This window comes from Leptospira levettii, assembly GCF_002812085.1.
Lineage (GTDB): Bacteria > Spirochaetota > Leptospiria > Leptospirales > Leptospiraceae > Leptospira_A > Leptospira_A levettii.
Genome location: NZ_NPDM01000001.1, coordinates 1095759 through 1326444 on the forward strand (window position 1 = coordinate 1095759; position 230686 = coordinate 1326444).

Sequence of the window (230686 nt, forward strand, 5' to 3'; positions counted from 1 at the left end):
TTGGGTGATTTTGAAGTCATTTTGATTGTATCGGAATCAGGAGAACAAGCCAAATTATTTGCAGAACTTTTTACTCCCGATATGTTTTACCCAAGAAAACTGATCATCATTAAAAATGCCACTGCACTATTTAAGCCAATACTAGATGCCAAAGCTACCAATGAATGGAAAGACTTTGCTTCTGGTTTTCGAAAAAATATCACTTCGGTGTCTGATGAAATTTACGCTCTTATCCATTATGACGGAAAGGATGTACCTAAAAGTTTAATCGATTTGTTCCAAGGTACTTTGAGTTTTTTTAAAACAAAAATCTTATACCCAAATGATTATCCAAAAATATTCAAAGAAGTTTGTGACCAAGAACAAGTTCATTTTGAGCAAAACGCAAGTGAAGAATTTATCCATAGGATTCCCGCAAACGTTGGCGCTTATATCAAAAGTGTAAAAAAATTAAAACAGTATTTACATCGTTCAAAATTTACACTCGATGATGTGAACACGGTCTTATTCAGTCAAAATGAATTAAATACCAATGTTCTCGTTGAGTCTTTAATCCAAAAACGAAAGGTAGATTTTTTTAAAGAGTTTACAAAATTCAGTGATCAGAATTCTGAAATCTTAAACTTTTTAACAAGGCTTACATATAAGTTGGATGAAATCCGAAAAATTAAAGTAATTCGATCAAGGCATAATGGTGAAGTCCCAATACCGATTATGGATGAACTTTTAAAAACTGCTAGTTTTTCAGAGGCACGAAAAAATTTTGTTAGGCGTCAATTGGTCACTGATTCTGCAAATTTCACAGATAAATTATTGGATCAATTCTATGATATTGTGATTGAGATGAATATAAAATTTAAATCAGGTTTAAGAGATGAAGAGGGCAAAAACTACTTCATTCAAAAAATCATACATTTGTTTTCCCTACTTCAAGATAAATCTTCTAATTGAAATTCATGTAATTTTCGATACAAATTACGCTCAGAAATTCCCAAAAGTTTAGCTGCCTTCTCTCGATTCCCTTTCGTATAAATTAAGTTTGCCTTTATGATTTCCTTTTCATACTGCTCTAGACTTATGCCAGGTAAGATATTCAATTCAGACAATGTATTTTCGAAAAAGTGAGGTGGAATTTGTTTCCAATGGAGTTGTTTTCCTGAAGAAAACCCAACCAAAGCAAAGATGAGATCCTTTAATTCCGTATAATTTCGGTTAAAGATTTTGTTTTTGAAAAAGACAAAAAAATCTTCATCCATAGACGATATTTTTTTATTTAGACTTTGATTGGCTTCAGACAAAAACTCATAAACAAATAATGGCAATTCCGAAATTCTTTTTTTTAAATTGGGCAATTCAAAACGGAATGATTTAAACTGTTCATAAAAATCAGAATAAATATTTTTTTGATTTAGGATTTCCATTTCTTCCGTATGAATCTCCCAATACAAATATACTTTTGATTTTTCGTTATATTTTTCATCCTTCCACCATTGTTGTAACATAACGATTTCTTCTTTTTTAGCTTTTGTAAACCAATCTAAAATCACAGTTACATTCTGTTTCGATGATCTTATTTTTTCCAGGTTTTGATCAAAGGAAAACGAATAGGAAAAATCAAATGTAGTCATTGAAGAATCAGTAATATTTCTTTTTTCTAAACTTCTTTCGATCCAAAAAGATTTACCGATTCCTCTGTCCCCAACGATTAATATAGGTAAGGTAGAGTTAGAAATTTCTAACCATTGTTTTTTGATTTTTTCAATGTCAGAACCTTTCGTTATCCACTCTAAATGGACCTTACTTTTTCTTAATGACACTCACTGTTCCTTGCAAATATCCATTGAACTCTCTTATTTTATTTACATCTAAAAACTTTTTTGCCTGTGAAGGTTTGACCATCAATGTTTTTGGATAAGAATAATTTGTTTTTAATAAGTTTGTTTCAGCTGGGACATTTTTAATCCCCCAAGTGGATAAAGGATCCAATACAAAAGTAGTTTGGATTAGATATTCTTTACCTTTGGATACTTGTATATCATAAGGAAGTTGGATCCAAATGGCTTCTCCTTTTGATTCTACAAGTACCGTTTGGAATCTATCTTTTTCTAGTAACTCAGAATTAGATTCCGTCCTTAAAATAAATTCTAAATCAGTTTTGATTTCTTCCTTTTCCAAAACGCGTTTTTCGCTGATTTTTTCATAAGCCATATAAAGATTATACGGTGAGACAACATCCACAGCCGCTCTTACAAGGGAAGCATCGTATTTTTTGATATTGTTTTGATTCCATTGGAATGGAAACTGTAACTCTTCTTGCGATGAATATACATTAAATTGGTTTAAGTATATGTATTCGTATCCATCTTGGGTTCCAATCCTTTGATAATCTGTAATACCAACAACTCTGGAATTACTCGCTTTCCCTATTCTTTGTAATTCTCGAATGGTTGAAAGATCTGAATGATTTGGAATTAATATAATTGGTTCGATTTCCATATGACGGAGATCATTAAGCGCCATAATGATGGAACCAGATTTGTCTTTCACACTCGAGGAAAGTAAAAGGAACAATTTTCTCGATTCTTTTTTGCCTGTTGAAAACTTACCTTTTAAACTTTGTAAAGCTCCTAAAACAGATTCAGATTGGTTTGATCCTTGCCACCCAGCATCTTCCATAATTTTTTTAATTTCAGCATGTTCTTTCGTTGGAGGAATTGTAAGAGTTTTATCTTTTTTGACTAATGTTACTCCCAAGTACAAACCATCTTGGTCATACATCGAGTTCAAACTTTTCACTATATCTTTTTTATAGTAGGCATAAGAAGAATGGACATCGATGAATAAATTGATTTCGTAATAGATTGGATTTTTACTTTTTTTCTCATAATAACGGGGAGGTAGAAATCGAAAACTTTTTTCATTATGTTTTTCGTATGCCATAACAAAATTAGAAATTAACTTAGATTGAATGATTTGTTTTGATAAATTTTTACAATTAAAAATGACAGTTTTTACTAAGATTGGATTTCCAAAGTCAATCTGATCCTGGACAACAAAATGAGAATCCCATTCGTTACAATAGGAATTAAAATCCTGATCTTTTAAATCTGCCTCTTCATTCCATTCGGTTTCATTTAGATAATTTTCGATTAGTTTTGGGTCTGTGATTTCAGTAAAAAAATTTCGTTTTAGATAATGTCGCGAAAGACGGGACAATTCAAAACCAGCCTCTCGTTTTGACCCGAGAACAGGTGGTACTTCTCCCGAAATATAAGCAGGCAGGATAGAAATTTCTTTCGCATAAACATTTTTAGGGAAGAACGCAAAAAAAATAAGCAACGATGCAATAACATGCAAAGATAGGAATCGAGACATAAAATTAGAATTGGTCTATTGTGAGAAAATGTAAATCTTTATCCTACAAGTGAGATTCGTTTTCTTTGATAAAAGATTGACAAGTGTTATGAATCAGATCAAATTCTTCGGAAAAGGAGTAGATTCTTTATGAAGAAATCACTTATCGTATGTGCCTCTCTAATCGCATTTGTTGTATCTTGCGGATCCAATGATGGAGGCAGAAGAGACGCTACGACCGTAGGTAAAAATGGTTGGATTTTTGAAGGTTGGGCTTGTGCCCCAGACGCGGCGGCTGCAAAACGTGGTCAAAGCCCTGCTGAGTACTGCAAAGGAAAAGAAAAAGAGTTCGATTATCTTTACATGAAATTTTCTGCACGTGCATCTGACAAAGCAATCAAAGCTAATTCAGTAGCGATGAAACAATCCACTTGCCGTGAAGCAGCTCGTTTACAAGTTGCTGGTGATGGTTTGAAAAAAATCTTAGGTGAATACTTAGAACAAGCTTCTGGTGTGTCCGATGGTCAATCTACTGGTTCTGTAATCGTATCTGAATCAAAAGGTATTATCAAAGGAGTTGGAGTTTATGACTGCTGCTCACTCAACAATGAAACAGGAATCTGCGCAAACGTAGGTGAGCCTGAGACTTGGGAAGAATGTCAGTGTGTTGGTTACCTCAGATATGCAGGTGGACAAAAAGCTCTCGAAGCAAAAGCAACTGCTGCTCAGTAATCTGACAATAGCGCTTTGTTACGAAAAAGCCTCCCGTAAAGGAGGCTTTTTTTTTGCCCTGATTAAAATTGAATTTTTAGAAATGAATCTTGATAGATGAGCGAGTAACATTCGTTTCTCTTTTATTTTTTCACTTTTGGATCAAAGTAATGTTTATGGATAAACTCTTGTACAACTTTGTGTTCGGAAGCTGCAAGTGGTTTAAAGATAACTGATGTTGTTTTTCCTGCGGTTCTGTGAACGGTTCCTAAAATTTCTAAAGGGTTTTGGTTGAGAGAAAATTGGATTTTGACCTGATCACCTTCATAAAAGATTGCTGTTGTTTGAAAAGCAAGTCCACCTGTTCCTAAATCAGAAAGATGTCCCGTCACTGGACCTGACTTTGTTTTGACTAACTCAACGGTGCAAGGAACATCTAATTTCACTCGAGCATCTTTTCTTTTTTGTTTTGCTCCACCATATTTACTGTAACTATCGGAGAATATCGATTGTTTTGAATCTGCCATTTCAGGTTCCTTATACAAGACTTACAAACGTTTCGCAGTTTATATTCTCGTTTTTGATTTCGCTTGTTTCCAAAAATTTAAAATCCATTTGAACGGATTCTAATCTATCTTTAAATTCATCCACAGAAGTAACTGTTAACAGTTCTCTTTTTGTATCTTCTGGGAATCCTGTGTTTTCTATATATTTAATAAAATGTTTTCTAAATAAAATGAGCGCATAATCATCATTTGATGGATAAAAGTCCAACATCAAATTTAAGTGTTCAAGGATTACGGATTGAATCTCAATCCATGGAACCAATTGTTTTGGAATTTTACCAAATACCCACGGATTACCAATCGCCTTTCTGCCTATGAGAACCAAATCAACACCAAATTGTTTCTTTTTTTCGATCGCTTCCGCATATGTTTTCACATCACCATTTCCATATATAGGAACTGAAGCGCGTGATTTGATTTCACCAATTGCATTCCAATCTGCAGAACCAGTATATGCCATAGCCTTCGTTCTTCCATGCACAGAGATAGCGGAAACTCCAGATTCCTCTAATACTTTGACAGTTTCTAGATAATTTAAAGAATTGGAATCCCATCCCAATCGAATTTTGGCAGTCACGGGAAGACCTGTGCTTTTTCGAATCCCTTCGATCATATTACCAGCCAAACGAATATTTTTTAAAAGACCAGCACCAGATCCATTATGTGATACTTTCACAACAGAACATCCCATGTTCAAATCGATGATATCGGGTTTACGTTCCGCTGCAATTTCCGAAGCTTTGACAACCGTATCTAAATCAGAACCAAAAATTTGGAAAACGATTGGTCTTTCGAATTCTTGGTACCGAAACATATCCAAAGACTTTACATTTCCAATTTTAATTTGTTCTGTAGATACAAACTCTGTATAGGAAAATGCAGAACCAAATCTTCTTGTGATTTGTCGGTAAGGGCTATCGGAAATGCCAGCCATTGGTGATAAAGCGACATCACCATCGATAGTTACATTTCCAATCCTTATCATATTACAATTTCCTAATTACGATTCCGCTTGGTCTGAATCTGTTTCTCGAACGACGGCAAAGTCTTTTACAAAATCTTCATCCTTCGTATTGACAACTTTCACACCCATGGCAGATCTACCAACCATTGAAATTGTTTTCACCTCAACTCGGATTGCCATACCCGATTGAGTGATCACAAGTAATTCATCTTCTTCTTTCACAGAAGAGATACCAACTGCCCTTCCATTTTTTTCCCCAATTTTGAGGTAAGTCATACCTTTTCCACCACGACCTTTGGTAGAAAATTCTTCGAAGTCAGTTCGTTTTCCAAATCCATTTTCAGAAATACAGAACAAATGTGTGTTAGGTTCTACCTTTGTAATTCCTGCAATGGCATCGTCATCTTCCAACTTCATAGCTGTGACTCCAGAAGCAGTTCTTCCTTGGGAGCGCAGTTCATTTAAATTCATTCGAATTGCGAGTCCATTTTTACTACCAATGAACACATCGTAGTTATTTGGATTGGCAATGACATCAATGAGCTCATCTCCATCACGTAAACCAATTGCAATGATTCCTGATTTTTTCGTATTTGTAAATTCATCCAATTGGATTTTTTTAACAAATCCTTCTTTGGTGACCATGAGAAGATAAGAATCATCAAAATTTCTGAAGGTAAATAAGGATGTAATCATTTCATCATCATTGAGGTTGATGACTGCCTTTAATGATTTTCCTCGTGCTTCTTTCGAACCAATCGGCAATTCATAAACTTTGAGTAAGAATGCCCTTCCCTTATTGGAAAATAACATCAGGTTATCATGGGTCATTGCACTGCTAAGTTTCTTAACAAAGTCTTCCCTTTTAGTGGAGATCCCTTGGACTCCTTTCCCACCTCGTTTTTGCCGGCGGAATGTATCCATTGGAAGGCGTTTGATAAACATATCTTCAGAAAGTTGGACAACCACTTCCTCATCTGCAATTAAATCTTCTGCATTGAACGTAGAAGATTCCAAGGATTCTAAACTGATTTCTGTTGATCGAGTATTTCCAAAGGATTGAGATACTTTGCCAAGTTCATCACAAATGATGGATTTGACTCGTTCTGGTTTTGCCAAAATGTCCTCAAGATCTGCAATCAGAATTCTCACTTGTTCCAACTCATCAATGATCTTTTGGACTTCGAGTGAAGTTAAACGTTGCAAACGCATTTCCAAAATAGCATCGGCTTGTAATTCAGATAAAGCAAACGTAGCCATGAGGGAACTTTGTGCTTCTCTTACATCTTTCGAAGCCCGAATGATTCGGATCACTTCATCGATATTTTCTAAGGCAATCCTGAGTCCTTCTAAGATGTGAGCTCTTTTTTGTGCTTTGTCTAAATCAAATTCAGTTCGTCTAACAACAACTTCTCGCCTATGTTCTGCATATGATTTAAGAATTTCTTTTAAAGAGAAAATTTTTGGACGATTGTCCAAAATCGCAAGCATCGTGATTCCATAACTCACTTGGAGTTGTGTTAACTTAAATAATTGGTTTAAGATTACTTGTGCATTTGCGTCTTTTTTAACATGAATTTCGACACGAATCCCTTTTCGATCAGAGAGATCTAATATTTCAGAAATCCCTTCGATTAGTTTTTCATTCACAAGATCTCCGATTTTTTCAAGAAGGTTCTTCTTGTTTACCTGATAAGGAATCTCATGAATGACGATGATTTCGCGACCTTTGTTATTTTCAATGATCTCCACTTTGGAACGGATTCGAATCGATCCTTTTCCAGTAGCATAAGCTTGGTACAATCCTTCCCCACCAATGATGATCCCACCCGTCGGAAAATCAGGACCCGGAAGTATTTTCATAAGCTCAGGCAAAGTGATATCTGGATTTTGAATCATCGCTATCACAGCATTTACCGCTTCTTTAAGGTTATGTGGCGGGATGTTGGTTGCCATTCCCACAGCAATCCCTGTCGAACCATTGACCAAAATGTTAGGAAAGTTTGCTGGTAATACGTCAGGTTGTTGTCTTGTATCATCAAAGTTAGGTGAAAAACTAACAGTATTTTTTTCTATATCTTTGAGTAATTCTTCAGCAAGTTTAGTGAGTCGAGCTTCTGTATAACGATAGGCTGCAGCGTTATCCCCATCGACGGATCCAAAGTTACCTTGGCCATCAATGAGTGTTTCTCGCATGGAAAATGTTTGCGCCATACGAACCATGGTTTCATAGACAGCGGAGTCACCGTGAGGGTGATAGTTACCAATTACTTCCCCGACTATTTTTGCAGATTTTACATAAGGTCTATCCGATCTCCATGCCCTTTCATTCATCGCATGGAGGACACGTCTATGCACTGGTTTTAATCCATCACGCACATCCGGTAAAGCTCGACCTACGATGACACTCATCGCATAATCAAGGTAAGCTTCCTTCATTTGGTCTTCGATTTCTACCGGAATGACCCTGACACCAGCTTTTAAGGCACCGGCTACGTCTGGTCTACCGGATAAATTGAGTGCTAAGGTTTTGTTTGATTCGTTTTCTTGGCCGTTTTGTTCGGTCATTTGATTTTCCTAATTCCGATTAAAGATCTAAATTTGCTACTTTGTAAGAGTTAGCTTCTATAAAACGACGACGTGGCGAAACTTCATCACCCATCAGAATATTAAAGGTATCTTCTGCTTCGACAAAGTCTTGTAACTTAACTTGTAACATTACGCGTTCTTTTGGATCCATAGTTGTATCCCAAAGTTGTTCTGGGTTCATCTCTCCAAGTCCTTTGTATCGTTGGATGACTACTTTATCATTTGGTCTGGCTTTTAAGATTTCATCTTTTTCACGGTCTGAATATACATACACCGCTTCTTTACCAAACTTCAACAGATACAAAGGAGGTTGGGCAACAAAGAGAGATCCTTGTTCGATGATTGGTTTCATATAACGGAAGAAAAAAGTTAAAAGTAAGGTTCGAATATGGGAACCATCCACGTCGGCATCTGTCATGATAATGATTTTTCGGTAACGTAATTTTTCTACATTAAATTCATCATCACCGATACCTGTTCCCATAACAGTGATTAGTGTACGGATTTCTTCATTCGATAGAATTTTATCCAAACGTGCTTTTTCTACGTTTAGAATTTTACCTTTCAGAGGAAGGATAGCTTGTGTATTTCGATCTCGTCCTTGTTTGGCTGATCCACCCGCTGAGTCCCCCTCCACCAGGAAAAGTTCGCAGTGTTCAGGATCCTTTTCGGAACAATCAGCAAGTTTCCCGGGAAGGCCACCACCTTCTAACACTGTTTTACGACGAGTGAGGTCTCTTGCTCGCCTTGCGGCTTCTCTTGCTTTTGAGGCTAAGATACATTTTTCCAGAATCTTTTTGATCACCGCAGGATTTTCCTCAAAGTATCGATTGAGTCCTTCACCTGTGATGGTTTGCATGAGTCCCTTTACTTCTGCATTCACTAACTTTTCTTTTGTTTGTGAATTGAACTGAGGTTGTGGGATTTTAATGGAGATAACTGCACAAATTCCTTCTTTGATGTCATCACCTTGCAAACCATTGGGTTGTTTTTTGAATAAGGTTTGGTCTTTCTTCAGATGGTCGTTAAGAGTTCTTGTAAGTGCGGTTCTAAAACCTTCTAAGTGTGTTCCACCCAAATTGTTGTTAATGGCATTGGTAAAACAGAAAATATTTTCGCTATAGGTATCACAATATTGAAGCGCAATTTCAGCCCAAACATTTTCTTTTTCTCCCACAAAGTGTAAAACTTTATGTAGTGGGTGTTTGGATTCAGTGATGTATTCGACAAAGGAAACAATTCCACCATCAAACTTAAATTCGTGTTTTGCTATTTCTTCTTTTCTTTGATCTTCGATGCGGATGAGAAGACCTTTATTTAAAAAAGCAATTTCTCTAAACCGAGCAGAAAGAGTATCAAAGGAAAAATCAACAGTCGTAAAAATGGTATCATCTGGTTTAAAGCGAACGACTGTTCCGCGGTGTTTTGTTTCGCCGATGATTTTAACATCTTCAATCGGTACACCTGCTTGGTATTTTTGGTAATGGAGTTTTCCTTCTTGGTGAACTTCCACTTCCAAATACGTAGAAAGTGCGTTTACGACAGACACCCCCACCCCATGTAATCCACCTGATACCTTATACGCATCATTTTCAAACTTACCACCAGCATGAAGGATGGTCAGTACAACTTCAATGGTTGACTTACCTTTGTCAGGGTGAATGCCAGTAGGAATTCCTCGTCCGTTGTCTCGGACTTCTATGATATTTTCTGGTAAAATGCGAACATCAATTTCAGTACAATGGCCAGCCATTGCTTCGTCCACGGAGTTGTCCACGACCTCATAAACCATCTTATGGAGGCCCGACTCATCTTGGGTTCCGATATACATTCCGGGACGTTTCCGGACCGCCTCTAGACCCTCTAGGATCTTGATTTTTGAGGCTGAATAGGCGTTTTGATCGGTTTGGTTGGACATAGAATTTTAAGATACCCTATAGGAAGTATCCTAAAAACACTCTCGAAGGGCAAGTGAAATCGGGGGGAAATGGTAGGTTTAAGACCTTGGATTTTGGAATTCATTTCCCGTTTTGAAATGGATTTTTTCCAATAAAACTGGGCTTGTGATTCGATTGATTTTTTGTAAAAGTTCCGATTTTTGAAACTCCAATTCTTGGGATACCATGGAGTGACGACAAACGACTGTTAGTTTTTTTCCATCAATGGATTTAGGAAAACTTTGTTTGCCAAAAACATCTCCTACAATGTCGTTCCATTGCAATCTAAGTTTTTTTAAGATTTGGTCTTGGAAAACCGTTTCGCGATCGAGACCAAGTTTTTCGAGACTTTGAAAAAGTTCTGAAAGTTCTACTTTTTTCATAGTCCAGTGAGCTCCTTCACTTTACCCGATTCAATTTGGTAAATTTCTTTATCAACCGTTAGGTTTCCTACATATTCATTAATTCCTTCTAAATCAGTGGTGGTAAAAAATGCCTGACCACATTCCGAAATTAAATTCACAAAGTATTCCCTTCGTTTCACATCCAGTTCCCTGATAATATCATCGATAAGAAGGACTGGTGCTTCGCCAGTTGTATCACGGATCATTTGGAAACAGGCTGTTTTTAAAGCAATGACCGCACTTCGTTTTTGCCCTTGGGATCCAAAACCACTTAAGTCTTTGTCATTAAATCCAATCGGTAAAGTATCACGGTGATTTCCACAACTTGTGTAACCAATGGCTTTGTCTTTTCGTAAGTTATCGAATAGTTTTTGTCTATGTTCTTCTTTCGATGAAACATTCGGTTTATAAGTTAGATAAAATGGATCTTTTCCAGAACTGAGTTGTAAAAGATTTTGATGGAAATAACCAGCTAATGTTTCAATCGTTTTCATTCGAATCTCACGAATTTCCGCATCATGGCCAATGATTGGGTCGTCCCAGATTCCAATTTCACGATCACTCGCATTTTCTTTTTTTAAAGCAGCATTTCGTTGTTTGATTAACCTTTCATATTCAATGAGTTGTTTTAAGTAATAACGATTTGTGGAAGAGATAAAAGCGTCTAAAAATCTACGCCTTTCAACATTGCCATCTTCGATGATGAGAATATCAGGTGGGCTCATCACAATGGAACGAAAGTAACCTACATAATCTGATATTTTTTTAAACTCTTCTCCATTCACTTTTAGTTTTTTTCGTTTTGTATGGGAATGTTCAATTCCGTATTCAAAAAGATAATCGTTACCTTCTGATTCAAATTCAGCACGGATGAACGTATCAGATGTATCCCAACGAAGCAGTTGGTTTTGGTCTGATTCACGAAAACTTTTTAAGTAAGATAAAAGAGAAATGGATTCTAGTAAGTTTGTTTTGCCTTCTCCATTGTTTCCAATGAAGAAGACAAGACGAGATCGAAAGTTAAGTTGTGTTTCTTCGTGGTTACGAAAGTTCTTTATGTAGATTCTTTTTAGAAACATTAAAGTTTCATTGGCATGATGACAGAAACAAAGTCACTGTCAGAAGGATCCTTAAATAAAACAGGAGCACTGGAAGTTGTAAATTCTAAGATCACTTCCGGGTCATCTACTGCTTTTACCACATCACTTAAATAATCCCCTTTAAAAGCAATGGTGATTGCTTCACCATTGTATTCAATTGGCATATTGTGATCAAACATCATGGTTCCAGGATTGGAAGAGCTGATGTTGACATTTCCTTTTGTGAATGCCAAACGAATTTGTTTGGAAGGTTCTTCTGCAGAAATCAAGGCTTGTTTTAAGAATGTTAAAAAGTCTGCTTTCACAACACGAACAGATTCTGTGGTTTGTTTTGGAATCACTTGTTCATAGTCAGGGAAGTTTCCATCAATCAGTTTAAAAAGTAGTTCTACGTTTCCAGACGAAACATAAATTTGTTCTTCTACAAAACCAATCTTTGCAGTCTCTTTTCCTTCCATCATTTTTAACATTTCGCGAACCGCTTTGTGAGGTATGATCACACCATTTTTAAATGGAAATTGTTTTGGAAACTTGCGAACAATTTTAGACAAACGTCTACCATCTGTTCCAACAACAATGAGATCAGTGTTATCAGGTTTTAAAAATAAACCATTAAAAACAAAACGTGTTTCTTCAATTGCCATCGCATAAGATGTTTTACGAAACATTTCACGAATCGTTTGGCAAGGGAATTCAACTACACTTGATTCTTCCACTTTTGGAATCGTTTTGATATCTTCCGAATCAATTCCATTCACTTTGAACTTTGTATCCATTTTTCCAGAAGCATCAGTGATCGTAGTTTCTGAATTTTCAGATTGCTCAGTTGTTGTGAGTAAACTTGTATCAAAGTTTAAATTTTTAAAAATACTGGAGAGTTGTTTTGCTGGAAGGGATGCAGTTCCTTTTTCTCCAATCGTAGATGGAACTGATGTTTTGATTGCGATTTCTAAATCCGTCGCAGATAAATACACTTCATTGTCCCCAGTTTGGATTTTTAAATTGGAGAGAGCAGACTTGATCTCTCGGACTGAGATCACTCCATCCACTGAGTTAATTGCTTTTAGGAATTCTGTAGTATTGACAGTGAATTTCATTTTTCCTCTTCTTCTTATTTATATTATATATCTTTATATATATTATGTCGTTTCCGTTGGTTCTGTCAGTATGTCGATAAAGCCTGGAAAGTTCAATTTTTATTGAATTATGTCAGTTTTTTTCCATTTGGCAAGTGTGAATATTTATGTCCCTTTGAACAGTTTATCGGAATTTTTTGGAACCATAAGTCCTAACTATGTCCTATCGACAGTTTATCGACAGACTTTCGCGTTGTTAGTCACAGTTTATTGGAAGCTAATCTTGTGTTTGATGGTCTGAAAGAGATCTTCCCAAAGTGGTTCGGATGCCTTACGTTCTTTGAATTTATCGATCCCATGAATGACTGTTGAATGGGTTGTCGAAAAAATGCGACCTATTTGCGCTTTTGGAACATTCAAAACATCGTGGAGAAGGAGCATACAAAGATGGCGTGGCGGAATGAAATCAGCCTTTCTGCTTTTCCCTAGTAAATCCTTTCTTGCAACATTTGTCCTTTCACAGACTAAATCGATGACCATATCCGGACTAAACCCAATTCGTTTTTTATTCGTGAGAAAACGGGCTTCGGCAATTTCTTTGATTTTGTCTTCGGTGAGTAAAAAATACTCATACGCTTTTTTGTACATGACCAAATCATTTACAATTCCGATGAGGGCACGTGAATCACCTTCTAAACGTTCGGCGAGCCAATGGAGTAATCCATCACTGGCAGGAATATTGTATTCTGAAAAATTAGATTTTAATAATGACTTACGAAGTTCCAAATCATGCGATTTAATGTCGGCTTGTAATCCATGAACAAATCGGGATTTGAGCCTTTCATGGAGAGGGAGTTCGTAACTAGGTCGGTCTGATGCGATGACAATTTGTCTTTTGCGATCATATAAAAAATTAAAAAGGGCAAAAAACTCTTCTTGGGTTTTTTCAGCGCCTCCATTCAAAAACTGAATGTCATCAAAAAGCAAAACATTATAAGACTGGTACCGAATCTTGAAAGATTCCAATGACTCACGATTGTTTTGTCTGACGGTAAAAATGAATTCATTCAAAAATGAGGTACTATTTACATACCTAACTGTTTTCCATGGATCCTTTTTTTTGATCTCATTTCCAATGGCATGGAGTAAATGTGTTTTTCCAACACCAACAGGTCCAAACAAATACAATGGATTGTATTTTCCGGGTTGTTCCACGACACTTTTTGCTGAAGTAAAAGCAATTCGGTTGGAATCAGAAGTGATATAATTGCTAAAAATATACTCAGGATTGAGATCCGAGTCAGAATCATCAAATTTTGATTGGATGACTTCCTTTAATACATGTGAAGAAGTCTCTGATTCTGTGAGAATGGATACTTTAAATTTATCACCTACCACTTGGTAGACTGCATCTTCAATGAAACTGATGTATTTTGTTTCTACATGGCGTTTGATTCCACTCGATGGTGCCATTAAGTGAACCACTTGGTTCTCCCATTTGTCAAATCGAAGTGGTGCTATGAAATTGGAAAAGTACTTGGGAGGTATCTGTTTCGATATTTCTTCTAAAATTTCTTCCCAACGTTTGTCCAAGTTTCTCCGCCCTAAATATGAAATCGGGTACTATACTTTTAGCAAGTAGGCAGAATTCAAATGAAAAATCGGGAAACGTTCCAAACTGTTAAAAATAGTCGAACCGAATAAAAAAATTATGTCCCTTATTCTGTTTGACAGAATTTTATCATGTATTGTTTGTTAGGTGTTCTTTATTCCTTCATATGGAGGATTCAAAAATTCAATTCAAAATTGTTACGTGGCAAGACGTAAGAATAGTTGTGATAAAAGAACGTATTCTAACGCAGGAATTTCATAATGGAGTTTCAATTTAAAATCGAGGATCGCTTCGATTCTATTGGTATTGGCTTCAAAGTTTTTTTGCCTGTATTCATAAAGGAGTAACAAACAAATCATTTCTAAAAAATCAATTCCAGTGAGACCTTCTTTATTAGAACGAAACTCACCTAATTGGTCTCTTACCCAGTTTTCTAATTTGAATAATAAAATGGAATCGTGGCAATGTTCCCTTACATTCTCATGCCACTCCTCTAAAAACTCATCCGCAATTTCAAATGGATTGAGCGACCCACCATAATACAATTTTGATTCCGAGATTTCATTCCTTCGGATTTTTTTGATTTCCTCTTGTGGGAGATAATGAAATGGAATACAAACCGAACGGGAAACAATCGTTTGTTTGAGATTGTGAAGGTCGTTGACTATGAGGATGAATTTTGTATGAGGTGGTGGTTCTTCTAAAGTTTTTAATAGAGTCGTTTCTGCTTCATTATTAATCCGATTGGCTTCTGGAAATAATACAATTCGATAATCAGATGTATGTGGTTTGTATGGAATTCTAGCTGAAAGTAACCAACGAATCGTAAACTCTTCAGGGTCTTTTTCTTTTCCTATCGCAATGTTTTTTCTGCGAGGAAACTGAATGTAATCGGGATGAACACCTCTCATGAATTGTCTGCAGGAATCACAGGTGCCACAGGAGGTTCCTTCTAAACAAAGGATTTGCCTTGCGAATCTTTCTGCAGCAAGCCACTTCCCTACTCCATCTGGTCCATGGAATATGATGGAACCAGGAATTTTGGACCTGTCTTTTAAAAACGATTTTAAATAAGTCAGTGCAACATCTTGGCCTGACACCTGCTCGAAAGAAAACAAAGTATCAGACATTTTGTTTTAATATACCGGAGTCAGCCAATTCATGTAACTAGGTTGTTCACCACGTACAGTTTCAAAAAAGACAGATTGAATTTTTTTAGTAATGGGGCCGATGTTCCCATTTCCAATCACTCTCCTATCCACTTCCTTCACCCAAGCTACTTGCACTCCTGTTCCTGAAAAAAATAATTCATCAGCGATATACAATTCAGATCTTGCGATGTCTCGTTCAACCACTTGATATCCTAAGTCTTTTGCAATTTGAATGATACTCCTTCTTGTGATACCTTCAAGAATGGAGGAAGGAATGGTTGGAGTGTGGATCACACCATCACGAACGATGAATAAATTTTCAGCAGAACCTTCTGAAACAAATCCTCTTGCATCAAGAAAGATTGCTTCATCCATTCCGTTTTGAACCGCTTCTGATTTTGCAAGAGCAGAGTTCACATACCCACCACTCACTTTCGAAAGTGTTGGGATTTGGTTGTCTGAGAATCGTTGCCAAGAGGACACCATGGTTGTGAGTCCATTTTGTGTATCGAGGTAGTCATCGAGTTTCAATGCATACACTGTGATGTCTGCTTTTACATCATGAAACCGTGGTGATAATTGTAATGCTGAAGTATAAATAAAAGGTCGTAAGTAAACATTTTGTTTGGCTTCATTTTTTCTGAGAAGGTCCAAGATGATGGATTGGATTTCTTCAGGTGTGATTTTGATCTGAAGTTGCATGATCTTTGTGGAGTTTACAAGTCGTTTGCAATGTTCTGCCAATCGAAACACATAAAGATTTTTTTTGGTTTCGTTGTAGTAACCTCGGATCCCACCAAAGACACCAGTGCCATATTGTAAGGCATGGGTTTGGACACTGACTTTCGCGTCTTCGGAAGGAACAATTTTACCTTCAAAGTATGTATATGGAAATGAATTCTGAGCCATTGAGATTCCTATCCTTCCAATCTTCTGGAGTTTCAAAATTAGAAAATGAATTTTATCTTTTTTTCTCTCGAAGCATACGCCGATGGTTTTGATATCGTTCTAGAGAGTGGTCTTAACTCTCCCTATTTTTCATAAGACATAAGAATCGTTACACTAAGAAGACATAATATGAATCCTTCCTTTTATCCCAACCAATTTGATTGTATCGTTGTTGGCGCAGGTCATGCCGGGACCGAAGCCGCTTATATTTCTGCGAAAGCAGGTCTCAAAACTTTACTCATCACAATGAACTTAGATACAATTGGGCAGATGAGTTGTAACCCAGCTATTGGCGGAATCGCAAAAGGACATATGGTTCGTGAAGTGGATGCCCTAGGTGGCCTAATGGGTCGGGTGATTGATCAAACGGGAATTCAATTTAAGATGTTAAATACATCGAAAGGTCCTTCCGTTTGGGCACCACGTGCACAAGCAGAAAAAAAACAATACCAACTGATGGTGAAACACCAATTGGAAAAATTACAACAACTCTCCATCAGACAAGATACCGTAGAAGATTTAATTGTAGAAGGAAACCAAGTGACGGGTGTCATCACAGGTCGCGGGTTTACGTTTTATACCAACCATGTGATCTTAACGACAGGAACATTCTTATCGAGTGTGATTCACATTGGTACTTACCAAAAAGAATCAGGTAGAATTGGCGAACCTACCACCAAAGGTTTATCACATACACTCGCTCGTTTTGAATTGCGACTAGGTCGATTAAAAACAGGAACCCCTGCCCGCGTTCATAAAAACTCCATCAACTTTGAGGGACTCGAAATCCAAGACGGTGATGAAAACCCACGACCTTTTTCTTTTTCTACAAAGAAGATTGATCGAAGACAAATTCCTTGTTTCATCACTTATACCAACGACACCACTCATGAACTGATCAAACAAAACTTAGAATACTCACCGATGTATTCGGGTCAGATCAAAAGTGTAGGACCAAGATATTGTCCATCGATTGAAGATAAAGTGGTGCGTTTTGCAGAACGAGACCGTCACCAAATTTTTATCGAACCAGAAGGTTATGAAACCAATGAGATGTATCTGAATGGTGTCTCCACAAGTTTACCAGAAGAAGTACAATGGAAGTTTTTACGAAGCATCAAAGGTTTAGAAGAAGTGGAACTCATGCGTCCTGGTTATGCCATTGAGTATGATTATGTAGATCCAACCGAACTCAATCCAACTCTCGAAACAAAAAAGGTAAAGGGTCTTTATCATGCAGGGCAAATCAATGGAACTACTGGGTATGAAGAAGCTGCTGCTCAAGGACTTGTTGCTGCTTATAATGTGATTCGTTCTGTCAGAAAAGAAGAGCCAATTTTATTCAAACGAAGCGAATCCTATATTGGAGTTCTTGTGGATGATCTTGTATACAAAGGTGTGGAGGATCCATACCGAATGTTCACTAGTCGTGCCGAGTATCGTCTCCTACTCAGACAAGACAATGCAGACCAAAGGCTTATGCAGTACGGATATGAGATGGGTCTTGTAGAAGAATCATTGTTCAAAGATATGAAAGATCGATATGCAAGAATTGAAAAAATAAAATCCCATCTCTTTGTTTCAGCAATGAAACCTTCTGAAGAGCTGACAAAGGTCCTGGAAGAAAAACAAATCACCAATTATAAATTTGGACATAGCCTTGCTTCCTTTTTGAAACGTTCGGATATCAAAATTAAGGACATAGAACCAATCGTTTCTGAACTTTCGATTTTAAGTGAAGATGAGAAAGCAGTGCTTGAGATGGAAGTGAAGTATGAAGGGTATTTAAAACGAGAACTGGAAACGATTGAATACCGTAAGAAGTTTTTAAACTTTCAAATCCCAACCGATTTTGATTATGCAAGTGTGAAAGGTTTGAAGACCGAAGCCATTGTAAAATTAGAGAAACATAGGCCTCTCAATTTGGAAACTGCCTTACACATTTCAGGTGTCGATCCATCGGATGTGGATCTACTGCTCTACCACTTGGTGGATCGTAGATAATGAAGAGATAGTTCATTCTTACATTCACCACTTCTTCTACAAAAGGAATGAAAATGATAAACCAAGGAGGTATCCCTTCTTGGTTTTTTTATGCCATAAGGCAAACACTAGAGTTGTAAGATAATGTTATAACCAAGCGCAGTCTTTTAGAATGAATGATTTTAAGTAAGGCATTCCATCAATCAAACAACTTCCTTGGTTCCAAACATAAACGATCTATCTGAAACTAAGAGCACATCTAGATTCTAAAGATGGAGATTTTGATTCGATTCGAAAGTACAAGACCTCTTTATCTTTCGACAAAGCAATCATAGAGGACTGATGATTCCAGAAGTGAACTCAACAACAATTCCAGGTTGATTGGTTCAGTTAGAATGGAATTTGTATTTTGAATTTTTAGAATTGATTGTTTGAAAATAAAAGCAAGGCGATAGGCTGAACAACAATAGATGAATTGAATTTGAAAATTGCTTCCTAAGAGAAAATTGATCAGTTCAGTTTGGAAAGAATTCCGTAGGCAAAATGTTCTGATCCGCCTACAGAATGAAGATGCTGAGATTTATTAATTCTCATTCATAAACAAGGACATGGGTTTTTTCAAGAATCCAATTGTCTCCTTGTTTCACGTGAAACGAATGGGACTCTAAACTTCCATCGGCTTTATATTTCAATTTATGCACCCTACGATTTTCGCCTTGGAAGAATTCTCTTTCAACTAAGTTCCCTTTTGTATCAAACTTAAAGTGGATTTCACCAAGTCCCTTCTTCTTATCGTCTGTCAAATATTGGATTTGTACGTTAGGTCTTTTCGGATCGATTTCAAAACGAAAGGATTCAGTGTCTTTGGTTTCTAAGTTTTTTCCTTCAGCAGCGAAGACGTTTCCTTCTCCGTCACTTTCAATGGAATATACCATTACAAGTTTTCCTTCTGCATCTTTTACATTCATCTTTTTCAAAGCACGACCTTTGAATTGGAAGTCTTTACGTTCAACAAGGTGACCACCATTATCATATACTTCTTCACTTGTTAACAATCCATCTGTATAACGGAAGGTAGTCTTACCATCACCCTTCCCTTCTTTGTCTGAATAAGATTCGGAGATTAATTTTCCATCTGAGTTGTATTCATATTCTGCGACATAAATCACTTGTCCCTCTGCATTACGAACGATCTCTTTGTTCGGAACCTTTTTCACTTTTTTGAAAAGGTAAGCATCTTTGTGGGACCATTTACCTGGAGTGTAACCTAAGACAGGGAGGGAAAAGATGATGAAAAAAATAAATATTCGAAACATGGAAATGATTTCTCCTACAGGAGACATCGGCGAAATTCTATAAAACGATAATACGATTATGTCAGAAAAAACGATCCAAGAAGAAATCCAATCAATCATCCCAAAACTCTTTCCAATACTTGAACCAGAATTTGATTGGGAACTTGTGAAAAACTTTTATGAGTTTCTAAAGCGAGATAATGAGAAAGGAGGATTCTTTTCACGAAACGATTCGGAAAAGATTCTTGAGAGACATATTCTGGAATCGATGATCTTTGTTTGGAAACTGAAAACAACGGGATATGTTTCACGTGAAACAAATATTGCCGATGTAGGAACGGGGCCTGGACTCCCTGGATTTCTCTTCGCAGTTTTGAAAAAAGCACCACATGTTTTCTTAGTAGATTCTCAAAAGAGAAAGTTAGCCTTGCTGGAATCAGAAGTTACATCCGGAAGTTTATCCAATGTAAAAAAACGTGTGGAGTTTATTTATGCGAGAACGGAAGAGATCAATTCCAATTTTGATGTAGTCACTTCCAGAGCGATGGTTCCCTATCCTTACATCGCTGAAGTCACCACTCGGATGGTGAAGCAAAAAGGAATCTTATGTCCCTTTCTAGCGCAACCGTATCAAGATTTGGAAAAAGAAACAGAGGTTCTGACTAATAATGGGTTTGTGATGAAAAAAGAAATTCCCATTCCTGAATTAGAGTTTGTTGGAAAGAGACATATCAAAATACTGCAAAAGAATTCACTTCCGAAAAAGGGATACCCCCGCGACTGGAAAGAAATCGTAAAGGAGACAAAAAACAAGAATGGGTAAAATCGTTTCGATCAGTAACCAAAAGGGTGGCGTTGGCAAAACAACGACTGCGATTAACTTAGCATCCAATCTTGTTGATCTTGGAAAAAAAGTTCTTCTATTAGATATAGACCCACAGGGCAATTCGGGTTCTGGACTTGGTTTAGAAGTACAGTCTCTGAATAAAACAACTTACGAAGTAATGATTGGAGAGTTATCAGCTAGAGAAGCGATCCAAAAAACGTTTGTTCCCAATCTAGATATCATTCCTTCGAACATCAACCTCTCAGGACTTGAAGTAGACTTTCTTGGAATTGAGAAAAAAGAATTCAAACTCAAAGATGCTCTTGCATCCATCAAAGAATCTTATGATTATATTTTAATCGATTGCCCCCCTTCTCTTGGTGTTCTCACCATCAATGCACTTTGTGCATCTCAATCAGTGATGATCACTTTACAAACAGAGTACTTCGCACTCGAAGGACTTTCTCAACTTATGAGAATCATTTCCTTAGTACAGTCACAATGGAATCCTTCTCTGTCACTTGAGGGTGTACTTCTCACGATGTATGACAAACGAACCAACCTCGCAAACCAAGTTGCAGATGATGTCAGAAACTATTTCAAAGAAAAAGTATATGAAACTGTCATTCCACGTAATGTAAAATTATCTGAAGCACCTTCCTTTGGAAAACCTATCAACTACTATGATCCTGATGGTGTTGGTGCAAAAAGTTATAAAAGTTTAGCGGAAGAAATTGTAGGGAGGGCATAAGTTATGGCACTCGGTAAAGGAAAGGTTTTAGGAAGAGGACTTGGAAATTTAATCCCAGTCAATGAGAACAATGTTGAGATCTCCAAGGACGAACAATCAGGACTTCGTGAAATCAAAGTATCTGAAATATCACCAAACCCTCACCAACCTAGAAAACAATTTTCAGACGCATCCATCCAAGAGTTATCAAATACAATAGTCGAACATGGTGTGATCCAACCGATCGTTGTACAAAAAAATCCATCTGGATCTGGTTTTCTTTTGGTAGCAGGCGAAAGACGATTACGTGCATGTAAACTTGCAGGATTTGCAAAAATACCTGCGATCGTTCGTGATCTATCCGAAGCAGATATGATGGAACTTTCACTCATTGAAAATATCCAAAGGGAAAATTTAAATCCAATGGATGAAGCTTTGGCTTACCAAGCAATCATCGACAAACGAGGATTAAAGGTTACAGACTTAGCCACTCGTGTTGGTAAAAACCGAGCTACCATTTCCAATTTGATTCGTTTGTTATCTTTACCAAAACCATTACAAGATTGGGTAAAGGAAGGGAAACTTTCAGAAGGACAAGCTCGCCCTCTTCTTTCGATTCCCGATTCCAAAAAACAATTTGAGGTCGCTCAAAAAGTGATTAGCGAAGGTTGGAATGTTCGTGAAGTGGAAAACTATGTTTCTAATTTATTGAACCCAGAAAAAAAATCCAGTTCCTCTGCAAATGTTTCTGACAAACGAGATGCAAGTATCGTGAAGTTGGAAACAAAGTTACGAAATAAATTCAGTTCAAAGGTGGAAGTGTCTCACAATGAAACGAATGGCAAAGGTAAAATTGTTTTTTCCTATGCCAACCTCAGTGATATGGAGAGAATCTTAGAGCAACTCGGTGTGAAATTGTAATTTCGCCAAACGCTCATACAACTCACTTGTTCGTAAGAGTTCGTCATGTGTTCCAACGGACTCGATTTCACCCTCCCGAATCACAACAATTTGATCTGATTTTACAACTGTTGAGAGACGATGTGCAATCATGATGGTTGTCCTTTCTTTCACTAAAAAATCCAAAGCTCTTTGAATCATTTGTTCGGATTCGGAATCAAGTGCAGAAGTAGCTTCATCAAGTAAAAGAATTCTTGGATTACGGAGGATGGCTCTTGCAATTGCAATCCTTTGTTTTTGTCCGCCAGATAATCGGGTACCGAGGTGGCCAAGGTTTGTATCAAATCCATCTGGTAATTGGTTTATAAATTCCATCACATATGCATTTTCTGCTGCCGTTTGGATTTCTTCGAAACTTGCACTTGGTTTTCCATAAGCAATATTCTCTCGAAGGGTTCCACTGAAAAGAATTGGTTGTTGGGGAACAAAACCAATGAGGGAACGTAAGTCTTCCAATTCTAAATCTTTGATGTTGATTCCACCGATGGAAATAGAACCTGACGTTGGATCATAAAAACGAAGGATGAGTTCGAATAACGTACTCTTTCCTCCCCCTGATGGTCCCACAAGGGCTGTAGTTTTATTCGCAGGAATTACCAAATTGATTCCTTTGATGGCTTTGGATTCGGGTCGTGAAGGATATGAAAATGTTAAATCTTTTAAAAGGATAGTTAATCCATTTTGTTTCTCTAAACCGTTTTTTGGTATCGCAGAATTTTCAGAATGGAATACTTCTGAAATTGGTTTTGGATGGATTGGATCTTTGATTTCCGATTCGGATAACAAGAGTTCCATGAGACGTTCTGTGGCACCAGCTGCACGTTGTAAATCACCAAGGACTTCGGAAACAGCTCCTACACTATTTGCCACCATGATGGCATAAAAAGAAAAAGCGATGAGTTCTCCCCCTGTGATTTTTCCTTCAAGGACATCAGTTCCCCCAACCCATAACATAAAACTTATTCCAGTAAGAATGAATAAAATAACAGTCCCGATAAGAAGGGCCCTTTGTCTGATCCTGGCCACAGCAACTGCAAAGGCATCTTCCACTGTTCTGGAGAATACATCGATATCTACTTTTTGGTGGTGGAAGGATTGTAAAATTTTAATGTTGAGGAGGGATTCGCTTACGTATGTTCCTATGTTTGCAATTTTATCCTGGGTGTTACGGGATAAATTTCTCACACGTTTTCCGTAGAATAGAATTGGAAACACAATGAAAGGTACACTGATAAGAACAATCATCGTGAGTTTTGCATTTGTGATAAAAAGAAAAATAATCCCGCCGACAAACATCAAAATATTTCGAAGGGCGATTGAAGCAGAAGACCCTATGACCGTTTGGATGAGGGTTGTATCAGTTGTGATTCGAGATTGGATTTCTCCAGGAGAGTTGGATTCAAAAAAACTTGGATGGATGAAGATGATATGTCTGAACACATCTTTACGAATGTCGGAGGCAACTCTTTCACCAATCCAAGAAACTGTATAATGTCGTATGTAGGTTCCAATGGCGAGAAGGATTCCAACGAAAATGATAAATACAAGTGCATAACCTAATTCTTGTTTGGATCTCGCAGAAAATCCAGCATCCACTAAATGGCGTAATCCTTGTCCAAGTCCCAAAGTAACACCCGCTGTGAAAAGCAGTGCAAACGAAGAGAGGATCATTTGGATTCGATATGGTTTTAAATAGGAAAAAGTTTTAGAAAGGACTCGGAGGTTTTTTGACTTAGGTCGGTCGGGTGTTTGCAAAGAATTATCCTTTTAGATCAATGAGTAGACCTCTGATTTCATCTAATTGTTTCAAAATAACAAAAGCACTGTTGTTGGGCGAAAACATGGTTTTTGCCAAAAGATCCAATTTTTCGTCCACTACCTTCACATAACGAACGTCTTTTTGGTCATTACGTCCGCGTTGGGGTGCTTGCATTACTTTGTAGTTTTTTTTGAGAATGAGTTCAGCAATTTGTTTGATGTGCTTCTTGTAGGATTCGAGGTTTTTGTGATTGGGGTCTTTGATGAGATCTTTTTCTAGATCAGGTAAATCTTTCCAAAGTTCATTCAGCTCTCTTGTTTCTTCTTTACCCGCTGGAACTATGGATTCTAAAATTTCTAAAAAACTTTGTTTGGCTTCATCAACGGGAACAAAGGAAGTAGCTAGTTTTTCTTTGGAACCTTTTTTTGCCTGAGTCGAAACTGACTTAGGGTTGTTGTTTTGGATGATCATAAACCCGCCTAATGACGAGTGGGGTTAATCGTACATTTCCCATGAAACACAACACCTTCTTCCACGATGAGGCGAGGAGTGACAATGTCCCCTTCTAATCGGCAGCTAGAAAGTAGTGTTACACGTTCTGTTGCATAAATATTTCCGCGGATTTCTCCACCAGCAACCACAACTCGTGCTTTGATATCAGTATCGACGATTCCGGACTTTCCAATAAGGACCTTTCCTGTGGTTTCGAGCACTCCACGGAATTTTCCATCGATACGAATGAGACCCGGGAACTTAAATTCACCTGTGAATTCAGCCCCTTCTCCGATGATGCTATTAACTAAAAATTCTTCTTCTGTTGATGGATTCGACATTATTCTTGGATTTGGTTGAGAAACGAAAACGGATTCAACGCTTGGGTACCAACATGTACTTCATAATGAAGGTGGTAAATCGGATTTTCAGGAGATTTTCCGACATATCCAAGAATGTCACCTTTTGAGAGTTTTTCGTTTTTCTTCACACGGATTCGATCTAAATTTGAGTAGATCGTTTTCCAACCAAATCTGTGGGATATTTTTACATAATATCCAGTCGCTGGTGAATAACCAGTATCAAACACTAAACCAGGTGCTGTAGCAATGACTTCTGCTCCTGGAAAGGATCCAATATCCAAACCACGATTGATTTCTTCTTTGCCAGTAATCGGTGAGATGTATTTTCCAAAAGGGAAAAGCACATACCCTTTGGTAGGCCAAATCGATGGTGTGTTTTTGATGATGCTCTTTCTTTTTTTGATGAGTTTGATGATCTCTTCAGAAAGTTCGGAAGATAATTTTAAATTGTGAATGTCTTCTTTGATGCGAAAGGACTCATCAGTAATGTCAGTTTGAGGTGTTCCTTGTAAGGCAAGGAATTGACCTGCTTGTCCACCCATCCCTTTTGATACTCGAGATGGATCTCCACCTAATTTGATATAAAGATTAGAGATTCGATCATAATAGTATTGGATGGTTTCATGAAGAGAGTTTACCTCTTCTTTCATCTTGGAAGATTGTCTAATAAAGTCTTTGTTAGTTAAATTGAGTTCGGTGAGTTGGTGGATGGATCCACTATGAGATAAAACGTTTACCGCACTGATGACAAGTAACACAACCATGATTCCAATGAAGATAGAAATGGCTTTGTAAGAGATGACAAAGTTAATCGTTTTGCGGTCAGTGTGAGGAATGACCATGATGGTCAGTTTTTCACGACCTTTTTTGTCCAAATCCTCATAACGTTGGGATAACTTAAGCTTCCATTCCTGGACTTTATACCGAAGTCGGTAAAAAATTAAATGTAGTCTTTGTTTTACTTCCACGTTCGTTATAGACCTACGTTGATTTAAACAAAAGTTAATCTACCCACTATATCTTTCGATTGAATTTTCATTTTCATCCAGTGGAAATTACAAATCTTGCTATTTATGGGATATTCGTTGATCGACACACATTGCCACCTAGACATAATTCGAGAACAAGGACAAAGTATCGAAGAAACCCTGGAGAAATCCCGAATGGCAGGAGTAGACCAATTGGTTCAAATTGGGATTGATTTGCCTAGTTCAAACGAAGCAGTTCGTATTTCAGAAACGCATTCAACAGATTCATTAAAAATATCGTATTCGATTGGTTGTCACCCAACAGAAACCCATGAGTTTCCGAATGCAGATCAAATTTTAGAGTTAGCCAAATCCCGAATGTTTGATCCTAAGTTTGCAGCAATTGGTGAAATTGGAGTGGATTTATATCATGACGCAAGTACACGTTCCCAACAAAATGATGTATTGCGAAAGTTTTTAGATTTTTCTTCCGAGTACAAAATGCCCGTTGTCATCCATTCACGAGATGCTTATCAAGATACCTATGAAGCTCTAAAAGAATTTAAAACAAAAGCATTTGGAGTGATCCATTGTTTTACTTACGATTACGAAGCTGCAAAACAATTTGTTGATCTTGGGTATTATATTTCTTTTTCAGGAATTGTTACTTTTAAATCAGCGGTAGATATCCAAGAAGCCGCAAAAAAAATTCCACTCGAATCTATTTTGATCGAAACAGATGCACCATTTTTATCACCAATGCCTCATCGTGGGAAACGAAATGATTCCTCACATTTGCCATTTGTATTAGAGAAAATGTATTCATTACGAACAGAACCTAATGCTGAAGTAGCAGAACGTATTTACAAAAATTCATTAAAATTTACAGAAAGAAAGGCTTACCACCATGCTTGATATCAATCGTATTGTTCAAAATCCAGAAGAACTTCTCTCCACTTTACAAAAACGTGGTGTAGTCTCAACTGACATTGAAGCAAAAATTAAATCTGTTTCAGAAAAACAAAGAAGATTAAAATTAGAAGTCGAAGAACTACGTGCAGAACGAAACCGAGTTTCTAAAGAAATTGGAATTCAGAAATCACAAGGGAAAGATATAACAGAAATTTCAAATTCGATGAAAGGAGTTGGAGATCGCATCAAAGCAATCGAAGAAGAACTTTCAAAAGAAGAAGAATCTTTACACGAACTTAATTTAGGTCTTCCTAATTTATTAGATCCTTCAGTTCCCGAAGGTAAGTCGGAAGAAGATAACGTTCTAGTCAGACAATGGGGTGAAATTAAAAAACAATCTTTTGAAGCAAAAACTCATTTCGATATTGGAGAAAAACTAGGAATTTTTGATTTTGAAAGAGGGGTCAAACTTTCCGGCGCACGATTTTACACCTATCGAGGTTTAGGTGCAAAATTAGAACGTGCTTTAATGAATTTAATGCTCGATACTCATACATCTGAGAATGGATATGAAGAAATGTGGGTCCCTGTTCTTGTGAACGACGAATCGATGACAGCAACTGGTCAACTTCCAAAGTTTGCCGAAGATTTTTATCGCTTGGAAAAAGATGGATTAAATCTCATTCCGACGGCAGAAGTCCCTCTCACCAACTACTACCGCGATGAAATCATCCAAGAAAAAGAATTACCTATCTCTGTTTGTGCTCACACATCCTGTTTTAGAAGAGAAGCTGGATCCTATGGAAGAGATACACGTGGGCTTGTGCGTGTACACCAATTCCAGAAAGTCGAACTTGTTAAATTTGTAGAACCTGAGACATCAGTGGAAGAACACGAAAAGATGTTAAAAGATGCAGAATCTATTTTGCAAAAATTAAATCTGCCATATCGAGTTATGTTACTTTGTAGCAAAGATATGTCGAGTGCTTCGTCCAAAACATTTGATATTGAAGTATGGATGCCTGGACTTGGGCGATTTATGGAAATTTCCTCAGTTTCTAACTTCAAAGACTATCAAGCAAGAAGAGGAAAAATTCGATACAAGTCAAAGGAAGGAAAAAACCTGCTCGTCCATACTTTGAATGGTTCTGGTCTTGCGATCGGTCGAACACTGGCCGCAGTGATTGAAAACTACCAATTAGAAGATGGAACCTTCCAAATTCCGGATGTGTTAAAACAATATATCCGATAAGAATTTTTGGGCAGATGACCGAGGTGTCAAATGCCCAATCCACTTTGTCCTCTAAACCCTAATTTTGTAGCAAAGAAATCCATAGCCAATATCACCCTTGAGTTTGGTTTTAAACGCTGTGCGATGATAAACTCTGGATGGGGAAATAAACGAAACAGATTTAACTTACCAGCTAAGAAATTTAAACAAACTACGTTTAATTCACTGACGATTGCATTTAAACGAGCTACAATTAGCGCACCTTCGACAATTTATAAACGAATAACAATTAAATCCCTTCAATTTTTGAATCATTCAAAACTCAGCCAATGGATGGTTGGTTTGTTACTTACATCACTTTTAACTTCATCTGTACTGGGACAAACAAGTGAAGGTGAAAATACTTTAGTTGTCAGTCCGATTCGAGGGCCTATCAATTCTGAGTTTCAGGAGTTTGGTCCAACGATGACTCCCGATGCAAAAACTTTATATTTTTATTCGAAACGAGCGGAACGTAGTTATACAGAAATTTTCAAATCAGAACGTAAGAAGGATGGAACATGGGATTTTCCTGAAGAAGTCAGTATTTTAAATTCCCCATTTGATGACCAAAGTCCGTTTATCACCCGCGACGGAAAAATGATTCTACTTTCATCAAATCGAGATGGTTCCATTGAAGTGATATTAGCCGATGGAAAAATAGGTATTTCAAGAGATTTGTACGTCTCAAATTGGAATGGAAAAACTTGGTCCGTTCCTACCCCTTTACCTTCCCCTATCAATACAGAGGAAATTGAAGAAAATCCTCATTTGTTAGGTGACACTCTCCTTTTTACACGATACCCTTTTGGAAAACCAAACTTAGCAAAAATATATTATAGTCAGTTTCAGAATAATCAATGGACCAAACCAAAACTATTGCCATCACCTATCAATGACCAACATGCAACGATTGCTGCTGCTTTCAATGATGATGGTAAAATTCTTTTTTTCTCCTCCAACCGTCCTGGTGGATTTGGCGGATTTGATTTGTATATGGCAAAAATGGAAGGGGAAACATTTACTGATGTAGAGAATTTAGGAAGTCCTATCAATTCATCTGAAGATGAAGCCTATATTGTTTATCAGCAGGTGAAAAAAACCTTCCTATTTTGCCGGCGAGTGGAAGGAAAATCATTTGATATATTCACAGCATCAGTTCCCAAACAGGAAAATTTGGTTCAAAAGAAACTAGAAGAAACGAAGAAAATTTCACTGGATTCTGTTTATTTTGAAAGAGCATCTTCCTTATTAAAATCAGAATCATCAGTTCCCTTGGATTCAATCGTTGATTACCTTCATGAAAATTCCGAACAAAAAATGAAAATCATAGGACATACTGACCTAACTGGTACTTTTGAGGACAACATGATTTTATCAAAAGAAAGAGCTGAATCCGTAAAACAATATTTAGTCTCTAAAGGAGTTGATCCCAACCGGTTGGTGACAGAAGGAAAAGGTCCAACACAACCAGTGGTGCAAGGGACAGATGAAGTTTCATCGAAAAAAAATCGACGAACAGAATTTGTCCTACTAAATCCTTAATTTTTCCTTGCCGTTTCTATTTCCAAAAAGAAGGTTAATTGGATGTTCCCTAATTACCTTCGATTTGTTTGGAAAATATTGGTAGCCATTCTATTTGTCCCAACATTGCTAATGGGACAATCTAGTCCAACGTTGGAAAAAATTAAAAAAACCAAAACACTAACAGTTTCTGTTAATGAATTTTACGATCCATTTTACATAGAAAATCCAAATGAAGATTTTCCTGGACTAGATGTTGAATTGGCTCAAGAATATGCAAAATTTTTAGATGTTGATTTAAAGATAATTCCATTACGTACCTTTGACCAACACGCTCGTATGTTGGAAAAAGGAGATAGCCAAATCGCTATGGCTGGAATTTCTTCTTCTATCAATCGATTCCGAGATGTTTATTTTACTGATCCATACTTAATCTCGACACCCGCAGCATTAGTCAATCGTACAGCGCTTCCACCAGAACCGGAAGGTCAAATTGTAACAGTACAACTTTTTAGAAATTTAAATGATTTAACTAACATTACAGGAATTTCCTATTCAGTTTTAGCAAATAGTTCCAACCATCAATTTTTACGAGATGCATTTCCAAAGGCTCAAGTTTTTTCTTATTTCACAAATGAAGCAGCCTTAAACGAATTAAAGAAAAATAATGTAAATGCATTTGTAGCTGATTCATTTTACATCCAAGCACTACTGCAAAAAGATTCTTCACTACGAGCCAATTACTTACCGATTTTAGGTGTGGTACAAGAAGATCATATCAGTATGGCGATTGCAAAAAGAGATATTGAATTCCTTTATAACTTAAACTTTTTTATTAAGGAACTGAAACGAACAGGCAAAATCCAACAGTTGATTAACAAATACTTTAAATCAAACAAATGGGTAAAAAAAGAATAATCTGAAGATGTTAGCTCGTTTACTGACAGTTTGTATTTTGTTTGTAATTCCATTGGGATTTCTATATTCGCAAGAAGAAGAGTCACAAAGAACTATTATGAATTTTAATGGTTCGTTTCGTGTCCGCGCAACGAATGTGGGACGAGATGTTTTGCTTGAACGTAAAACGCCAGTTACTCCGATTACCAATTTAGAAAAGGAAAATACCGAACGATTACAATCGGAACAACAAACAATTCAAAATGATTTAGAAAGAAGACAAAAAGGATTACCAAGTCAAATCACACCACGGAAAGAAGACGTTAGTTATTACGACTCACGTTTTTTATATAACATGAGTTTTTCTGCAAACAAATATGTGGAAGGGATTTGGGGGATGCAAGTTGGTGATATTCCGTTTGGAGGTAGAGGATTAAGGTCAACTGGGCCTGATGGATTTGATCCTGGTTTAGTTGGTCCAGGTTCTGGTGGGGAACGTGGACGAACAGCTGCCGTTAACGTACAAACAAACTTTTTATACTTAAATTTTAGAATTCCTGAATCCGGTTTATTTATTAAGGTCGGACAACAATTATTTAGTTCTGCGCAAGGCCGCGTACTATTTTCTACAGGAACTGGTGTTAGTATTCTAAAAAATTTCCAATTCCTACGGTTATCATTAGAAGGGGGTATCCTTCGGGCAAGGGACCAAAGTTTTTTGGATGTTGATAAAAATGGTTTTGCTGATAAAAATTATCAAAGTTCGAATATCTACTACAATCGTTTAAAATTCGAATACTTTAGGAATATCAGAAATGAAGTGTATGCATACTTTTTGGATGATAATGATAAATCAGATAATGAGACAGCAAGGCTTGCATGGTATGGTTTACACAATGAATTTAATTTCCAAAAATTTTCTTTCATTGTGCATGGAATTTTAAATACAGGGACTGTAAAAAAATTAAAGCCAGTTAATGATACAAACGATGTAACAATTTATAACACAACGCAAAGGCATTTTGTAAAAGGTGGAATGTATGACTTTCAATTTACATACCGTTGGAATGAATCATTAAATTTTAATCTAATCGCTTTAGGAACAACAGGCCGACCAGGTTACGATGCAAATGGTCAGGAAGCAAATTTAAAAGGCAATGGTTATAGAACTCTTGCACCAGGATTTTCCATTTCCAACATTGCAACGGACTTCACTGGTGGTTATGCCTTATTCAATGGATCCAGTTTTTCTGGTTTGAATGAGTATGGTTTGTATTCTAATATCATCGCTTTTGGTCCATATCAATTTACGCTTGGATATTACCAACTTTGGGCAACAAAATCTCCCGAGATTAAAATTAACCGAGAATTTAGTGAAAGGAATGGTTATCGCACTTCCACATACATGGGTATGGAATATAATTTTAACATTCGTTACAATGTAACATCAGATTTTCAAATTATCTTTCGTTCGGGTTACTTTGTTGCGGGTGATGCTCTATTTGTTTTATTAGATTCAAAATATGGGCGTGTGTTACGAGAAGCGTTTATAGTGTTTGAACACAGGTTTTAATGGAAATCAAAAACAAACTCTTTGGTATCTTATGTTCAAGCAAATTTCATTTTTAAAAATCCTGACTCTTTTTTCATTAACTTTCGAAACTTTATTTTTGATCGATCTTTGTTATCTAGATAATATCGAAGTTAAGGGTTCGGTTCAATATATATCTTTTTCTAAAGATCGTGAAACTTGTTTTGCCTCTTTGAAAAACATACAACCAATTCATGAACCTGCCTTTTATTTGGTGGCAAATGAGTTAGAGAAAGAGTTTCTCGTAGATGGAAATAAAGAAATTTGTCAAGAATTCAGAAGGAATGATGAGATTTCATCTTTATATCTCTATTTTTCTAAGATATTCAATCATCCGACAGAAGTAGAAATTATCACACAAAAAGCAGATCATTACTACGAAACACCCTATTTAAAAAATTATCAATTTGTGTTGCTCCATAGCTTTTTTTTAGTAATGATCTTCATTCAGATGTTAGGTTATAAGTTTCGATATCGCAAAACTATTTCGATATTTCTCTACATTGTATTGATTTATATTTCGATTGCTGGTTATTTCGAAATTGAAAGGAAAGTGAAATTCCATTTTTTAGGTGAAAAATTAGAATTTGAAATTGTAGAATCAAAGTAGATCGAAACTACTTTGATCCAGATAAAATGATTATAAAGTCAATCGAGACTTGATTGCTTTTCCTAATGTATATTGGTCAGAATATTCCAAAGTCCCACCGATCGTAATTCCGTGAGCAATTCTAGTAATTTTGATTTCCATCGGTTTAATGACTGTTGATAGGTAAGATGCAGTTGCATCCCCTTCGAGAGTTGGATTGGTTGCGATGAGAACTTCCTTAATTTCACCCATATCTAAACGATGCATTAATTGTTTAATTCGTAATTGTTCAGGTCCAATTCCATCTAAAGGAGAAATGGCTCCGTTCAGAACATGGTATTTTCCAGAGTATTCTTTTGTATTTTCGATGAAAAAAATATCTTCAGGTTGCTCCACAACACAAAGAATTGCATTATCCCTTCGGTCTGATAAACAGATGGAACATATAGGTTCTTCTGTAAGTCCGCCACACTCATCACAAAATCGAAGTTTGGTTTTTGCCTCTTCAATATGTTGTAACCATGACTGGAATGTACTTGGGTCCATTCGTAATATATGAAATCCAATACGTGTAGCACTTTTTTTTCCAATTCCAGGAAGACTTGAAAATGCTTGGATTAGTTTTTGGAATTGTGGATCAGACAGGAGGAAACCCTCCATCCTTTTGGATTTGATTGAAGACACCTTCAAAATCGCTTGGATTAAAACCTAAGACATTTTTCATTTCGTGTGCCATGGTTTCTTTTGCTTTTCTTTGTACTTCATTGGTTGCAGATAAAATCAAATCTTCTAACATCTTTTTATCATCCGCATTGAACATGATAGGATTGATATTTAAATTTGTAAGAGTTCCATCTGCGGACGCTGTGACTTCCACCATTCCTGCTCCCGCTGAAGCAGTAACACGAATCTGAGCGAGGCGTTTTTGAAGTTCCTCTTGTTTCTCTTTGATGTTTCCCAGTTGCGAAAATGCTTCTCGCATCTGTTTCATTTGGTCAAAAATTCCCATACTAACCTTTGGACTTATAAATTTTTAAATTGTTTTGGATCCACTTCCATACCGGAGAATTTTTCTTTTAATAATTTCTCCATATCCTCTGGTTGATTTCCACTTGGATTCGTTTCTTTGGTATTTGTATTTTTTTCCAATGCAGGAGGACTAGAAATTTGTGCCTTCGTTTCAGGTGTTGGTGAATCAATTTTTGTGTTTGTTTGTGAGTTATTGTTAGGATCCGGTTTTGCCTGAGTAGGACTAGGTGTTTGGATTTGTTTTTTAAGTGGTTCAATCGAATCAGGAAGGATACTAATGTCTCCCTGTACAAGTTTTGTTAATTCTGATATTTTGGCTAATAAACCTGAAACACTTGGTTTCTCTCTATCCAAAATTAATTTTCGAAACTGAATTTCCAGATACACTTTCATCTCATAGGAACTTCTAAGTTTCATTAAATTCAATTTTTCATGAATGGAAAAAATACGTTCGGCAAGTAACACTAAAATTTCACGATCAAGTTCGCGGTAGTTTTGTTTGAGTTTTTGTAAGTCTTCTTGAGGGATATTAATCGATTCGCGATCCGCTAAATTGTCTTTGATGAGAAGGAGTGAATTCAAAAATTCAATGAAATCCCAAATGAATTTACTAAGATCAATGCCTGCTTGGAATAAATTTTCTAAGGTTTCGAAGATTTGAGCACTTTGTGAAGTATCAATGAGTTGGTTAAGAAAATCAGTAAAGGTATCAATTCCATGATACCCAATCATTTTTCTAAGTTTAGCACCTGTTAAATTTCCATCAGTGAAAATAACTGCTTGTTCCATAAAGGATAAGGTATCTCGTACAGAACCATCACCTTTTTTAGCGATCCAAAATAAACCTTCTGAATCGTATTTAAGTCCTTCCTTTGTACAAAGTGTCTCGATATAGGATTGTAGAACGGTAACTGGTACTTTTCGGAAATGAAAATCTTGGCAACGTGATAAAATAGTTTCAGGGATTTTATGATACTCAGTTGTTGCTAAAATAAAAACGACATGGGCAGGAGGTTCTTCTAATGTTTTGAGAAGCGCATTGAAAGCAGCTCCACTGAGCATATGTACCTCGTCCAAAATATATACGCGGTACTTTCCCCCCATCGCATTGAATTTTACATTTTCTCTTAATTCACGGATATTATCAACGCCACTGTTGGATGCCGCATCAATTTCAAAAACATCATTTGAATTACCCTTAGTGATTTCTAAACAAGAAGTACACTCATTACAAGGTTCAACTCCATCTGGGCGTTCACAGTTAAGCCTTTTTGCAAGGATCCTTGCAATCGTTGTTTTTCCAACACCTCTTGGCCCTATGAAGATATAAGCATGTCCAATTTTTTTCGATTTAAATGCGTTTTGTAAAGAACCAACTGCAAGGTCTTGGTAAATCACATCCCGAAAGAACTGTGGTCGGTATTTTCGAAAGAGTACTTGGTGGTTTTCGCTCATTTAGTTCTTTGTTTTACTTTTTATAAGATTTGAATTTTGGATTTCCCTTTGAGTATGAAAATTCACGGCTTGGAAGCAATGAAATAATTTCTAAGTGTGGTGCAATTTTAGGGAGTTGAGGGCGGAAAAAGTGGCGGAGAGACCGGGATTCGAACCCGGGGTGCTTTTGGCACACATGCTTTCCAAGCATGCACAATAGACCACTCTGACATCTCTCCAGTGATTTCTACTGCCTTCCATAAAAAGAAACGGTCTTAGGAATTCTACCTTTTCTCTTTGAAAAAACTAAGAAATTCAAATTTTATGTGCGACTTTGGTATGAGTGTGCATTTCGGAAAATGGTTCAAGAGATAAATGGATTCTGTTGTGTAAGAGGAAATCCCTTCTCCTGGTTTTGCAGGAACAAAGTAGACTACCTCTGGAAGTTTCACTCGTAAAATAGCACCCGCACAGAGTAAACATGGTTCGAGGGCTGTCAGTAAAATATGCTCCGAAAGGTAACGTCCATAGGTGAGAGTGAGTGCAGCCTCTATGGCTAAAATTTCACTGTGTTTTGTTGGATTTAATGTTTGTTCGACGGAATTAAACGAAGAGGAAACCAAGTTTCCCTCTTTTGTTAAAATCTCAGAATAGGAAGGGATTTCGTTTTTATGTTTGGTGATTTCTATTGAATATCGTTCTAAAAACGATTCATAGATGTCCACGCGCGCCCAAGAGGATTTGAACCTCTAACCTTCTGATCCGTAGTCAGATACTCTATCCAGTTGAGCTATGGGCGCAATGAATGCTTGGAGCATTTTTACCCAGTCCGAAAGAACGGGTATCACTATGGTTTTTTGCAAGCGGATGGAGTAAATCAAAAATCCCGCAATTCCTAGATAAAGTAGAACAGAAATAAGATGTAGGGTAGTTGCGAGGTAAAGTCCCACAAAAGGGAGGAGTGATAGGACTTGTGCGAGAACAATTCCAACTAAAAACAAACAAGTATTAACCGCAGAATACAAAGAAACAGTCACAAATTCAGGAAATTGGCGTTTCCAAGTAAAAATGGGAACCCAGGAAAAATACAAAGGTAGAGCTGCAAAAATTTTTGCCGCTTCATCAGTCAGAAGGTAGGTCTTAAGTTTCTGGATTTGTTCTTTGAATTGGGTGAATTTCATGGCGGTATCATCGGAGACGCAGGGATTCGAACCCTGGGTACGATTGCTCGTACGACGGTTTAGCAAACCGCTCCTTTCGGCCACTCAGGCACGTCTCCAGCGACTCGGAGAAGGTAGGATTCGAACCCACGGTGGGATTACCACGACGGTTTTCAAGACCGCTGCTTTAGACCACTCAGCCACTTCTCCAAGAGTACCTATCCGTTATGTTAAATGCGAGTGCAGTGTCAAATGAATATTCAATGAATGGTCTACAAGAATGGAAAAGTTGCAGATAAAATTAGAAAAGTGGGTAAACGGTGGATACATCCTTTCTCACTATGATGGGCATGCTGTGTTTGTAGATGGTGGGATCCCAGGTGAAACTGTAGACATAACTCTTACCAAACAAGGTAACAAGGAATGGTTTGGAACAGTAGATGCAGTGATTGAATCCTCACCGTTAAGGGTACCTTCTGACTGCCCTGTGTATTTAGAATGTGGAGGGTGTAGTTACCGGCATATTTCCTACGAAGAGGAAGTGAAAGTGAAGGCTTCTCTATTGGAATTTATGTTCCCCGAATGGATTGGAAAAGCAGAGGTGGTAACTGGACCAAGTATTGGGTATCGCAATAATGTACAATGGCAAGTGGAAGGTGGACAAATCGGATTTTTTGCCAAAAATACCCACAGGATCATTCCTGATTCATCCACTCATTGTAAGAATGTCGATAAACGTTTGTTAATTGAAAATCCAAACGACTTTGGTATCCTTTCCGATGAGAAACCAAAACAAAACCGATTTCCCAAACCATCCAAAGATTCAAAAACCCAAAAGAATACAAATTCCCTTTCCTTACGTTTGTCTCAAAACGCAGTGGTGTTGTATGAAAAAGAAGAAACAAAGTTTGAATTTTTAAGTACAAAACTCACAGTTCCTGCCAAAGGATTTTTTCAAATTAACCAATTTTTATTGGAAACTTGGATTCAAAAAATCAAATCCTTGTTACCTAAGGATGCCAATGTTTTGGAACTGTTTTGTGGGTGTGGTACCATTGGGATTACCTTACGCGATAGAATCAAATCGCTTTATGGAATTGAATCGCATGAAAAAAGCATTGAATACGCAAATCAAAATGCAAAAGCCAATGGAATCACTACGTATCAATATACGGTTTTAGATTTGTACCAAAAACATTTATCCAAAGATCTAAAAATTTATTCTACATGGATTGTAAATCCGCCAAGGGCTGGGTTATCCAAAGGAATCATTGAAACAGCAGCGATACTAAAACCAAGGGAGATTGTTTATTCCAGCTGTAATCCAAGTACTTTGCGCAGGGATGTAATTTCCTTCACAGAAATTGGATATGAAATGGACCATTTGAGTTTATTTGATTTTTTTCCAAGAACCAATCATTATGAAGTCTTGGTGAGATTACGAAAACGAAAATGAACAACTCATTTTGTTTTCAATGAGTTGTTATCATTTGGTAGACAACCAAAGGGAAAATTTTTGTTTTATTTTCCTTTGGTTGAAATTTTAAAAGGTAAGTATGCTGGACAAAATCCAATTGCTGAAGTAGCAATCATCACTAAACCAATTACGAACAATACAATTGCAGTGGTTCCTTCCACAACGCCACCTAAATACAATCCACCTAACACAAGGCCCACTACAACACGAATGACTCTGTCATATAATCCCATATTTTGAAACATTCTAAGTCTCCTTATTCAATATGACGATTTTTTGGTGAGATTTCTATCTATTTTTTTCTAACCACTCTAAGATAAGTTTGGTTACCTCTTCTCTTTTTTCCCAATGGAGGAAGTGACCAGCATGATCAAAGCCAATCTTTCGAAATCCACGAGGAAAATCAGATTCATCTAGTAAGTGTTCAAATAAATTTTTATGAAAACATCCATCATTCAAACCGTAAAGCACTTGGGTGGGAACTGTAATATGTGTATCAAAAATCCCTACTATACTTTCTCTTCCCGATTCTGTGAATAAATCATTCAGGTTTCTGTAATATGCCAGAGCCGAAGAAAGGATACCTGGATTTTGAAAATTCGATTTGATTTCAGCCAAATGGTCCTGGTTCGGAGTGAATCCTGGTGACCAGTCTTTCCATAAAAAATCAACCAAGGCAAATTGATTTGAACGAATGGTTAATTCTGCTATATAGGGAATTTGAAATAATGCAACATACCAAGAATGAAATGTTTGTAACGGCGCCCAAAAAAAAGAATCTTGAAAGGTTTTGAGCAATGGAACTCCTAAACTTGTGATGGATTGAAAACGATTGGGATAGTACATCCCTGCCGCATAAGCAATGATAGCTCCCCAATTGTGTCCTACCAAATGGACAGTATCCCATCTGCGATCATCCATCCATCCTAAAACATCATTCACTAAATCAACAACATGTAATTTATTCGCATGTGATATGGTCGATGGTTCGTATCCTCGCATTACAGGTGCTACACAATGATATCCTTTTTTTGCGATGGATTCCATGATTGGTGAAAAAGTTTTATGGTTATCAGGAAAACCATGTAAAAATAAGACAGGGTCACCAGAACCTGTTTCTAATGTGGTAAATACAGTGGATAAATTTCTAATTTCCGAATGATGCATTGTTTACCAACTTTTGTTTTGATTCTGTTTTTCGGAAAAATTGTAACACAATCTCTCTCGTATCCAAGTCCTTACTAAGGTATCCATATTGTTTTTCATTTTGGTAGTAAAACCCATTTGGCCAAATATGCCCACCACCAGGAATTAAATAACCTTCTACTACTTCATCGCCTGAACAATCGGACAGTTTCGAATATTCAATGTCTCGTTTCCAAAAACGATTCATATGACGTTTTTTTGTATTCATTTCTTCTTTGCAGGGAAAACCAGAGCTCCAATACGATAGTGACTCTACAAATGATAATACCTCTCCAGCAGGAATTCGTTCTGCTTTTGGACTCATGTCTTTTGGAATGGAAACGATTCCTCCTTTATAAGGAACAACATCATCGGAGGTGCCCATAATAAAACCAATTGATTTGATTGGTGGTTTGGGACAAATTTCAGTAAGTCCTTTTGATGTTACTGCAGCAACAGAATATCCAGAACGGAACAAATCACTTGCTTCACATAACAAACGTTGTGTCATAAAACCACCATTGGAAATACCAACAGCATGGATACGGCTTGTATCCACTGGAATTTTTTTATCGAGGAAATAGACCATGTCGCGAAAAAATTGAACATCTTTTGTGTTTCTTTTGTCTGTAAGAGAATGTGGAATATTCCTTCCATCATTCCATCGATTCCCATATCCATCGGGATAAACGACAATAAATCCGTATTCCTCCGCTTTTTCTGTCATACGAGAAAGGTAAATCATTCCCTCACCGCTTCCCCCACCACCATGTAAAACAAATACAACAGGTAACTTGGATTCATTTCTATTTTTTGGAATGTAATATCGGAAATTGCGGATGATCCCATCAGACACTATGGATTCCAAAGTGTGGTCTTTTACGGGAACAATCGAAGGTAAAGATTTACAAACAAAAGAAAATGGAATCGTTAACATGAATACAATTGAATAATGATAGATGCGCCTAACAATTCCCATCATATAAATAGGGACTCAAAATATTGAATCGTTTCTTTGACTTTAGAATCTCCTTCCAGTGGATACTTCGGGTGGAATTCTTTATCGACGGTTGGATCGTAGGGACCAGATTTTCCTTCGAAACAAACAGCTACATCTGTCAAACAGACCAAACTATGCCAAACACCAGGTTGTAAATCGATTCCTCGTTTTGGTCCATTCGAAGATAATTTGTGAGATTCTTTGATATTTCCATCTTCTGAAAAAATTAAAAATCCAATTTCACCTTCTAATACAACAAAGGTTTCTGGTTTTGGATCCGACAAATGTCTGTGAGGTGAAATGTATGTATTTTTAGATAATACATTGAGAAACCTTTGGTACACTTCCTTTTGTTCATGGAAGTTATGGTTTGTCCGTTTTCGTTCTGCTTGTTTTGCTTTTGTGACGAGGGATCCGATTAAATCGGAATCAATGATTTGTATTTCCTGCAAGTTGGCCTTCCAATTCTCGTTCGATGAAGGCTAACATATCCGGAACACAAGCCGTACAAGTATCTGCCGCTCCCATCTCACGGGCAACTTCTAGTATAGGGCGATTCGTTTCTTTGACAACATTTAAGATGGATTCAAAGAAAACTTCTGCACAGTGACACTTGATCATGGTTCTGAGAATCAGTCTCTTGGTCTTTTGGTAGAATGACAAGAAATTTTCCTGGTCAAAACTCCAAATTTTTCCAATGGGAATGGTCCTCATTTGAGAGACATAATTTATATTTGAAAGGAACACGAACTTTGAATCAAAATTTTGAGGGGCTTTCGGAAACTATCCCAATTGTTTTTTGTACAAAACTTCAAGAGTTTTCATTGCATACGACCAAGTAAACGATTTGGCATTTTCTTTTCCGAGTTTGCGTAACTCAACAAGGCGAGTTTTATCTTTGAGTAGGGAAAGAACTTGTTTGGAAAAGGAAATTGGTTCCTTGGGATCAAATGCTTCAAACCCTTTTCCTAACACTTCAGGTAACACGGTCGCATTCGAAGAAAGGACGGGAGTTCCGATCGCTTGTGCCTCCAAAACGGGAAACCCAAACCCTTCAAATAAAGATGGATACACAAACAAGGTAGCCCCTTGGTAAGCCAGAGGTAACTCATTATATGGCAGATGAGGGAGGAAATAAATTCGTTTTGGATTTTGTTTTTGGAATTCCAACAAATCTTTTGGGATTTCCTTACTGATCCCTCCCACCACTAGGGGAAGTTTGAGTTGTTTATCGTTCCATAACGATTCCAATTGTGTTAATAAGAATGGAAAATTTTTATGAGATTTACCGATCCCAACGGTAAAGAGATACTCTTTTGGTAATTTTTGTTTTTTGAGAAACACTTCCAATTGGGTCTCTGATCGTTTTGAAAAATTTTTTAAATCAATCCCGTTATAAACAACAGTGATTCGATCCCTACGATAACCGAAACTTTTGATTAAATCTTCCTTGGTGTAATTCGAAACAGCGATGATGGTTTTAGCAAACCACTGAATGGAACGAAAAACAATTTGTAAATACAATCTTTTTACAATGGAGTTATGAGTTTCCTTAAAGTGATAAGGAATTAAGTCATGAATGGTAACGATACATTTACGAAGATACTTGAGTGGAACATTAAAATGGGGAATGTCCAATACATCCATTTCTGCCATCAAGGGATGGCCCAAAAATTCCTTTGGAGAATAGATCTTTGTTTTGTATTCTATGATTTCTGCATGTTTGGGGACTTCATATTTTTTGAGAAGAATAGGATCTCCGAATAGGTAAAGTTTGGCGTCCTTTTCACTTAAGGGCCAAAATTTTAATATATGTTGGATGCGAATTCCGATCCCAGAATTTTCGATCATCCTTGCATCATAGCCAATTTTTTTTTGCATTTGTTTGATGATTATGTCCTTTCGAATCAAAAAAAGGAAATGTATCTTTTCCTAAGAAGCCAAGTCTAGTCAAATAAGTAGTGAATATTCTGCATTCAAATTTTGAAAGGCAGGTTCACATAGAACTTACTTTCAAAAAGGAATCGGATGGAAAACTTAATCGAAGAAATCCTGAAACAAATTGGTGAAGACCCAAATCGAGAGGGTCTTGTGAAAACGCCCAACCGAGTCAAAAAGGCGTATGACTTTTTAACCAGTGGATACAAAGCGGACATCAACCAATTGGTAAACGGGGCGATTTTTGAAGAGAGTACAACGGGAATGGTGCTTGTTCGTGATATCGAAATGTATTCTTTATGTGAACACCACTTACTTCCTTTTTATGGAAGAGCACATGTTGCATACATTCCAAATAAAAAAATCATTGGGATTAGTAAAATTCCAAGAATTGTCGACGTATTTGCACGTCGGTTACAAGTTCAGGAACGACTTACCGATCAAATTGCACAGGCGATCCAAGAGACATTGGACCCACTTGGAGTAGGAGTTGTCATCAAAGCAAAACATTTGTGTATGATGATGCGAGGTGTCGAAAAACAAAACTCGGAATTATTCACTTCTAGTTTGCTTGGGGTTTTTAAATCGGATCCAACCACACGAAGTGAATTTTTAGATCTGATCCGAACCGGTTCCCACTAAGTTCATTTTTTAAATTCTTTTTTTACGATTCATGCTGGACTTTTTTCCAAAAAAGTTCAGTCTTTTTCCTCTAGAGGGACACTATGCCGAAAGAAAGAATCGTGGCACCATCCAAAGAATTCGCCAAACTTGCAAATGTTAGCTTAAAAGAATACAAAGCCAAATACAAAGAATCCATTGAAAAACCAGAAAAATTTTGGGCCGAACAAGCTAAACGCCTAACATGGTTTAAAAAATGGACAAAGGTTTTAAAACATGATTTTGCAAAAGCCAAAGCAGAATGGTTTGTTGGTGGAAAACTGAATGTTTCCTATAATTGTTTAGACCGCCACCTTGATTCGCCTCTTAAAAACAAAGCTGCACTGATTTGGGAAGGAGACAACCCAGACGAATCAAAGGTTCTTACCTACCATGACTTACACAGAGAGGTGAATCACTTTGCCAATGTTTTAAAAAAGTTCAAAGTGAAAAAAGGGGATCGTGTCCTCATTTACCTCCCGATGATCCCTGAACTTGCCATTACTACACTTGCTTGTACTCGCATTGGGGCAGTGCATTCTGTTGTGTTTGGTGGATTTTCACCAGAAGCCTTACTTGGTCGGATTGAAGATTGTAAACCTACACTCGTCATTACAGCTGATGGAGGATACCGTGGTGGCAAACCAATTGAACTGAAAAAAAATGTGGATGTCGCTCTATCAGAAACCAAATTCCAAGTGAATGATGTTATTGTTGTCAAACGAACTGGTGACGAAGGAAATCTAAACTGGAAAGAGGGTCGTGACCACTGGTACCATTACCTGATGAAAGACCCAGAGGTAAAAAAGGAATGCCCTGCTGTTCCTATGGATTCGGAAGATCCACTTTTTATTTTATACACGTCTGGTTCTACTGGAAAACCAAAAGGTGTTTTACATACAACCGCTGGATATTTGTTAGGTGCAAATCTAACATTTGCAACTATCTTTGATTATAAAGACACTGATACCTACTGGTGTACGGCAGATATTGGATGGATCACAGGACATAGTTATATTTTATATGGGCCTCTCTCGAATGGTGCAACTTCCCTGATGTTTGAAGGAGTTCCCAGTTACCCAGACATGGGAAGATTTTGGGATGTGATTGATAAATATAAAGTCACAGTTTTTTATACGGCTCCAACGGCCATTCGGGCACTTATGCGTGAAGGACTGGAACCAATCAAAAAACGTTCACTCGCTTCACTGCGGTTACTTGGATCTGTGGGAGAGCCCATCAATCCAGAAGCTTGGGAATGGTATTATGCGAATATTGGAAAATCAAAATGCCCGATAGTCGATACGTGGTGGCAAACAGAAACGGGATCGATTATGATTTCAGGAATCCCAGGTGCGATTCCGCAAAAACCTGGTTCGGCAAGTTGGCCTTTCTACGGCATCCAACCAGTACTAGTGGACAATGAAGGGGTGGAGATCAAAGAAAAAGGGGAAATTTCAGGGAATCTATGTATCGCAAAACCTTGGCCATCCATGATGCGAGGTGTGTATGGAGATCCTAAACGATTTTTTGATACTTACTTTTCGCAATTCAAAGGGTATTATTTTACAGGAGATGGGGCAAACCGCGATAAAGAAGGTTACTTCCGCATCACGGGAAGAGTGGATGATGTGCTCAATGTTTCCGGTCACCGCATTGGTTCAGCAGAAGTAGAAAGTGCCCTTGTGGAACACAAATCTGTGGCAGAAGCTGCGGTGGTTGGTTTTCCACATGATATCAAAGGCCAAGGGATTTATGCCTATGTCACAGTCAAACAAGGGGTTGTGACAAACGACCAATTGAAAAAAGAACTCATCGCCATGGTGGAAAAAATGATTGGGAAAATTGCTAGGCCCGACGTGATCCATTGGGCACCAGGACTTCCTAAAACTCGTTCAGGTAAAATCATGCGTCGCATTTTACGAAAGATTGCCAACAACGAATTTGATACGTTAGGTGATATTAGTACACTTGCCGATCCATCTGTTGTACAATCCTTAATTGATGATAAAAAGAAGTATCACAGTTAAGCAGATCTTTTCGTAAGATAGAACTCCTTTCAATTCCTAGAGAATAAGTCTGGAATTGGAAGGAGATTCATTAATCTCGAATTAAGTATCAAATGCAAAATTCGAAATTGCAATGGTAAGTCTTATCTTTCGTTTCCCTTATAACTCTTGGGGGAGAGCTGCAAATGGGCCCATCACACGAAGGAATTCCGATTCTTCAAATTCCAAATCACGTTCCTTTAGTTTCCTTCGGTATTCATTTGCCTTGGTTTCATTCCGTGAAGAAAACCAATGGATGGCAAAAAGCAAATATTCTCTATTTTTTCGGTAGGTGGAAACATGGTTTTCAAGATCAGATCCAGTGAGTTGCTTTTGGTTTTGGAAATCTTTGACTAAGGAATCAATTGCTAAGGTGTCACGGTCTTTTCCGAGATTCGCATAACTTTGGCGGATGAGAAATAAAATTTCTTTGGCATCTGAATTGGGATCATATTTGAGAAGGTTGTAAAATCCCCGCCGGAACAAAGTTAGTGATTCTAAATACCTTTGTTTTTCTTGGAGGTAAACTCCATAACGTGTGAAGTATCTTGTTTCTTTTAAAAAAATTGTAGAAGTCCAAATGTAAGCTTGTTCAAGCGAATCCGCATTTCGACCACGCCTTGCTAAGATCAAAGTTTCATACATGCCTTCTTCTCGTGGAAAGTAAACAAGATATCGTAAACTTAAATCATCTGCTTCTTTCCATTTTCTATTTTTGATGTTTTTGAGAAGGCTTGTTTGTAAGGCATCTTTTTCGGAAACAAACGTTTTATCATTTTCCAATGTTTGGATGTACATTTCATAATCGGATTCCAATCCCAATTGACGGGAAAGGATGGCAGCCAAGTACAATCTGTACTTTGCATTTGGTTTTTGTTCTAAATACAGTTTGGTATAAAAAAGTGCTTCTCTCGGTTTTTTCTCTTTTTCATAAAAATCGGCAATGTATAAGACCAAATCTAATTGGTCTTTTTTCCGTTTAATGGATTCTTCATAGGCATGGATCCCATCAAAGATTTGCCCAAGTTTCATGTGAGCCTGGGCTGATAGATTATAATACCTGTAGTCGGGGTCTGGATTTAATTCTTTTGCTTTGATGAGAAAATCAAACGCTTTGGCGGGAGTTTCTTGGACAATTTTGTCCTCTGCCATCCGCAGTAGGTCTTCGTAACCATAAAACGCTTTAACGGGATTTAAGGGCTCTGGTTCAGCTAAAATTGAAGGTACAACAAGAAATAGACTTGTTACCAAAACACTAAATTGCCATATTCTCCTAGACCGAAGTATCATCTATGGATTCTCATCGGTCATCTTCTAAAATATCTTAGAAATACAAATAAACAATCTCAAAGAGGATCTCATGAATGTAGAGTTAATCATTATCGTCATGGCACTGGTTTCCATCGCCACGGCGATTTTCTACGCCGCTCGGGTAATACGTATCCAAGTGGGCGCAGAGGGTGGCAACGACAAAGAAACCGCCAAATTAAAAGAAATCTCCGCCGCGATCGCAGAAGGGGCTATGGCCTTCCTTCTCAGAGAATACCGAGTCATTCTGCTTTTTATCAGCTTCATGACAGTTCTCATTTACCTATTATTAGATAATCCCAACACAGAATTCAATGAAGGAATTTACACTTCAGTCGCTTTTGTTTCGGGAGCTCTCATTTCTTGCCTTTCCGGATTTATCGGAATGAAGATTGCCACAGCCGGGAACGTAAGAACGGCACAAGCGGCAAAAACTTCCCTTTCCAAAGCATTCCGAGTGGCTTTTGACTCTGGAGCTGTGATGGGATTTGGTCTCATCGGCCTTGCTGTCCTTGGTATGATTGGTCTTTTCTTACTTTTTACTGGTTCCAATCCTGCTGTTGCCAAACACATCCTCATGGAATCACTCGCTGGTTTTGGTCTTGGTGGTTCATCAGTGGCACTTTTTGGTCGCGTGGGTGGTGGTATTTATACAAAAGCGGCTGACGTTGGTGCCGACTTAGTTGGAAAAGTGGAAAAAGGAATCCCTGAAGATGACCCTCGTAACCCAGCAACCATTGCTGATAACGTAGGAGATAACGTGGGTGACATTGCTGGTATGGGTGCTGACCTTTTTGGATCCGCAGCGGAAGCAACTTGTGCGGCTCTTGTGATTGGAGCAACAGCTTCAGCTTTAGCAGACAATAACTCTGCTCTTCTTTATCCTCTTTTAATTTCTGCGATAGGAATTCCTGCATCCCTCATCACAACTTTTTTTGCGCGAGTGAAAGAAGGTGGAAACGTAGAAAAAGCTCTCAAACTCCAACTTTGGATTTCTACATTCATCGTAGCGGGAGCTTTGTATTTCGCAACTGACCTATTCATGATCGATAGTTTCCAAATCGGCGACAAAACCATCACAAAATGGAATGTTTATACTTCAGTCGCATTAGGTTTGTTTGCTGGTATGTTCATTGGTTGGATCACAGAGATTTATACTTCTCACTCTTATAAACCAGTACGTGAAGTTGCAGATGCTTGTGATACAGGTGCTGCTACCAACATCATTTATGGATTGGCTCTTGGTTACAAATCCACTGTGGTTCCTGTGATCTTACTTGTGATTGTAATTGTAGTTTCCAATATCCTTGCTGGGATGTATGGAATTGCAATTTCTGCAATTGGTATGATTTCTACAATTGCCATTGGACTCACCATCGATGCTTACGGCCCTGTTTCTGATAACGCGGGTGGGATTGCTGAGATGGCAGAACTTGGAAAAGATGTTCGTGACCGCACTGATACTTTGGATGCAGCTGGAAACACAACTGCGGCTGTTGGAAAAGGTTTTGCAATTGGGTCTGCTGCTCTTACTTCCCTTGCCTTATTTGCAGCGTTCATCACAAGAACTCAAAATGCTTCCAAAGAAATGGGAGAGGGTGCGATTGATTTAACTTCGATCGAACTCCTTGATCCATTGGTGTTTGGTGGTCTTCTTTTTGGAGCGATGCTTCCGTTTATCTTCTCTGCGATGACTATGAAATCAGTTGGAAAAGCAGCTCTTGATATGGTAAAAGAAGTACGTCGCCAATTCAAAGAGATCCCTGGTCTTATGGAAGGAAAAGCAAAACCTGAGTATGCAAAATGTGTGGATATTTCCACTTCTGCAGCCCTTCGTGAAATGATCCCTCCAGGTCTTCTTGTTCTCCTCAGCCCAATCGTTGTTGGTTATTTGTTTGGTGTGAAGTCCCTTGCTGGTCTTCTAGCTGGAGCTCTTGTATCCGGTGTGGTCCTTGCGATCTCATCTGCTAACTCTGGTGGAGCGTGGGACAATGCAAAAAAATACATCGAAAAAACTGCTGGTGGAAAAGGCTCTGAAAAACACAAAGCAGCGGTTGTTGGTGATACAGTAGGTGATCCGTTTAAAGATACATCTGGACCTGCAATCAACATCCTCATTAAACTGATGGCAATCACATCACTCGTGTTTGCTGAGTTTTTTGTGACAAAAGGTGGAATCGTATTAAATTTCTTTAAATAAGAAAGGAATACATTCTATCAGATCGAAAAGAGATTATCCTTCTGAAACAGAAGGATAGTTTCCAATTTGATTATCCAAATTTTTTTAAATGAATTGGATTTCTGAAAAAGCCGGCGTAACATCGTCGGCTTTTTTATTTCATAAAGTTGTAAAACTAAAACTTGTATTTGTGCCTAAGGTCAGTCCAAAGGTGGATTGGATGTTTTGGTTTAAGGTAATTGTATATGTAATCCCGGATGTGAGTGCACTTGTTGGAGTGAGAGTGATCGTACGGTTTGATGATCCACCAGTAAGGCTTGGGCAAGAAGGTGAACAGGAAATATTGGTATTGAGAGATGTGGGATCAATTGCCTGGGTCATGATGATGGTGATCGTTGGAGAAAGACTCACACCCGTAGCTCCATTGGCAGGTGTTGTAGATTCAATGGTAAAGGTTGCCGATGTTTGGGTGACCAAAGGTAAAACAAGAATCCCTAGTAAGGAGGGAGATGGTTCCGGCAAACAATGTACGGAAGAAAAAACAAATAGAAATATCAATCTGATTCTTTTCCACATGACCATTGGCTCTATCCTTAGTTTCGACTAATTTCCCCTAGTTACCGTACATAGTTTTGCGTAAATCCCGAAGAAATTATAGGTTTCTAATTCAATTGACGTAATTTCTTTGATGTTTCCTTGCCTTTGTGCCATTTCGATGGATGCGTCTCCGTAGGCCACGAGTCCTAAATAGGATTTCGAACAGGAAAAACCTTCTTTCGTGGCAGTAATACCTGTTTCCATCATTGAGATCCTTTGGTTTTCATACAGAAGACCTTGTGTGCCAAATCCCGAACTGGCACATTGAATGAGTAACATGGGAATGAGGAATTGGAGGAACCGAAAGCCCAAAAATGATCCTTTGTTAAAAGAAAGTATATGTGAATGGAAATTGCGATGGAGACGAAATTGAAGACGTAAACGGAATAGGAAAGAACTAAGATTTTTATGAATATTAGGTATTAAGAAAATTTTATTTTTGCAATTCTTTGTCCAAAAGATGGGAAAGTTGGTTTTGTAAAAGGATGATATCATCATAAAGTTTTTCGATTTGTTCTTCTTTTTTTCGAATTTTTGAGGACAACGCATCAAGTGATTTATTGGGTTTTGTATTCTTTTTGGAGTGGAACTCTTTTAGTTTAGATTCAATTTCTTCATAAATCAAACCACTCTTTAATTTCTTCGAAAACTCTTTCAATGAATCGATGTTTTGTTTCATATCCCTGTCACCCGCAAACAAAGTTCTTGGAAAAAGAAATATTGGTTTTTGTAAATATGATCCACACTATGGATTTCTTTTAATTGGGACTTTTTTGTTACCCACTCATAACTAGCATTGCCTACACTCACAAGACCAAAATAATTTGTGGTACAGGATTCTACGTAGGTATCCCCTGGTACTGGAATCTTTCCAGGGGTATACCATCCAGACTGACCTTTGTTTTGCAAAACAGTGAAAGATGGATTTCCAATTTGGATACTCAGACAGTTTCCTAAAAAAAAAATCCATCCAACACAAAGGAAATTCTTCATACGAATTTAGTTGGTGTCAAAAAAGTAAAAATAGGAAAATCGAATCCCTCGGTCCATAGCATTATCTGCTTTTGGCAACATACCAAACATTAAGCTGAAACTAAATGTTCCCATACTCTCAGTATTCATAGAGATACCTGGGAAAAAATTAAAGTAACGAAGATTTTTATCGGCTGTCTTATCAATCGGTTCTCGGTATTCTAATTCAGTAAAGATACGAACTGAGTCTGCAATGCCAAAAGATGGTGCGATACCAATTTGGTAATACCGTTTGAATTCTTCCAATTTCGATTCACGTCCTTGTTTGTTTGTTTCCGTTTGGAAACGAAGTTCGGTCATGATTTGGAAGATTCCGTATTTATAACCAAGTCCAAAATTGGGACGGATTAAATAATACTCTGGATTTTCATGTTCTCTGAATAACGAATTTCGTTTTTTGTCGTAAATCCGAAGTCCACCACCTATCAGAAATTGTGAATTGCCTGCATCGAATATTTTTCCATACTTGAGACCCACATTGTATCTGTCCCAAGTGACTTCCTTGGTTGTATCCGTTTGTGAATATTCAGTGCGTCCGACGGAAGAGATCACTGAAAAAGATTCACTAAACTTATATTCGCCTTCGACTCCAAAGTTTTTGTTAATTTCTTTGACTTGGTTGTAATCTTTATCCCAGTAACTTAAGTTTCCTCTCACTTTGGAATACACAGCAACAGGTTCTATCTGAAGAGGATGAGCAAATCCTTTGTTATTAAATTGTGAGAATACACTCGAAACAAAACTGAAAAATAAAATTAGAAATAAATAGATATGTTTCATGGTTATAATCCTATATTAGTGACTGGGTAAATCAATCTCGCCAATTTATCAGCTAGAAGAGTATACCCTAAATTATTTGCATGGATACAATCTAACATCAATTCGGCTCTTGAGGCTGGTTTTCCACCTAACGTATTTCGTAAATCAACATAAATAAGCGAAGGTTCTTCTCTTGTGATATCAACGAGTAAGTTGTTAAAAGCATCAAGTTGTGTTGATGTGAATACACCAGCATCAGGAACTACCAAACCAATTCGATCGAATTTAGATTTGCAACCTTCATCAGAACCACCAATCACTGGAGCCATATATGGATTTGGATAATCATACCCATGAATGATCCACTTGATTGGTGGACCACCATAACGAGCAATTTTATAAGCATTACCTGTAATAATAAGTTGTTTTAGATTTGCTTTGATGGTGGCGAATCTTTGCGCTTGTACAGTGCTGATATTTCCAATATATTCGTTAAGATTCGCTTGGATATCATTTCCACCTAGTGAAAGTAATACAACTTTCATATCGGCACCACCTTGGTCGATCACTTGGAACTGAAGTCCTTGGCTTACAACTTGTTGTAGTGTTTTTCCACCCAAAGTTGCTCCCGCAAATTTATAATTGTATCGATTTTCCAATTGGGGTCTTAACGTTTCAACGAGAGGAAAACCTAACAATATGTCGGTCCAACTATCACCGATGATTCCTGTTTTTGCAGGAGTTTCTCCATTACAAATGGCAAAGGAAGTGCAAAGTAAATTTGATTCAAAATCATTTACTGGATCCTTTTTTTTGTCACAGTGTATGAGAAATGCAGTGACCCCAATTAAAAATATGAATCTAATCTTTTTCATAATTATTTTTCTTCCTTCCAGATATGGTCCATGATATAAGCGCAAGAGAGATCGCCGGTCAGATTTACTGAAGTTCTACACATATCCAAAAAGCGGTCAACACCAAAAAGAATTGTGATACCTTCTATGGGAATATGGAAGGTATACAGGATGGAAGAAAGAATTACGAGACCTACTCCAGGAGTGGCTGCTGTTCCAATGGAAGCCGCTGTCACCGTTCCAACTAACAAAAACAAATCTATTGAACTTAATTCAATTTGGTACACCTGACTTAAAAATACAGTGGCTACCGCTTGGTATAGGGCTGTTCCATCCATATTGATTGTGGCTCCCAAAGGTAAAACAAAATCGGCTACTGTTTCTTTTAGTTTTAACTTCTCTTTTGCTACTTTGAGTGAATAGGGCAAAACAGAACTCGAACTCGATGTGGAAAAACCCAAAATAGGAATCTCACGAATTAAATAAAAAAAATGAATTGGGTTTTTTTTTGTAAAAACGAACACCATCAATCCATAAAAGATCAAAATCAAAAATAGTCCAACTAACACTGTCAGGATATAAGTAATCAAACCCAAGACTAAGGAAAAACCAATTTGAACCATGGCATAACTCATCAATCCCAATACAGCGAGTGGAGCAAGTTTCATTGCCAAAGAAACTACCCATAGGCAAAAACTTTCTAAGGAATGACAAAACGCTTTGAGTGCTGTTCCAGATTCTTTGGATGTTAGAAAAAAAATACCCAACATCATTCCTAAAAATACAATCGATAACATTTGTTGTTTCGACCATACATTGATTATATTTTTCGGGATGATATTTGTTATAATCTCCGGAATCGATTCTTGTTTATCTTTCGATACATTGATTGCGATTGAATCAGTGGTTGTTTGATTTTGAATTTTGTTTTGGATTTGGTTACCTGGTTTGGAAACCAAAGTGAGTGTAATCCCAATGCTTACTGAAATTATGGTTGTGAATATAAAATAAATTAAGGTTTTACTACCTAAATTCCAAAGGTCTTTGAGATTTTTTAAACTAGAAACTCCCAATGCAATAGAGACAATCACTAGAGGAATCATGATCATTTGTAAAAGGTTTAAAAATAAATCACCTGGTAGTTTAAGCCATGGTAAATAGGGATTTATCGATTCTTTTGAAACGATTCCAGATTCAGGATTTAAACTAATTCCTAAAGATAAACCTAACACTAAAGAGATGAGAATTTGTTTCCAAAATGGAATTTTGGGAAGTGACATTCCCAAATATTATCTTTTGGAAAATCTATGTAAATGAATTTAAATGCAGATGTACGTTTGGAAGAGTTGGATCCTGTGGAAAATTTTCGCTCCATTTTTGATTTTGCGCATTTCTACAGTATACTCATCTTTTGCCCTTTGAATTTCCTTCATCGTTTTATGAAGGACTGCCTTTTTTTCAGGTCGGTTGTCCCATTTATAAGCAGCTTCTTGGCGCATTAATTTTTCTTCCAATTGTCGAATGGTTTTTTGGTGGGAAAGTTCAACTTTGTATTCTTCTTTTTGGAAAATGGAGAGTGTTTCTTTTCGTAAGATTTCTTTTTTGTTCTCAGCTTCTGATTCTACAATGGGATAACATTGTATAAAAGCTTCTTCGAGTTTTGACAGGGCAATTTCCTTTTCAGGTACGTAAGTTTTGCCTTCTATCCATTCCTTGGGTTTGTCAGTGAGCACAACAGATCTCTTTTTCTTTAAATCGTATTCAATGAAAAATAAGTCTTTTCGTTTGAGTGAAAATTCAAACTCTACTTGGAAGACAAAAAGTATTTTTTGACTGAGATCTTTGGAGAATAAATATTTTTTCTTACGACCAACATCACTTTGGGTGAGAAGTTCAGTTACCTTCTCCACAAATGGATGACCAAATGCCATAAATTCTAATGAATCATTGGTAAGTGCTAAATCTGAATCAAAAGTTGCTTTTTTAACCTTTCCTTCTAGATTTTTATACTCGTAAGCGCCTTTACTAACGGCCGTTAAGGAACCAGGAAGTTGGTTTTGGAAAAATTTTGATCCTTCGGATACCACTTCTTCTAAGTGGCTATTGTTCCATTCTCTTTCTTCAAGAGTGTGATCATAATAATCTTTTAAATTGAAATCTAGTACCTTGGGAGTGACAAGTGCATTGAGTTTCTCAAAACCTTTTTGTGCTACTTGGATCCGTAGGTCAAATTCTGTTTCTAACTCTTCTTTGGTTTTTGTTCCTGTAATAAATTTCATCAAACTAGAGTTAAAGTCTAATTCTTCCTCGATGGTTCCAAGTAAATCGTCGGAAGCTCCAATGGATTCTTCAAACAATCGAATTTTGTTGGTAAGTACTTCTAAAATTCGTTCCGCCACTGTGTCTTTAGAGGCAAAGTTAAAGATATAAACATTGTCCTTCTGTCCAAAACGATGGATCCTTCCGATCCTTTGTTCAATTTTTAAGGGACTCCATGGAAGGTCATAGTTGAAAAGTATATTTGCAAATTGTAAATTACGTCCCTCTCCACCTGCTTCTGTACAAATTAAAATTTCGTAGTCTTCTTTAAATTTTTGAATGGCGACTTCTTTTTCGTCCATACTCAAAGAACCATGGAAAGGTGACACTTTAAAGTCTGGTTCCAATACAGATTGTAAATGGTCTTGAGTGGTTCGAAATTGAGTGAAGATGATAAACTTTTTATGACCTTCTTTTTTCAAACGATAAAGAGTTTCTTTGAGTTTCTGAGTTTTTTTATCCTCTTTGATTTGTTTCCCTAAATGGATCAGTCGATTGAGTGTGAATAACTCACGTTTGATCCTTTGGAAACTAGACATCTCTTCGTCTTCCAGTTCGGTGATAAAATCTTCGACACCTTCCGTTTCATCCAAATCCCAATCATCAAGATTGGTTTCATGTTCCTTCATATAATGGAATTTGGATTCCAACATAAACTTTCTTTTTTGGAGAGCAGATAGTAAGGCAATGACAGAAGAATCTAGTAATTTTTGGAAAACCACCATTACAAATCCTATGGCCCGGTTTTTAGTTCCCATCGCCATATTGTATTCGCGTTTTACATAATCTGTAGTCTCGTCATAGAACGCACGTTCAATGGGAGATAAATCAATTCGAACTGTTTTCGCAAATCGTTTGGTGAATCCGCCTACTTCCACTTTTCGACGGCGTAGTAATACTTTGGAGATTTTTTCCTTTAGATCCCCTTTTTGGCCAACAACATAATCGTTGATAAATGTGTGGTAAGGACCCAAAATATTTGGATCTACCAAATGCATGAGGTAAAATAACTCTTCTAATTTTCCACGAAACGGTGTGGCCGTGAGAAGGAGTAAACATTCTGTTTTACGTGCTATTTTTTCTGCAAAAAGATAACCACGTGTGATTTTGGAATAATCACGTCTGAGCCTATGTGCCTCATCGAACACAACAATGTCCCATTTTGTTGCCAATATTTCTTCTGCATACCTTGGGTTTTTGATAAAGTCGATGGAAGTAATAATTTTATTAAAGTTTTTCCAATGATCGGGGCCGTTCGTCACAAAATTACGACGACGAACAATTGCAAATTCTTCGTTGAACTTGTTTTTCATTTCTTGTTGCCATTGAACAAGAAGAGGTGATGGAGCCACAACTAACACGCGTTTTAGACCACGTCTAAACATCAATTCTTTAACAGCAAGGCCAGCTTCTATGGTTTTCCCAAGGCCCACTTCATCGGCTAAAATGAAACGTGGTTTTAGACTATTAGCGACGATAAAAGTGGATTCGATTTGATGAGGGAGTAAGCGAGTTCTAGAATTCGATAGTGATGAAAGTTTATTAAAATTGTAAGTGAGTTTGAGTTGGCTTGCAGTAAGTGCTAAGTCCATCGCTCTTGGAAATTCTTCCCAAACTCGAAGTGATTCAGGGTATTGGTTTAAAAAATGTAAATTACGATTGGATTTATTGACAGTCCGAAAAATTTCTTTGGATTCAAAGAATAATTCTACTGAAGTGGCAGTTTCTTTTGTAACTTTTGCGAGACCTAACTCTGGTTCGTCGATTAAAAACCCATACTCTTTCGATTGTTTTGGTTCAACAGTTGTTTCAAAATCTAAACTTAATTGAGTAGGGATATCCATCAAACTCCTTTCTGATTTCCCCAAAGCACTTTATGAATTTGAAGCGACAAACGACACTTAGGTGGATTGTCTATTTTTATCCATTCAACTAGTTCTTTGGCATCCACTTCACCGTGGACTGGCGAATACAATATATTTGTCTGTATTTTTTGTTCGCGAATGACTTCGATACTTCTATCAAAGTCGATTCTATCTCGCACAACGAACTTAATTTCGTCAAGTGAATTATGTCTCTTTTCTAAGATCTTAAAATTTTCTGAATCCATACGATTTTCCATCCCAGAACCTGGTAGTTTGTAATCCATGGTGAAAATAAAAAATGGATCGAGTGTGATTTTTTCACTTCCATTGGTTTCCACACGAGATGCAGGATACGGTTTTCCATTTTTTGTACGGAAGGTAAAAATATGTTCCGCAATGTTTATGGATAAATCGCGATTTTGACCTTCTAAGGGTTCACCACCCGTAAGTAAAATTTGGAATCCATGGTCTTTGTCGTATTGTTCGATTTCTTCCATGATGGAAACGAATGATTTTGATTCTCCTTGGTTCGGACCAAGTGCATAGGGAGTGTCACACCACAAGGTCCTTGTATCTGTTTTACCACAACGTAAGCTACACCCTGCAAACCGAACAAAAACTGTAGGGATTCCTTGGGAGATTCCTTCCCCAGAAATGGATGAATAAATTTCGTGAATTTTTCCGTACATAGTCGATTCCCTTCTTGTCAGTTTCTTTGAAATTGTTCTTGCGAAAACATTAATTCGGAATTTGCTTTTATGGTCATGTTTTTAGAAGCAAAATTGGAATACCCAATCATCCTAGAGAGAGAAATCCAAGAAAACCATCTCTTATTACGATTTCGAACTCCTGCCAATCCCAAGGTAGAAGATAGAAAACCTCTCGTGATTGGGCTTGCTATTGATAAAAGTTGGTCAATGAAAGGAGAAAAGATGGAAGCAGTGATTGATGCTTCTTGTGCTCTTGTCAATTGGTTAACGAGGCATGATGCTGTTTCCATTGTAGCTTACTCTTCTGATGTTCAACTGATCCAACCAGTTACTCACCTAACAGAAAAAGTTTCTGTCACTGATAAAATTCGAAACATTCAGGTGGCAACTTCTACCAATTTAAGTGGTGGATGGTTATCTGCACTTAAGAGTCTCACACAATCTAAAATTCCAAATGCATACAAACGTGTATTATTATTAACAGATGGAAATCCTACATCAGGACTCAAAGAAAAAGATGCACTTGTTGGCATTGCAAGTGATCATTTGGCAATGGGAATCTCCACCACAACGATTGGAGTGGGTAATGATTTCAATGAAGAAATGTTGGTGGAAATTGCAAAAGCTGGTGGTGGGAATTTTCATTACATCGACAATCCTGAAAACGCATCGGATATTTTTTTTGAAGAATTTGGTGACATAGGTGCATTGTATGCACAAGCAATCGATGTAGAACTCCAACTCGCACCAGGTGTACGTTTAAAACAGGTATTGTCAGAAACAACACACCAAGTCTTCGAAGAATTTGATGAATTTTTAGGGGATGCCAAAACCATATCTCGTCAAAAAATCAATTTACAGTTAGGTGATTTGAGAGCCGATGACCTTCGGAATTTGGTGTTACGATTAGAGATTGATGATCGTGTCCATAAAACAGAAACTCCTTTTTGTGAAGTGAATGTTTCTTATTACAATTTATTGAAACAGAACCACTTGGAAAATGTGAAAGAGTCCTTTTCGTTTGAAAGAGGAAATAACAGAGGAAAACAAGACCCTGATGTGCTCGTTGAAATTTTAATTGCCAATGCAACTTTGGGTATCAAAGAGATTACAGAGTTTGTGAAACGAGAACAAATTGAAGACGCCAAAACAATGTTATTTGGTTTAATCCAAGACATCAAAAATAATCTTCATTTTGCACCAAATGCATTGGGCTCATTACTCAATAGATTATTAGTTTTAGAATCCAAAATGGCGACTAAGTCTGATGATTTACATAAACATTTATTCATGAATTCACAAATTTTAGCAAGAGGAACTGATAAAATAGATTTAAAAGATGTAGTTGTGCATGATCAAATTTTTGAATACCAGACAGTGGGTGATATTGATTTGTATAAATGCCCTGAGATCAAACAACTGATGGAACAAAAAATTGCTGATGGATATCGTTATATGATCTTTGACTTTTCCCGAACCTCTCATATCGATTCGTCTGCAATCGGTATGGTAATCCAAATTGTGGGATGGTTACGTAGAAGGGGTGGAGAACTTGTTGTGACAAACATCCGTGATTCTGTGAAAAAAATCTTTGAGATTACTAGGTTGTACAATCACATTCGTGTGGCAGAAAATTTACCCTCTGCAAAAGAAATTTTACAGAGGATTGTTTATGCGAATGAAGGGGATCAAATCATTTGAATTGATTAGGCTAACCAACGTTCAGCTTCTTCAATTGCTTCTTTTAATTCACTAACAAGAGTAGGTGCAATGGCGATCCCTTTCTGCGTTGGTTTTAATTCTCCGTTGGGATCTGTGTACCATACTCGAATGTTAAAAAAAGTTTGTCCTTTGTATTCGGAAATCTCCACTCGGATGACTTCCCCTCTTCCTTTGTCAATGTCTCGGATGATTCCTGTTTTTGCCATGTTAGTACGTCTCTACAAATAATTGTTCTTTTTCTTCCAGGTCTTTTTTGAATGCTTCGTAGGTAAGCTCAGTGTTGCATGCAGACATGATTTCCTGAATCACTCCCTTTTCCATTCCCTTAGGACCGCCACAAATATAAAACTTACCGTTTCCATTCACAGCATTTTTAATGGCATCAGCATTTTCTTTTGCACGGTGGGTGATGTACATCTTTCCACCATCAAAACTGTTTTTTTCTTCACGGCTGATTGCCGTAATAAAATGAAACCGAGAGTGTTCTTTTGCTTTTTCTTCAAAATAATCACGAAGGACAATTTCATCGGAATACGGAGCACCGTAAATTAACCAAAGTTGTCCTTGGAATTGGATTAGTTTTTGGACAAGTAACTCTTCCACCATTCCAAAAAAAGGACTGATCCCTGTTCCTGTTGCAAAAAAGAAAATATCACCTGTAAAATCCGTTTGTGGTAATAGGAATTTTTTCCCGGCTGGACCAGTCATTGTCACTACGTCTCCAGGTTTTAAGTCACAGATGTAATTGGAACATACCCCTTTATGGACTAGGTTTCCGTTTTCATCATACACATTGTCACGTTTGACGATGAATTCGATATTGTCTTTGGTTTGGCCAAAACTATAAGAGGGAGACGCAATGGAGTAGAGACGCACCGTATAACTGGCATCAGCTAGGCCTTTTGCTTGTTTTTCTGGATCAAGGCCTGGTGGGATGATCCCTGCACTCTGTCCAATCATATAGGGATAAACAGAATGGTCGATGGCAACTGTGATGCGGTGGACCGCGGCCTCACCTTCCTTAGGTTGGCGTTTCCCTTTGCCGAGTTCGGGAGTCAACCGGGTGTTGGCTAAGACTTGGGCTTGGATGGGATTGGATTTTTTGAATAAATTAATCTGAGGGGTAAGCAAAGTCGTCCTCGTAACAGGTGGTTTTACGTCAAGTTTGGCAAGGTTGGGGTTCGGGAAAAGGAGAACTTGGATCTTTCATTTTTCGTCCGAAGAATTATGTCTCTTCCTTGACTCAAAATTTGGATTTTTTAAACTTTAGTCATTCCGGCCCTCCCGCCGATCCTTAAACCAAAGGGAAATCATTTGCATGAGATCGACAGAAGTACAAGAAAAGAAGTCCTATCCATTTCCTAACTCCGTCCTTCACCAAAAATTGGAGAGTTTTACAAATACAATGCTCCAATCTCTGCAACCTGAAGCCAAACCTGAAACCACTTGGGCAGTGATTTCCATGACTGGTGAGGTTTTGGTTCGTGGTTCCGAGCACCCTCACATCGAACGTAGTTCCGAATCCCTTTTTACATTTTAAACTAGGAGTTTTTTATGCATCACTTTCGGGGCAGGACAATTCTTTTTCTCCACATAACATTTATTAGCTTACTCTTACTTTCTAACAATCAACCTATACAAGCTGAATCTTATGGAATGGCGGGTTGTGGACTTGGTTCCATGGTTTCTGTTTGGAAAAATGACATCGGGCAAGTTTTAGCTGCAACAACAAATGTTAGTTTCTCATCTCAAACCTTTGGGATTACTTCTGGAACATCCAATTGTACAACAGATGGAATTGTGAAACAAGAAATGGCACAAGAAGTATTCATTGCATATAATGAAAGTGCATTGGAGTTAGAGACAACAAAAGGCAACGGTGAAAGGATAAGAGCCATGGCGACTCTACTAGGTTGTCCAAGCCATGCAAATGAATTGGGTAAATTAATGAAAGAAAATCATTCGTATTTATTTGGTAAGACAGATTTGGACAATCAATATCGATCGAAGGAAATTCTCACTCGTCTCAAGACACAAATAGCATCTCATTCCAATTTAAAATCTGTTTGTATGCATTAATCACGTATCACTCGGGAGATTTCCGAATTATAACGATACGCAGCATCTGATTGGCTTAAAAAACCATAAGCTCCTAGTTCAAATAAAAACGAAGCCGTGATTCCGTAACCTCCATCAGGTACTGAGTCACATCCTTTTTTGCCAGCAGGGTGGATTTTCCAATCGCGAGTGTTGAGATAGGGGAAATCGTCTGGGCAAACCACATGGCTATAATTTTTACCATCTGCATGCCTTGCTTCATGTAATAAAACAAGTACTCGGTCCAATCGGTTGAGACTAAAAAAAACCCTTCCCAAAAGAATTTCTCCGTCTTGGTACATGGCAACGTAATCTCCAGTGGAACCAAATGTATATTTTTTACTACGTGATTGGATCCAACGGGAAAGTTTTTTACCTGAAAAAGAAAATTTAAAAAAAGATTCGAACTGACTGTGTCGATTGTAAGTGGTTTTATCGATTTTGATTCGTTTTGGTTCTAAGGTTTCTAAATAGGCAAATGTTTCTTTTAGAATTTTGTTCTGTTTTGCACTTAACTTCGATTCATCGGAAAATAAGGGTTGGATAGAAAAAAAAATTAAGAAAATGCCAAATGAAAAGATGAAAAGCGAACTGAATTTAGAATGTAGCTTGGAGTCCGCCATAGTAAAACCTTGGACGAATAGGATTGTAAGTAAGCTCGTATTGGTCCAAAACATTGTCTACTCCTAAAAATAGCGACATCCTCCCTTCAAAAAATTTTTTCTCCATTCTTACGTTCAGAAGAGTGAACGCTTTTCCATACACCACTTTATTGTTCTCTTCAACACTCTTCGTTTGTTGGTCGATGAGGGCTGTGCTTGTCCCTGCTGTAAAATCGTTAGTTGTGCTATAAAATGGACGTTTATCAAGCCGTTTGGCACGGAGGGCGAATTCCCAACCACCTGGAGCATTCACAAAAAAGTTCATAGTACCTTGGTGGAGGGCACGACCTTCTAAAGGTCTATCCGTTGTTAGGTCCCTTGTATCAGTCTGGTTATATCCAAGTTCTAATGCAAAATACTTTAAAAAACGAACACGTGATCCCGCTTCGACACCTCTTGTATAAGCTCGTTGTACGTTCTTTAATTGAAAGGTGGCAAATTCACTGGTGCGAGTTCCAAAACTATATTGGATTAGGTCGGTGATATCGTTACGAAATACACTGAGAGATAATGTCCAAAATTTGTAAGGAGTGTATTCAAGATCTGCATTCACTGTGGTAGATTTTTCTGGTCGGAGTTTGTCATTTCCTTCAACAGTATAACCAACACCAGGGTTTTCGAAACGTAAGTACAATTCACGGAAGGAAGGAGGTCGAAATCCTTTTCCATAACTGGCTCGAAACACAAGATCACTTGTGATATCTACTTTTGTCGCAATTTTAGGAGTGGTTTGTCCACCAAACTGAGAATCCACATCATGCCTAACTCCAGGAACCAACCGCCAAACAAAACCTTGGCGCCATACAACCCATTCATCTTGGATAAAAGCAGCACGTCTTGTACGGTATGCATTCCTTCGTTCCAATCGATCAGTTTGTAATTCTTCGGAAAATGATTCAAAACCTGCAGTGATCATATGGTCTTTATGAACTTCATGATCAATTTGTGCGACACCTTGCGAAGAAAATTCATTGGTAATTTCTTTTACATCGAGTTCATTCGAATTGCGTTGGTCCAATTTGTAATGGTTTTCCCAACGAGAAAAATTACCTCTTAAAGATACCATATTTCGTTTTCCATAAGTATATTCAAGAGCACCTAACGCTAAAAAGTCGTTTGTCATGTTGGTACGATCAAACACACCACCAGTTGCTCGTGAATCGACTCCAGCCTGGTTACGATTTAAATAATTAATTCCAGTTTTTACTTTGAATTGACCATCAGGATTAAAGGTCATGTTCCCTCCGAGACTATTGTCTTGGAAAGAGTTTCCTGTGGTTGCAGGAGTTCTTGGATCTAAATCGTATGCAGCGGATTGATTGAAGCCACCAAAAAAATTGGTGGCCACAAAATCATTTTTAAATCCAACATCGGCGATCATGTTTTTCTCGCCTTGGGAACCAAAATTCATCTGTCGGCCATTTCCATAAGAGGTACGGAATTGGTAGTGTTCTGGTTTTTCAGCCTGTTTGGTGATGATATTGATCACACCACCAATGGCATCGGCTCCGTATAAGGAAGAAGAACTTCCTTTTACAATTTCGATCCTTTCAATATTTTGCACTTTAAATCGTGTCAAATCGATAGTGTTGTTGAGTCGTCCTGCAACCCTTTGCCCATCTACTAAAAATAATACATACTTAGAATCAAGGCCCAACATTTGAACTTGTGATCCACCAAAAAAAGGAGTTACATTGATCCCAAGTTGGGTATCTAACACCTCACCTAAGTTACGTGCACCTGTTTGTTCAATTCGTTTGCGGGAGATCACTTCTGTAGCAACAGCTGAGTCTTTGAGGCGACGTTCTCCACGAGAACCAGTGACAACGATTCCGTTTTTATTATCTAATTCCTTAAATCGATCTTCTTCTGTGTTTTCTGCAGGATTTGATTCCACTGTTCCAGTTTGTGTTTTTTCTTTTCCCTGTTCTTGTCCTGGTTCCGACTTCGGATCTAAAGGAGGAGTCAGTTGTGAATTTGGCGCAGTAGTTTCTGTGTTAGGTATTGGTTTTGGCGTTTTCCCATTGGTACGAGTTTGGGCATGGAGTTCTCCCAAAAAGAGTAAAAACAAACACATGATGGGAAATAAAAAATGCAAATTTGGTATCATTAAGGAAGTTTTTTCCAACGGATGGTTGGGTACCCGGAAGTACCTGCATCACTATAATAATTTTCAATATGAACTGCGTAAATTGATGCTCCATTTCCAGATCGGATGAGAAAGATATCAGGTTTAGGAGTTAAATTTCCGATCGTGTAAAAATACCACTCGGTTACAAGTGGATTTCCTACATAAACTGCACCAGCGCCACCGATCCCTTGGGTTGTCGTGGAAATATCTGTTGTGAAACTTGTACAACCTTGTGATGATGCAGAAGTGGAACTAGCGATTCCAAAATCAGTGGTATTACTTTTACACCCACCACCGAGTCCAAACCGATTGGTATCTCCTGAATTTGTGGCCACCTTATAACGATTAAATGCAATATCCCAAGTTAATGTATCTTTTTCAGAGAAAGGAATTTGTTTATTCGATTCAAATTGGAAATAGATATAAAAATCTAAATTGGTAGCGTTAAATCTGGTAGTGTAACTCCCATCCCCGTTGGAACGGGAGAAAACGATTTTGTCTAAAGCGTTGGGATTTCCTGCATTCACTAAACTAGTGATTAAGTTATTCACTAACAAATCTTCATCTGTCAAGGCAGACTTCTGCCTAGCACAAAATGAAAGACTTAAAAGTAATAATCCAATGCTTAAGTAACGTATCACAGATTATGGAGCAAAAGTATAGTTAACTGCTGCTGATTGTCCATTTCTTGGTATTGCATATATGAATACATAGTACCCGCCAGAACCAGAAGAACCATTAAAAGTAATGGTGGCAGTGCTATTTGCAATTTTATAGGACGAAGGAAATTCACTATTTGAATCAGTAGCACCTGAAATGGAAAAATTGGATGGAGTGCTCGCTAAATTGGAAGGAGACAGTGGGCAAGCATCTGTTTTATAAACAATAATAAAAGCACTTCCGTTCACAGTCAGGGTTGTCGAAGCATCAGAAGTAAGTTTGATGGCGGCTGTAGTATGACCCACTACCGGGACAGATCCGAGTTTAGAGATTGTACCTGATGTTGTACCAGTGATATCAGTTGTCCAAGTGTTGATCGTGGCTTTCCCAGATGCAGCAACCGAACAATCCCCAGCAGATGTTGTTAGAGCAGCGAGCACCGCAACCGTCACTGTGTCTTGGTTATCTTCTTTTTTTTCACACTGGAAGGTGAGTCCACCTAAGAGAGCCAGTAGAAGTAATGTTTTAAACTTTGTAGCTAAGAAATTCATGAGAACCTCGGTCTTTTTTATCCAAACTTCCGTACTGTTATTGAGAATCAATATCATTTTATAAGCAATGATCTTTTTTTCGACTCATGACAGTACTGTGACAGAAAGAGTCTATTTTCCTTATCATTGGTCATACACAACTTACATAGAATGGAATGATGACTCTCACGTCGCATAGGCGTATGGTTAAAAAAATCTATTGTAAGGAAAAGGATTTTTCGTCTACTATGCCTAGATCATGTCACTGAAACAGATCACAATCTATATTGAAGAATCTGATCATAACTTCTACAATAGGATGTTACGTGACATAACGAACATTGAAACTTGTCATGTCCATAGTTTCCCATCGATCTTAAAAATCAAACCAGGATCCATCCAAGAATCAGCAGTCTTTTTGTTTTGGAATGATTCCAATGCGATGGATAAACAAAAATTTATTTTTGAACATTTTCCTGAGTCTCCTTATATCATTTTATCACCTAACATACTTTCTCCTGAAGAACTGTCTCAAGTTGCTCATCCCACATTTTTACATCTAGCGGAACCAACATATTCAGTTGGAACTTTGGATTTGGTGCTAAACTTCGCAGAACGCCTGATAGAAGATATGAACCGATCGATTGCTTATGATAAAATTCGCGAAAAGGTTGTGGTTTTAGAAAATGTCTTTGAAGAGTCTTTAGACATTTTGATGCAAATTGATCCAAATACAAAACAAATCATCAATGCAAACAAACAAGCAGTTGTTGTTTTGGAATATGCATTGGATGAGATTATTGGTAAAGAATTTTCATACTTTATGCCGCCTGTTGAAGTTGATGAAGATGCAGAGTTTGAAGGAAACTTAATCGAAAGTGCTGCACTCAGAACAAAATCAGGTAGATTGATTCCTACAGAGTCGTCTTTTCGTTTGTTTCCAGTGAATGGTAAGATGGCAATATGGGCAACGTTCCGAGATATCACAGAACGAAAACGATCACAAGAACAAGTCAAAAATCAAAAAGCTTTTTATGAATTTATTTTGGATAATTTGGACTCAGATATTGCGGTATTAAATTCAAATTTTGAATATGAATATACAAACCCAGTATTTTTATCCAATAAAGAAATCCGTAAATGGTTATTCAAAAAAACAGATGTCGATCTTGCTGAAAAATTAGATTTACCACCTGAGTTTTATGAACGTAGGAAAAAATTCTTAGAAGTTGCTGCGAAAGAAAATGAAATTGTAGAATTCGAAGAACTCATCCAAGATCATAATGACAAAGTTACTTATCTCTTAAGAAAGTACATTCCGATTGACGATTCTGAAACCAAACAAAAACGATTTATTAGTTTTGGTGTAGATATTACGGAACGAAAATTATCGGAAGAAAGAATTACCTACCTAGCGTATTATGATGCATTAACAGGATTATCAAATCGAACTCTTTTTATTGATCATGCAAACCAAGCACTCAAAAATCATAAATCAACAGAAACCTTACTAGCGTTTTACTTTTTTGATATCGATAATTTTAAATTCATCAATGATAGTTTGGGTCATACCAAAGGTGATATTTTATTACAAATGGTTGGAGCAAGACTCAAACGAGTTATGACGGAAGTAGATACCGTTGCTCGGTTTGGTGGAGATGAATTTGCGATTTTAAAAGTAGATGTCCCAAACAAAAGTGCTGCCGCTGAATTTGCACAAAAAATTTTAGATATCTTAAGCCAACCATTTCATATCATGGGAAGGGATTTATTCACGACTATCAGCATGGGAATTGCTCTTTCACCCAATGACGGTGTAACATCGGCCGAGTTATTAAAAAACTCAGACATGGCCATGTACAAAGCAAAAGAATTAGGCCGGAATAATTATAAGTTTTACACAAACGAACTCATCTTACGATCCGAAAAACGTTTGTACATTGAAAACTCACTTCGAAAGGCCATCCAAAACGAAGAGTTAATTTTATTTTTCCAACCAAAAATCTCTACAATCACCAATCAAGTTTGTGGAGCAGAGGCTCTCATCCGATGGAAACATCCAGAAAGAGGTTGGGTTCCACCAATTGAATTTATCCCTGTTGCGGAAGACTCAGGTATCATCGAGAGGATTGGAGATTGGGTTTTAGAAGAAGCTTGTCGGTTGAAAAAAACTTGGTGCGAAATGAATTTACCAAGTTTTCCACTCAGTATCAATGTGAGTGGTAAACAACTAGCGCGCGCTAACTGGTCTCATCGTGTGCAAGCCACAATTTTACAATTTGGAATCAATCCAGAAGAAATTGAGTTAGAACTCACTGAAAGTTCGATCATGGAGAATCCAGAAAAAAGCATCGAAGCATTTGAGTATTTGTCCGAACTCGGGATCAAAGTTTCCATTGATGATTTTGGAACTGGTTATAGTTCACTTAGTTATCTCAAAAAGATCAATGCAGATGTGATCAAAATTGATAGATCGTTTGTTGTTGATTTAGAACTCAATGAAGATGATCGAGCTATTTGTAAGGCAATTATCAATATGGCACATTCTTTAGGTTTAGAAGTGATTGCAGAAGGTGTTGAGAACCCTGCACAAAGGGATTTGTTACATGACTTGGGTTGCCATATGATCCAAGGCTATTTGTATAGCAAACCATTACCTGAGCCAGAATTTGTTACGTTTGTGCAAAAATTTAACGAATCTGCCAAAACAAAATAGCCGAAATTTGGAGAGATGGTTCGTTATTTTTCTATATTCTTCATAATCCTTTTCTTTGTCCAAGCAGTACCTGCAGAATCACGTGAAAATAAAAAGAAATCCCTCAAACATACAACTTCATCGGGTAATTATTTTGTAAAAAAAGAAGAGAAAAATTTTTCACTTCTAATGGAGGCTCGCCGGTTTGGACGTGGTGAGGTAATTTTTTTACGATTAACTCCAAAAGATAAAAAATGGATCAATGAATCCTATAAAGTGAGTTGGTTAGGAAAAGATGTCATTTTAACCAAACGTGAAAATAGTATGATCGCATTTTTGCCAATTTCTCCTGACACTCCAGCAGGAGCGATGACCTTAGAGATTGTTTCCAAAATCTTTTTTGTCAAACGTGGCCAAAAACAATACCAAATTATCTTAGAACCAACTAAGTTCCAAGTGATCAAAAAAAACCAACAAATCAAAGTAGATGAAAAATTTGTCACAAAGGAATTACCGAAAGAAGTATTGGATTTTATCCAAGAATGCAAAAACGCAAAAGAATTAGCATTTTCAAAATCGAGCCAATTACAATTCCAAAAGAATTTTAAAAATCCACTAGATTCTATTTATATTACAAGTAAATTCTATGTAAGACGTGATTATAATAACAAACAAGGCCGCCCTCACGGAGGTGTGGACTTTAGAGGGAAAACAGGAACACCCGTCTATGCAATTCAAGATGGAACTGTTGTTTTAGCACAAAAAACATATTATGAAGGAAATTTTACCATCATTGATCATGGGAATAAAATCTTTTCTTTTTATATGCACCAAGATGAAATCAAAGTGAAAGTTGGTGAACAAGTGAAACAAGGGCAACAAATTGGAACTGTAGGAACTACTGGTATGTCCACAGGACCTCATTTACATTTAGGTGCAAAAATCAATGGAGTGTTAGTTGATCCACTTTCACTCATTGCGTTACAATCAATTTCTGAATCGAATTGATGCCAAAAATTCACGAATGACTGATTCGTGAATTTCACCTTTTTCTAAATTTTCAGTGATATGTAACAAAAGTTTATCATGATTATTTGTATCTATGATCATAAAACCTGTTTTTGAATAACGAGGCCGTAACAAATCATAAAACGTCCAAAATTTACTGACTAAAATAAATTCTTCGATTTCTTTCTGTTGGATTTCTTGTAAGTCTTCGATGTCACCTTTACTGACTTGTATTTTTAAAAATTCTGAAAATTCTTGGATCGCTTGGTCTTTCTGAAACCCAACATAATCAGGAAAATAAAAAATCCTAACAAACGGATACCTCTCAGCATCATGATCACTAAATGATAAGAGACCAGCAATTTGACCTACACCTGTTTTGTTTTCCAAGGTTAAATCATCTGGTTTATAAAAAAACATTCCTTCAGGTAAAGTAAAACCAAATTGAAGTTCCTCATTCCAATGTTCTTTTTCATTGGTGATAACCCAATTGTTTAAATTTTTTTCTTCTATTTGGTATTTGTTTTTAAATAGTAAATACGCAGATAAAACTTCAGCACCTTGTAGAGCTTTAAAGGAAATAAAAGCATTACTCGCTATAAGACAAAACGCAAGTAAAAGCCTTGCATATTCTGTTAATTGTAAAATCCGAATGAAAAAAGCAATGATGACAAAGATAAATAAAAAGACTGTACCTGCTTCAAAAATCAAAACATCCGCAAGCCAAAGTGCAAAGATAAAAAGGATTAACACTCCAATTTCAATCAATGGATGAAACGTTTCTCTCCAGTACAATTGGATGATATATAAACTGATATACGTAATAAGAAGTCCGACGAACAAAGAGACCAAACATAAAACTAAAACATAATGCCATGGAAGATGGGATTCGTGATAAACAAAAAATGGAACCACCAAAATGGCATACAGTACGAGTAAATTTCTTGTGGTGCTAGGTGAGATAAATCGGACAAAGAAACCACTTGCCTGATTTTTGATTTTGTTTAGTATTTGGTTCATGTCAGCAATCACAGACTTCTTTCAAAAAATCCAAAACCAAATTGTTGAAATCCAAACCACGATCAATCAGATCAAAACCAGTTGGGAAAACTTTCAAAAGTTTTGGGATTTATTTTTTACATTAGTCCCTTGGGAAGTTCTCCTTTTACTGATCTTTTCTGTCATCCTCCTTTCTATTTTTAACTCAATCTCTCCCAGTACACCAAAAGCTAATTTGACTGTTTCTGTTGTTTTACTCTCCACACTTTGGCTCTACTTCTGGGGTTTGTTTGCCAAAGAAGTCTCTTATAGCAAGGTCATCATTGCTTCTTTGTATATCCTCATACCTTTACATGCAATTGGTATGGGTCAGTGGCTCTATGGAATTGGGAAAAGGATGTATTGGAAAAAAAGGCGGATTGCTCCCAAACAATGGGAAGCAGCTCTCCACCAAGTATCACTTGATTATCACGAATTTATGGGCAAAGCGCATGGTTTTCACAATGTGATCCAAGAAAATCGTGAATCCATTCAAAAAGAAATCGAACGATTGGAACAATCCTTACAAGGAATCAAGGGACTCTTACTCCAAAAGAAGTCGATGGAAATGGAAAACAAAAATACAAACGTTTAGTTCAGAATGATGGATTGGGGAATCTCAATATAAATTTCGGTTTCTTCCATCGATTTTGGATCCCCAATGGATTGGTAATTTCTTATTTTTTTGCTCATTCCAACGTCAAAAGTTTGGTTCCACCAATTACTTTTGGATAAAACCCAAGTGGTTGTTGTGTATCATAGTCATGGGCAGGGATGACTTTGAGTCCAGGGTTATCAATTAAGAGTTTGTGAACTCGAGCGATTTCTTCTCCTAACTCTTTTGTATCAAAATCTACAATCCATCTTGCACCACGTGGTTTATGTTTGAGATTCACAAAACCTTCCTTTCGCCATACAATATCACCTGTTAAAAAGTATGTTTCTCCATTCTCTGTATGTAAAAATAAACCAACCGAACCCTCACTATGACCTTTCATAGGAACAAAAACAACTGTTCCATCTCCAAACCAATCGATACTTTTCGCATAAGAAGCATATGGTGTATTTGCAAAAGTTAGATATTTCCATTTGACAGATTCACCATCAAATTGGGAAGGAATGTAACCTAGTTCAATCTTTGGATTGTTTAATTCTTCTTTTACACTATGAATGTTTGCGTTTGGAAAATCCTTTAGCCCACTCGCATGGTCCCAATGCAGGTGCGAAAAAAATACATCTTCAATCGAATTGATATCAACATTATTGGATTGTAATTGAGATTTTGTCGTTTCATTCAGTTTGTATTCCATTAATAGTTTTAAGTAAAAAGGAAATACCGTGAACTGTTCTTCGATATTGGTTCCAAGGCCAGTATCAAAAAGAAAATTTCCCTTCGGGTGTTGTATGTAAAAACTAGAATGGGAAACAGTGACCATATTCAAAATTGAGCCACCTTCAATCACAAACCCTTCTAGAGTTTTTGCTTCTCCCGTTTTTAAGATGGAAAATACCAAACTGGATTTACCCTTCGGTTTTGGAATTTGGTTTGTGCTTGGATTGGAAGTAAAATCCATTTGGATGGTTTCATTCGGATATCCTAAAAAATACAATGTAAAACATACCAAGACAATGATGGTAAGTATCGAGATGGACTTTGGTTTTGATAGAGGTTTCATTTGTTTCATTTCCTATGATTTGTTTGTAACATTGATTTTGAATTCTAGATGATAGAGTTTTTCATTTTAAGTTTTGAGCAAAAGATCTGCTGTTTTTTGTGCCATGCGAAGGGGTTCGGGAGACTTTTGGAGTTTGGATAAGAGAAGGGCTCCTTCCCATAACGACAGGATGGAAACAGAAAGTGTTTTTGCGACTCGGGGGTTGTATCCATTTTGAATTAAGTAAGATTCAAATGTTTTGGACCATAAAGCATACACTTCTTTACAAGCATTTGCCACAGGGATCGATTGATTCGCGGCTTCCATTGCTGTCGTGGCAATGGGGCATCCTTTTCTGTATTGGCTTGAAACAATCCGATCTTCCAAAGCAGAGAACACTTGTTTGATGGCATGAGTTGGACTTTCACTTTTTGAGAGTACTAAATTAAAAAATTCATTTAATTGTTCTCCTGAGTGTAAGATGGCAAGACTTGTCAGTTCATCCTTCCCACCAGGAAAGTGAAAGTACAGTGAACCTTTTGGAGTTTCTGCTTCCTTTCCTAATTCACTTAGGCCAGTGGCTTCATACCCATTTTCTTCCAATAGTCCAGCCATGACCTCAATGATCCTTTGTTTGGTTACACTTCCTTTTTTGCCCACAAACCCATCCATTAAGAAAATAATAGACTGGTCAACATAAAAAATTCTAAGTTTCATCGGGAAACAAGAATTGTGAGAAAAGGGGAAATTTCTCTCAAGAATAAATCTCATTGTTTTTTTCTGAGTCCGCCGATACATTAAGTAGTACGGATTTCGGGAAGAAGTATGATCAATAAGAAGCCATCGCTTACAGGAAGACAAAAGGCCGCCATCTTTTTGGTTGCCGTTGGAAACGAAGTGGCATCCGAAATCTTCAAACACTTACGGGAAGACGAGATCGAACAAATTACGTTTGAAATCGCCCGTTTAGACAAAATCACTCCAGAAGATAAAGAGAAGGTGCTCGTTGAGTTCAATGAACTCATGATGGCACAAGAGTTTATCACCAATGGTGGTATTGACTTTGCTCGGGGTCTCCTCGAAAAAGCTCTCGGTAATCAGAAAGCCATCGATATCATCAACCGGCTCACTTCGTCTCTGCAAGTACGGCCGTTTGACTTCATTCGAAGGACTGACCCGGCCCACCTACTCAACTTTATCCAGGGGGAACACCCTCAGACCATCGCCCTTATTTTATCCTATTTGGATCCGCAAAAAGCATCCAATATCTTATCAAACCTTCCGCACCAAATCCAAGCGGAAGTTGCCAAACGAATTGCAACGATGGACCGTGTGTCACCAGACGTACTCCGCGAGGTAGAACGGGTGTTAGAGCGTAAACTCTCCACACTTGCATCTGAAGATTATACCTCTGCTGGGGGTATTGATTCTGTGGTGGAAATTTTGAACTTAGTAGACCGCGGAACAGAAAAGACCATCATCGAAGCCTTGGAAGAAGAAGATCCCGAACTTGCTGAAGAAATCAAAAAGCGGATGTTCGTATTCGAAGATATCGTTTTACTCGACGACCGTGCGATCCAAAAGGTAATGCGCGAAGTCGATAACACAGATTTGGCGAAAGCACTCAAGTCCGTAGATTCCGAAGTACAAGATAAAATCTTTAAAAACATGTCCAAACGTGCTGCCAACTTACTCCGTGAGGATATGGACTTTATGGGTCCAGTCCGATTGAAAGACGTGGAAGACGCTCAGCAAAAAATTGTAAACATCATCCGTAAACTGGAAGAAGCGGGCGAGATCGTTGTGGCTCGTGCGGGAGAGGACGAACTTGTGGTTTAGTCCACAGGTTTCGTTACAAATTTTTCTCTAGTTACTACGGTTGCTAAACTTCCCCCACTTTGGCGGGAATTCAACAAGTGCATCCTTTGTGCTAATTTCACCACGCTCCAATTTCTGATTGAGTGTGATGAGTTTGTGCAAACTTCCCATTGAAAAGGATAGTTCTGTCACATCAAAATCATCCAAACGCACTTTGGCATTTCGACAGAAAAGTTTGAGTTCTGAAAGTATCAAAGTGACTCTCGCATTGGCATAACGAGCTACAATTTCTTCAAATTCTTCCTCATTAAAAAATTCTCTTTCTAAATCGTAATCAAATTCATTCCGAATGAGATCAATCAGTGAAAGGCCGAGTTCTTTAGAGACCAAAACGACATAATCAAATTTAGAACGGACCCATTCTTCTGATTCTAATAACTCAATCGCTGATCGTGGAATATTCAATTTTTCTGATAATTGAATGCGTGTGAGATTTCTTCTCTCTCTATAATTTCTGAAATGATTTACTTTTTCCATGAGTTCCCAAAAAAAATTGTAAAAAACCGTTATTTACGTTCTGAAAAGGCTCCAAAAACGTTTAGAACGGTTTGGATGCATAAGATTCGCATGGATAAGGTTGACTTAGATTGGAAAATTTGCGTTACGCTGAAATTACGCTAAATTTCCTTTCTGGAGCCACCACCGATGTTACCGTAGGTGGTGTGCTCGTTTTTTCCATTCTTTTCCTTTTTGAGACTGGCAAAAGAAGACAAAAAGAAACAATTCATACCTTTCTTCCATCAACGGATCATTTCATTTTTTTTGTAAAATCGAAACTTTTTTCTTACTTGATGCAATAAAACGAATCAATGGAATTTTGCAAAAGCAGGTAACCTTTGATGAAATTGATTCTCTCATTTAGTAAACTCTACTTAGCAGTGAGTTTTTTTAGTTTGTTGGTTGTGAATTGTGCTACAGTTGAAACACCCAATCGTTTGCGTAAAGACATCGACTTACAGGGACACCGTGGTGCACGCGGATTAAAACCAGAAAATACGTGGCCAGCGTTTGAAGAAGCCATCAAATATAAAATGGTTACCTTAGAATTGGATACCGTTTTAACAAAAGATAAACGAGTAGTCATTCATCATGATTCTGATACCAATCCAATCATTTGCCAAAATGTTGATGGATCTCAAATCCAAAAAAAATCACTTTATGATTTGACACTTGCCGAATTACAAGCATTAGATTGCGGTTCAAAACAAAATCCCAATTTTCCAAAACAAATTCCTATACCTGGAACAAAACTTTTATCACTTGAAGAATTTTTTGAATTAGTTTTGAAACATGAAAAAAAATCGAAAGAAGTATATGAATTCAATATCGAAACCAAATTTCCAGATGATGGATCCGCACCTGATAGTTTAGTCAAAGAACATACTGAAAAACTCATTCAAATCATTGAAAAATATAAAGTGGTAGATCGGTCGACAATCCAATCATTTGATATGAGAACACTTTCTGTGTCGAAACAAAAGAATTCAAAAATCAAAACAAGTGCATTGTTCGTACCTACTTATTTCCAAGGTTTTTTAATGACCATTGGACTTGGGAATGGATATAGAGAGACAATTCTTGGTTTAGCAAAAGAGAAACAAGCAGATATCATCTCACCATATTTTTTATATGTAACACCAAAATTTGTCAAAACATCTCATGACAAAGGGATGATGGTCATTCCATGGACAGTGAATACAGAAAAAGAAATGAATCGTTTGGTAACTTGTGGTGTTGATGGAATTATATCTGATTATCCAGATATGTTAGATAAAGTGGTTCGTAAAAAGAACTAAATCCCCCAAACAACCGTACATAAAGTAGAATAGAGAGAGAGGTAATTCGTTGCCTCTTTTTCGATTCGAAACACTTCTTGGATTCCTCCCTCTTGTGCTGCTGATAAAATGCTACCATCGCCCGTCACATAAAAGAATCCAATCCGTTTTAGGCATGCCTTTCCTTGTTTTAATGTCTGTTTGGGGAGAGGTCTTTCCGAAACAGCAAGTGTATAGGAAGCATATAAAAGCCCTGTTGGGCCTAAACCTTGTGGTTGGCCTAAATTAGCACAAGAGCTAAGGTTTCCTAAGAGGATCAAAAAGACAAAATAAAATTGTATGCTTTGTAATTTCACTTTCATTCGTTTCCAGAGATTTCAACACATAGGTTGGCATATACACCAAGAACAACAAGAGTTGTCCAATTGGTTTCAGTGACCGTTTGGATTTTGGACCTAGATTTTAGAAATTCAAATGATGCATTCCCAAATGAAAATAAACCAATTATGGAATGGACACAGGAAGTGACTCGTCTTTTGGAAGGTTCTCCTGTACCATAAACACCGATTTTTGTTTTTGTAAAAATAAATCCTCTTGGACCAAATCCTGGTGAAGCACAACTAACAAATATCAGATGAAAAATTACCAATAATAGTAAACTCAATAATAATTTTTTTTGAACCAATGTTTGATCCTTTATTGAGTCATCAATTCTTTATGTTTGTATTTCATTTGAATACACTTCTTTTCTGAATCGATTTGTTTTAGTAAGGTCTTTTTCACTGGAGCAGGTAATTTTGGGTGATTGTTTGTGAATTTTTTTAAGATTAATAAAGTTTCATCCGTACAAAAATCGGGTGCTAAACTTTTTGCAAATGCATCCAAATAGTTTTCATCATCAGTATGTTGGAACTTGTCCAAAGCATCAAAGTATTGGTCTAAAAATTGAAGTTGGATGTTCTTTTGGTATTCAGGAAATAAGGAATAGGAAACCACTCTGAGTGTAGAAGATGAATGGTTACTTGTCTTTGGATTTAATAAGACTTGGATCCATTTTTGTTTTACTTCTGGATTTGGTTCCGATGCTTCTGCTGCTAAACTTGAGTTGACTCCTCGACTGGAAGGATCTAATTTTTTTTCTCGATCAATGATAGATTGAATTTTGTTTCGATCTTTTTCGAGAGAGCTAAGTTTGATAATCATATTCCAACGTAAATCTTGATCGAGTTTTAGACCTGAAAAACTGAGTTTATTCTCCAAAATATCATACAATCTTTTTTGACTCCCTTCTGTGTAAGTTGAATCGATGAGTGAGAGAAATAAATACCTTTGTTCATCACTTCCCGCTTTTACTTTTTTTAATTCCTCAAGAATAAAATTTTGTAAGGAATCTAAATCAGCGTTACGTTTGGATTCAGGAAACCAAAATCGGCTAGTTAGGTATGTATAACCATTATCACTCGCTAACTTAGATAAAATCCAACGTTTGATTTTTGTATCCGTTTCGATTTGGTACAAACGAATGGCACTGTCTTTAAATTCATCAAAGGTAATGTTGGCAAGTGATACTTGTCTAAAGTAGTCTGTCCATAAGATCAGTTTTCGCATTGGGCCTTTGTCAAACTCCAATACAAATTCTAAATTTTGTTTATTAACATCTGTCCATTTCCAAATGACAAAATCATGATCCTCGGCATTAAACAATACATAATCAGGGCAAAATTTTACTTCTAGAATGGCTTCACTCGATCTACCGGAATAAACTACTGGGAACTGTTCATAGGATACTTGTTTGTTGGTCTTATCAAAAAAATAGAGACCTAAAATAGTTTTGTGATCACGTAGTTTGTTCTCAGGGCCAGGAGCTGCTTGGACAATTTTTCCATATAGATGATGATCGGCACAAACGGTAGTGAGTTCAATTTGATTTGTACCTTTTGTTTCTAACCAATCTTTGGACCATTTTTTCATGGAGAACCCACTGACAAATTCGAGTTCTTTTAAAAAATCGAGTAAGGTTGAATTGGAATAGGAGTACTTTCTCAAATAGTTTTGAACTCCTTTTTGAAAACTTTCTTCGCCTATAAAAAATACTAATTGTTTGATTACGGAAGCACCTTTTCCGTATGTAATACCATCAAACTGAGTAAATGCTTCTTCAGTATCATTTACTTTTGCTTCTACAGGATGGTTTGTGCTATAACCATCTTCTTCATAGGCCCATTGTTTCATTTTTTCGAAAAAACTAATCCATGTTTCTTGGAATTCTGAATTTTTAGCTTGGGCTAAACTTGCCATATAAGTTGCAAAACTTTCGTTTAACCAGAGTCCATTCCACCACTTCATTGTGACCAAATCCCCAAACCACATATGTGCCATTTCATGTAAAATCACATCTGATAAATTTTCTCTTTGGGAACGTGTCATCTGTGAACGTGAGACAAATCTTTCCGAAAATGTAACGGCCGCTACATTTTCCATTGCTCCAAAATTAAATTCAGGTACAATGACTTGGTCGTATTTTTCAAATGGATAAGGAATTCCGAAGTATGAATTAAAAAAAGCAAATCCTTCTTTTGTAAATGTAAACCAATCTTTTGGTTCTACGTATTTTGCGAGTGATTTACGAACAAAAAGGCGAAGGGGAATGGATTCAAACTTGTCTTCCCAAAATTGGAATGGACCTGCGTGTAAGGAAAACACATAAGTGGATATTTTTTTCGATTCAGGAAATTGGTGTAAAACTTCTTCCGGATTTTCTGTTTTGGATTGTGATGTGGGAAGAGTAGTGGAGATCACTTTCCAATTTTTAGGAGCTGTTACTTGGAGTTGGAAGGTAGCTTTTAGGTCTGGTTGGTCAAAACAAGGAAACATTTTGTTTGCATGAAATGCTTCAAATTGTGAGTAGATATACGTTTCTTTATCATCTGGGTCTAGGAATTTGTGGAGCCCATTTCCTGTTTTGGCAAATGGTGTTTCAAAGGAAACAGAAAGTGTATTGTTGCCAATCATCAATCGATTCGAAGGAAGTTGGATTTGTCCTTTTTTATATTCAAAATCACTAAGAGCCTCACCATTCAGAACCATGGATTTGATTTCTCCTTGGAAATAATCTAATCGTAGGTCTCTGATTTTTTTGACCACAAACTGAATGTTTACCTTTCCCGTAAAACTATCTTTAGGTGAGAGATTAATTTCTAAACTGTATTTTATATTTTCAATGGTTTCGTATCGGTATTCAGCTTCTTGTAACGTAAGGTGGTAGTTTGGTTGATTGAACTTACAATGAAGTAAGAATAGTAAACTTCCAAGAGTAAAAATGCTGAATATTTGTTTCATCGGATTTTCCTTATTATGGTTGAAAATTACGGTATAAAATGGCCCAGTCCATGGCACTTCGATTTTTCCATTCTGGTTCTGGAAAGTATTTTCCACCAATCGAATTTAAAATGAGTTCCATATATTCTTCCCCTGGATCAAAGTCTTTTGCATTGAGGAAGATAGAACCACCCCATTTTTTTTTGGCTTGGGTATGGCTAAAAACTCCACTTAGATCTTCCAACTTTTCATTGGATAAGGGAATTTTGTATTTGGACGTGAGTTCTAAAACAAGGTCTTTTACTTTTTGGATTTGTTCTGGTTGTTTGAGTAATTCTTCTGTGTCTTTGGCAACAATTTCAATTTGGATACAATTGTCATTTGTCCCAGTGGCCGCCGCCGCTCGGTCTTCAATTACATCTACAAGTTGGTAAGCTTTTCCATTGGTATCAACCATGATGGAAGCTGTGAGGTTTCTTGCTTCCAAGGTTCGAAGAGATCGAAAGTAATCTGGTATCGCAGTATAATGTAAGACGACACAACTTGGTTTGATTTTCCCTCGAAATGTATACTTCACTCGGTAATCTTCAGGTGTGAAACCTTTGTCCGTTTTTTCTAATTGGGTAAAGATGATTTTTTCCGCTTTAGTGATCCCTCGTCCATTGGTTGGATGGAATGATTCCTTTAAAAGATCTTTGTTTTCTTTTTTTAAAACCCAACCCGTGACAAAACGATCTTTCCAATCATCTTCTTCATAGAAGGTTCCACCAATTTCTTTGAGGATTTGATTGAGTGCTAACTCACTTCCACAGGGAGAAAAATCCACGAATCCACCAAACCTACGTTTGGCTTGGTTATGAGTGAAAATTCCTTTTTTGGAGATAATGTCGAAATTCGATTTGGGAATGTACAATGAGTCTGCCAAGTATTGGATGGTTTTTTGTAACACTTCCCTTTGTTTGTGTTGGTTATAGAGAGTTTCCTGGGTTCCTTCATAAACGATATGGATGGATTCAGTATCGATCCCTGGCGAGGCAGTCCATTCCCTGGTTAAAAACAAAGGGTCTCCATAGATGGTGCCATTGGAATCGATGTACAAATGGAATAAAAATTGATTCTCTACAGATAAGCGAAAGAAATCGGAGAACTTTCGTTTGCCTGAATTGTGTAAGATGATTGCAGAAATTAAGTTTTGGTCTCTTGGTTTTGCTAATTTTTGCCAGTTGTCTTTTTTGATTCCTTCTGCGTCTGAGAAAGGAATTAAATTAGGAATTTGGATGGATGTGAAGTTTGGTGTTCTTACAAAAAAACGACTACATCCTGTCGAAATAAGGAAAATGAGTGATATTTTTACAAGATTCTGACACAATGGGTTCAAATCTAACCGAAGGAAATGAGATTTGGAGCCACATACACCATTCCTACTTTCACGAAATCGTTTCTTAAAATTTTCTCTCAAATGTTTTGCCTTAACCGCTGTTTCCATACAGGGTGTGAATTGTGGTCCAGGAGTGAACACTCCCACCCTTAGGGGAATTTCACCAGAACAATACCACAGTTTTCGCAGTTTACAAGAAGTCTTCTTACAAGACAACCCCATTCCCAATTTTGATTTAGGACTTGCGTTAGATAATTATGTATACGGACATCCATATCCAATCGAAACAGAAAGCGTTATACAGCTGTTAGCTAGTGTTCCATCTTCTATTTTAGCAGCAATGGCACTTGATTTTTCTTTTACACCGATTGTCAAACTACCACCTGAAGAACGTATCAAACGATTATTGGAATGGAAACATTCTTCACTTGGAATCAAACGTGGTGTTTACGCCATCCTAAGACAAATTTCATTTTTCCTTCTCAGTTCTGACAAAGAATACCAAAAATTTGTCGGTTACATCCAATAAGGCGGACGATACATGGGAATCTCAGTTCATAACGAAAAAATCATCACTCCAAAAAAACACGCAGAAACAATCAAAACCCACCAAATCCAAAATGGAAAATGGGAACTAACTGCGGATGTTGTCATCATCGGATCTGGAGCTGGCGGAGCAGTTGCAGCAAGAGAACTTTCAAAAAATGGATGGAAGGTAGTCCTGATTGAAGAAGGTAGTTACTTCACTCCCGCACAATTTAGTTCTGACGAATTTTTGTCACAAGCAAGACTCTACCGAGATGCTGGATTTATTGTAACCGAAGAACAGACGTTATCGATTTTACAAGGTAAGTCTATCGGTGGTTCAACAACAGTAAACTGGCAAACTTCTCTTTACCCTCCCGATTATGTTACCAATGAATGGAACGAACGATTTGGGTGGCAAGGTTATTCGAGAGAAGAAATGGATCCTTATGTTTCAGAAGTACATGAAAGATTAGGTGTCCACGAAGTACCAGATAACTTGATCAATGCGAATAATAATGTATTACGTGTTGGTGGTAAAAAAATTGGATTAACACCGCAAGTTTTAAGAAATAATAATCGTGGCTGTATTGGACTTGGTAGGTGTGGACTTGGTTGCCCAATCAATGCAAAACAATCTACGTTTCTCACTTGGATCCCAGATGCGATAGAAGCGGGAGCAACTGTTGTTTCCAATATGCGTGCTGTTAAAATTCGGGATGGAAAAATCAAAACGGTAGTTGCTGAATTTACGCCTGATGCATATGAAAAAGCACCAAATGAAATCATAGAAACCATGGAAATCAAAGCTCCTGTTGTCATTGTGAGTGCTGGAGCGATTGAAGGCCCAGCCCTTTTGCAAAGGAGTGGGATTGGTAATGGATGGGTAGGAAGGAATTTAAAAGTTCACCCAACATCCACAATTTTTGGTAAGTTTGATTCCGAAATCAAAATGTTCCAAGGCCCACCACAATCCATTGTGATAAAGGATGGTCATAACCAAAATGGAACTGGATATGGTTACTGGTTAGAAGCGGCACCATATAGACCAACGCTTGCTTCCTCCTTAGTTCCTTTTTACGGCAAACAACAGTTTGATGTCATGAAAGATTATACCAATTATAATGCTGGTATTGTTTTAGTTCGTGATGGTGCAGATGGGGAAGCCAATGCAAGTGTGAAGTACAGTTTAGGAAGAAGAAAGGTGTACTTTGAACTCACTCCCACTGATGGTTTGAATATGTTAAAAGGATTAAAAGCATTAGCGGAAGTGACAGTGGCTGCTGGAGCAAAAGAGTTAATTTTTCCTTTCACACGTTTTACAGAACCCTACAAAGTAACAGGAAACGATAACTTTGATTGGATTCTAAAAGAGAGCACAAAACCAGGTGATTTGACAGTTGGATCTGCGCACCCGCATGGATCCATTCAGTCTGCAAACGACCCAGAGAAGGGAGCAGTTGATTTAAATTTGGAAATTTATGGTCATAAAAACATATTTGTCATGGATGCCTCAGTTTACCCTACAGGACTTTCGGTGAACCCACAAATAACGACGATGAGTATCGTTCTCAGAGCTTCGCGTAACTTAGCGTCACAAAAAGAAGAAAGAACGAAGATCTAACTTTTTTCCAAAAATCCCTTTCATTCCCATGGGTTCCAACTAGTTTGGAATCCGTGCGGAAATATCTTTCCTTAGTTCTCAGTTTTGTCATCTTTCAAACTACAGTCTTCGCAATCGACAGCGATGCTATGAAAGAAGGTAAAAAGGCTTTTTCAAAAAAAGCATATGGCGAAGCCATTAAAAAATTTACCAAACATGCCGACTCACACCCGCAAGACGGTGAAGCTTACATGTATTTAGGATATATCTATGAATACAAAAAAGATTATCCGAAATCCATTCAAAATTTTCGAAGAGCTGCTGATTTGGATTTGGACAAAGACCAAAGAAAAACGGTCCTTTTAAAATTAGCTTTGTTTTTTAATTACCACCAAGATTGGAATTTATCAGCAACGTATGCATCACGTTACCTAAAGTATGATCCTAAAAATGAAGAAGTTCAAAAAATATATAACCGTGCTGTAGGAAACAAAGGAAATCCTTCTTCATCAACGCATACTTACACGCAACATACAAAAATTGAACCAAAACACCAAGAGCCCAAAAATATTGAAAATAAAAAAGACCAAGTTAAAAAAACGGACGAAAGTATTGAGGATAAAGATACTACTAAACCTAGTGAATCTTACGAACAAATTTTAGCAAACCAACCTCATTTAGAAGATGTTCGTTGGGATTATGTTTTAGCATTATTTGAAGAAAAAAAATACGATAAAGCAGAATCGAATTTAAACATATTAATCGAAAAAAATCCAACACGTTCGAGATACCATTACAAAATGGGTATCATTAAGTTAAGATTAGATGATCCTAAATCTGCCATTGATTCCTTTGAAAAAGCCAAAAAAAATCCTTTTTCAAAAGATACAAACGTATTTCTATATTATGTATTTCTAAATGAAGGGATTGCTTATCAGAAATTAGCAGAAATTGAAAAAGCTGAATTATCCTTTCAAGAAGCATTCAGACAAGTTCAAAAAGATACTCCACTTCTTGCACTCGCAAGGTTATACGAACAAAAATCTGAATGGGAAAAATGTATCCAATCTTCCGATAAAGCACTTTCTTATAATCCTAATCAAATTGAATCCCACATGTTTCGATTTGTCTGTATGTTCGAAGCGGGCAACAAAACTAAAAAATTTGAAACTAGTTTCGCAAAATATTCTGAATTCATTAAAATGAAATTTCCAGATTTATCTCAAACTCCTGAAAAGTTTCAAGTTGGGTTTTTAAAATTAGCGAGAAAATATACGGAAAACAATGCTTTTGATATAGCTGAAAGTTATTTTAGCGTATTGGAAAAAGACCAAACAATTTCCACTGGAAGAGAATATATTTTTTATCGAGGTAGGAATTATTTTTACAGTGGGAAAGTTGATTTAGCAATTCCTTATCTGCAAAAAACAAATGGTTCTTCTGCTGCACACTATCTCTTGGCGCGTTGTTTTGCGAAAAAAAATGACATCACCAAAACCAAAGAACAGTTTCAATTGGCAGCCGATTTAAAACCTGAATATTGGACATCTTCAAGTTTAGAAAAAGATTTCAAAGAAGTTTGGAAGGATAATTCCTTTCGCGAGTTTTTGAATACTAAGGGTGGAAAGGTACCAGGAACGAATCTTTCCACTCCTGGATCAAATCAATAACAAACAGGAAGAATCATTATTCTTCCTTTGATTCCTTTGCTGATTGTGGGCTTTTGAAAAGATCCGCACGTAGTTTTTTAAAAGTATCCACTGAAATTTGACCCGGTGCCTTTGGTTCACCTAATGTCATATAGGTGAAGGAAGAATTAAACTTATCTCCAAATACTCTAGATATAATTCCAAGTTCACCCATACAAATTCCTATCATTGTTTGAGTTTTTGATAAAAGTTTGATATCATTTAAAAAGTCAGCAGTTTCTTCAATGTTTTCGGGTGTGATAGCAAATTTATAAATTGGATTCTTTTTTTTGACTGATTTTGATTTTGCAATGAATTGATTCATTTCATTTGCCAAAATTGATTTCTTAAAAGAATGATAAGAATAAATGATTCGATAGTTTAAGGTCTCATAATTTCGAAAAATTGTATCTTCTCTATTTAGCTCGATATCCAGATAATTAGCATTGTCATTAAAATCTTTAATGATGCCTTCCACATCTTCTGGGAATAATTTCACATAGGATCGAACACTACTATCTTCAGCTCTTCTATAGGTAAAAAGCACTGGCAAACCAAGAGCTTTGATTTTCTTTTTCATTTCTTTTTGGATGTAATTTCTAGAGAATAAATCCAATCGAACTTCGATCACATCTACATCTTTTACGTCTTTTTTTTGGAGGTGGCGCAATTCATCCTCACCGACAGAGGCTATGATTTTATAAGAATCTGGCATAAAGATTATAATCCTTTTTGTAATAGATCGTGGAGAGAAATCATCCCAACAAAAACTCCATTTTCATCCACAACTGGAGCAACAGAAATTGGCCTTTCGCGTCCTTCCATTTTGATCAGAACATCATATGCCTTTTCATCTGGTCGAAAACTATTTGGATTTGGGTTCATCATTTCTTTTGCGGTTACATCAGGAGATAAGGTATGTTTTGTGAGATATTTGCGAATGTCATAATCGGTAATCAGTCCTACAAGTTTTGAATTTGAATCCACAACTCCAGTCGCACCAATTCCTTTTTCTGTAATTTCTTTTAAAATAGTTTCTAGGTTTGCATTGATGGAAATAGAAGCGTTTCTTTCTCCCTTTCGCATTACATCAGTTAAGTATAATGATAATCGTTTTCCTAACCTACCAGCAGGATGGTACAATGCAAAATCATCCGCTTTAAATTCCTTTAATTCCATTAGAGCAACTGCAATTGCATCTCCTAGTACAAGGGCAATGGTTGTGCTAGAAGTGGGAGCAAGATCTAATGGACATGCTTCTTTTAAAACTGGGGTGATAATGACAACATCCGATAATTCTGCTAATTTAGATTTGGCGTTAGCAGTGATGCCTACAATTTTTGCGCCGATTTTGCGAAGGGTAGGAAGGATATAGTTTAGTTCTTCTGATTCACCACTTTTTCCAATGGCAAGTACCACATCGTCGGGGCCAACAATTCCAGAATCTCCATGTGATGCATCTGTTGGATGTAAAAAATATGCTGAAGTTCCTGTGGAAGAAAGAGTATGTGATATTTTTTTGGCAATATCACCAGACTTACCAACACCCGTAACAATTACTTTGCCTTTTGATTTTAGAATCAAATCGATACAGTCTTTTACTGAAGGGTCTAATTGTTCACGGAAGTGAACGAGAGATGAAATTTCATCGTCAAGCGCTTGTTTTACGATAGTCAAAGTATCTTTATTTGTCATACAAGTAATTCCTCCCAAGCTAAGTGATCCATATTGATCTCATAAGAGAAAACGGTTTCTACACCAGGAATTCTCAAAACAACAAGAGTTTTGTTTTTTACTTTTAGAATTTCCATGGTTTTACCAGCAAAAGAACCATCGATCACTTTCACCATTTTGCCTTTTTGAAATAATAGTTCTCTGTTCATTTTCAAAGATTCCGCATAATCCTTAAGGCCTTGTTCCAAAACATCTAAATCATTTTGTTCCACAATAGCTGGTTGCCCTTTATGAAATACAAACTGGACTGATCCTGGTAATTGTAAGACCTTATTTTTATCTCTCCAAAAGACAATCCTTACAAAAATATAGGAAGGCAATATTGGAACTTGGATCCATTTGAATCGATCTGTCCATTTTTTCCGTTCTTTCCGTATTGGTAAGTAGTTTTCGATTTTGTATTTGTTCAGAAGTTCACTGAGTTTTTTTTCTGCACGTGGTTTGGTATAAACTATATACCAAGCACTTTCTTCAGATTGTGGATTAGTCTCTGACATCTAAACGGAACCTAATGGGTAAAACAAATTCTTTGCCTTTGGTGTATTGGAACTTCCAATCGGAAAGTTGGCGACGCACCTGTTGATCAAAAACCGCATACCTACATGCTGTGACCACTGCAATTTTTTCCAAACTACCGTCTTCTTTCACGGAAAGACGGTACACACAATGATCTTCTAGTTTTTGTTCCAATGCCAAACTGGGGTAACTGAGACAATTTTGGAATTCAGAGATTTCGTCTTCTACGGTTTTGGTTCCATCATTTTGAGATTGGTTTGGCGAAATTGATTCCTTACTTTCTCCCAATCCAGTTGAAAAATGAAGTTGGAAAGAGGAAAAATTTCCGCCTTCCTTGAGTTTGATGTGAGAAGAATCTATGTCACTTCGGTATTCCATTGCCAAATAAGACAAAAGAATGAACACATGTACCCCAATGCTAAGGGTGATAGCCTTATATTTGGGTCCATCAAAGAGTAAATGCATTCCAAGTTCATGAAAAACTTTATTGGAGAGAATGCAATCTCCATTTTCATTGTCCGTATATGCCATCAAGTTGGGGAAAAATTTTCCGAGTATCTACCTATGGAGAATCTCACGGAACATCCGTAGGAGTTGTTGTGGATGGAGTGCCAGCTGGTCTCCCATTTCCAGAAGAAGAAATCCAAAAAGATCTAACACGTCGTAGACCAGGTCAAAATGATCTGACAACTCCGAGAGATGAAAAAGATAGAATGGTTGTTGAGTCAGGAGTGTTTGAAGGCAAAACCACGGGAAGCCCCATACTCATGAAGGTGAATAACCAAAATACCATTGGCAGTGATTATGATGAGATGGCACATGTGTTTCGCCCGTCTCACGCTGATTATACGTATTCTGAAAAATATGGCCATAGGGCCCATGTAGGTGGTGGTCGTTCCTCTGTTCGCGAAACCATTGGTAGAGTTGCAGCTGCAGGTCTTGCCCGAGTGATTTTAGAAAACGAATTGGGCATCTCAACCGTTGGGTTTGTGGATTCGATTGGTCCCATTGATTCCCAAATTTCAGAAAATGAATACCCAATCTCAAGGGACATCGTTGACCAATTTCCAACACGTTGTCCAAAACCTTCTACCAATGATGAAATGGAAACTCTGATACGTAAACTCCGTGATGAAGGAGATTCGGTTGGCGGAGTTGTTAAAGTTGTAGTACGTAATTTACCACCAGGACTTGGTGATCCCGTATATGATAAGTTAGATGCTGATTTGGCAAAAGCCATTTTATCTATTTCTGCTTGTAAAGGATTTGAGGTAGGATCCGGATTCTCTGGTACTCGCCAAACAGGCAGTACACACAATGATGAGTTTTATATCGAAGAAGGAACAGGCAAAGTCAAAACTAGAACCAACAGGTCTGGTGGAATCCAAGGTGGAATTTCCAATGGAATGGATCTTGTGATACGCGCTGCCTTTAAACCGACTTCTACTATTAAGAAAGAACAAAAAACAGTCAACGATCAAAACAAAGAGACCATTCTGAAAGCAAAAGGTCGTCATGATCCATGTGTATTACCAAGGGCAGTTCCGATAGTAGAAGCTGTCGTAAACTTAGTATTAGTTGATGCTTACTTATACCAGAGAGCTTTGCAACCAAAATGGTTTATGAAGTATGCGAATTTAAACGCCATTCCAAACCAATAGAGGAAATATAATCGAATGAATCGTCCCAAAGTTTATAAAATTTTACTCTTAGAAGATGACGAGAGTAGTGCCAAACTTTTATTACATACTTTAGAGAGATATAACTTTGATGTGACTCATGTTGTAGATGGAATGTCAGGTCTTACAAAAATTCGAAACAATAGTTATGATTTGATTATCAGCGATGTGAATATGCCTTATTTGGATGGGATTAGTTTTCTCGAAAAAGGAAAGGACATGTTAAAAATGACTCCCGTCATCATGTTAACAGCCGTTGGAGAAAAGGACCAAGTGAAACGAGCAGCATTAAGCCACGTCACAGCTTATTTGTTAAAACCCATCGCGAACCAAGCCCTCCTCGAAAAAATCGCATTTGTCTTACAACTCAAACCCGAAAACATCATCGATAAAAAAGAATTTCCATTACAAATCAATGTGACGGAACTCTCCATTTCACAGATGCAATTGGACATCAAAGGTTGTCCTGGTAAAAAATCCACAGAAGAAATCTATGATCGGTTTATGCTTACCTTGGCAGGAAGGGGTAGTTTCACCAATTTGAGAATCAATCTCGATAACGCTTTTTTTTATGAAGTGAAGGCCTTACAGATTTTAGATGATTTGATCGCCAAAATTCTAAAACAGACCAATATCAGAGCCAGTTCCCTATTTGTAGATTCCGAATTTTTTAGTAATCACGTTGTGGACTTACAACCATTCGCATATCTTTCCGAGGTAAATATAATTTCCAAATGAAGGTTTGACAAAATCAAAAGACCTAAGTCTAATCAAACCTAGGGGGTCTGTTCTTTGGTTAAGATAAAGATAGACGGAGTCGAATACGAAGTCGACGAAAAGAAAAACCTCATTGATGCAACAAAAGAAGTAGGAGTGGAAATTCCCTACTTCTGTTACCACCCAGCTTTGAGCATTGTCGGTATGTGCCGTATGTGTCTCATTGAAATTGAAGGTGTACCTCGGTTACAAGCTGCATGTAATACTCCTGTAAAAGAGGGAATGGGTATCATTACCAAATCCGATCGTGTGAAAGAAGCACGTGCAGGTACCATGGAATTCCTTCTCGCCAATCATCCGTTAGATTGTCCTGTTTGTGATAAAGCAGGAGAATGCCGTTTGCAAGACAATGCATTTGGTTCCGGATCTGGCCATTCCCGTTTTGAATTTGAAAAACGAAATATCCCTCAAGAAGAAATTGGAACCAACCTCATCATCAATCATAATCGATGTATCGTATGTTATCGATGTGTGCGTTTTGAAGAAGAAAAAGTGGGAGAATCCAACCTTGGACTCTTTGAACGAGGGAACCATTCCATCATTGGTCTTGCAAAATCGGAACCAATCGATCACAACTACCAAGGTGCACTTGCAGACATTTGTCCTGTGGGAGCCCTTCTCAATAACAAGACACTTTTTAAATCACGTGTTTGGTGGTACAAATCACACAAATCCGTATGCCATGGTTGTTCCACAGGTTGTAATGTAACAACAAATGTACGAGACAATAAAATGTATCGTTACATGGTACGAGAAAATTTTGAACAAGGAATGTTTTTTCTCTGTGACAAAGGTCGATTTGATTTGGATTGGATGAACGAAAACCGTTTGTTCAGTTATTTGGAAAATGGAAAAAATTCCACATCACAAGTTGTGATTTCGAAAATCATCGATCGTTTGAAAGAAGCAAAATCCATTGTTGTTCTCGGTGGTGCTCACGAATCCAACGAAACTTTGGAAACTCTGAAACAAAATCTAAGTTCCCTTTCACAAGCATTAGGTGGGAAATCCATCCAATGGGAAACTCGTGTGACGGATGCACAACATAAAGAAACCGAACAGGTGGACTTTTTACTCACAAAAGACAACCACCCGAATACAAAAGGAGCAATTGACTTAGGTCTCACTACTCCTTCTGGAATTACAGGGATTGTTTCAGCAGTCAAACAAGGGTCGGTGGACTTAGTGATCCTCATCAAAGAATCCATTCCAGAAGGAATTGATCCAAACAAAGTGATTTGTTTTGATACCAATTTGACGGAAGCTGCAAAGAACGCAAGTTTGTCGGCTCCCATACAAATTTTCTGCGAACGAGAGGGAAGTTTTACCAACAAAAACGGCCTCAAACAAAACTTTGAAAAGTCAATGAATCCCATCCAAGGTTTGTTAACTTCTGCCGGTGTTGTAGAACAAATTTTGAATACGATGGCTAAAAAAATGGAGGCATCCGTTGGGAACCGTTAATGTCGTCAACGTAGCCAAAAAACACCAGTTTTCTTGGTATGAAAAGTTTTACTTTTGGTCCATTGGCAAAGGCCTTTGGATCACACTCAAACATTTTGTGAAAGTGGCTTTGTTTAATAAACAAGTCACGATTGAATACCCTGATAAAAAACGTCAGTATTCCACAAGGTTTCGCGGAATGCACTCGATGAAACGAGATGAACAGGGTAGGGAAAGATGTACGGCTTGTTTCTGTTGTATGTGGATTTGCCCTGCCAATGCCATTCACATCGAAGCTTCGGAAGTACCAGCAGAACGCCAACACCTTCACCCAGAAGACAAATACGCCAAAAAATTTGAAATCAATTTGCTTCGTTGCATCTTCTGTGGGTTATGCGAAGAGGCTTGTCCCAAGGGAGCCATTTATTTGGATGGAACGGGTGAGATGGCGGCCGATAACCGAGAAGATTTGTTTTTAACCAAAGAAAGAATGATGGAAAAAACAGGTGGTCCTATTCTCGGCCAAAGGAACTAAGATTTCGCTCTATCTACGAAACAAAAACCCGGAATTGTATGGAATAATGACATCCGGGTTTCGACTCTAATCATTCCATTCCAGTATTTGTGTTAACAAAAGTCTCCTCACTCAAAGTATCTTTAGGCAGTTTGTATGTACGATTGATTCTTCATTTCCGTACTAACACCATTGTTTCTCATCGCTTTACGTTTCCTTTCGTTTGTAAATTTTGGATCTATTTGTTTTTTTTCATATGTTACTTCGGAATGGGCATAGGATTTATATCTCCTTTAGATGCTGAAACCACCATCATTGAGAACGAAGATGATGAAAAACGTGTTTTAGAAAACCATGCATTTGAAAAGTTGCGTTTTGGCCTTGCCAATCATATCCATTATTACAAAGTTAAAAAAACAAAAAATACGGTCGTAGAACAACGGTCAGGTCGTAAACGTTTGTATGATCATAATTTAATTTTACGATCCATGTTTCGGAATCGTATTTTACACCTCAAGTATGGATCCATTGGACGGTGGTTAGACGGTGCAAGTTTTATCGATTTTGGAAGTGCTATCTTGTATGAAGAGGGTGCTGTTACTGTTCGAGATTTATATGAGGATCAGTTTTTAGCTAAACACATCAAAAAGATTGTCGCAACCGATATCAATGACCCTGAATACGATCACACTCGTTACATTGAAATCCACCTCACCGAACGTGATCCCTTTCCTTTTGCCTTTAATGAAATTCCCTATCGTTTGGATGATCCGTCTTACATCCGCATTTTAACAAAACTATACACACCCAATGAGTTTTCCCCAGTGATCTTTCGGAGTACCAATTCTGGGCCCGATTTGTTTTATACCGTTGAGGAAATGAAGGAACACTTTCACTCTGTTTTGGATGCCAATCCCCACCGAACGATTTTGTATTTTTTTAATCGTTACATTTTTTTCCGTACACCCTGTGAGTCCAAGTTCCAACTCATTGGAACCATCGATGAGAAGGTAGGAGTGAACCATAGTTTCAGTGCCTGGCGGTATGTGGACTGGAATAAACGGGAATTTGCAGAGGCAATCGAGCCCAATTTTCGGTACATCCGGATCGCTGAAGAACGGACAGAAAGCAAGGCCGACAGGTTTGATGCGATGATTTCGGGGTATTCTTGCCAATTCCAAGCGAAAATGAAGTACTACCGTCACAAATTCACAAAAACTATGACGAAATGATGATTTTTTTACTTTTCTTGTGAGGCGAACTCTGTACGTTTTTCCTAGAACACCCAGAGAGAGGTAAACCCATGGGGAATTCCTATATTATTGATGCTGTCCGAACTCCGAGAGGAAAGGGCAAAAAACGTGGGACACTTGCATCCGTCCATCCACAAGAATTAGCTGCTGCCACATTAAAAGCCATCCAAACCCGAACAGGAATCGATCCAAAAACGGTAGAAGAAGTTGTAATGGGTTGTGTATCCCAAGTTGCTGACCAAGCTGCATGTATCGCACGTTATGCGGTCATGGCTGCTCATTGGCCAAAAGATGTTCCTGGTTATACAGTAAACCGTTTCTGCGGTTCTGGATTACAAGCTCTTAACAACGTAGCGAACCATGTTGCTTCTGGAGCAATGGAAATTGGCGTTGGTGGTGGAGTTGAATCCATGAGCCGAGTGAAAATGGGTGATGATATGCTTGGTCGTGACTTCAATGTTGGTAACGATAAAATTGCTGCTCACTACAACCTTGTTCCACAAGGGATTTCTGCTGACTTAATTGCTACGAAGTATGATATTTCTCGTGAAGAAGCAGATCGTTTTGCAGAGTCTTCACAACAAAAAGCTCATGCAGCAATCCAAAATGGTTACTTCAAAAAATCTGTGATCCCAATTACATTGGATGATGGAACAGTTGTAACAGAAGAAGAGAACCCACGATTGGAATCTGATTATGCATTCCTTTCTGGACTTGGCCCTGTTTTCAAAACAATTGGTGAAAAAGAACTCGATGCAATTGCACTTCGTTCTTATCCAGAAATCAAAAAAATCAATCACATCCATACACTTGGTAACTCATCTGGTATCGTGGATGGTGCTGCTGCGATTTTAGTAACAAATGATGATGGATTAAAAAAATACGGTTTAAAACCTCGTGCTAAAATCCTTGCGACTGTTGCAACTGGTGAAGACCCAACAATCATGTTAACTGGTCCAGTGTCTGCTTCTCAAAAAGCATTAAAACAAGCTGGACTTAGCGTAAAAGACATTGACCTATGGGAAATCAACGAAGCATTCGCATCTGTAGTGTTATACGTAAAGAAAACACTCGGAATCGATGAATCCAAAATCAATGTGAACGGTGGAGCGATTGCGCTTGGACACCCACTCGGAGCAACTGGTGCAATTTTGACTGGAACTGTACTTGACGAGTTGGAAAGAAGAGACCTTCGTTACGGACTCATCACCCTTTGTATTGGTGGTGGTATGGGAATTGCGACAATCATTGAACGATTGAAGTAAAACCTTTTCCTACTTAAAATCACATTTGGATCAGAAAACATTGGTCCAAATGTGATTCTTGTTATTATAGATTCTAAAAAAATCTCTCTTTCGATTCATTTTCTCCCCAAAATTAAGAAATTACTTAAAAATGGAGCAGATCCGAATATAACGGATTATGGTAATATTTCACCGTTAATGCATGCTGCTTCGAATGGACATATAAAAACTGTAGAATTATTATTACAACATAAAGCAAATCCAAACATTAAGGATTACAAAGGATATACTGCGATTATGGCACCTTCAGATTCGGAATTGCCTAGCGAAAATCATTTAATTATCATTCCTATGTTAGTAAATGCGGGAGCAAATCTGAACGAAATGAACAATAATGGGGATACTGCATTGAGTATTGCCAAAAAAAGAAATTTAAAAAATATCATTTTAAAACTAGAGGAATTAGGCGCAAAAGATTAAATTAAAATAAACAAAACGTTTAAGATACATTAACTTGCGATTTGTTTTTTAAGTTTTTTTGTCATTGCCATAATGAATTCGTCTTTGTTTTTCTTTGTTTCTTTGATTTGAGCTTTTATTTCTGAAGGGATTTCCATGTACTTGTCTGCCCATAACTGGATTTCAATGATAATGGGTAAAAGATCGATCGCTTTGTTTGTTAGTTTGTACAATACTTTAGCTTTACTCGTTGGATGATCCAATTTTTGGATTAGATTGTGTTCTTCTAAATTTTGGAGTCTTGCGGTTAGGATATTTGTTGCGATTCCTTCTTGTGATTTTGCAAAATCGCCAAATGTAGATTTATTAAAGAACATCATATCTCTCATGATGAGTAATGACCACTTGTCACCGAAAATGTCCAGTGAACAACTGAGAGGGCATTCTGACCTTTTTTTGGTATTTTCCATCGTTTTTAATCCCAAAATTTATTAAAAAAAATTCACTTGCAAAATAAAAGCAATATTTTCACTTGCAAATTGCAAGTATAATTTAGAAAAAAGAGTCAAATCATAGTATGAAACAAACAATATTAATTACAGGTGCATCTTCGGGATTTGGATTGATTCTTGCAACCAAACTCCACGAATCTGGTTACAATGTAATCGGCACAAGTCGCAACCCAAATCACAGCAAGGTGCCATTTAAAATGTTGCCTTTAGATATTGCTGACGATAGTTCAATCAAGGCTTTTCGCAATGAATTGTTCAAATACATTTCACAAATTGATGTTTTGATTAATAATGCTGGATTTTACCTTTCTGGCCTTGTCGAAGAAACTTCAATTGAAGAAGGAAAAAAACAATTTGAAACAAATTTTTGGGGAACAGTTAAACTTACAAAAGAGTTATTACCAGATTTTCGAAAACAGAGGTTTGGAAAAATAATTACTGTTGGTTCCATCATGGGACTCCTAAACTTTCCAAGTGCTGCTTATTATGGTGCTTCCAAACATGCACTGGAAGGATTTTTTAAATCCTTACGATTTGAATTAAATGAATTTAATATAAAAGTTACAATGGTTGAACCAATGGGCTTTAAAACCAATATCATCAATAATGCGGTGAAGGCAGGAATCAAAATTGATGATTACAACCAGTATCGTAGTAAACTAGAAAAGTTCGCCGAAGATTTGTTTGGAAATGCTCCTGAACCAACTCCAGTCATTGATACATTGGTAAAACTAATCGAAACAAAGAATCCAAAATTTAGTCATCCAGTTGGGAAAGGCGCTTCCGTCATTTTGGCGATCCAACACTTTGCATATCAATTGTTTGAAAAGTCCATCATCAAAAACATCAATCGGTTCCAGGTATAAAACAATGAAAGCATTCCAAGTGATACGTTATGGTAAAAAAGAAAAATTGGTTTTATCGGAAATACAAGAACCAATCCCAAAAGACAATGAAGTATTAGTGCAAGTACATGCATCAGCCATTAATTTACTCGATTCATTGATCAAAAACGGAGATTTTAAATTATTCCTTCCTTACAAAACTCCATTTACGAATGGACATGATTTGGCAGGTATTATCACAAAAGTGGGAGCAAATGTAACTCAATTTAAGGTTGGTGATGAAGTGTATGCAAGACCTTCCGATTTTCATACAGGGACATTTGCACAATCAATTGTTGTAAACCAAAATGATTTAGCAATGAAGCCGAAGAATATTACTATGGAAGAAGCCGCTTCAATCCCACTTGTTGGACTTACATCGTGGCAAGCATTAGTAGAAATATCAAATTTAAAAAAAGGACAAAAGGTATTTATACAAGCTGGATCTGGGGGTGTTGGTACTTTTGCAATCCAATTGGCAAAACATTTAGGTGCCTTTGTTGCGACAACGACAAGTGAAACAAATGTGGAAATGGTAAAGGGTTTAGGTGCTGATTTGGTTATTGATTATAAGAAAGAAGATTTTTCGACTCTATTGAAAGATTATGATGTAGTCTTACATAGCAATCGAGAGAATACAATTCTTAAGAAATCTTTATCTATCCTAAAACATGGTGGAGTTTTGGTTTCATTAACTGGCCCTCCAACAGCAGATTTTGCCAAAAAAATTGGGATGGGATGGCACTTCCAAATTCTCATGAAATTACTAAGTTTCTCTGTGAATCAATTGGCAAAAAAACTGAAAGTTCATTTTGAATTTTTGTTCATGAAAGCAGATGGCAAACAACTGAGTGAAATTACAAAATTGATAGAAGCTGGAAAAATTAAGCCAATGATTGATCGTGTGTATACTTTTGAAGAAACCAACGAGGCAATGTTATATGTAGAAGCAGGACGCAGTAAGGGGAAAGTAGTCGTAAAAATGATATAGATTGATTTTCCTTTAATGTATTTTAAAGGAAAAAATCTACTTAGACTTTCCAAACCTTCCAATAAACAGATTGCTTTTAATATTCACAAATACGAGTAATGACCTATGACCCCCACAGAATCCTTAACAGGTATTGTTTGCAAACAGTGCCAATTCAAAGTAGCAGAAGTTTTAGAAGGTTGCCCTTCCTGTGGCAGTGAATCTGTTGAGACAGTTGAATTGAAACAGAGTGGAACTATCGTTTCCTATACAATTGTTTATATCGGGTTTGGTCATATGGCAAAAAGAGCTCCTTATGTTTTAGCGATTGTGCAAACAGAGGAGAATGTTAAACTAACTACGGTTATAGAAGATGTAACTGATTTTTCTACCGTTAAAATTGGTGATAAAGTTCGCTTTAAGGCGATGGATGAGAAAATAGGACCTGTCTTTCAATATGAATGACTTTCATCGAATGCACAACAAATAGATCCGATTTACAATTGATGAAGAGAGAGAATCTGTTTAGTGTTGGCTCCCTGGTTTTGAAGTTACCAACACTAAAGAAAGTGAATTAATTTCGAATTTTTAAATTAAAAACTTCCATTTTTCCTTTCAGCATCCATTTCTTTTTGTCCTCGCCATCCACCACCAAGTGCTTTATACAATCCGACATTCGCTTCTAATAGATTGTATTTTAATTCAAGTGCTTCCACTTGGGCTTCTAAAAAATCTCTTTGGCTAAACAAAACATCGATATAATCGATTCTACCTGCTTTAAATAATATGTTCGAAATTTCAACAGACTCTCTTAAATTTTGAACCTGTTTATTTTTTGCATCATACTTCTGAGTTAAATTTTTGATTTTTACAATTTGGTTTGTAACTTCCGTAAATGCTTTTAGCAGGGAAACTTCATAATTGTAAATAGCTTGGATTTGTAAGTTGTTTGCTGTTGCATAATTTGCTTCGATCGCTTTTCGATTGATGAGAGGTGCGATGATACCACCACCTAAACCATAGGCTAACGAAACAGGTGTCCCTTTAAAATGTTTGGAATTAAAAGCTTCATATCCAATATTTCCATCAATCTTTAGTGAAGGATAAAATCTTGCTCTAGCTACTTCGATGTCTAATTTTCGTGATTCTAAAACCAAACTTGCCTGTTTGATATCGGGCCTGTTTTCTAATAGATCAACAGGAACTGATTTTTGTATCTCAGGAAGTGTGATATCCAAAAAGTCATCAGACTTTCTTGTAATTCTTTCTGGGAAACGTCCTAAAAGAAAATTAAGTCTGTTTTCTGTAATGGCTATCCTTTGGACAATATCGTATTTTCGAGCGAGGTTTTTTGACACTTCAGCTTCAAACCGTTTTACAGCCAACGAAGTTGTTCTACCAGCTTCCCTTTGTAATACGACCATCTCTTTCACTTTAGAGAGAACTTCTATATAGTTTTCAATTAATGTTAATTGATTATCAAGGGATTTTAATTCGAAATATGTATCTGAAATTTCAGCAACTAAATTGGTAACAACGTACCGCTTACCTTCAATACTTGCGAGGTAAAGTAGGTAAGCGGATTTCGTTGCATTCCTTAATTTTTTCCAAATGTCAATTTCCCAACTCATTACGAGCCCACCATGGGCAAATAATGTCGGTGAATTGGCATTAGGTGTGCTAAATCTCTCTTTCTGTTCGGAACCACCATCTGCTTGGAGAGATAATTTTGGTAAATATTCCCCTTGTCTCGAAAACACTTCGTTATTCGCGATACTAATTTCTTGTTCTAGTACAGCGAGTTCCTGGTTGTTTTCGATCGCAGTGTCGATTAATGATATCAATTGTGGTTCGTTAAAAAATTGGTTCCAAATTTCGGTTTGTAACTTCTGAGCTTTCTCAGAAGATTCCCAATTTTCAAATTGTTCCGGAAGTTTTAAATCTTCCTTATCTCTTTCATAAAGAGCAGGAATACAGGAAACATTCCATAAAACTAAGAATATGATTAAGATTCGTTTCATCTTATTTTTTTCCTTTCCTGGATTTTTTACGTTCCAATTCAGAAGTTTCATACATTTTGTCTGACTCTGAAAGTGGCATGTTGTCTTCATGATAAATTAGATTTTTACCTTTTGCGATATTTGCAAAGATAATGTAGAGTCCAGGCACTACAATGACACCAAAGACAGTTCCAAATAACATACCACCTAATGCACAGGCACCAATCGTGTGATTGGCAATCGCACCAGGACCAGTTGCTACAACAAGTGGAATCAAACCAGCTACGAAGGCAAAGGAAGTCATGAGGATAGGTCTAAACCTTGCTTTTGCTCCTTCTAATGCTGCATCAAACACACTAAGTCCTGATTCTTGTCTTTGCCTTGCAAACTCTACAATCAATACAGCGTTTTTACCTAATAATCCAATTAACATGATCATACCGATCTGGGCGTAAATGTCATTGGCTAGACCTAACAATCGTAATAGGAAGAAGGATCCAAAGATTCCTGGTGGGAGTGAAAAAATGACCGAAAAAGGAATGATGAAACTTTCATACTGTGCAGATAACACAAGGTATACGAACACAATCACAACTATGAAAATGAAAATGGCTTCATTCCCGCGAGATGCCTCATCGTATGAAAGTCCTTCCCAACCTACTTCAAATCCTTTTGGAAGATTTTTGGATACTTCTCTAATGGCATCAATCGCATCTCCAGTAGTGTAACCTTTGCTTGGTAAGACGTTGATAACAGATGATGTATAGGCATTGTATCTTGTGATCTCATTTGCACCTTGTTTCTGTTCAAGGGACAAGAAGGAAGAATATGGAACCATTTCTCCTTTGTCATTTGGAGTAAATAAGCCTAGGATATCTGTTGGTAATCTTCGGTATTCAGGTGCAGATTGAACGTATACTTTGAAGAACTGATTGAATCGGATGAATCCTTGTTCATACGTACTACCAACGAGGATGTCCAAGTTGTCCATTGCATCACCAATGTTGACTCCTTTTTGCATCGCAAGTTTTCGATCCAGTTTCACTTCCAATTGTGGAAATTTTGCCGAGTAAAAAGAGAAGAGACCTGTTAGTTCTTCACGTTTTTTTAACTCTTCCATAAACTCTACGTGAACTTTATCGAAGGCAGTATAATCTCCACTATTGGTTTTATCCAATAATCGAAACATAACCCCACCTGCTGCACCAAATCCGGGAACTGCTGGTGGTTCAAAGAATTCAATAATGGCACCAAAATTCTTTGTTTTGTGCTCGAGCTCTTCCATTACATCATGAACTGAGTTTTTTCTTTCAGACCAATCTTTTAAGCTGATTAGACATGTTCCGGCGTTGGATCCTTCACCTTCTGTTAGGATTTCATATCCTGCAAGTGATGCGACCGAATCAACACCTTCAATCTTTAGAGCTATCTCTTGGAGTTTTCTTGCGACATCATTTGTTTTTTCAATGGTTGAACCCGGTGGAGTTTGGATCACAGCGTAAATCATACCTTGGTCTTCTCCAGGAACAAATCCAGCAGGAACCAACTGTGATAAGAAAACAAAACCAACTGCAAAGAAGAGTAATAAGGAAACAATAAATACTTTTGATCCTGAAAACCTGTGCATTAAGTTCACATATTTTTCAGTCATGATCTCAAAGTAAAAATTGAATTTTTCTAAGAAAAGATCGATTGGGTTATGAGTTTTTTTGTTATGATTGTGTGGTTTTAAAATCATCGCCGTTAGGACTGGCGTTAATGTTAAAGCGACAATTCCAGAAAGCACAATGGAAGTGGCCATTGTGATCGCAAATTGACGATAAAAAACTCCAACAGGACCTGGTAAAAAAGTAACCGGCACAAATACTGCTGTCATGAGTAATGTAATCGCAATTACAGCTCCGCTGATTTCACCTAATACTGCTTTTACGGACAAGTACACACTCAAATGATCTTCGGCCATTTTCGCATGGACTGCTTCCACGACTACAATGGCGTCATCCACCACAATTCCGATCGCAAGAACCATTGCAAATAAAGTGATTAGGTTGATGGTAAGTCCCAATGCCATCATAAAGGAAAAGGCACCAATGAGGGATACTGGAACTGCAATGATAGGAATTAACGTTGAACGCCAATCACCCAAAAAGATAAAGACAACGATCGCCACTAAAACAAAGGCTTCTACTAATGTGTGGATTACTTTTTCGATGGCTGCATCGATAAAGTTCGATACATCATAACTTAATTTATAATCCATTTCTGGTGGAAAAGTTTGTTTTAGTTCTTCTAGTTTTGCTTTGATATCTTCAATAACAACTTTGGCATTACTACCTTCCGTTTGTTTGAACATAATCGCAGCTGCAGGATGTCCGTCTACATCGGAGTAAATATTATAAAACTCACTATCAAGTTCAACCTTGGAAATATCTTTGAGGTAAAGTAATTCACCTCCATTTTTAGCACGTATGATGATATTTTCATATTGCTGAGGTTCGTTAAACCAACCTTCATAGGTAAGAGTGTATTCTAATGATTGGGCTTGTTTTCCAGAACTTTGACCAAGTCGCCCAGGTCTTGCAATGATACTTTGGTCTTCAATTGCTTTCATCACTTCAGCAGTGGTTACATTATAAGCACGCATTCTATCTGGATTTAACCAAACGCGCATCGCATATTGTCTTGTTCCTAGGATCTTTGCTTGTCCGATACCATGAATCCTTTTTAATTCAGGTAATAAAAACACTGTCGCATAGTTGTATAAAAACTTCTCACTCGCATTCGGATCTTTACTGTATAAGTTTACATACAATAACATACTTGGTTGGACAGGTTGTACAAATATACCTTCCAAACGAACGAGTTCTGGAACACGATACATCATTTGGTCTACCCTAGTTTTAACTTGTACTAAGGCATCATTTGGATTTGTTCCTGGATCGAATAATACTTGTATGATTGCATCTCCAGAACTTGTGGAAGAAGAAATCATATATCTCATCCCAGCAACCCCGTTGATAGCTTGTTCCAATGTGGTAATCGTAGATTGGACTAAAACTTGAGCACTGGCACCAGGAAAAGATAGAGTAATCGTTACCCGAGGAGGAGCAATTTCAGGGAATTGTGATACTGGAATGTTCTTTATCGAAATTAATCCGACAAACACAACTAATACGGATATAACTATGGCGAGAACTGGTCTCTGGAGAAATTTTGTAAACATACAATCTCTCCTAGTGAGCCTGTAACTCGAAACTTTTCATGACGTTCTCACGAGTTTCGATGTTAAATTTTACAATATCACCATCATGAACTTTACCAAGTCCTTCCAAAAGGATGATGTCGCTATCAGTGATACCAGATTCTACGACAAACAAGTGAGGAATTTCGTTTGAGACTTTGATCTCAGTCGATTTTAACTTACCTTTACTTGATATTGTGTATACATAACGTTTATCTAATACTTCAAAAGTAGCCTTTTGTGGAATGAGTAAGGCTTCTTTTAAATTTTCTTTGATTACAACGTTTCCAGTTTCTCCATGACGTAATAATCTTTCTGGATTCGGAAAAGTTGCTCTAAAAGGAATGGTTCCCGTTTCACTATCGAATTCTCCTTCGATTGTGTCAGCGTTTCCATCATGGTTGAAGTATTCACCATTTGCCATTAAAAATTTAACTTTTAATGGTTTGTCTCCTGATCTGCGGGCATTGGAAAAATTTAGGTAATCTTTTTCTGATACATTGAAATAAACCCAAAGTTTTGAAATATCAGAGATTGTAGTTAATAATGTTCCTTCTTCCACTAAACTTCCAAGTCGCACTTGGAAACGATCTGTGATACCAGTGAATGGGGCAGTTACAGTTGCCAAATTTAAGTGAACTTGCGCCAATTCCATAGCTGCTTTATTTTTTTTCAGCCTGGCTTTGATGAGAGATAATTCTGTTTGGGAAACAACATTTTCTTTGAACAACTTCTCAGTATTCTCAAATTCGATTTGTGTTGATTCGTATTCTGCTTTTGCTTTTTCGTATTGAGCAGTAACTAACATTGGCATTACTTGGAAAAGTTTCTGACCTTTTTTTACGATTTTACCTTCATCCATATAGATGTGGGTTAAATATCCTTTTTCGAATGCTCTAATTTCTATACGTTGGATTGCCTTCACTTGTGCTACATAGTTTTTATCAATGATTACATCTTGTTTCCATGGATACGTGGCCATGAGTGCGTTTTTGTCTTCATGGTTCTTTGAATGACAATTCATTTGAAGAAAAGATGTTAATAGAAATACTGTAACCAGTATCTTTGAAGTGAAAGAGTGCTTAAGCCCTTTGAGAAGTTTCATTGTGTCCCCACTTTGTCTAACGTTTGTTAGGCAAAATTTTAATAATCATCGAACGCAATTTGCATTGCGATCTTCCGAGAAAAAAATCTATGTTAAGTGAGGATGGGAGGTGCGCGGTCTTTGAAACTATATTTAACTAGAAATGAGTTTGGAAAAGAGAATAGGACAGGTTTTAGTTCAGTATCAAATATAAGAGAAATCTTCAGAAAAAATGCGAAGGATTGATTTAATTCGTTTTCCCGGTGGGAATTAATCTCAGCCTCTTCCTCATTGTTTTCACTTACTTCCTTGATGACATAAGAAAAATCGTATAAGCTACTATGTTTGTAAGTTTGGTGTTTTTGGTAGGTGTCGCGATGGGATACATAGCCCTCAGTATTAGTACTGATGAATACAAAAGAGAGAAGCAGAATTGCCAATCGACTTATCAATGTATTTACCATCATCAAGCGCATCTAATGTCAGCGAATTCCCGAATCGATAATTGTCAACAGTTTAAGCGAACAGTTCTAAGTCTCAATTCAAAACAAAAACTTTGCACCCTTTACGCTCAAGTCCATTGAAGTTTCGATGTAGCGAAAATCCTTTCCTCTTATCATTAGACATCGAATGAGAAAAAAAGTAGGAAAGAGTGTAGTAGAAAGCGGGGTCTTTTTCCAGTTCCTGTTATATGATGAATCCAATTGAGGCATAAAGAGTGTTTGGGAGTATTTTATTTTGCAAAAATAACTGCCTCATTTGGGAGCAAAATTAAATCGCCCGTATCCAATTCCTTTTCTAATTCAAAAGATGCGTTTCGATTTTTAGAGCTGAATAAAATTTGATTCAGATTCCATTTTCTCGGGTAGGAGACTCGAACTGGTTTGGATGAAAAGTTTAAAAAAATATATGTCTCCTCTTTTCCATCTCTCCTTCTATAGTATAGCGCTTGTTTGTCGTCACTTAAAAGGATTTTTAATTTTCCTTTACGAAGTGATTTTCGATCCTTTCGTATTTGAATTAGTTTTTTGTAAGTGAAAAAGAGAGAATTGGGATCTTGCTTTTGAGATTCAACATTAAGCGTATTTGAATCTTCATAAAGAGGAAGCCAAGGTTTGCCCGTTGTAAATCCTGTTGTATCAGATCCATCCCATGGCATAGGAATTCTTTCTGGATCACGTCCAGGATGGAAAGGCCAATACCGTTTCCCAACGGGATCTTGGATTTTATTGAATGGGACTTTTTGGCGTTTCATACCAATTTCCTCTCCATAATATAGAAAAGGAGTTCCGCGTAACGTTAACATCATACAGGCGGCAAGTTTGGCTCGATCCAATGTTTCATCACCCTTTTCGTAACGAGTGATATGTCTTGGAAAATCATGATTGGATAAAGTATAGTTTGGCCAATTATCTTCCCCTAAAGCTGATTCAAAGTCCTTTACAATTTGGTAAAATCGTTCCGCCTTCCATGGCGAAAATAAAAACATAAAATTGAAGGCAAGGTGAAGTTCGTCGTTACGACCACAATAAGTTGCAGGAAGTAAAACATTACCAGGGAAATCTTGCATAATTTCGCCAACAAACATACGTTTTTCGGAATAAGAATCTAAAAGTTTTCGCATCCTTCTTAAAATTCCATGCATTTCAGGTCGGTCACGATCGTATGTATGCACTTGTTTATCATAAGGCCTTGGTCCCTTCATAAAATAGGAAGCATTGTTTCGAAAAAATTCATCCTTAACATATAAATTGACAACATCTAATCTGAATCCATCCACTCCCATATCGAGCCAGTATTTCATCATCCGAAAGATTGCATCTTCTACATCCGGATTACGCCAATTGAGATCAGGTTGTTCTTTTAAAAAAGAGTGAAAATAATATTCGCCAGTACGTTTGTCATATTCCCAACCAGATCCGCCAAACGCACCCAACCAATTGTTAGGTGGTCCATTGTGGTTAGCTTGTTTCCAAATGTACCAATCTCGTTTTGGGCTGTTGACAGAGGATCTGGATTCAATAAACCAAGGGTGGAGATGGGAAGTATGATTGACTACCAAATCCATGATAATACGAATCCCTCGTTTGTGTGCTTCCTTTAGCAGGCGTTTGAAGGTCTGTGTATCTCCAAAAACAGGATCTATTTCTTCATAGTCCGAAATATCATATCCAAAATCAAACATGGGAGAAGGATACACGGGGGATAACCAGATAGCATCAATACCAAGTGAGTCTTTGGAGCCTGCCAAATAATCCAATCGTTGGATAATCCCTTCTAGGTCTCCGATCCCATCCCCATTAGAATCTTGGAAACTACGTGGATAAATTTGATAGATAACTGCTTCTTTCCACCATGCCATATTAAAAACTAATCTCCATGATACCTTGGTTTTCTTTGACTCTTGCTACAGAGAGAATTTTTTCCTTAATCGAAAGGAGTAGACCAGTATCTTCTATTTTTTTACCATTTTTAGTTTGGATGTGAAAGGAGTCATATGCAAAATCAGCACTTGTTGAGATTCTAACAAAGATTACTTCCAATTCAAAATCGATTAAAGTTTTGAGAATACGATAGACCAATCCTATTGAATCAGGGACTCTCACTTCTAATACAGAATAAGTATCTGATAAATCATTTGCAAACTTAACAAGTTCTTCGACCATTCCTTCTGGAATTTGTGGTAAAGTTTTCCAAATATTGGTAGTGGAAGCCAAATCTTCAATATTCACCTTCCCCTCAATACAATCAGCAAGAGTGGATTCAATTTCGTTTATTTGTGGTTCGGCGATCTCTCCACTACCGAATTCATCAGTGATTTGCGCCTGTAAGATTAAATGTTCATTTTCGCTTCGGAATAACCTGAGTCCCACTAAATTTAATCCAAGACTGGAAATAATTCCCGATAGATACAGTAACATCCGTTTGTCTGCATTTGCAAATAGAGATAAGGTAACAAACGCAGGTTCTTTTTCAGAGATTAATCGGAATGTGGAACCTGATTGAATCCATTCATGTAAAAATACAAAGTGTTGGTATACCCTGCGTGGAGTATTATAATTCAAATAAGATGTGGGACGAATTTGCATCCCAAATGAAACGATTTGTTCCGCTTGTTCTGCTGTAAGTCCCTCTTTTTCAATTAAATAGGTTTCGAGTGTACTCTCAATACGTTCTTGGATATCAGGACGATTGGTTTTGTTTTGTAAGTAAGTTAATGTGGATGTAAATAAAAAATGCAAAATTTCTTTTTTCCAATTGGTAAGCACTGCTTGGCCAACTGATTTTGTATCAATGATAGTCATTACATATAACAATCGCAAAGTGTTTTCATTAGAAAATTGTTTTGCAAAGGAAGAAATTAGATTTGGGTCATAAATATCTCGTTTGGAAGAGAGTTCTGACATGACGATATGTTCTGCGACTAAAAATCGTAAGAGTTCTGTATCTTCTTCTGAAAATCGAAACCGTTCCGCGATGATGAGAGCAAGTTCGGCACCGTATTGGCAGTGGTCACCTTCCTTTACTTTCCCTGCATCGTGAATCAGGATTGCTAGAGCTAAAATTTCAATTTTTTCGCAAGAATTAAATACATCTTGGACTTGAGGGTCTTCCCATAAATCAGCGATCAAAACATCTAACTCACGTAATATAAGTAAAGTATGTTCATCGACAGTGTATTGATGGTGGTAACTAAACAGTGGAAAGTTTGTACAAGCTCCAAATTCAGGAATGAGTTTGCCAAGTACATTACATTCATGCATGAGAGTGAGTGTATGCCCGATTCGTTTTTTGTGGCGTAACATCTCCATAAAACAATCCAAGACCGATTTTTGATTTTTAAAATCATCATCTAGAAAATGAGATGCAAATCGAATTTCATTTAAATCGATCCGAGATGGTTCTTCTTCGTTTTTTTGTGATTCTCTGAAAAATTGAATGATGTCATCATATAAAGTATCTGGATTGGAAAGTTCTTTGTGGATCCGTTTTTTATTCAGATTGGTTTTTTCATCCAGATACGTTCCAATATAAAAATAAACATCCTTTTGTGCTTTATAAAATTGGCTCATAAAACGTTCTAAGGTTTTAATTTCGTTCTTAGGACCAAATCCTAAAAACTCAGCAACTTCAGCTTGTAAGCCTAAATCTAGTCTGTCATTTTTTCGGCCACTGATGATATGGAGAGCTGATCTTGTTAAAAGTAAAAAATCATAAGCTGAAAGTAGAGTTAAACTATCACCAATTAAATAAAAATCAAAAATCCCACCATCAGCACTATCTGCGAGTGGATTTGTTTTTTCGATCCAATACATTTGTTGGATATCACGAAGTCCTAATGGATCGTTTTTAATATTGGGTTCTGAAAGTAAAATTGGATTATAAGAATTGATAATTCTTTCTCTTAGATAAGATAGTTTCCATTCATTGTATTCTTTGATGGTTTTTTCAGGAATTTTTCCAAGGAATTCGGTTTTAAATTTTTGGAATAAAACTTCTGATCCTACTAGAAACCTCGCATCTAGAACTGCGTGGTAGGTTTCGATTTGGTTTAAGTATAAAAATGATTCTTTGATTGTACGGCAACTATGACCCACTTCCTTATCATTGTTATATAAGAACGTATTGATTTTGGAAATGATTTCACTTAAGATTTTGTCTGAAAGTTTTCCATCATGAAGGTATAATAAATCAATATCCGAAAAAGGTGCAAGTTCCCTTCTTCCATAACCTCCTACGGCAATGAGACAAAGGTGGTCTTTTATGGGGATTCCGTTTGATACTTCCAAAAAAACTTGTCGTATGGAATCGTCGATCAGGTTACTCAACTGACGGGTAAACAACCTTCCAGAAGAGACTGTTTTGGCTTTTGGAAAGGTCCGTTGCAGTTTTGCCTTGAGTTCTGATTTCATCATGTAAAGATTACCTTATTGGACAACTTTAACATGAATCCGAAGATTAAAATCACAATTCAGTTTATTTTCAGCCATCTTTTGGCTTATCTCCTCGTTTCTATCCCTTACTTTCAATTGGTGATGAAAGAGTATTATGAAGGTGATTCGGCTGTGTTTCCTCTTTTTTTGGTAACATCGAGTGATGGTGCTGCTTGGTCGAGAGCAATGACTTGGTTATTTCCATCCTTACTCCTCCAAGCACTACTGATTGTGAGTTTTTTACATCTGATTTGGGACTGGTTTCAGAAACAACCTTTCAACAAACAAATGTTTGTTTTGGTATGGATGAGAACTATTTTAGGAGGACTCGCAGCAATTTCTCCTTCCGTCGGTAGTTTGGAAGGGATGGTATTTATGATTTCTGAAGTGACCATTACGATCCATATTTATGTTTTATTTGAAATTTTTTTACAATCACTTGTCCAAGCGGGGATATTCCTTTGGCTTGTGAAACGGTTTTAATCCTACACGGGAAATAGATTTTTTAAGTTAGGTCATTATGGTTACGAATCAATCTTCATTTGGAATCCGTTTTTGGTTAATCTTGTTTGTACTTGGATTTAATTTCGCCAATCCTTTGTTCAGTGATGGTTGGGAGTCTTCGATTTGGAAGGAAAAAACCTACCAAAACAAGAGGATCTCAAGTGTCGATCCAACAAATGGAAATGATGATTTTATCAAAATTCCGAAAAAGTCAACGATCACAATTGCTGAAATCAAAGGCCGAGGGGTGATCAAACACATTTGGATGACGTTGGCAAGTAAAGACCCAATGGCACGGAAAAATGTTGTGATTCGAATGTTTTGGGATAATCATTCTTTTCCATCCGTAGAAGTTCCGTTAGGTGAATTTTTTGGACAGGGTTGGGGAGAAGAATACATACTCAACTCGTTACCACTTGTCGCAGCACCCAAAAAAGGAAAGTCAATGAACTCATATTTTCCAATGCCATTTGAATCAAACGCCAAAATTCAAATTGAAAATGAATCGGATGAGGACATTAGTAATTTTTACTTTTACATTGATTATGAAGAATGGAAATCACCTCTCGAATCTCCATTACGATTCCATGCACAATGGAATAGAAGTATCACCAAACCAAACACTACGAACCAAAGGGAAAATGAATGGGGAATACTTGGGGAAACTGAGAAAACAAAATTTGTAAAAGAAAACTACTTCTCTGTACTCGAAACTGAAGGAAAAGGCCAATTCATTGGACTTAATTTATATGTGGATTCTCCTACTCCTCTGTGGTATGGCGAAGGAGATGATCTAATCTTTATAGATGGCAACCAAACAACTGCTACACTAAAAGGAACGGGAACTGAAGATGTATTTAATACAGCATGGTCACCGAAAGAAGTGTTTATGCATCCTTATTTTGGATACCCTAGGGTTTCTGACTCGATTGGATGGTTGGGCAGAACCCATTTGTATCGATTTTGGGTAGAATCCCCCATTCGGTTTGAAAAAAATTTCCTATTCTTACTAGAACATGGTCATGCAAATTCCTTGACCTTAGATTTGATCTCTGTTGCTTATTGGTATCAGAGTCTGAATCCAAAACCAATGAAGGTTTTGCCGAAAAAAGAATTTAGGGTGAATCAACCTGAGATCAATTTTCGTCACATCCATAAATGGCGGGATTCATTCCGAAGTGAAAAAGGAAATGGGGAAATTTGGGGAAATGAATGAATTTAATACAGAGACACTGGCGAAGGAAATTGTTTCCCAATCCATCGATGCAATTGTCGTTTTAGACACAAATCAAAAGATATTATTTAGTAACATAGCGTTACAGTCGTTAACTGGTTATTCAGAAGACGAATTGTTTGGAAAATCATTTTCTTTTTTATTCCCACCGAATGAAAAAGGAGAACAAACTTCAATTGAAGCTTTTGTTAGTTCCAACGAAGCACATTATATTGCAGGATTTTTAAAAGAATTAGAACTCATCACAAAACCAAAAGGCACGATTCCCGTGGAAATTCGTGCTTTTACCATCCACCAAGAGAACAAAGAGTACTATGCTGCGATCATCCGAGATGTGAGAGAACGTAGGCGTTTAGAAGAACAAAAAAATGTACTCATCAATAGTTTGAAACGTTTGGCCTATATGGACGAACTAACGATGTTGCCAAACCGTCGTTCCTTCGCTGATACCCTCCAAAAAACCATTGCGACAGTCAAACGCCGTAATCGGGAATCGGTGCTTGCGGTGATGGACATTGACCATTTTAAAGTGATCAATGACACTTACGGACACGACATTGGGGATCTTGTTCTCAAAAAAATGGCCAATATCTTTGTGGATTGCCTGAGGGAAGAGGACACAGTGGGTAGGCTCGGTGGAGAGGAATTTGGGTGTATCTTGCCAGACACGACCACAGAAGGGGCAACCATTGTCCTTGACCGACTCCGTGAATCGGTCGAAACTCACCGCTTTTTTATCTTTGATAACTACTATCTGAACATCACCCTAAGCATTGGGTACACCAAGGTGCACCCCATCCAAAAACCAGAAGAAGTTCTGAAGTTTGCTGACATTGCCCTCTACCAGGCAAAAAATCACGGCCGAAACCGGATCCAAGTCTACCCAGTTTGAAAAATTTTAGCAGTTTCCCAGAAAGTCTGCTAAAATTCCCAACTGAGATGGACATCTTGCTTGACGAAAAAAACGGAAATTCGTAAACTTTAAGCATAGATTAGCACTCTAATCATCAGAGTGCTAAAGGAAGTGCTTGGAGGCTATGGACCTTTCCCCTAGACATCGTTCCATTTTGAAAGCATTGGTTGAGGAGTTTGTTTCAGACAACAAACCTGTCGGCTCCAAAACCCTTTCTGAAAAATACGATATCGGACTATCGCCTGCGACCATTCGGTCCTGCTTGGCAGAACTGGAGGATATGGGTTACATCGTAGCTCGTCATACTTCTGGTGGTCGTGTGCCAACAGAACGTGGGTATCGGTTGTATGTGGATAGCCTTGTGACTCTATTTGAGCTCACGATGCGTGAAAAACAAAGGATCCAAGAAGAGTATCTTCGGATGCAATTTCGTTTGGACCAGGTTCTCATTGCAACCTCCAAGGTTTTAGCTTCTCTTTCGCAATCAGCAAGTGTGGTGTTAGGTCCAGAAGGATCACTCGACACTTTAAAACATATAGAACTCATCCATGTAAATGGTGGAGAAGTTCTGATGATCCTTGTGATGCGGTCAGGGACAGTGCTCAATCGAAATATATTTTTCGATTTTCACATCTCACAAGAGAGCCTGTACCAAATTTCAAGGTATTTGAATGATAACGTCAAAGGTTTTGATGTTCATGAAATTCAAAGTAATCTGATCCCTCAGATGATGATGAAAAAGGAAGGTCCAGAAGGATTCACTCAATTTGCACCTTCCATTGCACGAGCTATGGGATCTGATAGTATGTCTGTTGATAACTTGTATATCGATGGATTAAAAAATTTATACGAAAACTTTAAGGATGAAGAGGAACAATTAGAAAACATCCTGCATCTTTTTGATGAAAAACAGTTCCTCAAAGAATTTTTTAGCGAGTATGTCCCGATGGATGGTGTTTATACCATCATTGGAAAAGACGGTAATGAAAAGTTAGGTGGTGTTACCATCATCACAACGAATTACCGTATGGGTGAAAAGAGGATCGGTTCCATGGGAATCATTGGTCCTCAGAGGATGAATTACAACAAGGCATTACCTTTGATTGAATTCACTTCAAAGTTAGTTTCAGAAATGATAACGAAATTGAGTAGGTAGTAGGAGGCGAAATGGCAGAAGAAACGAACCAATCCCTAGAAGATCAAAATGTGCAAGTCGATGAAGGGCAGACCATTTCAGATGAGGCCATTGAACAAGCAGTAGAGGGTGCTGAAAAAGAACTCGATAATGCAAAAAAAGAAATCGAATCTTTAAAGGACTCTTGGCTGAGAGAACGTGCGGAGTTTCAAAACTACAAACGTAGAACAGCTAACGATTTGTTAAATGCTAGGAAAGAATCCATCAAGAAGTTTGCGGAAGGACTGACAAGTGCTTTGGATAATTTGGAGCGAGTATCCAATGTTCCAAACCAAACACCTGAAGTAGTCGCTTTTGTTGAAGGCATCAAGATGGTACAAAAGGAATTTTATTCCGTATTGGAAAGAGAAGGTATCAAACGATTGGATCCGAAAGGAATGCCGTTTGACCCTATGCTCATGGAAGCAATTGCTTCCGAGGAAAGTGCAGAGTTCACAGAAGAGACTGTTGTAGAAACTTATCAAGCTGGTTATTACCATGAAGAAGGTGAGAACAAACAATCCATTCGTCCTGCACGTGTGAAAGTGGGAAAACCACAAAGTTAATATAAGTAAGAAGGAGAAAGACTATGTCTAAGGAAAAAATCATAGGTATCGATTTAGGAACCACTAACTCATGTGTAGCGGTAATGGAAGGTGGAGATCCCGTTGTCATTCAAAACTCTGAAGGGGCAAGAACCACTCCTTCGATTGTTGCTTTTACAGCAAAGGGTGAAACCATTGTTGGACAATTTGCAAAAAACCAAGCGATCACAAACGCGGTGAATACAATTCGTTCTGCGAAACGTTTTATCGGCCGTCGTTTTAACGAAGCTGGTGATGAAGCAAAGATGGTATCATACAAAGTGATCCGTGCTGGAAATGATGGTGTGAAATTTGAAACCGTTTCAGGTGAATTCACTCCACAAGAAATTGCAGCTCGTGTTCTTCAAAAAATGAAGAAAACAGCAGAAGACTTTCTTGGTCATGAAGTAAAAAAAGCAGTCGTTACAGTTCCTGCTTACTTCAATGACGAACAAAGACAAGCAACAAAAGACGCTGGTCGTATTGCTGGTCTAGAAGTAGAACGGATCATTAACGAACCTACTGCTGCGGCTCTTGCTTATGGTTTTGATAAGAAAAAAACCAATGCAAAGATCGCTGTATACGACTTAGGTGGTGGAACATTTGATGTTTCTATCCTTGAGCTTGGTGACGGTGTATTTGAAGTAAAATCAACTAACGGTGATACTCATCTTGGTGGAGACGACTTTGATAACGTGGTCATGCAGTGGATGATCGACGAATTCAAAAAACAAACGGGAATTGATATTTCTGGAGATAAAAACACAGTACAACGATTGAAAGAAGCTGCTGAAAAAGCTAAAATCGAGTTGTCTGGAACATCTTCTACTCAAATCAACCTTCCATTCATCACTGCGGATGCTTCTGGTCCAAAACACTTGGATATGACTCTCACCAAAGCAAAGTTTGATGAAATCACAAGATCTCTTGTCGAAAGAACACGTATTCCATGTATCAATGCATTAAAAGATGCGGGTTTGTCTGCAAGTGAAATCGATGAAGTCATCCTCGTGGGTGGATCCACTCGTATCCCAGCGGTACAAGCACTTGTGAAAGAAATTTTCGCTAAAGAACCAAACAAATCAGTAAACCCTGATGAAGTAGTAGCAATTGGTGCTGCGATCCAAGGTGGTGTTCTTGCAGGTGATGTAACCGATGTATTGTTACTCGATGTCACTCCACTATCACTCGGAATTGAAACTCTTGGTGGTGTGATGACAAAACTCATCGAAAGAAACACAACCATTCCTACAAGAAAATCGCAAGTGTTCTCGACTGCAGCAGACAACCAAACAACTGTTTCCGTTCATGTATTACAAGGAGAACGAGAAATGGCAAGTGCCAATAGAACACTTGGTCGTTTTGACTTAGTTGGTATTCCGTCGGCTCCACGTGGAGTTCCGCAAATCGAAGTAACATTCGATATCGACGCAAACGGTATCGTTCACGTGTCTGCAAAAGATTTGGGAACTGGTAAAGAACAAAAGATTCGTATTGAATCTTCTTCCGGACTCTCTGAAGAAGAAATCAAAAAGATGGTAAAAGATGCAGAAGCTCACGCAGAAGAAGATAAAAAACTTCGCGAAGCCGCTGATACGAAAAACGAATTGGAAGCAATTGTTTACCAATTGGAAAAAACCATCGGTGAATCCGCTGACAAACTCGACGAATCAGAAAAACAAAGAGCTCAGGACGAAATCAAACGTGGCCGTGAAGCAATGGAATCTGGTGACCTCGAACGTATGAAAGCTTCTAGAGATTCCATCCAACAAGTTGCGATGCAAATTGGACAAAAAATCTATAGCCAAGCAGGTCCTGAACAAGGAGCTCCTGGTGCAGAAGCTGGTGCGGGTGCAAACCAAGGTGCTAGTGGTTCCAATGCAAGTGGCGAGAAGGTAGTCGATGCTGATTACACTGTCGTTGATGAAGATAAAAAATAAATAGAGATAAAGAAGTAAAACAATGAGCGACCGTGGTTACTACGAAGTATTAGGCGTTTCGAAAGGTGCCTCTGATGATGAGATCAAGAGCGCCTATCGTAAGTTAGCCATCAAATACCACCCTGACAAAAATAAGGGTGATAAAGAAGCGGAAGAAAAATTCAAAGAGGCAACTGAAGCCTACGAAGTGTTACGCGATCCGCAAAAACGCCAAGCTTATGACCAATTTGGGAAAGCTGGTGTGAATGCTGGTGGAGGAGGAGGGTATGGAGCTGGTGCTTATACTGACTTCTCTGATATCTTTGGAGATTTTGGTGATATCTTTAGTGAATTTTTCGGAGGCGGAGGTGGTGGTAGCCGCGGTGGTGGAAGAAGGTCTGGTCCGCAAAGGGGATCAGATCTCCGTTATAATTTAGAAGTTAGCTTAGAAGATGCTGCTCTTGGTAAAGAATATAAAATTGAAATTCCAAGACTCGAAACCTGTGTGGATTGCTCAGGTTCCGGCGCATCCAAAGGATCTTCGCCAACCGTTTGCCCTGATTGTTCGGGAACGGGACAAGTGAGAAGGACCCAAGGATTTTTCAGTGTTACAACTACTTGCCCACGTTGTAAAGGAAAGGGAAAAGTCATTTCCAATCCTTGTAAAACTTGTAAAGGTGAGGGTCTAACAGAGAAAAGACGAACCATTCATATTAAAATCCCTGCTGGAGTGGAATCGGGAAGCCGACTCAAAGTTTCTGGTGAAGGGGAATCCGGTCCAAACGGTGGTCCAAGTGGTGACTTATACGTCGTCACTCATATCAAAAAACACCCAACATTTGAACGCCAAGGAAATGATCTCATCGTACAAAAATCCATTTCTTTATCCATGGCTTGCCTTGGTGGAGAGATCGAAGTGCCTTCGATTGATGGAAAAACCATCCAATTGAAAATCCCGGAAGGGACAGAAAGTGGACAAATTTTCCGCTTAAAAGGACATGGAATCCCATACCTCGGTTCTTACGGGAAAGGAGACCAACATGTCATCATTAAAGTCGAAATTCCTAAGAAACTTTCTAAAAAACAGAGAGAACTAATGGAAGAATTTGCCCGTGAGTCTGGCGAAAAGGTCGGCAGCGGGGGAAAATCTAAGTTGTTTTTCCGCTGATCCTTTAAAATATTGAGAGCATCTATGGATAAAAAAGTCCGACTCGGAGTCATTGGTACAGGTCATATGGGCCAGTACCACGTAAACGTGGCCAAACAATTATCTGATGCAGAACTCATCGGGATATTTGATGCCAATGCAGAACGTGCCACTCAAATTGCTGAGAAACACAAAACAAAAGCATTTGGAACGATTGAAGATTTGTTGAAAGAAGCTGATGCAATTATCATTGCAGCACCAACATTTTTACATCACAAAATCGCCAAACAGGCGCTTACTGAAAAAAAACATGTTTTAGTGGAAAAACCAATTTCCCAAACTGTGGAAGAAGCAAAAGAACTCGTAAACTTAGCAAAACAAAACAATTTGATTTTGCAAGTTGGCCACGTGGAACGATTTAATGGGGCAGTACTTGAGTTAGGTAAAATTGCCGAACACCCTATTCTCATTGAATCTCGAAGGATTGCACCTTACAACAGTCGTATTACTGATGTTGGTGTGGTTCTTGATATGATGATCCACGATATTGACATTGTTCTCAACTTAGTGAAATCAGAAGTAACAGAAGTGAAAGCTGTTGGATCTTCTGTTGTTTCGAATCACGAGGATATTGCAAGTGTGGTTTTAAAATTTGCGAATGGTTGTGTTGCTTCCCTCAATGCTTCTCGCTCTTCTCAGGCAAAAATTAGAACTCTAAACATTTCCCAAAAAGATTCGTATGTATTTTTAGATTTTACAAACCAAGAAATTGAACTACACAGACAAGCAAGTTCAACAACTCAACTGGGAAGTGGAGAAATCAAATACAGACAAGAATCCATTGTGGAAAAAATCTTTGTTCACAAAGATAACCCACTCAAACAAGAACATGAACACTTTGTAAAATGTATTAAAGGAGAATCTGAACCGATGGTGAAAGGTGACTCCGATATTAAAACATTAGAAGTGGCTTATCGTATCTTAGAAGAAATTCACGGCAAAAAATAATGACAGATCATCCTGATTCAACGCGCGGAAAGTTACTCATTTCCAATTCCAGTGTGATTCAGGATTTTTTTCATAAATCCGTTGTCCTTATGGTAGACCATGATGACGACGGAGCCTTTGGTCTGGTTTTAAACAAACCCACGGATCAAACCATGGAATCACTCATCAAAAACTTACCAGATACTGTTCATTCCAACAAACCAGTGTATGCTGGTGGACCAGTAGACAATCTGTTTGTATCCATTTTGCATAATGGAAAACAAACGGCTGATCCTGGTGTCGAAGTGGTTCCAGGGATTTATATGGCTCGAAGTTTTGATACAATGTTAGAAGTATTATCTTCTGACCAAATCCAATTTCGTGTATTACAAGGTTATGCTGGTTGGTCTTCTGGACAATTGGAAAGTGAATTTGATAGATTGTCTTGGGTTGTTTCTGATTTGGTAGATGATTCCATCGTATTTAAAGAAGATGATTCAGAATCGATTTGGCGGGAAGCTCTTCGTAGTAAAGGTGGAATCTACAAATACTTTGTAGACCATACCAAAGATCCCTCCCTCAATTAAAGTATCATCACTCGATCATCATGAAACTTTCTTCTAAAAAAATTGTATTAACCAATGGATCTTCTGAACTAGGAAAAGAACTTTTATCAGTATTACTTTCCCAAGGTGCCTTGGTAGTTGTTGGGGATGTCACTCCAGAAGAAATTCCAAATCATGCAAACTTACAAAAATACAAAATTGATCCGTCCAAACCAGATCAGATTGAGAGATTAATTGAATCTGCAATCGAAACATTAGATAAAATAGATGTGTTTATCATCAATTCTGAACTATTAACATTTGCCGAAGATGATAAGGAAAATTGGAACCAACTGAAACATTTATTCCAAACAAATTCTCTCGGACCCATATTTGCAATTCAAAAGTTGACAAACCTTATCTCAGTTGGACTTCATATCATTTCTGTTAGTTCCAACATCTCCATTTTCCCCACTCCTGGGTATGGATTGTACGGATCTTCCAAACTTGCGTTTGATTATTTTTGGGATTCTTACCGCAAACAAATTGGCAAATCATTCCAATTCTCCCGTGTGTTGGCAGATGTGCCATCCAACTCAAAACCTTTCCAACTGGCAAAAAAAGTGGTTCAGTCGATTTTGAGGCCAAAACGATCTCGTTATGAAACTTGGAAACTTTGGTTACACGTACATTTTCTTCGAATTTTACCTTTTTCACAATTTTTTCGCAGTCTCTATTATGGATTTCGTTTAAAAGAAGAGAAAAAAAAGAAAAATTCACCCTCTCACTCTGCACTTTCTACAGAAGTTTAATCATTCTGTATAGATTTTATACACTGCTTTCAACCTTTATCTTTCGTTGCTTATTATTTAAGCGTAAATCCAGCTGAAATTCTTTTTCTTATGTCGGATAGGCCAGAAACTCCTGGTTTCCCGACATTTTTTCCATTTGGTACAAATATTGCTACTTATGTTAGCAGAGGCCAACCCATGTTTATCGCAGACTATAGCGCAAAAAATATCTATGATGAGATGTTTTCCAATGAAGGATTTCCACGTAAAAGTTATGATTTTGTGAAAACAAAAATGGAAAGTTTAGGTGGGATTGAATTACTCAAACGAAGTAGTTCCGCCGAACGTGCATTAATGTCACTTGGGATCACCTTTACTTTGTATGGTGATGGCGGAGAACAAGAAAGGATTATGCCTTTTGACGTCATTCCTCGAATTGTGCCAAGTGAGGAATGGATCAATATTGAAAAAGGATTAAAACAAAGAATCCTTGCTCTCAATTTATTTCTAAATGATATTTATGGCGAACAAAAGATCCTTAAGGATAAAATCATTCCTCGGGACATCATAGAGTCTAGTACAGGTTTTCTAAAACAATGTATAGGATTAAAACCACCAAAAGACATTTGGATTCATATAACAGGAACTGACCTCGTTCGTGATGGAGCAGGTGCGTTTCATGTTTTGGAAGATAATTTACGATGCCCGTCTGGTGTTTCTTATGTATTGGAAAATCGTGAAGTGATGAAACGAACCTTTCCTGAACTTTTTGAAAAATTAAACATTCGCCAAGTTTATGATTATCCATATCACTTACGTTCCATGTTAGAAAATCTAACAGATGTCAGTGATCCAGTGATTGCTGTATGGACACCGGGTGTTTATAACTCAGCCTATTATGAACATAGTTTTTTAGCTCAAAAGATGGGAGTGTATTTAGTTGAAGGTTCGGATCTTGTTGTAGAAAACCATAAGGTATACATGAAAACAACAAAAGGTCTTCGTAAAGTAGATGTAGTCTATCGAAGAATCGATGATACGTTTATGGATCCATCTAGTTTCCGTGAGGATTCCTTACTTGGAGTTAAAGGGATTTTCGAAGCATATAAACGTGGAAATGTGGCCCTGGCAAATGCACCAGGAACTGGCGTAGCCGATGATAAGGTAATTTATTCGTATGTGCCAAAGATCATCAAATATTACTTAGGTGAAGATTCCATCATTCCAAATGTTCCAACATATCTCTGTTCAGAAGATTCGGATCTAAAATATGTTTTAGATAATATCCATAACTTGGTTGTCAAAGCTGCCAATGGTGCCGGTGGATATGGTATGATCATTGGACCCAAGTCTTCTAAACAGGAACAAGAGGATTTTAAGGAACTGATCAAAGCAGATCCGAGAAACTATATTGCCCAACCAGTGTTAAATCTTTCAACAGTTCCCACATTAATTTCAGATAAAATAGAATCGAGACATGTTGATTTGAGACCGTTCATTTTGTACGGTAAAGATATTTACGTTATGCCTGGTGGATTGACACGAGTAGCATTACGAAAAGGTTCTCTAGTTGTGAATTCATCCCAGGGAGGCGGTTCAAAAGACACCTGGGTTTTAGGATAAGGTGTTTTTATGTTAAGCCGAGTTGCCGAATCAGTTTTTTGGATGAATCGGTACATTGAAAGAGCGGAGAACTATTCCCGCTTTATCGATGTCAATCATCAATTGTCTTTGGATTTAAATGAAGAAGTTCCTAACCAATGGTTACCATTGGTGCATACCACAGGTGATTATGAATTATTTGCTAAAAAATATTCAGAACCATCTCCTGTGAATGTCATTCGGTTTATGACCTTTGATGAAGAGAATCCTAATTCTATTTTTCAATGTTTATCCAAAGCACGGGAAAATGCCCGTACGATTCGTGAAAATATTTCTACTTCCATGTGGGAAGTGTTAAATGAATTTTACCTCTATGTAAAAGACTATCGTAAACTCTATTTAGAAACGAATGGAGAACATAGAGATACATTGTCTATGGGGCTTTCGGATTTTTTGAGTACAGTTCGAAAAAGTTGCCAAAGTTTTTATGGATGTTCTGATGCTACGATCTCTCATGATGAAGTTTGGAATTTTTCTTTATTAGGAAGATTTTTAGAACGTGCAGATAAAACCACACGTATCTTGGATATGAAGTATTTTATCCTTCTTCCATCAGTCCATGATGTAGGATCTACATTAGATTTATTACAATGGTTATCACTTCTAAAATCTGCAAGTGCACATGAGATGTACAACCGTAGGTATAAAAAAATCGATCCTACGGATATCGCAGAGTTTTTAATCTTAAACGATACTTTCCCTAGATCGATAATCTTTTGTATCCAAGAGATGCAAGAAGCATTGGAAAAAATTTCAGGATTAAAGGAAGGTTTACCTCGAAATTCTGCTCAAGATGCAACAACAGTCTATTTAAATAAGTTACGATCTGAAAATATCAAATCTATTTTTGACAAAGGTTTACACGAATATCTGGATGATATTCAAATTGAACTCAATCAAATCGGATCGAAAATTGTGGAACGATTTTTTACCAACTAATTATGAGTATACGAGTTGCCCTAACCCATATCACAACATACCAGTATGATAAATCGATATCACTATCTCCACATGTGATTCGTTTACGACCTGCACCGCATACGAAAAATCATATTGTTTCCTATTCTTTAAACATTTTACCTGAACAAAAATTCTTGAATTGGCAACAAGATCCATTTGGCAACTACCTAGCCCGCTTGGTGTTCCCAGAAAAAACCAATATTTTGCAAGTGGCAGTTGATTTGGTAACCGATTTAAAGGTAATCAATCCATTTGATTTTTTTGTCGAAGAGTATGCAGAAAATTATCCATTTTCTTATGATAAGATTCTTAAAAAAGAACTCACTCCTTATCTCAAACCAAAAAAACCAGGTAAACTATTATCATCATATCTAAAGTCGATCAAAGTCGAAAGAAAAAGAGTTGTTGAATTTCTTGTTGCTCTAAATGCAAAAGTATACAATGACATCGGTTATGTGATACGAATGGAACCTGGAGTTCAATCAACGGAAGTCACTCTTTCCAAACGTTTGGGTTCTTGTCGCGACTCTGCATATTTACTCGTTCAAATATTAAGGCATCTTGGACTTGCGGCTCGTTTTGTATCTGGTTATCTCATCCAATTAAAAGCAGATGTAAAATCACTCGATGGTCCATCAGGTACAGAGGTTGATTTTACCGACCTCCATGCTTGGGCAGAAGTATACTTACCTGGAGCAGGTTGGGTGGGACTTGATCCCACATCAGGATTATTCACTGGAGAAGGGCATATCCCTCTAGCGGCCACTCCAGAGCCTGAATCAGCAGGTCCCATCTACGGATTTGCTGAAAAAGCAAAAATGGAATTTTCATTTTCTATGCACGTAGAACGTGTATTGGAGACTCCTCGAGTCACATTACCGTATTTGGAAGAAGATTGGAATCGTATTCTAAAGTTAGGTGATTCAATCAATAAACGAATCAAAAAGAATGATATTCGATTAACAATTGGTGGCGAACCTACTTTTGTTTCTACGGAAAACAGAGAAGCCCCAGAGTGGAATTTTGATGCTCTAGGATTTGAAAAGTATTCCAAATCAGAACAACTCATCAAACGATTGGGAAAACATTTTGCAGAAGGAGGATTATTGCAATATGGACAAGGGAAGTGGTATCCAGGAGAACCAATTCCAAGATGGGCAATGATATCCTATTGGCGAAAAGATAAGGAACCATTGTGGAGAAACCCTCATTTACTTGCAGATGATCGTTATACTGGTTCGGCAAACACAGATGATGCGAGAAAGTTTGTTTCAAGTTTAGTCAAATACTTAAATGTACCATCTAGTTCTGTTTTACCTGCTTATGAAGATAATTTATATTATTTATGGCAAGAATCTAATTTGCCGGAAGAAACTGAATCTTTGTTAGATGGTTTAAATTCTTACGATGTTTTGGAAAGAAAACGGATTTTAAAAGTTTTAGACCAAGGCCTTCATAAAGAAGTAGGGTATGTTTTACCATTGGATTTTGATGTTTTTCAAAAGGCTTGGATATCTGATGAATGGAAATTTCGCAGGAAAAAAATGTTCTTAATTCCTGGAGATTCGCCAATCGGCTTACGATTACCATTACAGTCTTTAGGTGGAAAGTCATATTATACGAATCCTGAGGATCCATTTTCTCCAAAATCGCCACTTCCAAAAGTAAAAGAGTTAAGCCAATATCCTCTAACTATGGCTAACGTAAGTTATCCATGGGGTGGGATTCATACTCGCACGGCCCTATGTGTGGAACCTAGGAATGGGAATTTAAGAGTTTTTTTACCACCAATCCAATCCTTAGAAGGTTGGTTACATTTGATATATGCCATTGAACAAACGGCATTGGAAACAGATTTACCAATTGTGATCGAAGGATACGAAGCACCGAATGATCCAAGGTTAAATCGATTTAAGATCACTCCAGATCCAGGTGTGATTGAAGTTAATTTTCATCCTTCGAGTCAGTTTGAAGAAATAGTAGAAAAAACGAAAATCCTGTATGAAGAAGCATATCAGTTGCGACTCACTGCTGAAAAATTTTTGATTGATGGAAGGCATTCTGGTACAGGTGGCGGAAATCATATCACGTTAGGTGGTGAAACTGCAGGTGACAGTCCATTTTTAAGAAAACCATCTTTGCTTAGAAGTATTGTATCCTATTGGCAAAATCATCCAGGACTTTCGTATTTATTTTCTGGGTTATTTATTGGACCAACCTCACAATCACCAAGAGTTGATGAAGCACGAAATGACTCATTACATGAATTAAAGATTGCTTTTCAACAAATTGATTCGAGCAAAACAACTCCTCCTTGGCTATTGGATCGCCTTTTAAGGAATATATTGATCGATGTAACAGGAAATACACATAGAACCGAAATATCGATCGATAAATTATTTGATCCAGGATCTCCAACTGGACGACTCGGATTGATTGAAATGAGAGCTTTTGAAATGCCACCTCATTTTCAAATGAGTGTAGTCCAACAAGCATTTATGATGGCGATCATTTGTAAGTTTTGGGAAGAACCATATTATGGAAATCCAATCAATTGGAACACGGAACTACATGATCGATATATGTTGCCTTACTTTGTCTATAGGGATTTTAAAGAAGTTATCTTCGATTTACAAAACCAAGGTTTTTCATTTTTATCAAAAGATTTTGATCCTTTTTTTGAATTTCGATTTCCTCAATATGGAATTTGTCACTTAGATGGAATGGAAATAGAATTGAGAATGGCTCTTGAACCCTGGAATGTGTTAGGTGAAGAAAATACTTCACAAGGTACATCTCGAGGTGTAGATTCAGCTACCGAACGAGTACAAGTGAAAATAAAAGGATTTCATCCTGAACGATACAAACTCAGTTGTAATGGGTTTGAAGTTCCCTTGCAAGCTACTTCAGTTCAAAATGAATTTGTTGCTGGTGTTCGTTTTAAAGCTTGGAATCCTGTTTTTACTTTACATCCGCAATTGCCATCACAACAATCATTGGTATTCGATGTTTACGATACTTGGAATCATCGTTCGCTTGGAGGTTGCACTTACCATGTTTCACACCCTGGAGGTTTATCTTACCAAACAATTCCAATTAATGCTTATGAAGCGGAATCCAGAAGGATTTCTCGATTTTGGACTCACGGACATAAAATAGGAAAAAGTTTGCCACCTGTTCGTTTGGAGAATAAAGCCTTTCCTTGTACCTTGGATTTACGTATGGTTACTTCTAAGTAATGATGACAAAAGATCCCTATCATCTAATTGACAATTATAAAACCATACCAGGTGTGTATGACGAATTGTATGATGCAGATGGTCAAATTCGAAATAAATATAAATTCTTAGTTAAATCTTTCCAAGAGTTAGGTCCTGCAGAATTAATCAACCGTAGACGTGATACTGATCGAATTTTAAGAGAAAACGGAGTTACCTATAATCTCTATCAGTCTGAACAAATTGAAGCCAAAGAAAGACCTTGGGAACTCGATTTATTTCCATTGGTGATGGAAAGTGAAGAGTGGCGAATATTAGAAAGGGGACTAAACCAAAGAGCAGATCTTTTGGATGCGCTTGTACGTGATGTATATTCCAAAAGAAGATTGTTGTATGAGAAAAAAATTCCAGCAGAAATATTATTCAATGAATCATCCTTTTTGCGAGCTTGTGATGGGATGTATGATTCAAATCATTTTTTAGCTAAAAATCCAGCACTCTTATTTTTTGTTTGCGATTTGATCCGAGCAGCTGACGGAAATTTTTATGTTTTAAATGATAGAGTGCAAGCTCCATCTGGTTCAGGGTATTCATTAGAAAATAGAATTGTTCTGTCTCGAATTTTTCCAAGTATGTATCGAGATGCGATGGTTCATCGTGTAGCTGTTTACTTTCGATCCCTTCGAAAATCTTTAACTCAATTATCGGGTGTTAGTGGAAGAGAACCAGTGATTGTTTTATTAACTCCTGGTCCATCCAATGAAACATATTTTGAACATGCATATCTTGCCGGATATTTAGGTTACACTCTTGTACAAGGTGAAGATCTAACAGTCCGAAAGAATAAAGTATACATGAAAACTGTTGAAGGGTTACAACAGGTAGATTTGATTTTGCGCAGAGTAGACGATGATTTTATGGATCCTCTAGAACTAAGAGGGGATTCTTTATTAGGTGTACCTGGCTTATTAGAATCGGTGCGTTCGGGAAATGTAAAAATTGCAAATCCTATTGGAACTGGATTTTTAGAAAATCGTGCGTTATTACCATTTTATTCAGAGTTATGTAGATTTTACTTAGGTGAAGATTTATTACTACCAATGGCACCAACTTATTGGTTGGGTAACAAAGAACAATTTCAATTGGTTTTACAAAACCCTGAGAAATATGTTTTTAAAACAGTATCTAGAACTGATGAAGAAACTCCTGTTACCTTTGTTGAACTCAGCGGAGAAAGAAAAGATAGTTTTTTAGAAAAATTAAATTATGCTCCCAAAAGATTCATTGCCCAAGAAATGATTGAATCTGCCACAGTTCCAGTGTTAGGTGAGAGTGGGTTTCGCCCTGGCCGTGCCATTATGAGAACCTTTGTGTCTTCTTCTGGATCTGGATACCAAACTATGGCAGGTGGTCTTGTTCGAGTTTCTCCTTCTCTCGATGAATTTTTTATTACAAGCCAACGTGGAGCTTGGAGTAAAGATTTGTGGGTATTGTCCACAGAAACTCAAAAAGAAGAATCATTACTTGTACCTAAATCGGACCAAATCTTAATCTCTCGAAAAAGTTCGGGTGTTCCAAGTCGAGTTGCAGACAATTTGTTTTGGTTAGCTCGTTATTTAGAAAGATCGGAAAATCAAACAAGAGTGATACGAGAAGCAGTATTCAAAATCCTTCAGGTTGAAGATGGATATGAAAAAGAATCTTTAGAGAATATTTTAAAATTGGTAACACATGTTACAAATAGTTACCCCGGCTTTTTGGGTGACGATTCTGGTGAACTTTTTGCTAATCCATTTCCTGAATTACAACGTTTGACAGTTAATAAAAATATTGTTGGTAGTTTAGGTTTTCACTTAAGGAGTTTGGTGATTGCTTCTAAATCAGTAAGAGATCGTTTGTCTGATGATATGAAAAAGATCCTTCTTCATTTGGAAGATCAATCTACTCATAATATTGAATCATATGATCAAATCATAGATTTCCTCCAAAAAATTATTGTTAATTTATCATCTCTTACTGGCTTATCTTTTGAAAATATGAGTCGTGAAGCAGGATGGTACTTCTTAAACTTAGGCAGAAGAATTGAACGATCAATTAACATGATTCTGATGTTGCAAGGTATGATCCAATGGAAAAGTTTTGAAGACAAATCTTCTTTTGAGACATTTCTAAGAATCAGTGACATACGTCTCACATATAATCGAAGGTATTCCGGAAAGATTGACCAAGAATCTGTATTAGACATACTACTGTTTGATACAACTAATCCAAGATCATTAGCCTACCAATTGGAACAGATCAATGGAGATTTACAATTTTTACCTGGCAAAGATAAAAAAGTTGTTTATTCGGAAGATAGAGCAGCATTGCAATTGTATACACATTTCAAAATGAAAGATATTGCTATCTTCTTCGAAGCAGAAACTCCATTAACAGCAGTATCTGTTTGGTTAGAAGAATTACATGGATATTTAAGGCTTTTATCAGACGCACTTTCATCACGTTACTTTAATTACACAGAAGAACAGACTAGAATTGGTGATACAAATGGCTGATTTTAGAGTGATTCATAAAACTAAATATAGTTATGATGATTTAGTAGCCTATTGTCATAACATGGCACATATGTATCCCCTAACCACAAACCATCAGGATTGTTACAGAACTCACGTGACAGTAAATCCAAAACCAGTTGTGTCATCCTTTAGAAGGGATTATTTTGGAAACCAAGTGTTTTTATTTTCGGTTGAGGACCCTCATCGTTTTTTAGAAGTAGTAGTTGAGTCAACGGTAAGAACACATCAAAGTTTTGATTTTGATTTATCAAAATCTACTCCTTGGGAGAGTATTTACGAAATCATCCATGATTCAACACTTGATGCCGACCTACAAGCGATTGAATTCCTTCAACCTTCTCCATATATCTCTTCGAAATCCGCATATGCAGATTTTGCAAAATTTATATTTAGTGAAAACAAGCCAGTTTATGTCGCTGTTCTTGAACTAACGAAATATATTTTTGAAAATTTTAAATATGATCCTAAAGCAACTAATATCAATACTCCATTAGAACAAGTGTTAATGGAAAAAAAAGGTGTTTGTCAGGACTTTTCTCACTTGATGATTGCCACCTTACGTTCGTTAAAAATCCCATGTCGTTATGTTAGCGGGTATTTAGAAACATTTCCTCCTCCAGGAACTCAAAAATTACAGGGAAGTGATGCAACCCATGCTTGGGTATCAGTATATTGTCCAACTCTCGGTTGGTTGGATTTTGATCCAACGAATGGAAAATTGATCACTGAAGAATATATTATTACAGCAATTGGTCGGGATTATTCAGATGTTTCGCCTCTTAAAGGCATTTTATTTGGCGGTGGTAAACATAAACTGAAAGTTGAAGTTGATGTGATCCGCGAGCAAATATGAACTTTTTGAAAGAATAATTTGTAGGAATGCGAATCAGTTTGTTCGAATCGTTGGTATGTGATAAAGAGGACGTATTGGGTGGCGGGTCTAGTTCCCCACCCTAATCAGGGCGGGGATACCAATTTCACGCAACTCGCCTAAATCTGTTCCCCCCATTCCCCTTCCTTAAAACCTACTAAATACCATCCGTCTCCAACGACAAATGGCCTTTTCACTAAATTTCCATTGGAGGAAAGTTCTTTATAAATTTGGTCTTCGCTAAGTTTCCCCAATTTTTCTTTCCAATTGCCTTCACGGTAATCTTTGCCAGAGGTATTAAAAAGTTTTTTAATATCGCCTAAGTATTGTTTTGCTTTCTTTAATTCTGTAACAGAGGGTGGAGTTTCTCGAATGGGAATTTGTTCAAATTCGATTTTTTTGGAATTTAAATATTTGAGTGCATTTCTACACGTACTACAGCCAGAATATTCGTAAACTTTCAGTTTGGATCGACCCATAGAACCGATTTTCTTACTTACTATTTTTGAGGAAACTTTTTATTGGAACTATGTTGGTCCAAAATGATATCCCACTCGCTCCCCTTACAACATTTCGATTAGGTGGTGAGGCAAAGTATTTTATATCGATCAAAACAATAGAAGATATTAAAAATGCATTAGTCTATTGCCAAAATCAAAATCTCCCTTATATGATACTAGGTGGTGGATCAAATACAATCATTCGCGATTCTGGTTTTGATGGAGTTGTCTTACAAATTCAAATTCCTGGTATTAGATGTTTAGAAGCAAATGAATCCTCTGTCATTTATGAGGTGGGTGCCGGTGTCATCTGGGACCAATTTGTAGAATATGTCGTCAAACAAGGGTTAACTGGAATTGAATGTTTATCAGGAATCCCGGGATCAGTTGGTGCATCACCGATTCAAAATATTGGTGCATATGGCCAAGAAGTAAAAGATACAATACTTTCCGTTCAATGTTTGGATGAAACTGGAAGAGAAATCTCAATTTCAAAACAAGACTGTAATTTTACATATCGCAATAGTGAATTCAAATCCGGAAAGTTTCGAAATTGGATTGTATGCTCTGTTACTTTCCAACTATCAAAACAAAAGGAACCTTGTGTTCTTTATCCAGAAGTCAAAAAACAATGGGATCTTCTAATCAGCGAAAGTAAAGAATTCAATACTAATGAAAATTTACGTACTTTACAATTAGAGTCTCTAAGAAATTTAATAATTGGTTTAAGAAAGAAAAAATCCATGGTATTAGATGAAAGTGATCCTAACACTCGTTCTGCTGGTTCTTTTTTCACAAACCCAATTTTATCTGACTCGGAGATACAAAAATTTTTAATCCAAACAGGTAAACTAGGATTCATTAATCCTCCAATCTATAACGAATCCAATGGAACCAAAAAACTTTCGGCAGCATGGCTTATCGAACATTCCGGAATCAAAAAAGGTGATATTTTTCCAGGTGGAGTGGGTATCTCCACGAACCATTGTTTGGGTCTAATTAATATCAATGGAACCACAAAAGCATTATTGGCCATGGCGGAATCGATCCAAAAACGTGTGTTTGAAACTTTTTCCATCCATTTGGAGAGAGAACCAGTCGTAAGACCCTAAAAAAGATTTGGTAATTGTCGATAGTTGCAGAGGATGGGGAAGGAATGAATTCAAAAGTTAAAAAATACCTGATACTTTCAGGATTAGGTGCTGCTTTACTCTTAGTTTTGGCACTCATCAGTTTTTTCATCGTGGATGAAATCAAAGGCGGAGCCGTTGGAGACGGTCAAAACAAATACGAACTCATCATTGATTCTGGTGAACCTTCTTCCAGTGTTGTAAAAGAATTAGCGAATGCTGGAATGATTAAATCTAGCGTATACTTTAATTATCTCATCAAATTTACACGAGCTGGAAACAAAATCAAACAAGGTGTTTATGACATCAATGATGGAATGAGTTCTCGTAAAATTTTAGATGTCATTATTTCCGGAAAAGTCAAACTCATCACATTCACAGTTCCCGAAGGATATAACAATCGTCAAATAGGTGATCTCTTAGTCACAAAAAAGCTCGTTCCATCAAGAGAAGAATTTTTAAAAGTAACTCAAAGCCAGGCATTACTTACAAAATACAATATACCTGCCAATACTTTGGAAGGTTATTTATTTCCTGAAACATATTCTGTCCCGTTAAACTACCCTTTAGAACGCATCACTGAAATGATGATCAAACGTTTTTATAAAAAATTGGAGACCATCCCAGAAGCAAAAGGTATAAAACCTGCTGATCTACATTTTAGAGTTGTACTTGCTTCGATAGTGGAAAGAGAAGCCGTCCGAAAAGAAGAAAGACCAATGATGGCTGGAGTATTTCTGACTCGAATAGAAAAAAATATAAACTTAGAATCTTGTGCCACCATACAGTACTTATTCGATAAACCTAAAAAAAGACTATTTGAGTCTGATTTGAAAATAGTATCACCATACAATACATATATGAATGGAGGTTGGCCACCTGGTCCAATTTCTAACCCAGGTTTACCAGCACTCGAAGCGTCCTTTCGACCAATGAAATCTGATAAATTGTTTTTCCTTTTAAAACCAGATGGATCCCATTATTTTTCTTCTACCTTCAAAGAACATTTGGAAGCTAAGAAAAAATTCATCGATGTTTTGTATCAATAGATACTAAAGTATAGGTTAATGGGAATTCATCAGATTCAATATGGATGAAAACATTGTCGAATTGAATATCGCAATCGGAGGCATTTCCAAAGAACTTTTGGATGTACAAAAGGCTTTGGATGCCTACCGTGAAAAACAATTGCGGAAAGAAGCCATCGATGAAGAAGCAATTGTTTTTGTCACCAAAGCAGAACGTGTGATCGAAAAAGCAGAATCTGGTGAACTACAGTTAACTCCCGACCAAATCCGTAGGATTAAAAGTAATCTCGTTAAAATTCTAAACCGCCTCCATACTTAATCATTCTTTCATGAAACCTTTACCAAACCTTCACCAGCTTGTCATCCCTCTGTAACAAATAAAGAACATAGTTTCTATTGCTAGAGGGAGAATTTTTGCGAATCCCTTTCCGGGAAGACCCGCTAGCGAAACAAATTCGAATTTTTTCGAAAGAGGAAGAAAATGAAAAATTCATTCAAAAAAAGCATGGTGCTTCTTTTCATCGCGATGATGGGATTCACGATGATCAATTGCCCAGGAAAGAAAAAAGATGATACTGCATTGTTTCTTGGTTTAGCAGCTTTGTTAAACCAGCCAGAATACACTGTGGTATTGACTGGAACATTGCGAGGAGCTGATACTTTACCAATGAAAGACGGAAAAGTTACTGTTTCCGGTGCTTACTTATCTGGTGGTCAAACATCTATTTCTGACTTTACTACTTGCGCGACAGCGGGTGCACCTCCAGCAAATGGTACTGTGGATGGTGAGTTTACTATATTATTTAAAGTTTCGGCTCTTAGTGGCACACTTACATTTACACCAAATGATGCTGCATCAGCATCGAATGCAAATGCTTGTTCTGGTGCAGTGCCAGCAACAACATACATTCTAGACCTACCAGCTAGTGATTATACAAATGCAACTGGAGCACCTGGAACATTGGCAGTAAACTTGAACTTAGATGATAGAACGAATACCAACCAAATTTCGTTATCAGGTAATTCTGGTTATTCGATCACAGTGAAGGCAATCAGAGTTTTTGTCAAAGGAGAATATCCTATTGTGAATCCAACTGTAGGAGAGACAGTATGTGATGGAGGCCGATTATTTGGAAGTCCAGCAATCAAGACTGGTTCCATTACTGGTTCAGAAACATGGTCTGGTGGAATCCTACTCCAAGGGACTGTATCGGTTGAATCTGGTGCAACAATCACAGTAACTCCTGGAACAGCTATTTTTGGACAAAGAGGATCATCTCTATTCTTCAAACAAGGTGCTAAATTAGTTTCAAACGGAACTGCAGCTGACCCAATTTGTTGGTCTTCCGCAGCAGCATTGGGATCACGTTTCCCTGGCGATTGGGGTGGACTAGTTGTCATTGGAACAAGTGGTGCTTCTCGATCTTCAAATACAGAAGGAACAACACCAACAGGTTATGGTGGGGCAATCGGTTCCGATGTTGAAAATTTGAATATGTCTTATAACATCATAGAATTTGCTGGGAACGAAGTGGCTCCAGGTGATGAGTTAAATAACTTATCCATTTATTCATCTAAATCGGTTTTAAATTTCGTTCAGGTTCATAGGGGATTGGATGACGGAATTGAAGCATGGGGTGGATCTGGAACTTGGTCAAATCTCTTAGCAACTGGTGGTCTCGATGACGACTTCGACTTAGATGAAGCATTCACGGGAACTATGACAAACTTAATTGGTCATAAATACCCATCATCTTGTGGCGGTTCCTTCTCAACTGATCCACATGGATTTGAGATGGATGGAACAGATGTAACAAGTGGTTCTGGTTCTTCCTGCAATTCAGGATCCTTAAGTCGTTGTACAAATCCGACGATTACAAATGTAACATTAATAGGTGCTGGTATTTCTGGTGGCCAAGGAATGAGATTGAGAGAAGGATTTGCTGGGACAATTAATAGAGCGATTATCTATGGTTTTGGTGATGCAGCAGCTGTTAGTACCTCAACATCTGGAACCTATCCCGCTGTTACTGCAACAATTTCAAACCTAGCTTACCAAACAGGTAAAACAACAGCAATTACACCAACTGGATCGACTACAATAAGTTCGACTCCGATTAATTCAGAAGGTTCTACAGCAGAATGTGGCTTTGGAGATTCAAAACCTGACTACAGAACCATTAGTTCACTTTCAGGTACCTACGTTGGTGGAGCTTCCACTGAATGGTACAAAGGCTGGACTGTTTATAGAGCAAGATAGTTAAATTAAACTTTACCTAGTGGCCTAACCCAAGGTCACTAGGATTTATGATGCGTATTCTCCTGTTATTAATCTCTTTATTAAGTTTTTCATTTTGTAACCAAGAAGATTGGCGCAAGCAAATGGAAGCTGAAAATCAAAAAGTTATTCTTCAAGTTGAAAAAGACCACAAGCTCATTAGGGCATATGCTTCTAAAAATAGTGATTGGGTAAAATCTTCAAAAACAAAAGAACTTGCAGTTCAAAATTTCTTAAAGGAAATCATACAGAACAATTCACAAAATGATTATTATGTGAGTTGGGATGAAAAGATGTCTGTAATTTTTCCAAATACTTTAGGTAAAGGAACTCTTTTAGATACGACTCCATTAGCAGAGTATAAAAAAGTACTAGAAACAAGAGAATCTTTTGCAATTACAGAAATTAAAAATCGTATCCAAGGTAAACAATATAGAATCACCTCAATTGATTGGGAAAAACCTAGAATATATGGAGATATCATAGGTCATAAACCTAAAACAATAAAGATTCAAATTGATAATCAAGTTATCGACCTTGAACAAATTAAGATGGTCTTCGGAACAAAATCAGGTTACAAAGTTGGAGTGATTGGACCTTAGTTTTTGTAATCAGTTTGTAATAATTAGTTCACATAAACGTAACTCAATCTAATCCCCTTTTCATTTACGTACACATAAATTCTATAAGCTTGGCTCTGAAGGAATTTATGAAATCAATCAAAACTCTTCTTACCTTATCCTTATTGGTTTTTATTTCAACTTTTGGCCTATCTGCTCAAAGTAATGGATCAATTCGAGGAACTATTATTGATTCTGAAAACGGAGAACCCGTTTTTGGTGCGACCATTGTTATACGATCTGAAAAAAAATTCGCAAAAACTGATTTTGACGGAAAATACATTTTAGAGATACCTCCTGGCACTTACCAAGTTGAATACCAAATGTATGGTTATGGTCCGCAAAACAGAACTATTGTTGTAACTGCTGGAAAACCAAGTCAAATGAATGTAACATTTGGTGCGCAAGTATTACAAACTGTCGAAGTGAAGGACCGAGCCATCAATGAATCAGATGCAGCTCTTTTGCAGTTACAAAAAAAATCTGCAACTGTCTCTGATTCAATTGGTGCGGAATCGATTAAAAAATCACCAGATTCATCAGCCAGTGATGTAATTAAACGTGTAACAGGGATTACAATTATTGGTGGAAAATTCGTATTTGTTCGAGGATTAGGTGAAAGATATTCCTCTACTTATTTAAATGATGCATACATCCCATCCACAGAGCCAGACAAACGTGTTGTTCCATTGGATTTATTTCCTGCATCATTGATTAAAAATATTAGAGTGATTAAATCTTTTGTTCCAGAAGAGTCAGGCGAATTTTCAGGTGGTTTAGTAAAAATTGAAACTAAAGAATATCCTGACCAACTAACTGTGAATTTCGGGATGGGAGTTGGATACAATTCTAACACAACTCGCAATAAATGGTTAACATTTAAAGGTGGAGATTTTTTTGGAAGACCAACTGCAAACCAAGAACTTCCTTCTGCAGTAAAAGCGGTTCCTGAATTTTTGCCTTTTGAGCCTGGATCACGTTTCGGTGGACTGAATCCAACACTTGTTAATGTCGGAGGGGTTACTTTTCCTTCTCAATGGTCACCTGATCAAACAAAAGCTCCTTATGATAAAAATTTTAATTTCACGATTGGTAATACATTTAAATTAACGGAATCAGGACAACGATTGGGTGTAATTTTTGGAACAACTCATTCTGTTGATTATCGATTTAAAAGACAGAAAGATGTACGTTATATTCCTGGTAACCCAGTCAATCTATCTGTAAAAGACTTAACAACAGTTACTCCGTTACAAACGCAAGATGCTGATATCTATTTAGAAGAGAGACTTTTCGGTAATAATTTAAACTTGGCTTATGAACCAACATCAGGACAACAATTCTTCCTGAAGAACTTTTACTCAGTTTCTTCCGAAAAATCAGTAAGAGAATCTGTTGGAACTAACAACATTGACAATTTTCAATTTTTTTCTCAAACAAATGATTTCATCAGTCGCCAACTTTTCAATACTAGCTTCGGTGGAAAACATGCTGTCAATTTAGGTTCGATGAATCGACCTCATACATTAGATTGGCAAATGAATTATGGGGAAGCTAAACGTGATGAACCAAATTTAACCCAACAAGTATGGAGAAGACCTCAGACTAGCCCTGTAACAACGATTCCGACTCGACTTGGAAATAACCCAGACGGATCTAGATTTTATTCAACTTCAAATGATACAGTAAGAAGTTTCAGTGTTGCTTATGAAATTCCTTTTGATCAGTGGAATGGTTTAAAATCTTCTTTTAAATTCGGTGGTTCTGCACTCGATCGATTTAAATCGTTTACCTTTAGAGAATTTGGTTCTAAATCAAATGTTGGTACAGGAACAGGTGATCTTTACTTAGTTCCAGGTGAAATCACTTATAACCCTATTGAATTTTTAAGAACTAATAGCACGGGACTTGCCAACCGAACATTTTCGGAAAGACAAGTAGAACCAAACGCTTACGACGCATATCAGAAGTTACATTCTTATTTCTCTCAATTCGATCTACCATTGTTTCCGAAATTCAGATTTATAGGTGGAGCACGTTACGAAGACTCCTATCAAAAAGTAAAAACATTCGTACTAAAAGAACAATTTGATGTAAGAAGGCCTGGATATGGTTGTGATGTAGGATCAGAAGGAGAGAGAATTCTTTTAGTTAAAAATAATATCTGTTCTGCTGATAATAACGGTGTTGGTGAGATTCGAACTAAGGACATTTTGCCTAGTGTAAATTTAGTATATGAATTTCTTCAGGATCAAAATTTACGATTTGGTTATTCACAAACTCTTACAAGACCCGACTTTAGAGAATTATCACCATTTGCCTTTACACCGTATTTTGGTGGGGATAGAATTCGTGGTAATCCAAACCTTCAAAGAACATATATTCATAACTTTGATTTTCGTTACGAATACTTTATGGGTGGATCAAACTATGTCGGAGCAGGTGCTTTCCTAAAAGATTTATCCAATCCGATTGAATTAATTGGTCAACCTGTTGCAGGTCAAATTTCTCCATTCTTTACTTACGCAAATGCTAGTCGTGCAACTATTCGCGGTGTAGAATTAGATTTTCGAAGAGAATTTTTCGATAAATTTAGATTTGAGACAAACGTATTCTTTATCAAATCGCTCGTGAATGTAATTTCGTGGGAGCAATATACTGTAGGTAAAGCTGGTCTTTTAGATCCGATTGATAGAAGTTTCTCTTATGATCCGACAAACATAAGAAGACCACTGCAAGGACAGTCTGACTTTGTTGCGAATCTTAAATTCGATATTTTTCTTAATAAATTGAAAACGACAACTTTAGGTTTCTACTACAACTACTTTGGTGATCGAATATTCGTTGTGGGAGCAAATGGAACTCCTGATGCATATGAAAGAGGGGTTGGTTTAACTGATATCGTTTTTTCGCATAAAATGGATGATAAGTTAGATTTCAAATTTGCTGCAAAAAACGTCACAGACCAAAGGTTCAAAATCTATGTTAAAGATGAATTATTGAACGAAGAAAAACTCTTCCGTTCCTATCGAGAAGGGGTTTCCTTTTCTATGTCAGCAAGTTATCGATTTTAAATTTATAACCTTCTCACCAAACCCCGCATAAGTGGGGTTTGGATTTGGTCCGGATTTCTTTATTTGCCTTCAGGATTTACAATGATTGGCAATCCATCTTTCCCGTTCGGTACAAATATCAATTTGTTGTTTGGATTTTCCATTGCTTTCAGTTGGATGTATTTGGGAGTTAATGAATCAGAAATCATCTTTTGGGCTTTAGCCTGAGCTTCAGCTTCAATTAACACTGCTTTGGCTTTTCCATCAGCAGTGATTTGTTGGATTTCAGCATCACGTTTGGCAATGTTGATCTCAAACTTCATCTGCTCTTGTTCTTGCTGTTTTGTGAGTTTACTTTCTATTGCTTTTAAAATGGAAGGACTGTATTCAACATCATCAATGATCACATCATCAATCTCAACATGTTTAAACTTCAATTTTTCGGTTAAAGATTTTTTAATCTGAGCTGAAACATTGGGAGTCTCTTTCGAAATCGATACCATATTATAAGCAGAAAGTATGTTTCGAATTGCGGTTCTGAATTGGGGTTTAACTACCTTGTCGTAATAGTCTCTGCCTATTTCCATCTCCAGTTCATAAATTTCATTTTGTATGGGTCGAATGATGATATTGGCTGTCACAGTGATTGTCAAATCGTCACGAGTTAAAACTTCTACCTTTTCTTGGTAACTACTCCATTGGATTGAGTAAACGTAGACACTGTTCCAAGGCATATAGGTTTGGACTCGAGACTCCAAAGGTTTTTGACTGAGTCCCGAGCTATAAGGCCTCCACATAAGCCCTACCTCACCTGGGTTGATGATTGAAATACAAGAGGTGAATATCATCCCAAGTAACAAAATAGGAAGGAACTGGAAACTAAAGAGAAAAATGGATCGACGTTTCATAGTTAAACTATTAGACTAAAACAGATGTCCCAAATCTTATCGAGCCGAATTTTCAAAAATATCATTCCATTTCTCATTATTTTACTAATCGCTGTGGTTGGGAATGGATGTGTGGAGGATGAAACTGTCATTAAAAATCCACCTAGTCTGGAATTACGTCTCTTCCATGCGGTTGAAAAAGGGAATCTAGAAGAAGTTAAATCATTATTAGCCCAAGGTGTCTCCATCAATGCGAAGGACTCACTTGGCAATTCCTCCCTCATCAAAGCTGTCGACGAAGAAGAAATGGAGTTAGCAAAATTTCTCATCCAAAAAGGAGCCAATGTCAACCTTCGTAATACGATGGGTGAAACAGCTCTTTACCGAGCCGTGTTCCGTGGTAACTTGGACCTTGTCAAACTTCTGGTAAAAGCTGGAGCTGAGACAAAAGCAAAAACAGTTGGTGGTGTTAGTATTGTTGAACTAGCAGAAGAACGCGGAGAAGACAGTATATTGAAGTATTTAGAAAGTATAAAATAATTTGAAATCGTTATCTTATCAACTGCTGTAAGCTTAAATCAAAACATCTATCATATAAATTTACCTTATATTTGAATTTAGTTCAAACTTAAGAATGTTTTAGTAAAAAATAGAAGGTATCCTAACAAACAAATCGTTACGGAAACTAGACTGACAACAATTAACAATGATTTTTTCAAATTGAACATATTTCACTTCTTAGAGTTAACATAAAATTGATGTTAACTCTATCGAACATGAGATCGGAACTAGTCATTTAATTTCAATTAAAATTTATTTCTTAGGTCAAAAAAATAATTTAGAAGTTTCTAATGTTCTATTTCATGATATAACATATTGTTCATTGAAATGGAAAAATTCAATTTCCATGGAAATAACTAATTTTTACCAATCATTTGACAAAATTAGAATAACGATTGATAAACTATAGTCGGTTTATGAGTACAGAATGAACTATTGTCGAGAGTTTTTAACTCACCTATAATTCTAAGATGTAAATGTTAATTGGTAGGTAATGGTTGAACCATTTTTTTGAATTTGTCTACTTCCGATTTTATCATAAAACTTCTTTGCACTTTCATTCAAGTCACTAGCAATCCAGCTTATATCGGATGCGTTATTTTCTTTTGCAATTGCAATTAGAGATTGCATTAGGTTTTTGCCTAATCCAATTCCTCTATCCGATGGTTCTATATAAAGATCATCCAACCAAACGGAAGGAAGGCCTGTAAATGAGGAATATCTAAAATGGTATATGGCAATCCCGATTGGGAGATTGTTTGTATCAATTGCCAATAAAACTTTTGCATATGGATGATCATTAAACATAGTTTTTCTTATGATTTCCTTGTTAGTTGTTACCAAACCCAAGGAATCTCCTAAGTTCCGATCAAATTCTGCTTTTTTTAAAATGAATTGGAAAATGTGATCAATATCCAATTCATTGGCTTCTCTAATTTTGTAATTCATATTATATCAGATTGAATGTAACTTTCAATGCTCAAACTATTCCATTAAAAAGATTCACATTTAAATCTTTCGAAGAACAACTCTCACAATGCTTGCTTTGCCTCTATGGAAAGGACTTTCATTGAGTTCAATTTCAAGTGTTTCTTCATATTCAACACTCATTTCTGAAAAATCCATTCTTAGGTCTTTGAGTTGGTACAACATATCTGGATCTTTTGGTCCACCTGAAGTGTATTTCAACTGTTCAGGAGAAAATGCTTCCAATAGTAAAATTCCACCGGTTTTTAAGGTTCTTACACAATTTCGATGAACAGTTGTTCGTATCGATTTATGAAAATGGCTATAAATCAGTGCCACCATATCCATTTGTTCAGGCGCATACGGGTATGTTAAAGCATCAGAAATTTCATAATGGAAAGTGACATTTTTTTCTTTTGCTAACTGGATGGCCTTTTGTCTTCCTGCTTCTGACTGATCAAATGCAAACACATCCCAACCTAGGCTTGCTGCAAAAACAGCATTCCTTCCTTCTCCTTCACAAGGAAAAAGGATTTTCCCTTTTTTTAAATTGGGAAGTCGGGAATGTAAAAACTCATTCGGTTCCTTTCCATAAATATATTCCTCGCTCACATAACGTTCGTTCCAGAAATCTTTGTTATACATAGTTACCCAACTTTTGTTTTGTGGTACTATCTTATACCAAAGATTTAGAATCCGAAATGATTTTTTAATGGAATCGAATTAAATCAGACGATCCTTCTCTTGGTGTATGGTAACGATTTAAATCGGAATCTGCTTTTGGATAACCAATACTTAAACCCATGATCACTTTTTCTTCGTTCGCTAGACCAAGTGTTTCACGAACCACTTCAGGGAAAGCGCCCAATGCAGCTTGTGGGCAAGTTCCAAGCCCTTCCTCTCTAGCGAGAAGTAAAACGGATTGAAGGAAACAACCCAAATCAATTCCGACAAAAAAATTAAGATCAAATTTGGAAGTGATAAAAACAGCAGTAGGCGCTCCAAAAAAACTAAAGTTACGAAGCATAAATTGGTCCCTTGCTTCTTTGTCTTTACGATCGATGCCAGCCACTCCATAAATTTTCATACCTAAATCAAACATACGTTTTTTGGCATCACTTGGATAAGATTCAGGCCAAGACGTTTCAGGAGTTGGTGCAGATTTTTTTGCTGTTTTTGTCAGTTTTTCTGCGAGTAGTTCTTTTTTGGCTCCACTGACAATATGAACCTTCCAAGGTTGGGAGTTTTTCCAACTGGGACTTCTCAATGATGTTTCAAAAATTCTATTTAGAATCTCCTCTGGAATTGGTTTTGGATCATACTCTCGGATGCTATGACGAGTGTTCATTGCTTCGGAAACAGTTTTAGTCACTTCATGAATAGAGATTAATTCTGGGTTCATCTTTCACCTTCAGAAAACATACATACCAGTCAGTATGTATTTGCAAGGATTTTTTATACGACAAATCCAAAATGGGAACAGAAAAAATTGAACATACTGGTCGGTGTATTTCTTGATTGGATTTAGTTTATCCTCATTTTAGGACAGAAATGAAGAAGGAACCGACTAAATTACGTCTCTTAGCCGTCAGCCGAAACCTTTTTCTAAAACAAGGATATTCAGAGACTGGTTTGAACCAAATTGTTGATGAAGCCAAAACGGTGAAGGCAAGTTTGTACCAACATTTTTCTTCTAAAGAAGAGTTGGGCAAAGAAGTTCTCAAAATTTATTCTGACGAAAATTTAAATCTGCTGAAAACCTTGATGAAACGAAATCCGAAACCTTTAGACTTTATTAGAGCTTGGGTGCGAATCCTTTCCAGAGAAGCTCGGATGTCACAATTATTTGGATGTGGAATGGCAAATTTTCGTGCCCAGATTAATTCAGAAGAAGTTCACATTCGTTCTGAAATTGAAAGGATAGCCAACCAAACGATCGAATGTTTATCTGAATTTCTTCAAAATTCGATACAAAATGGTTATATTTCCAAAAAAGTGGACCCTAATTCTCTCGCAAAACAGTTGTTTATCGTTTATGAAGGGGTATTGCAGAGTTACCGACTTTTAGATGATAAAAAATCATTAGACGAACTTTATAAAATTGCTGAAAACCTAATCCCTGTCTCAGAATGAAAGTAATCATTTCTCCATACACAATCCGATTGATTGTTCTCATTCTTACTTTCTCTACGGTTGGAACAGTTTCTATTTTTGCAGAAGGAAATTTAGAAATTTCGATTCAAATTGTAAAATCCAATTCCGGGAAACCAGTTCCCAATGCAGTTGTGATTTCAAAAAAAGGAAAAACAAGTGGTATATCCAATGCGGAGGGGATCGCCAAACTACAGTTTCCTGAACCAGGTTATTATGAGATCAAGGTTTCCACTGCTGATAGAACCGAATCGTTATTCCGTGAAATTCGTTTCAAAGGTCAGGTAATTCTTGTTTCGATCTCTGAGACAAATCTCTCTGGAATCGTGGTGAGTGGTGAGAGGGATAAAACTCCACTCTCTCGATATGGGCTTGTCCAAGATGAAATCAAACGATTACCAGGAGTGTCTGGTGATTCATTGAAAGCCTTACAAACTGTACCTGGAGTTGTGATTGGTGCACCAGTTGGAATTTTACCCTCTGTATTTACCAATATCGGAACCAATTTACTAACGGGAAATCCATACTCCAATAGTGAAAGAGGAGACTTGTCCTTACGTGGTGGAGGAACAAGGCAAAACCAATACTATTTTGATGGGTTCCCACTACCTTATCCTTTCCATTTGGGTAACCAATCCTCTGTTTTAAATAACAATTTAATCAAATCATTTGATGTGTATACAGGTGCTTTCCCAGCAAAGTATGGTTATGCGACTGGAGGGATCATCGCTATTGAAGGGACTGATCGAGTGGATGAAAATAAAACCATTATCAATGTAAATTTATTTTTATCTGATATTTATAACCAAACAAAAGTATTACCTGGCCTTGCGATGATCAGTTCTGGACGAAAAAATTATCCAAACTTAGTGCTCCTCCAGGCATACCCGCAAGGGATTCCTGATGATGCTAAATTTGCTGAATACCATGATTACCAATGGAAATTGATATGGGATCTTCATTCAGACCATCGGATCATATTCCAAACATTTGGCACGAGAGATAGACAAGCATATACGAAAGCACAGGCAGATTTAGAACGAGGTGGCGGTGACCCACGACCACCTACTGGTCTTGACCGAATGTTCCGAACGGATGGTGTGCGATATGTTTGGAAAGGAAAATCGTTTCGAAATACGTTGTCTTATTCACGAACATGGTTTGATGAATTTTTTGAACTCCGATTCACAAATCCTCTCACAGCAGAAAATATTTTCGGATTACAAAATAGAACCTCAGATACCATCACCTACGTACAAAATTCATTTGAATGGGAATTGTGGGAAGAACACCTAAAATTTGAAGCAGGTGTACAGGGTCGATTTCGTGAGACCACATTAAAAGGTGAAAATATTTCATCTTACAACCGTTTGTTTTACAATATTTTTAACGACTTATTGAATTCCAATGCTGCGTTTCGTTCTGTCATCGATGGTGATCGAATTCGGTACCGTGAAAAATCTGCCTATGCAGAATTCCAATTGAAGTATGGAGGGTTTCGTTTCACTCCTGGTGCACGTGTAGATAATTATTCGGGAAGTAATGAAACTAATTTAGCACCTAGAGTTACTGCCGGTTATGTTTTTGATGCAACAAAAACAAGTATAATGGCTGGGCATGGAATCCATTATAATGCTCCTGTTTCTGTGGAAGCCTTATCAAAAAAATCCGGGAATCCAAATTTATTTATGGAAAGAGCTGAGCATAATTCTTTGGGAATCAGCCAAGAGTTTGCAAACAATTGGCAAATTAAAATCGAAGGTTTTCGGAATATATTCCAAAACATCATTGTTCCAGATGCTTATATAATCGATCCTTATGCTCTCAATAATGATACACGTATTTTCGTAAATGAAACGGCAAAAGTTTTAGCCAATCCTATTACTCCCAAGAACCTAAATTACTCTAACGCTGGTTATGGGTATTCCGAAGGTGTTGAGATTTTTTTAAAGAAAACAAGAGACCCAAGAGAACAATCAGGTTTGTTTGGATGGATTTCGTATACAAATTCGATTACAAAAAGAATCAACAACCAATCGAGACTCACAAGTGATGAGACAAGGAATCGAACGTTACAAAACAATTCTAGAACATTGTTGGCACAAACGAAGTTTGGTACAAATTATATCAATTATTATGATGATAATAATTTGGAGATCATCTACAATAATGACAAACAAGAATTGTACGACCTCGACAGAACTCATATTCTAAACTTAGTTTTTGGTTATAAGTTTAATCCAGAATGGATGATTGGTGGACGACTTCGTTACTTTTCTGGTACTCCGTATACTCCCATAACAGGGGCTACACGAGCAAGCCAAGCAGCAACATTCGGACTCAATCTATATTTTCCCAATTATTCAGGAAATTATAATAGTGATCGATTTTTGCCTTTCCACCAATTTGACTTGCGAATTGACCGAATTGAAAACTATTCATGGGGTTATATTAATACCTACATAGAATTCGTGAATTTTTACGGTAGGAGGAACCAAGCTGGTTTTGATTTTGATAATACAAAAAATTACCAACGAAACCAAAATCCAAGCCCTACCTATGATACAGTGAACTCTCCCCACATCGTATCCCAAACACCCAATGGTAAAATGGCGATCATTCCTCTCATCAATATTGGAATGGAGGTAAGGTTTTGAAACAGTGGTTCATCATCATGATTTCTATTCTGGCACTTCCATCTTGTTTTGAAAGTGGAAAGGATGTGCAAAATAAGAAGGAAGAAGAACAAACTTGGATTCTAACAACATTGTATTGGCAGAGGAATTCGGGCAATTGTATCAAACTTGATACTAATACAAATTCTAGAACTTGTAGTCGCAGACCATTAGGGATTTGTAATGTGAACCAACTCATTGTGACACAAGCGGAAGTCAATTTTCTCCTAAACGAATCAAAAAACTTACAAAACCGAGTTCCAGATTGCCAAGAATCAATTTTACAATCGGGAATTTTAAATACAAAGGCTACTACAAACGCAAATACCGACAGCTTTAAAACTAGGTATGGATTTACCGTAACGGAATCCTGCGAAGTAGCTGGTATCCAACCGGCAACAGGAACACAACTCGCTACTTTTGTTCAAATCCAATGGTTAGAATCGGCAAGAGGTAAAATTGCAAAAGCAGCAAAAGCGATTGTTGCCAATGGATTTTTGCCCCAATCTTCACGAGATAAGGCTAACAGTTGTTTGCAAATAGAATTTTTAGATTGGGAAAAAGAGTTAGCCCAAGCGAACAACGACAACAAAATCCTGATCGAAATGACACTACCTTAAAATTGAAAATCCGCTTTCCTTTCTTTAAGACTCTACCATTTTGACTTTATTCCCAAGGAAATTGTAAATTATGAGTTTGAATCGATACAGCCGTGTTTTAACCCAAGATGAATCTCTCCCAGCATCCCAAGCCATGATCATTGGTTCAGGAGTACCTTACGAAGATTTAAACAAACCTTTTGTTGGAATTGGTAGTACAGGTTTTGATGGAAATCCATGTAACATGCATTTGACAACACTTGCTGCCTTACAAAAAAAAAGTGTCATCGATACAAAACAAATGGTTGGTCTACTCTTCAATACAATTGGTGTGAGTGACGGAATTACCAATGGGAATGATGGAATGAGGTTTTCCCTTCCTTCGAGAGAAATCATTGCTGACTCTATCGAAACAATTTCAGGTGCTCATTTTTATGATGGTCTAATCTTCACAGCTGGTTGTGATAAAAATATGCCAGGTGCTATCATGGCAATGGCTCGTCTCAACCGTCCTGCCATTATGGTGTATGGTGGAACCATCAATGGTGGTCATTTCAAAGGTGAAAAATTAAATATTGTATCCGCTTTTGAAGCATACGGTAAAAAAATTAACGGTAAAATTTCAGAAGAAGATTTTAAAGAAGTCATCAAAAATTCCTGCCCAGGCCCTGGAGCTTGTGGAGGGATGTACACAGCCAATACAATGGCAACTGCCATTGAAGTTATGGGAATGAGTTTACCATACAGTTCGTCTTCTCCAGCACGAAGTGAAGAAAAAAAGAAAGAATGCCAAGAGATTGGAAAGTATATGTACAATCTTTTAGAAAAAGACATCAAACCTTCTGATATCATCACTCCAAAATCCATACTCAATGCTTTACGTGTCATCACCATCCTTGGTGGTTCTACAAATGCAGCACTGCATATGATCGCCATTGCACGTACGATGGGAATCAATTTGGACCTCGACCAAATCCAAAAGGTAACCGATACAACACCTCTACTTGCTGACATGAAACCAAGTGGGAAGTATTTGATGGAAGACCTATTTGCAATTGGTGGAACTCCTGCCATCATGAAATTTATGCTGAAGGAAGGAATGTTAGATGGTTCTTGTCTAACTGTCACAGGGAAAACCATTGCAGAAAATTTGGAATCACTTCCAGACCTTCCAAAAGACCAAGACCTAATTAGACCAGTGAGTAACCCAATCAAAAAAGAAGGCCACATACAAGTCTTATATGGTAACATTGCCAAAAAAGGTGCAGTTGCAAAAATCACTGGCCATGAAGGGGAAATGTTTGAAGGGAAAGCCATTTGTTTTGATTCGGAAGTAGAAGCAAACGAAGGCATCCGAGATGGGAAAGTGAAACCTGGCCATGTGGTTGTGATTCGTTATGTGGGTCCAAAAGGGGGACCAGGGATGCCTGAGATGTTAAAACCAACCTCTGCCATCATTGGAGCAGGTCTTGGTGATAATGTAGCCCTCATCACTGATGGACGATTTTCTGGCGGAAGCCATGGCTTTGTGGTAGGTCATATCACACCTGAAGCGATGGAAGGTGGTGAAATTGCTTTGGTGGAAAACGGTGATGTGATCTCCATCGATGCTCGAACCAATAAACTAGAAGTAAAAGTAAGTATCGAAGAATTAGAAAAACGACGTGCTAAATGGAAAAAACCGCCGTACCGAGTGACAAGTGGTTATTTATGGAAGTACATCCAAATGGTAAAAGATGCAAGTACTGGTTGTTTAACGGACCGGTAATTTTACCGATCCGCATACCCACCAATTTCCTATTTTGAATTTGTGGGTGTTTCTTCTTTCCCGTTTGCGTGTTTGGCAAATCTTCCTTTGCCAACATGGACGGGATCATATGAGTCCCAAGGCCAACCACCAAACTGAGTTTTACGGTAATCATCAAACGCTTGTTGGATTTCCTCTTGTTTGTTCATTACAAATGGTCCGTATTGGACAACAGGTTCTGCAATTGGTTTTCCTTCTAAGATCAGAATTCTACCGGCTTCCGATCCATTTCGAATTTCGATAGTTTCGTCTGCTTTTAGGTTGTACATATGTTTGCCAGGGACTTGTGTTCCATCGACAACGAGTCCCTCACCACGGAAATAATACATGTTTCGGTTATTTTCTTTAGAAGTCGCTGGTATCACAAATTGAACTTCAGGGTCCAAATCCAAAATATAAATTCCCACTTCGTTTGCTCTGTCGGCAGCCCATGAATTGGGAGGTGGATCCAATGCTTTGTCACCAAACAAAGAACCTGCGACCGTTTTAATTTTGACCTGCTTATGATTTGAATCAGATAGAAATTTTACTGGTATATCTTCGTTCCAAAACATTTTAAAATGTGGATCAACAAACTTATTTTTGGCGGGTAAATTGAGCCATATTTGGAAAAGTTCAAGAGTGTTTTCTTCTGATTCATTGATGAGTGGAAACATTTCAGAATGTTGGATACCGGCACCTGCCGTCATCCACTGTACATCACCATCACCATATCGGCCAGCAGCTCCTTGTGAATCTGCATGGTCAACCAATCCTCGTTGAACAACAGTTACGGTTTCGAATCCTCTATGTGGGTGGCCTGGAAAACCAGGAATGGTCTCACCATGATACATCCGCCATCCATCTTTTCCAACAAAGTCCTGTCCAATTTGTCTTCCTTGTAAGGATGCTTTGGGTCCAAATTTTCCATTGCCGTTAGGATAAAAATCTTCGTGGTGTACACAGAACAAAAAAGGGTCGGATGTTGGCCATTGGAAGTCTAGTTTTTGAGCATATAATATAGATTTGTGTTTCATTTTGTCCTATCACAAAAGGGATCACCCTCTAATGATAAGACAAGGAAACAATGTCAAAAGTTTTTAACTAGAGATACATTCACACCAAAAGATCCAAATTCTTTGGAACTTTGCGAAGAATTTAGGTCTGGAACAGAGCTGAGTTCGACGGGAGTTTTTCCTTGGCCTAAATTAAATCCTGTCACTTCCGAAACACTAAAAGAGGAAATTTGGTAAAACCCACCATATTTGATTCCCAAAGTATCAAACACTTTCCACACAAGCCCCATCTCCAAAGAAACGGAAGCACCACCTAGTCCACGCATCAATCCTTCTTTTGATTGGAATGCTGTTAAATCAGTTTTGGAAACAGGTGAGCTAAAAACAACTTGGTTACTTGCATTTAAACTACCTGTGGAAGATGTTTCAATTCCATAACTCAGTAGTTTTAATTGGCCAGCAAAGATTGTTAAATCTCCAATCATATAAAAATTGAGCCAATCAGTGATGGATGTAGCAAAACCATAATTCATTCCATAATTTTTTGTTCTAAATTCTACAGAACCGGTTGAGAACGCATAACCTTCTGTTACAGTTTGTTCTCCTGTTCGTAAAAATGGAAATTTTAATTGGAAAGATTGGAATGGGCCTTTCGATGATAATTCAGAATAACTAAAACTCAATTCAGATGATGTTGAATCTGTTAAATAGTTAATGGGACCTAAACCGATTTTAAATCCCACTTCATTCACACCAGATCTAACCTTATCATTCAGATAAAGTCCATTTGTACTAAAACTAGTCCTTGTATCGTTATATTGTTCTCCTTTCGCATAAACAAATCCAATAAAAAAATCTTCTGAGAATTGATGTGAGTATTTTATACGTGGCGAAATTGTGGAGGTTGGTCTTGATTCCGCACTCTCTGTGATGATACCAGGAGGGTTTAAATTATTATTTGTGTTACTACTGTTGACAAAACTGGAAGCAACACGTGCAGAATTGAGAATACTTGAGACGGATTGCGGTCCACCCTCTGAAGGAGTTTGTACAAATTCACCAGCAAGTTCTAACACGGCTAGTCTCGATCCAAAAAACGATTTTTTGGGAGGGGGACTAGTTGGAGGATTTGGTTCTGGAGTTGTTTGGGTAACGGGTTGTGCCAAAAGTGGAACAGAGAAAAATAAAACGAATATAAGATGGAAAAATAGTTTGCTTCGCATTCTTTCAAAAATGAAAATCTTAGATTCTGTTTCTATCAAAAAAAAATTAGAATCGCAAGTTGGAATAAAAAATGAGCAAACATTGGAAATAAATTTCCATTAGATTGTGTGTTGTCCTAATTCAAAATAAAACGTTGTGCCTTCTTTTGATACACTCTCCACCCAAATCTTACCACCATGTTGTTCTATAAAATCTTTGCTTAAGATGAGACCAAGTCCAGTGCCAACTTCCTGTGCTGTTCCAGGTGTTGAAACCTTTTGATCTAAACGAAACAAGGAATTGATTTGATCCTTCGACATACCGATTCCTTCATCTTTCACATAAAAACAATGACTTTTAGAATTAGTATCATTCTTTGTTTGGGAAAAATTACATCCAATTTCAATTGTTTGGTTATGATTGCTATACTTGATTGCATTTGAAATTAGATTACGAAATATTGTTTCGATCATAAAAGAATCAGCATTCAATTGAAACGATTTGGGAATTAGATTCTGAATTGTTAAGTTTTTTTTATGAATTGATAAGGACAAAAGATCTATCGTTTTGTGAATTAATTCGTATAAAGAAATCAATACAGGTTGGAATGTGATCATGCCGTTTTGAGTGCTTGCCCAATGGAGCAAATTTTCCATTAGTGAATAGAGTTTTTCAGATGATTCATTTAAAATTTGTAAGTTAAGAAATTTATCTTCGTCGGAAAGGATTGTAATTTTTTCACTTAAACTTTTGGTAAACTCTCTATGTGACCCAAGTGGTCCCTTCAAATCGTGAGCAATAATTGAAAAAAATTTGTCTTTGGTTGCGTTTAATTCACTCAACCGAAGTGCTGCTTGTTTTAGTTTTGACTCATTTAACTTTTGTTCAGTGATATCTCTTACGATTGCACAATTGTATTTTTTACCATCGTATTCAACTAAGTTAACCGTCACTTCAATTGGAAAGGTAGTTCCATCTTTTCGTTTGTTAATTGTTTCTAATGTAAAAGATTTTCTCTCCAAAATCTCTTGCCAGTGAGCATCCCAAATCTCTTTGGTGAAGAGGGGATCAACTTGAAACATTGTCATCGATAGAAATTCTTCTTTTGAATATCCAAAATTGATACAAGCAGCATTGTTTACAAAAATATACTTACCTTTTTCATCTAACCACAGGATCGAATCGGAAATAGTATCAATAGAATATTGTGTGAATTGAAGTAAGTTGTTAATCTTTGTTTGGTGATAGTTTTGGTTAATTTGAGTTTGTTTTAGAGTTTGGTTCTCCTGTTCTAGTTTTTGGATCTCAGCGAGGAGGACTTCGTAGGTTTTTTGCGAAGTAGGCATAAGGAATGACTTATTTTACAAAGCTTACAAAAAATTGCCAAGAATTATGTGGAATTCAATTTAAGATTCCAATACTGGAATTTGACTTGACCAAGTAAAAATGGTACATCTAACTTAACAGCCTCTAGTTATGGCTTGTCTGTTTTGTCAAAATGGTTCAAAAACATTTTCTCGTTTGGAGCCTATCCAAGAATTGAGCCAAACTCCTAAGTTTCCGATCCATGATATTGTAGGAGAAACACTAAATCCCTACCGAGAAATTTATGAATGTTCCGAGTGCCATCAGTATTGGTGGATCCGAGTCAAAGGGACAGGAGACCCAAGGTCCACCTATCCAGAGTACTACGAACAAACTGCGGAATTAATTGATGACCAACGATTAGAATTGATACGTAATCCATCAGTGGAACACCTTTTGCGTTATGGTGGATTCAACTATCCTTATTCCTTTTTTACAGAAGTTTTGGAAAAAATTGCAGTAAAGGAAAGAGATTCACTCAAACAAATTTTTTTAAAAAGAACTCAAAACTTACCCAGTTCGGCAAAACTTTGGTTGCGTACTTGGTTTCAAAGGGAATTTCCAAACGAATTTTTGGATGAGAAAACAAAAGGATTTCCAAGTGAAGTCAGTTTACTGCATACGATGCGAGAAGGCGAATCCATTTTGGTTACAGAGTGGATCTCGATCGATCAATTTGTGATTCTATCTATTCTCGATGATACGTATACTCTCACGGCCTTTCATTTCATTGAAAAAAGAATCCTTTGGAGTCAGTCAGTCAAACGACCGTTTACGGAAGGTTTATCCATTCCTTATTTGTTTTATCAGTCTGGACATTTGTGTTATTACCAAGGATTTCAAAAAGGATCAGAATATGATTCCAAACTCAACCGACCAAATGAGTTGTTATTATTTGATCTGAATGGTAATTTAAAAATTTCAATTCCACTTGCCTTTCGTTGTTACGAAGTTCTGTCAACTGAAGAAAGAGATGTTTCTGAATACCGAGTGGTACATAACTTTTCTTTTACGATCATCGATGAAACATTATACCTTCCCCATGGGAATCAGATCCATATCTACAATTTAAAATCAAAACAATTGATCCAAACATTAAAATCTCCAAATGGTGATGCCTTTTCTGGTAAAACTTTCCTTACTGAAACAGGAATCATCCTTTTTCAAACATTAAAAGGAGTATTTGCAATTAACAATGATTATGAGATTTTATTTCAATACAGTTCCAAGTTTCACCCAGTTTTTATTGATTCAAAATTAAATTTTTACTACTATTATGCAATCGTAGACAACATCCAAACGGGGGAACAAAAACGATTTTCAAAAACGCATGATTCGGGTATCAAGTTACCATTTGAAATCACATCTCCTCCTTTAGAATTCAAAAATCGAATTTTGATTCCCTTTGTTTGGGACAAATCTTATTTGTTAGATGATAAACTCAATATCATGAAGGAATTGGACTTTACTTGTACAGATACCTTAGGTCCTCATTCTTTTGCTGTAACAAAATCACCCATTCTCATCGTAGAAGATAAACTTGTATTCACTAATGATTACCATTCCATTCAAATGATCGATGAGATGGGAAACGAGATCATTCATTTTCCGATCCAATCTGAAGTAATCAAATTGTTTAGTTTTGATGGAAAACATACTGTTATCACTCTTTCTTGTTATGATGAGTACAGTGAAGAGAATCAAATCGAATTAATATTACTTGCTGAAAATGGAGAACAACTACTGCGAAAAATTTTTCTAGGACCAGAAGGATTGAGTGTCAACTTCGATGGATTTCTCATTTTTACGCAACAAAATCTGATTTATTCATACGATTTGTTTCAGGAAATAGAAAGAATTAAAAATCCAAAATGAAAATTAAAATCCTCATCTTACAATGTTTGGTATTTTTGATTTGCTCTGAATTGTCAGCAAACGAATCCATTGTCAATCTAAACCAAATCCAAGAAAAACCAATTCATTTAGCAAAGTATATGTATGTTTTGGAGGATACCAATCATCAAATTGAATTCCAAGATTTAAGGTTGAATGATTCCAAATTACCTTTTCATCAGAATCCAAATGCAAAAGAAGCCTTCAACTATTCCTATTCTAAATCAACCTATTGGCTTAAGGTAAAGATTGTAAATCCATATGAGTACGAATTTGTTTCTAGTTTGGTTGTGAGTTATCCGAGATTAAAGACTTTGGATTTGTATTTTGAAACAAATGAAGGAGTGAAATTCATTCCTTCTGGGTATGCTGTAGCAGCAATGCATCGACCATATCCTTCCAGAAATTTTGTTTTTCCCATTGTCTTTCCAAAAAATGCAACTTCTATACTGTACTTAAAAGTACAATCTCCAAACGCAATCAACTTACCAATTCAACTTTGGAAACAAAAATCCTATGACCGACATGAAATCGATGATCATGTATTGCAGGCGATCTATTTTGGAATGACACTTGCGATGATCGTGTTTAACCTTTTTGTATTTTTGATTCTAAGAGATATTAGTTATTTACTATATGTTTTGGTTGTATTGAGTTCTGCGATTGCGATCGCAACTCATAATGGAATTGCTTCCGAGTATTTATGGGACAACTCACCTTGGTTAGACCAATATGCCATCAATTTACTGATTTCAGTTGTATTAATTTTATTCCTTATTTTTATGCGGACATTACTTCAGACTAAAAAAGTATTACCGCGTCTTGATCGAATCAATTGGATTTTAACTTTAATCCAATTGATACTCCCTATTCTTTACATTGTAAACTTTGATATGTTTATCAAATGGTTAGTTTTAAGTCATACGATTACTTCTTTATGGATCCTTATCATCGGTGTAATTTGTTCTTTTAAAAGACAAAGGATTGCTTATTTTTTTCTTCTAGCGTTTGCCTTTTTGTTCCTTGCCCTTATCATTTCAACATTAAGAGCATTAGGATATATTCCTACAAATGTATTTACAATGGAAGGTCCACAATATGGATCGGCTGCAGAGATGATGTTACTTGCTTTTGCATTGGCTGATCGTTACAATTTTATCATTAAAGAAAAAGAAATCGCGGAGAACAAGGTCAAAATCAATTTAGAAAGATCAAATTTAGAATTGGAAGAAAAAGTAAAAGAAAGAACATTTAAACTTAACCAAACGCTCAATGTATTGAGAAAAGATCTATTTGTTGCAAAAAAAATTCAGGAAAATTCTATCTCTGTTGATGTAAAATTATTAGAACAACTCAATTTTGTATTCAAATACCTTCCAGTCTCAGAAGTAGGTGGTGATTTTTTTGACATCACTCATCTTAAGGATTCGCGATTTAGAATTTTGGTAGCGGATGCAACGGGCCACGGAGTGCATGCTGCTATGATCACTATGGCGATCAAAGGTTTGTATGATCCAATTAAAGAATTTGAACTCACTCCAAGTAAAGTGATGGAAATCTTTAATGAAGAATTTATGGATAATTTTGTTTCATTAAACAGCTTACTGACCGCCATCATCATCGATATACACTTTGAAGAACAAATAATTCAATTTGCTTCTGCTGGTCATCCTTCTGCCGTGTTAATTCAAAATGGAAAATTAAATCTGTTAGCAAAAACAGGAAGAATGATTGGACTCAAAAAACAAACCCAGTATGAAAATGTTGAACTTAAATTTGAATCAGGAAACCGATTGTTTATTTTTACAGATGGTGTATATGAAGCATTTAATCAAAATGATGAAGAATTTGGGGAAGAGAAACTCCATGAACTTTTTTTGAACACCACTCATTTGTCTTTATCTGAGGTGGAAGAAGAACTATTAAAATCCCTCCAAAATTTTCAGAATGGGCAGGAAAGACAGGATGACCTAACCATTTTGGGTTTTGATCTGTAGGTTTATTTTTTTGGAAAAAAGGTTTAATATTAAATTATTTTATATCAAATGAGAAGAGAAATCCGTCTATTTTCTAAAGGATCGAATAGGAAATTATATGAGTTTGTTGTTTGAAAAAGCAAAATTAGGAAATTTAGAATTAAAAAATCATGTTGTAATGGCACCCATGACAAGATCGAGATCAATAGGAAATGTTCCAGGTGAAATCGTCGCCACATACTACGAACAAAGATCAGAAGCAGGGCTTATCATTACAGAAGGAACTTCTCCATCTCCGAATGGTTTAGGTTATGCGAGAATCCCTGGAATTTTTTCAAAAGAACAAACAGAAGCATGGAAAGTTGTTACTGATAAGGTTCATAAAAAAGATAGCAAAATTTTTATTCAATTGATGCATACTGGTAGGATTGGTCATGAATTTAATTTACCAAAATCAGCAAAGGTTCTTGCTCCATCTGCCATTATGGCAAAAGGCAAAATGTGGACAGATAGTAATGGAATGGTAGATCATCCAACACCAAAAGAAATGTCCAAAGATGAAATTCAGTCTACAATACAAGAATTTGTTTTAGCATCTAAGAATGCAATTACCGCCGGATTTGATGGGGTTGAATTACATGCAGCAAACGGATATTTGTTGGAGCAATTTTTACATCCTTCTTCCAATCAAAGAACAGATGAATATGGTGGCTCAATTGAAAACCGTATTCGATTTATTCTTGAAGTGGCTAAAGCAGTATCAGATGCAATCGGTAAAGAAAAAACGGGAATCAGATTATCTCCTTATGGAGCCTTTAACGATTTATTTCCTTTTGAAGAAACCCATGATGAATATTCTTTATTGGCACAAAAATTAAATGAACTTGGTATTGTGTACATTCATTTAGTGGATCATTCTTCAATGGGCGCACCAACTGTTGAACCAAAAACTGTTTCTGCTATCAGAAATAATTTTAAACAAACTCTTATTTTAAGTGGAGGGTATGATTCAGAACGTGCTGAAGCAGATCTAAAATCAGGTAACGCTAATTTGGTGGCATTTGGAAAACCATTCCTTGCAAATCCAGATCTAGTGACTAAATTCCAAAAGAAGATACCTCTTGCAAAATTTGATGAAGCCACTTTGTATACTCCCGGAGAAAAAGGTTACATCGATTATCCACTTGTTTCCTAATTGATACAAGCGCTCATTTTTATGGGCGCCTCAATTTGAACTTTAACAGAAGCTAAATTTTATAAAGGAACGGGCTCCTACGGGGTCCGCGTTCGCTCCCGTCCAAAGAGGTTTCACCTCATTGGACCTAAAGCCCTCCAGATCCCTGGCGCAAATGGACTCCTCTCACTTCATTTCTGTCCCCAAATACCAAAACGTCTCCAATGTATTAGTCATTTGCAAAATGGAATGTACAGATCTTACATGAAAATCCATTCCTGGAAAATTCTCTCCTTGTCGCATCTGTTATAGTGGATTTAATTTTCACTATGTCAAACACGCTCATACAACAAGAAACAAGCAAAGTACACAAAGAAGTCATTGGTGCGAACGAAAAATATGCATCGGAATTTGGGAAAAAAGGCGAACTAGCGCTCCCTCCTGCGAGGAGTTTTACCATCCTTACTTGTATGGATGCAAGACTGGATCCTGCCAAATATGCAGGCCTTGCAGAAGGTGATGCACATGTGATCCGTAACGCTGGTGGTCGAGCAAGTGATGATGCCATTCGTTCCTTGGTGATATCGTATAAGTTATTAGGTACCAAAGAATTTTTTGTCATCCATCATTCAGACTGCGGGATGGAGTTATTCACCGATCCAATCATACGCAATCTCCTCTCGAAAAGTCTAAAAACAGCAACGATTGATTCAAATGGTTGGCGAAACGTAGAAGAATCAGGTGGCTCGGACGAAGCGAAGTACATTCCTTTTTTAACCTTCGATCATTTGGAACAAAGTGTCATCGATGATGTCAAAAGAATCCGAAACCATCCTTTGATTCCGAAAGACATCCCTATTTATGGATATTATTATGATGTCAAAACTGGAAAATTGATAGAAGTCAAAGAAGCAACAAAGATCGGTAGGGCTTCCTAAAACAGATCGAATCAAACAGTGGTACTACGAACTTTTCCAAACTAAATTTCTGAGTTTTTGAAATCATCTTCCAGAAAGGGAGGGAATCTGATAGAGAGGACTTATTGGGTGGCGGGTCTAGTTCCCCACCCTAATCGGGCGGGGATACTCATATCCCAAGTGTACCCAAACAAATCCAAGAAATTCCCAGGTCTAACAATTCCGATTGACGAAATAGCATCCATCACTTTATTTAACCAAAAGGTTAATTAGCTAAATGGTTAAATTAGAGCAAACGGAAGAATCCTTAAATTCTACCTTCCAGGCACTTGCTGATCCAACGCGTCGAAAAATCCTTATGCAACTTGTCTCTGGAGAAGCGACTGTCTTGCAATTAGCAGAGCCATTTCAAATGAGTCTGCCAGGTATTTCAAAACACATCAAAGTCTTAGAGAAAGCTGGTTTGATTGAAAGAGGGAAATCAGCGCAATATCGCCCGTGTCGCATCAAAACAGAAGCATTAGAAGAAGCTAATTTATGGTTACAACAATATAAAAAGTTATGGGAAGAACGTTTTGATCGTTTGGACCAATACTTGATGGATTTACAACAAACAAAAGGAAAAGAATAGTATGTACCAACATGAAGCAATTCTCACATTAGAGGAAAAAATCGTAAGATTAGAACGCACTTTTCGGGCACCATTAAAACTAGTTTGGGAAGTTTGGACAAATCCTCTTCATATTGAAAAATGGTGGGGTCCAAAAGGATTTACCAATCCAATTGTTGACTTTGATTTCCAAGTAGGTGGTTCCTATAGAATAGTGATGAGATCTCCTGAAGGAATTGATTATCCAGTCAAAGGAAAGTTTTTAGAAATTACACCTTATCAAAGTTTTGTGATGAGTGATCTAGTTGATGAACATCCTGATGAATGGGTGAAAGAAGTTCAAAAAATCGCCGGAGTTTCAGGTGACCGTTCCATGTTAAATTCAAAGTTAAGAGTTTTATTTGAAGAAAATGATGGAATAACGAAGGTTATACTTATAACTGAATTTATGTCTAACCAAATCCGTGATGGCTTCGCAAATTCTGGTATGAAAGAAGGATGGTCACAGAGTTTTGAAAAATTGGAAGAAGATGCATTACCTGAAACAAATGAATTGATAATAGAAAAAAAATTATCACATCCAATTGCAGACGTTTTTGCTGCCTTTGCAGATCCAACCAATATAAATCTCTGGTGGGGACCCAACGGTTTTTCAACTACAACTGAACTTAGAGAATTCAAAGTAGGTGGTAAATGGATTTATACTATGAAAGCACCCAATGGAACTATCTATCCAAATTTAGTTCAATACAAAGAGATTCGAGATAACGAATATTTAGAATATATTCATGGTTCTGGCTCAACTGAAAAGGATGATAATTTCAACGTAAGGATTAGTTTTTTAGAGCTATCAGAAAATCAGACAATTATCAAGATGAAGATGACCTTTCCTAATGCAAGTGTTAGGAATACAGTCGTAGACTTTGGAGCAATTGAAGGTGCTCACCAAACATTGAGTCGATTAAATCAGTATTTGGATGCAAATTCTTAAGGTTAGTAGGTAGAAAATGACAAGTGCTAGTTTATGGGAAGATTTAAAAAAAGCATTATCTGGTTCTGAGGAAGATTACACTGAAATCAGTTTAAGAAAGGCAATATTTCTATTATCAGTCCCTATGATTTTAGAACTAGTCTTAGAATCTGTTTTTGCAGTTGTAGATATTTATTTTGTAGGGTCATTAGGAGCATCAGCAGTGGCAACTGTTGGACTTACAGAAACTTACTTATTTCTTCTCTATGCAATTGCAATGGGATTATCTTTCTCAGTGACTGCCATTGTTGCCAGACGAATCGGAGAAAAAGAAAAAGATTTGGCTGGTATTGCTGCGATTCAATCAATTTGGATTGCAATCTTGTCTTCTATTCCGTTTTCTATCGCAGGAATTTATTTTTCAAAAGAGCTATTATTACTAATGGGAGCTGATGAATGGATCCTAAATGAAGGATATCATTATATGCAATGGATGTTAGGTGGTAATCTCATTGTTATACTCTTATTTTTAATCAATGCTGTGTTTCGTGGAGCAGGGGATGCAGCGATCTCAATGCGAGTACTTTGGCTCGCAAATGGTTTAAATATTCTATTAGATCCAATTTTTATTTTTGGATGGGGACCTATTCCTGCTTTTGGTATCACAGGAGCAGCAATGGCTACCAATATTGGAAGAGGAACTGGTGTCCTATTTCAATTTTGGTTGTTATTTCGAGGTGGCAAACATATCAAAATTCTGAAAAGTCATCTTACAATTGAATGGGAAACAATCCACGGTATACTCAAAACTTCCTTAGGTGGTATAGGCCAAATGATTGTTGGTATGACCTCCTGGATTTTTATTATGAGAATCTTATCTGAATTTGGGAGTCAGACTATAGCTGCTGCCACGATTGCTCTTAGGACGATGATGTTTACATTAATGCCATCTTGGGGGATGTCAAATGCAGTTGCCACTTTGGTAGGGCAAAATCTTGGAGCTGGAAAACCAGACCGAGCAGAACAATCAGTATGGGTTACTGGATTATGTAATATGTGTTATTTGGTATTAGTGTCTCTCGTATATTTTTTCTTAAGCGAAAGAATTATTGGGATTTTTACTTCGGATCCAAAAGTAATTATTATAGGATCTGAGTGGTTACGCATTGTTTCTTATTCATATTTTGTTTATGCTTGGTGGATGGCTGCAAGTCAGGCATTTAATGGAGCTGGTGATACAATGACTCCGACTAAAATTAATGTAATTTTTTTCTGGATCATTCAAATTCCATTAGCTTTCACTTTGGGGAAATACTTTGAATTCGGTTATAGCGGAGTTTTTTGGGCAATGATGTTAACTGAAACATCTGTTGGTATATATACACTCTGGTTATTTACAAAAGGAAAATGGAAAGATACAAAAGTTTGATCTATCCAAGGAAAGTATAAAATGAAATCTAATAAACCTGAAAATATAGATGAATATATACATTCGTTCCCAAAGGACATTCAAATTTTATTGAATCATGTACGAGAAATTATTCGAGAAGAAGCACCTAATGCAAAAGAGGCGATAAAATATGCAATTCCAACATTTATTCAGAATGGGAATTTAGTCCATTTCGCAGCGTATAAGAATCACATTGGATTTTATGCATTACCATCCGGAAATATTAAATTCCAAAAGGAAATTTCAAAGTTTAAATCTGGAAAAGGTTCTATTCAATTTCCAATCACGGAACCTATGCCCCATGAACTGATTCGAAAAATAGTAAGGTTTAGAATCAAAGAAAATGAAACTAAAGAAAAAAAAAACAAAAGATAGAATCATAAAATCTAAGAATCATTTTTATAGTATTGTAGGAAGTGAGACTTTCATTGTCAGATATTACTATTTCCTTTTCTAAAGTATGAACTTTTTCAAATTAAATTTTTTCAAAACACTGTTATGGTTTCTGATTTAAGACCTTTGTGATAGAGAGGACGTATTGGGTGGCGGGTGGTATTGCCTACACATTTGTGCAGTATCATGGGCATCCGCCCCCAAATCAAATCTATCATTCTTTAATTCTTTGCCGATCGTTTTTTTTCAACCGGCGTAACGTTTAAGAACTTCTTAACTGCTAATCTAATTACTTTGGATTTATCCATTTCATTATTAGCTGCGTAAGATTCAATTTTTGCATATAGTTCATGTTCAAACTTTATGCTTATTTTGCTGTCTTTAGTTATCGCCATCATTCCCCACCCCCTTAGTTGCAAGGTTGCAAACTAAAATAAGATTAAATTTGATAAAGAATTATGTCAAATAAAAAAGTCCTCTTTTTTCCCTTTTTTTCGCTTTGCTTTAGAATGACGCTATGACACTAATGACACTATTTTCGAGAAAACCGTTTTGGCGGGGAAAAATAGGATTGAGTATTTATTTCCTTCCTACAAAAGTAAAATACGTTTTCACCGTTTGTGAGGTGTTTTGTGGTCGATGTAATAGATTCTATGAGTGATGAAGATTTCGGGTCTTGGATTCGAAAACAAGCGATTCGAGATTTATTCTTTACTGATTTTATTCTTGAGTTGATCCAAAAAGATGAACTCAAAGATTCAATGAAATCATACAATGACTTCCTCGACTTCTATAGAGTACAAGTAGAGAACACAAAACAAATTGAATCTCTAAACGAAGCTCTAAGTCATTTTGTTAAATTCAAAGAAGATGAGGCTTTCATTGATAAGGCTGAGTTTCAAGAGATATACAGAACGACTCTCAATGCTCGCCAAGTTGTCAGGTTCCTTTTTGCAAAAGTGAATAAAACTCTCACGATTAAAAACCCGGACGATGTCAATATTTATGATTCTTTAGATTCGATTTCCAGTGAACTAGAAAGTTTAGTGACTTTGATCGGAGATGTTTCTTTCAATCATATAGAAAACTTCGGAGAAAGTGACCTCCATCAAATGCGGTCAAAATTTGATTCCCAAAACCTTCCCGGCGGAAATGTCGAATTTGAATTACTGGAAATCGTTAGGGATGAATTCAAGAAGGAAAAACACCGGAGCCGAAATAAGGAGTCCCGGAAAGCATGACAAAAAACTAGTGATTTCGAAAGTCTACCTGGTACTAGGCAAAATCGATTTTTTTTGTAGACGTTAGTTGGTGATTTCAATAAACTGAGTCGAAATAGAGAATTCCCAGTTTAGGGAAGGTTTTTTGTGTTGTTGTACAAATTTTAGGTACAGAGTGAGCGAAAATATACCGTCTATACTATATAGAAGAATGTTAGTTAATTCCGATACCTTTCCAGTTTTGGGAAGACATCGAGACAAGTTAGGAGTAAGAATTTCAATTAATGGCAATATTCCAGAAGGTGTTAGTTATACTGTTTCTGATGTAAATATTGTCGGTGGGAAAATGGAAACTATCGAAAAGGGCATGTCATCTCAAGTAGACATAACTAGGTTGATTGAAGTTGGTCATATTGACACTAATAGATGCCTAACCAGTGGAACAGCCATGATGAAATACTTTAAAATTATGACTGACTGTTTAGTGATATACGATTTAATTGCAATAAAAGATAGCCGTCAAGCAGGACACTATTATATTTGCCCGGTCTCTGACAACGATTTTGAGAAATATGAACAGAATATAAAGGACACTAGGGAGAAATGGAACTAAGATTCTCAAAAAAAGTGCTTAATTACTTAATTAAATGGGTTACATTCGAGCATTATAAACTCGACCAAATAGATTCAGGTATATCAGGTGAAGAATTTCTTTGTAACTTATCTGAATCTTTAGATGAGTTGGATTTTATGTTAATGAATTTTGATGATATCGAAATAGAATCGATAAAACTTATTAGTAATAGAATTAAATCAAATTTAAATAAGAAAGATTTGTTGATAATAAAAGATGAACTTGTTCATGAACAATTTCTTGTTAATTTATTAGAAAATGCAAATGAATATTTTGACCAGTCGAAAATTTTCAGTAATTCGTATACTTACTTAAATCTAAAAAACCTTGAGAAAGAATATACTAGTGGTGAACTATATGATAAAGGAATTCGAATACTCCCTGGTCAAAAGTTAGAGAATGAATTCTTTACAGCAAGGAACAATGAATTTCCAATCGACGTTGATGCAATGGGAACTGAATGGCAGATAGCAGTGTAACTTCAGTATTATCTTTTAGAAATTACAAAATAGATATCTTTGAATTTAAAATGGCTCCAAAAATTGCTATGTTATTGGAGCCAGCTGATTTGGTAGACTCCAAAGATGTAATGTACAATTATTCATTGCGACAACCCACTTACCTTAAGAAGACCAATGCCTATATTAGCGGATTTAACTTTGAATTAAGATTTTTCTCGAAAGATATGACTCGTGAAGAACGAGTACAGAAACCGGAAGATTGCTTAATCGAATTGAAAACTGGTATCGTTGGCTTTTTTGACATAGGTGGTGAAACAAGACTCGGACAAGATGTTGAATTGCGATTAGTACAAGTTAATGGATCTGCAATTTTATTTCCATATCTACGTGCAGCCGTAAGTCTGCATTTGGCAAGTGCTGGATTTCCAGCTTTTTTGTTTCCTATTTTAAATATTAATAGTTTAGCCAAAAATGCCGGACAAGAAGTGAGTTTTCACGAAATCGATATTTGATAATATTGAATATTTAAAACTAATATCAGGCTACTTCGAATAAAAGTCACGTTATCTGATGCAGCCTGTTAATCTTATCGATCAATTAATATCTAAGAAAGATTGCAATCGTTCTTTAGTTCTTTAATCTCATTTCTAATGAATTTCAATTCCGGACTAAATAAAGCTGAACCTGGCATTTTTGCCGACACAAACTTTTCTACTTTATCCATTACTAAAACTAATTTAGATATTTTCTCTTCATTCGTCATTTTCTGTTACCCGGTAATCTTTTACTTCAATTGAATTTGGAAATAACTTTTTCCGAATCTTTTCTTGCCGTTCTACTTGCTTTTTATGTAACTGGAACTTTTCTATTTCCATTTTAAGATTCGGATCTATTTTTTTTAATAAATAAGGAGTTCCTTCTTTAAGTATTGCTTTTGATATAGCAATGGCAATACGACCTAAAGGAAATTTCTTTTTCATGATGATGGAATTTCAACTTCGAAAGGTTCTCCCCTCCAAGCCTTACCCAAAAATTTTACACCAGTAACCAATAGATTTACTGATTGTTCTGGATTTGCAGACAAGGCTTCCATTGCCCCTTCAGCGACTTTTCCTAAAACATCTGTAAAACGAAATCGATCTTCTCTAATTCGCTTACGAGCAAGAATTTGTTCTTTCTCCAATTCCCAACGCTTTCTTTCCAATCCAAACTCTTCATTTTGGATTTCCATTCTTCGTTTATTTGCAAACTCAATAGAATCGAGTTTCTCATTCAAATTTTCTTTTTGTTTGTTGATCCTTTGTTCTACTTCTTGATCGTATTCAGCAAACTTGTCAGAATACTTTTTGGTAACTCTTTCTAAGTCTTCAGCATAAACTCGATTCATTTCAAATGTGGCTTTCATAATATCTAGGGGAGTGGTCGGAAGATGAGGAGTAGGAACTTCCTCTTGTTTCTTTTCAAAAGGACTAAACTCTTTCAATGATCCAGAGCCAATTACATTTCCATCTTTCTTCAGCTCATAGTTGATAAAATGAGGATTTTCTAAGTTTGTATTTATTACTTGGAAGGAAGTTGGAATATCTTCACCTTTTATCACTACTTTTGACTTTTCAGTAAATAATTCTAAAGAATAATCAGAATCAGGAAACTCGTTCTTCCTTTTTCCGTAAAGAGTTTTCATTTTGCGGAACGCATCGTTTGAATCAACCATACAATTTTTCTACCTTTTCGCTTAGTTTTTTGTAGTATCTTTGTGAAAACTAAGTGATTACCAAGTAAAAACTAAGTTACCACAAAGTACATATTAAGTGAATGAATGATTTTTATAACGCTTGTCAAGAGAAAAGTAAGTATTAAGAAAGTTCTATGGGAAATTCTATCAAGATCCAAGCACGTTTAAGCGAACATAATTTAGTTTTATCATGGGAAGAGTATAGAAAGGAATTTATAAAACAGAATGGATTTAATCCAACGCACTCGGATGTCTTAGGATCTATTCTACATAAGACAAGTGATTATCAATATACATACGATAGGCGATTAAAGTTTTTGAAAGATAAAAAAGAAAAGAACTCATACGATTTGAAAGAAATAGAATATCTAGAGGAGATTTTAAAATTGAATGTGAGTGCTGAGACTCTCCGGAGTTCCGTCTCCGGAGACGAATAACTTTTTAAGGCGAAGGTAAAAAAGGTATTTTGATTTTGCCTTTTATATAAGCATACAATCCTAGAATTAAAACAATTAGAGACAGTGCAACGATAGACCAGTTTCTCAATGCTTTTAATCCGTCCGTAAAACCTGCATCCCTTTGAAGATCAGAATTTTCCATTGCTGTGTTTGCTTGGTTTGCAATTGCAATACGTGCATTCTCATCTGAGTAGTCAATTGTATCGGCTGCTGCTTCTAGAAGCTCCGAAGTCTTTTGGTCTCCTAGATCCTTCTTTTCCTTTGCAGAGCTGCGTAGAAGGCTCGTCAGGGGCTTAGAAGATGGGTTTTGAGGAACGCTAAGACATCCAAAAAAGAAAATAAATAAACAAATGAATACTTTCATTTTCTTTTCTTCTTCAGTTGTGGCCACGTACCAAATGAATTCCGGGTACGCCACTTTTCCCAAGCAGTCGGATAAATCGGAGAAGCAATAAATATGATTCCCAATATAGACAAAGACCAAAAAGCCGGGAAAGAATTATCTCCAAGGATTTTTACTTCAGGAGCACGCTCAAAATACTGAAGAATTGCATCTGCAATAAATCCTAAGAAGAAAATTGCAATCCCGAACTTATGTAAGAAGTTTAAAATTTTGTTTTCGCTTTTCATTTTTTTTCCTGTAAAAATCCAATGTGACAAGGTGCTTTCGATGGACCATTGATTGCCTTCTTAAAGTCCGGAAGTGGAATGAAAGAATTGTCCCCGTCATGGTTCTTGTAATTAGTTAAAAGTTTTCCGAATGGATCTTTTAATATAAAACCAAGTATTTTTCCATTTAAGTCTTCTCTGTATCCACTTCCAAATGTTAGATGACCTTTTCCCGAAGGATACCAATCCTTTATGTAAAGTGAAATCATCAAAGGATCTCCTTTCTTCATGATCTTTTGAATTGCTGAAAGAGTAGCCTTTTCAAAATCAAATGTGAAGTCTGTGTCCTTTAGAATGACTTCGTTCATCAGTCTTTTATGAACTGCCCAAAGGAATCTTGTTTCTCCCTTTTTCATTACTTTGTCTAATGCAAGTTCATAAGCGACTTCATCGACAATAGTTTTTATAATTCTTCTTTCGTGTAAGAATCCACAGAACATGGAACCAGCAGATATAAAACACTTTGTAACTCGATCATAGAGTAGGTGTTCGTATTTTTCAAAGTCTTCTAAATCAAAAAGATACTTTCCCTTTTTATCGAAAACTTTTCCGTCCTCGATGGTGTAAGGATTTATATTATCTCTTTGAGAAAGATAATCTGTTTTCGTTAAGAGATGATCTGTAAATGAATCCATCTTTTAACTAGAAGAAAAAACCGGCTGCAATCGCTGCTATTACCAAAAGAACACTTGAACCAGATTTTTCTTTAGCGTTCGTTTGAGTTGTGGTCACGTTTGCCTTTGGTGGGGTTTGGGTTGTAGTTGAAATTGGTTTTGTTTCAACTTTAATAATTCCAACACCCGGATTCATTGTTTGAAAATCCCGGATAGCTTTACCGGCAGTTTCTCCGATTGCTTTTCCATTTAAATCGACTTCAGATAGAAAAGAAAACCTCTTCTCTTGAGTGTTATACAATAGTCCTTCTACTTTTGGGTAGTTGTACTTCTTGTTTGTTGGTACATAAACATAAACTCGACCTTTCATTTTCGCTTACCTCTTAAACTATAAATTGAAATTCCAATAACTGCTACTATAGGGAAGATGATTTTGCCATTGAGTCCGGGAACAAATCTTCTCCAACCTTTGATTTGAAAATGCGCTGGATCTGGAAATTTTATTTTCTTCTTTGTTTTTGTGTCGATTCTCCAAAAATCCATTCCCCATGCTATATCTGAGTTTTTACTCAGTAACTCTCGAATGTCCTTTTCTCTGTTTGTAAAATTGACATTCCTTATATCAAAAGCTAAACCGTGATTATGTGGAGAATTCCCGGCGGTCGCATAAGTCACAATCTCTCCGGATCTCGTTCTTCCCAAAGAGTAAAGATAGGTTTGTCTTTCATTTGATCTTTTAGTTTCAAACAATTCCGCCTCCGGAATTGTCTTCTTCAAATCTTTCCAAAAAGATTGAAGTCTAGAAGTAACTAGATCAATTGAATTGTTGGCCTGTGTTACTTCTAAACTCATTTACTTTCTAAGCAAAAGGAAAAGACCAAGACCTACGGCTGCATAGGTTCCGTACTTTAATCCATCTTTGACTTCATCTTTTTTGGTTCCGGTTGAATCTGCAATGGTTCGGATGGGATCAACTAAACCGCCTTCTTCAAAAACATACTCCTTCAATTGATTCAAAGATGGATGCTTTGATAAGATTGTTTCTCTAAATTTCTGGATCTCTTCATCCGTAGAAAAAAGAGTAGAAGCAAGAGTTTTCCGAAAGACAGTTTCTTTCTTTACAACAAAAGAAAGTCGTTTCAATTCTGCATTGTGCTTAAAGCCTTTGAATAGGCTTAAATAGTTGAAAGTATCAATATCAAAGCCTATCGGTTGTGTTACTCCGCTTAACGAGTAATCCAACGCATAACGAGGAACGCTGTTTTTACTGTTTGGTATCCATGGAACATCCCAGCCAGGAATAAAAGATTCCGTTGGCATGGTTTCTAGAAATCGGTTGATATAATAGTTTATATTGCTCATTGTTTTTTTCCCTTATTGTTTTGTTTCTTACCAAGACCCATAATTTGTTCATAAATTTTTAATACTAAATCTCTTGTAGCTGAAGACTCATCAGAGAACTTTCTCATCGTATTTTCAGTTCTTTCTAAATTTTTATTTAGAGTCAAAAGTTCCGACATGACCTTATCATTGTTACGATCATGTTCAGATTTCACTTCTGTGATTTTGTCAGTGTTGGATTGTATCTTTTCATTTAACTCTTCTTTGGTTTTAGCAATTTTCTGATTTACTTGTGAGTTTACATAGTAAATAGAAAATCCTGTCACAGCACCAACTAACTCTTGAAATCCGATTTCCATACATTTATCCGTAAACTGGAGTTCCCACTAAATTTCTTTTTGTCCCGGCAGTTACATCTAATTGAAGACTGTTCCAATCTGTTAGGGATTTATATCCGACATCCCCAGAAGCAATCCATGGAATCGGTTGAGGTCGATATTCTCTTGCATAAGCTGGATCTGGACTTACGGCCATCCATGGCCATGGAGTATAATCAATTTGTCCAGTTCTCCATTCTCCATTAACTAAGCATTGGCATTGATATGTTCCCCAAGAATAGATCCATTCGAAACAGATTAAATTTCCCCATCCATCTCGAATCCAATGTTTATCATACTCTGCGATAACCTCTACCCAAGCCCAAGGCTGTGCTCCTTGATATTCATAAGAAACATTTGCATAACCAAGCAGAGTTTGGGTTACAGACATAAGGCTTGCTAACATTTAAGTCCAACCTTTCTTCCAAGATCCAAGATAGTTTGTTCCATCAAAATACATGGTTAAGATGGAAACTTTATTTGCTCCAAGGTCTGGACTTTCACCAGTTGGTATTTTTACATTTGAAGGAAGTGTTATCGTTCTTCCTCCTGCTCCATCTTGTGTGAAAACGATTAGATAAACGTTTCCTTCATATCCACCATTTAGAGATGAGATTGTAAGATTCCCGATTAATTTTACTTTTACAGTGCGATTACCATTGAAAATGGTACCGAATGGAATTGGACCATATAGTTCTCCGAATTCGAAGACTTCATTATTCCAAACTCTCTTTTCGGAATCAGAAACGAATCGTTTGTAAATAGATTCTTCAATTTCGGAAGCAGGAATATTTCCGTTATTTCGCTTACTATCTAGTTGTGTTTGTAATCCAGTGATGTTGGTTATTGTATGACTATGAGGATCGGGAGGGAATGTTGTAGGTTTATCAATAATATTAATCCAAGACTGGATAATGTCCATTGATTCCATTTCGGATAGTTTAATCCATGTTGATGAAGCAATTTCAAATAGATAAAAAGCTCCTCCTGTTGATACAGTGGGATCTCCTGTTGCATCTTTTACGTAAACGGGAAGGTTTCCTATTGGTGTTAAAGCATTTCTTTGTGCAATAGTATTAACGATTTGTAATGCTGGATCGAATACTGGAACCTGGGAAGCTGGAATTTTTCCGGAAGCATCCAAAGAAGCAACACCATTGGAAACACCTTTTTGAGATAAAGGTATTTTTGAATTTATCTCCAAAGTTAAATCAGGAAAGTCCGAAGGCTCGTGTGAATGTATAGCAGGTGGAAAGACGCTAGGTTTTAACTGTATATCTTCCCATTTAGGTTTATTTTGTACGATGCGAGGTCTTACCGGATTTGCATTGGAAATTATAATTCCCGTCGCACTATCTGAATCTAAACCATTGATCTTTTCTCCAAGTGCATTGGAAAAAAATTGCATTTGTTGTTTGTATCCATCAATTTGATCGGTTGAAATAAGTTCAAAGAATTCCCATAGATATTTCCTATGACCATTTCTTGAATCTTGAGAAGGTGCTTCACCATGAGCAAGTCTATCGAACCTTTCTGTTAATTCATTAAACTGATCTAAGATTGAATCTCTTAAATCATCTAAATCAGAAATTTCGGCAAATTCAACATATTCATTTTCCCAATCAGTTGCATATATGTTTGCAAAAATTTCTCCACCAACTGGCCAATCCAACCAAGCGGAATAGATACCTTTAGACATTCTCTATTCCTCCTCATCTTCATCAGATAGAGAAATGATTGAGAAATTGATACGTCCACTCATCGCAACTCTAGTACGTTGGCATTTAGCAGTATAAGGAAAGAAATAAAGAAAATTCTTCCCATTTGGATTTTTAATTGGAATATCTCCGGGAACAGGATAAGGAGTGCCATTCAAGAGAAAAGTATCAACTAACGTATTGCCTATTAATAACTTAGAAGCCGAAGCAAAATCATACTGAGGATTAGAAAAATTTTCCTCATCAATATATTCTTCATATTCTAAAATATCTTCGTAGCAGACAATTGTTGGCATTCTAGAAATCTTATCTGCAACACTTAATTCAGGGAATGGAGTGTTTGCAGGGATATTGTTTTCTGGTGCAAAAATTCCTGATCCATAATCAACTAACTTATTAAATCCGTCATTTAGAACTTCTTCCAAATTATCAGCTAACACAAGAGCAAGAGTTACCGGATTCGAAAGTGCTTGAGTTGATCTAAAGAAATAACTCTGAACAAGTGCGTTTCGTATCACTAACTTCTTCTCTTTTTCAATATCGATTTTTCCGATACTGAAAGTCTCTGTATAAATCGGAGGAGGTAATTCCGAAGAAGATCGATAGTCTTGCGTAAATGAAAATGGATGGGAAATTCGACGTTCCATTATTATTTCTGAACCACTTCCTTCGAGTCGTCCAATTCTTCCATAAGAAGTGCTACCATTACGCTTCGTTCAGGAACTGCAATAGCCCAAGTCTTTAAATGAATTTCAATTGAAAGATTCTTTGGAATCAGAATTCCATCACCAGGAAATGGGAAAATTTGAAATGCAGGTGTTGAAAGGTTTGGAGAAATCTTTGATCCTAAAACTGCCAATGCAAGGTCTCCAGAAATCGGAGGATTGTTTTTTGTTTTAGAAGTTTTGAATTCTATACAAACATCATCAATCTCACCTTTGTATCTTAATACAACACCAATAACTCGCCCGTCTTTGTTTGTATTGTTTTCGATAGTCATAGCCTTCGTATAACTGTCACCATTAACGGGATTGACTGCTTTGTTCATACCGGCTAACAATGTATAGTCATGGCCTTTGTAATTTACTTTAGTATTCATTTTTCGCTTACCGTTTAAAAGACCGGCTTCTCGCCGGTCTTAAAATTGAATTAGTTTCTTTAGAAACGTTTATTTTGGAAATTCCACACCTAGGGCAGTAACTACCAAAAGATGATTGTTTAACGGTGCATCAACTCCAGTTCCTTGCGATGGCAACCAAGCCTCAAAAACAAATGAATCGTTATTTGAGAATTCCACTGGAAGATAAAGAACTCTTAATCCAGAGTTTCTTTCTTCAATGTTTCCGGTTTGAGTATGGACAACAGCTACAGATTCATGACCGTTTGTAATTCCATCACCAATCTTAAACGGTTTCAATACTCTTGGAAGCGGGTCAATGATCGACTTGAAAGATCCTTCTCTTAGAACGGTTTTGTTCTTTGTGATTTTAAATCGAATCAAGTTGATTAGTTTGTTCGCTGCATCTAAAACATTGTAGGTACCATCACCTGCGAGATTTAAAGCTGCAAAGTCTGGCCCGTGAAGTTCAGCTTGGAAACCTACGAGTTTCCCTTTTTGGGATTCGATAGGATTTTTTCCACCAAGGCCATAATGTGCTAAATGACCATAGTTTGCTCGGTCTTCATTTCCGGAAAAGAAACCAAATGATTTATCCCCTGTTGCTAATTTTGCAACTGATTGAAGCTCAATTGGGATTCCGCCCTTTTGCATAAGAAGAGAAATTTCAGATTGAACAGTCTTTCTCGCATTTGGATTTTTATTAACACGTGCTTGTGTCGGTTGTTGTTGTGTTTGCATTTTTCGCTTACCTATTTTCGCTTTTTGAAATCATTTACACAAGGTCGAAGACCGATTCAGCACCGGAGACTTCTTCTTCTTCCTCGAATTCATCGTTACCAAATTCGTAAACTGGTTCTGATTCACCAACTTGCGAACTTTCACTTGGAGCAAGATATTGAATCTTTCCTTCACTGAATGCTTGTTGAATTCTTCGATCAACTTCCGCATTGATTTGGTTTTCAGCTTCTTCTCCAGATACTTCGATGTATTCATCGGTTTCACCGGCTAACGCACTTACAACACCAGCAGGAAGGGCATTTTGAACCGTTGGAATTCTAGTTGCCAAATGAAGCGTCGCGGATGCAGATCCAGCAACAATACCGACCCGGACTAGTTTGTCCTTAATCTTGTCTTGTAATTTGATTGCTCCCACTGTTATACCAGCGGACACAATTACAGCTCCGGTTTCAGGAGATTCTTTCATGATTTGCTTTGAATACTCCATAGTTGAAAGGAATCGGTTCAAAGCATAACCAACAAAGGCAGCTCCACCAAGTTTAGCTCCTGACATGATGTTTTGTTTAAAACTCATATTAAGCCGCCTTTACTCTGGACGCTGCACTTCGAATTTGGTTGATAAGTGCTTTCTTCTTTTTCAAAGGCTCTGTTTTCGCCTTTACCTTTGCTTCCCAAGCCTTAATTCGCTCGCCGTATCGCTTCCAAGTTTCAATGGAAGCTGATTCCTTTGGAGCCTTCGGCTTTTTTGGAAGTTTTCTTTTTTTTCGTTTTGTTGATCCGAACATTTTTCGCTTACCTACTTACTTATTTTTTAAATAAAAATAATCCACCGATTACAACACCAACTAACAAGATGGTGTTTTTGCTATCACTATCAACCTTATGGGTAATTTCAGAATCTAAGATTCCTCGTGAAGTTGAACTACCGCTTGCATAAGCCGCACTTGAAGTTGGCTTTGCAATTTTAATACTTGCCGTTTTTGTGGGAGTGGCCTTTTTGATTTTCACAGGCTTGTTAGTTTGAGAGAGTGCTTTAAGAATTGCATCCGTTGCCTTTTGCTTTGATACTTTTTTCTTTGCACTCTTTGCAGCTTGGTTTTGTTGAATGGTCGAAGCTGCACTCATCGCCATTGGAATAAATTGTGCAAATCCAAGTTCGCCACTCATTTCTTCTTCCTCTTCTTCATAATATTGATCACTTTCTTCCTCTGAATATTCTTCAGTTGGAATTTCTTCTTCGTATTCTTCCTCGACTTCTTCTTCCTCTGGTTCCTCTTCAGGCATTCCAGAGTCAGGACTAAGAAGGCTTCCAGCACCTTGAGCTACTTGTGACAGAATATCACCCGCACCTTTTGCAAGTTGACCTACACCCTTAGAGATTCCTTTGCCGACATCAGAAAGATGCTTTGTATATGCTTTTCCAGCTTGAGAAATACCTTTCCCAACACTACTGACACCTTTAGAGATGCCTTTACCGACTTTGCTAAATCCTTTAGTTAAGCCGCTTGTTTTGATTTTGGGAGCTTTGAATTTTACTTTTGGGAGTTTACCGAGTTTCATTTTCGGTATTTTAGGAAGACTAAAACCTTTGAAACCTTTGAAGCTAAATCCTTCTAAGGTTTCATATTCATGTACGTTTCCTTCATCGTCTCCAAAGACAAGGACAGCGTCTCCGTTTTCATCTTCGAAACCATAGACAAGATATCCTGTATCTTCATCCTCACCTAAGAGAAGATATTCTTCTCCATCGTCTCCGGAAAGGAAGACAGGTTCGTTTGAAAACAATGGTGAATCAATTTCCTCTCCATGAAGAATTGAATCATAACTTACTAAAATATTTTTGACCGATTGAGGGGGAGCTTCGTCCCCCTCTAATCGAATTGATTCTACTTGTGACATTTTCGCTTAACAGAATCACTTTATAAAATGAAAAACTGTAAACAGAAAAAAGAATAAAACCTTAACAAGTATTAAACTAATACAACCTAATACTAATTAATGATATATATTTAAAGTGAATCAATGTTTTTTAACTGGATGGTTTTCCTCATAAAAAACTCTTTTGAACTGTGGAATATATAAAGTTTTACCAAAATTGTTCCAAGGATAAGTACAATCATAAGGAGTCCATTGGCTTTCTAAATTATTTTCGTCTTTAAATTCAGCATAGATGTGTTTGGGTTTTGCATATCGACCAGTGACAGCTAATCTTGTTTTGAATCTTGTTCCTTTTAAATTGTTTTGAAGTTTAAAGAAACTAAGTGCCAATATGGATCTATCATCACAATCAAAAGGATGATCCGTATTCGCTCGTTCCAATAGAATCTTTGGCCTGCTTACGTGTTCCTTTCTTTCGGGATCTTTTACGTACCGAATTGATTTAATATATTCGTAAAACTCACGAATTGATAAATCCTCTAATGGAACGCCGTTGGCTTTGAATAGGAGAAGGTCTTTCCAATACAAACGAGCAAGATCAAAACAATCTGCTACCGTTTGTTTGTATGTTAAAAGTGGTTGTCTAGTTCGAGTGTATTCCCCGACTTTTTCGATTTTTCGCATAATCGATATTTCGGGGTGTAAGGGTGAGTTTAAGTCAAGAGGCTTTTTTTGTTTTTTTCTTTATTGCTTTCCCATCTGGATGTTTTGCCTTAGATAAATCAAAAGTATCCTTGTTCTTTTCAACATCGGAAAGGATCTTTTTTATCTTTTTATCCTCAGCTTTCGTCGGGGTTACAATGTTAAATGCAACTTTTGTTTTCATAAATCTTCCCTGGATCGAATAGCGTCCGTTTCATCTTTGCTTAGTTTATACTCCCAAGCTGTAATGACAAAAAAATGTTTTTGTTTCTTTGTCATCTTCTGATTTCTAAAAATCACTTTTAAGGAGCGATTGGAAGTCATTCCCACAGCCTCAAAGCTACCATCTTTTCTTTTTATCGCCAAGTATTTTTCTAGTGAAAAAAACTCATAAAGTTCCAAGTCAGTAACTCCGTGGTCTGCTACGTGGGTATTTCCGAGTTCGACATCGTAGTATATGTCGAGAATAAATTCGTCTTTATGCAAACGAATCACATTCATTGAAAGAGGCCTTGGTCTTCCATCGCTTTTTTCAAGGCAATTTCCTTTTGCTTTTTGAGTTTTGTTTTTTTGTCTTTAATGTAGTTGAGGTTATCGATTGCGGTTTCAAGATCACCTTCCAGTACCTGAATTTCTAAATCAATCTTCTCTATTTCCCTTTTCCAAATCGGTACAAGATTTTTTGAGTCCATATATGCCGACTTAGGATCAACCGCTTTTAGAGCTACCATCTTGGGCTTCTCCCTTAGTTTCATTTGATTCCAGAGTTTTAGAATCTGTTCCATTCTCTCCTTGGTTGGATTCTCCTTGAGAAGCTGTAATGTCGCTAGAAACCAGATTAGATTCAATGCTCGATTTAGGTTCCTTCGTTTCATCGTTTAGATTCTCCCTAATTGATTCGTGCATCGAAAGTCCGAGAGTTGGATCATAACCTCTTAACTTCATTTCCTCTTTAAAAGATTCTTCGTCGATAATTGCATCGACATCTAAATCAATTGTGAAACCAAAAGTGTGACACCATTCTAACCAAACCATAGTTTGGAGAATACGGATTGCATCCCATTGAGTGATAGGATCTTCGTTTGGTTCCTTTGCGTTCTGTAAGGCTATTAAGAAGGAATCCAAATTTGAATTCAATCTGACCCCTTTCTTTGAAAATTCCTTTGCTAGTTTTGTGTAATCTTTCATCTTATTACCTCCGATGAATCTTCTTTATTCTTTGAATAAATGCTTCCTCTGGTGACGAATTCACCGTTCATTCTTAGAGTCCTTTGGCACTGTTCGAAACTTCCTCTTTCAACAACATGCTCATGAATGAAGGCTTCAAATTGTTCTTCACCATCGATAAATTGATTTAACTTTTCTAAACGAACGGGTGGCCTCATTTCGTTCTCCATTGATTTAATATTGTCGGTGTTGAGTTCTGATAAAATTGCAGAGAGGGTTTTTATTTCTTTTAAATGTATATACTTATCATGTTCTAGCTGATCCAAAATTTTAGTTTTAAGATTTTCAGTTTTAGGATTGGAACGAGAAAGCTCAAACTCAGATTTTACTAAGTTTATATGCTCTAATCGAGATTTCAATTTTTGAATTCTGGCTTCAATTGGACTCAACTTCATACTCTCTTCACCCAGTAATCCAAGACATCGATGACAACCATCGTAACGAAAAGAAAGAAGATCCAAACATATAGATCCCAACCCTTAACCTCACCAAAGATAAGATTAAAAAAAATGAAAGTGAGAGCCAAAGAGGAGATAGGTAATAATAATATTTTCGTTCCTGTTTTCATTGATTCCAATTCCGATTATTAAGATTTTAACAAAGTTCCATAGCTGACAAGGTTTAGGAGTCTGTTACATGCTTTATTGAAATGATCTTCGCAAAGCAAGCGTCCTTGGTATTCATGCACAGCAAAACTGTCACAGAATTGGCAGAAGTCCGGCATATTGATTTTTTGAACTAGGTTTGTATGTCGATCATGGATTTTCATTTTCAATATTCTCCGTTACTCTTTTCCTGAAAATAGCGTCATTAGTGTCATAGTGTCACTGGACTATATTGACTAAAAATTTCCGACTATGGGCTGTTCTGTGAAATTGAAACTTCATTTTCACAAGCCCTCTACCAATCCAAGTTGTGCTCATTTTGAAGCTAGGGTGTTTTTCATGAATATAAAGGTATATCTCGGTTGCACTTAGCTTTGTATGGTGTTTGTTACTTTCATCAAATTCTTCAATTGCCAAAGGCCTGAAATATTTAAGGATCATTTCATACTCGTTATTCGAATATTCGTAATGAAGATTGTTTTCTTGGATTTGCTTTTGCTCGTTGCTATTCCAGTGGATTTGGTTCCAACGTATGCCTTTGTATAGGTGAAAGATTTGTGCCCAAAAACGTTCTATAGGAATTTTTTGGAACTTATCAATTTCGATTGGCTTGAGTAATGAAAAAATGATATAGCGTCTGTTTCCGGTATCATCCACCAAGAATTCAACTTTATTACAAGCGGCAATAAAACTAGAAATTCGTTTAAAGTGTTGAGCGTTTCTTCCGTAAGCAGCTCGTTCAAAAGAGCCTTTCATTGAAAAGAAGTCTCGAACTTCAGCGGCTTCCTTTTTGTTTGTGATTTTATCTATCTCGTCAAATAGCCAAATCCAAATTTTAGAAGCGGCAACCGATGCGTCTTTACTTTTGAAATCAGTGGGAATCCTTGAGTTGTAGTAAGGTTTCAGTTCTTTTGGAATCAGTCCATTAATGAAAGTGCTTTTATACCAACCTTGGTTAGATTGAATTGTTAAGCAATGTTCATTGACGAATTCTCCATCACTGAACAGTGAGTAGACTGCACGTATGCACCATTTTTCAAAATAACTTCTAAAGTCTAATTCATTCGAGACTTTTATACATGAGCACACTTTTCCGATCCAATCGGTTTTCTTATCCCATTTCTCTAGATTGTTGAAATAATCTTTGATTGGGTGGTAGGTGGGAATTACTGAAGAACTGAGAAGTGAAAGCAAATTGTCTTTAGAGGCATATTTAAACTCTTTTTGTTTTTTAACAAAGATCCATAGATCGTTAAAATCCCTGTCGCTCCATTGAATAAAATTCTTTGAGTTATTTGGCTTATGTTCTAATGATTGAGAAATTTCGTTAAATCGCAAATTTACATTCTTTTTTAAATAGTTTTCTAACTTGTGAACTTCTCCATCAATGTCGATTTTTTCCGAAGGTTTTGGTTCTTTCGTAATGTTGACTTTTTCATCAACTATAAGTTCAACTTTTCGCTTTCCAATTGAATTGGCCACTGCTAGGCTTAAGCTAACCATATACTTGTTTTCAATATGTTGTTTTGCTGTTAAGGCTCCCGATCCAGCTAAGCCGAACACCACTTTACTTTCATTTAGCCTTACCAATTTCATTTCTTTAAAAAATTTCTGGTAATAGATAGCAGGTATAACTTTCTGCAATTCTTTTTGAATTTGATTTTCTATTTGTTCAGACATAGTGAAATACTTTTGCTTCCTTTAGATCAACTTTGATTTCTTTAAACCATTCCGACAAACAGTCCTTACACATATCGTATTGATACAGTTGAACATTCGAAGCCCCGCATTTTTTGCAGGACTTAGGCTCTTCATTTTCATTCTTTTTAGGTTCATCTTTTTCTATATTTATCATGCGCAAATTTTGTCTAAACGTCTCGTAATAGCTGAACGATCTAAGGAAGAGTGAAGGTAAGTTCTTGCAATCACTTCGGCGGTGTTTCCTGCGAACTCAGCAACGGCTCCTATGTCGTTTCCTTCTCGGATCATGTCTGTTATGAAAGTGTGTCGAAACAGGTGCGGGTAAATTTCTCTTCCAAGATATTTCTTTCCAATGGCAGAAACGATTCTCCAAATTGCGTGAGGATTGAACTGATCTTTATTTACCGTTTCGAATAGGAATACATAACCACAAAAGGTTTGTCTGATTTGCTGAAAGAGGGAAATCGGAATAACAATATTCCTTTTCTTCTCATTCTTTCCTATTAGTTTAATTTCGATTAGATTGTTATCTAACGGACGGCAATCCTTTAGTCTTATGCTTACTAAGTCCCCAGCTCTGACACCAGTTGTCCAAAGAAAAAGAGTGATAGCCTTCTGACGTGCGGTTCCAAATTTATTGATCTTTTGAATTTCTGTTAGAGTAATTAAATCAGATTCACTAACACGAGTTCTAGGAACTTTAATTGGGAAGACTTCGTTTAACTCTTTTCGAAATGCGTCGATTACCAAACCTAACTCGGTTCCTACGGTTGCCTTTTTCATTGCTCGAAAAACAGAGTTTTTGTCGTCTCTAAGCGTTGCGGATTTTATCCCTAAATTTTTCCGTTCTTGTAAAAAATTTAAAAATCGTCTTGGTGTCACCGTCTCACCCTTGTTCCATGTAAGGAATTTGGTTACACGGTATTGGTCACGTGTAGTGAGAAGTTGTAAACTATCAGATATTATGTGAGGTTCGATTGATCTTATCATATTTTTTTTGGGGATAAGATCGGAAGGAGATTAAGGGTTTCTAAATTTGATATTTTACGGGAAATGGCCTCTAATGAGACATCATTCGGTCAATGCCTGGCGGGTCTAGTTCCCCTCCCTAAATTGGGCGGGGATACCAATATCCATTCTTTACGAACAATTCCAAACAATCCAAAATCAATACCACATCCTGTCCTCACTGTACTCCGAGGCACGGCGTCGCTCGTCGAAAGCCATCGTGGCTTTCTTTCTGTTTTGTTTGCTCCCTATGGGTCGCTCACAAAACAGCTCGCGCCACTGTTCGAGTCGATTGGTTTGATAATCGTGATTGGTAAGTTTGGAAGGATTGTCATGCGGGCGAAGGGACTCGAACCCTCGCCAGAAGCTTGGAAGGCTGCTGTGCTACCGTTACACCACACCCGCGACGTATATACATAGTTTTGTCTGAGGGTTAAGGGTCAATGATTTTTGGTTCCAGAATGTGTGGGTGGAAGAAAATGAGTCTATGGCCCTCCCCCAAGCACTCGAAAATTATCGAAAACAATATCGAAAAATCAAACTTTTCCAAGATATTTCATCCGTTCTCCACTGGGACTCGGAAGTGATGATGCCAGAAGAGGGACGAGAGTATCGATCAACGCAAATTGCAGCAGTTGCGGAACTCACCCATGAGTGGATGACGGATCCATCTTTTTTAGAGCTCATCCAATCTGCAAAATTAACCACAAAAGAACTTCCAGAATCGGAAAGATCATTATGGAATCGTGAGCTTGAAATTTTGATGGAGGAAAAAGAAAAAGCAGACAAGTTGCCATCTGAATTTGTTGCAGAATTTGCAAAATTGACCAATTTAGCGCATGCAGAATGGGCTGAAGCTAAAAAAGAAAAAAACTTTAAATTGTTTTCGGACAGGCTCGAAGAACTAGTTAATTTATCCAAAAAACAAGCAGATTACTTTGGTTATACGACCGAACCTTATGATGCCTTATTAGATACTTATGAAAAGGGTGCTAAAGCAGACCAAATTCAAATTCTATTTTCTGATTTGAAAAAATCTCTTATTCCAATTGTAGCAAAGGCTCCAAAGTTCGAAAGTCCATTTAAAAAACCAATACCAATTGCCAATCAGACCAAATTCTGTAATCGACTTCCTTCCATTTTAGGACTCACAACAAAAGAATCAAGATTAGACATTAGTAACCATCCTTTTTCTACAAGTTTAGGAAAAGGTGACAAACGAATCACAACTAGATATTCTGAATCAGATCCACTATCATCCATCTTCGGCGTGTTACACGAGACGGGACATTCTTTATACGAGTCTGGATTGTCAAAAATGCCAAATTGGCCAAATCCATTAACTGAGTATTTAAGTTTAGGAATTCATGAATCACAAAGTCGTTTGTGGGAAAACCAAGTGGGAAGGTCTTTACCCTTTTGGGAATTTATGTATCCCATATTATTAAATGACTTTGAATTATCGGAATCAGAACTTTGTTTTCAAGAATTATATAAATATATCAATAGCACGGAAAAATCAAAGATACGTGTGGAAGCAGACCAGGTCACTTATAATCTCCATATCATTTTACGATTCGAGATAGAAAGAGATTTGATTAATGGTAAAACTAAAGTAAAAGATTTACCAGAAATCTGGAATACCAAAATGAAAGAAAGTTTTGGAATGACAATTGAAAACGATGCAGAAGGAGTTTTACAAGACATCCATTGGTCTATGGGTGCCTTCGGATATTTTCCAACATATACATTAGGAAATATATTCAGTGCACAATTTTTTAAAAAATTTACTGAAGAATATCCTGATTCGCATAACAAATTTGCTTCGAAAGGTGATTTTTCAGACTTATTATCTTGGTTACGAAAAAACATCCATTCTAAAGGTAAAATCTTAACAATCGAAAATTTAGTTTCGGAAGCTACAGGCGAACCAGCAAATGCGAAGTATCTTATTGCATATTTAGAAGAAAAAGTAAAGGAAGTTTCAATTTCCAAATAATTGAATCAAAGGAATCACTATGTCAGGATCAGAACAAGTATTAGAAAAACTCAGTCAACTTTCGTATTTTGATAATTTAGCATTATACTATTTGTGTAATGAAACTCCCCCTCAAACATTGGCACTGGCTTTTTTACAAATGGATGAAAAAATCGCAGGATCCATGTTAGGTGTATTGGATTTACAAAGAAGAAAGTATGTTCATGAGCTTATGGCATTACAAAAAGAAAGCTCAGAAGAGTCAAAAAAAGCCGCCGCAGAAGGATTATTACTCATTGCCGACGGACTTATTTCTAGAAATTTAATTAGCAAACAAGGTCATTATTTTTTCGGAACTAAAAAATAATACATTCCTAGCCCTAAACATAACCATCCAGCGAGAAAACTCACTCCTCCAAAAGGAGTGATGGCACCAAAAATTTTAAGTCCTGTAATTGCTAAGAAATATAAACTAAAGGAAAAAATTAGAATTCCAGTCAAAAACATCCAAATCGATAAGCGAAGGTACTTGTTTGATTTCTCGGATGTCTCGTTTTGTTCGGAAAGGATTAACATCAAAAATACGAAAAGAGCTGTAATACTATGATAAAAATGGTATTTATTTCCAGTTTCAAATGTGATCATAAGATCTGCTGATATAATTTTTTTCAGACCATGTGCTCCAAAAGCACCAATCGCCACAGCTAAAAACCCAGCTAAACAAATGAGTAAGATCAAAACTAAATCGGATTGCTTCTTGACAAGTTTCATATTCGATACTTCCTATTGCCTATGACTCCAGATCTATCCGGAAAGAATACTAAATTTGTTCGAGTTTGGCGACAACTCAATGTAGACGATGTAAAAAAACAATTACTCTATATCGATGATCTTTACGGAACTTGTGGAAATTGCAAAAAACTTGGACTCAATTATCTCAAGGATAAAAAATGCCCTGAATGTGGAATTACTTTCAAGTATCTAGCAACTAAATTGAGTAAGGTGGCGGATATTGCCAAAATTTTGAGTAGAATTGAAAAAGAAGGATTGGAACTAACTTTGATCGAAAGAGAAGATTTTGAAAGATCAAGTGCATCAGATGCAGCACGTGATCTTTTTAAATCATAAAATTTATTAACTAAAACTTAAAAGACCAACCAAATTGAGCTGTTTTATTGTGAGCAGCTGTGTCTTCCCAAGCATCAAATGCTCGCACAACTCTAGTTACGGCCATTGCTGCAAAAATACCAACAGCGTTTGGTGATTCCCAAACATTTCCTGGTCCTTTTGTATTCAACATATGATCATAAATATTCTTTTTTGGTAAATTTTCTTGAGCATATAAGTAGGCACCACCTACCAAAATTAAATCACATAAAAAATAAATGCTCATACTAACGAAAGTATCACGATTTGTGAATAGTGGAGAATTCCAGGAATTATAACCAACAGATGCCATTGGTGTAATTAAATTTAAACCTTGAGAAACAATATGATATTTTTCAGTTAATGGAACTGCTGATTCGTGTGGAGGTTTTTGTAACAACTCCTGTTCCAAAATTTGTTTCCACATTTTTTCCTGACCCCTTCTCGGAGACTCGATACGGATAATGGAATCGGGTGAAGTTTTCCCAACCTTTCCTACATAAATGTTAAAGTCATAAGGATTACTCCAACGATTTCTATATCGATACATAAAACCTTGGGTTTTTTCATCTGCGTAAAAATCGGGGTCTAACTTATTCAGAAGTGCAAGTAGACGAATATTTACATCATCTGGTCCACCCAATACTTCTACAGTCTCTCCAGCAAAAATCGATTTTGGAGAAAAACATATCAGGAATAAAAATAACAAAGCATAAGTTATGCGAATATTTAATTTCAATTTTAATAAATTCATGATTGGACCACTGGTAATTGAAGATAAGCATTGATCAATCCTAATGAATTGTAAGTAGCATGGCAAGCCATCGCAATCCAAAGATTTCCTGTTTTAATGTACAAATAACCAAAAAACATTCCGACTCCACAAATGATGAAAGGAATGGCAATGGAAGTGCCTTCTCCATAATGTAACCAACCAAATAATAAGGATACAATGAGTAGGCCTTCTTGGGTTAATCCTTTATCAATGAAAGCTTTCAGTAAAAAACCTCTAAAAAAGATTTCTTCTAAAATTCCAGTAATGATACCAACAACATAAATGCCCCAAGCAAGTAGGTAACCGTTTCCATGTATGGCTTCGTATAATTTTTTTGCAAAAACACCCGACTCTAATGGAACCGATAATTTTTCAAGAATTACACCAAATACAACCACTACAAAAAAACATATGAAACCGTTTGTGATCCCTCGTAATAAAATTGGAATCGAAAGTTCGTCTTGTAAGTTTGTGACAGGAATTTGTAGTACTTTTTTGTATAACAAATAACCAAGTCCCACATAACATAAAAACCATGGAACTGAATGTCCTAACAAGTAATAAGGTTTTTCAGTGAAAACAATTTCATAGAATTCACTCAGTAATGTGTTTGGATTTTCGGTTATCTCTTTTTGAAATTGGTCCTTGATCGGACCTACTACTTTTTGGTATTCCGCCAAAAGTCCTGAAAAATCTAACTTACCTTCAGAATACTCTTCATATAAAGGAAGGATTTGTTCTTCTGGAATTCTGTGGTTTAAGACCGAATGGTTTACAAAAGCCAAAAAGAATACGGAATAAAAAAAGGAACAAACATAAACGAGACCCAAAGAGTAGGCAGTGAGCCTAAAGATCTCAAAAAATCGATTCTGCATCTGCCTTACAGTTCCTCAATTTCGGCAAGAATCGTCATCGTTTTTTTGAGATATGGTCGATAATCATTTTAGAAGATTATGTCTAATCGCCTTGTTTTTCTGAAATGGACAGTGATTTGGATCGGTTTTGGAGCCGCTACCAATCTATTTCCAGGGCCACTCACATTGGCAAACCTTGAATATTCGAATCCATCTTTAAAAAACCTCCGTTCCGAAATCAAAGAAAACCTAAGAATTTCAAAATCAGGTACGAAACAAGAAATCCTAATCCCACTTAAGTATTATGAATACAAGGTGCAAAAGGAAGATAACTTTTTTAAAATCATGGCAAGAACAGGAATGGATTTAGAAACCTTATCTTCCGTGAACGAACTCAGTTCCCCTCATGATTTATCGCAAGGGATGATCCTTGAAATTCCTAATATGCGCGGAACATTCCATCCAGAAGAAACGGATGGTAGTGAAAAAACAAAATTGATTTTAGCTGAAAAATACCAAATAGATGCCAACAAATTACAATATGATTCCGAACGAGGTAAGTGGTTTTTGCCTGGGATCTCAATGGGGAAATCAGAAAAATCTTTCTTTTACGGATTTGGATTTCAGTTTCCTTTAACAGCCGCAATCATCTCATCCAACTTTGGAAAACGATTAGATCCTTTTACTAAAAAAGAAACTTTTCATGGTGGTCTGGATATGGCCGCCAAACAAGGATCAGACGTATTTTCTTCTATGGATGGAGAAGTTAGTTTTGTAGGTACACAAGGTGGGTACGGTAATCTAATTATTATTAAACATATTTTAGGTTACGAAACGAGATATGGACATCTTTTAAACTTTGTTGTAAAACGAGGACAACGAGTCAAAAAAGGCGAAAAAATTGGTGAAGTTGGTCAAACAGGTAGAGCGACCGGTCCACATTTACATTTTGAAATTAGAAGAAATTCAAAAAGAGAAAGACCTATTTTTCGATCTCATTAAAAAAAGATTTTACGATCTATCTTGAGTGTGTTACTTCTTGGATTCAATGGACTTTGAAATTCCCCAAGAAGTTGAATCACTTCGTAAAAACATCCAATCTTTCATAGCAGAAGAAATCATTCCTCTGGAAAAACATTATGATTATGAAAAAGGTCGAATGCCAGAGGACATCAACCAACAAGCACGTGCTAAAGTAAAATCAGCAGGTTTTTGGACACCTCACCTACCCAAATCAGAAGGTGGATTAGGTTTAGATTTAATTGGAACTTGTATTATCTTTAGTGAACTTGGTCGTTCTCCCATTGCTCCTTATATATTTAATTGTGATGCACCTGATGAAGGCAATATGCATTTGTTATCCCTTGCCGCATCCGAAAAACAAAAAGAATTAATTTTACATCCTCTCATCAAAGGAGAACTTCGCACTGGATTTGCAATGACTGAACCTTCACCTGGTGCAGGATCTGATCCCACTTCTTTGCAAACCAATGCTGAAAAACAAGGTGATAGATACATCCTCAATGGACGTAAGTGGTATTGCACTGGAGCCAATGGAGCGAAGTACCTCATCGTAATGGCGAAAGTTAATGGAAGTTTTCGCAAAACTACAATGTTTCTTGTGCCAACTGATGCGAAAGGTTATACTATGTTACGTGAGATAGAACTAATGGGGTCTCACGGTCCAGGTGGGCATTGTGAACTCAATTTTGAAAATGTAGAAGTTCCTGAAGATATGGTTTTAGGTAGAGTCGGCGAAGGTTTTCGTTTATCACAGGAAAGATTGGGTCCAGCTCGCCTCACCCATTGCATGAGATGGACTGGGATGGCAAGAAGAGCACTTTCGATTGCTCGAAGTTATGCGAAAGAAAGAGAAGTTTTTAGTGCAAGAATCGCAGATCACCAAGGAATCCAGTGGATGTTTGCAGAACGTGCTACTGAGATCGAGATGGCATTTTTATTAACACTGAAAGCTGCTTGGTTATTAAAAAAGGGTAAGGATGCAAGACAGGAAACTTCCATGGCAAAATGGAAAGTGAGTGAGTCGTTGTGTAATACAATCGACATGGCGATTCAAATTTGTGGTGGAAAAGGATATTCGAGAGACTTACCACTCGAATTGTTTTATCGAGATGCACGCGCAGCAAGAATTGCAGATGGTCCTTCCGAAGTTCATAAAATGGTCATTGGTCGCAATTATGTATCTGAAAAATGGGATTTTTAAAGATTCATGGATATTAAAGAACTGCAAGAGAAGGTAGAACTTCACCTAACTTCCGTATGGAAAGAACCAGTTAAGATTACTGAAATTTTCCATCTGAGTGGAGGAGCTTGCCAAGATAATTATGCTTTGGATATACAATCCAATACTGCTAAAAAATCACTTGTCCTTCGCACAGATAAGGGGGGAAGTTTACTTTCTTCATTATCGAAACGGGATGAATTTAAAGTAGCGGAACTTGTTTACAATGCAGGAGTCAAAACTCCAACACCAGTTTATTTAGAAGAACAAACTTCAATTATAGGAACTCCTTTTTTCCTAATGGAAAAAATTGCCGGAAAAGCAACAGGTCGTTACATCACAAAAGATAAAGAATTAGATTCCTATCGTAAAACAAAAATGGTTTCTGATTTAGCTTCAAATCTTGCAAAACTTCATACAGTACTTCCAGAATCTGTAAAAGAAGAAGATCTAAAACAAAAACTCAAGTTAGTCACTAGAGAAAATTACATTCGTGAAGCAATTATCGATTTAAGACAGTCATTAGACGATTTACCAGAAGCTCATCCCGCGATTGAATTATGCCTCAATTGGATGGAGTCACATGCACCAAACATTGATAAAATTGTTTTAGTACATGGAGATTTTCGAACTGGAAATTTTATGATGAATGCTGATGGTCTTCAAGGAATCTTAGATTTTGAATTTGCCCACTTTGGAGATCGACACGAAGACATCGCTTGGTTGTGTATGCGAGATTGGAGGTTTGGTCGACTCAATAAAGAAGTAGGTGGATTCGGCGATCGAAAGGATTTTTATCAAGAATACGAACTTACTTCTGGTATCAAGGTTGATCCATATAAAGTTTCCTATTGGGAAATCATGGGAAATATTCGTTGGGCCATAGGAAGTGCTCAACAAGCTGAAAGGCATTTATCAGGCAAAGACAAAGGAATCGAACTTGCTTCCATCGGAAGAAGGACAGCGGAAATGGAATGGGAAGCAATGCGTCTTATAGAGGAATTAGAAAATGCAGTATAGACCTGATACAAAAGAACTACTTTCTGCCATCCAAGAATTTATGATGAAAGAATTATTACCAAAACTAGAAGGTGATGATTTATTATCATATAAAACATTAGTTTCATGGAATATGTTAGGTGTCATTGCAAGGGAAATCGAAAATTCAGAATATACCAATCTTTGGGCGGAAATTTTAAATCAGAAATTTCTAATTTCAGATTTGGAATCCAAATATAATTTAGAAAATTTTCAAAAACTTACAAAAAGAGAAAAACACCAAATTATTTACAATTGGAATCAAAGTTTAGCCCAAACAATTCGAAACCAATCAAACCAGACGAATTCAAAACACAATTCTCCTAATATTGACACCTCTCCAAAGGGAAAGATATGGAATTTGGTCAAATTACAATTAAAAGAAAACTTATCTGTCTCCAATCCGAGGTTCCAAGTATAGATGTCGTATTTATATTTAGTTCGTCATGGTCAAGCGGATAGACTTGGGAAAAATTACGACCAACTAACAGAACTAGGTTGGAAACAAGCTAATCTATTAGGGGAATATTTTAAACACCAAAGAATTGAATTTGATTCTGTTTATACTGGAACGTTAAACAGGCAAAAACAAACTGCTGAAGGAATTATCAAAAGTTTTACCAAGGATCAATTTTGTATCCCAGATCCGATTGAAAATTCAGCTTGGGATGAATTTGATTCAAGGATGTGGTTAGGAATTGCTGCTAAAATCCGAAATGCGAATCCTTCATTTGCAAAATTGTATGAAGCATATAAAATTGCATGGGAAGAGGGAAAAGAAGAGACTAGGCATTATTTTCAGGAGCTCATACAATTGGTATTAGCTGATTGGGTAAATGGAGTTTGGGGTTCGATCGAACCGTATACATTTGAAGAATATGTTGAAAAGGTATCGAAAGGTCCATTCCAAATCCCTATTGATGTAAAAAGTACCCTTGTAATTTCTTCAAGTACTCCCATAGCCATTATGATGGGATTATCTTGCAAAATGGATTATAAAGAATTTCCTATTTTTATGAAATCGATTTTAAATTCTTCTTTAAGTGTGTTTCGTCGAGAAAACAATCATTGGGAACCTGTAAGTTGGAATGGAACTCCCCATTTACAACATCCAGATCTGATTACAATTGTTTAACAAACAAATTTGTTTATGGTTGGGTAAAGGAAGACAATAACTTAACTCTATTTTTTGCCTTTTGTCCCCAACCTGATCTTGGATAATTTTTATACAAATGATCCATTGCGGCTAGTTCTTCTTCATTTGTTTTGCTATAACGAACTGAAATTTTTGGCTCTTCTTGGAATTTAAAATCAACTGTTACATGAAAACTTCCCATAAACACAACAGTACCTGGTAGTAAATCTACTCTCGATTTCCGAATCTCTTCTGGATCAAAATCAATGTCGATTTTATTTGGTTGTTTTGTGCTACTAAAAGCAAAATCTGAAGCACCACGGTTGAGTAAATGGACTGCATCAAAAATTTCGTATTGGCCTTCTTTTAGGTTTTGAAAGTAATAATAATGTTCTGAACTTTCATTGTATTCGATTGACTTTTCACCTTTTCTTAAAGTCACTTTTTGAAATCTTGGGTCAATCAATTCATCTAGTATCATTTCATCTTTAACAATCGTCATATGGACAATAATCAAACTACTTTGAGAATTTTTAGGACCAAAACTAGAGCACTCGGGAAACAAATAAGTAACCAAAAGTAAAATTAAAAACTTACGAAATATTCCCGAAGAAAACGATTCCCATTTTGAGATTGGTTTTTTATCCGGGAATAAATCGTTATCAGAATTTCGATCTGATGGATTTGGATGTTCCGAGTTTGAGCTCATATCAATCTAGGTCCTTAGCCCATTGGGTATTGAATTTTTTTGGATACAGCATTAATTTCGGATAATATTTCATCAGATAAAATGACATCTGTAGCTTTTAATGATTCTTCAAGTTGTTCCACGGTATTCGCACCAATAATTGTAGAGGCAACAAAATCATGTTGTTTACTCCAAGCAACAGACATCACTGTGACACTCATCCCATATTTATTTGCAATTTCCATCAATTCTTTTGTAGATGCTAACGTTTGTTCATTTAAGAATCGGTTGGACATTCTTTTTTGTCTTTCCCCTTCTGCCATATACCTTACAAAACGAGCACCCTCCGGTTTTGTAGTACCATTGTATTTTCCAGTTAACACTCCTCCTGCCAATGGAGAATAAGGTAAAAGGGAAACACCTTCTTTACGACAAACTTGAGCTAATTCATCTTCAAAACGACGATTGAGAATTGAAAAATTATTTTGGATGGAATCATATCGAACTAAATTGTATTTATCCGATGTCCAAAGACTTTTCATAAGACCAAAGGAAGTTTCATTGGAACATCCAGCATATCGGATTTTTCCTTCTTCTTTTAATTCGGTGAGTGCTTCCATTGTTTCGTCATAAGCTACATCATGATCAGGCCAATGAGTTTGGTACAAATCGATAGTTTCGACACCTAACCTTTGTAAGGAACCTTCAATGGCACGTCGAATATGATACTTATCAAGAGCAGTTTTTCCTTCGCGTAAAGGTGGACTAAACCATCCATGCCCAGGACCAGCAGCTTTTGTTGCTAAGATGATTCCATCTCTTGGTTTGGTTTTTAGCCATTTTCCAAAAATCTCTTCTGTTCGGTGAACCCAAGATTTTTGAGGAGGTACAGGATATATTTCCGCTGTATCGTAAAAATCGATTCCAGACTCGTAAGCTTTGTCTAAAATTCGAAACGCCTCATCTTCGTTACATGAGGAACCAAATGTCATGGTTCCCATACAAATTTCAGAAACCACCATACCTGTTTTGCCAAGTCTTCTTTTTTTCATGTTATTTCTTAATTAAAAAAGTTTTAAATTGGTTTTTGGGATCACTCCATTCTATGACATGATCCTTTACCTTTGCTTTTGTAGGTCCTCGTTGCATTGCTCGGTATAAATCTTCGATAAAAAGTTTATCACCTTCGACAACTGCTTCCACTTCCCCATTTGGTAAGTTTTGAGTGTAACCTTTGAGTCTCATTTCTTGGGCTTTTTGTAGGATATAATAACGAAATCCAACACCCTGTACGGTTCCCCGTATTAAAATTCTTGCTCTTGCTTCTTCTGATTTTCCCAAAGATTGTCTCCTTCAATTACCTTACTTGGATTTAACATTCTCTGCAATGTAATTTTGAATCGCAGATTTAAAAAGAGGAACAAACTTTTCATAAACAGGACGTTTAAAATCAACTACGGCTTCGATTGTATCCTCGATTTCCATATGGATTACAGTCAAAAACTCTTGTTCATGATGAACCAAATCACATTCTTCTAATTCCCCATCCCAAAAAAACAAAATCCATCGTTGTAATTGTCCACGAAACTTTTGCAAATGAGAATTGAGTCCTAAAGAGTTGGGAAAATCATATGGAATCCAATCAGGGTATTCAGTTACATAAATTGCTTTTTTGATTCCAAGCTCTTCATATAATTCACGTTTTGCGGCCTCTAAATAATCTTCTTCCTCATCGATTCCTCCTTGAGGAAATTGCCAAGAACCTGGAAATTGAATCCGTTCTCCCACAATTACTTTTCCCAAAGAATTAAATACTACCATTCCTACATTTTTTCGGTAGGGTTTGTTTGTCATATTTGTTAGAATGCGCCTTTCATCCATTTTCGCAAGAAATTCCTTAATTTTTTGTTTCTTGGGAAATCCTTAGTTTCAATCTTGGGATTAGGAGATAGTATGAAGATCATTTTGGTTCGTCACGGTGAGGCAGAAAACTCCACCCCTACCATTTCCGATTCACAACGAGAACTAACCGATAAAGGAAGAAGTGACATTCACAAAATCGGTAAATTTATTAAAAACTCATCTTTATCCGTTAAACAAGTCTATTATAGCCCTTATACCAGAACCAAACACACTGCCGAAATTCTTTCCGAAGAATTAAAATACAATGGTGAAATGGTTGCATCCGACGATTTAGCAGCCGGTAGAGGTTGCACTGATATTATATCTTGTTTGGTGAATTTTAGTAATTCCGACACTGTTTTGTTAGTTGGTCATAATCCAGATATCACTTACTTTGCAGCCAAATTACTTGGGAATTCTAGTGTAGCAGAAAATTTAGTTTTCCAACCTGGCTCAACAATCGCAATCAATGTAGCTCGAGAAAAATTTGACCACGGCCAAATCATTTGGGCGATTTCTCCCGATAATTTGGGTACTGAATCCTAACTTAAGTCTTCCGTTTGTAAGGCTTGACCAAGGGGATCTATTTAGGTTTTTGGATTTCATAACACGGGGTGTAGCGCAGCGGTAGCGCACTTGTCTGGGGGGCAAGGGGTCGCCGGTTCAAATCCGGTCACTCCGATGATTATTTTTTTGGTGCAAAAAACCCAGCAGGTTTGAGCACAAACCTGCCGGTAGAAAATTCAGGATGGTGAGATGAAAAAATAAAACTTAAGAAGGTTTGTGATCGTTTGTTTCTTTTACCTTGTCTAGATACTTCACAACATTGTCTTTGAGTTCTTCGAATCGAACAATTCCCCAAGCAACTCCCATTTTCACTTTTAGGGCTTTATCACTTGTGTCACTTTCCCCTTGTTCTTTCAATTTTTGAAAGTTGGTTTCGAATTGGCTTTTTTTCTCGTTAAGGTCCACAACGAGTTTCTCCCAAACTTCTTTGGAAGTTTTAACAGCACCAATTCCAGCGTTCACGATATCTTGTAGTTTGTTTTCCACGTTGCTCATCGGAGGGGACTCCTTCTGGATTCCATTATTTTGCACTGCACAATAATGTCGAGAAAGAAATTGATAGTGGAATCTGATTTCTTGCGGTAAACTACCCACATGCGTTTGACCCCTTTTCGGCACTTTTTCCTCATTTTTTCAATCTTGTTCTCCCTGTCTCATTGTGGAGGCCAATTCCAAGAAAAACCAATCGTTGGTTGTGAACGAATCACAGGTACACCAGGTCCAGAAGACTTCGATATCATCCGAGAATCCTCTACCGTCATTGTATCCTCTCACGAAAGGAGGAATGGATTAAAAGATATTGGTGCGCTGTTCGAAATTTCATTCTCGGATCCCAAACAGAAATTGTTAGCCAAAAAAGTAGAAACGAATTACCCAGAGAATTTCAGACCACATGGAATTAGTTATGCGAAAGTGAAAGGAGTGGATACACTTGCTGTCATTTCGCACACACTCCAAGACGATATCCCACATACAATTGAGATATTCGAACGTTCAAAAGCTGGCAAATGGACTCATACAAAAACATTAAGTGATCCATCTCTTACAAGTCCTAATGATTTATTTATGAATGAATCAGGTGAGATCTTTACATCCAATGACAATGGAACAAGCCAAACATTTCGTAAGTATTGGGATATGATCATTCGAAGTGGTCGAGCTGATGTATCCTATTATGATGGAAAAACTTTCCAATCCTTGGGAGTTCCTGTGATGTTAGGAAATGGAATATACATTCGAAAACAAGGTAAACAAGAGTTATTGTATCGATCTGTATTTTCAGAAAAAGTAATACGTGTTTACGAAGTAAATCGATTGGATAACAAAATTACTTTGAAGTTTTTAGAATCCATACCGGTTGGTGCAGGTCCTGATAATATTTTAGAAGATGATAATGGTATGTTATGGCTTGCAGCACATGAGTCCGCATACAAATTCATTCGCCATGTGATGAACCGTAACAATTTAGCTCCTACTCGTGTGTTTAAAATCAACCCAGAGACGAAAGAAGTCACTGAGGTTTATGCAAACGAAGGTTCGGAAATTTCTGCAGGAAGTACAGGTCTTCTATATAAAGACAAACTACTCATTTCACAAGTATTTGAAGATTTCCTTTTGGTTTGTCCAAAACCATAGAGAAATGAAAAAATCGCGAAGGCCATTCCATAAGAATGGCTAAATGAATGGATATGGTTTTCAAAGTTTAGATTTGGAAATAAAGATCACATCTATTTCGTGAGTTAATTTTATTTTAACCTAATCCTTTTAACACCGCTTCAATCGTATCTACCAATAAAGTTTCACGATTTATATCACAATGTTGTGCAACAAGTTTTGGGTGGGTAAAAGCCGTCCCAGCCGAAATCAAGATATCAGTTACCAATTTCACATCTCTCTTTTTGATTTTTTTTTGGTTTATCGCTTCTGTGACTAGTTTTGCCATTTGGCTTTGCATATTCGACAAGTGGGTTTGTATGAAGGGTTTTGCCTCTTCGGCTGCCATATCGAACGCTTTATACAATTCAGGATCCAGTTTTACTTTTTCCAATTTCATTCGGTGTAAATTGAGAAACCAAGTAAGGATCTTTTGGAGGGGATCCCTTTTTTCTGAAACAAGCAAATCTTGTTTCGCATCCAAATTCCTTAGCCATCGTTCCGAAACAGCATCAAAAAGTGCGGTTTTGTCTTGGAAATGGGAGTAGAGAGCCGCATGGCTAATCCCCATTTCTTTGGCTACATCCACCAATCGAACTTTTTCAAACCCTTTGGCCCGTATTTGGTCGATCGCAATTTCCACTGCCTTGTCTTTGATTTCCGTGGTCGTTAAACCGGTTCTTGGCATAAGGAGAGTTTCCAGAAAAAATCGGAAGGGTCAATCTCAAATTACAAAATGAAAAAAATGTCAGTTTACAAACTTACGGACTTGACTTTTTGTAACTTACAAAATATATTTAATGTAAGTAGTGGATGGTACGCAACAATGCAATTGAACGGAAATACAATCTTGATAACAGGTGGGACAAGTGGGATTGGGCTCGCACTCGCAAAACGATTCTCGGATTTGGGAAATCAAATCATCGTTTGTGGAACAAATGAAAAAAAATTAGAGGAGATCAAAAGATTTTTCCCGAATTGGGGCACATATTGTATCGATATTTCTCACCCTGAAGAAAGGAAAAGATTATTCAATGAAACAACGAAAGATTATCCAGAACTGAATGTTTTATTCAATAATGCAGGGATCCAAAGGTATCCAAAATTAAATGAAGAGGAACCATGGAGTCTTGTAGGCAAAGAAATTGATGTAAATTTAGGTGCACCAATTCATCTATCGATGTTGTTCGCTAAACACTTGTTTGGAAAGAAGAATGCGACTATATTAAATACAACTTCTGGTTTATCTCATATACCTTTAGCATATGCACCAATCTATAGTGCCACAAAAGCTGCATTACATTCTTTCACATTGACTTTACGATTTCAATTTCGTAACCAACCCATTGAAGTGATTGAAGTTTCTCCACCAATGGTAGATACAGATTTAGGAATCCCTAACACACATACGGCGGGACTTAATTTAGATGATTATGCAGATTCTGTGATCGAAGGATTAAAAAAAGGAGAACTCGAAATCACCACTGGTTTTTCAACTGTTACAGCAAATGCGAGTCGTGAACAAAAGAATGAAATCTTTTTATCAATGAATTTGGCTCGGAGTACTTCCAACTAAAGAACGACCCACAAAGGCACAAGCGATGGCGTCCCAAGAGTCGTCGTGGCCTTTTAGGTCTTTAAAACCCAAAATCATTTGGATCGCCGCCCGAACTTCTTTTTTGGTGGCGTTCCCTTTGGCAGAAATTCCCTTTTTGATTTGAGTGGCTGTGAGGGACACCATGGGAATTTGATTTTCACCTAAGGTGAGTAAAATCACACCTCTAGATTCTGAAACTTTCATTCCTGTTGTTGTATTTTGTACGAAAAACAGTTCTTCGACAGCTGCCCATTCAGGTTTGTGTTCGGCGAGTATGGCCTGAAGTTCCCTGCGGATTTGGAGTAAATTATCGGGAGAAGGGGTTTTGGGAGCCACTTCAATCGTTCCGTAGCCCAATAGTGATGGGTTACGGCGTTGTCCTTCAGGAAAGGACAAGATGGCATATCCCACTCGGTGGGACCCTGGATCAATTCCTATGATTTTCAATTATTTCTTTCCTAAACTCTATCCTCGGGACAGTTTTCTCCAACCCAAGCCAAAACCTAGTCTAAAAATGAAAATGACAGGGTACTTTCCTTCCGTATAGTGGAAGAAAACCACCCGCAGGAACGTTAAACACATGACCGCAACGGCAGTGAAACTCGAAAAATCCCAGGCGGAGAAGGCATTGAACGCCCAAGCCGCCCTCCTCAATGAAGTTACGAAACGACTCGCACAGAAAAATTCCGACAACGGTAAAGTTTCCATTAGCAAAATGGACAAAACGCAACATGTGTTTTACCAACTTGCTTGGATGACAGCACAACAACGTGTAGCTGAAAACTTCATCGTATATGCTTGGGATGCTTCCAAAGGAACTGGTGAATTGGAACAGAAAATGGCGCTCACATTTGTGGCGGAAACTGTTTCTAACATACGTTCTGAATTGGCAGCTCGACCTGCAGAATATGAATTAACCTATCAGGAATTATTCTCCAAATTGTTTTCCGATGAAATCAATACATTTGTTGAAGCTGCATCGAAAATGGAAAACTACGAAGCCATCGTGGATAAGATTGTTGATCTTGGACATTTTGGTGCTTACGGACTTTCAGAAGACCACGAAAACTTTCGTGGAATTTTCAAAGACTTTGCTGAAAACGTAGTGGTTCCTCACGCGGAACATGTTCACAGACATGATGATTTGATCCCACAAGAGATCATCAATGGATTAAAAGACATGGGTTGTTTTGGTCTTTGTATTCCAGAACAGTTTGGCGGAATCCAACCTGATGATCGTCCAGACAACATTTCGATGTTAGTGGTAACAGAAGAACTTTCTAGAGGATCACTCGGAGCAGCAGGTTCCCTCATCACTCGTCCTGAAATTATGTCCAAGGCTCTCCTCAAAGGGGGAACTGAAGAACAAAAAAACAAATGGTTACCACTTCTTGCATCTGGTGAAAAATTTGCCGGTATCATGGTAACAGAACCTAACTATGGTTCCGATGTTGCTGGAGTATCTGTTACTGCAAAAGAAGTAGAAGGTGGATTTGTCATCAATGGTGTGAAAACTTGGTGTACATTTGCAGGGTATGCAAACCTACTACTCATCCTTTGCCGCACAGAGTCTGATCCTAGTCTCAAACACAGAGGTCTCTCTATCCTACTTGCTGAAAAACCTTCTTTTGAAGGACATGAATTCAGTTACAAACAAGAAGGTGGTGGAACGATCCAAGGAAAAGCAATCGGAACAATTGGTTACCGAGGAATGCACTCTTACGAAGTATCTTTTGAAGACTACTTTGTTCCTAAAGAAAACCTACTTGGTGGTGATGCTGGTCGTGGAAAAGGATTTTACTTCCAAATGGAAGGGTTTGCTGGCGGAAGGATCCAAACTGCGGCTCGTGCCAATGGTGTGATGCAAGCAGCTCTTGAAGCAGCTCTTCGATATTCCCAAGAACGTAAAGTATTCGCAAAACCAATTTACGATTATACACTAACCAAGTTTAAAATCGCAAAGATGGCAATGATCACGCAAGCGACTCGCCAATACACAAACTATGTAGCAACGTTACTTGATGACCACAAAGGCCAAATGGAAGCAACACTAGTAAAATTGTATGCATCCAAAATTGCTGAGTGGGTAACTCGTGAAGCAATGCAAATTCATGGTGGTATGGGTTATGCGGAAGAATATCCAGTATCACGTTATTTTGTGGATGCTCGTGTGTTCTCAATCTTTGAAGGTGCGGAAGAAGTAATGGCCCTTCGCGTTGTAGCGAAAGACCTTCTTGACCAAGCTCTCGCTACGTAAAAAAACAATCTTCTTTACCGAAGGGAAATTCTATTCGGTAAAGAATCACTCAAACATTTGTCGAAATGTCATAAAACATACGACATCAATTGTTAAAAAGCCTGAACTTTCAGGCTTTTTTTATACCTATTGCAAAAACAAATCGGATAAAAAACTTTCTCTGATTTGAAAAGAAGTCTAAGGTATTACCAAAATCTTATTTCTGTTATATGAAGTTACATTTTGTATTTTATATCATCATTCTATTTGTTTTGAACGTAACGTGCAAAACACCAATGCCAGAACTCAGTTCGGAAGCAAAACTTTCGAAGAATAAATCAATTTCCATCCGCTGGACTACGACGGATCCCATTCTCGCAAAAGTATTTCCTGAAGTTTTTCCTGTTCCACCTGCAATTCTCATCGATGACCAAGTGAATGTTGCTGATTTAACGACTGTTCCACTGCCACCTCCTGATCCAAACCAGTTACCTAAAATCCCTCAAAAAAAACCTCATAATCCCAACGAGTTACCTAGATGGGATCGCGGATTTGAATTAACCAATATTGATAATTTAACACTTGTCATCCGTAATGAAAGCCAAAGGCCATTCAAAAGTATTGGGATAAGTTTATTAGCTCTTACAATGGTTTATTATGGTACTATGGAAACAGAAGCGGAGTTAGTATGGACTTCAGGTGAAACGAATTTATATCGTATTTCCTTTTTATCAACATATGAAACGATATGGGCACCTATGCCATTTTATATCGGTACAGGTTCTAGTGTCATCGCTCCCATGTTAAACTCAAATCGATATCCTTCCAATCTACAAAAATACTGTGTCCAAGAAAAACCTACCGAACTCCGCGAGTCTTTGGAACAAACTCATTCTGAAAATTGTAAAGAATATGAATTATTCTTACGGAGATTGTTTTTACAGAATTATGATGTGATTCATTTGCAACTGACAGAATGGGAAAAAAGAAACCAAGATTGGTTCCAACCATAATCGTTAATGTTCAACGGATTCAAATGAAACTTACAAAAATAGCAATCCTAACTTTTTTACTTAGTATTTTCTTCTTTCCGTTTCAATTCCTTGGTTCAGTTTCCATACCGAAAGAAAATTGGAATGTTGTTTTGTATGGAGGGATTTTTACAACAACAGATCTAATCCCAATTGTTTTTCGGCAAAAAACAGACTATAAAGAATCTTACATAGGTACAATCGGTGTGAGTCGGCCGTTGGATTATCGGATTCGCTGGTTTGATTTTTTATGGGAAACAAACATCACAAAACATTTTAATGGCATGAACCATTGGGAAACAAATACATTCTACATTGTCAAAATGAATCGTATCTACGACTCTCCCATAAGTATATCCTTGGGAGAAGGATTATCATTAGCATCTGAAAATCCAAAATTAGAGAATAAGGCAAAGGGATATTATTGGGAATCGGGTTTACAAAAGGATGCGATAGAATCCAGAGCACTACTCAATTATATGATGGTGGAAATCAGTACTTACCTACCCATTGAACGAAAGGCAGAATTATTTTTAAGGATTCACCATCGTTCTGGAGTATTTGGACTGTATTGTCCACCCGATCCAAACTGTGGTTCCAACTTTGTTTCGTATGGACTACGAACTGCTTTTTAACCTACGAATCCATTCATCAACCTTGGATTCGTAGGATACAATTTTTGTTGATTCTAAAAAAACTAATTCGATGGATTCGTGACTGTCGGTTCCTTAATCCAATCATATTTTGCTTCTTTGTGTTTTCCCTGTTCAACCAATGATTTTAGGTTTAATAGAGTTTCGTAGGGAGTGTCTGTTAGCACAAGGTTGATGACAGATTGTGGCACCGAACCACCTGGCTCAAAATGTGCTTGGTACTCAATTTTGAGTTTTCCATTTGCTAAAGGAGTGAGTTTCCAATACCCTTCAAACGCTGGCATCCGAGTAACACCAGAAGGTGCCGATTTAGCATTTGAATCCAATCGTTTCATTCTCATTGTCGTAGTGAGAGATTTATCATTTTGATCAAAACTACGATCCATAATGACATCTCGGTCATTGACAGGCCATGGGGCACCATTCCGTAAATAGACTGATGATTTTTTTTCGGATCCAGAAAGAACTGTTAGCTCTTTGCATTGGTGGTACAAGTTTTTACAAGATTGTGGATCCACAAGCAAGGCAATCACTTGAGATATCGAAGCATCAACTTCTGTTTTACCTAAGAACTCTTCGATATTGGAGCCAGCCACTGGCCTTGTTAAAACTTGGATTCCTTTTTTACGTTTTGATTCAGACCACTCTGGTGTTTGCGCCAAGAGTGGAATGAAATGAACGAATAGGAAACATCCTAGTAAGAATTTGAAAACTGTTTGTTTTTGGATCATGGTTACCTGCCTATTTGTGCGTGAATGATTGGTCTAACTGTTTCAGCAAAGAATAATGAGGTTGAAGAAGGTGGTAACAAACTCAATCCATTTTTTCTACCGATATTATTTACTGCTAAGATCGCCATGTAATTTCGATTTCGATCCAACCAAGGGTAAAAACCATTGATTCCTATACTATGGGAAATCAAGTCCTTGTCACATTCTGCGGGTACATCCGTAACCGTACAAAATCGCCAATTACCCAATCCATATTGCCATCGGTATCCAAAGGCAGAAAATTGAGAATATCCAATCTTTGCTCCATTGTATTGGTCAGATAAAATTTCTGTAACTGATGTTGTTGATAAAAAATTTGTAATATTTCCACCTGAGGAATTTTTAGCAGTTCCATTTGTCAAAAGTGCATTCAACATACGTGCATAATGTTCTGGAGAGATGGATAATCCATATGCTCCTGACAAACTTCCATCAGTATCGGTACCACCTCTAGAATTCCCTCTCCAAATTGCTTGGCTTGCATCCCAACCAAGAGGAGTTAGGATCAACTGAGTGTAAATTGTGTCCCAAGTTTTGTTACAAGCAACTTCTAACATACGTTGTGCGACTGCCATATGATTGGAATTGTATTGGTATAAGGCTCCAGGAGTTCCTGTCGATTGGTCTCGAATCTCGTTTACACAAGTATCTTTTTGGGTAGAAGTTGCGCCAACTGGTAGGGTAGAGATACATGTAGCTTGTCCAGATCCATTCCCACCTCCCGCATTCAATCCTGAGGTAAAGGAAAGTAATTGGCGTAAGGTGACGTTTGCATATGTCCCAGTCCAACCCAATACCTGTGCTGTTGTGCGAGATAAGGAGATTGCCCCTCCGACAGCTCCATTATTACATGTTCCCGTTGTTACTGTCCCGCATTGTGCATAAGTACCACTATTTGTGTTACAATCTATGACTCTCATTGCTGTAATTGCGGTGACCCACTTGGATCCAGAAGCAATTGGTTTATAAGTGCTATAATCGATTACAGATTGCCTTGCATAGATCCGAGATCCATTTTGATCAAACACTTGGAAACTTGCACCTTCATCAGTAGTTCTAGCGTATTGGTCAAAACAAGAATCCAAACTAAAACAAGATCCAAAAATTCCAGCGATTAAAGTTGCTTGTGTATCTTTGTCAGTTGAAACAGGCTTTTGGCATTGAAACAAAAACAAAGATAAACTTGTGAAGGCGATTCCAATTAATTTTTTTTGATTCATATTGATACCTCGTTAAAATGAAATCGGTTCGATTGTAATAATTTTTCCTGTTTTCTTTAAATCGCAGGATGCAAACTCAGGAAGTAAGTAAGCATCTCTTATGACTCCCCCAGCAGTTGTTAGGCCATCATAGATACTTCCTAAAACTAACGCACCTTTGGTTCGAATATCCGATTCACATTGGAGGACCGAAGATTCTAGAAATGACTCTTTATCTTCAATTTTGGAGATGTAAGAATACAAGATTTTTGCTAAGAATCCGTTGATGATGAGAAGAGGCGAAATGGGTCCCTGTCCACCTTTCATACCCGATTGGGCTAACCAAAAAGAGGATGCAGTTGATTCCGCTTCGAAAATTGCATCTGATATTCTTTTTTTGGCTTCAGAACCTTTTACGGCTCCATAAGTGGGAATACCAATCCCTTCTGTGAGCATACAATTTGTCAAAAAGACAAAGAAAAGAATGGAAAGAATGATTTGTTTCATAGAAAAGGGTACCTCATACCAAAATGAAAAGATGGGAACAAACTAACCTTCAGACTTTGGTTCGCATTCCGGAACCTGAACTCATGGTCGAACCAAATCAGGTAGATTCCTATGCGAATGCTGGATTTGAAACAGCGCATTCGATGATCATTAAACATTTTCAAAACAGACTTCCTCTTAAATTTTCGCCACGTTCGGTGTTAGATTTAGGATGTGGGCCTGGAGATATGTCATCTCGACTGTTCCCATTATTTCCAAATGCCAACTTCACTTACTTAGATGGTTCCAAATTAATGTTAAATTATTGTCAGAAGCGTCTTTTTGCGTTAATCGGTGAAAAAAGAAACAATAAATTATTTTTTAAAAACGAACTTATTCAAGACTTTGTTCCCGAATCCAGTTTTGAACTAGTGTTCTCAAACTCACTTCTCCATCACATTCACAATCCTTTTGAGTTTTGGTCTGCAATCCAGAGGTCAATTGAGGACGATAGTTTTATCTTTGTTTGTGACTTGTTACGTCCCAGCTCCATATCAGAAGCATACCAACTAGTTGAGCGTTATGCGAAAGATGAACCAGAAGTTTTAAAAACAGAATTTCTAAATAGTTTGTTTGCTGCCTTTCGTATTGAAGAAGTAACTGATATGCTTGTTTCCATTCGAATGAGCCATAAGTTAAATGTAGAAATGATATCAGATAGACATTGGATTTGTTATTCAAAACCAAAATGACTTTTTCAAAGCGAGATCTGTTCAGTGGAATCAAATAACCAATCATTCACTTTCTCAGGAATGGTTTCTTTGCAATAAGAACACACACTAGAATCAATTTCAGGCAATGGTGCTCCACAGTGATGGCAGGATTCCTCAGAAAATCCAAGTGTTTTTGTCCTCTCAGTGAGTAAAACCAAATGGAGCTTTGAACGTCGGTGTTCTGGGATTAATCCTTTTTTTCTTGAGCCACTCCAGCGTATTTCACAAGTCATTTTTTGAGGTTTGGAATTTAAATCCAAATGAACCAAATGGCAAGATCCAATCACAGGAGAGTGAATTGGTGATTTTCCAGGACCTGCCAATTGTTTGTAAGATTCATCTAATGAATCTCTCTTTAAAAACTCGCTATTTGGAAATGATTGGTAGTGTATGTATTTCCAAAAAACAGCACTGGCTCTATCTTCTAATAACTGTTTTGCGAATCCATTCTGTAATTCCATTCCATTTTTAGATTTTAATTCGTCCCATTCTACCAATTGAGTAATTTCAGTTAAAACCCAATCTGCTTCGCCAGAATTGTAAATACCTCCACAGTATTCACACTTATTTGTAGCATGGGAAAACTTTGCAGTCGCTCCACAACTAGGACATAAATTATGGATTAAATCAATATTTGGTTTTGTTTGAGTCGTTATCTTTCTTGTATAAGAGTGAATTTCTTCATAAAAACTGTATGTTTCATTGTTCAATTGGTTTTGAATTTCTAACTCAGATGTTTGTTTTGGAAAGGTTTTATCTTTCGTTTTGCATTTTATTTTTAGATGTAATGTTAAATATTCAGACTCCATCGACATTCCAATGATCCCAAGGGAAACTACGCTGAATCCTTTCATACGATTGATTTCTCCATCAATCATATTCATCAATTGAAGTTGGATGGAAAATCTTTGGAAAACAGATGCAGAAAGAAAATTCCTTACAGATTCCATATCTCCTTTGTCCCAGGCAAAAACAGTTTTTTCTGTAATCAAAATCACCTTTTTTTTAAAAAGTTCCATGTCAAAATAGGGATCAATTTTTTGAATCTGTAAGAGGTGAAACTTCTCATTTTGTTTTTTCTCTCTTTGGCTTTTCCTTCGATTGAGATATAAAAATCCGAAAGTAATAAATCCTAAAAAGAAGATACCCAGAAGTACCAAATGTCCCATATGATTCCCAGAACCTGGTGAGTGGAGAAAAGCATTCAATACTGCATAAAATATGAGAATTGGATTATAATAGAATTGTTTATTAGTCTCTTGGAGTCTTATGTAAACTTTGTATTGATTCGGAATCGGATGATTCCAATCAATTGAAAAACCATCTGATTCCCATTTTGGTTCAATGGGTACAATCCAAGATGATTGGTCAAAAACATCTGAGCAATATTCACAATCAGATACAATCATTTCAATCTGACTTGTGTTTCGGTCTAGTTTTGTTTCGCTTAACAAACGTAAGTGAAATGACTTTAATTCCAGATTTTCCCGATTTTCTAAATTCGTAATACGTATCCAATGTTCTAAACCTTTGTTTTGGCGATTCGAAGTTTCACCCAAGGTAGAAAATGAAAAATCATATTGTGTAAGATTGTTTGCGATAGTGATCCCTTCTGAAATACTTACGGAAAATAGATGCCAGAAATATGTGGATATTCCTTTAAATCCGTAAGATATTTGAAAGGCAGGTGTCCAAAAATGATTCCAAAATGATTCGCCATATTCGCGAAATCGATGTAATCCCAACTGTAATTGTAAGGAATTTTGGTTTAGATTGTCCTTCGGTATTAAAATTCTGGATTGGTAATGATGGGATCCATTTTCATTCAAAGTGACAGTTTCTTCTAAAGTATAATCTATCTTCTGCGAATTTGGTGTTTGGATTTCCTTTTGTGGCTCACTCTTCCTTTCAGACAATTGTGGTATGTCGATTACATAGAATGTATTTAATTCTAAATTTTTCCAAGAGTCATTTTGGATATGAAACTCTTCTAAACGAACAGGAATCTCAAAACGTTCGTATTCTAAAAGTGATTCATTAAAGACTTCATTTTGTATCTTTAAATTTTTAGAAAAGGAATTGGGATCCCATTTTAAGTCAAATTGAATTGGTTGCGAAGAGAGATTTGTTTTTGCGAATTTCCAATTGATAAGAGACAAATTTCCCATCGATATAGTTGCGTCTTTGATTTGGTAATGAATGGAAATATCCATTTCAGGATTTTGTTCGTTGTTTTGCCAAAAAATTGTAATAATACCAGAGTTATGCGAAGGATAAACTGTTTCTGGAAATACTTCTAAATATGTTATTTCCGCATCTTTTTTGATTAAAAAGGAAGGCCTTTTGATCCCAATTTTGGATTGGTCCTTTTTGATTCGAAAGGATTCATTTACATCCGCACTTCCATCTGCATGAAAGTGAATTGAAATTTTATGATTTGAAGATTCAAAATACGAAGTTGGTTCTGGCCCACTGGAAGAAGTATAGGAATTGTTTGTATGATTTGATTTTGATGAGGAAGAACTGGAGTTATAAGAAGGTTTATAACTCGAATAGGACGATCGACTACTACTCGAATTTGAGGATCGGTATGAATTTCCCATCCCTGGTCTTGCATCGAAGGATGGAATCCAAAAAACAGAGAGGGAAAGTATCGTAATGAACTTAAGCAAGGTATTTTTTTTCGACTCTCACTTTATCCATTGAACTAATTTTAAATTCTTTCGCTAAGTCTTCTAAGAATTGGATTTCTGCTTGGTTTAGTGAACCATCAGAAGCCACAATACATACTGCATCTTCAAAAAAATTAAGAGCGTATTCATCACTGTCAGCGACTACCTTTGAAATGGTTTTCATCGGAAGAGGGTTTTCAAATGTTTTGGAAAGAATCTCTAATACTTGTTTTTTCTGTGATTGAAATCCGCTGAGTAAACAATCGGGTTCAAACAGTACATTCACAAGTTCACCAACGATTTCCCCTTCCTTTTTTTTGAACTGGCCATCCGCATTACAGGCGTAGGACCACAAACTCAAAAGTACTTTTGCATATTCTATGTGTAGGTCACTTTCAATATCGAGGGTTTTGTGGATGGATTCAGGGTGAATCTTTTTATTGCCCTTGACTTGTTTCAAATTTTGAACGATTTTCTTAGCCATAACAAACAGGAAGTTTATTGTGAATCTCCCTTCCTTCAACTTCATTTTTTTCCGCTTTTCTTGATTTTTCTCAAAAATAGGCTGAATTGGAAAATCCCGTTTGGAAACTGGAATTAATCTATGTCGAAACACATTTTAGTTACAAGTGCTTTGCCTTATGCAAACGGCTCTATCCACCTAGGTCATATATTAGAAGCAGTCCAAACAGACATTTGGGTGCGATTCCAAAAGTTGATTGGAAATGAATGTTATTTTTTCTGCGCAGATGATACACATGGAACTCCCATCATGATTGCTGCTAAAAAAGCAGGAAAAACCCCTGAGTCCATGATTGAAGAAGTACAGAAGGAACACTATAAAGATCTCACTTCCTTTGGGGTAGAGTATGATAATTATTACACTACCAATTCTGAGGAAAACCGAAAGTTCTCAGAATCGATTTATTTAACCCTCAAAAAAAATGGACATATTGTTGCTAGGAACATCGAACAGTCGTATTGCGAACATGACAAAATGTTTTTACCAGACCGTTTCATAAAAGGGACTTGTCCAAAATGTGGGTCAAAAGACCAATATGGGGATTCTTGTGAAGTTTGTGGAACCAGTTACTCACCAAAAGACTTAAAAGATTCCTATTGTTCCATTTGTGGAACCACTCCCGTCTTAAAAGAATCAAAACATTTGTTTTTTAAATTACAAGACTTCCAAAACCAATTAAAAACTTGGATGGAAGAAGGGAACCGTTTGAACGAAGGTGCCCAAAAGAAATTACAAGAATGGTTTACATCTGGGTTACAAGAGTGGGATATCAGCCGTGATGGTCCTTACTTTGGTTTTGCGATCCCAGAAGAAGAAAACAAATACTTTTATGTTTGGTTAGATGCGCCTATTGGATATATGGCTTCCTCTTTAAATCACCTAAAGGATGAGAAAAAATTCAATGAATTTTGGAAAGATGGAAAAGGGGAGATTGTCCATTTTATAGGAAAAGATATTTTGTATTTCCATGGACTCTTTTGGCCAGCGATGCTTATGGGATCTGGTTACAAAGCTCCGAATCAATTGAATGTACATGGATTCTTAACTGTGAATGGAGAAAAGATGTCCAAGTCTCGAGGAACGTTTATCAATGCTTCCACGTTTGCCAAACATTTGGATATTGAACATTTCCGTTTTTATATGGCATGTCGACTTGGATCTGGTATGGAAGATGTCGACATCTCCTTTGATGATTTTGTATCCCGTGTGAATTCCGACCTAATTGGAAATTTAGTAAACTTGGTATCAAGAGTTTCTACATCAATTTTAGACAAAATGGATCGTAAACTTGGAAGTTTATCAGTCGAAGGAAAATCCTTAGTTTCTGAATTACTGAGTAAGGAAACTGAAATCAGGGATGCCTACGAATCACGTAACTACTCTAAGGTGATGCGTGAAATCACAGGTCTTGGTGATAAAGTTAATAAATATGTGAATGACTATGCACCTTGGAACCTAATCAAAACAGATGTAGAAAAAGCAAGGGAAGTTGTCACTACCTCTCTCAATTGTGCTAAAATCCTTTTTACCTATTTGGCTCCTGTGACTCCCAAAATTGCCTTAGCAATCAAGGAATTATTCCAAGTTCCAGATTTAAATTTTTTAAATCTGTCGGAAACCATTGAAAACAAAACTCTTGGTCCTTACCAAATGTTATCGAAACGAGTTGAGGAAAAAAATATTTCACTTATGATCTCAGAAACAAAAGAAGCCTTTGAAAAATCAAATCCTAGTCCATCAAAACTGGAACCAAATAAGTCCAATACAAACGAAACAAAAGTAAATACAGTTTCCGAAGATGGATTTATTACCATCGACGAATTGTCCAAAGTGGAACTACGTGTGGGCCTTATCAAAGAAGCAAATCCTGTTGATGGAGCCGATAAACTTTTGTTTGTAAAAGTAGATTTAGGAGAAAAAGGGATCAAAAACGTATTTGCAGGAATCAAAGCAAGTTATACAGCCGAAGAGTTAGTTGGTAAAAAAGTAGTCGTTGTTGCTAATTTAAAACCACGCCAAATGAAATTTGGATTATCGGAGGCGATGTTACTTGCATCAGGTAAAGAGAAAACATTATCTTTATTTGTTCCGGATCGTGATGCAAATCCTGGTGATCTTTTGAAATAGAAAAATGCCAACAAAGTCAGAACAAATATTAAGGGAAAAAGAAATCCAAGGGATTAAATTCAGTCTCTATGGAAAAATGATTATCTTCAGTCTCCTTACTGTTGGTACATTCTTTGTTGCTCAATCTCTCTCCGAATTATTTACGATTACATTAATTTCTGTAGGGCTTAATGTAGTTTTGTATATACTTTCAAAATTTTTAAAGAAAGGTAAATTTGTTTCATTTGTTGGTTTGTTTTGTGTTGTGATCGATTTGGTAATCATCACAATTTTACCATTTATTTGGTACAACGCTGTGGGTGGGGAGTCTCAAGTTCCAAGAACCTATCTCATTAAAACCTATGTCCATTTTATCATTGCAGGAACACTAATCATCAATGCTTTTAGTATCCAACCCATATATCCAATGTTATATGCATTGGGAGTTGTGATAAGCCAAGCCGGGATTTTAGTGTATGCTCAACAGGACCCTAGGTTTATCAGTACAGAAAGTTTTAAGGAAGCTTTCCTTGGACCAGCTGCTCATGTGAATAACTATATCATGTCCATGGGAATTATTGGAATTCTGGGATTCTTTTTGGCATACCTTACTTATCGTGTTAGGCGAACAGTACTATCTGCGGTTACAAATGAAGTAAAAATGACACAACTCACTCGTTATTTTTCTCCCAATGTGGTAGCAGAATTAGACCAGGCAGGGGACGAATTTTTCAAACCTGGTGGAAAGGAATCCACTGTTGCTGTTTTATTTTGTGATATTGCCAATTTTACTCAAATTTCAGAAACATTGGGTCCTGAAAAAACCATGTCACTTTTATCCGAATACCATAGTTTTATGTTGGAGATTGTGTTCCAAAATCATGGAACCCTAGATAAATTCATTGGTGATGGGATGATGGTTACTTTTGGAACTCCGATTCCTTCCAATGAAGATGCAACCAACTCAATAAAAGCTGGAATCGCCATGATACAAGCATTAGCTGTCTGGAATCAAAAAAGAGAATCCAATGGAGAAAAACCAATCTCAATTCGAATTGGGATTCACTATGGTCTCGTGATTGTTGGAAATGTTGGAGTTGAAAAACGACTAGAATATACAGTGATCGGTGACACAGTCAATGCCGCAAGTCGACTAGAAGCTTTAGGTAAGGAACTAAAACGTAATTTTTTAATCTCTCGAGAATTATATGACCATACATCTTTAGAATTCAGACAGACATTGAAAATTAAAACAATGGGTACACTTTCATTACGTGGTAAGTCAAAAACTACCGAAATCCTAGCAATTGAGGTTTAAACATGATCCAAATTCCAAGTGATAAAGATATTGTGATCCTGACAAAATCTAAGTTTTTATCCCACGATGTTTCGGTAAAAGTTTTGAATACACAACAAACTATCTCTATGATCCAAGATTTTGATTTCGAAAACAATCAATTGTTTGTTGATTGTGATGAAGATTGTTTTTTAGAAATTGTACCCACCATAAAATTGTCCACCAAGCAATTGTTATGGGAAAATGGTAAATTATTACTCAGTCAGAATGAATTGGATACAATCTTAAACGCAATGCCATCCCTCTCTCCTTTTTTAGCCCAAGATATGACAGGAAAAGATTTGATGTTGGCTTGGGGCAAAACTGAAAGTTTGGTGAGTGCAATTGAATCAGGTTTTGGTACTTATTTTAGTCGTTCGCGGAATGGAAAATGGGTAAAAGGGGAAGAGTCAGGTCATTTACAAAACCTCAAACAGATTTACCTTCATTCAAATCCTTTTTTTGTGCAGTATATCGCCGATCAAGTGGGTGCAGCATGCCATACAGGTTATTATTCTTGTTTTTTTAGAGAACTTGGTCAGAATGAATCAGTCTCATTCGTCTATTCTAATAAAGTAGGAGAGTAATTTTGAATCGAATGATCCTCATTGTTATCGTAACCGTCGCTGTTTTATTCATCATTTTCCAATTGAAGAATGCTTCTGGAATGAACCAATCACAACTCAAAGAAAAAATTGATGCTGGTGCTCTAGTCGTCGACGTGAGAACTGTCGCTGAATTTAATTCCGGCCATTTCCCTACTGCGAAAAATATTCCAATTGATGAAGTATCCAAACGAGTCGATGAATTCGGTGATAAAAATCAAACTATTATCGTTTATTGTGCGTCAGGTGGTAGAAGTGGAAGTGCCAAATCCTTTTTAGAATCAATTGGATACAAACAAGTCATCAATGCTGGTGGTTTGTCGAATATGCCAAATCCTTAATTGGATCTGGCATCCTTTCCATTTTCTCTAGTTTTTTTTGTGAGATTTTTGAGAATAACACTACATACGTTTTCGTTTCATATAGAGTTGTAAACCAGTCACTGCTTCTTTTTTCACTTTGTTTCCAAGTGCTGGCCACCAACCGAGTAAATACCCAACGGGTCCCATCGCCATTCCTAACCACTTCCACATAGAAAATTGGTCTTTGTGTTGTATGATCTTACCATCTTTAAAGGTAAATTTTGCTTGGATTTTGTTTTGAACGAGTCGACCTGTTTTGCTAAAACTATAATCAGCTTCCCAATTCGCAGAACCTTCTGTATCATTTGCTTTGATATTTGAGAATCGAATGGTTAAATTTTGACTTTTTTCGAGTAACATGAGCCACATGGCCCCTGCTTCTTTACCCGATAATTTTCCAAAAGCAGGGTCTTCAAATTGAATCTCTGGATGGTAAAGGGACACCATGGTCTGTCCATCTTTGTTTTGGAAGGCAGTATAAAACTTTTGGATTAACTCTTCATTTGCGTTCATTGTGGAAAAGATTATGATTGATTTGAATGCCACATAGCAAGAAAAAAAGTCATGAAACGGATTCTTCTTTTTGCATTTGGAACAAGTTTTTTGCTCATTGGGCTCGTTGTTTTATTCCTTGCTGTTGGATATTTCCAAGAACCAAAATTTCACAAAGAAACAAGTGAGTGGTTGAAAGCGGAACCAGAGGACATTTGGAATTATATTACCGATATCAAAGACCTTCCCAATCGCAGAAAGGAAGTTGTGGCGGTCAAAATATTGGAATCAAAACCAGACGGTACTCCCACAAAATGGTTAGAAACACCAGATATGGGTGGGTACATGATTTTTGAACTCAAAGAAGTGATCCCAAATCGTAGGTGGAAGATTGAGCTAACGGATGCTAGTTTTAAGATGCGAGGATCGTGGACTTATCTATTAGAACCCAAAATTCCTGGAACTCTTGTGACAGTGATTGAAGATTCTGAAATCACAAGTGTTCCTGTTAGAGGTGCTTATGTACTAGCTGGTCGTGACGCTACCTTATTAAAAGAAATGGAGCTGATCCGAAATCGATTTAGCGGACGTTAGGGGAAACAAAGATTATTTTAATCCTTGGATCCATTCATCCATCCCTTGGCATATTTTTCTTACGGTTTCCCCATGAAAAATGATACCAAGGTGACCCTGCTCATAATAAGTTGTCACCTTATTTTCTGATTTGAGATCTTTGAGTTCTGTTAAACTTTCTTCTGGTACAATTTTATCAACAGTTCCTACCACACTATAAATTGGCATTGTGAAATTGTTTAGAAAATTTTCCGTGTAATTGATTCGACCATCATTGGACCAGAAACTTTGTTCATTCGAGATTTGGCTTTGAAAAAATTGCATGATCACAGATACTGATTCTTCGCAAAACACGTCTTCCATTAGAAAGTACCATTCAGGCGGAGTAATTTCTTTATATCCCACAAAGTCTTTGATTGTTAATACTTTTGTTCCAATATTATAACTAAAACTACGTAAACTGGAATGTAGATTTAAAATCAGTTTAAAGAATTTTTTCAAATCGATGGTTTGGATTGTTGCTTGCATGGAAAAACTAGCCATACTTAGAATCATATCCGAAATCATTTTATGAGGGAGCATACTAAACCCACGTTTCAAAGTATCCAATCCAATAAAATTGGATTTTAAACTAATATAGTTGGGCGAAGTAATCGAAACTATTCCCGCGATGTATTCTTCTGGTTGAGGTAAATTGAACTCTTCTTTGAGTTCTTTGATTTTTTCATAGGAAGAAACGTAAAACCTTGGGATCATTCCTCCCATACTGTGTCCAACAACGACAGTCCTTTCACTTGGATAATGCCAACGAATCCATCGTAATACTTCCGGAAAATCGTCTTGGATGTAATTGTCTACGGTCCATCCTTCTTTTTTCCCGTGTTTTGGCATGGTTTGCCGTGATCTTCCTCTCATATCCATCAGGAAAACTCGGTATCCATACTTTAAGGCTAACTCTTTTGCAAGTTTATCCATAACGGATCGCCTACAAAAAAATCCTGGAATCAAAAGTAAATTTTTTCCTGTATTGTTTAATTTTTCTGGAGTAAAACTTTTTAAGGATACCGCATAACCATCTGTAGTCGGAATAATAAAAGAAGCATCCATCCTATATTCAATATTATACTGATGGGATTTGAATATAATCGAAGTGACTGGTTCTTTTTGATCTTTCGTTGTTGTATAAAAAAGATTTCTAGAGTTAGAAACTGTATCAGCTTTTTCGATATTTTTTTGGGCGATGTAATGGTCGTTTCCAGATTCCATTTCCTTTGCCACAACAAACTCAATTACATCAAAAAGGGAATACAGTTGTAAAGTAAGAGGTCTGATTTGTTCTTCGGCAATTGGATCTTTTGTGATCCCCCAGAGTATACCAATCGGATTTTCATTCACAAAAAGTGGAATCCCAATGGCATGGTTCATGGTTTCAGAAAGAAGGACCTTTTTTTCAGGATGGATTTCTTCTTCTTTGAGGTTGACAAAGGTAACTTCAGGACGAAGTCCTTTATTAAAATCAATAATTGCTTTTCGGATAAAACGAGCGGATTCGTTCCTTGGGTCAGCCAAATGAATGGGTCTCGATTTTTTGATGTATTCTTCGATACCTGGAATTTTCCTTCGTTCTGCAATTTCTTTTAATTTGAAGTGAGTCGCAGTGGCGACAATTTTCATCTCGTCTTGGTCGATGACTTCAAAAATGGAAAAATTAAAGATTGGATCATCGTTAAAATCAACGAGGGATACCATTTTATTGGTGAAGGATTGCCAAATATTTTCCAAAAATTGGAAGGTTGTTTTTGGCACCGGAAAAATGTAAATTTTGTCCGGGCTAACCATGAGATTTTTGTTACTTTCTCTGGAGGAAATTTTGATCAAACGATCTTCCAACGTATTTTCTTCAAGTGCCATTTAGCATCCTTTCTATTTATGTGCCTGTGCGGTACGCTATAACTCTATTTTCGACTTTTCATATGCCTGTGAACTAAAAAATAAAGCTAATATGCAACAATCTGATTTCGAATCCATTTCAAGAGTATCCGTTCCCGATTTAGACTCCATTTTAGGAAAACCATTCCCAATTTTGGATGATGGATTTGTCAGACTCGTTGATTATATGGGTTCAGATGAATCCATCGTTCAGGCAGCACGCGTTTCGTACGGAAAAGGAACAAAAAAGGTAAATGAAGACCGTGGGCTCATTCGGTATTTAATGCGCCACCGTCACAGCACTCCATTTGAAATGTGCGAACTCAAGCTACATGTCAGAGTGCCCATGGACACCTGGCGCCAATGGATTCGCCATCGAATGGCAAATGTCAATGAATACTCTACGCGTTATTCCGTAGCCATCGATTCAGCACAAACAACTTTGCCTGGCGAATGGAGAGTACAATCCATTGGTAATAAACAAGGAAGTGATGGATTTTTAGAATTATCCAAAGGTGACCACCTAACAAAAAGAGAAACGGAATTCCAAAAGTTTGCCAATGATATTTACAATGAAAGATTAGAATTAGGTGTCGCACGGGAACAAGCAAGAAAAGACCTTCCACTCGCAACTTATACAGAAGCATATTGGAAAATTGACCTACATAATTTACTACATTTTTTAGCCCTTCGAATGGATGACCATGCCCAACTAGAAATTCGGTTATTTGCAAAAACCATCGGCGAACAAATTGTTCAAAAATGGGTGCCACATACTTGGGAAGCCTTTGTGGATTATCGATTGAGTGCCCTACATTTGACAAAATATGATACGGAGATCATTGCCGCTCTAAACCGTTCAGGAAAAGAAGGAGCCCGTAAAAAGGCGATCGAACTAGGAATGTTAGACGAACAAGGTTCTACCGCTAAAAAAAGCCGTGAACGTGAGGAATTAGAGTACAAATTATCACAATTGGGATTTGCCATCCCTTGGTAATCAGATTCGAAATCCGATAATTTTGAGAATATGATTGATAATTTATTTCTAGGTGTTTGTTAGAGTGATTATGAGCCTCAAAATCTCCCTAACATTCCTCTTTTTCCTCCTAACATCGATTTCCCTTTCTGCTGAGGAGTTTGCTGTTGCAACCTTTACTCGTGGGAAGGTAAGTTTTTTACCTGCCTCCGACACATCGAAACTTTGGAAAACTCTGAAAGTAAACGACGTTTTAAGACCTGGAGATCGAATCAAAACTGGTAATGGATCAAAAGTGGACTTTTTGTACCAAGAAACAGAAATTAGAATCCAACCTAACACGGATTTTACACTAAAAGATTGGAACTCTGAGAAAAAAGTTGCTAAGGCTTTTGTCCAAAATGGTGCCGCATGGTTTCGAGTGAATGGTTTCAAAAAAGGAAGTTTTGAAGTTTCTACGCCAACAACAACAGCAGGAGTTCGAGGAACCGCGTTTGGAGTGTTTTTCGAAGAGAAAGAGAAAAAGGGTTATACTTGTGTTTGCGAAGGCCAAGTGAATATCAATGGAATCGACTTTGTAAAAGGATCTGGTGGTGCTAAAAAAGAAGGTGCTAGTGAGCTTGAAAAAAATGAGTATAAAGAGATGATCACAAAAGAAGGAGCAACCTTAGTACTCAAAGAAAAACGAAAACAAATGCCAATGTTAAATCGTTGTCTTCCTTGCCACAAACCAATTGGTTGGGAAGATCAAAGTTTTACTCCGGATGAAACCTACGGCAAAAAGTGAAATTTTTTTCTAGGATTGTAATTGTATTTTCCTTCTTCATTTATCCCGTATTAGGTGAAGAAGTTGTAACAACTAAAAAGGAAGAACCTGATGGTTACTATGGTTTAAAACTAGGAGCCATCATCACACCTACCGCATCGATTCGCATCCGCGACAAAGCATCAGGAGCAAATGAACTTTCACCTTCGGATAAATCAGGATTTTCTATGCCATGGACGATGTTTTCGATTTCCAAAGAATGGGAAGATTTGGGAATCAAAGCAGAGTTTTGGGGCGAAATTTTAAGAAACGATTCACTTACAAATGATACATCCGTCGGAACGGGAAACAAATCGAATCCATATGTATTTTTAGTTAGGCGAGCAAATCTCGCAAAAACGTTTGAACTTGGAACAACAAAACACCAAATCCAATTTGGAATGTTTGAACTACCACACATGTTTTCGGTTTGGTCAGGAAATTATGATTGGCGGTATTTTGATAAATCACCTTTGGAATCTCTTGGTTTCGCAAAAGACCCTGTTGATTTAGGAATCAATTATATCGGAAAATGGAGATCATTTACCTTGCAGACTGCTGTTGTCAATGGAGATGGTTACCGTGAAGTCCAAAACACTACCAATACTGGTTATGATGTTATAGGAAAAATAGGTTGGGATCCTTCCTGGACTGAAAATTTAAAAACAGGTATCCACCTGCTAGGTCGAGCATCGAATGCATTTGGTTATGCGAGTGATGAATGTAGGGAAGGAAGGACCAAATGCCTTTTAGATGATGGAAATCCAAATACAAAACGACAAGGACCTGTTTCCTTAAACCAAGAACAAGTCATCGCAATAGAATCCCATCTCCTTTGGAAGGATACCATTAATATGGGACTGGGTGGGATGTTCAAAAAACATTTAGGTGGAAAGATTGTTGATCGTATGGCTCCCTACCAACAAGGAACGATCATTCCCGAATCAACAGGAAGAGGAGCTTACCTATGGTTAGGGATCGGCAATGGAACCCTTCGGTTGGTAACGCGGGGTGAGATTGCAACTGGAGGTCCAAACCCTGGACTTAGGACAACAGAAACCGTAGAACGAGAACCTTGGGTGAGGTTCCAACCTGGTAGCACTGAACCAAGGTATTCCGACCAGTCCTACTATATTAGCAAACAAATCTTTGGAGAATGGTTATTTTCCCCATCAACTCGGTTTGCGATCGGGTATATGGAAGTCCGATCGTATGATACAAAAGGGGAACCCAATAAATGGTATGTAGACAGTACCGGGGAATCATCAAATCGTGTCGAATATATAGGACAGTTTTCAAAACCAACAACGTTTCCAATATCAGAATATGGTAGATTGGATCGTAACATTGTGTTGAAAGCGACAACTTCGTTCTAAGATCAAATATATGTTTTCTGAAATCCAAACCTTCATTGAATCCCAATTGTCTTCAGGCAATTTTTCTTTTTCCACAGCATTATTTCTAGCACTAGGTGGTTTATTTGCTGGGTTACTTCCTTGTGTGTATCCATTGTATCCGATCACAGCTGGAATTTTAAAAACAAGAGTCGCCAATCACAAATGGTCTCATCCACTGGTGTATTATTTTGGACTAGCATTAATGTATGCTATCTTTGGATTGATCGCGGGCGTCAGTGGTGGAGTTTTTAATTCATTTTTAAGATTTCCAGAAACTCAATTGGTTTTAGCAATCTTGTTATTTATATTGGGATTAAGTGTTGCTGAATTTTTATATTTTCCATTTTTTTCTGGTGATCTAAAAAATTCGGTAAACGTAAATTATGCGAATACATTCTTCTTGGGAATGGGTGCTGGGTTGTTGTCTTCTCCATGTGTTGGCCCTGTTGTTGTATCCATTCTCGTCCAACTCATCAATTACCAAACAGAAGGATTTAAAATTATACCGATCCTTTTTACTTCTTTTAAAATGTTTTTATTTGGAATGGGACTTGGAATTCCATTTTTAATGATAGGAGTCTTTGGATTGTCTCTGCCTAAATCAGGAAAGTGGATGAAATACATTCAGTGGGCATTAGCCATTCTCATCTTCTATTTTTCTTATACATACCTTGAAAAGGCATTTGATTTATGGGGTTTGGAAAAGGGATTAAGCACAAAAGTTTTTCTTCTTTGGACAGTGGCTTTAACGTTTTTGTACCTTCAAAAAAAAGAGGGAACAACAACAGAAAAGATGAAACAATCTCTTTATCAAATTGTATCCATCACTGCTTTACTCATTATATTCCTATTTCTAAATCTTTCGTTATGGAAACAAAACTTCGGGAATGGAATTTCCAATGGAAATTCTTCCAATCAATTTTTAAAAGAAGAACATGGAAATTTGGTTTGGTATCGAAATGAAAGTGATGTAATGACATTAGCGAAAGATAAAAATATGCCAATTTTCATAGATTTTTATGCAGATTGGTGTACGAACTGTAAGGAATTTCAGAAACTTACACTGACAAACAAAGAATGGAACGAAACCTTTCATAAAGATGTGATTTTATGGAAAGTTTATGATACGGATCCAATATTTGAATCATTTGTCTCAAACCCAGACTATCCCGAATTAAAAATTGGATTACCTTTCTTTTTGATTCTCAGTCCAGAAGGAAAACGTTTGTATAAATCCAATGACTATCTGGATACAAAAGGAATGATTTCCGCAATTCGAAATTTTTATAATAATACTAAGTAATTCATGAAAAGCGAATCAACCATTTTGTGGATGATTCGCATACTCTATGTTTTGTGAATTTATCGAGGGAGTGAGTTAACAGTTTGCAAATATTCATTTGCAATTTCTTTTACAATCTCACCAGCTGGTTTCACTTCTTCAATTTGTGCAACACCTTGGCCAGCAGACCAAATGTCTCGCCAACGTTTGTATTCTTGTTCGATTGCTTTTTCTCCACCAGCATGACCTGCGGCAATTTTTTTAGGCCCGTCTTCCAATATTTCTGGTGAACGTTCCACTGATTTTGCCAACCAATTGGCAGGGATACCAGAAATTTTTTCAGTATATACAATCTCATCTGGACTTGAATCTATTAACATCTGTTTGTATTCATTTTGTGCTCTAGATTCTGGAGTTGCAATAAATCGAGTACCAATATAAACAGCATCAGCCCCAAGGGAAAGAGCTGCAGCCATTTGTGAGCCATTGGAAATGGCTCCTGCTGCAATTACTGGAAGTCCAGTTTCTTTTTTAAGATAAGGGATGAGAGCAAACGGAGTGATTGCTCCTGCATGGCCACCTGCTCCTTGTGAAACAGCAATGAGTGCATCAGCTCCAGATTTTGCGACTATGTTAGCGTGTTTGAGGGTTGTCACATCACAAAACAATGCGGAACCATTTGCTTTGATCTCTTTCGCGATTGTTCTTGGAGTACCCAAGCTTGTGATGATTAACTCTACTTTTAAATCCATCACCACTTCAAATTGTTTTGCCCAATTTGGATTATGTTCCTTATGCAAAATTAGATTCACTCCAATCGGCTTTTTCGTTTTTGAACGAATTTCGAGAATCCCTTCTCGTAATTGTTCTGGTGTTCTGTAATTGAGAGATGGGAAACACCCAATTCCTCCAGCTTCTGAAACGGCAACTACTAACTCCGGATAGGAGACAAGGAACATAGGTGCGGCAATGATCGGTAGATCAATTTTTAGCATTTCGCTAATTTTTGTTTTGATTTTCATAAATCTCCTGTTATACGATTATGGTTGGGTTGGTTTCGGCGTTAGGTTGGGAAGGTCTGACGGATACCGACCAGATCTTGGAATGCAACTCATTGCAAATCCCTGGATGATGTAACAGATTGAATCTTGCGAAATGCATTTAAGAGATTTCTGGTATTCCAGGCCATCAATCTCAGTGGCTATCGAATAACATTCCATTTTGTCTTCCATGAAGAGTTGTTGGGGTGTTTTGTTCTCTTGTGCCAATAGTGCAGTAAGAGACAATAAGAGTAGAGGGAGTAGATAAAAAAATGATTGGAATCGTGTGCGATTCATTGAACGTAATCCTGCTTTTCCTATAGGAACTGAAAATTGAAAGAAGTCAAACCATATAAATCCATTCTGGTTCCGATTCAATTTGTTCTTTTTTTCCTTTTGATTTTTTCCATCCAGAATTGTTTTGACCTTCATTCGGAAAGTAAACAAGAAATCCAATTACAACAATCCGTGTATTTGATTGATCGGTATTATTATTGGTCATCGGAAGAAATTTTGGACCCAGAAACGATCCAAGAATCAAAGTGGTTACCAATTTCTACTAAAACATTAGGATTTAAGAAAAAAGAAAATGAATATTTATATATCAAATTTAGCGATCAATTCATACGACAACTTCAAAGCCCAATTCTTTATACCGAAATTGCTTTAGAAACTTTTAAAGTTTTTCAAGGAAAAGACAATGTTTATATTTCAAAGGAATTTGATTTTATTTTTCCACATTTGATTCCACTTAGTCCTGAACCAAAAGGTTTTATATATATTCAATTTCAATCTCGATATAAAAATTTTATTGGATTGGATCATGAAGTAATTTTTAAAAATCACACAAAAGCATTGATTGATTTGTTTATAGAGAATCTTACTAAAACTTTTTTTTCTCCCATTTTGTTAGTGTTATCTTTTATATTTATGGGATTTTATTTTTTACGCAGAAAAGAAATGATTTTTTTAAATTTTTCAATTCTGCTTTTGTCCGCCTCACTCATTGAAGTATTAAATGGATTTGTTGGATTTTCTTTACGTCAGTATGCTTTTTATATAGTTCCACTAACATTCCTCAATTTCACATTTTTCCCTTTTGCTTTTCTGTTATTTTTGATATCAGTATTTCCTCCTTTCTTTAAGAAAGTTTTTAAGTTTATCGCAATTGTACATATCATTGTTTTTTTATCATCTATCATTCGGAATTATGAGTTAGGAGTTTCATTTCTAAATAGTGAGGAAGATTATAATTGGATTGTAGTTTTGGAAGCAATCATAGCAATCCTATCTTCAGTTTATGTTTTTTTGAAAGGAAATCGACAAATTAGGGAAATTATCTTAGGTATCCTTGTGATCGTCTGTGCTGGACTCCATGATACACTTGTGGATTTGGAAATTTTGCACTACCAAATTCGATTCATACACTATGGTTTTTTTCTCATGTTGGGTTTTTTTGGTTATTATGTGTTCAAACATTATTGGGAATTGTTGCATTCCATCAATCGTATGAACACCGAACTACGATTAAAAAATAAAGAACTCCAACGATTAATACAAATTGATAAAGATTTAGCATTAGCACATGCCTTACAAAAATCTCTTTTGTCTTCTAAATACAATGAGGATGATAAAATTCGTATCATAGGTTTTTCTCAAAATTTGGAATCGGTTGGTGGAGATTATTTTGACCATACGAAAGATAGTATGGGCAATTGGGCTTTTTTAATCGCAGATGTGTCTGGCCATGGAATTTCTTCGGCAATGGTTGCTGCCATGTCTAAAATGGCATTTGTAGGTGCAGGTCCCTATTTACAATTTCCAGCAAGGGTATTTCACCTGATGAATCGCCACTTAGTTGGAAAAACAAAAAATCTCTTCATTACAGCTTCTTATCTTTTCATCGATACCGAATCTTATACGGCTACATTTAGCAATGCAGGGCATCCTAGTTTTTACCTAATCCGAAATACTGAAAAAGATGTGATACAACTGACTGCAAAAGGAAAACCATTGGGTCTCTTTTCACAACAATCATACGCAGAAGAAATTGTAGGGATTCAACCAAAGGATAAAATATTACTCTACACAGATGGGATTTTTGACCTATTAAACGAACATGGAGAAAGTTTTGGAGAAGATAGGCTCAAATCATTGTTATGGGAATATCGTTATTACAACATACAAGACTTATCGAGTATCTTACAAGATTCCTTATTTCGATTTTCCAATGGTTGGAAACACCAAATGGATGATTTAAGTTTTTTACTCGTGGAAGTCAAATAACTGATTCTTAGGATTATTGTCTGACTAAAGTTCTGGATTGATGATAAAACGTATCGGATTTCCTTTTTTTTCTTCTAACGCATGTAGATACTCATTTGTATCTTCCAATTTGTGAATTCCGCTGATGGATTTTGTCAAATTTAGTTTGTTATCTTTATAAAGTTGAATGAGTTCAGGAATGGCCCTTCTATCTGATCCATAGGAACCTGTGATTCGGATTTGTCTTTCAATGAGGAAAAATGGCATAGGAATTTCTAGTTTGTTTCTGCCGATGCCAACGAGTACAATCCTTCCTCCACGATTCATTGCACGGACAGAACTTTCAATATTCGGCATAAAACCTGTAAAATCACATAATAGGTCAATCCCACCAGACTTTTCTTTTAGGACTTTTCCTACCTGCATGTTTTTTTCGACTAATATGAGTTCGTTGGCACCATATGATTTTGCATTTTCTAAACTTCCACTATCTATATCAATTGCAAAAATTTTACCTGCTCCAAGAGCTTTGGCTATCGCAACAGCATGGATTCCAAGTCCTCCGCAACCAATGATTGCAACAGTTTCCCCTGCTTTAAGTTCCCCTTGGTATTTGATAGCATGGTACGGAGTGGAGACAGCGTCAGCAAGGATTGCACCTTCGGCAAAAGGAATTTGATCAGGCAAAATATATAAGTATCTTTCTTCCGTTTGGATGTACTCTGCAAATCCACCTCTTTGGTTAAAACCAATCACACCAATATGTTCACAAAGATTTTCTCTTCCCGCCAAACAATGTTTACATTTACCACAAGAGGTGCCGGCACTCACTACAACTCGGTCTCCCACTTTCAATTTTGTGATTTGTTCACCGATCTCAGTGACAACACCCGAAGTTTCATGACCAGGGACACATGGAGTATATGTTGCCTTCATTTTTCCATGTAATATGAGATGAATGTCAGAGCCACATATCCCACATGCTTTTACCTTCACTTTTACTTGGTTTGGGAATAATGGTGGTAAGTCCAATTCTTGGATCTCTAAGGATTTAGATCCTTGTGGTAAAACAGCTGCTTTCATAACATAATTCCATCAAGTTCAGATAAGAATTCACTTGTATCGGATTCGTTTAATTGTTCCAACGTAAGTTCTATCATATCGTTTAAATAATATTTCAGATTTTTGTATTCCAACAAAAACAATTTTAAATTTGTTTTTTCTTCGTCAGTGAGACGATTTTCCATATTCAATTTACAAAGAGCCAAAACTCCAAATGCAGATTTGAGTTCATCTTGGTTTGATGCAATGGTAAATAATTCACGAATGTCAAGTTCGACAAAAGTAGGGAGTAAATCGGAAATCAATTCCATGGCACCAATTGGAATGGTACGGTCTAACGATTTGACATAATTCAATAGGACTCGGTAACTCTTGGAATCGCCAACATAAGACAACAGATAAACCATTCCGGAAAGTAGGACCTTATGGTAACCCCAAGAAAGCCTTCCTGAGTCGGCTTCACGGATAATTTGGTAAATCATGGCCCAAACGTTTTTATCGTTATTTGCTGCCAATTTCATCAATTCTAAGAGGCGATTTTCCCAGATTGGTTGGTCCATCTCCATTTTTAATTGGTCAATGGCTTCTAAGGGAGAATTGGGTAATGATCCTAACTTTTGCACAGTTTCCTCTCGACATAATTCTAGAATATGAGACGTATATGTCTTTTCTTTTTTATCATGCTAATGTTTTCTCTGTACGGCCGAAACTAGTTGCATAGATGAAACGTTTTTCGGTAATACTACTGCTTCTCTTCATTGCAATGGGAGAGACAACGCCGGACCAATCCAGTTCCAAAGCGACTCAGTTAATTCGTGTTAGCTACGGACTTAAGGATAACTACGAGTTTCTTCGCATTTTAAATTCAACAATCAGTAATCGTGGTACTGAAGACCAAAAAAAATACTTCAAACGATGCGTACAACACCACATCGAGTCAGAAATCCTACATTTACAAATGGATTTGGGAAAATCATACGCAGAACTACGTAGAACCCAAGGTTTACTCATCCAATTGTACATCAATGTTTTGGAAGATGAAATTGAAGAGTTAGAAATTGAGTTAGGAAGACTGGCTCGGCTTGCCAACGGAAAAGAAAAAACAGAGACCAAATTGTATTTGAGATTAGGTTATCGTGAAATTGCAGTTGCGAAACAAAAATTAATCATTGGAAAAAACATTCGTCCATATTTGTATTTGATGAAATTACAGGAGTTGGCCTTTTCATTAAAATCTTTAAAACAAGCAGAGAAATATATTGTTTTGCTTGGATTGTTACATGACTCCGTAGACGAATTCGATAAAGAAAGTCGCTCTTTCGAAGCGATGGCCAATGAAGTAATTCGAATTATTGTAAGTGATAAAGAGAAGTATTTACGATTATTGTATGATAGCCATTTTGATTCATATGGATCTCTGAATTATTACGAACAAATTTGGAAACAACCCGATTTACATGAACTAGCATCAGGAATTCCAAATTTTGATCCTGCTTACTTTCGAAACCCAGAAGAAGCAAAAATTCCAACCTTCAAATAGTTATGCGATCATTCATTTGGGAATTTCCACTAACCGCAAGTTTTGCATTATTTTTATTCTTATTGTATCCAACTGTTTCCATTTTTATGCCAAACTTGGTTACGGAATATTTCATAGCGACTCCTGGTGAATTCGAGCCAATCAATTGGATCTTATCCACTTTTTTTCATGGATCTGGTGCCCATCTCTTATCTAATTTGTTTTTCCTTTTGTTACTTGGCAGGGTGGTGGAGAAACGAGTTGGTAAAACAAGATGGTTACTGTTTTATTTTATGGCCGGTTTCCTTTCAGTGTTAGGTGATGGGATTGTGCGAGGTTTTATTTTAGGAGATAAAACACCTATTGTTGGTGCGAGTGGTTCAATTTCTGGACTTGCATCTGCGGCTACTTTGTTATCGCCTTTTCGATTTCCAATTTCTAAGACCAAATCGATACCTTTTCCTGTATTTTTGTTCGGTTGGATGATGGTATATTCAGATGTAACCAATGTTTTTGCGAGAGATAATGTGGCTCATTGGGCACACTTAGGTGGTTTTTTCTCAGTATTTGTGACAAGTTATTTATTAGGGGAAAAAGAAAGGCAAGAAATCAGACAAGGCTTTCTTCTCAACTTTACCTTTTTTACATTGACTATCATTCTTCTATTTTTTATCAACAATAGGTAATGAATCTAAAATTTAGAGCAAAGGATTATCTCTCCAGTGACTCCTTTGAACCAGCTGAATACGAATACATTGGCAATCAAAAAGACGGATGGGAAATCAAACGAAATGGTGAACCATACCTCCAATTAGGACCAGGCTACATTCCATTAAAAACTATTTCATGTGGTGTTTGTTCCACTGATATCGATCGGAGATTTTTACCATTTCCTCTCCCACAAATTATCGGGCATGAGGTCTTAGCAGAAGGTCTCGAAGAAAACCAAGGCAAACAATTCGTCGTTGAGATCAATGACACTTACGAAGCACGAGGGGATAAAGAACCAGATTTATTTTGTAAGGAAGGAATTCCGACACACTCACCGGAACGAAGGGTTTTAGGGATCGATCGATTGCCTGGTGGTTTTGGCCCTTATATCCTTGCTCCAATAAACGCAGCTATCAGTTTAGAAGGTGTTTCTCCAAAAGCGGCTGTCCTTATGGAACCATTTGCAGCAGCCTTACAAGCCATCATAGCTTCGCCTCCGAAAAAAGGAGACCATGTTGCCGTTTTAGGCCCTAGACGATTAGGGAGTCTAATTCTTGCTGCACTTTCATCCTATCGCAAATCCAATCATGCAGAATTTCGTATAACGGCGATCACACGCCATGACCACTTGGTCAAATTATCGAAAGAAATGGGTGCAGATGACGTAATCGATCTTCGCATAACAAATGTAGAAAATCTAAAAAACAAATTTGACATCGTATATGATACAACATCTACACCATCAGGTTTTGAGTCTGCTATACAGATCGCAAAAAGAGAAGTACATTTAAAAACGACAAATGGCCAACCAATGGCAGGGATAAATCATTTAACAGAACTTGTCGTAGATGAATTGTCCATTCTACCATATTCAGAACAAAATACAAAATTCCATTGGGAAAAAGAAACAAGATCTAACAAAAATATTTTTGTTTTCGATAATGTTTCAGAAGATGTAAAAGCCAAACTGAAACAAAATTTTACTGTTTATGTAGGGGATGAAAAAACAGCTGAATCAATTTTATCATCAAAAGATTTTTTAGGTCATTTGCCAAGATTTGATGTAGTCGTTGTATCAAACCCGAGCGAAATTGGATTGGTTATTCGACCAAATCCTAATCATGAAAATTCATTGGTACGACCACGGGGGGCAATCCTTGTCGATACAACCAATACCAACCAATGGCCAAGCGATCAAAGTTTGGTAGGTGAATTTTTGAAACAAGGCAAAGAGATTCATAGTTCACGTTGTGGTGATTTTCATATGGCAATTTCTTTGTTAAGGGAAAATCCAGAAATTACAAAATCTTTAGAGACAAACTTAATTTCACACCGATACCCTGCTGACAAATTGGAAGAAGCATATAACAAAGCTAAAGATCCATCGAGTGTAAAGGTAGTTGTTGATTTCCAATAACCATATGACTTCAGAAAAAAATATAAAAACATCTCTCGGGCCAACTCTTCATCAAATCGATGAAGGATTATGGGAAATTGACCTAACCAATCTTCGGATTTTTTTCGGACTTTCCATCCTTTCCCGGACCATTGGTGAGGAGATTGGTAACTTATTACAATCGTTACCTGGTGATTTAGCTTTCACATATAAAATCAATCCAAATATCAATCATGAATTAGTGGATATGCATATCCAACATGTTCAAGTTTTTGCAAGAGCTGGAATTTTAAAAGATTGGGTATTATTCAGAGAAGAATTTGAAGAAAATTTACGATTTGTATTTGGGTCATTCCAACAACAATCTATCGCAAAAAAAATACACCCAGAGTTTTACGGTGAGGATCCAAACAGAAATTCTTCGTTAGCATTATTGTTTCCATTTGATACTGATTTTGTTCACCCTTCAGGATATTATATTTTGATGGAGAGAGTACAAAGCCAAAGTCGAATCGGAGATTTTTTTCTTCGCATAACGATTGATTCACAAGAAGATGGATGTTTAAATTTAAAAAATATCCCGCATGAAGTGGTAAGTGATGTACATTCTAGGACGTATATAGCTGGTGCATCAAAGATAAGTGAGTCTCTAAGTAATGGAATTATCAATGTTGCACAGAAAGGAGAAACATTTTACGAAGAAGAAAATAGCCATTTTAGCAAAGTATTTTCGCAAATCGAAAAAACACCTCTTGGGAAATTATCTAATATAAATTTTTATTGGGAAGAACAGTACAGAAATTTAATTATAAGTTCTGATCCAAGTGTTTCATTGTCTATCTTAAAAAAACTCTTTTTACTTTTAGAAGATTCATCTGCTTCTAAAAAAATAAAAGAAGGAAATACTATAAGAGCCATCATAGGCAAAACATCTATCTATGTAGACCTCTCTAGACTTGACAGAGTATTAAACTTTAGTTTTAATCAAAAAAGGACATTAGTAGATCCTAATTTTTATCTAAAAAGAATGCCTATACTTGAAACCATTGCAAATGGCAAAGGTCACAAATTTTCATTTGAAGGTGTTCATATCTTTCTAATTCATCACATAACTTCTGAAATTATTTCATTAATTGAAACCTTCAGAAGACTAAAGGCAAATTCATTAAATGTTGCTTTCGTTAAGTATGGAGGAAATATTCCTCCAGTTTACTTAGATATATTATTAGATATTCCGACAGAAACGTTTTACATGGCGGGATTAGAATTTAAACTCACAAAAAATAATACACCTTATTATGGTGTCTCACCTCTTTATAGTGATTTTGATATTCATGCTACATTTCGGCATAAATTGGAAGAGGCTAAATTGGGATTTTTCGATGCTATGCGAAGATTGTCTACCTATTTGTTTTTAAATCAATTATTGCAACTTGTTGAAAAGAAGGAAAAAATCATTCTGATAGAAGATGGTGGTTACGTTGCACCCGTACTCAATGAATTTGCATTAAATGATATGACATTTGGTGAGGTCCTTTCTGAATTTTGGGTCGAAGGTAAAAACAAATCAATACTTGATCGAAAATTTTCGGAAATTTTAAAAGAACATGTGATTGGATCAGTGGAACATACGAGGAATGGTTTCGACAGACTCACTAAAATAAGAGATGAGAGAAAATCATTAGTTCTGCCTGCTTATTCAATCGCAGTTTCAAACGAAAAAACTTTGGAAGAATCTAAAGAAGTAGCACGTTCCATCATTAATGCAATAGAGAATACATTACATGGAATTGGTAAAGTTTTATCCAAAAGAAAAATACTCATTCTTGGATCAAAGGGTAATATTGGTGGATTTTTAAAGAAATATCTAATCGGTGGTTCGTTACATGAATCAAATTTAGATGTTTTGGAAGTGGATCGTAAATTTGAATTAGAATCAAATTATGTAAAAAAATCATTTCAATCAATAACCAAGACAGAATTTTCAAAAATCGATTTAGTAATCGGTCTGACAGGTGAATCTATTTTAGAACCAAAAGACTTTGAAACTTGGATATTGGAAAGTGAACACAATCAATTGTTTTTGGCTTCAGGTTCGACAAAAACAATTGAGTTTGCAAACTTCATTCAATGGACAAATGAATTAAATACGATTGAAAAACCTAAATTAAAGGATAAAAATCTTTTCATTTCATTCCAACGAATCTTAGACCCTCAAACACAAATGGATTTAGGTTCAAAAATTATTTTTAAAATTCCCGAGATGAACTTAGAAAAAGAAATTTACCTAATCAGTGATGGAAGTCCTGTAAACTTTTTATTTTTTGGTGTACCAACAGAATCTATGGATCCGATTATTTCACAATTAGCAAGTGTATCCTTAGGAATGGTAAACCAATACAAGAAGAAAAAACTATTATCTCCAGAGTTATATGCAGTTGATCATCAAATCGATGTTTGGGGAAACTTATTGTGAGTAAACATGGTTTTTTTCAAATTACCCAAAAGCTCTTTTTAAGAGACGGAAATTCATTACTAGTACTACGTGATCAAAAATCTGGTCACGGTGACCTCCCTGGTGGAAGGATGAATGAAGATGAATTTTTTGAAGACTGGATGGAAAGTGTATACCGAGAAATTAACGAAGAATTGGGTGAAAGTATTAAAATTGATGTTAACCCAAAACCAATTTTTGTTCATAAACATAAGGTTAATGAAGGAAATTTCCCTTGTATCATTATCGCCTATGAAGCAAAATTAAAACAAGGGAAGGTTCGATTGTCAGACGAGCATGATTATATGGAATGGGTAGACATTCACTCATTTGATCCCAAAACACTTTTTTCGGAGTATATGTTGGAAGCTGTCCAACTTTATTTAAATCAATATGCATAATCTCTATGTGCCTCCTTATAAAATTTTTTTATTTATCGTTCTCTTTGGGATCGGATATGGTTCCGCAACTTTTATAAAAGAACATGATACAGGCCTTCCAATTCCAAAATTAGAAGTACCAAAATCAGACTTTAGTTTTAACTTTGATTTTAAATTCGATTTCAATTTTAATTTTAGAAAACCAGAAGTTGATGAAGAAATTCGAAAACCAGAAAAATCATGGAATGATGTAACCATACAAACGAATGGCACTGATCGAAAATATGGTAACTTAGTTGGAATTCAGTTAGTATTAAAACCAGAAGACTACGTAAAAGAAGAATGGTGGCGTGAAAGAATCGAAGAAACTTTAATAAAAGGGAAAACTTCTGGAATTTTTGATCGCAAAACTATTGTTATCTTTCCGGAACATTTGGGATCGGGTCTTGTTTTTCTAAATGAAAAATCAAGGTTCCTCAATTCTGATACGTTGGAAGATGCTCTCAAAACAAAAGGTGAAAATTTTACCATTAGAGACTTACTATTATCCAAAGCTGAATTGATGTCAGAAGTGTATGTCAGAACATTTTCGAACTTAGCAAAAGAATTTAATGTCCCTATTTTAGGTGGAACGATTGTCCTTCCAAATCCAAAAATTGTAAAAGGTAATCTAGTATTAGATCCAAATGGACCTCTTTATAATGTTGCAATTCCATTTTCTGCAGATGGAAAACTGATGGAACCAATTGTGAAAAAATCCATTCTTACAGAAGATGAACTTAAAGTATATTCTGCTGGAGAATCTAACCAAGATCGTATTTGGATTGTTCCTGGTTGGAAAGTAGCCATTTTTATTGGGCAAGATGTTTTCGATGCTAGTTTGTATAGTCGCCTAACAGGAAAGGCTATTGATGGATTAATTTCTCCATCCGCCGTGTTTCCGAATATGAAGTGGTCAGATAAAGATTTATCGGATTCGAATATTTGGAAACAAGAGGGTATGCCAAAATACATCAAATCGACAAGAGCACAAGACCTGGTCCAAGTGTTTCTATCTGGGCATTTATTTGAAAATCACTGGAATGGAAAAACTTTCAATTTGAGAGATTTTACTTTTGAAGACCAAGTGATTTCGGTAGAAAGCCCTACAATCTTAAATTTGTACTTTTAAAAATAGATTCGTAATCGATAAAATTAGAGATTTTAATTTTGGCTTTTCCATTAAAATCCGTTTGACATGGCACCGAATTCACAAAAAATTTTCAGAGTTATGCCACAGAAGTCCCTTCCTAAAAACGAATTCTACGTAAAATGCCCATTGTATGCAAAAGGCCTTTCTGTATGTCCAAGTTCGAAGGATCGTTTACAATCAGAAGATTTGAGTCGATTGACTTCTCATTGTGTTCAGGATTTATATAAGGCTTGTGATATTTTTTCCGCAAAAAAAGAGAAAGAACAAGCGGCTTAACCGTCGTTCAGTTTCCTAACCTTTTTAAAATATTCATAAACTTTCCAGTCTTCTTCGCTAAACGTTAAATCATCTAACACAAGTTCACCACGAATACTCTCGTATACGATTTTATCTCCAGCCACTCCCCATAACCGATCTAAAAAAAATGGAAAATGTTCCTTTTTTCCCGTTACTTTCCATTTCATCGGTTGGTTAGGTTCATTTTGGTTGGTAGTAATGAATTCGTCCTTACCTGTAAGTCGCCACGAATACGCTTCTCTTGTTACAATTGGAATTCCACGATTGATAGAAGGTGATTTACCTTGTTGGTAGTTGACTTCTTTTAGATACAAGTCTCCAATTTTACCACCAACGACATATCCTGAATTACCATTGTTATAATAAAATTTTGGTAGGACGATGTCCTTTGAAAGTAAAGAAACTTTTTTTGATTCGATGTTTAAAAAGAAAAGATGATAAGCTCCACCAACACCCGACCAAACTAAATATTCATTTCCGATAGGAGATATATGATATTGTATTTTTAATTTTGGATAAGGAGAAGGAAATAAATCACTGGAAAGGAATTTTTCGGGTTTAGAATTTTTTCCAGTTTTTTCTACAAAGAGCTGATTTTCAAAGAAATAAAATATTAAATCTCCTGAATTCGAAATTGCCATACCTGTTTTACAAGGAATATGAACGATAGATTCATGTTCTAAAGAAGAATCCAGAGTTGAATATCCAAACAAAGCACAACCACCATATTGTTTTAGCGGATATTGAACGACAACATAGTTACCGTTAGCTGATAATTGAATCGAATCAGGTCGTAATTTTAGTTCAATGGAATTCCGATTGTCATTCACTAAATCTTTGAAATAGAGAGTTTTGTTTTCAGTCCAAACAATTTTGGTTCTATCTTCTGATAATGCAAATAGGCGAGATTGGTTTGGTTTATTTTTGGAAAGAATTTCTGCATTAGACCTATTGGCTGACAAACGGTCTTGTAATAATACCAAAGCCTTTTCGTATTTTTCTTTTGAAATAAGGTCTTCAATTTCGGAGACTAACGATTCGTGTTTTGATTGGCAATAACTGAAATTTAAAAAAGTAAAAATTAAGAGGAAAAAAAATTTCACTGAGACTCCAACATTTCCCGGATTTCATCCGAGTGAATTTCCTTTGAGAATAGTTCCATCGCTGTTTTCCCAACTCTTTTTGTATCATAATAGGCAAATGTTCCAGTGACTACTGCACCACCTATTGGTACCCAACGTGCAAACTGTTTTCTGATGATTGTTTTAGAAATCATGATACCTAATTTTTCGAGTACTGTTTGAAAAACTCTAACGGTTGTTGGGCGAATTAAAATTTTAAAACTGGATTCCTCGATAATTTTACGAAAAACGTGAGCTCCTCCGTGTTTGAATAGACAATAAAGAAGAAGTTCTTTTGTCACTTGAACTTCCTTTCCATACAAAGCAGCAATGTCCATGATGAGATGGCCTTGGATCCGGTAGACCATTAAGAGTTCAGGTAGAATGCTGAGTATTCCTAGAGGGCCTGGGGGAAGGGAACAGGTAGCGCTGATGAGTCCCGATTTAAAAGAAGCATTTTGAACAAGTTCATTCAATAATTCCTCGGGAGGTTGGATTGTGGGAGCATAGGGACTACGATAATCCTCAAAACCTGCAAATAATTCGATGAGGCCTTCTAAAAATCCGTTTGATTTGCCCTGAGATGGTAGTTCGTTCACGGGTTTCTTAAATCCTCATTAGATTTTGGTTTATCAAAAACAGGCATTCTGTATCCTTTCCATAGACATGATAGATAGATTGAAAAAAATTCAAGAAAAATACCTGCGTATCGAGGATGAGCTCGCCAAGGCCACCGCTTCGGATACTTTGAAGAATCTATCGAAAGAAAGATCTCGCCTAACGCCCGTATATACAAAAGCAGATGAATATCTAAGAATTACAAAAGACTGCCAAGATGCAAAATCATTATTAGAATCCGAAAATGATCCAGATATGCATTCTATGCTAAAATCAGAGATTGAAGAAGGGGAAAAAAAATTAGAGGAACTTGCAAAAGAACTCGAAATTATGTTATTACCTCCTGATCCAAACTCTGGAAAAAGTATCCTTGTTGAAATCCGTGCTGGAACAGGTGGAGAAGAGTCGGGATTGTTTTGTGCAGATTTGTTTCGTATGTATAACAAATATGCAGATAAAAAAGGACTTCGTGCAGAAATCATTGATATGAGTCCTACAGGCATTGGTGGTTATAAAGAAATTGTATTTTCCTTGGATGATGATAGAGCATATGATTTATTTAAATTTGAATCGGGAACACACCGTGTGCAACGGATTCCTGAAACAGAGTCAGGTGGAAGGATTCATACTTCTGCTGTAACTGTCGCCATTCTTCCCGAAGCAGAAGAGAAAGAAGTTGAGATTAGGGAAAGTGATCTTCGAATAGACGTTTATCGTTCGTCAGGTGCAGGTGGTCAGCACGTTAACACAACTGATTCAGCTGTTAGGATCACACATATTCCAACTGGAATTGTAGTCGCTTCCCAAGAAGAACGTTCACAGATTAAAAACCGCGATAAAGCAATGCGCGTTTTACGTGCAAGGATTGTCGACCAAATGGCTGAGACCGCCAAACAAAGTGCAGATGCTCTTAAAAAAGCACAAGTTGGATCGGGTGATAGGTCTGAACGTATTCGGACTTATAATTTTCCACAAGGACGTTGTACAGACCATAGGATTGGTTTTACGAGTCATAATCTTCCTGCTATAATGGAAGGGGATTTGGATGAATTAATCGATGCGTTAATCCAAGAAGATCGGTCTAAAAGATTAGCGGAAGCCAAGGCATAAAAAAAGTTTTTTTCTGACAGATTTCGATTGAATGATCTGTCTTGGTTGTTATTCCTTATGGTAGGGTAATGGTTTCATGAAATTTGGACAGTTTGGTTTGGTTACATTCCTGATTTTCAGTTTGAGCTTTGGGAATTGTAATCCTGTCAAAAAGAATGATCCGTTCAGTGATAATTTAATTTTACTCCTTTTGCTCAATTCTATTCTCAATGCTAGGGAAACGGATTGTACTTTCTCTTCAGCTGATACAGACCCTTTTTATTCTGACCAATGGCATCTGCAAAACCTAGGACAATTCGGTGGTACTGTTGGCGAAGATGCACGGGTCAAACCTGTTTGGGACCAAGGGTATTCTGGAAACCAAGTGATCGTCAGTGTTGTCGATGATGGTTTGGACATTAGGCATGAAGATTTAAGTGCAAACATCTCGGTCACGGCTCGTGGCTTAAATATGTTTAACAATACATTCAACCCTTCTCATTCTTACTCCAATAGTTTTCATGGATCAGCAGTCGGAGGAGTGATTGGTGCAAGAGGTGGCAATGCAATTGGACTTAGGGGTGCTGCTCCATGTTCCAAATTGGTTGGTGTCAATATCTTAGAAAAATCAACGATTTATACTTCCGACGAATACCGCGCAATGGTCAATGAATCAGGAAGAGTTTTTATCTCAAACAATAGTTGGGGATCCCCTGATGTTTATGGTTGGTTATGGCCATCGAGTAGTTTATGGCAACAAGGCATCAATGAAGGTGTAAGTCTTGGTCGAGGAGGAAAGGGAACCGTTTACCTTTGGGCTGCTGGGAATGGAGCCAATGGTGGAACTGTCGCATCACCAGTATTAGTTGATAATGCAAATTATGATGGGCAAGCAAATTATTATGGAGTTATGGCCATTGGTGGAATTGGGGAGAATGGAAAAAAGGCGGCCTATTCTGAATCAGGTGCGAATCTTTGGGTTGTTGCCCACACACAAGGGAACAATACAACTGCTTACACAACAGCAATTTCAACAACCGATGCCACTGGAGTGAATGGATTAAATGCAGGAGGTACTTCTGGAGATTATACTAATTCAAGTTATACGAAAAAATTCAATGGAACTTCTTCTGCGACTCCATTAGCTGCTGGAGTGATTGCTTTACTCCTAAGCAAAAATCCTAATTTAACATGGAGAGACGTACGCGAGTTAGTTGCTTATTCGGCCAGAAAAAATGATGCTTCGGATACAGATTGGACAACCAATGCAGCAGGTCTAAATATCAACCATAAATATGGATTTGGTGCCATTGATGCACAACAATTACTAATTCGTTCTAATTCTTGGTCTCCTATCGCACCTGCACTGAAAACGGAAACAATGAGTTCAATTACACCAGGTACTTCGATTCCAGACAATGATTTGGTAACTGGAGCCAATGCTTCTTATTCAGTTTCCTCCTCTATCACCTATATAGAATTTGTTGATGTTGAATTTACAACGAGTCATACTTATTTTCCGGAATTAAAAATCACGATTACCTCACCAAGTGGAACTGTGAGTGTCCTTTCGGAAGTGCATGCATGTCGGAATCCAGCTAATAATTCGGGTTGTACTTCTGGTAGTACATCCATCGCTAGTATGACAGGTTCCTCCACCTATCGTTTTGGTTTAACTCGTTTGCTTGGTGAAAATCCAAATGGTAATTGGACGATAAGAGCTTATGATGGCGCAGCTGGGGATACTGGAACCATCCAGTCTGTACGATTGAAAATTTACGGTAGGTAAACAATGAAATCAGAAAATAACAAATCCTTCAATCGATTCCAAAATGTATTGTTTTTTTCATTCATTTGTTTCACCTACAGTTCATTTTTTTTATGTGATCCAATCATTGCAAAAGAACCTCCAAACCAAATTACGTTTACGGAAGGTGGTGTTCAAAAAACATTTTATAGAAATTCAAATTTGGAAGCAGAATTCATTGAACCAAACCAAGTGAATTCTTCGCAAAACAAAGGTATGGGGAATGGTAAGGTAAAAGGTGGATGGAATTTGAGGCAAGCCGGAAAACCATTGCTGAGCCAACAACAATACAAATCAAATATTCCAACAAAAGTGACAGAAGTTTACAATACAGGAGCAGGTTATGGTCCCAATATTGTTTTACCAGGGATCATTATTGTTACCTTCAAAAATGACCAAACTAACGATACTCTTTCCAAGTTAGCTCAAAAATATAAGATTGTGATCTTACAACAATTCACTCCCCGTATTGTTAGTTTCCAAACAGAACCAGGTTATCTTTCCGTCGAAATGGCAAATGAACTGTTGAATGAAGGAATTGTTTCGGAAGCATATCCTGAGACAGCGGTCGAAAAAGTCTTAAAATAGAGAATGGATTTGGAATTTATAATTCTCAAAGTGCTAAGTAAAAATAGATGAGTTTTAGTATTTCTAATTTCCGAACTGGTTTGGATAAATAAGAAGTAATTCCTGCTAAAAAACTTTTGCTGATATCTTCTTTTTGTACGTTTGCTGAAATTGCAATGATCGGAACCATAAGAAGTGGATCTATATTTTGATTTTGTTCATAATTTCTAATTTCCTTTGTCGCTTCTAACCCATCCATTTCAGGCATTTGCATATCCATTAAAACGATATCAAATTTTTCATTTTGAAATTTTTGTAATGCGTCTATACCGTTTCTTGCAATTACAAGTTCAATTGGATATTTTCGTAAAAAAGTTTTAATGATAAAAACATTTTCTTCAGAGTCCTCTGCCAATAGGATCTTGCATTTAGGAAAGTTTTCTGGATCTGGTAATTCTAAGTCTAACCAATGTTGATGGATATTGGAATCTCTATGAACTAATCCTTCATAAGGGATATGAATTGAAAATTTTGAACCTTTTCCAAGTTCACTTTCTACGAAGATATCACCATTCATCATTAATATTAATTTCTTTGTGATTGTAAGTCCAAGTCCTGTTCCACCATATTTTCTAGTAGTAGAACTATCCACTTGGGTGAAACTTTCGAAAATAGAATGTAATTTTTCGCTTGGTATGCCAATTCCAGTATCTTCTACTTCTAGAATTAATACTTTTTTACTGTTATCTAATGAAGCATTAACACTGATACTTCCTTTTTCTGTAAATTTCATGGCGTTTCCAATTAAATTAATCAAAATTTGTTGGATACGAGTAGAATCACCTTTTACATTTTCAGATATATTTTCACTTACAACATAATTGATTTTGATACCCTTTGCTTTTGCTTTCATCAAGAAAAGGGAGATAGTTTCTTTTAATAGATCTCGAATTGAGAATTCTATGGATTCTATTTCTAACTTACCTGACTCAATTCTAGATAAATCAAGGATGTCATTTATGATATTGTATAATGCTTTTCCTGAATTTCGAAGGACAGTCAAATACTCAACTTGTTCTTCAGATAGATTTGTTTCAGCTAAAGTATCAGCCATACCTAAAATT

At 36.9% G+C, this 230686-nt stretch carries 228 protein-coding genes and 6 tRNA genes (2 of these 234 only partly in view); 112 read left to right on the top strand and 122 right to left on the bottom strand.

The window, feature by feature from the left end; all coding sequences use genetic code 11:
- Positions 1-951: the 3' portion of a DNA polymerase III subunit delta gene (holA, locus tag CH354_RS05080; protein WP_100725606.1), read on the top strand. 159 nt of this gene lie to the left of the window's left edge; the window shows 951 of its 1110 coding nt (coding positions 160-1110); the start codon falls outside the window, past its left edge; its stop codon occupies positions 949-951.
- Here holA and CH354_RS05085 read toward each other — a convergent pair.
- Both CH354_RS05085 and CH354_RS05090 read right to left on the bottom strand, forming a co-directional pair.
- Positions 930-1817, bottom strand: coding sequence for a helix-turn-helix domain-containing protein (locus CH354_RS05085; RefSeq protein ID WP_100716129.1), 888 nt, complete (start codon positions 1815-1817; stop codon positions 930-932). The two genes, holA and CH354_RS05085, sit on opposite strands and share 22 nt — an antisense overlap.
- Positions 1798-3375: an LIC10012 family protein gene (locus tag CH354_RS05090; RefSeq protein ID WP_100725607.1), complete on the bottom strand. Its 1578-nt coding sequence runs from the start codon at positions 3373-3375 to the stop codon at positions 1798-1800. The genes CH354_RS05085 and CH354_RS05090 overlap by 20 nt, the downstream gene beginning before the upstream one ends.
- Positions 3376-3504: 129 nt before the next feature.
- Here CH354_RS05090 and CH354_RS05095 point away from each other — a divergent pair, with 129 nt between their 5' ends.
- Positions 3505-4086, top strand: coding sequence for a lipoprotein LipL21 (locus CH354_RS05095; RefSeq protein ID WP_100716127.1), 582 nt, complete (start codon positions 3505-3507; stop codon positions 4084-4086).
- A 122-nt stretch (positions 4087-4208) separates the two neighbouring features.
- Here CH354_RS05095 and CH354_RS05100 read toward each other — a convergent pair whose 3' ends face one another.
- From CH354_RS05100 to CH354_RS05145, 10 genes are all read right to left on the bottom strand, one after another.
- Complete coding sequence (locus CH354_RS05100; RefSeq protein WP_100716261.1) at positions 4209-4592, bottom strand: PilZ domain-containing protein; 384 nt, start codon at positions 4590-4592, stop codon at positions 4209-4211.
- A 10-nt stretch (positions 4593-4602) separates the two neighbouring features.
- Positions 4603-5616, bottom strand: a complete 1014-nt coding sequence (locus CH354_RS05105; protein WP_100725608.1) for a tRNA dihydrouridine synthase — start codon at positions 5614-5616, stop codon at positions 4603-4605.
- Between the two features lie 15 nt (positions 5617-5631).
- On the bottom strand, positions 5632-8163 hold the full coding sequence (gene gyrA, locus CH354_RS05110) for a DNA gyrase subunit A (protein WP_100725609.1): 2532 nt from the start codon (positions 8161-8163) through the stop codon (positions 5632-5634).
- A 19-nt stretch (positions 8164-8182) separates the two neighbouring features.
- Positions 8183-10102, bottom strand: a complete 1920-nt coding sequence (gyrB, locus tag CH354_RS05115) for a DNA topoisomerase (ATP-hydrolyzing) subunit B (RefSeq protein WP_100725610.1) — start codon at positions 10100-10102, stop codon at positions 8183-8185.
- Between the two features lie 78 nt (positions 10103-10180).
- Complete coding sequence (locus CH354_RS05120; protein WP_100725611.1) at positions 10181-10504, bottom strand: DciA family protein; 324 nt, start codon at positions 10502-10504, stop codon at positions 10181-10183.
- Positions 10501-11604: a DNA replication/repair protein RecF gene (gene recF / locus CH354_RS05125; protein WP_100725612.1), complete on the bottom strand. Its 1104-nt coding sequence runs from the start codon at positions 11602-11604 to the stop codon at positions 10501-10503. Before recF ends, CH354_RS05120 begins: the two co-directional genes overlap by 4 nt.
- Positions 11604-12722: a DNA polymerase III subunit beta gene (gene dnaN, locus CH354_RS05130; protein ID WP_100725613.1), complete on the bottom strand. Its 1119-nt coding sequence runs from the start codon at positions 12720-12722 to the stop codon at positions 11604-11606. Before dnaN ends, recF begins: the two co-directional genes overlap by 1 nt.
- 246 nt (positions 12723-12968) lie before the next feature.
- Positions 12969-14294, bottom strand: coding sequence for a chromosomal replication initiator protein DnaA (gene dnaA, locus CH354_RS05135; RefSeq protein WP_100725614.1), 1326 nt, complete (start codon positions 14292-14294; stop codon positions 12969-12971).
- Between the two features lie 216 nt (positions 14295-14510).
- On the bottom strand, positions 14511-15443 hold the full coding sequence (locus tag CH354_RS05140) for a hypothetical protein (RefSeq protein ID WP_100716119.1): 933 nt from the start codon (positions 15441-15443) through the stop codon (positions 14511-14513).
- A gap of 6 nt (positions 15444-15449) precedes the next feature.
- The gene (locus CH354_RS05145; protein ID WP_100716118.1) at positions 15450-16373 is read right to left on the bottom strand and encodes a branched-chain amino acid transaminase; all 924 of its coding nucleotides are present in this window, start codon (positions 16371-16373) and stop codon (positions 15450-15452) included.
- A gap of 168 nt (positions 16374-16541) precedes the next feature.
- On the opposite strand from CH354_RS05145, the gene mnmG reads away from it, so the two are divergent.
- Positions 16542-18416, top strand: a complete 1875-nt coding sequence (mnmG, locus tag CH354_RS05150; RefSeq protein WP_100725615.1) for a tRNA uridine-5-carboxymethylaminomethyl(34) synthesis enzyme MnmG — start codon at positions 16542-16544, stop codon at positions 18414-18416.
- A gap of 569 nt (positions 18417-18985) precedes the next feature.
- Here the strand turns inward: mnmG and CH354_RS05155 are convergent.
- Positions 18986-19711: a hypothetical protein gene (locus CH354_RS05155; protein ID WP_100716260.1), complete on the bottom strand. Its 726-nt coding sequence runs from the start codon at positions 19709-19711 to the stop codon at positions 18986-18988.
- A 58-nt stretch (positions 19712-19769) separates the two neighbouring features.
- On the opposite strand from CH354_RS05155, the gene CH354_RS05160 reads away from it, so the two are divergent.
- The 3 genes from CH354_RS05160 to CH354_RS05170 are packed head-to-tail and all read left to right on the top strand — an operon-like array spanning position 19770 to position 22167.
- On the top strand, positions 19770-20513 hold the full coding sequence (locus tag CH354_RS05160) for an RsmG family class I SAM-dependent methyltransferase (RefSeq protein WP_100725616.1): 744 nt from the start codon (positions 19770-19772) through the stop codon (positions 20511-20513).
- A complete protein-coding gene (locus CH354_RS05165; protein ID WP_100716115.1) occupies positions 20506-21267 on the top strand; it encodes a ParA family protein in 762 nt (253 codons plus the stop codon). The genes CH354_RS05160 and CH354_RS05165 overlap by 8 nt, the downstream gene beginning before the upstream one ends.
- 3 nt (positions 21268-21270) lie before the next feature.
- Entirely contained in the window at positions 21271-22167 is an 897-nt protein-coding gene (locus CH354_RS05170) for a ParB/RepB/Spo0J family partition protein (RefSeq protein WP_100725617.1), read from the top strand.
- Here CH354_RS05170 and CH354_RS05175 read toward each other — a convergent pair.
- From CH354_RS05175 to CH354_RS05190, 4 genes are read right to left on the bottom strand one after another with little or no spacing between them, the layout of a single operon-like run.
- Complete coding sequence (locus CH354_RS05175) at positions 22141-23961, bottom strand: ABC transporter transmembrane domain-containing protein (RefSeq protein ID WP_100725618.1); 1821 nt, start codon at positions 23959-23961, stop codon at positions 22141-22143. The genes CH354_RS05170 and CH354_RS05175 overlap by 27 nt on opposite strands.
- Before the next feature lie 4 nt (positions 23962-23965).
- Entirely contained in the window at positions 23966-24436 is a 471-nt protein-coding gene (locus CH354_RS05180; RefSeq protein WP_100725619.1) for a YaaR family protein, read from the bottom strand.
- An 8-nt stretch (positions 24437-24444) separates the two neighbouring features.
- Complete coding sequence (locus tag CH354_RS05185) at positions 24445-24798, bottom strand: bactofilin family protein (protein ID WP_012390385.1); 354 nt, start codon at positions 24796-24798, stop codon at positions 24445-24447.
- Positions 24798-25787 (bottom strand): M23 family metallopeptidase, encoded by a 990-nt coding sequence (locus CH354_RS05190; RefSeq protein ID WP_100725620.1) that lies wholly within the window; start codon positions 25785-25787, stop codon positions 24798-24800. Before CH354_RS05190 ends, CH354_RS05185 begins: the two co-directional genes overlap by 1 nt.
- 105 nt (positions 25788-25892) lie before the next feature.
- Here CH354_RS05190 and CH354_RS05195 point away from each other — a divergent pair, with 105 nt between their 5' ends.
- The 6 genes from CH354_RS05195 to CH354_RS05220 all read left to right on the top strand — a co-directional run bounded on the left by CH354_RS05195 (position 25893) and on the right by CH354_RS05220 (position 32591).
- On the top strand, positions 25893-26702 hold the full coding sequence (locus tag CH354_RS05195) for a TatD family hydrolase (protein WP_207762628.1): 810 nt from the start codon (positions 25893-25895) through the stop codon (positions 26700-26702).
- Entirely contained in the window at positions 26695-27951 is a 1257-nt protein-coding gene (gene serS, locus CH354_RS05200) for a serine--tRNA ligase (RefSeq protein ID WP_100725622.1), read from the top strand. The genes CH354_RS05195 and serS overlap by 8 nt, the downstream gene beginning before the upstream one ends.
- A 312-nt stretch (positions 27952-28263) precedes the next feature.
- Positions 28264-29514: an OmpA family protein gene (locus CH354_RS05205; RefSeq protein ID WP_100725951.1), complete on the top strand. Its 1251-nt coding sequence runs from the start codon at positions 28264-28266 to the stop codon at positions 29512-29514.
- Positions 29515-29556: 42 nt separating this feature from the next.
- Positions 29557-30411: a substrate-binding periplasmic protein gene (locus CH354_RS05210; protein WP_100725623.1), complete on the top strand. Its 855-nt coding sequence runs from the start codon at positions 29557-29559 to the stop codon at positions 30409-30411.
- Positions 30412-30418: 7 nt separating this feature from the next.
- Positions 30419-31963: an alginate export family protein gene (locus tag CH354_RS05215; RefSeq protein WP_100725624.1), complete on the top strand. Its 1545-nt coding sequence runs from the start codon at positions 30419-30421 to the stop codon at positions 31961-31963.
- Between the two features lie 31 nt (positions 31964-31994).
- On the top strand, positions 31995-32591 hold the full coding sequence (locus tag CH354_RS05220; RefSeq protein WP_125172366.1) for a hypothetical protein: 597 nt from the start codon (positions 31995-31997) through the stop codon (positions 32589-32591).
- A 30-nt stretch (positions 32592-32621) separates the two neighbouring features.
- Here CH354_RS05220 and recR read toward each other — a convergent pair whose 3' ends face one another.
- The 8 genes from recR to CH354_RS05260 form a co-directional block, all read right to left on the bottom strand.
- Positions 32622-33230 (bottom strand): recombination mediator RecR, encoded by a 609-nt coding sequence (gene recR / locus CH354_RS05225; protein WP_100725626.1) that lies wholly within the window; start codon positions 33228-33230, stop codon positions 32622-32624.
- Complete coding sequence (locus tag CH354_RS05230) at positions 33208-33573, bottom strand: YbaB/EbfC family nucleoid-associated protein (protein ID WP_174705084.1); 366 nt, start codon at positions 33571-33573, stop codon at positions 33208-33210. Before CH354_RS05230 ends, recR begins: the two co-directional genes overlap by 23 nt.
- Before the next feature lie 20 nt (positions 33574-33593).
- Positions 33594-35054: a DNA polymerase III subunit gamma/tau gene (gene dnaX / locus CH354_RS05235; RefSeq protein ID WP_100725627.1), complete on the bottom strand. Its 1461-nt coding sequence runs from the start codon at positions 35052-35054 to the stop codon at positions 33594-33596.
- A 131-nt stretch (positions 35055-35185) separates the two neighbouring features.
- Positions 35186-35272 (bottom strand) — tRNA-Ser (locus tag CH354_RS05240).
- Positions 35273-35317: 45 nt separating this feature from the next.
- Entirely contained in the window at positions 35318-35758 is a 441-nt protein-coding gene (locus CH354_RS05245; RefSeq protein WP_100725628.1) for a nucleoside deaminase, read from the bottom strand.
- 1 nt (position 35759) lies between these two features.
- Positions 35760-35833 (bottom strand) — tRNA-Arg (locus CH354_RS05250).
- Positions 35834-36225: 392 nt separating this feature from the next.
- Positions 36226-36312 (bottom strand) — tRNA-Ser (locus tag CH354_RS05255).
- Between the two features lie 7 nt (positions 36313-36319).
- Positions 36320-36403 (bottom strand) — tRNA-Ser (locus CH354_RS05260).
- A 70-nt stretch (positions 36404-36473) separates the two neighbouring features.
- On the opposite strand from CH354_RS05260, the gene CH354_RS05265 reads away from it, so the two are divergent.
- Entirely contained in the window at positions 36474-37649 is a 1176-nt protein-coding gene (locus tag CH354_RS05265) for a class I SAM-dependent RNA methyltransferase (protein WP_100725629.1), read from the top strand.
- A gap of 65 nt (positions 37650-37714) precedes the next feature.
- Here CH354_RS05265 and CH354_RS05270 read toward each other — a convergent pair whose 3' ends face one another.
- The 6 genes from CH354_RS05270 to CH354_RS05295 form a co-directional block, all read right to left on the bottom strand.
- On the bottom strand, positions 37715-37915 hold the full coding sequence (locus CH354_RS05270) for a YgaP family membrane protein (RefSeq protein ID WP_100716100.1): 201 nt from the start codon (positions 37913-37915) through the stop codon (positions 37715-37717).
- A gap of 43 nt (positions 37916-37958) precedes the next feature.
- Positions 37959-38837, bottom strand: coding sequence for an alpha/beta fold hydrolase (locus CH354_RS05275; protein ID WP_100725630.1), 879 nt, complete (start codon positions 38835-38837; stop codon positions 37959-37961).
- Positions 38818-39792 carry a CE1 family esterase gene (locus tag CH354_RS05280; protein ID WP_243395969.1) on the bottom strand — a complete coding sequence of 325 codons (975 nt, stop codon included), beginning with the start codon at positions 39790-39792 and terminating at the stop codon, positions 38818-38820. Before CH354_RS05280 ends, CH354_RS05275 begins: the two co-directional genes overlap by 20 nt.
- A 41-nt stretch (positions 39793-39833) precedes the next feature.
- A complete protein-coding gene (locus CH354_RS05285; protein WP_100725632.1) occupies positions 39834-40307 on the bottom strand; it encodes a WbuC family cupin fold metalloprotein in 474 nt (157 codons plus the stop codon).
- Positions 40285-40476 (bottom strand): (2Fe-2S)-binding protein, encoded by a 192-nt coding sequence (locus CH354_RS05290; protein ID WP_100716258.1) that lies wholly within the window; start codon positions 40474-40476, stop codon positions 40285-40287. The genes CH354_RS05285 and CH354_RS05290 overlap by 23 nt, the downstream gene beginning before the upstream one ends.
- 162 nt (positions 40477-40638) lie before the next feature.
- A complete protein-coding gene (locus tag CH354_RS05295) occupies positions 40639-41736 on the bottom strand; it encodes a glycosyltransferase family 4 protein (protein ID WP_100725952.1) in 1098 nt (365 codons plus the stop codon).
- Positions 41737-41883: 147 nt separating this feature from the next.
- Here CH354_RS05295 and folE point away from each other — a divergent pair, with 147 nt between their 5' ends.
- Both folE and acs read left to right on the top strand, forming a co-directional pair.
- Positions 41884-42435 (top strand): GTP cyclohydrolase I FolE, encoded by a 552-nt coding sequence (folE, locus tag CH354_RS05300; protein ID WP_100716096.1) that lies wholly within the window; start codon positions 41884-41886, stop codon positions 42433-42435.
- A gap of 83 nt (positions 42436-42518) precedes the next feature.
- Entirely contained in the window at positions 42519-44483 is a 1965-nt protein-coding gene (gene acs, locus CH354_RS05305; RefSeq protein ID WP_100716095.1) for an acetate--CoA ligase, read from the top strand.
- 138 nt (positions 44484-44621) lie between these two features.
- On the opposite strand, the gene CH354_RS05310 is transcribed toward acs, so the two are convergent.
- Positions 44622-45752 (bottom strand): tetratricopeptide repeat protein, encoded by a 1131-nt coding sequence (locus CH354_RS05310; RefSeq protein WP_243395970.1) that lies wholly within the window; start codon positions 45750-45752, stop codon positions 44622-44624.
- Between the two features lie 109 nt (positions 45753-45861).
- On the opposite strand from CH354_RS05310, the gene CH354_RS05315 reads away from it, so the two are divergent.
- Positions 45862-48009 (top strand): sodium-translocating pyrophosphatase, encoded by a 2148-nt coding sequence (locus tag CH354_RS05315; protein ID WP_100725634.1) that lies wholly within the window; start codon positions 45862-45864, stop codon positions 48007-48009.
- A gap of 138 nt (positions 48010-48147) precedes the next feature.
- On the opposite strand, the gene CH354_RS05320 is transcribed toward CH354_RS05315, so the two are convergent.
- The 9 genes from CH354_RS05320 to CH354_RS05355 all read right to left on the bottom strand — a co-directional run bounded on the left by CH354_RS05320 (position 48148) and on the right by CH354_RS05355 (position 56103).
- Positions 48148-48570, bottom strand: coding sequence for an Ig-like domain-containing domain (locus CH354_RS05320; RefSeq protein ID WP_100725635.1), 423 nt, complete (start codon positions 48568-48570; stop codon positions 48148-48150).
- A 21-nt stretch (positions 48571-48591) separates the two neighbouring features.
- Positions 48592-48897, bottom strand: a complete 306-nt coding sequence (locus CH354_RS18435; RefSeq protein ID WP_239671101.1) for a TRL-like family protein — start codon at positions 48895-48897, stop codon at positions 48592-48594.
- A gap of 121 nt (positions 48898-49018) precedes the next feature.
- Positions 49019-49264, bottom strand: a complete 246-nt coding sequence (locus CH354_RS18270) for a hypothetical protein (protein ID WP_125169749.1) — start codon at positions 49262-49264, stop codon at positions 49019-49021.
- Positions 49261-49578, bottom strand: a complete 318-nt coding sequence (locus CH354_RS05330) for a TRL-like family protein (RefSeq protein ID WP_100716090.1) — start codon at positions 49576-49578, stop codon at positions 49261-49263. The genes CH354_RS18270 and CH354_RS05330 overlap by 4 nt, the downstream gene beginning before the upstream one ends.
- Before the next feature lie 6 nt (positions 49579-49584).
- Entirely contained in the window at positions 49585-50397 is an 813-nt protein-coding gene (locus CH354_RS05335) for a hypothetical protein (RefSeq protein ID WP_100725637.1), read from the bottom strand.
- Positions 50398-50399: 2 nt separating this feature from the next.
- A complete protein-coding gene (locus tag CH354_RS05340) occupies positions 50400-51251 on the bottom strand; it encodes an SGNH/GDSL hydrolase family protein (protein ID WP_100725638.1) in 852 nt (283 codons plus the stop codon).
- Positions 51252-51253: 2 nt separating this feature from the next.
- The gene (locus CH354_RS05345) at positions 51254-52510 is read right to left on the bottom strand and encodes a dicarboxylate/amino acid:cation symporter (RefSeq protein WP_100725639.1); all 1257 of its coding nucleotides are present in this window, start codon (positions 52508-52510) and stop codon (positions 51254-51256) included.
- Between the two features lie 39 nt (positions 52511-52549).
- Positions 52550-55393 carry a DEAD/DEAH box helicase gene (locus tag CH354_RS05350; RefSeq protein WP_100725640.1) on the bottom strand — a complete coding sequence of 948 codons (2844 nt, stop codon included), beginning with the start codon at positions 55391-55393 and terminating at the stop codon, positions 52550-52552.
- The gene (locus tag CH354_RS05355; RefSeq protein ID WP_100725641.1) at positions 55393-56103 is read right to left on the bottom strand and encodes a 7-carboxy-7-deazaguanine synthase QueE; all 711 of its coding nucleotides are present in this window, start codon (positions 56101-56103) and stop codon (positions 55393-55395) included. The genes CH354_RS05350 and CH354_RS05355 overlap by 1 nt, the downstream gene beginning before the upstream one ends.
- A 69-nt stretch (positions 56104-56172) precedes the next feature.
- Here CH354_RS05355 and CH354_RS05360 point away from each other — a divergent pair, with 69 nt between their 5' ends.
- On the top strand, positions 56173-57825 hold the full coding sequence (locus CH354_RS05360; protein ID WP_100725642.1) for a VWA domain-containing protein: 1653 nt from the start codon (positions 56173-56175) through the stop codon (positions 57823-57825).
- Positions 57826-57830: 5 nt separating this feature from the next.
- Here CH354_RS05360 and CH354_RS05365 read toward each other — a convergent pair whose 3' ends face one another.
- Positions 57831-58052: a transcriptional coactivator p15/PC4 family protein gene (locus tag CH354_RS05365; protein ID WP_100716083.1), complete on the bottom strand. Its 222-nt coding sequence runs from the start codon at positions 58050-58052 to the stop codon at positions 57831-57833.
- 1 nt (position 58053) lies between these two features.
- The gene (locus tag CH354_RS05370) at positions 58054-58977 is read right to left on the bottom strand and encodes an FAD-binding oxidoreductase (RefSeq protein WP_100725643.1); all 924 of its coding nucleotides are present in this window, start codon (positions 58975-58977) and stop codon (positions 58054-58056) included.
- 187 nt (positions 58978-59164) lie between these two features.
- On the opposite strand from CH354_RS05370, the gene CH354_RS05380 reads away from it, so the two are divergent.
- Positions 59165-59386: a hypothetical protein gene (locus CH354_RS05380; RefSeq protein WP_100725644.1), complete on the top strand. Its 222-nt coding sequence runs from the start codon at positions 59165-59167 to the stop codon at positions 59384-59386.
- Between the two features lie 14 nt (positions 59387-59400).
- Positions 59401-59925: a DUF3015 domain-containing protein gene (locus tag CH354_RS05385; protein WP_100725645.1), complete on the top strand. Its 525-nt coding sequence runs from the start codon at positions 59401-59403 to the stop codon at positions 59923-59925.
- Here CH354_RS05385 and CH354_RS05390 read toward each other — a convergent pair.
- The 4 genes from CH354_RS05390 to CH354_RS05405 all read right to left on the bottom strand — a co-directional run bounded on the left by CH354_RS05390 (position 59922) and on the right by CH354_RS05405 (position 63947).
- On the bottom strand, positions 59922-60566 hold the full coding sequence (locus tag CH354_RS05390) for a hypothetical protein (RefSeq protein ID WP_100725646.1): 645 nt from the start codon (positions 60564-60566) through the stop codon (positions 59922-59924). The genes CH354_RS05385 and CH354_RS05390 overlap by 4 nt on opposite strands.
- A complete protein-coding gene (locus CH354_RS05395) occupies positions 60541-62715 on the bottom strand; it encodes a TonB-dependent receptor plug domain-containing protein (protein ID WP_100725647.1) in 2175 nt (724 codons plus the stop codon). Before CH354_RS05395 ends, CH354_RS05390 begins: the two co-directional genes overlap by 26 nt.
- Positions 62715-63308: an HmuY family protein gene (locus tag CH354_RS05400; RefSeq protein ID WP_100725648.1), complete on the bottom strand. Its 594-nt coding sequence runs from the start codon at positions 63306-63308 to the stop codon at positions 62715-62717. Before CH354_RS05400 ends, CH354_RS05395 begins: the two co-directional genes overlap by 1 nt.
- A gap of 72 nt (positions 63309-63380) precedes the next feature.
- Complete coding sequence (locus CH354_RS05405) at positions 63381-63947, bottom strand: LIC20153 family lipoprotein (protein WP_100725953.1); 567 nt, start codon at positions 63945-63947, stop codon at positions 63381-63383.
- Between the two features lie 238 nt (positions 63948-64185).
- Between CH354_RS05405 and CH354_RS05410 the strand changes: the two genes are divergently transcribed.
- Positions 64186-66642 carry a sensor domain-containing protein gene (locus CH354_RS05410; RefSeq protein WP_100716076.1) on the top strand — a complete coding sequence of 819 codons (2457 nt, stop codon included), beginning with the start codon at positions 64186-64188 and terminating at the stop codon, positions 66640-66642.
- Between the two features lie 15 nt (positions 66643-66657).
- Positions 66658-67629 carry a M23 family metallopeptidase gene (locus tag CH354_RS05415; RefSeq protein ID WP_100716075.1) on the top strand — a complete coding sequence of 324 codons (972 nt, stop codon included), beginning with the start codon at positions 66658-66660 and terminating at the stop codon, positions 67627-67629.
- Here the strand turns inward: CH354_RS05415 and CH354_RS05420 are convergent.
- Positions 67609-68649 (bottom strand): hypothetical protein, encoded by a 1041-nt coding sequence (locus tag CH354_RS05420; RefSeq protein ID WP_100725649.1) that lies wholly within the window; start codon positions 68647-68649, stop codon positions 67609-67611. The two genes, CH354_RS05415 and CH354_RS05420, sit on opposite strands and share 21 nt — an antisense overlap.
- Between CH354_RS05420 and CH354_RS05425 the strand changes: the two genes are divergently transcribed.
- Complete coding sequence (locus CH354_RS05425; RefSeq protein ID WP_100716255.1) at positions 68648-69262, top strand: hypothetical protein; 615 nt, start codon at positions 68648-68650, stop codon at positions 69260-69262. The two genes, CH354_RS05420 and CH354_RS05425, sit on opposite strands and share 2 nt — an antisense overlap.
- A 94-nt stretch (positions 69263-69356) precedes the next feature.
- On the opposite strand, the gene CH354_RS05430 is transcribed toward CH354_RS05425, so the two are convergent.
- Together CH354_RS05430 and CH354_RS05435 are read right to left on the bottom strand one after the other, a co-directional pair.
- Positions 69357-70343 (bottom strand): MBL fold metallo-hydrolase, encoded by a 987-nt coding sequence (locus CH354_RS05430; protein WP_100725650.1) that lies wholly within the window; start codon positions 70341-70343, stop codon positions 69357-69359.
- A 66-nt stretch (positions 70344-70409) separates the two neighbouring features.
- A complete protein-coding gene (locus CH354_RS05435; protein WP_243395972.1) occupies positions 70410-71039 on the bottom strand; it encodes a TetR/AcrR family transcriptional regulator in 630 nt (209 codons plus the stop codon).
- A gap of 108 nt (positions 71040-71147) precedes the next feature.
- On the opposite strand from CH354_RS05435, the gene fliG reads away from it, so the two are divergent.
- Positions 71148-72161, top strand: a complete 1014-nt coding sequence (gene fliG / locus CH354_RS05440) for a flagellar motor switch protein FliG (protein ID WP_004785217.1) — start codon at positions 71148-71150, stop codon at positions 72159-72161.
- Positions 72162-72188: 27 nt separating this feature from the next.
- Here fliG and CH354_RS05445 read toward each other — a convergent pair whose 3' ends face one another.
- The gene (locus CH354_RS05445; protein ID WP_100716073.1) at positions 72189-72677 is read right to left on the bottom strand and encodes a helix-turn-helix domain-containing protein; all 489 of its coding nucleotides are present in this window, start codon (positions 72675-72677) and stop codon (positions 72189-72191) included.
- A 362-nt stretch (positions 72678-73039) separates the two neighbouring features.
- Here CH354_RS05445 and CH354_RS05455 point away from each other — a divergent pair, with 362 nt between their 5' ends.
- Positions 73040-73996 (top strand): glycerophosphodiester phosphodiesterase, encoded by a 957-nt coding sequence (locus CH354_RS05455; RefSeq protein ID WP_165780304.1) that lies wholly within the window; start codon positions 73040-73042, stop codon positions 73994-73996.
- On the opposite strand, the gene CH354_RS05460 is transcribed toward CH354_RS05455, so the two are convergent.
- Genes CH354_RS05460 through CH354_RS05475 form a run of 4 tightly spaced genes read right to left on the bottom strand, consistent with a single transcriptional unit; the run spans position 73993 to position 78752 of the window.
- Positions 73993-74337 carry a TRL domain-containing protein gene (locus CH354_RS05460; protein WP_100725653.1) on the bottom strand — a complete coding sequence of 115 codons (345 nt, stop codon included), beginning with the start codon at positions 74335-74337 and terminating at the stop codon, positions 73993-73995. The genes CH354_RS05455 and CH354_RS05460 overlap by 4 nt on opposite strands.
- Entirely contained in the window at positions 74334-74660 is a 327-nt protein-coding gene (locus tag CH354_RS05465; RefSeq protein ID WP_243395973.1) for a TRL-like family protein, read from the bottom strand. The genes CH354_RS05460 and CH354_RS05465 overlap by 4 nt, the downstream gene beginning before the upstream one ends.
- 11 nt (positions 74661-74671) lie before the next feature.
- Entirely contained in the window at positions 74672-77314 is a 2643-nt protein-coding gene (gene pepN, locus CH354_RS05470) for an aminopeptidase N (RefSeq protein ID WP_100725654.1), read from the bottom strand.
- Positions 77315-77327: 13 nt separating this feature from the next.
- Entirely contained in the window at positions 77328-78752 is a 1425-nt protein-coding gene (locus CH354_RS05475) for a peptidoglycan recognition protein family protein (protein ID WP_100725956.1), read from the bottom strand.
- On the opposite strand from CH354_RS05475, the gene CH354_RS05480 reads away from it, so the two are divergent.
- From CH354_RS05480 to CH354_RS05490, 3 genes are read left to right on the top strand one after another with little or no spacing between them, the layout of a single operon-like run.
- A complete protein-coding gene (locus CH354_RS05480) occupies positions 78694-79200 on the top strand; it encodes a hypothetical protein (RefSeq protein ID WP_174705058.1) in 507 nt (168 codons plus the stop codon). The genes CH354_RS05475 and CH354_RS05480 overlap by 59 nt on opposite strands.
- A 12-nt stretch (positions 79201-79212) precedes the next feature.
- Positions 79213-80820, top strand: a complete 1608-nt coding sequence (locus CH354_RS05485) for a GMC family oxidoreductase N-terminal domain-containing protein (RefSeq protein WP_100716068.1) — start codon at positions 79213-79215, stop codon at positions 80818-80820.
- Positions 80821-80864: 44 nt separating this feature from the next.
- On the top strand, positions 80865-82469 hold the full coding sequence (locus CH354_RS05490) for a tetratricopeptide repeat protein (protein ID WP_100725655.1): 1605 nt from the start codon (positions 80865-80867) through the stop codon (positions 82467-82469).
- 16 nt (positions 82470-82485) lie between these two features.
- On the opposite strand, the gene CH354_RS05495 is transcribed toward CH354_RS05490, so the two are convergent.
- From CH354_RS05495 to CH354_RS05510, 4 genes are read right to left on the bottom strand one after another with little or no spacing between them, the layout of a single operon-like run.
- Positions 82486-83202 (bottom strand): type I 3-dehydroquinate dehydratase, encoded by a 717-nt coding sequence (locus CH354_RS05495; protein WP_100725656.1) that lies wholly within the window; start codon positions 83200-83202, stop codon positions 82486-82488.
- 5 nt (positions 83203-83207) lie between these two features.
- Complete coding sequence (locus tag CH354_RS05500; RefSeq protein WP_100725657.1) at positions 83208-84182, bottom strand: KpsF/GutQ family sugar-phosphate isomerase; 975 nt, start codon at positions 84180-84182, stop codon at positions 83208-83210.
- Entirely contained in the window at positions 84179-84718 is a 540-nt protein-coding gene (locus CH354_RS05505; protein WP_100721512.1) for a UpxY family transcription antiterminator, read from the bottom strand. The genes CH354_RS05500 and CH354_RS05505 overlap by 4 nt, the downstream gene beginning before the upstream one ends.
- A complete protein-coding gene (locus CH354_RS05510) occupies positions 84705-85268 on the bottom strand; it encodes an LIC_10042 family TonB-like protein (protein WP_100725957.1) in 564 nt (187 codons plus the stop codon). Before CH354_RS05510 ends, CH354_RS05505 begins: the two co-directional genes overlap by 14 nt.
- Between CH354_RS05510 and aroC the strand changes: the two genes are divergently transcribed.
- The 7 genes from aroC to CH354_RS05545 all read left to right on the top strand — a co-directional run bounded on the left by aroC (position 85262) and on the right by CH354_RS05545 (position 92127).
- Positions 85262-86398 carry a chorismate synthase gene (aroC, locus tag CH354_RS05515; RefSeq protein WP_100725658.1) on the top strand — a complete coding sequence of 379 codons (1137 nt, stop codon included), beginning with the start codon at positions 85262-85264 and terminating at the stop codon, positions 86396-86398. The two genes, CH354_RS05510 and aroC, sit on opposite strands and share 7 nt — an antisense overlap.
- Positions 86399-86413: 15 nt before the next feature.
- The gene (locus CH354_RS05520; protein WP_100720301.1) at positions 86414-87154 is read left to right on the top strand and encodes a response regulator; all 741 of its coding nucleotides are present in this window, start codon (positions 86414-86416) and stop codon (positions 87152-87154) included.
- 54 nt (positions 87155-87208) lie between these two features.
- On the top strand, positions 87209-88657 hold the full coding sequence (locus tag CH354_RS05525; RefSeq protein ID WP_100725659.1) for an NADH-quinone oxidoreductase subunit G: 1449 nt from the start codon (positions 87209-87211) through the stop codon (positions 88655-88657).
- Complete coding sequence (locus tag CH354_RS05530; RefSeq protein ID WP_100725660.1) at positions 88644-89171, top strand: NuoI/complex I 23 kDa subunit family protein; 528 nt, start codon at positions 88644-88646, stop codon at positions 89169-89171. Before CH354_RS05525 ends, CH354_RS05530 begins: the two co-directional genes overlap by 14 nt.
- A 248-nt stretch (positions 89172-89419) precedes the next feature.
- Complete coding sequence (locus tag CH354_RS05535) at positions 89420-90382, top strand: hypothetical protein (RefSeq protein ID WP_100725661.1); 963 nt, start codon at positions 89420-89422, stop codon at positions 90380-90382.
- Between the two features lie 71 nt (positions 90383-90453).
- A complete protein-coding gene (locus CH354_RS05540) occupies positions 90454-91668 on the top strand; it encodes an acetyl-CoA C-acetyltransferase (protein WP_100720297.1) in 1215 nt (404 codons plus the stop codon).
- 51 nt (positions 91669-91719) lie between these two features.
- The gene (locus CH354_RS05545; RefSeq protein ID WP_165780305.1) at positions 91720-92127 is read left to right on the top strand and encodes an ankyrin repeat domain-containing protein; all 408 of its coding nucleotides are present in this window, start codon (positions 91720-91722) and stop codon (positions 92125-92127) included.
- Positions 92128-92156: 29 nt separating this feature from the next.
- Here the strand turns inward: CH354_RS05545 and CH354_RS05550 are convergent, their stop codons facing one another.
- On the bottom strand, positions 92157-92576 hold the full coding sequence (locus CH354_RS05550) for a winged helix-turn-helix transcriptional regulator (RefSeq protein WP_100725663.1): 420 nt from the start codon (positions 92574-92576) through the stop codon (positions 92157-92159).
- A 107-nt stretch (positions 92577-92683) separates the two neighbouring features.
- On the opposite strand from CH354_RS05550, the gene CH354_RS05555 reads away from it, so the two are divergent.
- From CH354_RS05555 to CH354_RS05565, 3 genes are all read left to right on the top strand, one after another.
- Positions 92684-93484: an SDR family NAD(P)-dependent oxidoreductase gene (locus tag CH354_RS05555; RefSeq protein WP_100725664.1), complete on the top strand. Its 801-nt coding sequence runs from the start codon at positions 92684-92686 to the stop codon at positions 93482-93484.
- A gap of 4 nt (positions 93485-93488) precedes the next feature.
- The gene (locus CH354_RS05560; protein WP_100725958.1) at positions 93489-94493 is read left to right on the top strand and encodes an NADP-dependent oxidoreductase; all 1005 of its coding nucleotides are present in this window, start codon (positions 93489-93491) and stop codon (positions 94491-94493) included.
- 105 nt (positions 94494-94598) lie between these two features.
- Complete coding sequence (locus CH354_RS05565; RefSeq protein ID WP_100725665.1) at positions 94599-94937, top strand: Zn-ribbon domain-containing OB-fold protein; 339 nt, start codon at positions 94599-94601, stop codon at positions 94935-94937.
- 128 nt (positions 94938-95065) lie between these two features.
- Here the strand turns inward: CH354_RS05565 and CH354_RS05570 are convergent, their stop codons facing one another.
- The 5 genes from CH354_RS05570 to CH354_RS05595 all read right to left on the bottom strand — a co-directional run bounded on the left by CH354_RS05570 (position 95066) and on the right by CH354_RS05595 (position 105713).
- The gene (locus CH354_RS05570; RefSeq protein WP_100720303.1) at positions 95066-96493 is read right to left on the bottom strand and encodes a TolC family protein; all 1428 of its coding nucleotides are present in this window, start codon (positions 96491-96493) and stop codon (positions 95066-95068) included.
- Between the two features lies 1 nt (position 96494).
- Positions 96495-99695, bottom strand: coding sequence for an efflux RND transporter permease subunit (locus tag CH354_RS05575; protein WP_100725666.1), 3201 nt, complete (start codon positions 99693-99695; stop codon positions 96495-96497).
- Positions 99696-99705: 10 nt separating this feature from the next.
- Positions 99706-100695 carry an efflux RND transporter periplasmic adaptor subunit gene (locus CH354_RS05580; RefSeq protein ID WP_243395976.1) on the bottom strand — a complete coding sequence of 330 codons (990 nt, stop codon included), beginning with the start codon at positions 100693-100695 and terminating at the stop codon, positions 99706-99708.
- Positions 100696-101530: 835 nt separating this feature from the next.
- Entirely contained in the window at positions 101531-103159 is a 1629-nt protein-coding gene (locus CH354_RS05590) for a glycoside hydrolase family 13 protein (RefSeq protein ID WP_100766314.1), read from the bottom strand.
- A gap of 1 nt (position 103160) precedes the next feature.
- Positions 103161-105713, bottom strand: a complete 2553-nt coding sequence (locus tag CH354_RS05595) for a [protein-PII] uridylyltransferase family protein (RefSeq protein ID WP_100720290.1) — start codon at positions 105711-105713, stop codon at positions 103161-103163.
- A gap of 30 nt (positions 105714-105743) precedes the next feature.
- Between CH354_RS05595 and CH354_RS05600 the strand changes: the two genes are divergently transcribed.
- The 15 genes from CH354_RS05600 to CH354_RS05670 all read left to right on the top strand — a co-directional run bounded on the left by CH354_RS05600 (position 105744) and on the right by CH354_RS05670 (position 124798).
- Positions 105744-106214 (top strand): hypothetical protein, encoded by a 471-nt coding sequence (locus tag CH354_RS05600; RefSeq protein WP_100725670.1) that lies wholly within the window; start codon positions 105744-105746, stop codon positions 106212-106214.
- A 37-nt stretch (positions 106215-106251) separates the two neighbouring features.
- The gene (locus tag CH354_RS05605; protein WP_243395977.1) at positions 106252-107451 is read left to right on the top strand and encodes a glycoside hydrolase family 172 protein; all 1200 of its coding nucleotides are present in this window, start codon (positions 106252-106254) and stop codon (positions 107449-107451) included.
- Complete coding sequence (locus tag CH354_RS05610) at positions 107444-108361, top strand: sensor domain-containing diguanylate cyclase (protein WP_100721398.1); 918 nt, start codon at positions 107444-107446, stop codon at positions 108359-108361. Before CH354_RS05605 ends, CH354_RS05610 begins: the two co-directional genes overlap by 8 nt.
- Positions 108362-108506: 145 nt before the next feature.
- Positions 108507-109538, top strand: coding sequence for a heat-inducible transcriptional repressor HrcA (hrcA, locus tag CH354_RS05615; RefSeq protein WP_100721394.1), 1032 nt, complete (start codon positions 108507-108509; stop codon positions 109536-109538).
- 11 nt (positions 109539-109549) lie between these two features.
- Entirely contained in the window at positions 109550-110122 is a 573-nt protein-coding gene (gene grpE / locus CH354_RS05620; protein WP_100721392.1) for a nucleotide exchange factor GrpE, read from the top strand.
- Between the two features lie 23 nt (positions 110123-110145).
- Entirely contained in the window at positions 110146-112080 is a 1935-nt protein-coding gene (dnaK, locus tag CH354_RS05625; RefSeq protein ID WP_100725671.1) for a molecular chaperone DnaK, read from the top strand.
- A gap of 22 nt (positions 112081-112102) precedes the next feature.
- Positions 112103-113227 (top strand): molecular chaperone DnaJ, encoded by a 1125-nt coding sequence (gene dnaJ, locus CH354_RS05630; RefSeq protein WP_100720068.1) that lies wholly within the window; start codon positions 112103-112105, stop codon positions 113225-113227.
- Positions 113228-113251: 24 nt separating this feature from the next.
- On the top strand, positions 113252-114214 hold the full coding sequence (locus tag CH354_RS05635; protein ID WP_100720067.1) for a Gfo/Idh/MocA family protein: 963 nt from the start codon (positions 113252-113254) through the stop codon (positions 114212-114214).
- A complete protein-coding gene (locus CH354_RS05640; RefSeq protein WP_100720066.1) occupies positions 114214-114780 on the top strand; it encodes a YqgE/AlgH family protein in 567 nt (188 codons plus the stop codon). Before CH354_RS05635 ends, CH354_RS05640 begins: the two co-directional genes overlap by 1 nt.
- 20 nt (positions 114781-114800) lie before the next feature.
- Complete coding sequence (locus CH354_RS05645; protein ID WP_100725672.1) at positions 114801-115550, top strand: SDR family NAD(P)-dependent oxidoreductase; 750 nt, start codon at positions 114801-114803, stop codon at positions 115548-115550.
- Between the two features lie 177 nt (positions 115551-115727).
- The gene (locus CH354_RS05650) at positions 115728-117152 is read left to right on the top strand and encodes a circularly permuted type 2 ATP-grasp protein (protein ID WP_100725960.1); all 1425 of its coding nucleotides are present in this window, start codon (positions 115728-115730) and stop codon (positions 117150-117152) included.
- Between the two features lie 9 nt (positions 117153-117161).
- Positions 117162-118130, top strand: coding sequence for an alpha-E domain-containing protein (locus tag CH354_RS05655; protein WP_100725673.1), 969 nt, complete (start codon positions 117162-117164; stop codon positions 118128-118130).
- Positions 118131-118132: 2 nt separating this feature from the next.
- Positions 118133-121390 (top strand): transglutaminase family protein, encoded by a 3258-nt coding sequence (locus CH354_RS05660; protein WP_100725674.1) that lies wholly within the window; start codon positions 118133-118135, stop codon positions 121388-121390.
- On the top strand, positions 121390-123924 hold the full coding sequence (locus tag CH354_RS05665) for a circularly permuted type 2 ATP-grasp protein (protein WP_100725675.1): 2535 nt from the start codon (positions 121390-121392) through the stop codon (positions 123922-123924). Before CH354_RS05660 ends, CH354_RS05665 begins: the two co-directional genes overlap by 1 nt.
- Complete coding sequence (locus CH354_RS05670; RefSeq protein ID WP_100725676.1) at positions 123917-124798, top strand: transglutaminase family protein; 882 nt, start codon at positions 123917-123919, stop codon at positions 124796-124798. The genes CH354_RS05665 and CH354_RS05670 overlap by 8 nt, the downstream gene beginning before the upstream one ends.
- A 137-nt stretch (positions 124799-124935) precedes the next feature.
- Here CH354_RS05670 and CH354_RS05675 read toward each other — a convergent pair whose 3' ends face one another.
- Complete coding sequence (locus CH354_RS05675) at positions 124936-125295, bottom strand: Spx/MgsR family RNA polymerase-binding regulatory protein (protein WP_100725677.1); 360 nt, start codon at positions 125293-125295, stop codon at positions 124936-124938.
- A gap of 50 nt (positions 125296-125345) precedes the next feature.
- On the opposite strand from CH354_RS05675, the gene CH354_RS05680 reads away from it, so the two are divergent.
- The 6 genes from CH354_RS05680 to CH354_RS05705 all read left to right on the top strand — a co-directional run bounded on the left by CH354_RS05680 (position 125346) and on the right by CH354_RS05705 (position 133446).
- Positions 125346-126428, top strand: a complete 1083-nt coding sequence (locus CH354_RS05680; protein ID WP_100725678.1) for a UDP-N-acetylmuramate dehydrogenase — start codon at positions 125346-125348, stop codon at positions 126426-126428.
- Between the two features lie 44 nt (positions 126429-126472).
- Positions 126473-127495, top strand: coding sequence for an endolytic transglycosylase MltG (mltG, locus tag CH354_RS05685; protein WP_100725961.1), 1023 nt, complete (start codon positions 126473-126475; stop codon positions 127493-127495).
- Between the two features lie 40 nt (positions 127496-127535).
- Positions 127536-127793, top strand: coding sequence for a hypothetical protein (locus tag CH354_RS05690; protein WP_100725679.1), 258 nt, complete (start codon positions 127536-127538; stop codon positions 127791-127793).
- Positions 127794-127955: 162 nt separating this feature from the next.
- Complete coding sequence (locus tag CH354_RS05695) at positions 127956-129734, top strand: hypothetical protein (RefSeq protein WP_100725680.1); 1779 nt, start codon at positions 127956-127958, stop codon at positions 129732-129734.
- A gap of 47 nt (positions 129735-129781) precedes the next feature.
- Positions 129782-130354 (top strand): hypothetical protein, encoded by a 573-nt coding sequence (locus tag CH354_RS05700; protein WP_243395978.1) that lies wholly within the window; start codon positions 129782-129784, stop codon positions 130352-130354.
- Positions 130355-130461: 107 nt separating this feature from the next.
- On the top strand, positions 130462-133446 hold the full coding sequence (locus CH354_RS05705) for a TonB-dependent receptor (protein ID WP_100728281.1): 2985 nt from the start codon (positions 130462-130464) through the stop codon (positions 133444-133446).
- A 59-nt stretch (positions 133447-133505) separates the two neighbouring features.
- On the opposite strand, the gene CH354_RS05710 is transcribed toward CH354_RS05705, so the two are convergent.
- A complete protein-coding gene (locus CH354_RS05710) occupies positions 133506-134333 on the bottom strand; it encodes a prohibitin family protein (protein ID WP_207764232.1) in 828 nt (275 codons plus the stop codon).
- A 24-nt stretch (positions 134334-134357) separates the two neighbouring features.
- On the opposite strand from CH354_RS05710, the gene CH354_RS05715 reads away from it, so the two are divergent.
- Complete coding sequence (locus tag CH354_RS05715) at positions 134358-134852, top strand: ankyrin repeat domain-containing protein (RefSeq protein ID WP_100766315.1); 495 nt, start codon at positions 134358-134360, stop codon at positions 134850-134852.
- 486 nt (positions 134853-135338) lie between these two features.
- Here the strand turns inward: CH354_RS05715 and CH354_RS05720 are convergent, their stop codons facing one another.
- The 3 genes from CH354_RS05720 to CH354_RS05730 all read right to left on the bottom strand — a co-directional run bounded on the left by CH354_RS05720 (position 135339) and on the right by CH354_RS05730 (position 137241).
- Positions 135339-135821 carry a GNAT family N-acetyltransferase gene (locus tag CH354_RS05720; protein ID WP_100725683.1) on the bottom strand — a complete coding sequence of 161 codons (483 nt, stop codon included), beginning with the start codon at positions 135819-135821 and terminating at the stop codon, positions 135339-135341.
- Positions 135822-135881: 60 nt separating this feature from the next.
- Entirely contained in the window at positions 135882-136484 is a 603-nt protein-coding gene (locus tag CH354_RS05725) for a class I SAM-dependent methyltransferase (RefSeq protein ID WP_100725684.1), read from the bottom strand.
- 64 nt (positions 136485-136548) lie between these two features.
- Positions 136549-137241: a nitroreductase gene (locus CH354_RS05730; RefSeq protein ID WP_100725685.1), complete on the bottom strand. Its 693-nt coding sequence runs from the start codon at positions 137239-137241 to the stop codon at positions 136549-136551.
- Between the two features lie 149 nt (positions 137242-137390).
- On the opposite strand from CH354_RS05730, the gene CH354_RS05735 reads away from it, so the two are divergent.
- From CH354_RS05735 to ilvD, 4 genes are all read left to right on the top strand, one after another.
- Positions 137391-137972 carry a TetR/AcrR family transcriptional regulator gene (locus tag CH354_RS05735; RefSeq protein ID WP_100725962.1) on the top strand — a complete coding sequence of 194 codons (582 nt, stop codon included), beginning with the start codon at positions 137391-137393 and terminating at the stop codon, positions 137970-137972.
- On the top strand, positions 137969-140647 hold the full coding sequence (locus CH354_RS05740) for a TonB-dependent receptor (RefSeq protein ID WP_100725686.1): 2679 nt from the start codon (positions 137969-137971) through the stop codon (positions 140645-140647). Before CH354_RS05735 ends, CH354_RS05740 begins: the two co-directional genes overlap by 4 nt.
- A complete protein-coding gene (locus tag CH354_RS05745; protein ID WP_322113194.1) occupies positions 140644-141285 on the top strand; it encodes a hypothetical protein in 642 nt (213 codons plus the stop codon). The genes CH354_RS05740 and CH354_RS05745 overlap by 4 nt, the downstream gene beginning before the upstream one ends.
- A 70-nt stretch (positions 141286-141355) precedes the next feature.
- Positions 141356-143032, top strand: a complete 1677-nt coding sequence (ilvD, locus tag CH354_RS05750; RefSeq protein ID WP_100728284.1) for a dihydroxy-acid dehydratase — start codon at positions 141356-141358, stop codon at positions 143030-143032.
- Positions 143033-143061: 29 nt separating this feature from the next.
- On the opposite strand, the gene CH354_RS05755 is transcribed toward ilvD, so the two are convergent.
- The 3 genes from CH354_RS05755 to CH354_RS05765 form a co-directional block, all read right to left on the bottom strand.
- Positions 143062-144087: a pirin family protein gene (locus CH354_RS05755; protein ID WP_100728285.1), complete on the bottom strand. Its 1026-nt coding sequence runs from the start codon at positions 144085-144087 to the stop codon at positions 143062-143064.
- A gap of 53 nt (positions 144088-144140) precedes the next feature.
- Complete coding sequence (locus CH354_RS05760; RefSeq protein WP_100728286.1) at positions 144141-145289, bottom strand: hypothetical protein; 1149 nt, start codon at positions 145287-145289, stop codon at positions 144141-144143.
- 99 nt (positions 145290-145388) lie between these two features.
- Positions 145389-146615 (bottom strand): PAS domain-containing sensor histidine kinase, encoded by a 1227-nt coding sequence (locus CH354_RS05765; RefSeq protein WP_100725689.1) that lies wholly within the window; start codon positions 146613-146615, stop codon positions 145389-145391.
- Between the two features lie 193 nt (positions 146616-146808).
- Here CH354_RS05765 and CH354_RS05770 point away from each other — a divergent pair, with 193 nt between their 5' ends.
- The 12 genes from CH354_RS05770 to CH354_RS05825 all read left to right on the top strand — a co-directional run bounded on the left by CH354_RS05770 (position 146809) and on the right by CH354_RS05825 (position 158844).
- Positions 146809-148509 carry a hypothetical protein gene (locus CH354_RS05770; RefSeq protein WP_338092376.1) on the top strand — a complete coding sequence of 567 codons (1701 nt, stop codon included), beginning with the start codon at positions 146809-146811 and terminating at the stop codon, positions 148507-148509.
- Positions 148506-150524, top strand: a complete 2019-nt coding sequence (locus tag CH354_RS05775; RefSeq protein WP_100728288.1) for a 7TM diverse intracellular signaling domain-containing protein — start codon at positions 148506-148508, stop codon at positions 150522-150524. The genes CH354_RS05770 and CH354_RS05775 overlap by 4 nt, the downstream gene beginning before the upstream one ends.
- 97 nt (positions 150525-150621) lie before the next feature.
- The gene (locus tag CH354_RS05780) at positions 150622-151698 is read left to right on the top strand and encodes an alkene reductase (protein ID WP_100728289.1); all 1077 of its coding nucleotides are present in this window, start codon (positions 150622-150624) and stop codon (positions 151696-151698) included.
- Positions 151699-152006: 308 nt separating this feature from the next.
- Positions 152007-152615: a beta-class carbonic anhydrase gene (locus tag CH354_RS05785; RefSeq protein WP_100728301.1), complete on the top strand. Its 609-nt coding sequence runs from the start codon at positions 152007-152009 to the stop codon at positions 152613-152615.
- Positions 152616-152871: 256 nt separating this feature from the next.
- Positions 152872-153225 (top strand): ArsR/SmtB family transcription factor, encoded by a 354-nt coding sequence (locus CH354_RS05790; protein WP_100725694.1) that lies wholly within the window; start codon positions 152872-152874, stop codon positions 153223-153225.
- 1 nt (position 153226) lies between these two features.
- Positions 153227-154195, top strand: coding sequence for an SRPBCC family protein (locus CH354_RS05795; RefSeq protein ID WP_100728290.1), 969 nt, complete (start codon positions 153227-153229; stop codon positions 154193-154195).
- Between the two features lie 16 nt (positions 154196-154211).
- A complete protein-coding gene (locus tag CH354_RS05800; RefSeq protein ID WP_100728291.1) occupies positions 154212-155603 on the top strand; it encodes an MATE family efflux transporter in 1392 nt (463 codons plus the stop codon).
- A 21-nt stretch (positions 155604-155624) separates the two neighbouring features.
- Positions 155625-155999 carry an iron chaperone gene (locus CH354_RS05805; protein ID WP_100728292.1) on the top strand — a complete coding sequence of 125 codons (375 nt, stop codon included), beginning with the start codon at positions 155625-155627 and terminating at the stop codon, positions 155997-155999.
- A 671-nt stretch (positions 156000-156670) separates the two neighbouring features.
- Positions 156671-157258, top strand: a complete 588-nt coding sequence (locus CH354_RS05810; protein ID WP_100766317.1) for a hypothetical protein — start codon at positions 156671-156673, stop codon at positions 157256-157258.
- A gap of 190 nt (positions 157259-157448) precedes the next feature.
- On the top strand, positions 157449-157850 hold the full coding sequence (locus tag CH354_RS05815; protein ID WP_100766318.1) for a hypothetical protein: 402 nt from the start codon (positions 157449-157451) through the stop codon (positions 157848-157850).
- Complete coding sequence (locus tag CH354_RS05820) at positions 157841-158350, top strand: hypothetical protein (RefSeq protein WP_100766319.1); 510 nt, start codon at positions 157841-157843, stop codon at positions 158348-158350. Before CH354_RS05815 ends, CH354_RS05820 begins: the two co-directional genes overlap by 10 nt.
- A complete protein-coding gene (locus tag CH354_RS05825) occupies positions 158332-158844 on the top strand; it encodes a protein-export chaperone SecB (RefSeq protein WP_100766320.1) in 513 nt (170 codons plus the stop codon). Before CH354_RS05820 ends, CH354_RS05825 begins: the two co-directional genes overlap by 19 nt.
- Before the next feature lie 240 nt (positions 158845-159084).
- Here CH354_RS05825 and CH354_RS05830 read toward each other — a convergent pair whose 3' ends face one another.
- Together CH354_RS05830 and CH354_RS05835 are read right to left on the bottom strand one after the other, a co-directional pair.
- A complete protein-coding gene (locus tag CH354_RS05830; RefSeq protein WP_100766321.1) occupies positions 159085-159312 on the bottom strand; it encodes a hypothetical protein in 228 nt (75 codons plus the stop codon).
- Complete coding sequence (locus CH354_RS05835) at positions 159309-160046, bottom strand: hypothetical protein (protein WP_100766322.1); 738 nt, start codon at positions 160044-160046, stop codon at positions 159309-159311. The genes CH354_RS05830 and CH354_RS05835 overlap by 4 nt, the downstream gene beginning before the upstream one ends.
- Positions 160047-160201: 155 nt before the next feature.
- Here CH354_RS05835 and CH354_RS05840 point away from each other — a divergent pair, with 155 nt between their 5' ends.
- Complete coding sequence (locus tag CH354_RS05840) at positions 160202-160504, top strand: hypothetical protein (RefSeq protein ID WP_100766323.1); 303 nt, start codon at positions 160202-160204, stop codon at positions 160502-160504.
- Positions 160505-160508: 4 nt separating this feature from the next.
- Here the strand turns inward: CH354_RS05840 and CH354_RS05845 are convergent, their stop codons facing one another.
- The 23 genes from CH354_RS05845 to CH354_RS05960 form a co-directional block, all read right to left on the bottom strand.
- The gene (locus tag CH354_RS05845) at positions 160509-160916 is read right to left on the bottom strand and encodes a hypothetical protein (protein ID WP_165780933.1); all 408 of its coding nucleotides are present in this window, start codon (positions 160914-160916) and stop codon (positions 160509-160511) included.
- The gene (locus CH354_RS05850; protein WP_100766325.1) at positions 160886-161155 is read right to left on the bottom strand and encodes a hypothetical protein; all 270 of its coding nucleotides are present in this window, start codon (positions 161153-161155) and stop codon (positions 160886-160888) included. The genes CH354_RS05845 and CH354_RS05850 overlap by 31 nt, the downstream gene beginning before the upstream one ends.
- A complete protein-coding gene (locus tag CH354_RS05855) occupies positions 161152-161829 on the bottom strand; it encodes a hypothetical protein (RefSeq protein ID WP_100766326.1) in 678 nt (225 codons plus the stop codon). Before CH354_RS05855 ends, CH354_RS05850 begins: the two co-directional genes overlap by 4 nt.
- Positions 161830-161836: 7 nt before the next feature.
- Entirely contained in the window at positions 161837-162178 is a 342-nt protein-coding gene (locus tag CH354_RS05860; RefSeq protein ID WP_100766327.1) for a hypothetical protein, read from the bottom strand.
- Entirely contained in the window at positions 162175-162660 is a 486-nt protein-coding gene (locus CH354_RS05865) for a M15 family metallopeptidase (protein WP_100766328.1), read from the bottom strand. The genes CH354_RS05860 and CH354_RS05865 overlap by 4 nt, the downstream gene beginning before the upstream one ends.
- Positions 162661-163128 (bottom strand): hypothetical protein, encoded by a 468-nt coding sequence (locus CH354_RS05870; RefSeq protein ID WP_207764233.1) that lies wholly within the window; start codon positions 163126-163128, stop codon positions 162661-162663.
- Positions 163129-163166: 38 nt separating this feature from the next.
- Entirely contained in the window at positions 163167-163508 is a 342-nt protein-coding gene (locus tag CH354_RS05875; RefSeq protein ID WP_100729023.1) for a hypothetical protein, read from the bottom strand.
- A gap of 4 nt (positions 163509-163512) precedes the next feature.
- On the bottom strand, positions 163513-163932 hold the full coding sequence (locus CH354_RS05880; RefSeq protein WP_100766330.1) for a hypothetical protein: 420 nt from the start codon (positions 163930-163932) through the stop codon (positions 163513-163515).
- Complete coding sequence (locus CH354_RS05885) at positions 163933-165225, bottom strand: hypothetical protein (RefSeq protein WP_100766331.1); 1293 nt, start codon at positions 165223-165225, stop codon at positions 163933-163935.
- 3 nt (positions 165226-165228) lie between these two features.
- Positions 165229-165891 carry a hypothetical protein gene (locus CH354_RS05890; protein ID WP_100729140.1) on the bottom strand — a complete coding sequence of 221 codons (663 nt, stop codon included), beginning with the start codon at positions 165889-165891 and terminating at the stop codon, positions 165229-165231.
- A gap of 2 nt (positions 165892-165893) precedes the next feature.
- The gene (locus CH354_RS05895; RefSeq protein ID WP_100766332.1) at positions 165894-166343 is read right to left on the bottom strand and encodes a hypothetical protein; all 450 of its coding nucleotides are present in this window, start codon (positions 166341-166343) and stop codon (positions 165894-165896) included.
- 69 nt (positions 166344-166412) lie between these two features.
- Positions 166413-167102, bottom strand: a complete 690-nt coding sequence (locus tag CH354_RS05900; RefSeq protein WP_100766333.1) for a hypothetical protein — start codon at positions 167100-167102, stop codon at positions 166413-166415.
- A 34-nt stretch (positions 167103-167136) separates the two neighbouring features.
- Positions 167137-167676 carry a hypothetical protein gene (locus CH354_RS05905; RefSeq protein ID WP_100766334.1) on the bottom strand — a complete coding sequence of 180 codons (540 nt, stop codon included), beginning with the start codon at positions 167674-167676 and terminating at the stop codon, positions 167137-167139.
- 230 nt (positions 167677-167906) lie between these two features.
- Positions 167907-169001 carry a hypothetical protein gene (locus CH354_RS05915; protein WP_100766335.1) on the bottom strand — a complete coding sequence of 365 codons (1095 nt, stop codon included), beginning with the start codon at positions 168999-169001 and terminating at the stop codon, positions 167907-167909.
- A 120-nt stretch (positions 169002-169121) separates the two neighbouring features.
- On the bottom strand, positions 169122-169664 hold the full coding sequence (locus CH354_RS05920; RefSeq protein ID WP_100766336.1) for a hypothetical protein: 543 nt from the start codon (positions 169662-169664) through the stop codon (positions 169122-169124).
- Positions 169665-169698: 34 nt separating this feature from the next.
- The gene (locus CH354_RS18330) at positions 169699-169866 is read right to left on the bottom strand and encodes a hypothetical protein (protein ID WP_165780934.1); all 168 of its coding nucleotides are present in this window, start codon (positions 169864-169866) and stop codon (positions 169699-169701) included.
- Positions 169863-170183: a hypothetical protein gene (locus tag CH354_RS05925; RefSeq protein ID WP_100728697.1), complete on the bottom strand. Its 321-nt coding sequence runs from the start codon at positions 170181-170183 to the stop codon at positions 169863-169865. Before CH354_RS05925 ends, CH354_RS18330 begins: the two co-directional genes overlap by 4 nt.
- The gene (locus CH354_RS05930; RefSeq protein WP_100766337.1) at positions 170180-170413 is read right to left on the bottom strand and encodes a hypothetical protein; all 234 of its coding nucleotides are present in this window, start codon (positions 170411-170413) and stop codon (positions 170180-170182) included. Before CH354_RS05930 ends, CH354_RS05925 begins: the two co-directional genes overlap by 4 nt.
- Positions 170391-170870, bottom strand: a complete 480-nt coding sequence (locus CH354_RS05935; protein WP_100766338.1) for a hypothetical protein — start codon at positions 170868-170870, stop codon at positions 170391-170393. Before CH354_RS05935 ends, CH354_RS05930 begins: the two co-directional genes overlap by 23 nt.
- The gene (locus CH354_RS05940) at positions 170867-171304 is read right to left on the bottom strand and encodes a hypothetical protein (protein ID WP_100766339.1); all 438 of its coding nucleotides are present in this window, start codon (positions 171302-171304) and stop codon (positions 170867-170869) included. Before CH354_RS05940 ends, CH354_RS05935 begins: the two co-directional genes overlap by 4 nt.
- Positions 171305-171733: 429 nt before the next feature.
- The gene (locus CH354_RS05945) at positions 171734-173194 is read right to left on the bottom strand and encodes a VapE domain-containing protein (protein ID WP_100766340.1); all 1461 of its coding nucleotides are present in this window, start codon (positions 173192-173194) and stop codon (positions 171734-171736) included.
- A gap of 171 nt (positions 173195-173365) precedes the next feature.
- Complete coding sequence (locus CH354_RS05955; RefSeq protein WP_100766341.1) at positions 173366-174205, bottom strand: tyrosine-type recombinase/integrase; 840 nt, start codon at positions 174203-174205, stop codon at positions 173366-173368.
- Between the two features lie 352 nt (positions 174206-174557).
- Positions 174558-174628, bottom strand: a tRNA-Gly gene (locus CH354_RS05960).
- Positions 174629-174710: 82 nt separating this feature from the next.
- Here CH354_RS05960 and CH354_RS05965 point away from each other — a divergent pair.
- Both CH354_RS05965 and CH354_RS05970 read left to right on the top strand, forming a co-directional pair.
- Positions 174711-176222, top strand: a complete 1512-nt coding sequence (locus CH354_RS05965) for a carboxypeptidase M32 (protein WP_100728293.1) — start codon at positions 174711-174713, stop codon at positions 176220-176222.
- Positions 176223-176241: 19 nt separating this feature from the next.
- Positions 176242-176568, top strand: a complete 327-nt coding sequence (locus CH354_RS05970) for a hypothetical protein (RefSeq protein ID WP_100728294.1) — start codon at positions 176242-176244, stop codon at positions 176566-176568.
- On the opposite strand, the gene CH354_RS05975 is transcribed toward CH354_RS05970, so the two are convergent.
- A complete protein-coding gene (locus CH354_RS05975; RefSeq protein ID WP_100728295.1) occupies positions 176544-176972 on the bottom strand; it encodes a DUF423 domain-containing protein in 429 nt (142 codons plus the stop codon). The genes CH354_RS05970 and CH354_RS05975 overlap by 25 nt on opposite strands.
- Positions 176973-176993: 21 nt before the next feature.
- Between CH354_RS05975 and CH354_RS05980 the strand changes: the two genes are divergently transcribed.
- The gene (locus CH354_RS05980; protein WP_100728296.1) at positions 176994-177329 is read left to right on the top strand and encodes a hypothetical protein; all 336 of its coding nucleotides are present in this window, start codon (positions 176994-176996) and stop codon (positions 177327-177329) included.
- A gap of 10 nt (positions 177330-177339) precedes the next feature.
- On the opposite strand, the gene CH354_RS05985 is transcribed toward CH354_RS05980, so the two are convergent.
- Together CH354_RS05985 and CH354_RS05990 are read right to left on the bottom strand one after the other, a co-directional pair.
- Positions 177340-178101: a hypothetical protein gene (locus tag CH354_RS05985; protein ID WP_100725702.1), complete on the bottom strand. Its 762-nt coding sequence runs from the start codon at positions 178099-178101 to the stop codon at positions 177340-177342.
- Complete coding sequence (locus tag CH354_RS05990) at positions 178098-178997, bottom strand: CPBP family intramembrane glutamic endopeptidase (RefSeq protein ID WP_100725703.1); 900 nt, start codon at positions 178995-178997, stop codon at positions 178098-178100. The genes CH354_RS05985 and CH354_RS05990 overlap by 4 nt, the downstream gene beginning before the upstream one ends.
- Positions 178998-179075: 78 nt before the next feature.
- On the opposite strand from CH354_RS05990, the gene CH354_RS05995 reads away from it, so the two are divergent.
- From CH354_RS05995 to CH354_RS06015, 5 genes are read left to right on the top strand one after another with little or no spacing between them, the layout of a single operon-like run.
- A complete protein-coding gene (locus tag CH354_RS05995) occupies positions 179076-179978 on the top strand; it encodes a peptidoglycan DD-metalloendopeptidase family protein (RefSeq protein ID WP_100728297.1) in 903 nt (300 codons plus the stop codon).
- 46 nt (positions 179979-180024) lie between these two features.
- The gene (locus CH354_RS06000) at positions 180025-181200 is read left to right on the top strand and encodes an acyl-CoA dehydrogenase family protein (protein WP_100728298.1); all 1176 of its coding nucleotides are present in this window, start codon (positions 180025-180027) and stop codon (positions 181198-181200) included.
- 6 nt (positions 181201-181206) lie between these two features.
- Positions 181207-182238, top strand: coding sequence for a phosphotransferase family protein (locus CH354_RS06005; RefSeq protein WP_100725706.1), 1032 nt, complete (start codon positions 181207-181209; stop codon positions 182236-182238).
- The gene (locus CH354_RS06010) at positions 182228-182677 is read left to right on the top strand and encodes a hypothetical protein (RefSeq protein WP_100725707.1); all 450 of its coding nucleotides are present in this window, start codon (positions 182228-182230) and stop codon (positions 182675-182677) included. The genes CH354_RS06005 and CH354_RS06010 overlap by 11 nt, the downstream gene beginning before the upstream one ends.
- Positions 182678-183391, top strand: coding sequence for a histidine phosphatase family protein (locus tag CH354_RS06015; protein WP_100725708.1), 714 nt, complete (start codon positions 182678-182680; stop codon positions 183389-183391).
- 13 nt (positions 183392-183404) lie between these two features.
- Here CH354_RS06015 and CH354_RS06020 read toward each other — a convergent pair whose 3' ends face one another.
- From CH354_RS06020 to CH354_RS06035, 4 genes are read right to left on the bottom strand one after another with little or no spacing between them, the layout of a single operon-like run.
- Positions 183405-184100, bottom strand: coding sequence for a hypothetical protein (locus tag CH354_RS06020; RefSeq protein WP_100725709.1), 696 nt, complete (start codon positions 184098-184100; stop codon positions 183405-183407).
- Between the two features lie 14 nt (positions 184101-184114).
- Positions 184115-185131, bottom strand: a complete 1017-nt coding sequence (locus CH354_RS06025; protein ID WP_100725710.1) for an aldo/keto reductase — start codon at positions 185129-185131, stop codon at positions 184115-184117.
- Between the two features lies 1 nt (position 185132).
- The gene (locus CH354_RS06030; protein ID WP_100725711.1) at positions 185133-185420 is read right to left on the bottom strand and encodes an acylphosphatase; all 288 of its coding nucleotides are present in this window, start codon (positions 185418-185420) and stop codon (positions 185133-185135) included.
- Positions 185421-185441: 21 nt separating this feature from the next.
- Entirely contained in the window at positions 185442-185960 is a 519-nt protein-coding gene (locus CH354_RS06035; protein ID WP_100728299.1) for an RNA pyrophosphohydrolase, read from the bottom strand.
- Between the two features lie 72 nt (positions 185961-186032).
- On the opposite strand from CH354_RS06035, the gene sixA reads away from it, so the two are divergent.
- Together sixA and CH354_RS06045 are read left to right on the top strand one after the other, a co-directional pair.
- Positions 186033-186527, top strand: coding sequence for a phosphohistidine phosphatase SixA (gene sixA / locus CH354_RS06040; protein ID WP_100725965.1), 495 nt, complete (start codon positions 186033-186035; stop codon positions 186525-186527).
- Between the two features lie 64 nt (positions 186528-186591).
- A tRNA-Pro gene (locus tag CH354_RS06045) sits at positions 186592-186663 on the top strand.
- An 89-nt stretch (positions 186664-186752) separates the two neighbouring features.
- Here the strand turns inward: CH354_RS06045 and CH354_RS06050 are convergent.
- Entirely contained in the window at positions 186753-187043 is a 291-nt protein-coding gene (locus tag CH354_RS06050) for an LIMLP_16025 family protein (RefSeq protein ID WP_100725966.1), read from the bottom strand.
- 99 nt (positions 187044-187142) lie between these two features.
- On the opposite strand from CH354_RS06050, the gene CH354_RS06055 reads away from it, so the two are divergent.
- A complete protein-coding gene (locus tag CH354_RS06055) occupies positions 187143-188183 on the top strand; it encodes an arylesterase (RefSeq protein WP_100725713.1) in 1041 nt (346 codons plus the stop codon).
- A gap of 115 nt (positions 188184-188298) precedes the next feature.
- Here CH354_RS06055 and CH354_RS06060 read toward each other — a convergent pair whose 3' ends face one another.
- On the bottom strand, positions 188299-188889 hold the full coding sequence (locus tag CH354_RS06060; RefSeq protein ID WP_100725714.1) for a TetR/AcrR family transcriptional regulator: 591 nt from the start codon (positions 188887-188889) through the stop codon (positions 188299-188301).
- 138 nt (positions 188890-189027) lie between these two features.
- On the opposite strand from CH354_RS06060, the gene CH354_RS06065 reads away from it, so the two are divergent.
- Positions 189028-189777 carry an SDR family oxidoreductase gene (locus CH354_RS06065; protein ID WP_100725967.1) on the top strand — a complete coding sequence of 250 codons (750 nt, stop codon included), beginning with the start codon at positions 189028-189030 and terminating at the stop codon, positions 189775-189777.
- Here CH354_RS06065 and CH354_RS06070 read toward each other — a convergent pair.
- Positions 189745-190245 carry a crossover junction endodeoxyribonuclease RuvC gene (locus CH354_RS06070; protein ID WP_100725715.1) on the bottom strand — a complete coding sequence of 167 codons (501 nt, stop codon included), beginning with the start codon at positions 190243-190245 and terminating at the stop codon, positions 189745-189747. The genes CH354_RS06065 and CH354_RS06070 overlap by 33 nt on opposite strands.
- A gap of 133 nt (positions 190246-190378) precedes the next feature.
- Here CH354_RS06070 and CH354_RS06075 point away from each other — a divergent pair, with 133 nt between their 5' ends.
- From CH354_RS06075 to CH354_RS06085, 3 genes are all read left to right on the top strand, one after another.
- Positions 190379-192055 (top strand): acyl-CoA dehydrogenase family protein, encoded by a 1677-nt coding sequence (locus CH354_RS06075; RefSeq protein WP_100725716.1) that lies wholly within the window; start codon positions 190379-190381, stop codon positions 192053-192055.
- 209 nt (positions 192056-192264) lie between these two features.
- The gene (locus CH354_RS06080; protein ID WP_100725717.1) at positions 192265-193047 is read left to right on the top strand and encodes a hypothetical protein; all 783 of its coding nucleotides are present in this window, start codon (positions 192265-192267) and stop codon (positions 193045-193047) included.
- 23 nt (positions 193048-193070) lie between these two features.
- Complete coding sequence (locus tag CH354_RS06085; protein WP_238760134.1) at positions 193071-193700, top strand: hypothetical protein; 630 nt, start codon at positions 193071-193073, stop codon at positions 193698-193700.
- A 62-nt stretch (positions 193701-193762) separates the two neighbouring features.
- Here CH354_RS06085 and CH354_RS06090 read toward each other — a convergent pair whose 3' ends face one another.
- The 3 genes from CH354_RS06090 to CH354_RS06100 are packed head-to-tail and all read right to left on the bottom strand — an operon-like array spanning position 193763 to position 196194.
- Positions 193763-194449, bottom strand: coding sequence for an START domain-containing protein (locus CH354_RS06090; RefSeq protein WP_100725719.1), 687 nt, complete (start codon positions 194447-194449; stop codon positions 193763-193765).
- A 2-nt stretch (positions 194450-194451) separates the two neighbouring features.
- Positions 194452-195708: a serine hydrolase domain-containing protein gene (locus tag CH354_RS06095; protein WP_100725720.1), complete on the bottom strand. Its 1257-nt coding sequence runs from the start codon at positions 195706-195708 to the stop codon at positions 194452-194454.
- 12 nt (positions 195709-195720) lie between these two features.
- The gene (locus CH354_RS06100) at positions 195721-196194 is read right to left on the bottom strand and encodes a TIGR04452 family lipoprotein (RefSeq protein ID WP_100725721.1); all 474 of its coding nucleotides are present in this window, start codon (positions 196192-196194) and stop codon (positions 195721-195723) included.
- Between the two features lie 23 nt (positions 196195-196217).
- On the opposite strand from CH354_RS06100, the gene CH354_RS06105 reads away from it, so the two are divergent.
- Positions 196218-196925, top strand: a complete 708-nt coding sequence (locus CH354_RS06105) for a class I SAM-dependent methyltransferase (protein ID WP_100725722.1) — start codon at positions 196218-196220, stop codon at positions 196923-196925.
- Between the two features lie 5 nt (positions 196926-196930).
- On the opposite strand, the gene CH354_RS06110 is transcribed toward CH354_RS06105, so the two are convergent.
- Positions 196931-199618, bottom strand: a complete 2688-nt coding sequence (locus CH354_RS06110) for a Tim44 domain-containing protein (protein WP_100725723.1) — start codon at positions 199616-199618, stop codon at positions 196931-196933.
- Positions 199611-200102 (bottom strand): tellurite resistance TerB family protein, encoded by a 492-nt coding sequence (locus CH354_RS06115; RefSeq protein WP_420843820.1) that lies wholly within the window; start codon positions 200100-200102, stop codon positions 199611-199613. Before CH354_RS06115 ends, CH354_RS06110 begins: the two co-directional genes overlap by 8 nt.
- A gap of 120 nt (positions 200103-200222) precedes the next feature.
- Between CH354_RS06115 and metG the strand changes: the two genes are divergently transcribed.
- From metG to CH354_RS06135, 4 genes are read left to right on the top strand one after another with little or no spacing between them, the layout of a single operon-like run.
- The gene (gene metG / locus CH354_RS06120) at positions 200223-202268 is read left to right on the top strand and encodes a methionine--tRNA ligase (protein ID WP_100725725.1); all 2046 of its coding nucleotides are present in this window, start codon (positions 200223-200225) and stop codon (positions 202266-202268) included.
- Between the two features lie 4 nt (positions 202269-202272).
- On the top strand, positions 202273-203565 hold the full coding sequence (locus CH354_RS06125) for an adenylate/guanylate cyclase domain-containing protein (protein ID WP_100725726.1): 1293 nt from the start codon (positions 202273-202275) through the stop codon (positions 203563-203565).
- 2 nt (positions 203566-203567) lie between these two features.
- Entirely contained in the window at positions 203568-204170 is a 603-nt protein-coding gene (locus CH354_RS06130) for a phosphoribosyl-AMP cyclohydrolase (RefSeq protein ID WP_100725727.1), read from the top strand.
- A 2-nt stretch (positions 204171-204172) separates the two neighbouring features.
- Positions 204173-204529 carry a rhodanese-like domain-containing protein gene (locus tag CH354_RS06135; RefSeq protein WP_100725728.1) on the top strand — a complete coding sequence of 119 codons (357 nt, stop codon included), beginning with the start codon at positions 204173-204175 and terminating at the stop codon, positions 204527-204529.
- A 60-nt stretch (positions 204530-204589) separates the two neighbouring features.
- Here CH354_RS06135 and CH354_RS06140 read toward each other — a convergent pair whose 3' ends face one another.
- Positions 204590-205063 carry a nuclear transport factor 2 family protein gene (locus tag CH354_RS06140; protein WP_100725968.1) on the bottom strand — a complete coding sequence of 158 codons (474 nt, stop codon included), beginning with the start codon at positions 205061-205063 and terminating at the stop codon, positions 204590-204592.
- A 51-nt stretch (positions 205064-205114) separates the two neighbouring features.
- On the opposite strand from CH354_RS06140, the gene CH354_RS06145 reads away from it, so the two are divergent.
- Positions 205115-205636 carry an SRPBCC family protein gene (locus CH354_RS06145; protein ID WP_100725729.1) on the top strand — a complete coding sequence of 174 codons (522 nt, stop codon included), beginning with the start codon at positions 205115-205117 and terminating at the stop codon, positions 205634-205636.
- 12 nt (positions 205637-205648) lie between these two features.
- Here the strand turns inward: CH354_RS06145 and CH354_RS06150 are convergent, their stop codons facing one another.
- Positions 205649-207526 (bottom strand): alpha/beta fold hydrolase, encoded by a 1878-nt coding sequence (locus CH354_RS06150; protein ID WP_100725730.1) that lies wholly within the window; start codon positions 207524-207526, stop codon positions 205649-205651.
- 91 nt (positions 207527-207617) lie between these two features.
- Between CH354_RS06150 and thyX the strand changes: the two genes are divergently transcribed.
- The 4 genes from thyX (at position 207618) to CH354_RS06170 (ending at position 212025) form a co-directional block, all read left to right on the top strand.
- A complete protein-coding gene (thyX, locus tag CH354_RS06155) occupies positions 207618-208541 on the top strand; it encodes an FAD-dependent thymidylate synthase (RefSeq protein ID WP_100725731.1) in 924 nt (307 codons plus the stop codon).
- A gap of 70 nt (positions 208542-208611) precedes the next feature.
- Positions 208612-209307: a FecR family protein gene (locus CH354_RS06160; protein ID WP_207762630.1), complete on the top strand. Its 696-nt coding sequence runs from the start codon at positions 208612-208614 to the stop codon at positions 209305-209307.
- The gene (locus tag CH354_RS06165) at positions 209304-210701 is read left to right on the top strand and encodes a hypothetical protein (RefSeq protein WP_100725733.1); all 1398 of its coding nucleotides are present in this window, start codon (positions 209304-209306) and stop codon (positions 210699-210701) included. Before CH354_RS06160 ends, CH354_RS06165 begins: the two co-directional genes overlap by 4 nt.
- 10 nt (positions 210702-210711) lie before the next feature.
- Positions 210712-212025 (top strand): protein-disulfide reductase DsbD family protein, encoded by a 1314-nt coding sequence (locus CH354_RS06170; RefSeq protein ID WP_100725734.1) that lies wholly within the window; start codon positions 210712-210714, stop codon positions 212023-212025.
- A gap of 59 nt (positions 212026-212084) precedes the next feature.
- On the opposite strand, the gene CH354_RS06175 is transcribed toward CH354_RS06170, so the two are convergent.
- A complete protein-coding gene (locus tag CH354_RS06175) occupies positions 212085-213026 on the bottom strand; it encodes an NAD(P)H-dependent flavin oxidoreductase (protein ID WP_100725735.1) in 942 nt (313 codons plus the stop codon).
- 18 nt (positions 213027-213044) lie between these two features.
- Positions 213045-213341, bottom strand: a complete 297-nt coding sequence (locus tag CH354_RS06180; RefSeq protein ID WP_100725736.1) for a hypothetical protein — start codon at positions 213339-213341, stop codon at positions 213045-213047.
- Between the two features lie 36 nt (positions 213342-213377).
- Here CH354_RS06180 and CH354_RS06185 point away from each other — a divergent pair, with 36 nt between their 5' ends.
- Positions 213378-215330 carry a PP2C family protein-serine/threonine phosphatase gene (locus tag CH354_RS06185; RefSeq protein WP_100725737.1) on the top strand — a complete coding sequence of 651 codons (1953 nt, stop codon included), beginning with the start codon at positions 213378-213380 and terminating at the stop codon, positions 215328-215330.
- A gap of 24 nt (positions 215331-215354) precedes the next feature.
- On the opposite strand, the gene CH354_RS06190 is transcribed toward CH354_RS06185, so the two are convergent.
- Together CH354_RS06190 and CH354_RS06195 are read right to left on the bottom strand one after the other, a co-directional pair.
- On the bottom strand, positions 215355-216392 hold the full coding sequence (locus CH354_RS06190) for a zinc-binding dehydrogenase (protein WP_100725738.1): 1038 nt from the start codon (positions 216390-216392) through the stop codon (positions 215355-215357).
- Positions 216389-216937 carry a hypothetical protein gene (locus tag CH354_RS06195; RefSeq protein WP_243396003.1) on the bottom strand — a complete coding sequence of 183 codons (549 nt, stop codon included), beginning with the start codon at positions 216935-216937 and terminating at the stop codon, positions 216389-216391. The genes CH354_RS06190 and CH354_RS06195 overlap by 4 nt, the downstream gene beginning before the upstream one ends.
- 155 nt (positions 216938-217092) lie before the next feature.
- Between CH354_RS06195 and CH354_RS06200 the strand changes: the two genes are divergently transcribed.
- The 7 genes from CH354_RS06200 to CH354_RS06230 all read left to right on the top strand — a co-directional run bounded on the left by CH354_RS06200 (position 217093) and on the right by CH354_RS06230 (position 224339).
- Positions 217093-217911 carry an adhesin OmpL37 family surface protein gene (locus CH354_RS06200; protein WP_100725740.1) on the top strand — a complete coding sequence of 273 codons (819 nt, stop codon included), beginning with the start codon at positions 217093-217095 and terminating at the stop codon, positions 217909-217911.
- 2 nt (positions 217912-217913) lie between these two features.
- On the top strand, positions 217914-218576 hold the full coding sequence (locus CH354_RS06205; RefSeq protein WP_100725741.1) for a rhomboid family intramembrane serine protease: 663 nt from the start codon (positions 217914-217916) through the stop codon (positions 218574-218576).
- Complete coding sequence (locus CH354_RS06210) at positions 218576-220018, top strand: MDR/zinc-dependent alcohol dehydrogenase-like family protein (RefSeq protein ID WP_100725742.1); 1443 nt, start codon at positions 218576-218578, stop codon at positions 220016-220018. The genes CH354_RS06205 and CH354_RS06210 overlap by 1 nt, the downstream gene beginning before the upstream one ends.
- A gap of 4 nt (positions 220019-220022) precedes the next feature.
- Complete coding sequence (locus CH354_RS06215) at positions 220023-222473, top strand: hypothetical protein (protein WP_100725969.1); 2451 nt, start codon at positions 220023-220025, stop codon at positions 222471-222473.
- On the top strand, positions 222470-222892 hold the full coding sequence (locus CH354_RS06220; RefSeq protein ID WP_100725743.1) for an NUDIX domain-containing protein: 423 nt from the start codon (positions 222470-222472) through the stop codon (positions 222890-222892). Before CH354_RS06215 ends, CH354_RS06220 begins: the two co-directional genes overlap by 4 nt.
- Positions 222885-224042 carry a carbon-nitrogen hydrolase family protein gene (locus CH354_RS06225; RefSeq protein WP_100725744.1) on the top strand — a complete coding sequence of 386 codons (1158 nt, stop codon included), beginning with the start codon at positions 222885-222887 and terminating at the stop codon, positions 224040-224042. Before CH354_RS06220 ends, CH354_RS06225 begins: the two co-directional genes overlap by 8 nt.
- Before the next feature lie 99 nt (positions 224043-224141).
- Positions 224142-224339 (top strand): hypothetical protein, encoded by a 198-nt coding sequence (locus CH354_RS06230; RefSeq protein WP_100725745.1) that lies wholly within the window; start codon positions 224142-224144, stop codon positions 224337-224339.
- Here the strand turns inward: CH354_RS06230 and CH354_RS06235 are convergent.
- Together CH354_RS06235 and CH354_RS06240 are read right to left on the bottom strand one after the other, a co-directional pair.
- Entirely contained in the window at positions 224336-225463 is a 1128-nt protein-coding gene (locus CH354_RS06235; RefSeq protein WP_100725746.1) for a hypothetical protein, read from the bottom strand. The two genes, CH354_RS06230 and CH354_RS06235, sit on opposite strands and share 4 nt — an antisense overlap.
- Positions 225460-226080 carry a hypothetical protein gene (locus CH354_RS06240; RefSeq protein ID WP_100725747.1) on the bottom strand — a complete coding sequence of 207 codons (621 nt, stop codon included), beginning with the start codon at positions 226078-226080 and terminating at the stop codon, positions 225460-225462. The genes CH354_RS06235 and CH354_RS06240 overlap by 4 nt, the downstream gene beginning before the upstream one ends.
- Before the next feature lie 67 nt (positions 226081-226147).
- Here CH354_RS06240 and prfA point away from each other — a divergent pair, with 67 nt between their 5' ends.
- The 3 genes from prfA (at position 226148) to CH354_RS06255 (ending at position 229583) form a co-directional block, all read left to right on the top strand.
- Positions 226148-227209 (top strand): peptide chain release factor 1, encoded by a 1062-nt coding sequence (prfA, locus tag CH354_RS06245; protein WP_100725748.1) that lies wholly within the window; start codon positions 226148-226150, stop codon positions 227207-227209.
- A 76-nt stretch (positions 227210-227285) separates the two neighbouring features.
- The gene (locus CH354_RS06250; protein ID WP_100725749.1) at positions 227286-228977 is read left to right on the top strand and encodes a S8 family serine peptidase; all 1692 of its coding nucleotides are present in this window, start codon (positions 227286-227288) and stop codon (positions 228975-228977) included.
- 3 nt (positions 228978-228980) lie between these two features.
- Entirely contained in the window at positions 228981-229583 is a 603-nt protein-coding gene (locus CH354_RS06255) for a hypothetical protein (protein WP_243395980.1), read from the top strand.
- Positions 229584-229608: 25 nt separating this feature from the next.
- On the opposite strand, the gene CH354_RS06260 is transcribed toward CH354_RS06255, so the two are convergent.
- A protein-coding gene (locus CH354_RS06260) for an ATP-binding protein (RefSeq protein WP_100725750.1) crosses the window boundary here: on the bottom strand, positions 229609-230686 show its 3' portion. The gene runs 533 nt beyond the window's last position; only the last 1078 of its 1611 coding nucleotides appear in the window; its start codon lies beyond the right edge, outside the window; it ends in the stop codon at positions 229609-229611.

What these genes read in the sequence shown, in the direction of transcription:
- CH354_RS05090 (WP_100725607.1), bottom strand. Translation starts at nt 3,375, where the DNA reads ATGTCTCGATTCCTATCTTTGCATGTTATTGCATCGTTGCTTATTTTT.
- CH354_RS05095 (WP_100716127.1), top strand. Translation starts at nt 3,505, where the DNA reads ATGAAGAAATCACTTATCGTATGTGCCTCTCTAATCGCATTTGTTGTA.
- CH354_RS05100 (WP_100716261.1), bottom strand. Translation starts at nt 4,592, where the DNA reads ATGGCAGATTCAAAACAATCGATATTCTCCGATAGTTACAGTAAATAT.
- CH354_RS05105 (WP_100725608.1), bottom strand. Translation starts at nt 5,616, where the DNA reads ATGATAAGGATTGGAAATGTAACTATCGATGGTGATGTCGCTTTATCA.
- gyrA (WP_100725609.1), bottom strand. Translation starts at nt 8,163, where the DNA reads ATGACCGAACAAAACGGCCAAGAAAACGAATCAAACAAAACCTTAGCA.
- gyrB (WP_100725610.1), bottom strand. Translation starts at nt 10,102, where the DNA reads ATGTCCAACCAAACCGATCAAAACGCCTATTCAGCCTCAAAAATCAAG.
- CH354_RS05120 (WP_100725611.1), bottom strand. Translation starts at nt 10,504, where the DNA reads ATGAAAAAAGTAGAACTTTCAGAACTTTTTCAAAGTCTCGAAAAACTT.
- recF (WP_100725612.1), bottom strand. Translation starts at nt 11,604, where the DNA reads ATGTTTCTAAAAAGAATCTACATAAAGAACTTTCGTAACCACGAAGAA.
- dnaN (WP_100725613.1), bottom strand. Translation starts at nt 12,722, where the DNA reads ATGAAATTCACTGTCAATACTACAGAATTCCTAAAAGCAATTAACTCA.
- CH354_RS05140 (WP_100716119.1), bottom strand. Translation starts at nt 15,443, where the DNA reads ATGTCTGATACTTTGTTTTCTTTCGAGCAGGTGTCAGGCCAAGATGTT.
- CH354_RS05145 (WP_100716118.1), bottom strand. Translation starts at nt 16,373, where the DNA reads ATGGCTCAGAATTCATTTCCATATACATACTTTGAAGGTAAAATTGTT.
- mnmG (WP_100725615.1), top strand. Translation starts at nt 16,542, where the DNA reads ATGAATCCTTCCTTTTATCCCAACCAATTTGATTGTATCGTTGTTGGC.
- CH354_RS05155 (WP_100716260.1), bottom strand. Translation starts at nt 19,711, where the DNA reads ATGTTTCGAATATTTATTTTTTTCATCATCTTTTCCCTCCCTGTCTTA.
- CH354_RS05160 (WP_100725616.1), top strand. Translation starts at nt 19,770, where the DNA reads ATGTCAGAAAAAACGATCCAAGAAGAAATCCAATCAATCATCCCAAAA.
- CH354_RS05165 (WP_100716115.1), top strand. Translation starts at nt 20,506, where the DNA reads ATGGGTAAAATCGTTTCGATCAGTAACCAAAAGGGTGGCGTTGGCAAA.
- CH354_RS05170 (WP_100725617.1), top strand. Translation starts at nt 21,271, where the DNA reads ATGGCACTCGGTAAAGGAAAGGTTTTAGGAAGAGGACTTGGAAATTTA.
- CH354_RS05180 (WP_100725619.1), bottom strand. Translation starts at nt 24,436, where the DNA reads ATGATCATCCAAAACAACAACCCTAAGTCAGTTTCGACTCAGGCAAAA.
- CH354_RS05185 (WP_012390385.1), bottom strand. Translation starts at nt 24,798, where the DNA reads ATGTCGAATCCATCAACAGAAGAAGAATTTTTAGTTAATAGCATCATC.
- CH354_RS05195 (WP_207762628.1), top strand. Translation starts at nt 25,893, where the DNA reads ATGGGATATTCGTTGATCGACACACATTGCCACCTAGACATAATTCGA.
- serS (WP_100725622.1), top strand. Translation starts at nt 26,695, where the DNA reads ATGCTTGATATCAATCGTATTGTTCAAAATCCAGAAGAACTTCTCTCC.
- CH354_RS05205 (WP_100725951.1), top strand. Translation starts at nt 28,264, where the DNA reads ATGGTTGGTTTGTTACTTACATCACTTTTAACTTCATCTGTACTGGGA.
- CH354_RS05210 (WP_100725623.1), top strand. Translation starts at nt 29,557, where the DNA reads ATGTTCCCTAATTACCTTCGATTTGTTTGGAAAATATTGGTAGCCATT.
- CH354_RS05215 (WP_100725624.1), top strand. Translation starts at nt 30,419, where the DNA reads ATGTTAGCTCGTTTACTGACAGTTTGTATTTTGTTTGTAATTCCATTG.
- CH354_RS05220 (WP_125172366.1), top strand. Translation starts at nt 31,995, where the DNA reads ATGTTCAAGCAAATTTCATTTTTAAAAATCCTGACTCTTTTTTCATTA.
- recR (WP_100725626.1), bottom strand. Translation starts at nt 33,230, where the DNA reads ATGGAGGGTTTCCTCCTGTCTGATCCACAATTCCAAAAACTAATCCAA.
- dnaX (WP_100725627.1), bottom strand. Translation starts at nt 35,054, where the DNA reads ATGAGCGAAAACCACCAAGTACTCTTTCGAAAATACCGACCACAGTTC.
- CH354_RS05265 (WP_100725629.1), top strand. Translation starts at nt 36,474, where the DNA reads ATGGAAAAGTTGCAGATAAAATTAGAAAAGTGGGTAAACGGTGGATAC.
- CH354_RS05270 (WP_100716100.1), bottom strand. Translation starts at nt 37,915, where the DNA reads ATGTTTCAAAATATGGGATTATATGACAGAGTCATTCGTGTTGTAGTG.
- CH354_RS05275 (WP_100725630.1), bottom strand. Translation starts at nt 38,837, where the DNA reads ATGCATCATTCGGAAATTAGAAATTTATCCACTGTATTTACCACATTA.
- CH354_RS05280 (WP_243395969.1), bottom strand. Translation starts at nt 39,792, where the DNA reads ATGTTAACGATTCCATTTTCTTTTGTTTGTAAATCTTTACCTTCGATT.
- CH354_RS05290 (WP_100716258.1), bottom strand. Translation starts at nt 40,476, where the DNA reads ATGATCAAGTGTCACTGTGCAGAAGTTTTCTTTGAATCCATCTTAAAT.
- CH354_RS05295 (WP_100725952.1), bottom strand. Translation starts at nt 41,736, where the DNA reads ATGCAAAAAAAAATTGGCTATGATGCAAGGATGATCGAAAATTCTGGG.
- folE (WP_100716096.1), top strand. Translation starts at nt 41,884, where the DNA reads ATGGAAAACTTAATCGAAGAAATCCTGAAACAAATTGGTGAAGACCCA.
- acs (WP_100716095.1), top strand. Translation starts at nt 42,519, where the DNA reads ATGCCGAAAGAAAGAATCGTGGCACCATCCAAAGAATTCGCCAAACTT.
- CH354_RS05315 (WP_100725634.1), top strand. Translation starts at nt 45,862, where the DNA reads ATGAATGTAGAGTTAATCATTATCGTCATGGCACTGGTTTCCATCGCC.
- CH354_RS05320 (WP_100725635.1), bottom strand. Translation starts at nt 48,570, where the DNA reads ATGGTCATGTGGAAAAGAATCAGATTGATATTTCTATTTGTTTTTTCT.
- CH354_RS18270 (WP_125169749.1), bottom strand. Translation starts at nt 49,264, where the DNA reads ATGAAACAAAACATCGATTCATTGAAAGAGTTTTCGAAGAAATTAAAG.
- CH354_RS05330 (WP_100716090.1), bottom strand. Translation starts at nt 49,578, where the DNA reads ATGAAGAATTTCCTTTGTGTTGGATGGATTTTTTTTTTAGGAAACTGT.
- CH354_RS05335 (WP_100725637.1), bottom strand. Translation starts at nt 50,397, where the DNA reads ATGAAACATATCTATTTATTTCTAATTTTATTTTTCAGTTTTGTTTCG.
- CH354_RS05340 (WP_100725638.1), bottom strand. Translation starts at nt 51,251, where the DNA reads ATGAAAAAGATTAGATTCATATTTTTAATTGGGGTCACTGCATTTCTC.
- CH354_RS05345 (WP_100725639.1), bottom strand. Translation starts at nt 52,510, where the DNA reads ATGTCACTTCCCAAAATTCCATTTTGGAAACAAATTCTCATCTCTTTA.
- CH354_RS05350 (WP_100725640.1), bottom strand. Translation starts at nt 55,393, where the DNA reads ATGGATATCCCTACTCAATTAAGTTTAGATTTTGAAACAACTGTTGAA.
- CH354_RS05355 (WP_100725641.1), bottom strand. Translation starts at nt 56,103, where the DNA reads ATGTACGGAAAAATTCACGAAATTTATTCATCCATTTCTGGGGAAGGA.
- CH354_RS05360 (WP_100725642.1), top strand. Translation starts at nt 56,173, where the DNA reads ATGGTCATGTTTTTAGAAGCAAAATTGGAATACCCAATCATCCTAGAG.
- CH354_RS05365 (WP_100716083.1), bottom strand. Translation starts at nt 58,052, where the DNA reads ATGGCAAAAACAGGAATCATCCGAGACATTGACAAAGGAAGAGGGGAA.
- CH354_RS05380 (WP_100725644.1), top strand. Translation starts at nt 59,165, where the DNA reads ATGAGATCGACAGAAGTACAAGAAAAGAAGTCCTATCCATTTCCTAAC.
- CH354_RS05385 (WP_100725645.1), top strand. Translation starts at nt 59,401, where the DNA reads ATGCATCACTTTCGGGGCAGGACAATTCTTTTTCTCCACATAACATTT.
- CH354_RS05390 (WP_100725646.1), bottom strand. Translation starts at nt 60,566, where the DNA reads ATGGCGGACTCCAAGCTACATTCTAAATTCAGTTCGCTTTTCATCTTT.
- CH354_RS05395 (WP_100725647.1), bottom strand. Translation starts at nt 62,715, where the DNA reads ATGATACCAAATTTGCATTTTTTATTTCCCATCATGTGTTTGTTTTTA.
- CH354_RS05405 (WP_100725953.1), bottom strand. Translation starts at nt 63,947, where the DNA reads ATGAATTTCTTAGCTACAAAGTTTAAAACATTACTTCTACTGGCTCTC.
- CH354_RS05410 (WP_100716076.1), top strand. Translation starts at nt 64,186, where the DNA reads ATGTCACTGAAACAGATCACAATCTATATTGAAGAATCTGATCATAAC.
- CH354_RS05415 (WP_100716075.1), top strand. Translation starts at nt 66,658, where the DNA reads ATGGTTCGTTATTTTTCTATATTCTTCATAATCCTTTTCTTTGTCCAA.
- CH354_RS05425 (WP_100716255.1), top strand. Translation starts at nt 68,648, where the DNA reads ATGTCAGCAATCACAGACTTCTTTCAAAAAATCCAAAACCAAATTGTT.
- CH354_RS05420 (WP_100725649.1), bottom strand. Translation starts at nt 68,649, where the DNA reads ATGAACCAAATACTAAACAAAATCAAAAATCAGGCAAGTGGTTTCTTT.
- CH354_RS05430 (WP_100725650.1), bottom strand. Translation starts at nt 70,343, where the DNA reads ATGAAACCTCTATCAAAACCAAAGTCCATCTCGATACTTACCATCATT.
- CH354_RS05435 (WP_243395972.1), bottom strand. Translation starts at nt 71,039, where the DNA reads ATGAAACTTAGAATTTTTTATGTTGACCAGTCTATTATTTTCTTAATG.
- fliG (WP_004785217.1), top strand. Translation starts at nt 71,148, where the DNA reads ATGATCAATAAGAAGCCATCGCTTACAGGAAGACAAAAGGCCGCCATC.
- CH354_RS05445 (WP_100716073.1), bottom strand. Translation starts at nt 72,677, where the DNA reads ATGGAAAAAGTAAATCATTTCAGAAATTATAGAGAGAGAAGAAATCTC.
- CH354_RS05455 (WP_165780304.1), top strand. Translation starts at nt 73,040, where the DNA reads ATGAAATTGATTCTCTCATTTAGTAAACTCTACTTAGCAGTGAGTTTT.
- CH354_RS05460 (WP_100725653.1), bottom strand. Translation starts at nt 74,337, where the DNA reads ATGAAAGTGAAATTACAAAGCATACAATTTTATTTTGTCTTTTTGATC.
- pepN (WP_100725654.1), bottom strand. Translation starts at nt 77,314, where the DNA reads ATGAAACAAATATTCAGCATTTTTACTCTTGGAAGTTTACTATTCTTA.
- CH354_RS05485 (WP_100716068.1), top strand. Translation starts at nt 79,213, where the DNA reads ATGGGAATCTCAGTTCATAACGAAAAAATCATCACTCCAAAAAAACAC.
- CH354_RS05495 (WP_100725656.1), bottom strand. Translation starts at nt 83,202, where the DNA reads ATGCCAGATTCTTATAAAATCATAGCCTCTGTCGGTGAGGATGAATTG.
- CH354_RS05500 (WP_100725657.1), bottom strand. Translation starts at nt 84,182, where the DNA reads ATGACAAATAAAGATACTTTGACTATCGTAAAACAAGCGCTTGACGAT.
- CH354_RS05505 (WP_100721512.1), bottom strand. Translation starts at nt 84,718, where the DNA reads ATGTCAGAGACTAATCCACAATCTGAAGAAAGTGCTTGGTATATAGTT.
- aroC (WP_100725658.1), top strand. Translation starts at nt 85,262, where the DNA reads ATGCCATCAAGTTGGGGAAAAATTTTCCGAGTATCTACCTATGGAGAA.
- CH354_RS05510 (WP_100725957.1), bottom strand. Translation starts at nt 85,268, where the DNA reads ATGGCATATACGGACAATGAAAATGGAGATTGCATTCTCTCCAATAAA.
- CH354_RS05520 (WP_100720301.1), top strand. Translation starts at nt 86,414, where the DNA reads ATGAATCGTCCCAAAGTTTATAAAATTTTACTCTTAGAAGATGACGAG.
- CH354_RS05535 (WP_100725661.1), top strand. Translation starts at nt 89,420, where the DNA reads ATGGGCATAGGATTTATATCTCCTTTAGATGCTGAAACCACCATCATT.
- CH354_RS05540 (WP_100720297.1), top strand. Translation starts at nt 90,454, where the DNA reads ATGGGGAATTCCTATATTATTGATGCTGTCCGAACTCCGAGAGGAAAG.
- CH354_RS05550 (WP_100725663.1), bottom strand. Translation starts at nt 92,576, where the DNA reads ATGGAAAATACCAAAAAAAGGTCAGAATGCCCTCTCAGTTGTTCACTG.
- CH354_RS05555 (WP_100725664.1), top strand. Translation starts at nt 92,684, where the DNA reads ATGAAACAAACAATATTAATTACAGGTGCATCTTCGGGATTTGGATTG.
- CH354_RS05560 (WP_100725958.1), top strand. Translation starts at nt 93,489, where the DNA reads ATGAAAGCATTCCAAGTGATACGTTATGGTAAAAAAGAAAAATTGGTT.
- CH354_RS05565 (WP_100725665.1), top strand. Translation starts at nt 94,599, where the DNA reads ATGACCCCCACAGAATCCTTAACAGGTATTGTTTGCAAACAGTGCCAA.
- CH354_RS05570 (WP_100720303.1), bottom strand. Translation starts at nt 96,493, where the DNA reads ATGAAACGAATCTTAATCATATTCTTAGTTTTATGGAATGTTTCCTGT.
- CH354_RS05575 (WP_100725666.1), bottom strand. Translation starts at nt 99,695, where the DNA reads ATGTTTACAAAATTTCTCCAGAGACCAGTTCTCGCCATAGTTATATCC.
- CH354_RS05580 (WP_243395976.1), bottom strand. Translation starts at nt 100,695, where the DNA reads ATGGCCACGTATCCATGGAAACAAGATGTAATCATTGATAAAAACTAT.
- CH354_RS05590 (WP_100766314.1), bottom strand. Translation starts at nt 103,159, where the DNA reads ATGGCATGGTGGAAAGAAGCAGTTATCTATCAAATTTATCCACGTAGT.
- CH354_RS05595 (WP_100720290.1), bottom strand. Translation starts at nt 105,713, where the DNA reads ATGATGAAATCAGAACTCAAGGCAAAACTGCAACGGACCTTTCCAAAA.
- CH354_RS05600 (WP_100725670.1), top strand. Translation starts at nt 105,744, where the DNA reads ATGAATCCGAAGATTAAAATCACAATTCAGTTTATTTTCAGCCATCTT.
- CH354_RS05605 (WP_243395977.1), top strand. Translation starts at nt 106,252, where the DNA reads ATGGTTACGAATCAATCTTCATTTGGAATCCGTTTTTGGTTAATCTTG.
- CH354_RS05610 (WP_100721398.1), top strand. Translation starts at nt 107,444, where the DNA reads ATGAATGAATTTAATACAGAGACACTGGCGAAGGAAATTGTTTCCCAA.
- hrcA (WP_100721394.1), top strand. Translation starts at nt 108,507, where the DNA reads ATGGACCTTTCCCCTAGACATCGTTCCATTTTGAAAGCATTGGTTGAG.
- grpE (WP_100721392.1), top strand. Translation starts at nt 109,550, where the DNA reads ATGGCAGAAGAAACGAACCAATCCCTAGAAGATCAAAATGTGCAAGTC.
- dnaK (WP_100725671.1), top strand. Translation starts at nt 110,146, where the DNA reads ATGTCTAAGGAAAAAATCATAGGTATCGATTTAGGAACCACTAACTCA.
- dnaJ (WP_100720068.1), top strand. Translation starts at nt 112,103, where the DNA reads ATGAGCGACCGTGGTTACTACGAAGTATTAGGCGTTTCGAAAGGTGCC.
- CH354_RS05635 (WP_100720067.1), top strand. Translation starts at nt 113,252, where the DNA reads ATGGATAAAAAAGTCCGACTCGGAGTCATTGGTACAGGTCATATGGGC.
- CH354_RS05640 (WP_100720066.1), top strand. Translation starts at nt 114,214, where the DNA reads ATGACAGATCATCCTGATTCAACGCGCGGAAAGTTACTCATTTCCAAT.
- CH354_RS05645 (WP_100725672.1), top strand. Translation starts at nt 114,801, where the DNA reads ATGAAACTTTCTTCTAAAAAAATTGTATTAACCAATGGATCTTCTGAA.
- CH354_RS05650 (WP_100725960.1), top strand. Translation starts at nt 115,728, where the DNA reads ATGTTTATCGCAGACTATAGCGCAAAAAATATCTATGATGAGATGTTT.
- CH354_RS05655 (WP_100725673.1), top strand. Translation starts at nt 117,162, where the DNA reads ATGTTAAGCCGAGTTGCCGAATCAGTTTTTTGGATGAATCGGTACATT.
- CH354_RS05660 (WP_100725674.1), top strand. Translation starts at nt 118,133, where the DNA reads ATGAGTATACGAGTTGCCCTAACCCATATCACAACATACCAGTATGAT.
- CH354_RS05665 (WP_100725675.1), top strand. Translation starts at nt 121,390, where the DNA reads ATGATGACAAAAGATCCCTATCATCTAATTGACAATTATAAAACCATA.
- CH354_RS05670 (WP_100725676.1), top strand. Translation starts at nt 123,917, where the DNA reads ATGGCTGATTTTAGAGTGATTCATAAAACTAAATATAGTTATGATGAT.
- CH354_RS05675 (WP_100725677.1), bottom strand. Translation starts at nt 125,295, where the DNA reads ATGGGTCGATCCAAACTGAAAGTTTACGAATATTCTGGCTGTAGTACG.
- CH354_RS05680 (WP_100725678.1), top strand. Translation starts at nt 125,346, where the DNA reads ATGTTGGTCCAAAATGATATCCCACTCGCTCCCCTTACAACATTTCGA.
- mltG (WP_100725961.1), top strand. Translation starts at nt 126,473, where the DNA reads ATGAATTCAAAAGTTAAAAAATACCTGATACTTTCAGGATTAGGTGCT.
- CH354_RS05690 (WP_100725679.1), top strand. Translation starts at nt 127,536, where the DNA reads ATGGATGAAAACATTGTCGAATTGAATATCGCAATCGGAGGCATTTCC.
- CH354_RS05695 (WP_100725680.1), top strand. Translation starts at nt 127,956, where the DNA reads ATGAAAAATTCATTCAAAAAAAGCATGGTGCTTCTTTTCATCGCGATG.
- CH354_RS05700 (WP_243395978.1), top strand. Translation starts at nt 129,782, where the DNA reads ATGATGCGTATTCTCCTGTTATTAATCTCTTTATTAAGTTTTTCATTT.
- CH354_RS05705 (WP_100728281.1), top strand. Translation starts at nt 130,462, where the DNA reads ATGAAATCAATCAAAACTCTTCTTACCTTATCCTTATTGGTTTTTATT.
- CH354_RS05710 (WP_207764232.1), bottom strand. Translation starts at nt 134,333, where the DNA reads ATGAAACGTCGATCCATTTTTCTCTTTAGTTTCCAGTTCCTTCCTATT.
- CH354_RS05715 (WP_100766315.1), top strand. Translation starts at nt 134,358, where the DNA reads ATGTCCCAAATCTTATCGAGCCGAATTTTCAAAAATATCATTCCATTT.
- CH354_RS05720 (WP_100725683.1), bottom strand. Translation starts at nt 135,821, where the DNA reads ATGAATTACAAAATTAGAGAAGCCAATGAATTGGATATTGATCACATT.
- CH354_RS05725 (WP_100725684.1), bottom strand. Translation starts at nt 136,484, where the DNA reads ATGTATAACAAAGATTTCTGGAACGAACGTTATGTGAGCGAGGAATAT.
- CH354_RS05730 (WP_100725685.1), bottom strand. Translation starts at nt 137,241, where the DNA reads ATGAACCCAGAATTAATCTCTATTCATGAAGTGACTAAAACTGTTTCC.
- CH354_RS05735 (WP_100725962.1), top strand. Translation starts at nt 137,391, where the DNA reads ATGAAGAAGGAACCGACTAAATTACGTCTCTTAGCCGTCAGCCGAAAC.
- CH354_RS05740 (WP_100725686.1), top strand. Translation starts at nt 137,969, where the DNA reads ATGAAAGTAATCATTTCTCCATACACAATCCGATTGATTGTTCTCATT.
- ilvD (WP_100728284.1), top strand. Translation starts at nt 141,356, where the DNA reads ATGAGTTTGAATCGATACAGCCGTGTTTTAACCCAAGATGAATCTCTC.
- CH354_RS05755 (WP_100728285.1), bottom strand. Translation starts at nt 144,087, where the DNA reads ATGAAACACAAATCTATATTATATGCTCAAAAACTAGACTTCCAATGG.
- CH354_RS05760 (WP_100728286.1), bottom strand. Translation starts at nt 145,289, where the DNA reads ATGCGAAGCAAACTATTTTTCCATCTTATATTCGTTTTATTTTTCTCT.
- CH354_RS05765 (WP_100725689.1), bottom strand. Translation starts at nt 146,615, where the DNA reads ATGCCTACTTCGCAAAAAACCTACGAAGTCCTCCTCGCTGAGATCCAA.
- CH354_RS05775 (WP_100728288.1), top strand. Translation starts at nt 148,506, where the DNA reads ATGAAAATTAAAATCCTCATCTTACAATGTTTGGTATTTTTGATTTGC.
- CH354_RS05780 (WP_100728289.1), top strand. Translation starts at nt 150,622, where the DNA reads ATGAGTTTGTTGTTTGAAAAAGCAAAATTAGGAAATTTAGAATTAAAA.
- CH354_RS05785 (WP_100728301.1), top strand. Translation starts at nt 152,007, where the DNA reads ATGTCAAACACGCTCATACAACAAGAAACAAGCAAAGTACACAAAGAA.
- CH354_RS05790 (WP_100725694.1), top strand. Translation starts at nt 152,872, where the DNA reads ATGGTTAAATTAGAGCAAACGGAAGAATCCTTAAATTCTACCTTCCAG.
- CH354_RS05795 (WP_100728290.1), top strand. Translation starts at nt 153,227, where the DNA reads ATGTACCAACATGAAGCAATTCTCACATTAGAGGAAAAAATCGTAAGA.
- CH354_RS05800 (WP_100728291.1), top strand. Translation starts at nt 154,212, where the DNA reads ATGACAAGTGCTAGTTTATGGGAAGATTTAAAAAAAGCATTATCTGGT.
- CH354_RS05805 (WP_100728292.1), top strand. Translation starts at nt 155,625, where the DNA reads ATGAAATCTAATAAACCTGAAAATATAGATGAATATATACATTCGTTC.
- CH354_RS05810 (WP_100766317.1), top strand. Translation starts at nt 156,671, where the DNA reads ATGAGTGATGAAGATTTCGGGTCTTGGATTCGAAAACAAGCGATTCGA.
- CH354_RS05815 (WP_100766318.1), top strand. Translation starts at nt 157,449, where the DNA reads ATGTTAGTTAATTCCGATACCTTTCCAGTTTTGGGAAGACATCGAGAC.
- CH354_RS05820 (WP_100766319.1), top strand. Translation starts at nt 157,841, where the DNA reads ATGGAACTAAGATTCTCAAAAAAAGTGCTTAATTACTTAATTAAATGG.
- CH354_RS05825 (WP_100766320.1), top strand. Translation starts at nt 158,332, where the DNA reads ATGGCAGATAGCAGTGTAACTTCAGTATTATCTTTTAGAAATTACAAA.
- CH354_RS05830 (WP_100766321.1), bottom strand. Translation starts at nt 159,312, where the DNA reads ATGAAAAAGAAATTTCCTTTAGGTCGTATTGCCATTGCTATATCAAAA.
- CH354_RS05835 (WP_100766322.1), bottom strand. Translation starts at nt 160,046, where the DNA reads ATGGTTGATTCAAACGATGCGTTCCGCAAAATGAAAACTCTTTACGGA.
- CH354_RS05840 (WP_100766323.1), top strand. Translation starts at nt 160,202, where the DNA reads ATGGGAAATTCTATCAAGATCCAAGCACGTTTAAGCGAACATAATTTA.
- CH354_RS05850 (WP_100766325.1), bottom strand. Translation starts at nt 161,155, where the DNA reads ATGAAAAGCGAAAACAAAATTTTAAACTTCTTACATAAGTTCGGGATT.
- CH354_RS05855 (WP_100766326.1), bottom strand. Translation starts at nt 161,829, where the DNA reads ATGGATTCATTTACAGATCATCTCTTAACGAAAACAGATTATCTTTCT.
- CH354_RS05860 (WP_100766327.1), bottom strand. Translation starts at nt 162,178, where the DNA reads ATGAAAGGTCGAGTTTATGTTTATGTACCAACAAACAAGAAGTACAAC.
- CH354_RS05865 (WP_100766328.1), bottom strand. Translation starts at nt 162,660, where the DNA reads ATGAGTTTAGAAGTAACACAGGCCAACAATTCAATTGATCTAGTTACT.
- CH354_RS05870 (WP_207764233.1), bottom strand. Translation starts at nt 163,128, where the DNA reads ATGCCAACGGAATCTTTTATTCCTGGCTGGGATGTTCCATGGATACCA.
- CH354_RS05875 (WP_100729023.1), bottom strand. Translation starts at nt 163,508, where the DNA reads ATGGAAATCGGATTTCAAGAGTTAGTTGGTGCTGTGACAGGATTTTCT.
- CH354_RS05880 (WP_100766330.1), bottom strand. Translation starts at nt 163,932, where the DNA reads ATGTTAGCAAGCCTTATGTCTGTAACCCAAACTCTGCTTGGTTATGCA.
- CH354_RS05885 (WP_100766331.1), bottom strand. Translation starts at nt 165,225, where the DNA reads ATGTCTAAAGGTATCTATTCCGCTTGGTTGGATTGGCCAGTTGGTGGA.
- CH354_RS05890 (WP_100729140.1), bottom strand. Translation starts at nt 165,891, where the DNA reads ATGGAACGTCGAATTTCCCATCCATTTTCATTTACGCAAGACTATCGA.
- CH354_RS05895 (WP_100766332.1), bottom strand. Translation starts at nt 166,343, where the DNA reads ATGAATACTAAAGTAAATTACAAAGGCCATGACTATACATTGTTAGCC.
- CH354_RS05900 (WP_100766333.1), bottom strand. Translation starts at nt 167,102, where the DNA reads ATGCAAACACAACAACAACCGACACAAGCACGTGTTAATAAAAATCCA.
- CH354_RS05905 (WP_100766334.1), bottom strand. Translation starts at nt 167,676, where the DNA reads ATGAGTTTTAAACAAAACATCATGTCAGGAGCTAAACTTGGTGGAGCT.
- CH354_RS05915 (WP_100766335.1), bottom strand. Translation starts at nt 169,001, where the DNA reads ATGTCACAAGTAGAATCAATTCGATTAGAGGGGGACGAAGCTCCCCCT.
- CH354_RS05920 (WP_100766336.1), bottom strand. Translation starts at nt 169,664, where the DNA reads ATGCGAAAAATCGAAAAAGTCGGGGAATACACTCGAACTAGACAACCA.
- CH354_RS18330 (WP_165780934.1), bottom strand. Translation starts at nt 169,866, where the DNA reads ATGAAAACAAAAGTTGCATTTAACATTGTAACCCCGACGAAAGCTGAG.
- CH354_RS05925 (WP_100728697.1), bottom strand. Translation starts at nt 170,183, where the DNA reads ATGAATGTGATTCGTTTGCATAAAGACGAATTTATTCTCGACATATAC.
- CH354_RS05930 (WP_100766337.1), bottom strand. Translation starts at nt 170,413, where the DNA reads ATGGTAGCTCTAAAAGCGGTTGATCCTAAGTCGGCATATATGGACTCA.
- CH354_RS05935 (WP_100766338.1), bottom strand. Translation starts at nt 170,870, where the DNA reads ATGAAAGATTACACAAAACTAGCAAAGGAATTTTCAAAGAAAGGGGTC.
- CH354_RS05940 (WP_100766339.1), bottom strand. Translation starts at nt 171,304, where the DNA reads ATGAAGTTGAGTCCAATTGAAGCCAGAATTCAAAAATTGAAATCTCGA.
- CH354_RS05945 (WP_100766340.1), bottom strand. Translation starts at nt 173,194, where the DNA reads ATGTCTGAACAAATAGAAAATCAAATTCAAAAAGAATTGCAGAAAGTT.
- CH354_RS05955 (WP_100766341.1), bottom strand. Translation starts at nt 174,205, where the DNA reads ATGATAAGATCAATCGAACCTCACATAATATCTGATAGTTTACAACTT.
- CH354_RS05965 (WP_100728293.1), top strand. Translation starts at nt 174,711, where the DNA reads ATGGCCCTCCCCCAAGCACTCGAAAATTATCGAAAACAATATCGAAAA.
- CH354_RS05970 (WP_100728294.1), top strand. Translation starts at nt 176,242, where the DNA reads ATGTCAGGATCAGAACAAGTATTAGAAAAACTCAGTCAACTTTCGTAT.
- CH354_RS05975 (WP_100728295.1), bottom strand. Translation starts at nt 176,972, where the DNA reads ATGAAACTTGTCAAGAAGCAATCCGATTTAGTTTTGATCTTACTCATT.
- CH354_RS05980 (WP_100728296.1), top strand. Translation starts at nt 176,994, where the DNA reads ATGACTCCAGATCTATCCGGAAAGAATACTAAATTTGTTCGAGTTTGG.
- CH354_RS05985 (WP_100725702.1), bottom strand. Translation starts at nt 178,101, where the DNA reads ATGAATTTATTAAAATTGAAATTAAATATTCGCATAACTTATGCTTTG.
- CH354_RS05990 (WP_100725703.1), bottom strand. Translation starts at nt 178,997, where the DNA reads ATGCAGAATCGATTTTTTGAGATCTTTAGGCTCACTGCCTACTCTTTG.
- CH354_RS05995 (WP_100728297.1), top strand. Translation starts at nt 179,076, where the DNA reads ATGTCTAATCGCCTTGTTTTTCTGAAATGGACAGTGATTTGGATCGGT.
- CH354_RS06000 (WP_100728298.1), top strand. Translation starts at nt 180,025, where the DNA reads ATGGACTTTGAAATTCCCCAAGAAGTTGAATCACTTCGTAAAAACATC.
- CH354_RS06005 (WP_100725706.1), top strand. Translation starts at nt 181,207, where the DNA reads ATGGATATTAAAGAACTGCAAGAGAAGGTAGAACTTCACCTAACTTCC.
- CH354_RS06010 (WP_100725707.1), top strand. Translation starts at nt 182,228, where the DNA reads ATGCAGTATAGACCTGATACAAAAGAACTACTTTCTGCCATCCAAGAA.
- CH354_RS06015 (WP_100725708.1), top strand. Translation starts at nt 182,678, where the DNA reads ATGTCGTATTTATATTTAGTTCGTCATGGTCAAGCGGATAGACTTGGG.
- CH354_RS06020 (WP_100725709.1), bottom strand. Translation starts at nt 184,100, where the DNA reads ATGAGCTCAAACTCGGAACATCCAAATCCATCAGATCGAAATTCTGAT.
- CH354_RS06025 (WP_100725710.1), bottom strand. Translation starts at nt 185,131, where the DNA reads ATGAAAAAAAGAAGACTTGGCAAAACAGGTATGGTGGTTTCTGAAATT.
- CH354_RS06035 (WP_100728299.1), bottom strand. Translation starts at nt 185,960, where the DNA reads ATGGATGAAAGGCGCATTCTAACAAATATGACAAACAAACCCTACCGA.
- sixA (WP_100725965.1), top strand. Translation starts at nt 186,033, where the DNA reads ATGAAGATCATTTTGGTTCGTCACGGTGAGGCAGAAAACTCCACCCCT.
- CH354_RS06050 (WP_100725966.1), bottom strand. Translation starts at nt 187,043, where the DNA reads ATGAGCAACGTGGAAAACAAACTACAAGATATCGTGAACGCTGGAATT.
- CH354_RS06055 (WP_100725713.1), top strand. Translation starts at nt 187,143, where the DNA reads ATGCGTTTGACCCCTTTTCGGCACTTTTTCCTCATTTTTTCAATCTTG.
- CH354_RS06060 (WP_100725714.1), bottom strand. Translation starts at nt 188,889, where the DNA reads ATGCCAAGAACCGGTTTAACGACCACGGAAATCAAAGACAAGGCAGTG.
- CH354_RS06065 (WP_100725967.1), top strand. Translation starts at nt 189,028, where the DNA reads ATGCAATTGAACGGAAATACAATCTTGATAACAGGTGGGACAAGTGGG.
- CH354_RS06075 (WP_100725716.1), top strand. Translation starts at nt 190,379, where the DNA reads ATGACCGCAACGGCAGTGAAACTCGAAAAATCCCAGGCGGAGAAGGCA.
- CH354_RS06080 (WP_100725717.1), top strand. Translation starts at nt 192,265, where the DNA reads ATGAAGTTACATTTTGTATTTTATATCATCATTCTATTTGTTTTGAAC.
- CH354_RS06085 (WP_238760134.1), top strand. Translation starts at nt 193,071, where the DNA reads ATGAAACTTACAAAAATAGCAATCCTAACTTTTTTACTTAGTATTTTC.
- CH354_RS06090 (WP_100725719.1), bottom strand. Translation starts at nt 194,449, where the DNA reads ATGATCCAAAAACAAACAGTTTTCAAATTCTTACTAGGATGTTTCCTA.
- CH354_RS06095 (WP_100725720.1), bottom strand. Translation starts at nt 195,708, where the DNA reads ATGAATCAAAAAAAATTAATTGGAATCGCCTTCACAAGTTTATCTTTG.
- CH354_RS06100 (WP_100725721.1), bottom strand. Translation starts at nt 196,194, where the DNA reads ATGAAACAAATCATTCTTTCCATTCTTTTCTTTGTCTTTTTGACAAAT.
- CH354_RS06105 (WP_100725722.1), top strand. Translation starts at nt 196,218, where the DNA reads ATGAAAAGATGGGAACAAACTAACCTTCAGACTTTGGTTCGCATTCCG.
- CH354_RS06115 (WP_420843820.1), bottom strand. Translation starts at nt 200,102, where the DNA reads ATGGCTAAGAAAATCGTTCAAAATTTGAAACAAGTCAAGGGCAATAAA.
- metG (WP_100725725.1), top strand. Translation starts at nt 200,223, where the DNA reads ATGTCGAAACACATTTTAGTTACAAGTGCTTTGCCTTATGCAAACGGC.
- CH354_RS06125 (WP_100725726.1), top strand. Translation starts at nt 202,273, where the DNA reads ATGCCAACAAAGTCAGAACAAATATTAAGGGAAAAAGAAATCCAAGGG.
- CH354_RS06130 (WP_100725727.1), top strand. Translation starts at nt 203,568, where the DNA reads ATGATCCAAATTCCAAGTGATAAAGATATTGTGATCCTGACAAAATCT.
- CH354_RS06140 (WP_100725968.1), bottom strand. Translation starts at nt 205,063, where the DNA reads ATGAACGCAAATGAAGAGTTAATCCAAAAGTTTTATACTGCCTTCCAA.
- CH354_RS06145 (WP_100725729.1), top strand. Translation starts at nt 205,115, where the DNA reads ATGAAACGGATTCTTCTTTTTGCATTTGGAACAAGTTTTTTGCTCATT.
- CH354_RS06150 (WP_100725730.1), bottom strand. Translation starts at nt 207,526, where the DNA reads ATGGCACTTGAAGAAAATACGTTGGAAGATCGTTTGATCAAAATTTCC.
- thyX (WP_100725731.1), top strand. Translation starts at nt 207,618, where the DNA reads ATGCAACAATCTGATTTCGAATCCATTTCAAGAGTATCCGTTCCCGAT.
- CH354_RS06160 (WP_207762630.1), top strand. Translation starts at nt 208,612, where the DNA reads ATGAGCCTCAAAATCTCCCTAACATTCCTCTTTTTCCTCCTAACATCG.
- CH354_RS06170 (WP_100725734.1), top strand. Translation starts at nt 210,712, where the DNA reads ATGTTTTCTGAAATCCAAACCTTCATTGAATCCCAATTGTCTTCAGGC.
- CH354_RS06175 (WP_100725735.1), bottom strand. Translation starts at nt 213,026, where the DNA reads ATGAAAATCAAAACAAAAATTAGCGAAATGCTAAAAATTGATCTACCG.
- CH354_RS06180 (WP_100725736.1), bottom strand. Translation starts at nt 213,341, where the DNA reads ATGAATCGCACACGATTCCAATCATTTTTTTATCTACTCCCTCTACTC.
- CH354_RS06190 (WP_100725738.1), bottom strand. Translation starts at nt 216,392, where the DNA reads ATGAAAGCAGCTGTTTTACCACAAGGATCTAAATCCTTAGAGATCCAA.
- CH354_RS06195 (WP_243396003.1), bottom strand. Translation starts at nt 216,937, where the DNA reads ATGGAGATGGACCAACCAATCTGGGAAAATCGCCTCTTAGAATTGATG.
- CH354_RS06200 (WP_100725740.1), top strand. Translation starts at nt 217,093, where the DNA reads ATGAAACGTTTTTCGGTAATACTACTGCTTCTCTTCATTGCAATGGGA.
- CH354_RS06205 (WP_100725741.1), top strand. Translation starts at nt 217,914, where the DNA reads ATGCGATCATTCATTTGGGAATTTCCACTAACCGCAAGTTTTGCATTA.
- CH354_RS06210 (WP_100725742.1), top strand. Translation starts at nt 218,576, where the DNA reads ATGAATCTAAAATTTAGAGCAAAGGATTATCTCTCCAGTGACTCCTTT.
- CH354_RS06215 (WP_100725969.1), top strand. Translation starts at nt 220,023, where the DNA reads ATGACTTCAGAAAAAAATATAAAAACATCTCTCGGGCCAACTCTTCAT.
- CH354_RS06225 (WP_100725744.1), top strand. Translation starts at nt 222,885, where the DNA reads ATGCATAATCTCTATGTGCCTCCTTATAAAATTTTTTTATTTATCGTT.
- CH354_RS06230 (WP_100725745.1), top strand. Translation starts at nt 224,142, where the DNA reads ATGCCACAGAAGTCCCTTCCTAAAAACGAATTCTACGTAAAATGCCCA.
- prfA (WP_100725748.1), top strand. Translation starts at nt 226,148, where the DNA reads ATGATAGATAGATTGAAAAAAATTCAAGAAAAATACCTGCGTATCGAG.
- CH354_RS06250 (WP_100725749.1), top strand. Translation starts at nt 227,286, where the DNA reads ATGAAATTTGGACAGTTTGGTTTGGTTACATTCCTGATTTTCAGTTTG.
- CH354_RS06255 (WP_243395980.1), top strand. Translation starts at nt 228,981, where the DNA reads ATGAAATCAGAAAATAACAAATCCTTCAATCGATTCCAAAATGTATTG.